This is a genomic window from Chryseobacterium sp. Chry.R1, assembly GCF_039645525.1.
Classification (GTDB): Bacteria; Bacteroidota; Bacteroidia; order Flavobacteriales; family Weeksellaceae; genus Chryseobacterium; species Chryseobacterium proteolyticum.
Genome location: NZ_CP151793.1, coordinates 1,614,803 through 1,845,488 on the forward strand (window position 1 = coordinate 1,614,803; position 230,686 = coordinate 1,845,488).

Annotated in this window: 193 protein-coding genes, 10 tRNA genes, 1 other RNA gene, 1 pseudogene and 1 riboswitch (2 of these 206 cut by a window edge); of the genes and pseudogenes, 110 read left to right on the forward strand and 95 right to left on the reverse strand. The window is 35.8% G+C overall.

Going from position 1 to position 230,686, the window contains the following annotated elements; translation table 11 throughout:
• The 4 genes from AAEU33_RS07495 to AAEU33_RS07510 all read left to right on the forward strand — a co-directional run.
• A protein-coding gene (locus AAEU33_RS07495; RefSeq protein WP_345991780.1) for a M43 family zinc metalloprotease crosses the window boundary here: on the forward strand, positions 1-1,114 show its 3' portion. Its footprint begins 905 nt before the window's first position; 1,114 of the gene's 2,019 nt are visible here — the last part of the coding sequence; the start codon falls outside the window, past its left edge; its stop codon occupies positions 1,112-1,114.
• A 275-nt stretch (positions 1,115-1,389) separates the two neighbouring features.
• The gene (locus AAEU33_RS07500; RefSeq protein WP_345991782.1) at positions 1,390-4,308 is read left to right on the forward strand and encodes a reprolysin-like metallopeptidase; all 2,919 of its coding nucleotides are present in this window, start codon (positions 1,390-1,392) and stop codon (positions 4,306-4,308) included.
• Positions 4,309-4,669: 361 nt separating this feature from the next.
• Positions 4,670-7,690, forward strand: a complete 3,021-nt coding sequence (locus AAEU33_RS07505) for a reprolysin-like metallopeptidase (RefSeq protein WP_345991784.1) — start codon at positions 4,670-4,672, stop codon at positions 7,688-7,690.
• 169 nt (positions 7,691-7,859) lie between these two features.
• A complete protein-coding gene (locus AAEU33_RS07510) occupies positions 7,860-14,315 on the forward strand; it encodes a GEVED domain-containing protein (protein WP_345991786.1) in 6,456 nt (2,151 codons plus the stop codon).
• Between the two features lie 98 nt (positions 14,316-14,413).
• Here AAEU33_RS07510 and coaE read toward each other — a convergent pair whose 3' ends face one another.
• The 4 genes from coaE to ruvB all read right to left on the reverse strand — a co-directional run bounded on the left by coaE (position 14,414) and on the right by ruvB (position 17,659).
• Positions 14,414-15,043: a dephospho-CoA kinase gene (gene coaE, locus AAEU33_RS07515; protein ID WP_172280729.1), complete on the reverse strand. Its 630-nt coding sequence runs from the start codon at positions 15,041-15,043 to the stop codon at positions 14,414-14,416.
• 7 nt (positions 15,044-15,050) lie between these two features.
• Complete coding sequence (locus AAEU33_RS07520; RefSeq protein WP_345991788.1) at positions 15,051-15,917, reverse strand: MBL fold metallo-hydrolase; 867 nt, start codon at positions 15,915-15,917, stop codon at positions 15,051-15,053.
• 24 nt (positions 15,918-15,941) lie between these two features.
• Positions 15,942-16,553, reverse strand: a complete 612-nt coding sequence (locus AAEU33_RS07525) for an FMN-binding negative transcriptional regulator (protein ID WP_345991790.1) — start codon at positions 16,551-16,553, stop codon at positions 15,942-15,944.
• Between the two features lie 83 nt (positions 16,554-16,636).
• Positions 16,637-17,659, reverse strand: coding sequence for a Holliday junction branch migration DNA helicase RuvB (ruvB, locus tag AAEU33_RS07530; protein WP_172280723.1), 1,023 nt, complete (start codon positions 17,657-17,659; stop codon positions 16,637-16,639).
• A 148-nt stretch (positions 17,660-17,807) separates the two neighbouring features.
• On the opposite strand from ruvB, the gene hutI reads away from it, so the two are divergent.
• The 5 genes from hutI to AAEU33_RS07555 all read left to right on the forward strand — a co-directional run bounded on the left by hutI (position 17,808) and on the right by AAEU33_RS07555 (position 24,804).
• Positions 17,808-19,037 carry an imidazolonepropionase gene (hutI, locus tag AAEU33_RS07535; RefSeq protein WP_345991793.1) on the forward strand — a complete coding sequence of 410 codons (1,230 nt, stop codon included), beginning with the start codon at positions 17,808-17,810 and terminating at the stop codon, positions 19,035-19,037.
• Between the two features lie 199 nt (positions 19,038-19,236).
• Entirely contained in the window at positions 19,237-21,252 is a 2,016-nt protein-coding gene (locus AAEU33_RS07540; RefSeq protein ID WP_345991795.1) for a BCCT family transporter, read from the forward strand.
• A gap of 102 nt (positions 21,253-21,354) precedes the next feature.
• Positions 21,355-22,440, forward strand: a complete 1,086-nt coding sequence (locus tag AAEU33_RS07545) for a DUF695 domain-containing protein (protein WP_345991797.1) — start codon at positions 21,355-21,357, stop codon at positions 22,438-22,440.
• Positions 22,441-22,461: 21 nt separating this feature from the next.
• Positions 22,462-23,376 carry a formimidoylglutamase gene (gene hutG, locus AAEU33_RS07550; protein ID WP_345991799.1) on the forward strand — a complete coding sequence of 305 codons (915 nt, stop codon included), beginning with the start codon at positions 22,462-22,464 and terminating at the stop codon, positions 23,374-23,376.
• A 135-nt stretch (positions 23,377-23,511) separates the two neighbouring features.
• Positions 23,512-24,804 carry an aldehyde dehydrogenase family protein gene (locus tag AAEU33_RS07555; protein ID WP_345991800.1) on the forward strand — a complete coding sequence of 431 codons (1,293 nt, stop codon included), beginning with the start codon at positions 23,512-23,514 and terminating at the stop codon, positions 24,802-24,804.
• 133 nt (positions 24,805-24,937) lie between these two features.
• Here the strand turns inward: AAEU33_RS07555 and pyk are convergent, their stop codons facing one another.
• From pyk to AAEU33_RS07590, 7 genes are all read right to left on the reverse strand, one after another.
• The gene (gene pyk / locus AAEU33_RS07560) at positions 24,938-26,383 is read right to left on the reverse strand and encodes a pyruvate kinase (protein ID WP_172280712.1); all 1,446 of its coding nucleotides are present in this window, start codon (positions 26,381-26,383) and stop codon (positions 24,938-24,940) included.
• Positions 26,376-26,849 (reverse strand): IPExxxVDY family protein, encoded by a 474-nt coding sequence (locus AAEU33_RS07565; RefSeq protein WP_172280710.1) that lies wholly within the window; start codon positions 26,847-26,849, stop codon positions 26,376-26,378. Before AAEU33_RS07565 ends, pyk begins: the two co-directional genes overlap by 8 nt.
• Positions 26,827-27,588 (reverse strand): ribonuclease III, encoded by a 762-nt coding sequence (rnc, locus tag AAEU33_RS07570; RefSeq protein WP_172280708.1) that lies wholly within the window; start codon positions 27,586-27,588, stop codon positions 26,827-26,829. The genes AAEU33_RS07565 and rnc overlap by 23 nt, the downstream gene beginning before the upstream one ends.
• Before the next feature lie 9 nt (positions 27,589-27,597).
• Positions 27,598-28,842 carry a beta-ketoacyl-ACP synthase II gene (gene fabF / locus AAEU33_RS07575; protein ID WP_172280707.1) on the reverse strand — a complete coding sequence of 415 codons (1,245 nt, stop codon included), beginning with the start codon at positions 28,840-28,842 and terminating at the stop codon, positions 27,598-27,600.
• A 32-nt stretch (positions 28,843-28,874) separates the two neighbouring features.
• Positions 28,875-29,114, reverse strand: a complete 240-nt coding sequence (locus AAEU33_RS07580) for an acyl carrier protein (RefSeq protein ID WP_002976354.1) — start codon at positions 29,112-29,114, stop codon at positions 28,875-28,877.
• 299 nt (positions 29,115-29,413) lie between these two features.
• Complete coding sequence (locus AAEU33_RS07585; protein WP_172280705.1) at positions 29,414-30,307, reverse strand: response regulator transcription factor; 894 nt, start codon at positions 30,305-30,307, stop codon at positions 29,414-29,416.
• 89 nt (positions 30,308-30,396) lie between these two features.
• Positions 30,397-31,221, reverse strand: a complete 825-nt coding sequence (locus tag AAEU33_RS07590; protein ID WP_345991812.1) for an SDR family NAD(P)-dependent oxidoreductase — start codon at positions 31,219-31,221, stop codon at positions 30,397-30,399.
• A 210-nt stretch (positions 31,222-31,431) separates the two neighbouring features.
• On the opposite strand from AAEU33_RS07590, the gene AAEU33_RS07595 reads away from it, so the two are divergent.
• The 3 genes from AAEU33_RS07595 (at position 31,432) to AAEU33_RS07605 (ending at position 33,223) form a co-directional block, all read left to right on the forward strand.
• Positions 31,432-32,328: an oxidoreductase gene (locus tag AAEU33_RS07595; protein WP_345991814.1), complete on the forward strand. Its 897-nt coding sequence runs from the start codon at positions 31,432-31,434 to the stop codon at positions 32,326-32,328.
• 86 nt (positions 32,329-32,414) lie between these two features.
• A complete protein-coding gene (locus tag AAEU33_RS07600) occupies positions 32,415-32,741 on the forward strand; it encodes a hypothetical protein (protein WP_345991815.1) in 327 nt (108 codons plus the stop codon).
• Between the two features lie 2 nt (positions 32,742-32,743).
• Complete coding sequence (locus AAEU33_RS07605; RefSeq protein ID WP_345991817.1) at positions 32,744-33,223, forward strand: AraC family transcriptional regulator; 480 nt, start codon at positions 32,744-32,746, stop codon at positions 33,221-33,223.
• Positions 33,224-33,361: 138 nt separating this feature from the next.
• Here AAEU33_RS07605 and AAEU33_RS07610 read toward each other — a convergent pair whose 3' ends face one another.
• On the reverse strand, positions 33,362-35,593 hold the full coding sequence (locus AAEU33_RS07610) for a reprolysin-like metallopeptidase (protein WP_345991818.1): 2,232 nt from the start codon (positions 35,591-35,593) through the stop codon (positions 33,362-33,364).
• A 480-nt stretch (positions 35,594-36,073) separates the two neighbouring features.
• Here AAEU33_RS07610 and AAEU33_RS07615 point away from each other — a divergent pair, with 480 nt between their 5' ends.
• The 7 genes from AAEU33_RS07615 to AAEU33_RS07645 all read left to right on the forward strand — a co-directional run bounded on the left by AAEU33_RS07615 (position 36,074) and on the right by AAEU33_RS07645 (position 41,932).
• Entirely contained in the window at positions 36,074-37,780 is a 1,707-nt protein-coding gene (locus AAEU33_RS07615; RefSeq protein ID WP_345991820.1) for a hypothetical protein, read from the forward strand.
• A 14-nt stretch (positions 37,781-37,794) separates the two neighbouring features.
• Positions 37,795-38,058 (forward strand): hypothetical protein, encoded by a 264-nt coding sequence (locus AAEU33_RS07620; protein ID WP_345991822.1) that lies wholly within the window; start codon positions 37,795-37,797, stop codon positions 38,056-38,058.
• Positions 38,059-38,500: 442 nt separating this feature from the next.
• Positions 38,501-39,247, forward strand: coding sequence for a hypothetical protein (locus AAEU33_RS07625; RefSeq protein WP_345991823.1), 747 nt, complete (start codon positions 38,501-38,503; stop codon positions 39,245-39,247).
• Positions 39,248-39,430: 183 nt separating this feature from the next.
• The gene (locus AAEU33_RS07630) at positions 39,431-39,604 is read left to right on the forward strand and encodes a hypothetical protein (RefSeq protein ID WP_345991825.1); all 174 of its coding nucleotides are present in this window, start codon (positions 39,431-39,433) and stop codon (positions 39,602-39,604) included.
• An 81-nt stretch (positions 39,605-39,685) separates the two neighbouring features.
• On the forward strand, positions 39,686-40,051 hold the full coding sequence (locus AAEU33_RS07635) for a hypothetical protein (protein ID WP_345991826.1): 366 nt from the start codon (positions 39,686-39,688) through the stop codon (positions 40,049-40,051).
• Positions 40,052-40,438: 387 nt separating this feature from the next.
• Positions 40,439-40,864 (forward strand): hypothetical protein, encoded by a 426-nt coding sequence (locus tag AAEU33_RS07640; protein ID WP_345991828.1) that lies wholly within the window; start codon positions 40,439-40,441, stop codon positions 40,862-40,864.
• A gap of 654 nt (positions 40,865-41,518) precedes the next feature.
• Positions 41,519-41,932 (forward strand): hypothetical protein, encoded by a 414-nt coding sequence (locus tag AAEU33_RS07645; RefSeq protein ID WP_345991829.1) that lies wholly within the window; start codon positions 41,519-41,521, stop codon positions 41,930-41,932.
• Between the two features lie 853 nt (positions 41,933-42,785).
• Here the strand turns inward: AAEU33_RS07645 and ssrA are convergent.
• Positions 42,786-43,188: a transfer-messenger RNA gene (gene ssrA, locus AAEU33_RS07650) on the reverse strand.
• 126 nt (positions 43,189-43,314) lie between these two features.
• Positions 43,315-44,070, reverse strand: coding sequence for a hypothetical protein (locus AAEU33_RS07655; RefSeq protein ID WP_345991831.1), 756 nt, complete (start codon positions 44,068-44,070; stop codon positions 43,315-43,317).
• Between the two features lie 160 nt (positions 44,071-44,230).
• On the opposite strand from AAEU33_RS07655, the gene rpsU reads away from it, so the two are divergent.
• The 39 genes from rpsU (at position 44,231) to AAEU33_RS07850 (ending at position 79,107) form a co-directional block, all read left to right on the forward strand.
• Positions 44,231-44,428 (forward strand): 30S ribosomal protein S21, encoded by a 198-nt coding sequence (rpsU, locus tag AAEU33_RS07660; protein WP_172280693.1) that lies wholly within the window; start codon positions 44,231-44,233, stop codon positions 44,426-44,428.
• Between the two features lie 87 nt (positions 44,429-44,515).
• Positions 44,516-45,403: a tyrosine-type recombinase/integrase gene (locus tag AAEU33_RS07665; RefSeq protein WP_345992754.1), complete on the forward strand. Its 888-nt coding sequence runs from the start codon at positions 44,516-44,518 to the stop codon at positions 45,401-45,403.
• The gene (locus tag AAEU33_RS07670; protein ID WP_172280691.1) at positions 45,400-45,690 is read left to right on the forward strand and encodes an HPF/RaiA family ribosome-associated protein; all 291 of its coding nucleotides are present in this window, start codon (positions 45,400-45,402) and stop codon (positions 45,688-45,690) included. Before AAEU33_RS07665 ends, AAEU33_RS07670 begins: the two co-directional genes overlap by 4 nt.
• Positions 45,691-45,798: 108 nt before the next feature.
• Positions 45,799-45,872, forward strand: a tRNA-Thr gene (locus AAEU33_RS07675).
• Positions 45,873-45,888: 16 nt separating this feature from the next.
• Positions 45,889-45,969, forward strand: a tRNA-Tyr gene (locus AAEU33_RS07680).
• A gap of 86 nt (positions 45,970-46,055) precedes the next feature.
• Positions 46,056-46,128 (forward strand) — tRNA-Gly (locus AAEU33_RS07685).
• Between the two features lie 90 nt (positions 46,129-46,218).
• A tRNA-Thr gene (locus AAEU33_RS07690) sits at positions 46,219-46,292 on the forward strand.
• A 19-nt stretch (positions 46,293-46,311) separates the two neighbouring features.
• Positions 46,312-46,392, forward strand: a tRNA-Tyr gene (locus AAEU33_RS07695).
• 87 nt (positions 46,393-46,479) lie between these two features.
• Positions 46,480-46,552, forward strand: a tRNA-Gly gene (locus tag AAEU33_RS07700).
• Between the two features lie 42 nt (positions 46,553-46,594).
• Positions 46,595-46,666: transfer RNA gene (locus tag AAEU33_RS07705), tRNA-Thr, on the forward strand.
• 160 nt (positions 46,667-46,826) lie between these two features.
• The gene (locus AAEU33_RS07710; protein WP_172280689.1) at positions 46,827-47,507 is read left to right on the forward strand and encodes a response regulator transcription factor; all 681 of its coding nucleotides are present in this window, start codon (positions 46,827-46,829) and stop codon (positions 47,505-47,507) included.
• Positions 47,508-48,875, forward strand: a complete 1,368-nt coding sequence (locus AAEU33_RS07715; RefSeq protein WP_273649603.1) for an ATP-binding protein — start codon at positions 47,508-47,510, stop codon at positions 48,873-48,875. It abuts the gene before it with no gap.
• A 71-nt stretch (positions 48,876-48,946) separates the two neighbouring features.
• Entirely contained in the window at positions 48,947-50,188 is a 1,242-nt protein-coding gene (locus AAEU33_RS07720; protein ID WP_172280685.1) for a TolC family protein, read from the forward strand.
• Between the two features lie 4 nt (positions 50,189-50,192).
• A complete protein-coding gene (locus AAEU33_RS07725; protein ID WP_345991835.1) occupies positions 50,193-51,275 on the forward strand; it encodes an efflux RND transporter periplasmic adaptor subunit in 1,083 nt (360 codons plus the stop codon).
• 50 nt (positions 51,276-51,325) lie between these two features.
• A complete protein-coding gene (locus AAEU33_RS07730) occupies positions 51,326-54,424 on the forward strand; it encodes a CusA/CzcA family heavy metal efflux RND transporter (protein ID WP_273649597.1) in 3,099 nt (1,032 codons plus the stop codon).
• Between the two features lie 145 nt (positions 54,425-54,569).
• The gene (locus tag AAEU33_RS07735) at positions 54,570-55,130 is read left to right on the forward strand and encodes a hypothetical protein (protein WP_345991837.1); all 561 of its coding nucleotides are present in this window, start codon (positions 54,570-54,572) and stop codon (positions 55,128-55,130) included.
• Between the two features lie 8 nt (positions 55,131-55,138).
• Positions 55,139-56,242: a hypothetical protein gene (locus AAEU33_RS07740; RefSeq protein ID WP_345991839.1), complete on the forward strand. Its 1,104-nt coding sequence runs from the start codon at positions 55,139-55,141 to the stop codon at positions 56,240-56,242.
• A gap of 420 nt (positions 56,243-56,662) precedes the next feature.
• Positions 56,663-57,874: an elongation factor Tu gene (gene tuf / locus AAEU33_RS07745; RefSeq protein WP_172280676.1), complete on the forward strand. Its 1,212-nt coding sequence runs from the start codon at positions 56,663-56,665 to the stop codon at positions 57,872-57,874.
• Between the two features lie 53 nt (positions 57,875-57,927).
• Positions 57,928-57,998, forward strand: a tRNA-Trp gene (locus AAEU33_RS07750).
• Positions 57,999-58,010: 12 nt separating this feature from the next.
• Positions 58,011-58,217 (forward strand): preprotein translocase subunit SecE, encoded by a 207-nt coding sequence (gene secE / locus AAEU33_RS07755; RefSeq protein ID WP_172280674.1) that lies wholly within the window; start codon positions 58,011-58,013, stop codon positions 58,215-58,217.
• Between the two features lie 17 nt (positions 58,218-58,234).
• Positions 58,235-58,777 (forward strand): transcription termination/antitermination protein NusG, encoded by a 543-nt coding sequence (gene nusG, locus AAEU33_RS07760; RefSeq protein ID WP_034687398.1) that lies wholly within the window; start codon positions 58,235-58,237, stop codon positions 58,775-58,777.
• Positions 58,778-59,109: 332 nt separating this feature from the next.
• Positions 59,110-59,742 (forward strand): hypothetical protein, encoded by a 633-nt coding sequence (locus AAEU33_RS07765; protein ID WP_345991842.1) that lies wholly within the window; start codon positions 59,110-59,112, stop codon positions 59,740-59,742.
• 13 nt (positions 59,743-59,755) lie between these two features.
• Positions 59,756-60,403: a hypothetical protein gene (locus AAEU33_RS07770; protein WP_345991844.1), complete on the forward strand. Its 648-nt coding sequence runs from the start codon at positions 59,756-59,758 to the stop codon at positions 60,401-60,403.
• Between the two features lie 7 nt (positions 60,404-60,410).
• A complete protein-coding gene (locus tag AAEU33_RS07775; RefSeq protein WP_345991846.1) occupies positions 60,411-61,079 on the forward strand; it encodes a hypothetical protein in 669 nt (222 codons plus the stop codon).
• Between the two features lie 268 nt (positions 61,080-61,347).
• A complete protein-coding gene (gene rplK / locus AAEU33_RS07780; protein ID WP_089027865.1) occupies positions 61,348-61,791 on the forward strand; it encodes a 50S ribosomal protein L11 in 444 nt (147 codons plus the stop codon).
• A gap of 11 nt (positions 61,792-61,802) precedes the next feature.
• Complete coding sequence (gene rplA, locus AAEU33_RS07785) at positions 61,803-62,495, forward strand: 50S ribosomal protein L1 (protein ID WP_172280666.1); 693 nt, start codon at positions 61,803-61,805, stop codon at positions 62,493-62,495.
• 17 nt (positions 62,496-62,512) lie between these two features.
• Positions 62,513-63,109, forward strand: a complete 597-nt coding sequence (gene rplJ / locus AAEU33_RS07790) for a 50S ribosomal protein L10 (RefSeq protein ID WP_273649580.1) — start codon at positions 62,513-62,515, stop codon at positions 63,107-63,109.
• A 48-nt stretch (positions 63,110-63,157) separates the two neighbouring features.
• Complete coding sequence (gene rplL, locus AAEU33_RS07795) at positions 63,158-63,526, forward strand: 50S ribosomal protein L7/L12 (protein ID WP_143884219.1); 369 nt, start codon at positions 63,158-63,160, stop codon at positions 63,524-63,526.
• Between the two features lie 555 nt (positions 63,527-64,081).
• Positions 64,082-67,903 carry a DNA-directed RNA polymerase subunit beta gene (rpoB, locus tag AAEU33_RS07800; protein WP_172280662.1) on the forward strand — a complete coding sequence of 1,274 codons (3,822 nt, stop codon included), beginning with the start codon at positions 64,082-64,084 and terminating at the stop codon, positions 67,901-67,903.
• 110 nt (positions 67,904-68,013) lie between these two features.
• Complete coding sequence (rpoC, locus tag AAEU33_RS07805; protein ID WP_172280659.1) at positions 68,014-72,279, forward strand: DNA-directed RNA polymerase subunit beta'; 4,266 nt, start codon at positions 68,014-68,016, stop codon at positions 72,277-72,279.
• An 84-nt stretch (positions 72,280-72,363) separates the two neighbouring features.
• Positions 72,364-72,672 carry a DUF3467 domain-containing protein gene (locus tag AAEU33_RS07810; protein ID WP_089027859.1) on the forward strand — a complete coding sequence of 103 codons (309 nt, stop codon included), beginning with the start codon at positions 72,364-72,366 and terminating at the stop codon, positions 72,670-72,672.
• 264 nt (positions 72,673-72,936) lie between these two features.
• Positions 72,937-73,587, forward strand: a complete 651-nt coding sequence (locus AAEU33_RS07815) for a Crp/Fnr family transcriptional regulator (RefSeq protein ID WP_345991850.1) — start codon at positions 72,937-72,939, stop codon at positions 73,585-73,587.
• A 130-nt stretch (positions 73,588-73,717) separates the two neighbouring features.
• On the forward strand, positions 73,718-74,560 hold the full coding sequence (locus tag AAEU33_RS07820) for a DUF5777 family beta-barrel protein (protein WP_345991852.1): 843 nt from the start codon (positions 73,718-73,720) through the stop codon (positions 74,558-74,560).
• Position 74,561: 1 nt separating this feature from the next.
• Positions 74,562-74,912: a hypothetical protein gene (locus AAEU33_RS07825; RefSeq protein WP_345991854.1), complete on the forward strand. Its 351-nt coding sequence runs from the start codon at positions 74,562-74,564 to the stop codon at positions 74,910-74,912.
• Positions 74,913-74,923: 11 nt separating this feature from the next.
• Positions 74,924-75,469, forward strand: coding sequence for a YceI family protein (locus AAEU33_RS07830; RefSeq protein WP_172280649.1), 546 nt, complete (start codon positions 74,924-74,926; stop codon positions 75,467-75,469).
• Positions 75,466-75,993: an ankyrin repeat domain-containing protein gene (locus AAEU33_RS07835; RefSeq protein ID WP_273649568.1), complete on the forward strand. Its 528-nt coding sequence runs from the start codon at positions 75,466-75,468 to the stop codon at positions 75,991-75,993. Before AAEU33_RS07830 ends, AAEU33_RS07835 begins: the two co-directional genes overlap by 4 nt.
• A 4-nt stretch (positions 75,994-75,997) precedes the next feature.
• Entirely contained in the window at positions 75,998-76,759 is a 762-nt protein-coding gene (locus AAEU33_RS07840; RefSeq protein WP_172280643.1) for a T9SS type A sorting domain-containing protein, read from the forward strand.
• 113 nt (positions 76,760-76,872) lie between these two features.
• Complete coding sequence (locus tag AAEU33_RS07845; RefSeq protein WP_345991857.1) at positions 76,873-77,733, forward strand: GNAT family N-acetyltransferase; 861 nt, start codon at positions 76,873-76,875, stop codon at positions 77,731-77,733.
• A gap of 93 nt (positions 77,734-77,826) precedes the next feature.
• Positions 77,827-79,107 carry an ectonucleotide pyrophosphatase/phosphodiesterase gene (locus AAEU33_RS07850; RefSeq protein ID WP_345991859.1) on the forward strand — a complete coding sequence of 427 codons (1,281 nt, stop codon included), beginning with the start codon at positions 77,827-77,829 and terminating at the stop codon, positions 79,105-79,107.
• A 103-nt stretch (positions 79,108-79,210) separates the two neighbouring features.
• On the opposite strand, the gene AAEU33_RS07855 is transcribed toward AAEU33_RS07850, so the two are convergent.
• Positions 79,211-80,095: an NAD(P)H-binding protein gene (locus tag AAEU33_RS07855; protein ID WP_345991861.1), complete on the reverse strand. Its 885-nt coding sequence runs from the start codon at positions 80,093-80,095 to the stop codon at positions 79,211-79,213.
• 95 nt (positions 80,096-80,190) lie between these two features.
• Between AAEU33_RS07855 and AAEU33_RS07860 the strand changes: the two genes are divergently transcribed.
• Positions 80,191-80,565 (forward strand): helix-turn-helix domain-containing protein, encoded by a 375-nt coding sequence (locus AAEU33_RS07860; RefSeq protein WP_345991863.1) that lies wholly within the window; start codon positions 80,191-80,193, stop codon positions 80,563-80,565.
• A gap of 75 nt (positions 80,566-80,640) precedes the next feature.
• Here AAEU33_RS07860 and AAEU33_RS07865 read toward each other — a convergent pair whose 3' ends face one another.
• Together AAEU33_RS07865 and AAEU33_RS07870 are read right to left on the reverse strand one after the other, a co-directional pair.
• Positions 80,641-81,693 carry an NAD(P)-dependent alcohol dehydrogenase gene (locus AAEU33_RS07865; RefSeq protein WP_172280628.1) on the reverse strand — a complete coding sequence of 351 codons (1,053 nt, stop codon included), beginning with the start codon at positions 81,691-81,693 and terminating at the stop codon, positions 80,641-80,643.
• A gap of 130 nt (positions 81,694-81,823) precedes the next feature.
• Positions 81,824-81,961 (reverse strand): hypothetical protein, encoded by a 138-nt coding sequence (locus AAEU33_RS07870; RefSeq protein WP_345991865.1) that lies wholly within the window; start codon positions 81,959-81,961, stop codon positions 81,824-81,826.
• Positions 81,962-82,211: 250 nt separating this feature from the next.
• On the opposite strand from AAEU33_RS07870, the gene AAEU33_RS07875 reads away from it, so the two are divergent.
• The 4 genes from AAEU33_RS07875 to AAEU33_RS07890 all read left to right on the forward strand — a co-directional run bounded on the left by AAEU33_RS07875 (position 82,212) and on the right by AAEU33_RS07890 (position 85,419).
• Positions 82,212-83,114, forward strand: a complete 903-nt coding sequence (locus tag AAEU33_RS07875; RefSeq protein WP_345991866.1) for a helix-turn-helix domain-containing protein — start codon at positions 82,212-82,214, stop codon at positions 83,112-83,114.
• Positions 83,115-83,251: 137 nt separating this feature from the next.
• Entirely contained in the window at positions 83,252-84,586 is a 1,335-nt protein-coding gene (locus AAEU33_RS07880; protein WP_345991868.1) for a carboxylesterase family protein, read from the forward strand.
• A 343-nt stretch (positions 84,587-84,929) separates the two neighbouring features.
• Positions 84,930-85,223 (forward strand): hypothetical protein, encoded by a 294-nt coding sequence (locus tag AAEU33_RS07885; RefSeq protein ID WP_172280621.1) that lies wholly within the window; start codon positions 84,930-84,932, stop codon positions 85,221-85,223.
• Positions 85,224-85,245: 22 nt separating this feature from the next.
• A complete protein-coding gene (locus AAEU33_RS07890) occupies positions 85,246-85,419 on the forward strand; it encodes a hypothetical protein (RefSeq protein WP_172280619.1) in 174 nt (57 codons plus the stop codon).
• Between the two features lie 80 nt (positions 85,420-85,499).
• Here the strand turns inward: AAEU33_RS07890 and AAEU33_RS07895 are convergent, their stop codons facing one another.
• The 6 genes from AAEU33_RS07895 to lpxK all read right to left on the reverse strand — a co-directional run bounded on the left by AAEU33_RS07895 (position 85,500) and on the right by lpxK (position 91,068).
• The gene (locus tag AAEU33_RS07895) at positions 85,500-86,972 is read right to left on the reverse strand and encodes an alpha-amylase (protein ID WP_345991870.1); all 1,473 of its coding nucleotides are present in this window, start codon (positions 86,970-86,972) and stop codon (positions 85,500-85,502) included.
• A gap of 46 nt (positions 86,973-87,018) precedes the next feature.
• Positions 87,019-88,113, reverse strand: coding sequence for a DNA polymerase IV (dinB, locus tag AAEU33_RS07900; RefSeq protein WP_345992756.1), 1,095 nt, complete (start codon positions 88,111-88,113; stop codon positions 87,019-87,021).
• A 48-nt stretch (positions 88,114-88,161) separates the two neighbouring features.
• Complete coding sequence (locus tag AAEU33_RS07905) at positions 88,162-88,620, reverse strand: GNAT family N-acetyltransferase (protein ID WP_345991872.1); 459 nt, start codon at positions 88,618-88,620, stop codon at positions 88,162-88,164.
• 1 nt (position 88,621) lies between these two features.
• Positions 88,622-89,137 carry a thioredoxin family protein gene (locus AAEU33_RS07910; RefSeq protein WP_345991873.1) on the reverse strand — a complete coding sequence of 172 codons (516 nt, stop codon included), beginning with the start codon at positions 89,135-89,137 and terminating at the stop codon, positions 88,622-88,624.
• Positions 89,138-89,243: 106 nt separating this feature from the next.
• Positions 89,244-90,059, reverse strand: coding sequence for a purine-nucleoside phosphorylase (locus tag AAEU33_RS07915; protein ID WP_172280611.1), 816 nt, complete (start codon positions 90,057-90,059; stop codon positions 89,244-89,246).
• Positions 90,043-91,068, reverse strand: coding sequence for a tetraacyldisaccharide 4'-kinase (gene lpxK / locus AAEU33_RS07920; protein WP_345991875.1), 1,026 nt, complete (start codon positions 91,066-91,068; stop codon positions 90,043-90,045). The genes AAEU33_RS07915 and lpxK overlap by 17 nt, the downstream gene beginning before the upstream one ends.
• A 49-nt stretch (positions 91,069-91,117) precedes the next feature.
• Here lpxK and truA point away from each other — a divergent pair, with 49 nt between their 5' ends.
• From truA to AAEU33_RS07935, 3 genes are all read left to right on the forward strand, one after another.
• Positions 91,118-91,909, forward strand: a complete 792-nt coding sequence (gene truA, locus AAEU33_RS07925) for a tRNA pseudouridine(38-40) synthase TruA (protein ID WP_345991877.1) — start codon at positions 91,118-91,120, stop codon at positions 91,907-91,909.
• 24 nt (positions 91,910-91,933) lie between these two features.
• Positions 91,934-92,278 (forward strand): hypothetical protein, encoded by a 345-nt coding sequence (locus AAEU33_RS07930; protein ID WP_345991879.1) that lies wholly within the window; start codon positions 91,934-91,936, stop codon positions 92,276-92,278.
• 135 nt (positions 92,279-92,413) lie between these two features.
• A complete protein-coding gene (locus AAEU33_RS07935) occupies positions 92,414-94,177 on the forward strand; it encodes an ABC transporter ATP-binding protein (RefSeq protein WP_172280604.1) in 1,764 nt (587 codons plus the stop codon).
• Between the two features lie 60 nt (positions 94,178-94,237).
• Here AAEU33_RS07935 and AAEU33_RS07940 read toward each other — a convergent pair whose 3' ends face one another.
• The 6 genes from AAEU33_RS07940 to AAEU33_RS07965 form a co-directional block, all read right to left on the reverse strand.
• On the reverse strand, positions 94,238-96,016 hold the full coding sequence (locus AAEU33_RS07940; protein ID WP_345991881.1) for a GEVED domain-containing protein: 1,779 nt from the start codon (positions 96,014-96,016) through the stop codon (positions 94,238-94,240).
• Between the two features lie 180 nt (positions 96,017-96,196).
• Entirely contained in the window at positions 96,197-98,479 is a 2,283-nt protein-coding gene (locus AAEU33_RS07945; RefSeq protein ID WP_345991883.1) for a patatin-like phospholipase family protein, read from the reverse strand.
• 136 nt (positions 98,480-98,615) lie between these two features.
• Entirely contained in the window at positions 98,616-99,239 is a 624-nt protein-coding gene (locus AAEU33_RS07950) for a class I SAM-dependent methyltransferase (RefSeq protein ID WP_345991885.1), read from the reverse strand.
• A gap of 72 nt (positions 99,240-99,311) precedes the next feature.
• A complete protein-coding gene (locus AAEU33_RS07955; protein ID WP_345991887.1) occupies positions 99,312-99,905 on the reverse strand; it encodes a hypothetical protein in 594 nt (197 codons plus the stop codon).
• Positions 99,892-100,365 (reverse strand): RNA polymerase sigma factor, encoded by a 474-nt coding sequence (locus tag AAEU33_RS07960; protein ID WP_172280594.1) that lies wholly within the window; start codon positions 100,363-100,365, stop codon positions 99,892-99,894. Before AAEU33_RS07960 ends, AAEU33_RS07955 begins: the two co-directional genes overlap by 14 nt.
• Entirely contained in the window at positions 100,365-101,216 is an 852-nt protein-coding gene (locus AAEU33_RS07965; RefSeq protein WP_345991890.1) for an alpha/beta hydrolase, read from the reverse strand. Before AAEU33_RS07965 ends, AAEU33_RS07960 begins: the two co-directional genes overlap by 1 nt.
• Before the next feature lie 394 nt (positions 101,217-101,610).
• Between AAEU33_RS07965 and AAEU33_RS07970 the strand changes: the two genes are divergently transcribed.
• Positions 101,611-101,823 carry a hypothetical protein gene (locus tag AAEU33_RS07970; RefSeq protein WP_089027820.1) on the forward strand — a complete coding sequence of 71 codons (213 nt, stop codon included), beginning with the start codon at positions 101,611-101,613 and terminating at the stop codon, positions 101,821-101,823.
• Between the two features lie 56 nt (positions 101,824-101,879).
• On the opposite strand, the gene AAEU33_RS07975 is transcribed toward AAEU33_RS07970, so the two are convergent.
• The 5 genes from AAEU33_RS07975 to AAEU33_RS07995 form a co-directional block, all read right to left on the reverse strand.
• The gene (locus tag AAEU33_RS07975) at positions 101,880-103,172 is read right to left on the reverse strand and encodes an MFS transporter (protein WP_172280590.1); all 1,293 of its coding nucleotides are present in this window, start codon (positions 103,170-103,172) and stop codon (positions 101,880-101,882) included.
• Between the two features lie 20 nt (positions 103,173-103,192).
• Positions 103,193-104,605: a porin gene (locus AAEU33_RS07980; RefSeq protein ID WP_345991893.1), complete on the reverse strand. Its 1,413-nt coding sequence runs from the start codon at positions 104,603-104,605 to the stop codon at positions 103,193-103,195.
• Positions 104,606-104,707: 102 nt separating this feature from the next.
• On the reverse strand, positions 104,708-105,976 hold the full coding sequence (locus tag AAEU33_RS07985) for a HAMP domain-containing sensor histidine kinase (protein WP_345991895.1): 1,269 nt from the start codon (positions 105,974-105,976) through the stop codon (positions 104,708-104,710).
• Positions 105,973-106,650, reverse strand: coding sequence for a response regulator transcription factor (locus AAEU33_RS07990; RefSeq protein WP_172280585.1), 678 nt, complete (start codon positions 106,648-106,650; stop codon positions 105,973-105,975). Before AAEU33_RS07990 ends, AAEU33_RS07985 begins: the two co-directional genes overlap by 4 nt.
• Before the next feature lie 102 nt (positions 106,651-106,752).
• Complete coding sequence (locus AAEU33_RS07995) at positions 106,753-107,505, reverse strand: DUF3575 domain-containing protein (protein WP_345991897.1); 753 nt, start codon at positions 107,503-107,505, stop codon at positions 106,753-106,755.
• A 194-nt stretch (positions 107,506-107,699) separates the two neighbouring features.
• On the opposite strand from AAEU33_RS07995, the gene AAEU33_RS08000 reads away from it, so the two are divergent.
• Positions 107,700-109,787: an outer membrane beta-barrel protein gene (locus tag AAEU33_RS08000; protein WP_345991899.1), complete on the forward strand. Its 2,088-nt coding sequence runs from the start codon at positions 107,700-107,702 to the stop codon at positions 109,785-109,787.
• 74 nt (positions 109,788-109,861) lie between these two features.
• Here the strand turns inward: AAEU33_RS08000 and ribB are convergent, their stop codons facing one another.
• The 13 genes from ribB to AAEU33_RS08065 all read right to left on the reverse strand — a co-directional run bounded on the left by ribB (position 109,862) and on the right by AAEU33_RS08065 (position 118,476).
• Positions 109,862-110,509, reverse strand: coding sequence for a 3,4-dihydroxy-2-butanone-4-phosphate synthase (gene ribB / locus AAEU33_RS08005; protein WP_172280579.1), 648 nt, complete (start codon positions 110,507-110,509; stop codon positions 109,862-109,864).
• A gap of 90 nt (positions 110,510-110,599) precedes the next feature.
• Positions 110,600-110,725, reverse strand: a riboswitch (FMN riboswitch).
• Between the two features lie 139 nt (positions 110,726-110,864).
• A complete protein-coding gene (locus AAEU33_RS08010; RefSeq protein ID WP_345991901.1) occupies positions 110,865-111,329 on the reverse strand; it encodes a DUF1772 domain-containing protein in 465 nt (154 codons plus the stop codon).
• Positions 111,330-111,604: 275 nt separating this feature from the next.
• Positions 111,605-112,384, reverse strand: a complete 780-nt coding sequence (locus AAEU33_RS08015) for an alpha/beta hydrolase (RefSeq protein ID WP_345991903.1) — start codon at positions 112,382-112,384, stop codon at positions 111,605-111,607.
• Positions 112,385-112,410: 26 nt separating this feature from the next.
• Entirely contained in the window at positions 112,411-113,145 is a 735-nt protein-coding gene (locus AAEU33_RS08020) for a hypothetical protein (RefSeq protein ID WP_345991905.1), read from the reverse strand.
• A 59-nt stretch (positions 113,146-113,204) separates the two neighbouring features.
• Positions 113,205-113,729 carry a DinB family protein gene (locus AAEU33_RS08025; protein WP_345991907.1) on the reverse strand — a complete coding sequence of 175 codons (525 nt, stop codon included), beginning with the start codon at positions 113,727-113,729 and terminating at the stop codon, positions 113,205-113,207.
• 28 nt (positions 113,730-113,757) lie between these two features.
• A complete protein-coding gene (locus tag AAEU33_RS08030) occupies positions 113,758-114,261 on the reverse strand; it encodes a DinB family protein (RefSeq protein WP_273649515.1) in 504 nt (167 codons plus the stop codon).
• Positions 114,262-114,399: 138 nt separating this feature from the next.
• The gene (locus tag AAEU33_RS08035; protein ID WP_345991910.1) at positions 114,400-115,245 is read right to left on the reverse strand and encodes a sialate O-acetylesterase; all 846 of its coding nucleotides are present in this window, start codon (positions 115,243-115,245) and stop codon (positions 114,400-114,402) included.
• Positions 115,246-115,266: 21 nt separating this feature from the next.
• Entirely contained in the window at positions 115,267-115,878 is a 612-nt protein-coding gene (locus AAEU33_RS08040) for a TetR/AcrR family transcriptional regulator (protein ID WP_345991912.1), read from the reverse strand.
• A gap of 126 nt (positions 115,879-116,004) precedes the next feature.
• Entirely contained in the window at positions 116,005-116,364 is a 360-nt protein-coding gene (locus tag AAEU33_RS08045) for a DUF2200 domain-containing protein (RefSeq protein ID WP_345991913.1), read from the reverse strand.
• Positions 116,365-116,393: 29 nt separating this feature from the next.
• Positions 116,394-116,972, reverse strand: coding sequence for an AhpC/TSA family protein (locus tag AAEU33_RS08050; protein WP_345991915.1), 579 nt, complete (start codon positions 116,970-116,972; stop codon positions 116,394-116,396).
• A 108-nt stretch (positions 116,973-117,080) separates the two neighbouring features.
• Positions 117,081-117,590, reverse strand: coding sequence for a hypothetical protein (locus tag AAEU33_RS08055; protein ID WP_345991917.1), 510 nt, complete (start codon positions 117,588-117,590; stop codon positions 117,081-117,083).
• A gap of 30 nt (positions 117,591-117,620) precedes the next feature.
• Complete coding sequence (locus tag AAEU33_RS08060; protein WP_172280557.1) at positions 117,621-117,995, reverse strand: VOC family protein; 375 nt, start codon at positions 117,993-117,995, stop codon at positions 117,621-117,623.
• Between the two features lie 100 nt (positions 117,996-118,095).
• Complete coding sequence (locus tag AAEU33_RS08065) at positions 118,096-118,476, reverse strand: nuclear transport factor 2 family protein (RefSeq protein WP_345991919.1); 381 nt, start codon at positions 118,474-118,476, stop codon at positions 118,096-118,098.
• An 89-nt stretch (positions 118,477-118,565) separates the two neighbouring features.
• On the opposite strand from AAEU33_RS08065, the gene AAEU33_RS08070 reads away from it, so the two are divergent.
• Complete coding sequence (locus AAEU33_RS08070; protein ID WP_345991922.1) at positions 118,566-118,973, forward strand: helix-turn-helix domain-containing protein; 408 nt, start codon at positions 118,566-118,568, stop codon at positions 118,971-118,973.
• Positions 118,974-118,982: 9 nt separating this feature from the next.
• Here the strand turns inward: AAEU33_RS08070 and arr are convergent, their stop codons facing one another.
• The 7 genes from arr to AAEU33_RS08105 form a co-directional block, all read right to left on the reverse strand.
• Positions 118,983-119,417, reverse strand: coding sequence for an NAD(+)--rifampin ADP-ribosyltransferase (gene arr, locus AAEU33_RS08075; RefSeq protein WP_228456995.1), 435 nt, complete (start codon positions 119,415-119,417; stop codon positions 118,983-118,985).
• Between the two features lie 16 nt (positions 119,418-119,433).
• Positions 119,434-119,889, reverse strand: coding sequence for a MarR family transcriptional regulator (locus AAEU33_RS08080; protein ID WP_345991924.1), 456 nt, complete (start codon positions 119,887-119,889; stop codon positions 119,434-119,436).
• Between the two features lie 232 nt (positions 119,890-120,121).
• The gene (locus AAEU33_RS08085) at positions 120,122-120,649 is read right to left on the reverse strand and encodes a hypothetical protein (protein WP_172280549.1); all 528 of its coding nucleotides are present in this window, start codon (positions 120,647-120,649) and stop codon (positions 120,122-120,124) included.
• A 100-nt stretch (positions 120,650-120,749) separates the two neighbouring features.
• A complete protein-coding gene (locus AAEU33_RS08090; RefSeq protein WP_345991927.1) occupies positions 120,750-121,925 on the reverse strand; it encodes a kelch repeat-containing protein in 1,176 nt (391 codons plus the stop codon).
• Between the two features lie 13 nt (positions 121,926-121,938).
• Positions 121,939-122,700, reverse strand: coding sequence for a hypothetical protein (locus tag AAEU33_RS08095; protein WP_345991929.1), 762 nt, complete (start codon positions 122,698-122,700; stop codon positions 121,939-121,941).
• 56 nt (positions 122,701-122,756) lie between these two features.
• Positions 122,757-123,614, reverse strand: coding sequence for a GLPGLI family protein (locus tag AAEU33_RS08100; protein ID WP_345991931.1), 858 nt, complete (start codon positions 123,612-123,614; stop codon positions 122,757-122,759).
• 148 nt (positions 123,615-123,762) lie between these two features.
• Complete coding sequence (locus tag AAEU33_RS08105) at positions 123,763-123,948, reverse strand: SymE family type I addiction module toxin (RefSeq protein WP_345991933.1); 186 nt, start codon at positions 123,946-123,948, stop codon at positions 123,763-123,765.
• A 94-nt stretch (positions 123,949-124,042) separates the two neighbouring features.
• Here AAEU33_RS08105 and AAEU33_RS08110 point away from each other — a divergent pair, with 94 nt between their 5' ends.
• Together AAEU33_RS08110 and AAEU33_RS08115 are read left to right on the forward strand one after the other, a co-directional pair.
• Positions 124,043-124,261 carry a helix-turn-helix transcriptional regulator gene (locus AAEU33_RS08110; protein ID WP_345991935.1) on the forward strand — a complete coding sequence of 73 codons (219 nt, stop codon included), beginning with the start codon at positions 124,043-124,045 and terminating at the stop codon, positions 124,259-124,261.
• Between the two features lie 38 nt (positions 124,262-124,299).
• Positions 124,300-124,446, forward strand: a complete 147-nt coding sequence (locus AAEU33_RS08115; protein WP_345991937.1) for a helix-turn-helix domain-containing protein — start codon at positions 124,300-124,302, stop codon at positions 124,444-124,446.
• A gap of 186 nt (positions 124,447-124,632) precedes the next feature.
• Here the strand turns inward: AAEU33_RS08115 and dcm are convergent, their stop codons facing one another.
• The 6 genes from dcm to AAEU33_RS08145 form a co-directional block, all read right to left on the reverse strand.
• Entirely contained in the window at positions 124,633-126,039 is a 1,407-nt protein-coding gene (dcm, locus tag AAEU33_RS08120) for a DNA (cytosine-5-)-methyltransferase (protein ID WP_345991939.1), read from the reverse strand.
• 44 nt (positions 126,040-126,083) lie between these two features.
• Positions 126,084-126,665 (reverse strand): hypothetical protein, encoded by a 582-nt coding sequence (locus tag AAEU33_RS08125; protein WP_345991940.1) that lies wholly within the window; start codon positions 126,663-126,665, stop codon positions 126,084-126,086.
• A gap of 175 nt (positions 126,666-126,840) precedes the next feature.
• Entirely contained in the window at positions 126,841-127,143 is a 303-nt protein-coding gene (locus AAEU33_RS08130; protein WP_345991942.1) for a helix-turn-helix transcriptional regulator, read from the reverse strand.
• Positions 127,144-127,446: 303 nt separating this feature from the next.
• Positions 127,447-129,072, reverse strand: coding sequence for a chaperonin GroEL (gene groL, locus AAEU33_RS08135; protein WP_172280536.1), 1,626 nt, complete (start codon positions 129,070-129,072; stop codon positions 127,447-127,449).
• A 110-nt stretch (positions 129,073-129,182) separates the two neighbouring features.
• The gene (locus AAEU33_RS08140; RefSeq protein ID WP_029295711.1) at positions 129,183-129,461 is read right to left on the reverse strand and encodes a co-chaperone GroES; all 279 of its coding nucleotides are present in this window, start codon (positions 129,459-129,461) and stop codon (positions 129,183-129,185) included.
• A 189-nt stretch (positions 129,462-129,650) separates the two neighbouring features.
• Positions 129,651-129,785, reverse strand: coding sequence for a hypothetical protein (locus tag AAEU33_RS08145; protein WP_262888827.1), 135 nt, complete (start codon positions 129,783-129,785; stop codon positions 129,651-129,653).
• 261 nt (positions 129,786-130,046) lie between these two features.
• On the opposite strand from AAEU33_RS08145, the gene AAEU33_RS08150 reads away from it, so the two are divergent.
• Complete coding sequence (locus tag AAEU33_RS08150) at positions 130,047-131,228, forward strand: hypothetical protein (protein WP_345991945.1); 1,182 nt, start codon at positions 130,047-130,049, stop codon at positions 131,226-131,228.
• A gap of 52 nt (positions 131,229-131,280) precedes the next feature.
• Here the strand turns inward: AAEU33_RS08150 and AAEU33_RS08155 are convergent, their stop codons facing one another.
• From AAEU33_RS08155 to AAEU33_RS08165, 3 genes are read right to left on the reverse strand one after another with little or no spacing between them, the layout of a single operon-like run.
• Complete coding sequence (locus tag AAEU33_RS08155) at positions 131,281-132,495, reverse strand: cation:dicarboxylase symporter family transporter (protein ID WP_345991946.1); 1,215 nt, start codon at positions 132,493-132,495, stop codon at positions 131,281-131,283.
• Positions 132,496-132,549: 54 nt separating this feature from the next.
• Positions 132,550-133,836, reverse strand: coding sequence for a citrate:proton symporter (locus AAEU33_RS08160; RefSeq protein ID WP_345991948.1), 1,287 nt, complete (start codon positions 133,834-133,836; stop codon positions 132,550-132,552).
• A 41-nt stretch (positions 133,837-133,877) separates the two neighbouring features.
• Positions 133,878-134,567: a DUF2490 domain-containing protein gene (locus tag AAEU33_RS08165; RefSeq protein ID WP_273649479.1), complete on the reverse strand. Its 690-nt coding sequence runs from the start codon at positions 134,565-134,567 to the stop codon at positions 133,878-133,880.
• A 152-nt stretch (positions 134,568-134,719) separates the two neighbouring features.
• Here AAEU33_RS08165 and AAEU33_RS08170 point away from each other — a divergent pair, with 152 nt between their 5' ends.
• Both AAEU33_RS08170 and AAEU33_RS08175 read left to right on the forward strand, forming a co-directional pair.
• Positions 134,720-135,829 carry a histidine kinase gene (locus AAEU33_RS08170; protein ID WP_345991950.1) on the forward strand — a complete coding sequence of 370 codons (1,110 nt, stop codon included), beginning with the start codon at positions 134,720-134,722 and terminating at the stop codon, positions 135,827-135,829.
• A complete protein-coding gene (locus AAEU33_RS08175; protein WP_345991951.1) occupies positions 135,822-136,523 on the forward strand; it encodes a LytTR family DNA-binding domain-containing protein in 702 nt (233 codons plus the stop codon). The genes AAEU33_RS08170 and AAEU33_RS08175 overlap by 8 nt, the downstream gene beginning before the upstream one ends.
• Positions 136,524-136,548: 25 nt before the next feature.
• On the opposite strand, the gene AAEU33_RS08180 is transcribed toward AAEU33_RS08175, so the two are convergent.
• Together AAEU33_RS08180 and AAEU33_RS08185 are read right to left on the reverse strand one after the other, a co-directional pair.
• Positions 136,549-138,924: a M1 family metallopeptidase gene (locus tag AAEU33_RS08180; RefSeq protein WP_345991953.1), complete on the reverse strand. Its 2,376-nt coding sequence runs from the start codon at positions 138,922-138,924 to the stop codon at positions 136,549-136,551.
• A 67-nt stretch (positions 138,925-138,991) separates the two neighbouring features.
• Positions 138,992-139,570: a HupE/UreJ family protein gene (locus AAEU33_RS08185; protein ID WP_172280522.1), complete on the reverse strand. Its 579-nt coding sequence runs from the start codon at positions 139,568-139,570 to the stop codon at positions 138,992-138,994.
• Between the two features lie 340 nt (positions 139,571-139,910).
• On the opposite strand from AAEU33_RS08185, the gene AAEU33_RS08190 reads away from it, so the two are divergent.
• The 3 genes from AAEU33_RS08190 to AAEU33_RS08200 all read left to right on the forward strand — a co-directional run bounded on the left by AAEU33_RS08190 (position 139,911) and on the right by AAEU33_RS08200 (position 144,765).
• Positions 139,911-142,934: a S8/S53 family peptidase gene (locus tag AAEU33_RS08190; protein ID WP_345991954.1), complete on the forward strand. Its 3,024-nt coding sequence runs from the start codon at positions 139,911-139,913 to the stop codon at positions 142,932-142,934.
• A gap of 73 nt (positions 142,935-143,007) precedes the next feature.
• Positions 143,008-143,532, forward strand: a complete 525-nt coding sequence (locus tag AAEU33_RS08195) for a DUF6702 family protein (protein WP_345991956.1) — start codon at positions 143,008-143,010, stop codon at positions 143,530-143,532.
• Positions 143,533-143,961: 429 nt separating this feature from the next.
• Positions 143,962-144,765 carry a hypothetical protein gene (locus tag AAEU33_RS08200; RefSeq protein WP_345991958.1) on the forward strand — a complete coding sequence of 268 codons (804 nt, stop codon included), beginning with the start codon at positions 143,962-143,964 and terminating at the stop codon, positions 144,763-144,765.
• A gap of 326 nt (positions 144,766-145,091) precedes the next feature.
• Here the strand turns inward: AAEU33_RS08200 and AAEU33_RS08205 are convergent, their stop codons facing one another.
• The 3 genes from AAEU33_RS08205 to radA form a co-directional block, all read right to left on the reverse strand.
• On the reverse strand, positions 145,092-145,685 hold the full coding sequence (locus tag AAEU33_RS08205; protein ID WP_345991960.1) for an ACP phosphodiesterase: 594 nt from the start codon (positions 145,683-145,685) through the stop codon (positions 145,092-145,094).
• A gap of 80 nt (positions 145,686-145,765) precedes the next feature.
• Positions 145,766-147,307 (reverse strand): M12 family metallo-peptidase, encoded by a 1,542-nt coding sequence (locus AAEU33_RS08210; RefSeq protein ID WP_345991961.1) that lies wholly within the window; start codon positions 147,305-147,307, stop codon positions 145,766-145,768.
• Between the two features lie 304 nt (positions 147,308-147,611).
• Positions 147,612-148,961 (reverse strand): DNA repair protein RadA, encoded by a 1,350-nt coding sequence (gene radA, locus AAEU33_RS08215; RefSeq protein WP_172280513.1) that lies wholly within the window; start codon positions 148,959-148,961, stop codon positions 147,612-147,614.
• Positions 148,962-149,021: 60 nt separating this feature from the next.
• On the opposite strand from radA, the gene AAEU33_RS08220 reads away from it, so the two are divergent.
• The 4 genes from AAEU33_RS08220 to yidC all read left to right on the forward strand — a co-directional run bounded on the left by AAEU33_RS08220 (position 149,022) and on the right by yidC (position 153,791).
• On the forward strand, positions 149,022-149,432 hold the full coding sequence (locus AAEU33_RS08220; RefSeq protein WP_345991963.1) for a hypothetical protein: 411 nt from the start codon (positions 149,022-149,024) through the stop codon (positions 149,430-149,432).
• Positions 149,433-149,493: 61 nt separating this feature from the next.
• Positions 149,494-150,063 (forward strand): YceI family protein, encoded by a 570-nt coding sequence (locus AAEU33_RS08225; RefSeq protein ID WP_345991964.1) that lies wholly within the window; start codon positions 149,494-149,496, stop codon positions 150,061-150,063.
• Positions 150,064-150,190: 127 nt separating this feature from the next.
• Positions 150,191-151,798, forward strand: a complete 1,608-nt coding sequence (locus AAEU33_RS08230; protein WP_172280507.1) for a CTP synthase — start codon at positions 150,191-150,193, stop codon at positions 151,796-151,798.
• Between the two features lie 193 nt (positions 151,799-151,991).
• Positions 151,992-153,791, forward strand: coding sequence for a membrane protein insertase YidC (gene yidC / locus AAEU33_RS08235; protein ID WP_345991966.1), 1,800 nt, complete (start codon positions 151,992-151,994; stop codon positions 153,789-153,791).
• A 64-nt stretch (positions 153,792-153,855) separates the two neighbouring features.
• Here yidC and AAEU33_RS08240 read toward each other — a convergent pair whose 3' ends face one another.
• Positions 153,856-154,440 carry a ribonuclease HII gene (locus AAEU33_RS08240; protein ID WP_172280504.1) on the reverse strand — a complete coding sequence of 195 codons (585 nt, stop codon included), beginning with the start codon at positions 154,438-154,440 and terminating at the stop codon, positions 153,856-153,858.
• Positions 154,441-154,755: 315 nt separating this feature from the next.
• Here AAEU33_RS08240 and AAEU33_RS08245 point away from each other — a divergent pair, with 315 nt between their 5' ends.
• The 9 genes from AAEU33_RS08245 to argS all read left to right on the forward strand — a co-directional run bounded on the left by AAEU33_RS08245 (position 154,756) and on the right by argS (position 175,989).
• A complete protein-coding gene (locus AAEU33_RS08245) occupies positions 154,756-157,749 on the forward strand; it encodes a SusC/RagA family TonB-linked outer membrane protein (RefSeq protein WP_345991968.1) in 2,994 nt (997 codons plus the stop codon).
• 19 nt (positions 157,750-157,768) lie between these two features.
• Complete coding sequence (locus AAEU33_RS08250) at positions 157,769-159,301, forward strand: SusD/RagB family nutrient-binding outer membrane lipoprotein (protein ID WP_172280500.1); 1,533 nt, start codon at positions 157,769-157,771, stop codon at positions 159,299-159,301.
• Between the two features lie 484 nt (positions 159,302-159,785).
• Positions 159,786-162,818 (forward strand): SusC/RagA family TonB-linked outer membrane protein, encoded by a 3,033-nt coding sequence (locus AAEU33_RS08255; protein ID WP_345991969.1) that lies wholly within the window; start codon positions 159,786-159,788, stop codon positions 162,816-162,818.
• A gap of 5 nt (positions 162,819-162,823) precedes the next feature.
• Complete coding sequence (locus AAEU33_RS08260; RefSeq protein WP_172280496.1) at positions 162,824-164,254, forward strand: SusD/RagB family nutrient-binding outer membrane lipoprotein; 1,431 nt, start codon at positions 162,824-162,826, stop codon at positions 164,252-164,254.
• A 524-nt stretch (positions 164,255-164,778) separates the two neighbouring features.
• Positions 164,779-167,784: a SusC/RagA family TonB-linked outer membrane protein gene (locus tag AAEU33_RS08265; RefSeq protein ID WP_172280494.1), complete on the forward strand. Its 3,006-nt coding sequence runs from the start codon at positions 164,779-164,781 to the stop codon at positions 167,782-167,784.
• 12 nt (positions 167,785-167,796) lie between these two features.
• Complete coding sequence (locus tag AAEU33_RS08270) at positions 167,797-169,218, forward strand: SusD/RagB family nutrient-binding outer membrane lipoprotein (protein ID WP_345991970.1); 1,422 nt, start codon at positions 167,797-167,799, stop codon at positions 169,216-169,218.
• Between the two features lie 381 nt (positions 169,219-169,599).
• Positions 169,600-172,623, forward strand: coding sequence for a SusC/RagA family TonB-linked outer membrane protein (locus tag AAEU33_RS08275; protein ID WP_345991971.1), 3,024 nt, complete (start codon positions 169,600-169,602; stop codon positions 172,621-172,623).
• 10 nt (positions 172,624-172,633) lie between these two features.
• Positions 172,634-174,061, forward strand: a complete 1,428-nt coding sequence (locus AAEU33_RS08280; RefSeq protein WP_345991973.1) for a SusD/RagB family nutrient-binding outer membrane lipoprotein — start codon at positions 172,634-172,636, stop codon at positions 174,059-174,061.
• A 161-nt stretch (positions 174,062-174,222) separates the two neighbouring features.
• Complete coding sequence (argS, locus tag AAEU33_RS08285; protein ID WP_345991975.1) at positions 174,223-175,989, forward strand: arginine--tRNA ligase; 1,767 nt, start codon at positions 174,223-174,225, stop codon at positions 175,987-175,989.
• A gap of 34 nt (positions 175,990-176,023) precedes the next feature.
• Here argS and AAEU33_RS08290 read toward each other — a convergent pair whose 3' ends face one another.
• The 5 genes from AAEU33_RS08290 to ccoN all read right to left on the reverse strand — a co-directional run bounded on the left by AAEU33_RS08290 (position 176,024) and on the right by ccoN (position 187,790).
• Positions 176,024-176,962 (reverse strand): YihY/virulence factor BrkB family protein, encoded by a 939-nt coding sequence (locus AAEU33_RS08290; RefSeq protein WP_172280484.1) that lies wholly within the window; start codon positions 176,960-176,962, stop codon positions 176,024-176,026.
• 1 nt (position 176,963) lies between these two features.
• Complete coding sequence (locus tag AAEU33_RS08295) at positions 176,964-179,291, reverse strand: BamA/TamA family outer membrane protein (protein WP_345991977.1); 2,328 nt, start codon at positions 179,289-179,291, stop codon at positions 176,964-176,966.
• Complete coding sequence (locus AAEU33_RS08300; RefSeq protein ID WP_345991979.1) at positions 179,292-184,316, reverse strand: translocation/assembly module TamB domain-containing protein; 5,025 nt, start codon at positions 184,314-184,316, stop codon at positions 179,292-179,294.
• Between the two features lie 287 nt (positions 184,317-184,603).
• The gene (locus AAEU33_RS08305) at positions 184,604-185,491 is read right to left on the reverse strand and encodes a cbb3-type cytochrome c oxidase N-terminal domain-containing protein (protein WP_345991981.1); all 888 of its coding nucleotides are present in this window, start codon (positions 185,489-185,491) and stop codon (positions 184,604-184,606) included.
• Positions 185,492-185,510: 19 nt separating this feature from the next.
• Positions 185,511-187,790 carry a cytochrome-c oxidase, cbb3-type subunit I gene (gene ccoN, locus AAEU33_RS08310; RefSeq protein ID WP_345991983.1) on the reverse strand — a complete coding sequence of 760 codons (2,280 nt, stop codon included), beginning with the start codon at positions 187,788-187,790 and terminating at the stop codon, positions 185,511-185,513.
• Positions 187,791-187,982: 192 nt separating this feature from the next.
• Between ccoN and AAEU33_RS08315 the strand changes: the two genes are divergently transcribed.
• From AAEU33_RS08315 to AAEU33_RS08335, 5 genes and pseudogenes are all read left to right on the forward strand, one after another.
• On the forward strand, positions 187,983-188,276 hold the full coding sequence (locus AAEU33_RS08315; protein ID WP_172280476.1) for a helix-turn-helix transcriptional regulator: 294 nt from the start codon (positions 187,983-187,985) through the stop codon (positions 188,274-188,276).
• Between the two features lie 114 nt (positions 188,277-188,390).
• On the forward strand, positions 188,391-189,818 hold the full coding sequence (locus AAEU33_RS08320) for an amino acid permease (protein ID WP_345991985.1): 1,428 nt from the start codon (positions 188,391-188,393) through the stop codon (positions 189,816-189,818).
• Positions 189,819-189,970: 152 nt separating this feature from the next.
• The gene (locus AAEU33_RS08325) at positions 189,971-190,774 is read left to right on the forward strand and encodes an AraC family transcriptional regulator (protein WP_345991987.1); all 804 of its coding nucleotides are present in this window, start codon (positions 189,971-189,973) and stop codon (positions 190,772-190,774) included.
• Between the two features lie 101 nt (positions 190,775-190,875).
• Positions 190,876-191,490: a hypothetical protein gene (locus AAEU33_RS08330; RefSeq protein WP_345991989.1), complete on the forward strand. Its 615-nt coding sequence runs from the start codon at positions 190,876-190,878 to the stop codon at positions 191,488-191,490.
• 130 nt (positions 191,491-191,620) lie between these two features.
• Positions 191,621-192,601 (forward strand): annotated as a pseudogene (locus AAEU33_RS08335) (agmatine deiminase family protein); the annotation flags it as partial.
• A 203-nt stretch (positions 192,602-192,804) separates the two neighbouring features.
• On the opposite strand, the gene AAEU33_RS08340 reads toward AAEU33_RS08335, so the two are convergent.
• Together AAEU33_RS08340 and AAEU33_RS08345 are read right to left on the reverse strand one after the other, a co-directional pair.
• Positions 192,805-192,875: transfer RNA gene (locus AAEU33_RS08340), tRNA-Gln, on the reverse strand.
• 171 nt (positions 192,876-193,046) lie between these two features.
• Positions 193,047-193,117 (reverse strand) — tRNA-Gln (locus tag AAEU33_RS08345).
• A gap of 100 nt (positions 193,118-193,217) precedes the next feature.
• Between AAEU33_RS08345 and AAEU33_RS08350 the strand changes: the two genes are divergently transcribed.
• Genes AAEU33_RS08350 through AAEU33_RS08365 form a run of 4 tightly spaced genes read left to right on the forward strand, consistent with a single transcriptional unit; the run spans position 193,218 to position 196,346 of the window.
• On the forward strand, positions 193,218-194,225 hold the full coding sequence (locus AAEU33_RS08350) for an AMP-binding protein (protein ID WP_345991991.1): 1,008 nt from the start codon (positions 193,218-193,220) through the stop codon (positions 194,223-194,225).
• Positions 194,226-194,256: 31 nt separating this feature from the next.
• Positions 194,257-194,649 (forward strand): alternative ribosome rescue aminoacyl-tRNA hydrolase ArfB, encoded by a 393-nt coding sequence (arfB, locus tag AAEU33_RS08355; RefSeq protein ID WP_172280464.1) that lies wholly within the window; start codon positions 194,257-194,259, stop codon positions 194,647-194,649.
• Between the two features lie 47 nt (positions 194,650-194,696).
• On the forward strand, positions 194,697-195,344 hold the full coding sequence (locus AAEU33_RS08360; RefSeq protein WP_345991993.1) for a hypothetical protein: 648 nt from the start codon (positions 194,697-194,699) through the stop codon (positions 195,342-195,344).
• Positions 195,345-195,371: 27 nt separating this feature from the next.
• Complete coding sequence (locus AAEU33_RS08365) at positions 195,372-196,346, forward strand: deoxyhypusine synthase family protein (protein WP_273649427.1); 975 nt, start codon at positions 195,372-195,374, stop codon at positions 196,344-196,346.
• Positions 196,347-196,542: 196 nt separating this feature from the next.
• On the opposite strand, the gene AAEU33_RS08370 is transcribed toward AAEU33_RS08365, so the two are convergent.
• Positions 196,543-196,689, reverse strand: coding sequence for a hypothetical protein (locus AAEU33_RS08370; protein ID WP_172280458.1), 147 nt, complete (start codon positions 196,687-196,689; stop codon positions 196,543-196,545).
• Between the two features lie 87 nt (positions 196,690-196,776).
• Here AAEU33_RS08370 and AAEU33_RS08375 point away from each other — a divergent pair, with 87 nt between their 5' ends.
• Positions 196,777-197,073 (forward strand): MGMT family protein, encoded by a 297-nt coding sequence (locus tag AAEU33_RS08375; protein ID WP_345991995.1) that lies wholly within the window; start codon positions 196,777-196,779, stop codon positions 197,071-197,073.
• 3 nt (positions 197,074-197,076) lie between these two features.
• On the opposite strand, the gene AAEU33_RS08380 is transcribed toward AAEU33_RS08375, so the two are convergent.
• The gene (locus AAEU33_RS08380) at positions 197,077-197,457 is read right to left on the reverse strand and encodes a helix-turn-helix transcriptional regulator (protein WP_345991997.1); all 381 of its coding nucleotides are present in this window, start codon (positions 197,455-197,457) and stop codon (positions 197,077-197,079) included.
• 149 nt (positions 197,458-197,606) lie between these two features.
• On the opposite strand from AAEU33_RS08380, the gene AAEU33_RS08385 reads away from it, so the two are divergent.
• A complete protein-coding gene (locus AAEU33_RS08385; RefSeq protein WP_345991999.1) occupies positions 197,607-198,302 on the forward strand; it encodes a hypothetical protein in 696 nt (231 codons plus the stop codon).
• Between the two features lie 449 nt (positions 198,303-198,751).
• On the opposite strand, the gene htpG is transcribed toward AAEU33_RS08385, so the two are convergent.
• Positions 198,752-200,644: a molecular chaperone HtpG gene (htpG, locus tag AAEU33_RS08390; protein ID WP_172280450.1), complete on the reverse strand. Its 1,893-nt coding sequence runs from the start codon at positions 200,642-200,644 to the stop codon at positions 198,752-198,754.
• Positions 200,645-200,800: 156 nt separating this feature from the next.
• Here htpG and AAEU33_RS08395 point away from each other — a divergent pair, with 156 nt between their 5' ends.
• Positions 200,801-203,689, forward strand: coding sequence for a prolyl oligopeptidase family serine peptidase (locus tag AAEU33_RS08395; RefSeq protein WP_345992001.1), 2,889 nt, complete (start codon positions 200,801-200,803; stop codon positions 203,687-203,689).
• A gap of 239 nt (positions 203,690-203,928) precedes the next feature.
• Here AAEU33_RS08395 and recA read toward each other — a convergent pair whose 3' ends face one another.
• The 8 genes from recA to AAEU33_RS08435 form a co-directional block, all read right to left on the reverse strand.
• Positions 203,929-204,936 (reverse strand): recombinase RecA, encoded by a 1,008-nt coding sequence (recA, locus tag AAEU33_RS08400; protein ID WP_172280446.1) that lies wholly within the window; start codon positions 204,934-204,936, stop codon positions 203,929-203,931.
• A gap of 165 nt (positions 204,937-205,101) precedes the next feature.
• A complete protein-coding gene (locus AAEU33_RS08405; RefSeq protein WP_345992003.1) occupies positions 205,102-206,298 on the reverse strand; it encodes an oxygenase MpaB family protein in 1,197 nt (398 codons plus the stop codon).
• 96 nt (positions 206,299-206,394) lie between these two features.
• On the reverse strand, positions 206,395-207,174 hold the full coding sequence (locus tag AAEU33_RS08410) for a LuxR C-terminal-related transcriptional regulator (protein ID WP_172280443.1): 780 nt from the start codon (positions 207,172-207,174) through the stop codon (positions 206,395-206,397).
• 395 nt (positions 207,175-207,569) lie between these two features.
• Complete coding sequence (gene gap, locus AAEU33_RS08415; RefSeq protein WP_172280441.1) at positions 207,570-208,574, reverse strand: type I glyceraldehyde-3-phosphate dehydrogenase; 1,005 nt, start codon at positions 208,572-208,574, stop codon at positions 207,570-207,572.
• A 28-nt stretch (positions 208,575-208,602) separates the two neighbouring features.
• On the reverse strand, positions 208,603-209,589 hold the full coding sequence (gene pfkA, locus AAEU33_RS08420) for a 6-phosphofructokinase (protein WP_172280439.1): 987 nt from the start codon (positions 209,587-209,589) through the stop codon (positions 208,603-208,605).
• 83 nt (positions 209,590-209,672) lie between these two features.
• Positions 209,673-210,536, reverse strand: a complete 864-nt coding sequence (locus AAEU33_RS08425) for a DUF4846 domain-containing protein (protein WP_345992006.1) — start codon at positions 210,534-210,536, stop codon at positions 209,673-209,675.
• A 22-nt stretch (positions 210,537-210,558) separates the two neighbouring features.
• A complete protein-coding gene (locus AAEU33_RS08430; protein WP_273649410.1) occupies positions 210,559-211,317 on the reverse strand; it encodes a TIGR03915 family putative DNA repair protein in 759 nt (252 codons plus the stop codon).
• 103 nt (positions 211,318-211,420) lie between these two features.
• Positions 211,421-212,680, reverse strand: coding sequence for a putative DNA modification/repair radical SAM protein (locus AAEU33_RS08435; RefSeq protein ID WP_345992008.1), 1,260 nt, complete (start codon positions 212,678-212,680; stop codon positions 211,421-211,423).
• 146 nt (positions 212,681-212,826) lie between these two features.
• Here AAEU33_RS08435 and AAEU33_RS08440 point away from each other — a divergent pair, with 146 nt between their 5' ends.
• From AAEU33_RS08440 to sucC, 4 genes are all read left to right on the forward strand, one after another.
• A complete protein-coding gene (locus tag AAEU33_RS08440; RefSeq protein WP_345992010.1) occupies positions 212,827-214,155 on the forward strand; it encodes a hydroxymethylglutaryl-CoA reductase, degradative in 1,329 nt (442 codons plus the stop codon).
• 196 nt (positions 214,156-214,351) lie between these two features.
• Complete coding sequence (locus AAEU33_RS08445; protein ID WP_172280429.1) at positions 214,352-214,738, forward strand: DUF423 domain-containing protein; 387 nt, start codon at positions 214,352-214,354, stop codon at positions 214,736-214,738.
• Positions 214,739-214,743: 5 nt separating this feature from the next.
• Positions 214,744-216,021: a chloride channel protein gene (locus AAEU33_RS08450; RefSeq protein ID WP_345992012.1), complete on the forward strand. Its 1,278-nt coding sequence runs from the start codon at positions 214,744-214,746 to the stop codon at positions 216,019-216,021.
• 130 nt (positions 216,022-216,151) lie between these two features.
• Entirely contained in the window at positions 216,152-217,342 is a 1,191-nt protein-coding gene (sucC, locus tag AAEU33_RS08455; RefSeq protein WP_076390839.1) for an ADP-forming succinate--CoA ligase subunit beta, read from the forward strand.
• A 55-nt stretch (positions 217,343-217,397) separates the two neighbouring features.
• Here sucC and AAEU33_RS08460 read toward each other — a convergent pair whose 3' ends face one another.
• Positions 217,398-218,288, reverse strand: a complete 891-nt coding sequence (locus tag AAEU33_RS08460) for a mechanosensitive ion channel family protein (protein ID WP_345992014.1) — start codon at positions 218,286-218,288, stop codon at positions 217,398-217,400.
• A gap of 97 nt (positions 218,289-218,385) precedes the next feature.
• On the opposite strand from AAEU33_RS08460, the gene AAEU33_RS08465 reads away from it, so the two are divergent.
• Positions 218,386-219,021 carry a peroxiredoxin gene (locus AAEU33_RS08465; RefSeq protein ID WP_172280423.1) on the forward strand — a complete coding sequence of 212 codons (636 nt, stop codon included), beginning with the start codon at positions 218,386-218,388 and terminating at the stop codon, positions 219,019-219,021.
• Between the two features lie 102 nt (positions 219,022-219,123).
• On the opposite strand, the gene AAEU33_RS08470 is transcribed toward AAEU33_RS08465, so the two are convergent.
• The 3 genes from AAEU33_RS08470 to AAEU33_RS08480 all read right to left on the reverse strand — a co-directional run bounded on the left by AAEU33_RS08470 (position 219,124) and on the right by AAEU33_RS08480 (position 222,684).
• The gene (locus AAEU33_RS08470) at positions 219,124-219,717 is read right to left on the reverse strand and encodes a hypothetical protein (RefSeq protein ID WP_172280422.1); all 594 of its coding nucleotides are present in this window, start codon (positions 219,715-219,717) and stop codon (positions 219,124-219,126) included.
• Positions 219,718-219,878: 161 nt separating this feature from the next.
• Positions 219,879-220,394: a hypothetical protein gene (locus AAEU33_RS08475; RefSeq protein WP_345992015.1), complete on the reverse strand. Its 516-nt coding sequence runs from the start codon at positions 220,392-220,394 to the stop codon at positions 219,879-219,881.
• A gap of 97 nt (positions 220,395-220,491) precedes the next feature.
• Positions 220,492-222,684, reverse strand: coding sequence for a TonB-dependent receptor (locus AAEU33_RS08480; protein WP_345992017.1), 2,193 nt, complete (start codon positions 222,682-222,684; stop codon positions 220,492-220,494).
• 181 nt (positions 222,685-222,865) lie between these two features.
• Between AAEU33_RS08480 and AAEU33_RS08485 the strand changes: the two genes are divergently transcribed.
• Entirely contained in the window at positions 222,866-223,921 is a 1,056-nt protein-coding gene (locus AAEU33_RS08485; protein WP_345992019.1) for a Gfo/Idh/MocA family oxidoreductase, read from the forward strand.
• Positions 223,922-224,026: 105 nt separating this feature from the next.
• Here the strand turns inward: AAEU33_RS08485 and AAEU33_RS08490 are convergent, their stop codons facing one another.
• The 3 genes from AAEU33_RS08490 to AAEU33_RS08500 form a co-directional block, all read right to left on the reverse strand.
• Positions 224,027-225,919: an ABC-F family ATP-binding cassette domain-containing protein gene (locus AAEU33_RS08490; RefSeq protein WP_345992021.1), complete on the reverse strand. Its 1,893-nt coding sequence runs from the start codon at positions 225,917-225,919 to the stop codon at positions 224,027-224,029.
• Positions 225,920-226,032: 113 nt separating this feature from the next.
• Entirely contained in the window at positions 226,033-226,755 is a 723-nt protein-coding gene (locus AAEU33_RS08495) for a siderophore-interacting protein (RefSeq protein ID WP_345992023.1), read from the reverse strand.
• Positions 226,756-226,844: 89 nt separating this feature from the next.
• A complete protein-coding gene (locus AAEU33_RS08500) occupies positions 226,845-227,711 on the reverse strand; it encodes a helix-turn-helix domain-containing protein (RefSeq protein ID WP_345992025.1) in 867 nt (288 codons plus the stop codon).
• Positions 227,712-227,860: 149 nt separating this feature from the next.
• Here AAEU33_RS08500 and AAEU33_RS08505 point away from each other — a divergent pair, with 149 nt between their 5' ends.
• Positions 227,861-229,501: an alpha/beta fold hydrolase gene (locus AAEU33_RS08505; RefSeq protein ID WP_345992027.1), complete on the forward strand. Its 1,641-nt coding sequence runs from the start codon at positions 227,861-227,863 to the stop codon at positions 229,499-229,501.
• On the opposite strand, the gene AAEU33_RS08510 is transcribed toward AAEU33_RS08505, so the two are convergent.
• A complete protein-coding gene (locus AAEU33_RS08510) occupies positions 229,502-230,365 on the reverse strand; it encodes a GH25 family lysozyme (protein WP_345992029.1) in 864 nt (287 codons plus the stop codon).
• Positions 230,366-230,430: 65 nt separating this feature from the next.
• On the opposite strand from AAEU33_RS08510, the gene AAEU33_RS08515 reads away from it, so the two are divergent.
• Positions 230,431-230,686, forward strand: the 5' end (the start) of a protein-coding gene (locus tag AAEU33_RS08515) for an NAD(P)/FAD-dependent oxidoreductase (protein WP_345992030.1). Its footprint extends 1,007 nt past the window's final position; the window shows 256 of its 1,263 coding nt (coding positions 1-256); its start codon is at positions 230,431-230,433; its stop codon lies off the right edge, out of view.

Consider the following 230,686-nt stretch of genomic DNA (forward strand, 5'->3'; position numbering starts at 1 on the left):
TACATCCAATTATACTTGTAATCCTGCAATTGCAAGTTGTACCAATCCTTCTGTATTCGAAATGGTTCAGAACTATATGGATTATACGAATGATACCTGTATGAATATCTTTACAATCAATCAAAAAGATAGAATTACTGCCGTAATGAATAATTCTCCAAGAAGAATGGAGCTGAAGACTTCAATTGCAGATCAGCCAATTCCTTTATTTCCAAATGATGCAGAAGTAAAGCTTGAAAGAGAATGTGCTACAGCAACCTGTGCTACTACAGCTGCTCAAAATCCAAAAATATCCTTGTATAACAGAGGAACAAGCGCATTAACATCTGCAGTAATTACTTACTCTGTAAATGGTAATTCAAAAACATATAACTGGTCAGGAAATCTTGCTCAGGATAAATACCAGATAATTACATTACCAATGGATGCTAATGTATTAGGTGGTCAAATGAATATCAATGTAACATCGGTAAATGGTACTACGGATCAAAGAGCATCTAACAGTAATATCACAGTAAATTATCTGGGAGCTGTAGTAAGAGCTGACGCTAATGTTGTATTTAATCTTCAGTTGGATCAGTATGGTTCTGAAACAAGCTGGACTTTAAAGAATAGCTCAGGGGCTACTGTGGAGAGTGGAGGTCCTTATACTGATTCATCAACGGGAGCTCTTCCTGCCCTGAAGACATTTAACTGGACCTTAAGTCCTGATGAGTGTTATACATTAACAGTGAATGATGAATTTGGTGATGGATTCTATCCGTATGGAGGATATTACAATATTAAGTCTTTATCAGGAACAACCCTTCTTTCCGGATCTCATTTTGCTTCAACGCAAAGCAGATCTTTAAAAGTACAGGTACTGGGAACATCAGAATCTAACATTAAAAACAGTGGAATTCAAGTGTACCCTAATCCGGTAAATGATGTATTGAACATTACTAAAGTTTCCAATAAGGCCAATTTTGAAATTCATAATGCTGTTGGGCAACTTGTAAAGAGTGGTACTATAACCAACAATCAGATAAGAGTAGCTGAATTGGTGAAAGGGGCGTATGTCATTTCAATAAAAGATAATGCTGTTTCAGAAAGCATTAAGTTTATTAAAAAATAGATTCAATAGAACAATAGAAAATACCTCAGTTTACTGAGGTATTTTTTTTACTTATAATTTAACAATTGCTTTTGTGAATTATGATTTTCAATTGCTTTATAGGACTGATTTTATTATGGGTTGAATGGTTTATTAAAAATTCAATAATACCCTGATATTTTCATTTAATAGTTTATAAGTATAAATAATTTTTTGATTTTATTGATGTTTTGTAGTATAAATATGTATTGGTTTCATATTTTTGTTTAACCAAATTTTTAAAAAGATATTAATTTATGAAAAAACTATTTTCTACTTTATTTTGTAGTTTAATTGGGGTTTCAGCTTTTGCGCAATGGACTCCAACTAAATTTGAAAGAAGTGACAAACTTGAATCCACTAATGTGAGAAATTACTATAAGCTGGATCTCGAGAAAATTAAAACACAACTTAGAGGTGCTCAGGAAATGGGTACTAATTCTAAACCGGTAGAGATTTTACTGCCTACTTTGAAAGGAAAGATCGAAAGATTTGCGGTGTATAGTTTCCCTGTAATGACAAAAGAATTTGCAGAGCAATACCAGCTGGGGTCTTATGTTGGGGTAAGCATGGATGATCCGGGTAAATATTTAAGATTTTCTGTGGCTCCTAATGATTTTCAGGCGATGATTATACAGGATGGGCAATACGAATTCATTGATGCTGTAAATGCTGATAAAACAGTATATGGTGTACATCCGAAAACAAAAAAAGAGGGAGCTTTTGTTTGTTCAACAAAAGAAAGTGCTGTTTCTCAGCAACAGATTAAAGAATTGTTGAAGGAAGGGAAATCCTTTGCCCATCAGCCTACTTCATTCTCTAAATCTTCTGATAAGAAATACAGAACGATGAGATTGGCTATGTCTGTGACCGGAGAATATACTCAGTATTTCGGAGGGGTTCCTCAGGCGCTTGCCCAGATTAATGCAACAATGACAAGGGTAAATGGTGTTTTTGAAAAAGATTTTGCTTTGCATTTAAATGTATTAAGTTATCCTGCTCTTATCTATGTAGATCCTGCAACAGACCCATATTCTCCTGCAGCTCAGATGGGGAACTGGAATTTACAGCTTCAAAATACACTGACTTCGGTGGTAGGAAATGCTAATTATGATATCGGACACTTATTTGGTGCTTCCGGAGGAGGAGGAAATGCAGGATGTATAGGATGTGTTTGTATAGATCCTACAACGGCAGAACCGGAAGGTAAAGGTTCCGGAATTACTTCACCTGCTAATAATGTTCCGCAGGGAGATTCTTTTGATATTGATTATGTTGCTCACGAAATGGGGCATCAGTTAGGTGGAAATCATACATTCTCGCACGGTCTTGAAGGAACAGGTGTCAATGTAGAACCAGGTTCAGGGACCACTATTATGGGGTATGCCGGGATTACAGGTCCAAATACTGATGTTCAGCCTCATTCTGATGCATATTTTCATATTGCAACAATCAAACAGGTGCAGGCTAATTTAATAGCTAAAACCTGTGATGTGGAAACTACGGTTGCTAACAACCCTCCAGTAATTGCAGTTTTACCTACATATAATATTCCTAAAGGGACAGCATTCGTTTTAACAGCTTCTGCTACAGATGCTGAAAATGATCCCTTAACATATACCTGGGAAGAAATGGATAATGCAAGTGTTACCATTAATAAGAATAATCTGGGGACTACTACTACCGGAGCTTCATTCAGATCTGTAGTTCCTACGACAAGTCCTACAAGATATTTCCCTAAATTATCCTCGGTGTTATCAGGGGTTCTTAACAACTCAAATAACCAATGGGAATCTGTTTCCATGGTGCCAAGAACAACGAAATTTACAGTAACGGTAAGAGATAATAACCCTGCGGCTAATCAGCAGCAGACGCAATACGCCGATCAAACGATTATCGTGGGTAATACCGGTCCGTTTAAGGTTAATACTTTGTATCTTAACGGTGGTGGAGCTTCATCTTTAGAATGGGATGCTGCCAATACGACTGCGGCTCCTTATAGTGTTGCCAATGTGAAGATCGATTATACAACTGATAACGGGGCTACATGGACAGTGCTTGCTGCCACTACACCAAATGACGGTTCAGAAAACGTTACTTTACCTTCTGCTCTGAACGGACAAACTATTAAATTAAGAATTTCAGCAATAGGAAACGTTTTTTATGCCGTTAAATCAATCATGGTTACTACTCTTGCTCCTTGTACGAGTGCGGCACCAATTAATATTGTTGTTTCTAATATTACAGCAAATTCTGCGGATGTTGCGTGGCAGCCAGTTGTTGGAGCTACATATAAGCTTCGTTACAAGAAGGTGTCTGAAACAGTATGGACATCGGTGGATGTAACTACTCCTTATACTACATTGAATGGTTTGCTAGATGGTACAGCTTATGAAGTACAGGTGGCTACTGTTTGTAGTGGTACAACAGGAACTTATTCAGCATCCACAAACTTCACAACACAAAATTTAGCATATTGTACTTCTTCTGCAAATGATTCTACATATGAGTATATTTCTAATGTAACGGTTGCTAATATAAACAATTCGTCTCTGGCAAGTTCTTATACCAACTATACAACTAACCCTGCTTTACAGATCAATTTGGTTAAAGGCAGTACTTATCCGATTTCTGTAACTATAGGTGATCCTGATACTGATGCAGTTGCAGCATGGATAGATTATAACAGAAATGGAGCGTTTGAAGACTCTGAAAAGGTTCTTAATTTCCCAGTAGCTGCTATATCTGCTCCTGTTACCGGGTCATTTACAGTTCCACAGTCTGCGGTAACAGGCCAGGCTTTAAGAATGAGGGTTATCCTTCGTTATTCAACAAGTGCCGGGGCTTCATTGGGGGCGGCTAATACCTGCGGAACTTTTTCTTATGGAGAAGTTGAAGATTACAATGTGATGGTAACATCTAATCTCGGAACTTCAGAATCTTACGTTAAAAATGATGGGATCCAGATCTATCCTAATCCGGCGAATGATGTGTTGAATATTACTAAGGTTTCCAACAAGGCAAATTTTGAGATTCATAATGCGGTTGGACAGCTTGTGAAAAGCGGTGTAATTACCAATAACCAGGTAAGGGTAGCTGAATTGTTGAAAGGAGCTTATATCATTTCAATAAAAGATAATACTATTTCAGAAAGTCTCAAGTTTATAAAAAAATAAATAATGAAAGGTGATTTTTATTTTTGAATATTATTAATAATAATCACTGAATTTGTTTAATTAATTTTATATTAAAATATTTAACCCCTATATTTTACAGTATAGGGGTTTTTGTATGGATGTTGGTTTTTTATGATTACCTGGTGATATAAAAGTTTTTTGTGTTAATTGTTGTTAAAGTGATGTGTTTTGTATTTTTTTTAATATGATTTTTTATCTTTAAAAAATGTGTTATTTTTTAACTAATTAGTTAGTCTTTTAGGTGTATTGAGTTTATCTGTATATTTATTGTGTTTTATGTAAAATATCTCTTCTATATTTTATATTTTTGTTAAATGTGAATTTAAAAATATATTAATTTATGAAGAAATTACTTACTATTTTGTTTTGCAGTTTAGTCGGTGGTTCTGCCGTTGCACAATGGACGCCAGCTGCTGCTAAACTAGATAACAAAAAAAGAGGTGGTGATGTAAAGGCTGTGGCTGTTGCATCTTATTTCAAATTGGATTTGAACCAATTAAGATCTCAATTGAAAAACGCGCAGGAAGCTGGGCGTAATGCTAAACCGGTTGTTGTTTCTATTCCGACACTGGATGGTAAGATTAAAAACTTTAATGTTTATAGTTTTCCTGTTGTGGTGAAAGAGCTTGCTGATCAATATGAATTAGGCTCATATGTAGGAACAGCAGTTGATGATCCTTCACAAAGTATCCGATTTTCTGTTGCTCCAAATGATTTCCAATCGATGTTATTCAATAATGGGAGTTATGAATTTGTAGAACCTGTAGATAAATCAACAGGATTATACTATGTGCATCCTAAAACAGCAAAAACAGGAGATAAAGCATTTGTATGTAGTACAGCAGAAGCTCCATCTTCCGTAAAGCAAATCGATGAATTGCTTAAAAAAGGCAAATCTGCATCAAGTCAGTTAGGCTTTACTAATAAAAGTTATGATAAGAAGTATAGAACACTAAGATTAGCAATGTCTGTTACAGGAGAGTATACCCAGTATTTTGGAGGAGTACCTCAGGCTCTTGCGCAAATTAATGCTACGATAACAAGAGTAAACTTTGTTTTTGAAAAAGATTTTGCTTTGCATTTAAATGTATTAAATTATCCGGCGCTTATTTATGCCGATCCTGCGTCGGATCCATATGCTACTGTTACAAATGCCAATCAACCTCCATCTTCATGGAATACGTCTCTTAGAGATATACTGGCAACTAATGTTGGACAGGCTAATTATGATATAGGACATTTATTTGGTGCTTCCGGAGGAGGAGGAAATGCTGGTTGTATTGGTTGCGTTTGCCTTAACCCTGTAGGTACTACTTATGATCCTGTAGCGGGTTATGGGAAGGGGTCTGGTATTACTTCTCCTTTAACAGGGAGTGTAAATCCTAGTGCAGCAGCTCCGCCATCAGGGGATACGTTTGATATAGATTTTGTTGCTCACGAAATGGGACATCAATTAGGGGCAACTCATACCTTTGCTCATTCTTTAGAGAGTGCAGGAACGAATATGGAGCCAGGGTCAGGGTCTACCATTATGGGATATGCTGGTATCACCGGAGCTACTACTGATGTTCAGCCGCATTCTGATCCATATTTCCATATTGTAAGTATTGACCAGATTAATGAAAACCTGATTGATAAAACTTGTGATGTAGAAACTACAATTACCAATAATCCTCCTGTGATTGCAGATATGCCGGATTATAATATCCCTAAAGGAACTGCATTTGTATTAACGGCTTCTGCTACGGATGCAGAAAATGATCCTATGACGTATGCATGGGAAGAAATTGATAATGCCTCCGTTGAGATAGATAAAGATAACCTTGGGACAACAAGTAGTGGTGCCACTTTCAGATCTGTGAATCCAACGACAAGCCCAACCCGTTATTTTCCTAAATTAGAATCTGTATTAAATGGATATTTAGATAATAGCAATAATACATGGGAATCAGTTTCACAAGTTGCAAGAACTACTAATTTTGCCGTAACTGTAAGAGATAATAATACTAATCCTGCTCAACAACAATCAGATTATAATATTCAAACAGTTGTTGTTGGAAACAATGGTCCATTTAAGGTTAATACACAATATGCCAACGTTAATACTCCTACACCAATAGAATGGGATGTTGCAGGTACTACAGCAGCTCCTTACAGTGTAGCAAACGTTAAAATTGATTATACAACAAATAACGGGACAACATGGACTGTGCTTTCTGCCTCAACACCTAATGACGGATCAGAATCTTATACGTTCCCGACTTCATTGAACGGGCAGGTGATTAAATTGAGAATTTCTGCTATCGGAAATATTTTCTATGCTGTGAAGCCTATTACTGTTGAAGTTTTTGCTCCTTGTGATGGTACGGCTCCTACCGGAATTACTACAAGTAATATTACAATTAACGGAGCAACGATCAGCTGGACTCCGGTAGCTAATGCAACATATAATATCCGTTATAGAAAAGTAGGGCAGGCTGTTTGGCAACAAACAACTTCTACTTCTCCAATAGTAACATTAACAGGATTAACAGATGGAACAGCTTACGAAGTGCAGATATCTGCAGTTTGTTCTGGAACTCCAGGTGCATATTCAGCTTCGACAAACTTTACCACTTCAGCTGTAACTTACTGTACTTCATCAAGTACAAGTGGACAAGTTAATTATATTTCCAATGTAACGTTGGGAACAGTAAATAATACTACTGTAGGAAGTTCATACTCAAACTTTACTACTAATGCTGCATTACAACCTACTTTGTTGCCTAATAGTACGAATTCAATAAGTGTTTCCGTTACTACAACAATCAGTGGTGCTTCAGTTAATGGTATGGCTGCATGGATCGATTATAATAAAAATGGGGTTTTTGAAGCTAATGAAAGAGTTTTAAATATGCCTGTGGTAGCATTACCGGTTGGAGCTACAGTTAAGACAGGAAACTTTACGGTACCTGCAAGTGCTATGACTAATACTCCTTTAAGAATGAGAGTTGTTACTGTTCTGATAAATCCTGCAGGTATAGGGGCTACTATTCCAGATTCTTTTGCATGTGGAGGTTTCCCGAACGGAGAAGTTGAGGATTACAATGTGATCATTGCTTCTAATTTAGGAACTTCTGATACTGCTATTAAAAACGATGGTATCCAGATATATCCTAATCCGGCAAGTGATGTGTTAAACATTACTAAAGTTTCTGATAAAGCTGCATATAAAATTTATAGTGCTGCGGGTCAGTTGGTAGACAGCGGGAATATCAATGGTGGAAAAATTAATGTTTCTGCTTTGATCAAAGGTGGCTATGTAATTACAATTGATGACAAAGGAAAAGATGTATTTACTTCCAAATTCATTAAAAAGTAAGATATTATTTTTATCAATAAAAAATCCTCAGGTAATCCTGGGGATTTTTTTATTTTGAACTTATAAAATATATTATTGTGAAATTTGTATAAAAAAAATGATTGTAGCCACAAATTAATAATGAAAAATGATTAGATTTGTGTAATTAATATAATATATTGAGAAGCTTATGAAGAAAATTTTTACTTCTTTCTTTCTTCTCTGTCTGTTTGTGGTCACCAGTGCACAATGGAGCCCGACATCTTTCAGAGGAGATAAAATCAGAGGAAGTTCTGAAATTAAGAACTATTACTCTCTAGACATTCCCTTATTAAAATCCCAACTGGCCAATGCACAGGAGACGGGCAAGAATGCCCGACCCGTAACAATTTCATTGCCAACCATGGATGGGAAAATTGAAAGGTTTGCCGTTTACAGCTTTCCGGTTGTTGTAAAAGAACTGGCAGATGAGTATCAACTTGGATCTTATGTCGGAGTCGGAATCGATGATCCGGGTAAGTATCTGAGGTTCAGTTTAGCGCCGAATGATTTTCAGTCTATGATCATCAAAAATGGGATCGCTGAATTTGTAGAACCTCTAAATAGAGAAAAGACAGTTTACGGTGTGCATCCGAAAACTGATAAGAGCAAAGAAGGTTTTCTATGCTCCATGAATGAAAGTCTTTTGGATAAGGAAGAGATCAATAAACTTTATCAGAAGGGATCTGCATTTAGCAATCAGACCACTAATTTTGCGAAGTCTTCAGATAAGAAGTACAGAACAATGAGATTGGTAATGTCTGTAACAGGAGAGTATACCCAGTTTCATGGAGGAACAGTTCCTGGAGCGATGGCGGCTATTAATGCAACGCTTACCCGGGTAAATGGTGTATTTGAAAAAGATTTTGCTTTACACTTAAATTTACAGAACTTTCCGGGTGTAATTTATACCAACCCGGCAACTGACCCTTATTCTCCGGCTGCTGCAGGAGCTGGAGGTGCATGGAATCTAGAATTGCAAAATACTTTAACGGCTAATGTAGGTAATGCCAATTACGATATAGGGCATTTATTTGGTGCTTCCGGAGGTGGAGGTAATGCAGGATGTATCGGATGCGTTTGCGTAGATCCAACTACAGGAGTTCCGAAAGGAAAAGGATCCGGATATACATCGCCAGCAGATGGGATTCCACAAGGAGATAATTTTGATATTGATTATGTTGCCCATGAAATGGGTCATCAGTTAGGAGCAAATCATACATTTTCTCACGGTCTTGAAGGAACAGGGGTGAATATGGAACCCGGTTCTGGATCCACAATTATGGGGTATGCCGGAATTACCGGGCCTAATACCGATGTTCAGCCTCACTCAGATGATTATTTTCATATCGCCAGTATCAAGCAGGTACAGGCTAACCTAATTTCTAAAACCTGTGATGTTGAAACTACAGTTGCCAACAATCCACCTGTGATTTCTGCATTACCAACTTATAATATTCCTAAAGGAACAGCATTCGTATTAACAGCTTCTGCCACCGATGCGGAAAATGATCCAATGACCTATACCTGGGAAGAAGTGGATAATGCAAGCGTTACTATTAACAAGAATAATTTAGGAACAACAACTTCAGGTGCAAGCTTTAGATCGGTATTGCCAACGACAAGTCCAACAAGATATTTTCCTAAATTATCTTCTGTGCTTGCCGGAGTTCTTAACAATTCGAATAATGGATGGGAATCTGTTTCTAATGTTGCGAGAACAACCAAGTTCTCTGTAACAGTAAGAGATAATAGTCCCATTGCGAATCAACAGCAGACACAGTTTGCTGAACAAACAATTATCGTAGGTAGTGCAGGACCTTTTAAGGTTACAACAGCAACAGCTTATAATAACGGACCAAGCACTGTAACCTGGGATGTGGTAAATACCACAGCTGCTCCTTATAGTGTTGCTAATGTTAAAATAGATTACACTACGGACAATGGAGTTACCTGGAATGTTTTGGCGCCATCTACTCCTAATGATGGAAGTGAAAGCTTAACTTTTGGAGCTTTAACATTAGGGTCTACCGTGAAAATCAGAGTAAGTGCGATCGGAAATGTATTTTATGCCATTGGCAGTGCTACAGTAGCGAGTTTAGCTGCATGTACTGGAGCTGCGCCGACTGGTATTACAGTTTCTGCAGTTACTCAGACTCAGGCTACTGTTTCCTGGGCAGCTTCTGCCGGAGCAACTTACGTTGTTCAGTATCGTCCTGTTGGAAGCACAACATGGATTACAGTAAATGCAACGACCAATACTACAGTATTAACAGGGCTTACGGATGGAATTCAATACGAAGTTCAGGTTGCTAATGTATGTTCAGGAACGCAGGGTACTTTCTCTGCCTCTGTTAACTTTACAACACCGGGACTAAACTACTGTCAGATGCAGTCAAGCAATTCTAATGATGAGTATATTGCTAATGTTACAGTAACACCTACGGGGGCTGCCGTAATGAGTAATACTTCTTTAGGAACTACCTATACTGATTACACGACGACACCAAGTGCTTTGGTAAATCTTGTGATCGGGTCTGCTAACAATACAATTTCTGTTTCGAAAGGGTGGACGGGTAGTACATATAGTGAAGCTGTGAATGTATGGATTGACTTTAACCGAAACGGAATTTTTGAAACAAATGAACAGGTAATGACTTCTCCGGCAAGTACAACTACCCCGGTTACAGCTACATTCCCAGTTCCTGCCAATGCATATAATGGACCTTCTACAACAAGAATGAGAGTGGCTCTAAGCTTTAGCTCACCTTCTGTGATGTGTCAGAACTTTACTTATGGAGAAGTAGAAGATTATGCTGTGAAATTAATTCAGCCTATACCTTGTACAAGTAATGCTCCATTGAACTTAAGCGTAACAAATATTACGGCTACATCAGCTTACGTAATGTGGGATCCAGCTGTAGGAGCAACCTATATACTTGAATACAGAGCTGTTGGCGCAACCGCATGGATACCTGTTCCATTAACAACCAGTGCTTATACGATTACAGGTTTAACAGAATCTTCACAGTATGAAGTTCGTGTGGCATATATTTGTTCCGGGACTACTGGAACATTTACAGCTCCTGTTCAGTTCAGTACTCCGGCAGTTAACTATTGTACAGTAACAGGTAACAGTACCAACGGATATATTTCAAATGTTAAGATGACTCCGACCAATTCATATATTATGAATAATGATTCCGGAGCAAACTCTTATACGGATTATTCCGTTGATCCAACTAAATTGATTACGTTAGTACGTGGATCTGCAAATAATGCAATTTCTGTGAGCAAATCATGGATCACACCAAGTACATTCCCTCCATCTCTGGCTGTCGGAGCATGGATCGATTTTAACAGAAACGGAATTTTTGAAAACAATGAAAGGGTAATCAACAGTACAACAAGTACTACAACTCCGATTACGGCAACATATACGGTTCCAAATACATCGTATAATGGTCCGCTTACCCTTAGAATGAGAGTCATCATTTCTTCATCAAATATCAATGATCCATGTGTCAATGTTACTAATGGTGAAGTAGAAGATTATGCTGTTAAAATTGTAGACCTACAACCATGTTCTACCGCTGCACCTTCACCAATTTCTGTAACAGGTGTTAGTGCATCTACTGCGACGGTTTCCTGGTTAAACTCTACAGGTGCTACTTATGTATTAAGATATAAGGCTACAGCAGCAGCAGCCTGGACAACAGTTAATCCTGTTCCGGCGCCTGGAAATACCTATACGATCCTTAACTTAAATGCAACCACTGCTTATGAAGTGCAGGTGGCAACCATCTGTGGAGGAACTCAGGGACCTTGGTCTACATCTGTGAATTTCACCACACTGGCCGTTAGTTACTGTAACTCCGGTACTGCGACTGTAGGTGACGGATATATTAATAATGTAACCGTTACTCCAACGAATTCGATTATGATGATCAATAATTCTGGAGCAACGACGTATACAGATTATTCTACTGACCCTACTAAACTTATTACATTTGTTCGCGGTTCTACCGGAAATAATATTTCTATTGGTAGAGTGATCTTATCAAGTACGTATGCTACATCAGTATGGATTGATTATAACGGAGACGGCGTGTTTGATAATGGTACGGAGAGAGTAATGAATCTTGGATATTCCAGTACTACTCCTGTGACTGCTACTTTCACGGTTCCTGCTAATGCATATACAGGAACGAACATTGTCAAAATGCGTGTTATCGTATACTATAATACAATTGATAATGCATGTCAGAACTTAACAAGTAATGGTGAAGTAGAAGATTATGCAGTTAAATTTGTAGACATTCAACCATGTACGACAGCTCCTCCAAGCAATATTACAGTGTCCAACATTACTGCGACTACTGCTAATGTTTCCTGGTTAGCATCTACGGGGGCTACTTATGTATTAAGATGGAGATTAGGGGCTACAGGAGCATGGACAACAATTGATCCTGTACTTGCACCTGGAAATAGCTACACGATTACTGGGCTTACCGAATTAACCGGATATCAGGTACAGGTTGCCACAAGATGTAGTGGTACATTAGGTGCCTTCTCTGCTTCAATTCCGTTTACAACAACTGCTATCAGTTATTGTAACATGACAGGAACAGGAACCAATGATTATATAGCTAATGTAACAGTGACTTCTGTAAATCCGGGAATTGCTCCAATGAGTAATACCTCATTACAGACAAACTATATCAGTTATACTACACCAGCTACGTTGATTAACCTTGAGCTTGGCTCAACAGGAAATAAAATCGCCGTAACTAAAGGATGGGCAGGAGCAACCAACAGTGATGCTGTAAGTGCCTGGATCGACTTTAACCGAAATGGGGTATTCGAGACAAATGAACAAATCATGGCAGTAGCTTCCAATTCAACAAGTACTGTTAATGCATTGTTCAATGTTCCGTCTACTGCATACAGCGGACCTCTTACAACAACAATGAGAGTGGTGCTAAAACGTTCCAGTTCTCCTGTAATGTGTCAGGTAGCTGTGAATGGTGAAGTGGAAGATTATGCAGTGAGAATAAGACCATGTGCAACAGGTACACCTACAAATCTTGCGTTTAATACGATTACCCATACTTCAGCAATAGTAAACTGGACTGGTGTAACCAATGGGCTTACCTATATTTTACAGTACAGACCTTTGGGATCTACTGCGTGGACGAGTATTAACGTTTCTACTCTTCTTGGTAACCCTCCAATTCAGTTAACAGGTTTAACTCCTGCTACTACTTATGAGGTGCAGGTTGCTGCAAGCTGTGGTACAACACCAGGTACATTTACCGCGATTAAAACATTCTCTACCAGATGTGATCCTACGCCTCCTACTGTAACAATCAGTAACGTAACAACAAACTCTGCATTAGTAACATGGGCACCAATTGCGCCAAGTTCAACGTATGTATTAAGATACAGAGTCGTGGGAACAACCACGTGGGTAGATGTAACTGTACCGGTAACACCTGGGAATTCTTATCAGTTGACAGGATTAAGCCCTTACACTACTTATGAGGTTCAGGTGGCTAACAAGTGTGTGGGTGAGACTACGATCAATCCATATTCAAATCCTAAAGTATTTACTACGGAAAGGACATGTGAATTACCACCTCCGGGCTTAACCATCACTAACCTGACTCCTACAACAGCTGTTGTCGTTTGGGATCCATTCCCGGGAGCTACTTATATCTTAAGATACAGAAAAGTAGGTATTCCGAGCTGGACAACGGTTCCGGTGGCTACCAATACACTTACCCTTACGGGATTAACAGAGCTGACGAAGTATGAATTACAGGTTGCTAATATTTGTAGCGGTACTCCTGGTACGTATACACAACCATACTTCTTTACAACACCTACCGTTATTTATTGTCAGATGTCGTCTGGAAGTTCAGTGAGTGAATACATTTCAAACGTTACGGTAAAACCTACTGGTAAACCGCAAATGTCAAATGATTCAAATGCTCAGAATTATTCAGACTTTACCGGAGATCCTACCAAGTTTATTGAATTGATTCAGGGATCTACGGGTAATGAGATTTCAATTGCTAAATCATGGACAGGAACAACGAATAATGAAGGTATTGCCGTATGGATAGATTTCGACAGAAGTGGAACATTTGATCCTAATGAAAGAATCCTTGTGTCTTCGCCTAACTCAACAACCCCTGTTAAAGGAACGTTCAGTGTACCTGCGGATGCATTCATCAGCATGACGGATTTTAAATATGTTGTGATGAGAGTTGCCATGCAGAAAGATGCGATTCCTGTGAATTGTATTAGTTTTGCAAACGGAGAAGTTGAAGATTATACCGTAAGAATTTCTAAGCAGGCAGTACCTAATCCTGTTAACCAGACTGAAATTCTGATCTATCCTAATCCGGTAAGCAGTATATTGTATGTGAAAAATATTAGCAAGAAAGCTAATTATAAGCTATACAACGCAGCAGGTCAGCTTGTTTCCGGAGGAATTATCCTCAATAATAAGATTGATGTAAGCGGATTGATAAATGGAGTATATGTTATCGATATCGATGATGTTCTGGGCACAGCTCAGAAGAAGTTTATCAAAGAATAATTAAATTATTTACTATTAAAAAATGAGCTCTCAGAAATGAGAGCTTATTTTTTTACATAAAAAACTCGTTAGAATTATTTTCTAACGAGCTCTTTTTTTTATTCTATTTCGAAGATGGTGCGTTCTGTCCGCTCTTTTAAATCTTCTAAATTAGTGTCATTATAGATGATATAATCAGCAAGCCTTATTTTCTCTTTTTCGGGCATTTGCCGCTCCATAATAGCCTGTACTTCGCGATAGGTTTTGTTGTCCCTGTCCATTACCCTTTTTATTCTTATGTTGTCTTGTGCAGTTACTAAAAGTGATTTGTAGCACTGCAGATTAAGCTTTAATTCAAATAATAAGGCAGTTTCCTTAAAAACTAAATATTTTGACTGTTCTTTTACCCATTGTTCAAAATCAATTCGTACAGCGGGGTGTATGATTTCATTTAATTTTTGCAGTAAATCCGAATTATTAAAAACTTTGTCTGCAACATATTTCCGGTCATAAAGGCCGGTATTATCATAAGACTGTGCTCCTAAGAGCTCTTTAATCTTTTCTTTTAGGGTGTCATTGTCATTGACAATGGTTTTTGCTCTATCGTCAGAGTAATAAACCGGAAATCCGCATTCTTCAATAAAATGGGCTACCGTTGTTTTTCCTGAACCTATTCCACCAGTAAGGCCAATGATCTTGGGTGCTGGTTCCGGTTCTGCTTTTTGTGTTTCTGAATTCAATTCTTCCATACTTCAATTAATATCCGAAAACGTCATTAAAACTGTGAACTTCATCAAGTCTTACTCCTCTATCTGTCATTTTCAGACTGGCCAGCTCATTATGTGCATCATGCTCGAAAAACAATAAATATTCGTTATCGAAACATTGCTTTAAAAATTTTCCTTTTTCCTCCATTGTCAAGAGAGGTCTTGTATCATATCCCATCACATACACCTGGTTGATATGTCCGGCTGTAGGGATAAGGTCTGCAGCAAAAACGATTGTTTTTTCCTGATATTGGATTACAGGAAGCATTTGCTTTTCGGTATGTCCGTCAACAAAAATAACATCCATTTTCAAGTCCGGGGCGAACCCATAGTTTCCTGTCGTCGGTAGTGGTAAAAAATTCAGTTGACCACTTTCCTGCATAGGAATGATATTTTCTTTTAAAAAACTTGCTTTTTCTCGCGGATTAGGCTCAGTAGCCCATTGCCAATGGTTTTCATTGGTCCAGAAATGAGCATTTTTAAAAGCCGGTCTGTAACCCGTTTTATCGTCATTCCATTCGATGGCTCCTCCACAGTGGTCAAAATGAAGATGGGTAAGAAAAACATCAGTAATGTCTTCCTTTACAAAGCCATATTTTTTAAGATTTTTATCTAAATTATCATCTCCCCAAAGAGAATAATGTCCGAAAAATTTCTCATCCTGTTTATTTCCCAGACCGCAATCCACTAAAATCAGCTTCTTACCATCTTCAATAAGCAAAGATCGAGTTCCCAGTTCTATCAGGTTTCTTTCGTCTGCAGGATTGGTTTTTTCCCACAGACTCTTTGGGACGACTCCGAACATAGCGCCGCCGTCCAGCTTAAATTTTCCACATTGTATTGGATATAGCTTCATATAATATTATGTTTTATAATGTATTTAATTTTTATAAAGTTTCATTTTTTCAGCAATCTTTTTTCCCTGCTCATCCGAATTTTCAAGATGGGAAATAATATTTTGATAATCTTTTTCTTTCCTGTTTTGGGAAAGCTTTTGTTTAATAAAGATCTCTGTTGGTATTACTTTTATTCCAAATGCTCCTTTCATTTCTTTTTCCACAAACTCTTTACCCATATCCTTTACCAGTACAGGGCATTTTTGAAACTTTTCATACTTATTGGTTAACTTTTCCAGATGCGCGTAAAGTTCTCCATTATTCATAAGTTCTACTTTACCATGAATTTGTACAGCTTCATAATTCCATGTTGAAACATTGATATGATCATACCAGCTACTGGAAATATAAGTGTGTGCTCCTAAAAAGTCACATAGTACTTCATCTCCGTTTTTCAGCGTTTTTGCCTGTGGATTGGCTTTGGAAATATGAGTTTCAATATAAATGTGATCCGGATCATCCTCATTAAGCATCATCATGGAATGAGTGGCCCGTATCTTGTCGACTGAAGAGATAAGTAAAGCGAAAGCATTGTCTCTAATGATTTCACGCATTACATTATAATCCTCACTTCTGTATAGCTTCGGTATAAACATTAATTAATAACTCTTTATATTTCTTATCATAAGGCTAAAAGATCAACATCTTTATCAGCTCGATTATATTTTAAATAACAAGCCTAAAAAAGCTCCCCCGGATTTTTAGGTATCGGAATCTGCAAGTGTTTATAGGCTTTTTCTGTCACCTCTCTTCCCCTTGGGGTACGGATAATAAATCCTTCCTGAATTAAGAAAGGCTCATAAACCTCTTCCAATGTCTCCGGGTTTTCAGCGATAGAGGTTGCCAGTGCTGAAATGCCTACAGGTTTTCCTTTAAAATTTTCAATCATGACACGCATGATCTTGTTATCCATTTCATCTAATCCAAATTCATCAACATTCAGAGAGTTGAGCGCATATTTTGTGATATTGATCTCTATTTCTCCATTACCTTTTATTTCTGCAAAATCTCGTACCCTTCGCAATAAAGCATTAGCGATTCTGGGAGTTCCGCGGCTTCTTCTTGCAATTTCAATGGCTGCATCCTCGTAAATTTTTACTCCAAGAACTCTGGAACTTCTTATGATGATCATGGATAAAAGTTCTATGGTATAATATTCAAGCCTGCTTTGGATACCGAATCTCGCCAACATGGGCTTGGTAAGCATTCCGCTTCTTGTAGTTGCTCCAACCAGTGTAAAAGGATTGAGTCCGATCTGTACACTCCTTGCATTAGGACCTGTTTCCAGCATAATATCAATCTTATAATCTTCCATCGCAGAATAAAGATATTCTTCCACAACAGGAGATAGACGGTGGATCTCATCAATAAAGAGAACGTCATTTTCTTCCAGATTGGTTAAAAGGCCGGCCAAACTTCCCGGTTTATCAAGAACTGGACCTGATGTTATTTTACAATTCACACCCAATTCATTCGCAATGATGTTCGCTAATGTTGTTTTTCCAAGTCCCGGAGGCCCGTGAAGAAGAACATGGTCAAGGGCTCCGCCTCGCTTTTTAGCCGCAGTTACAAATACTTCAAGATTTTCCAACGTCTTTCTCTGTCCCGCAAAATCCTTAAAACTCTGGGGACGAATCTGTTCTTCCTGCATGAGCTCTTCATGAGAAAAGTTTTCCTTATCTGGATGTAAAAAATCAGGCATTAATTCATTTCATTTACCTCAAAGATAGGGATTTTAGACTTAGGTTGGGGAAAAGGTTATGCTAAAAAATCAAGGTTAAAAGATATTTTTTAAGTATTTTTGGAATGGAAATTTAAATCCCAATACAATATTTTCTGACCATTTACTTATGAAATTAATAGGACCATTTAAGCAAATCATTACACTCGCTAATCTTTCACTGAGAGGAAAATTATCTGATCAACAACTTGAAATTATAGGTGACGGAGGTATTTTGATTGAAGGTGAAACCATTCAGAAAGTTGGAAATTTCGAAGAATTAAGATCTGAATATCCCAATGTAACAATTGAAGAGGTTGAAGGTGAACAGATCGTGCTTCCTGCTTTCATAGATTCCCATACTCACATTTGCTTTGGAGGAAACAGAGCAAATGATTTTGCCATGAGAAATGCAGGAAAAACTTATCTTGAAATTGCTGAAAGCGGAGGAGGCATCTGGAGTTCTGTACAACATACAAGAAATGCGTCAGAAGAAGAGTTGCTTAAAACTTTATCAGAAAGGATCAATTTTCTTATTTCATTGGGAATTACAACCATTGAAGTGAAAAGCGGCTATGGTCTGGATGTGGAAAATGAGCTCAAGATGCTGAGAATAATAAAAAAAGCACAAACACTAACCAAAGCCACATTAATTCCTACCTGTCTTTCCGCACATTTGAAGCCGAAAGATTTTGAGGGAGATAATAAAGCTTATTTAGATTTTATTATCGCAGAAATTTTGCCTAAAGTAAAAGAAGAAGGACTTGCTAAAAGAGTTGATATTTTTATTGAAAAGTCAGCATTCCAACCGGAAGAAAGTAAGGATTTTTTATTAAGAACTAAAGAGCTCGGTTTTGAAATAACTGTTCATGCAGATCAATTTACTCCCGGAAGTTCAAGGATTGCAGTAGAAGTAGGAGCACAGTCTGCGGACCATTTAGAGGCAACAATTGATGACGACATCATGTTTCTTGCTCATTCCAATACAGTAGCCACAGCACTGCCCGGAGCGAGTTTAGGACTGGGGGAGAAGTTCACTCCGGCACGAAAGTTGTTGGATGCAGGAGCTATTCTTGCAATAGCCAGTGACTGGAACCCGGGTTCCGCACCAATGGGTAACTTGATTACCCAGGCTTCCGTTTTAGCAACATACGAAAAGTTAACGACCGCTGAAGTTTTAGCAGGTATTACATTTCGTTCAGCATATGCTCTGGGATTAGAAGACAGGGGAAGGTTAGAAAAAGGATTAAAAGCGGATTTTGTAACTTTTAAAACCGATAATTTTCAAAACGTATTATATAATCAGGGAAGTTTAACCGCTGAAAATATTTATATCAATGGGGAAAAGTGGAGAGTGTAATGTAAAGTACCTTTTCTCCCGTTTATCTTATTATAAGTTTCCTTAATATGCTCCTGTTATTTTTCTATGGGTGAAAAGTAATTCTGTAGTTGATAAGTGTACTGATAAAGAAAGATCATATTATTTTTCTTACTTTTTGAATGCTTTTGTTGCGGCTATGCCTGAATAATGTATCAATAATTTAATTTGAAAAATAGATATGATGAAATTTCGAAGTATGCGATCAACATTTAATAAAGGAGTAACAATTCCAAGTCTTATTTTTATTATAGGAACTTGTTTTCTGTCAGCTCTTTACCCGAAATCTACAGAAAGTATCTTAAATGGAATTAAGGAATTCATTTTTGTTAACCTGAATTGGGTTTACGTTTGGGCAGTCACCATCTTTGTGATTTTTCTCGTGTACCTTATGTTTAGTAAATATGCTAATATAAAACTGGGAGCCAATGACAGCAAGCCGGAGTATTCTCTGTTTTCATGGATTTCGATGCTGTTTGCTGCAGGGATGGGGATTGGTTTAATATATTTTAGTGTAGCGGAACCTATGCAGCATTACTCCTCTGAAGTTTTTGGTAATAACCATTATGTAAACAGGGCGAAACAGGCACAGCTTTATACCTTTTTTCATTGGGGAATCCACGCGTGGGCCATTTATGGGATTGTAGGATTATCACTTTCTTATTTTGCTTATCGATACAGGTTGCCATTATCTCTGAGAAGTTGTTTTTATCCTTTGCTTAAAGATAGAATCAATGGAAAATGGGGAAATGTTATTGATATTTTTGCCCTTTGCTGTACTTTCTTTGGAATTACCACCACATTAGGTTTTGGGGTCGTCCAGATCAATTCCGGCTTACACATATTGGGAGCAATCCCGGAAAATAAATTCATATACCAGATCATTATTGTTTTCATTCTCATTTCTCTGTCGGTTTTTTCGGCGATCAGCGGGGTAAACAAAGGTGTTAAGATATTGAGTAATATCAATGTCATCAGTGTAATTGTTCTTCTGTTGTTTGTACTGATATTAGGACCAACCGTTTACTTGATCGGAAGCTTTACCGAAGGTTTGGGAAATTATATCAATAATTTTTTCGATCTTACCTTTAGTACCCATGTTTACGAAAAAGATACACTGCCATGGTTTTATGACTGGACGATTTTATATTGGGCATGGTGGATTTCATGGTCCCCTTATGTAGGATTGTTTATTGCGAGAATCTCAAAAGGAAGGACCATTAAAGAATTTATTCTGGCTGTTTTAATACTGCCTACATTATTTAATTTTATATGGATGTCCGTTTTCGGGAACAGTGCCATTTGGTTTGATTTCAATGTCGCGCATGGTAAATTGAGCCAATTTGCATCTGATCCTGATGCTTTAATGTTTCGTTTTCTCGAATACATGCCTTTATCTACCATTACAAGTTTCTTCGTCATCGTTATCATTATAATCTTTTTTGTGACTTCAGCAGATTCAGGAATATTTGTAATGAATAGTATCGCAACCAAAAATGCACAGAAATCTCCAAAATGGCAATTAATATTCTGGGGGCTCTTGCTAGCTGTACTGTCACTATTATTGCTTAATGTAGGAGGCCTGAAAGCACTCCAGAGTATGACATTAATCACAGCCCTGCCATTTTCAATTATTGTACTTTTATTCATTGTAAGTTTAATGAAGGCGCTGATCATTGATCAGAAATACTATGACAGGAACTTTTCGGCTTCTGCAGTTCCCTGGTCCGGTGAATTCTGGAAAGAACGTTTGAAGCGTATTGTTTCATTTAAGGACAACTCATCCGTGGATAGCTTTATCCATACCACAGTGAAAGAAGGATTTCAGGAACTGCAGAAAGAATTTGCAGATAATGGGATTGAAGTGAAGATGAATTACGGCGATAATCCTACAAAAATAGAAATAGAAATTCATCATGGAGTTGTTAATAACTTTATTTATGGAATTAAAAACCAGGAAAAGACGGTATCAGAATATATTATCCATGAGGAAAATCTTCCGGACCTGGAACATAATACCACCCATTATCCGAAATCATATTTTGGTGATGCAAGAGAAGGTTATGATGTACAATATTTTACTAAAAATGAATTGATCTCCGACGTTCTGAAACATTATGAGAGGTTTCTGGAGATTGTATCGGAAGAAAAGAATGAAATGTTTATCAGCAGCAATGCCAATCAGAATAAAGTATAAAAAGGAACATCGTGTAATTAATTAAAAGGAGTTTGAGTATATGCACAATATTATATAGTTTTACCGGACAAAACTCTATTGATGAAAATAAAATAAAACAGTATGGGATTCTTCGGTAAGGAAATAAGAAATATAGGTAATGCGACCAGGAATTACAATGATTTTTGGGATTGGTTTCTGACTAAGGAAAAGGATTTTTATGAAATTATAAAAAATCATGATCATATTGAAAGTGGTTTTTTCGATATTATTTCTCCCAAACTTAAACAGATTAATCAAGGATATTACTTTCTCGTTGGGATGTACGATGATTCTACTGTAGAACTCATTATTACCGTAGATGGCGAAATTAAAAATATTGTTTTTGCAGAAGAAATTGTTGAAGCTTCTCCTGTTTTGGAGCGTTGGAAATTTACCGCTTTAAAACCTGAGATGGATGCTGCTCACGGAATTCAAATGGACGGCCTAGAGTTTACCGGTGAAAACATTTTATTTTATCCGAATGAAAGCGAGGGATATCCTGATGAAATAGACATTACCTTTGTGTATGAAGGTTTAATGCCAGAGAATAAAGAATCTGTTGTAAAAGGGATCTGTGTTTTTCTGGATAATTTTTTAGGTGAATTGAATTTTGCGACACAGATTGACACATTTAATATTATAAGTAAGGAAGAAGCGAAAAAAGAACTGATTCCAGTCATTAAATTAAAAGATTTCCTTGCATGGAGGGAGAGAGAGTTTACAGAAAAATATAAAAATGTAAAGAACATTGATGACGAAGAACAGTTTTCGGTGTTGGAAGCAAGTTTGCAAAACGGGTTGCCACTTATTGCTACAGTGAATACATCACTGCTGACCTATGATGCCAAAGCTTCCTATCCATGGATTTCAGTGATAAGAATGCAATATGAAGGAAGAAGCAATAATGGACTTCCTGAAAATGATGATCATGAAAGGCTGAATGAGATTGAAGAAAAAATTATAAATAAATTAAAAGTAGAAGAAGGACATTTGTATATAGGACACGAGAGTGCAGATAATCTCAGAGAATGCTATTTTGCAAGTAAAGATTTCCGCGATCCTTCCAGGGTTATTCCGAAAATAATCGTTGAGCATCCTGAATACGAAATTTCTCTTGAAATTTATAAAGACAAATACTGGCAGAGTTTTGAACGTTACACTATATAAATTAAAAAATTAAATAAAATCATGATTTGGCAAGGAAGATTGGATGGTGAAGAATTACTTTATCACAGAATTTTTCAAAGAGTAAAAATTGAAAATGATTACGATGTTATTTCTACTAATGATTTCGTTTTGCATGGTTTTGCTGTAGAAGAAGGAGTAAAAAGGAATAAAGGAAGATTAGGAGCGAAAGATGCTCCTGATATTATAAGAAAGAACATGTCTAATTTTCCTGTAATCCTTCCCGATTTTTCATTGTGGGATTTTGGAAATATTACCTGCGAGGATACTCATCTTGAAAAAGCACAGCAGAGTCTTGCTAAAAATGTATCAAAGGTTTTATTAAAAGGAGGTAAATCTCTCGTTATCGGTGGTGGACATGAACTTACATATGCCCATTATCTGGGTGTAAAAACGGCATTTCCCGAACAGAAGATCGGGATTATAAATATTGATGCTCATTTCGACAACCGCCAACCGGAAGAAGGGGTAGGAGCAAGTTCCGGAACCGGATTCTGGCAAATTGCCCAGGAAGGAGATATTCACTCATTGCATATCGGGATCCAAAGAAATTCCAATACACTGAAATTGTTCGATACGGCCCATCAATACGGAATGAAATATATTTTGGCAGACGAACTATTCTTTGAGAATCTGCCGTCCATCTATCAACGCATTAATGATTTGTTGGATGAGGTGGATGTTGCTTATCTTACCATTTGTATGGATGTTTTTAATGCATCTGTAGCGCCCGGAGTTTCAGCTTCCGCCTATAACGGTATTTTTGCAGATAGCACATTTATGCATTTTTACAGGCATATTTTGAAAAATGAAAAACTGGTCGCACTAGATGTGGCAGAAGTTAACCCTTCTTACGATATTCAGGAGAGAACAGCAAGACTTGCGGCTAGCCTGATCAACGAATGGTTTATGGTATAACAAAAAATATATTCTTTTAATAGAGAAAATCATTATTTTATTTTGCTTAAAGGAACAAAATTTGTTGCTTTCATCCATGCTTTACGGTAAAGCATTCTAATTCATTTATTTTGAATTTGAAACAAAAATTACATTATGGAACAATCAATTGAAAATAAACTTATTATTGCAGATAAGGCTTTTTCAGAATGGAAAAAAGTGCCCTTTGAAGAAAGGCAAAAATTAATTGCAAAAGCTGCGGAGGTGCTAAAAGCGAATTCAGAAAAATTCGGAGAGATCATTACAAGGGAAATGAATAAGCCCATTTCACAATCAATTGCTGAGGTAGAGAAATCTGCATTAATGATGAATTATTATGCGGAGGCTGAAAATATTTTAAAACCGGAAAAAATAGAATCTGAATATAAGTTTTCCGAAGTCCATTATGTTCCGAAGGGAGTGATTCTTGGTGTGATGCCATGGAATTTTCCTTTTTGGCAGGTTTTGAGATTTGCAACACCGGCTATTTTATCCGGGAACACTGTTGTGTTGAAGCATGCTTCCATCTGCTTTGGAAGTGGTAATGCCATAGAGCAGGTATTTTTGGAAGCTGGTTTTCCACAAGGAGTTTTCCAGAATTTAGAAGTGGGACATAAGGAAGTGAAAGAAATCCTGGAACACGATGCCGTGAAAGGAGTAAGCTTAACCGGAAGTGGAAGAGCAGGAGGGGAGGTGGCCTCTATTGCAGGATTGAATATTAAGAAATCTTTGCTTGAATTGGGAGGTAGCGATGCTTTTATCATTCTGGATGATGCTGATCTTGATAAAGCTGCAAAAGTAGGAGCTCAGGCAAGACTTCAAAATTGCGGACAGACCTGCGTTGCTGCTAAAAGGTTCATTATTGATGAGAAAGTTGAGGATGAGTTTTTACCGAAATTCATAGAGGAGTACAAAAAATTTGTTCCGGCTGATCCGATGAATAAGGAAACAAAGATCAGCGGTATGGCAAGACCTGATCTGGCTGATGATCTTGAAAAACAATTTAATAAAGCTTTAGAAAACGGAGCAGAAATTATTATCCCTCTTGAAAGGATTTCCGATCATGAATTCAATCCTGGACTGATAAGAGTACAGGAAGGTAATCCTATTTTACAGGAGGAGTTGTTTGGACCATTAGGTATGGTGATGATTGCTAAGAATGATGATGAGGCTTTACAAATGGCAAATGATATTCCTTTCGGACTTTCCAATTCGGTTTGGACACAAAATGCAGACCGTCAGATGTTTTTTATTGAAAATTTGGAATCCGGGACTGTCAACATCAATAGAATGACCAGTTCTGATCCCCGTTTTCCTTTTGGGGGAACAAAAGCATCAGGATACGGTACTGAGCTTTCTTTAATTGCATTAAAAGAGTTTGTTACTCCGAAGACAATTGTGGGAAATTGATTTTTGAACAGTAGATGTATTAAAGATTTTAATACTAAATTATAATTATAAAAAGAGCTCCTGAACATTTCAGGAGCTCTTTTTTTCAATTTGAAAAGCTGTTTCGCCATTTTTCGATTTCGCCTTTACTTTATTATACTGTCGTTAATCTCAGCGTATTTGTTTTTCCTCCTTCATATGACGGAGTCGCATTGATGTTGATTACAAAATCCCCGCTTTCAATATATCCGTAATTATGTGTAAGCATATTAACCTGGATAATTGTTTCATCCGTTGATTTGTTCATATCATAATAATAAGCATGAACACCCCAAAGAAGGTTAAGCATCGTAATTACCCTTTTATTACCACTGTACACAATAATATGTGAGTTAGGTCTGTGGGCTGAAAGCTGGAATGCCGTATAACCGGAGTGTGTTAAAGTAACAATTGCAGTAACATTTGTTGTTTTAGCAATTCTAACTGCGGCAAGACATACCCTGTTGGTAATAAACCTTTCGTCAATACAATTATAATCTTTTTCGATAGGCTCGTTTTTGTGCTGATAGAAATTTGTCTTTTCTATATTCTGAACGATTTTAGCCATGTTCTCAACTACCTGGATAGGATATCTTCCCACCGAAGTTTCTCCTGAAAGCATTACAGCGTCAGCACCATCCAATACGGAGTTGGCAACGTCATTTACTTCAGCTCTTGTTGGTGTTAAGCTATTGATCATGGTTTCCATCATCTGAGTGGCAATGATAACCGGTTTAGAATAGAATCTTGCTTTTTCAACCAGGTTTTTCTGGATCGCGGGAACTTCTTCCATAGGAACTTCTACTCCCAGGTCACCACGTGCAACCATTAATCCATCACATTCCAATAAGATCTCATCAATATTTTTTACCCCTTCAGGCTTTTCGATTTTAGCTATGATCGGTGTTTTAAATTTACCGTTCGGATGCTTGGCAATAAGGTCCTTAAGATCGATGATGTCCTGTGCATGGCGTACAAAAGATAAGGCAATCCAATCTACCTCCATGTCCAGCATAAAGTTAGCATCCTGAATATCCTTCTCCGTTAAGGCAGGAAGAGATACATTCGTGTTAGGAAGGTTTACCCCTTTTTTAGAACTCAGAGGTCCCCCTTGTATGGTTTTGGCCTTTACAGTGTCCTTTTCGTTGGTTTCAATAACCTCTAGAACAAGCTTTCCATCATCGATAAGGATTCTTTCCCCCACTTTTACGTCCTGAGGAAACTGTTGATAAGTCATATAAACTTTTGTAGAATCCCCTTCAATTTTTTCATTCGTAAACGTTAAAATATCTCCAGGATTAAGATATGATCCCTCCTTTACGACTCCCACTCTCAATTTAGGACCTTGTAAGTCTCCTAAAATACTTACAGAGTAGCCATGTTCCTTATTAAGTTCTCTAATGATATCAATATTAGTTCGAACTAAGTCGTAATCTGCATGTGAAAAATTTATTCTAAAAACGTCTACTCCTGCTTTCATAAGTCCTAACATGACTTCTTTAGATGATGATGCAGGGCCAAGCGTTGCAATAATTTTTGTCTTCTTTAAATACTTATTCATAATACTGGATAATTTGATATAGTTCCTCTTCAGAACTCAATGTATAATCTTGAATTGGAAACACAAGATTTTCAGGGAGCAAAATTACGGAAAAATCAGGAAATTGTTCCGAACTATGCAGAATATATTCTACATCTACCTGATTATTTAATAAAAATTTAATATTTTCTTCTTCTGCGAAGAGCTCAGTTTGTATTTTTTTTTGTCTACTTTCACAGGATTTGTTGGAAATGAAAGTAAAGTAAGTCTTTGAAAACTTGTGATAACCCTCGAATCTTGAGAAATAATAATCATAATATGATCCGTGAAAGACGAGGTCGTCTATCCTTGAAAATTTAAGATCGTTATTTTGATTTATTTTGAAAAAAAATTCATGATCGAATACATTTTTTGCTAATCTTACCAATCCGATGGCAATATCTTCAAATTCTATATCGTCGTGATCATAAAGTTTTTGAATTTCCAAGTATGTTCTCTTTTTTGTTTAAAATATAAAATGCTCGTTGTGCTGCTTTTTCTTCGGCTTTCTTTTTTGAAGTTTCAGTGGCATTGGCTATCTTCTCTTCTCCGAGCCAGACGTGGCAACGAAAAACGATTGATTTATTCCCCTGAGTTTCTTCACAGGTTTCATATTTTATATTTACTTTTTTCTTCTGGCTCCATTCCAGAAGAAGGCCTTTATAGCTCACAATTTTATTTTCGAGCTTATTAATTTCAGATGGCGTCAGCAAACGTTCCAAAATGATCTTTTTACAGGTGTCATATTGGAAGTCTAAATAAACAGCACCGATTAATGCCTCAAATAAATTTCCGGAGATATTTTCACCTAAAGCTACAGAATTTTGTTTAATTAAAAGGTCTGTAAGCTTTAAATCTTCCCCTAATTTATTAAGATTTTTCCTATTAACAATCTTAGATTTCATTTGTGTAAGATATCCTTCATTCGCTTGAGGATAAGTCTGGAACAAATGACAAGAAATAATTGTACCCAAAACGGAATCTCCTAAGAATTCAAGTCTTTCGTAATTGCTGTCTTGATTTTTAGAAGAATTTTTCAAAGAAAAAGCTTCCCGGTAAAGCGCAACATTTTGTATCTCAGAACCCAGCAGTTTATTTAGCTCGGTACTAAGGAAATAGTCTCTCTCCGATAATTTTCTTTTTCTTTGTTTGAGAAGGAATTTAGAAAAGTATTTCTGTAACTCCATTCAGTAAATTTAGATTTTCATAAACAGAACGCAGGCATTGTGCCCACCAAATCCAAAAGTATTGCTCATGGCTACTTTTACATCTTTTTTCACAGCTTCATTAAATGTAAAATTAAGTCTGCTGTCGATATTTTCATCATCAGTAAAATGATTAATGGTAGGAGGAACAATACCATGAATAATAGTTCCTAAAGCAGCAATAGCCTCAATTACACCGGCCGCCCCTAAAAGGTGTCCTGTCATTGATTTTGTAGAATTAATCTGAATGTCGTAAGCATGCTCTCCAAGTAACCTTGAAATAGCGTTGGATTCTGCAATGTCTCCTAATGGAGTAGACGTACCATGCATATTGATATGGTCTACTTCATCAGCAGTTAACCCTGCATCTTCCAGGCAACTTTTCATTACCAGATAAGCTCCTAAACCTTCAGGATGAGGTGCTGTCATGTGATGTGCATCTGCACTCAGACCGCCTCCTTTTAATTCTGCATAAATTGTTGCGCCCCTTTTTACTGCATGTTCATATTCTTCAAGAATAATACATCCTGCTCCTTCACCCAATACAAAGCCATCTCTGTCTTTATCAAAAGGTCTTGAAGCTGTTTTCGGATCATCATTTCTCGTTGAAAGTGCCATCATAGCATTAAATCCGCCCACACCACTCGCTGTAACAGCGGCTTCAGAGCCACCACATACAATAACATCTGCTTTCCCTAATTGGATTAGCATTTTAGCGTCGATTAGTGCATTTGCAGAAGAAGCACACGCAGATACAGTAGTATAATTAGGTCCGTGGAAACCATACTCAATAGAGATGTGTCCAGGCGTAATATCCGCGATCATCTTTGGAATAAAGAAGGGGTTGAATCTTGGAATATCCGTATTCGCCCATCCTAAAACTTCTGTTTCAAAAGTTTCCAAACCACCGATCCCGGAGCCCCAGATTACACCAACTCTGTTTTTATCAACAGAATCTTCGATAATTCTGGAATGTTCTACAGCTTCTCTTGCAGCTACAAGCCCAAGCTGGGTATTTCGGTCCATTTTTTTTGCTTCTTTCTTATCGAAATGTTGCAACGGATCGAAATTCTTGACTTCGCAAGCGAATTTTGTCTTGAAGTTTGTGGCATCAAAAAGAGTAATCGGAGCTGCACCGCTCTCACCTTTAACAAGATTTCCCCAGTATTCCTTCGCATTATTTCCAATCGGTGTTATTGCTCCAAAACCGGTTACAACTACTCTTTTTAATTCCATAAACTTTTTAAATTTTCCTTTGTTGAAGAATATTATTTATTTACTACTTCTTCGATATAAGCGATAGCGTGCCCTACAGTAGTAATTTTTTCAGCTTGATCATCAGGGATTTGAATATTGAATTCTTTTTCAAATTCCATGATAAGTTCAACTGTATCCAGTGAATCAGCTCCTAAATCGTTAGTGAAGCTAGCTTCAGGAGTTACCTCTGTTTCTTCAACGTCAAGCTTATCAGCGATGATAGCTTTTACTCTTGATGCAATGTCTGACATAGTAAATTATTTTTTTAATTGTTAGATGGTGCAAATATATAAAATTCTTTACGATAAAACATTTTTTTAGTCTTTTTTGTGGATAGACTATCCGTATTTTATCAGGATGGGATATAGTGTTTTCGTTTTCAGGTGTTTATAATTAGTATGCTCAGCAGAAGATGAAATTAATCATAGATTGAACAACATGGTTTTGAAACTTATGCATTTATCCAGGTATGGAATTCCGTTCTTTTGCTGCTGTATATTCAGCTTTTATTGTTATTCTGAGAGACTGAAGTTTTATAGAATAGTTGAGATTAATTAATCTGCAGTTTTTTAAATTCTAAAGGCTTCATTCCGGTTTGCTTTTTAAAAAGGCGGGTAAAATAAGATGCATTTTCAAATCCTAATTCATAGGCAATTTCTGAAACGCCTTTTTCACCCAGTCTTAAAAGGTTTTTAGCTTCTGAAATCAAAAAGATGTGGATTAGTTCCATGGCTGTTTTACCTGTTTCCTGTTTTAGAAGATCACTCAGGTATCTGGGGGAAACAGAAAGCTGGCTGGCCAATTGGGTGACATTGGGTAGTCCGCTATCCTTTTTTAAATGGCCATTATGGATATAATTTTTTAGAGCATCATTAAATCTTGATGCCATTTTTCCGGTGATCTGTTCCCGTTCTATAAACTGTCTTTTATAATACCGTTGTGCGTATTTCAGAATTGTTGAAAGGTGGCTTAATATAATCTCTCTGCTGTATTCATCAGGGTTATTTCTATATTCATTATTAATCTTATCATGAAGTTCAATGATATTTTGCTCTTCCTTTGGAGAAAGGTGAAGGGCTTCAGTAACTTCGTAATCAAAATAGCTGTATTGTTCAATAGCTTTATGCAGCTCATGTCCTTTAAGATAGTCTTCATGGATGAGCAACATGAATCCTTGTTCCTCGAACTCCAGGTCTCTCATCTCAATGACCTGCCTTGGTTTTGTAAAAAAAAGACAGCCATTGTCATGATCATAAGGTGTACGTCCGTACATAAAAATTCCGGATTTGATTTTCTTGAAGGCGACCATGTAACAATCTGTGGTGAACTCCCGGTTTCCCATCGTGCATCCGGATAAGCATCCCACGATGCCCAAAAGAGGGTGCTGTGGAGCTTCCCAGTTGCTTTCTGAATGAAGTTCGGTAAGAGTATTATAATGTTTCATCAGATTTCAAAAAACTAATTTACAATAATCTGCAGACAGGATCTATCTGCAGATTATTGAATTTGTCAATTAAGAGGTACAATATATTATTAGTAGCCGTGTGCCCTAACGCTCACTTCTTTCCAGTTTTCAATATCTTCAAGGCGGTCTCTGTATACCTGATTCATTGTGTGGTATGCTATTTTGCCAAGCAGTAAACGTTTTGGTGGGTTTACGGAATCAATAATATCTACTATAGGTTGTATTGTAGCTTTTGGTTTTCCCCAGATGTCAGGATTATCTCCGGATTTGGCGAATTCTTCTCTTACAGGGTTGTAATCGAAAATATCAGATGGAGTTTGTACCGCCGAAGCTCCTGCCCAGTCTGTAGCATATCCGTTGGGCTCTATTAATGTCGTTTTGATTCCCAGATGGGCTGTTTCCGTTCCTATAGTTTCCGTTAATCCTTCAATTGCGAATTTAGAAGCATTATAGAGACCCAGTAAAGGTAATGTAGTCAAGCCTAGGAAGCTGGAAATCTGAATGATGTGACCACTTTTCTGTTTTCTCATTACTGGTAATACAGCCTGGGTTACCCATAGTGAACCGAAGAAATTAGTCTCCATTTGTTCTCTGGCTTGTTGTTCTGTAGTTTCTTCTACTGTCCCAAATAATCCAAAGCCGGCATTGTTGATCAGAACGTCAATACTTCCGAAGTGTTTTTCTATAGTATTTACAGTATCAAAAACATCCTGACGGTTGTTTACGTCCAGTTTTAATGGGAGAATCTGATCTCCATATTTTTTTTTAAGATCATCCAAGGCAGAAATATTCCTGGCAGTGGCTGCCACATTATCTCCGCGTTCTAAAAGTGCTTCTGCCCATAATTTTCCAAACCCTTTGGATGCTCCTGTAATAAAAATTGTTTTACTCATGATTTTGTATTTACATTATTTAATGATACAAATTTATTGAGGGGAGGTGTAGATAACTAGTTCATTTCAGCTGAATAATAGCACAAAAATACATGCAATGGAAATGGGAATAAATGATTGTTTTAACAAAGTGCATTTGAGCTTTTTAACAAAACGAATGTTATCCGGTTTGGCGGAACTTTGTCTCAATAAAATTTAAAATAAAAAACAATGAAAAAAGTTTGGTTTATAACAGGAAGTTCAAAAGGTCTTGGAAAAAGTCTTTTGGAAGCAGTATTATTACATGGAGATTACGTGGTGGCTACAGCCAGAAACCCCGAAATATTAAAAGGTTTATTAGAGGAATACTCTTCACAATTATTATTAGTAAAACTTGATTTTCAGGTAAAGGAGCAGATTTATTCAGCGGTTAAGGAAGCGGTTGATCATTTTGGAAGAATTGATATTTTAGTGAATAATGCCGGTTTTGGAATTACAGGAGCTGCAGAAGCGTTTACCGATGAGCAGGTGAGAAGCCAGCTGGAAGTTAACTTATTTGCACCTATTGAGGTGACAAGAGCAGTATTGCCTTATATGCGTAAGCAACGATCCGGACATATTTTGCAAATAAGCTCAGTAGGAGGAAGAGTAGGGAATGCTGGCTTGTCTATTTACCAGGCGGCAAAATTTGGTCTCGCTGGTTTTTCAGAGTCTCTAAGCAAGGAAGTTTTGCCTTTAGGAATTAAAGTGACTTCTATTGAGCCCGGAGGATTCAGAACTGATTGGGCCGGAGCTTCTATGAGTTTTGCTAAAGATGTGGAGGGTTATGAAGAAACAGTAGGCAGCATCAAAGAATATTTAACTTCCGGAAAATTTCTTCCGATGGGTGATCCGGCAAAGGCTGCAAAAGTAATGGTTGACCTGGTTGATCATCCTTCACCACCCATGCATTTGGTTTTAGGAAGTGAAGCTGCAGCTATCCTTCAAAGTGCAGATCAAAACAGGAAGAAAGAATTTGAACAATGGCGCGATGTAAGTATTTCAACCGATCATGATGAAGCGGTAAATGTGTTGCATTCGGAAGAAGGGAAACAGTTTTTAGCTAAAAAAGGAATTCGTTTGAATTAATGTCCAAATCTTCAATAAGTGCAAGAGAAATACTTGCACTTATTTATTAATTTATTCTGAAGATCCTTTATTATATTTGTAATGGAATGAAAACCACAAGACAAGATTACGGAAATATTGTGTATTCCTGTTATGTTCAGTTGAGCAGGCAGGGAGAGCATTTTGTATCCGATCATGTAATCAGCTATCAGGTTGCCGGAGATTTAATTTTAAGTGATGGGGTCCATGACTACCGGTCTGAAAAAGGTTCTATACGTTTTCTGAAGCGCAATCAACTTTTAAAGTTTACGAAACAACCCCCTCCCGGTGGTGAATTCCAATCATTATCCATTCATCTGGACCAGCAGACCTTGCAGGATTTCAGTCTTGCTTATGATGTGGCTTCTGAAAAAAATGTTCTACGAACTCTTTAGTTGTGTTTGACTCCAGCCCTCAACTGAAAACATATATGGATGCTCTGATGATGTACCAGAAGTCCGGTCAGCTTTCAGATCCGCGCATGGTCGAACTCAAAATTAAAGAAGCAATTCTTCTGTTACTTCAGGCAAATCCAGAATTAAAAGATGTTCTATTTGATTTTAATGAGCCTGGAAAAATAGATATTGAAGCGTTCATGAGTAAAAATTATCATTTTAATGTAAATCTCGACCGCTTTGCTTATCTCACAGGACGAAGCCTGGCTACCTTTAAACGGGATTTTGAAAAGATATTTGGAAAAACTCCTGGAAAATGGCTCTTGCAAAAAAGACTTCAGGAGGCACATTACCTTCTTGCTGAAAAAGGAAGAATGGCTTCGGATATCTATATGGATCTCGGTTTTGAAGATCTTTCTCACTTCTCATTTGCATTTAAAAAACAGTATGGATTATCGCCGAGTAAAATTGGCGGATTTTAAGATAGAAAGCCTGAATCTAATTGACTCAGGCCTTTTTAGTTAGTAATCACCGGAATTAAATACCAGTTATTTTTTTAATGCAAAAGGTTGTTTTACAATGAAAACAACCTTTTATACTAAGCTCAGAGTAAGATCTTTTTATTCTTTAACCCATTTCACGGTTTTCTCTATGTTTTTGGTTTTAATCTTAATAAGATAATCTCCTGTCATCAGGTGAGTTAAATTGAAAGTGCCGATTTTACCAGCATTTAATGTATTGTTCAATTGACTGAATGCCAGTCTTCCACTCGTATCATATATCATGATGTCATAATTTTCATTAGAGTTGGTAAACCTGATATTTAGAATTCCTTTACTTGGATTAGGATACACTACAAATGCATCTTTGGTTCCATTTACTTCATTGACAGCCAGATTCTGAGTAATGGTAAAGTTTACGGGATTGATATTATAAAATACATTACCTTGGCCCGCAACCATAATTCTCGCTTGTGTTGTATTTACATTAGGAATAGTAATTGTTTCTGTACCATCGTTAGCGGTAGAAGCAACGATCGTCGTTGGGTAAGTAAGACCTCCGTCTGTTGAAAGTAAAATACTTACATTAGCGCAGCTCACGGGAGCAGCGGTCGTGTTTGCTACGTTCCAGGTAATGGTCTGGGTGGAGTTACCTGTCCAGTTTACGGCTGTCATAGGTGCTGTAACAGTGAACGGACCAGAATTTCCATCTACTGTTATAATGGCGTCATCATTAGCAACTCCGGCACAGCCTGCGTTATTATCCCTTACTGTTAATCTGAATTCCATAGTTCTTCCATACGAAGGCAGGATTTCCCCTTTGGTGGTAACGTTGTTGATTACGTCTGTAAGTTTTGGAAAGTATCTGTATGGAACTGTTACCGGTAAAAATGATCTGAATATAGCAGCATTACCTGTTGGTGCATTCCAGTTTCCTGCCGGTCCTACATCATTTTGTTCCCATGAATAAGCAAGTGCGTTATTCTGCGCGTCTGTAGCAGAACCTGTTAATTTAAACGGAGTTCCTTTGGGAATTGTGTAATCGTTCCCTGCATTCACAACAGGTGCTGTGTTGGTAACCGGAGTTGTTACCTGACAGCTTGTCGATTGAACTTTTGTAGTGATTGATTGAAATGATTTGGTATGAAAAGTAGGAATACTATTGGGTGCCAGATTATTGGTTGCCCCACAAATACCGGCATAAGCCATGATGGTAACACCACTTCCCGGTTCAACAGCATTGGAAGCGCTTCGATTACCCGCGCAACTTCCTGTTGTTGCATTGAATGTATGTGGCCCTCCAAACTGATGTCCTACTTCGTGAGCAACATAGTCTATATCATACGGATCTCCTACAGGATTAGAAGATCCGGTAATTCCGCTTCCTTTATTTCCTGTACTGCATATTACTCCTAATCCGGCAAGTCCACCACCTCCGGTACTGAAAGTATGTCCTATATCATAATTGGCATTGCCTATTAATGTATCAATCTGAGCCTGGCTTTCATCAATCAAAGTATATGCGTCATCATTACCTGTAAAAGGATCTGTTGTTGGATTTGTAAAGATGATATTAGTTTCATTGGGAATTAATATGAGCCTTACCGCAACCTCTTGTTCGTATACTCCGTTTACCCTGTTTACTGAGGTAACAATAGCTGAAAGAGTTTGAGCAACCGTGGGAGATGTTAATCCTGTTGCAGCTTGGGCATACTCACCGGTACAGGCTACTGCAAATCTGAAAATTCTAATTTGAGTACCTACGCTTGGAGTAACGCTTTTTTGTACGCTTTTTTTTTCGGGAACAATATCTTCGTCTTTGGTTGCACAAGTTCTTGGTTTTCTGTCAATCAGATCACTTTTTTTATAAATGATATAATTGTTGATATTGTTTTTTGAGTAAGGATCAATGTAAGTATCTCCATTTACAATCGATTTTATCTGAGCATGAAATCCAAGCTCTGTAAAATCCAGCTTTATAGTAGCGTATTGATCGTCAACTCCTTGCCCTGTAAAGGTAACCAACTGTGGAAACTTCTGAGCAAGTTCGGGAGCCATCACTGAAGATTTCCAGATTTTAAATTTTGCTTTTGTACCATCTGGCATTGGAAGGACAATGATAGGTGCTTTGTCTTTAGGGTCATTGTCTTTTAGTTCAGGAACAGTACTGAAATAGCTCTTTATGCCATTGACATCCAGGCTGTACGTAAGGAACTTTTCAGGTTGTACCGTTCTGCTTTTAGGATCTGCTTTAATGGATCTTTCACTAATAGTAGTAAAAAAATCCTGTGCTTTCCCCAGGGAAATGGAAAGCATAAAGATTCCCAGATAAAATAATTGTTTAATTTTCATAATTTATATGTTTAATTTTATGATGTTTCGGTTTTATTAGCTTTTGTGGAAATAAAAAAAATGAAAATCTTTATTAAATTAATTTTAATAATTCAAAATACAAATAACTATAAAATTAATTAAATATTTGGAATAATTATAAGGGAAATACAAAGAATTATCTAATCTGTTAATATCAGGTATTAAACTTGACACCTTTCCCGTTGCATTACTAAAAAGCCTCGCCATTATAATCAGAATCTCTCAAAACACTATTCATATAGCAAAGATTTCCGGCCTCTATTGTATTATTTGAATTATAAATTTAACACGACAAGTTCCGTCGCTACGCTATAATATATTTGTATTATATAAAATGTAAAAATTTGAAAATTAGCGACTAAAATCATGATGTAATTCATTTAAATCTTTTTAAAGTGAATTTAATGAATGCTAAAAAAGGTTAAATTTGCAAGATTTTAAAATTAATAATTAAAACGGATGAAAAAAATCAAATTTCTATTACTGATGATTTCAGTATTTTTATTCTTTGGATGTAGGCAGGAAAGTCTGTATGTTGATCAGGAATCTCAAAACAACACTTCTAAGAATTATGTAATCAATGGAGGAGAGATAAAAAAAGATGAAGTGCTCTGGTCAAAGCTTTCAGGAATACAAACGCAACTTTTTAGAGCTAATCCTAAAAACAAAAGTAATGATCCTATTTTAGATGGAGCAGTTATTATGACAGATTATGCTGGAGTGATAGAAAAAAGTGGCACTACTACATACACATTCGAGGTTAATAGAATCTCCCCTTCTCAGGATATTGAAAACCTTGTAATAAGAAAAAAAACTGATGGAAGTTATTCGGGTTTCCTTATTCAATATCATCTTTCAAAGCAGGAAGTACAAACTTTCCAAAATGCTGCTAAACCTGAAGATATTAAGGGGAAAGTAAGTATTTACAAAATTAATGATCTTAATGTTGGCTCAAATAATTCAAATAAAGGAAGTGGATATACTTACTCTGAATATATAGGATGTTTAGTTGTAAATTATGAAGTTATTCCTTGTGTAAGTTCTGACCATCATACTAATCCAAGTCAATGCGAACTAACAGGAGCATCAGCACCCCAGATTATTGTAATGTCTGTAGATGATACCCATTGTGTTCCATCAGGAACAGTTCCTGGAGGTTCAAATCCTGGAACAAGTCCTGGAGGCTCTAATGGAGGAGGTTCTGGAGGAGGTGGAATTACGGGAGGAGGAAATACCACGCTTCCTGAAAATCTTTATAACACATTTATATTTCAAAATTTTGGAGAAGCATATAACGTATGTGAAGCTAATGATGTTCAATGTCAAGAAAATAGACAGCTTAATATTCAGCTTCAAGCTTACCTACTGACCTTAAATCCAAAAGTGAGTATGCTGAGTGCTTATCTTTACACTTTTTTAACAATAAAAGGCTATTTTAAAATTAACGGTGGTGATGCTTTTCTTACTGAAAAGCTGAATCAACTGGCAGGTTGGTACAGGGATCCGGCAAATGCATCCATGTCTGGCATAGAGAAAGATAAATTTGTAAGTTGGGCACTTGAGTTTCTTATTCAAAATCCTGATACTAGTTGGGAACAACTTAAAACAAGATTAAAGGATCTAGATAATGCTCTAACACAAAACCCTAACTTACTCGTGGATATTCCTTGTGGTGAATTAGATGATTGGAAAAACGTAGCTAACCATCCTATTCCCCAAAGTATAAAAGACAAACTGAAAAGTATAAATAGTAATACAAATTGGTATCAGGATGAATTTACAATACAAAATCTAGACCTAGCTTCAGGTTCAAACATCAATATGGATCTATTTCCCATAAGAATAACAAATATGCCAATTAAACCAGGAACAAATCAAAAGTATACTCCTTCCGAGTTTTTTGACTTCTTTAGAAAAAATATAAATCAGTTTGCTGAAAGTTTCACCCCTATTGTAAATACCTCATATGGGATAAATGATACAGCCCTCTGGTTTTCAAACAATCCATTAGGAGCTTTAATTCATATTGAAATCCCTGGTGATAATGGAACTGTAATTTGTTCAGGCTACAATTCTCAGGCTTGGGTTTTCACAACAATTCAAGCACCATTGCATTTAGATGGCTTGCACCCTGTAAGTGGAAATAGATTATTTGGTTATTTATAGATAATAATGGTTTTATGTATCTTTACACAAGAGGAGTTGATAGATTTACAAAGCCAATAGGTAATGCAACCATTACATATTTAACTCAAAACTTTGCTTTTTCAAAAGCAGATGAATTATGGAAAGGTATGCAGACTAAATTAGAGAATTATATTAATTCACCTCAAAATGGAGGATTGGCAAATAAGTTAGAGCCAAAAACATATAGGCCTGCTTATGCGAAGATTAAAAACTATTTAAAAAATAATGCCCCTATATCAAGTTTAGGATGCCCTTAACTCTTCAGTCTATGAAATTTATTGAAAATGTACCTAAGTTATTATTAGCAACAATTGTTTTTATTTTCACAAAAAATATTCTTCAAATATTTTTTGGAATAATTGTTAATTCGTCGAATAAAGAATACGATAGTTTAATTCTTATTAATCCTTTAAATTTCGTAAGTTCAACATTAAAATTTTATTTTTATTATTTTGCTTTATATGAAGTATTAATTATAGGTTTAAGCGTTTATTTACCTTTATATATTTGTTTATTTTTTATAATTAGAAAGTTCAGTAATACAATATCCCTACAAGTTTTATATTTACTTTTAATTTATAATGTTGCAATTATATTTTTTAATACTCAAATAGATTTCTTTTGTCTACTGATAGTTGGAATTTTGGGACTAGTAAATTGGTATATTTTTAATAAATATTTTAACTAAGTACGATTCTTATGAAAAAGTTTTTTTATTTTTTTTTATTAGGCCTATTTTATTCAATAAATTCACAATTATTTAAAGAGCCTTATTATTTTATTGGTCCTGATGAAATGCACGTTTATAAACAATCTCATGACACATTATACACATCAACAACATTTTCTCTGCAATCTTTTGATGAAATTGATATAAATAAGTATAAAGGTCATTATAAAATATGGGATATAGCTGAAAAACAACCAGATTATTTAGTGGTAAAATTAGAAAGTCTTGATAGCATTCCATTAACAACAGACCATTACCCAATAGATAGATTTAGTATTTCAATTTATAAAAAGAAAAATATAAATGAGTATTCAATTATAAGGGATATTTCTCATTTAACAAAAGAAGCAATGATTAATTATAAGACAGATACAATTCAATTAGAAAATAATTTTGAAATGAGTCTCTATAAACTGTCATATATGAAAGAGTCACTAAAGTTAAAAAAAGTAAAAACAAAAGCTGATGCTGATAAAATTAATAATGAACTTAATAATCCTAAATATTTAACAATTATAGAGAATTATAAGGAACATAATAAATTACCAGACCCTTATGCTGCTATATTAAAAGCAACTTTAATTAATAAAGCTTGTTTAAATCTAGGGTATACACCAATTGGAGCAAGCTTTGCAATGGGTATTCTAAATTCGGATAAAAAAATAAAGGAAAAAGGAAATATAATTGAAGGATTTTATAAGAATCTAATTAAATAAATTATTTTTTGGATATCTAGATTAATATGAAGTAACCCACTGTGCTTTCCTGTTTTAATTATATAATTATCTTACTTAATATAAAACTACAATTGACCTTTACCAAATTGGTAAAGGTTTTTATTTCAACTTTTATCAAAAGCCTCTCAAAATTTAGATAATGCAAAGGGTAAATCATTAAATATGGACTTATTTTCTGTTAAAATATCTAATTTAGCCAATAAGCCTGGTACTACTCAAAAATTTACACCAAAGGAATTTTTTGATTATTTCAGGCTACATCTTAATTTCGCGGAAAAGTTTACGCCTGTTGTAGATACAAACTTAGTGGTTAATGATACTGCATTGTGGAATTAAGCAAATCCTTTAAATGCACTCATCAGTATTTATATTCCAGTAATAGTAGGTCATAATAACGGTACAGTAATATGCTCTGGAGTGAGTACTAATGCGTGGGTATTTACAACAATTACAAGTCCATGGGATAGTGAACATCCAGTGTCTGGTAATAGATTCTTTAGTTATTATATGTCAGGTCAAGATATGTATATTTACACAAGAGGTGTTGATAGAGTAAATTTACCTATTTTTAATGCATTTCCACCAGAAAAGAATCCTGCTTTTAATGGAGCTGATGAACTTTGGAAGGGAATGCAAACTAAGCTAAAGAAATTTGTAAAAGATAATGGAGGTGGAGAAAATGGAGCTACAATCATGCCGCCAAAAACATACAGACCAGATTGGGTTAAGATAAAGGATTATATAAAAGGAAATAAATCATTAAGTTCATTAGGATGCAAATAATTAAGGAAATATTAAAAGTTGCTTTATTATCTATTTTACTCATATTGATAGTAGTAATTTTTAATATAGATTTTAACATTATACATAATGATATAATGGACGTTTTTATAAGCATCTATTGGCTTTTTGCCATTCTTATAATTTATTTGTTCATATACGTATTCATTTACTTAATTATCATTTTTTATTTATTTAAAAATAAAATTATTCGATTTAATTACATTTTTGTTTTATTATGTGTAATTATATTTTATTTATCTGCAGAGTTTTTTACAGCACGAAATGAAAGAATTGATAATTTAGTTAGAGCAATTCTAATTATATTAAGCTCGTCGTGGGTCATTTTTTGTTTTTTTAAAAAATGGATAAAATTTAAATAATTATCTTATGAAATATTTATTTTTAATATTTATTCTTTTCTCATTAATAAATTGTAAATCTTATAGAAATGCAGTAACAGGAAATTGGAAACTTATGAGTGTGGTAAATAGTGATGATGCTTATGCTATGCGTTCCTCTTTAATTCCACATAAAGTTGAAAGCAATATGTTTCTAACTCTAAAAAAAGATGGAACCTTTATATCTAATCGTGATTTATGTACTGGCAATTGGAAAGAAATGATAGAAAATAAGTCAGTAGGAAAATACTATTTTAAAAAGAAACGAAATCCAGACAAAGTTTTCAGATTGGAGGCTAGTGAGTGCCCTGGAATTGGAGGTGACCATCACTTTATACTCAAGGATAAAAAGTTAGAATTATATTATCCTTCTGATGAGGGATATCATATTCAAATATTTGACAGACAAGAATAAAATAAATTATATTCAACATTACATATCTTAATTTATATGAATTAATCCATTATGCTTTCCTGTTTTAATTATATAAATTTCTTACTTAATATAAAACTACAATTCAACCTTTACCAAATTTGGTCAAGGTTTTTTTATTTCAACTTTTATTAAAAGCCTCTCATAAAAGAGAGAATTAAAAAACACAAATGATGAAAAAAATTACTTTTTCATTTCAAATAGCATTTTTCTAACTTAGAAAATCTACTCTAAGAATTTCACTGAATATTTTGAAAGACAAGAATTCATAGATTAAAATCACAACCTACTTGTTGTAGATCAAAAATCGTACTTATTAGAATTCACCGATTTTTGAAAGATAATCATATTATTAATCCAGGTTTTCAGGACACCACAATTATTGAGGTGATGGAAAATGAATATAATGCCAATTTGACAAAGGAACATTTTCGAGGGCAGTCATTATCAAACCTAATGATTTCGAAGAAAGTATCTACCAAGAGTTATCTAAGTTGTCTATTTCCCATAAGAATAACAAATATGTCAATTAAACCTGGAACAAATCAAAAATATATTCCTGCTGAATTTTTGATTTCTTTAGAAAAAATATAAATCAGTTTGCTGAAAGTTTCACCCCTAATCAAAAAGCTTCTGTTGGACATTAGATATTTGCTCTGGGACTATCAAAGCAATCCCAACGAAAAGAACTGGAATGTTTTATGTGGCAAGAAAGATTTCTACAAAAAAATATTTCTTGAAAAAGGAAAAAATAATGCTTTGTCAGTAATAAATGTGTTTTCAACAATTGGAGGAAAAGAATTTTTACCAGAAGGTATCAGTTGGCTGACAGATGTTTTTAAATCAAATCCTATCAGTTCGTTATCTTTGACATCAGTTTCATCAGATAGAATGATTAAAGGACTTTTCTACAATCACATTTCAAAAATCAAAAGCGACAAAACACTAATTGATGACTATGTATGGATTTTAAACCGAATGGTTGATTTAGGTTCGTCTGAAGCATATTTATTTAGGGAGAATGTTATAACTTATAAAAATAACAGTTAATAGTACTTGCTAAAACAAGCACTTACGAAAAGCCGGATACCGTCTAAGCTGAAATTTTGTGATTATTGTAACAAATGTTAATATAAAAAAGGAGCCCACGCCAAATTAAAGATAGAGCTTGATAATGCGGTTTCTGATTTTCATAAAAATATTAGAAGTGTAATTAATGATTCACAAACAAAATTAATAGCAATTCCAGCATCTATATTGCTAGTATATACAAATGTCGATACAACTAACATTATTCAAGATAAAAATCTTTTTATTCTTTTAGCATCTTTTATGTTCGCATTGTTAATGCATTTTTTTATTATAAATCAATTAAAGGCGTTGTCGATAATTATGACTAATAAAAAAAATTATTTGCAATTATTCGAAACAAGGAAAGATGCATCTAAATTATCTGAGACGATTAGAAACTCGACAAAGGAAATTAATAAGGAATTAAAACGTCAAAGACGTACATTGATTATTATAAATATTCTTAACTGGATAATTCCGATTGGACTTTTAGCATATATGTATATTTATTATTTAATACTACAAATAAGTTTCTAAGTGATTTCAAATCGTAAACAAAACTCACGAGCTGAATACTGCGTATCAAGAAAAAATTATACTAGCTTAATTGTTTGTATTCTTTGCTTAGAAAATATGTAAAATTATTAAAGTGCAGATTTTAAAGATGAACCGTGAATTTTTTAAATCTACATTGTATAATTTTGAATAGATAGATGTTAATCTTTTAATCGATTTCCGTAAATAAAGATGAAAGAAAAAATAATTTGAAATTAGCACCTAAAACAGCACCTAAAAATAAAAAACCCTGTAAATCAGTTGATTACAGGGTTTTTGGTGGAGTTGGAGGGATTCGAACCCTCGTCCAAACAAGCAATACATAAGCTTTCTACATGCTTATTCTACTATTGGTTTTCGACTGGAGGCAGAGAGCAGACACCCAACTTCCAGCTTATCTTCTGAGGTTTTCGAGTTTTAGCCGAAGCATCTAAAACCTTATTTCTGCATTCCTATATCCCAGGATCAAACGCCGCAGAACAGAGCATTTGTGGAATATCTTGCTTCCCTACTAAAATCTTCGGGAAAGCGCTTGAATCTACTAAACTTCGATATTAAGCTGCAAGAGCGAACTCTTCGTTGCCAGTTAAAATTTTGTAGCAAGGGATTACAGAGATCGCGCTACGGTTCTCTGCATGCTTACTTACCCATTGATCTTGCTGTCGAAACCAGTCAACCCCATGAATAAAGTGAGTGCAAAGATACTACTTTTTGTTTAAATAAAGTTCATATTGCATAAACTCTATTGTATGAGAAGTGCCGGAAATTTTTCCGGCACTGTAATATATTTTAATAATGTTATAAGATTAATACTGTTCAAATGCGAGTACATACATCTCATTATCCGGGCCTGCACCATTTCCATAATTATTAAAGCCATAAAAATTTCCTGCTAATAAGTCATTACTTCCCGGTACTACACCGCTGCCTGTGGAGATCTGATATTGATATCCCCATGAATTATTCCAAACCCCATTGGAAAGACTTCTGGACCACGTGTCCCAATTTGCTGTAGTAAAGGTAACTGATTGTTTACCTCCATTTGTACTGTTTCCAAACCATAGCTCATTTGCATAGTAGGTGATCGTAGCTGCAGGTGCTGACAGTAATCTTACTTCAAGATAAGTAGATCCGGAAGTTGTTGCAAATCTGAACTCCATATTCATAGAAGGAACCTTGAGTGTTGGTTTATCATATCCATTGGTGTCAAGATTTCGACCTCTGTATTTTACTTTAGTCAATACGGTACCTTCCGTTTCTGAAACTACATTCAATTGGCCCCATTTTGTTCCGTCATTTAAATAGAGACCAGGAGATAGTCCGTTTACAGAAGCTGTATTATAAACTACCATTCCGGCTACATGTGCAGTAAGAGGAGCGGACTGGGAGGTGGCTGTTAAAGCAACCCGGGGAGGTAAAAGTCCTTTGTTTGCCGAATTTACATCCAATACGGCATTAGTATTGGGATTTGTTGTATTAATGCCAACCTGTGCATGAGTTATCACAGGAAATGTCAAAGCAAAAACTAAAGGCAAAGCTTTTAAGGATAGATAATTTTTCATGTTTTTTTGTTATTTAAACTGTGTTTTTAAAATCGTATATCCCAAAGGTATGAAAAATGTATGCAATTCTGAAACATGAGTTATTTTAAATTAAAAGAAATAAATTTTGCATATTAATAAAAAAATATCTACTTTTGCAATCCAAAATGAGATGTAAAGTATGTTAATAATTCCTGTAAAAGATGGTGAATCCATCGATAGAGCACTAAAAAAATATAAAAGAAAATTTGATAAAACTGGAACAGTTCGTCAATTAAGATCGAGACAACAGTTTGTTAAGCCTTCTGTAACTTTGAGACAAGCTAGATTAAAAGCGGCTTATAAACAAAGAGCGTTAAGCAAAGAGGAGCAAGCTTAAGAAATTTTTCTTAAACAAATATTAAATTCACTTCTTAAATATACTTATATTTGAGGAGTGAATTTTTTATATTATATGTAATCCATGATGCTGAATAAATTTTTAGAATATTTACAATTCGAAAAGAGGTATTCACCTCATACTATTACAAGCTATAAAAAAGACCTGGAAGATTTTTCTTATTTTTTTCTCAAAACAGAATCTTCCGATGATATTTCCAAAGCCGATAAAAGGGTAGTCAGGAATTTCATAGTGGCACTAAGTGAAAATAATATATCCAAGAGGAGTATTAACAGAAAGCTTTCCTCTCTTCGAAGTTTTTATTTTTTTCTTTTAAAGATCGGTGAAATTACTGTTTCGCCCACTGAAAGTATTTCCTCTCTTAAGTTTTATGCCGAAAAACAAATTCCTATTTCACAAGAAGAAATGGAGGTGCTTAATAATACCATTTTTGAAGAGCCGCATGAAATTCTTGATCAGTGTATCATAGAAGTTCTGTACCAGACCGGAATCCGTAAGTCCGAACTTTGTGGCTTGATATTTGAGAATGTAAACTTAGATGGAAATGAGTTGAAAATTATAGGTAAAGGGAACAAAGAAAGATATGTTCCCATATCTGAAGATTTGACTGTTTTATTAAGAAGTTATTTAACATTAAGAAGACCTCTCGATGAGTTTCAGAACTGTTTTTTCGTTAATAAGAAGGGGAAAAAACTCACGGAAAAATTTGTTTATGTAGTCGTAAATAAGTACCTTAGTCTTATAACTTCGAAGCAAAAAAGAAGTCCTCATATTCTAAGACATAGCTTTGCTACACACGTTTTGGATAATGGGGCGGAGATCTCAAAAGTAAAAAAAATATTAGGACATTCGAGTCTGGCCAGTACGCAGGTGTATACGAATGCTAATATAGAACAATTGAAAAAAGTGTTTAATCAGGCTCATCCTAGAGCGTCTAAAAAAGAAGAATTATGAAGATCACAGTACAATCAATTGGTTTAACTCCACACGAACCATTGGAATCACACATCGAAAAAAAAGTAAGCAAACTTGAAACGTTTTATGACAAAATTCACGAGTGCAAAATCTTCCTGAAGGTTGAAAATAATTCGGATAAATCAAATAAAACTGCTGAACTTATTTTGGCGGTTCCAGGTGACGATATTGTAGTAAAAAAGACGGCTGTAAGTTTTGAAGAGAGTTTGGATCTTTGTGTTGATACTGCTAAGAAGCTATTAATCAAGAAAAAAGAAACAGCTTAGAAAAAAAGTTTAAAATAATCGCATAAAAATTTGAGAATTCAAAAAATCCGTTCTATATTTGCACTCGCAAAAAGGGAACAGTGATCTTTTGAATTCTTTTTTTTAATTGCCTCCATAGCTCAGTTGGCCAGAGCACGTGATTTGTAATCTCGGGGTCGTGGGTTCGAATCCCTCTGGAGGCTCATTTAATATAAACTAGGGAAGATTCCAGAGTGGCTAAATGGGACTGACTGTAACTCAGTTGCTTCGGCTTCGCAGGTTCGAATCCTGCTCTTCCCACTGTTTATATTGAAAAAAAACTTGCAGATTTAAAAGGTTTTTTATAGATTTGCACAGCGTTTACCAATAGTTTTGGAAACAAAATTGCGGAAGTAGCTCAGTTGGTAGAGCGTCAGCCTTCCAAGCTGAATGTCGCGGGTTCGACCCCCGTCTTCCGCTCAGTAAAATCACACCACAAGGCGTGATTTTTTTTAAACCTGATACAGCTTAAGATAGATTGCCTTCGGATAGCCTCAGACAGTTTAAATTGCCTCCATAGCTCAGTTGGCCAGAGCACGTGATTTGTAATCTCGGGGTCGTGGGTTCGAATCCCTCTGGAGGCTCAATTTAATATAAACATGAGGGAAGATTCCAGAGTGGCTAAATGGGACTGACTGTAACTCAGTTGCTTCGGCTTCGCAGGTTCGAATCCTGCTCTTCCCACATTTTATATTTAAAAAAAAACTTGCAGATTTAAAAGGTTTTTTATAAGTTTGCACAGCGTTTACCAATAGTTTTGGAAACAAAATTGCGGAAGTAGCTCAGTTGGTAGAGCGTCAGCCTTCCAAGCTGAATGTCGCGGGTTCGACCCCCGTCTTCCGCTCAAAAAAAATCATGCTATTAAAGTGTGATTTTTTTGCTTAATGCCGACTTAGCTCAGCGGTAGAGTGCTTCCTTGGTAAGGAAGAGGTCACGGGTTCAAGTCCCGTAGTTGGCTCTGGCTTTAATCCCGAATTGTTTCGGGATTTTTTTTGTTTAATGTATTTTCTGTTAATAAAATATATTCTTTTTTCTGATGCTTTTCATTTCAATCATCTGCAGATGATTTTCCTTAAAAATCATAAAAATTTTCGTTAAATTCGTATAAATATTTTTTGATGAATATACTTTTATTAGAAGACGACCTCATTCTTTCCGCGGAACTTTGTAAGTTTTTGGAATCAAACAATTTTTCATGTGATAAGATTTATGATGGTGAGACTTTTCTTCGTCAGATAAAAAATAATTCGTACGATCTCTATTTACTGGATATTAATGTTCCCAAAATAAACGGATTGGATGTTTGCCAAACCATTCGTTCATTCGATAAAAATACACCTATCATCATTATTTCGGCATATGGAGATCTTTCTGATAAGAAAGATGCCTTTACAAGACTTGCTGACGACTATCTTGTTAAGCCTTTTCAGTTTGAAGAACTGCTTTTAAGGGTAAATTCTCTTTTGAGGAGAAAAATGCCGGTAGATACTTCAGATCAGGAAATCATAAGAATTGATGATCTCATCATCAATAAGACTGAACAAAAAGTCTATAGAGGAGGAAACGAAATTACCCTAACTCTGAAAGAATTTCAATTGTTAGCTTACCTGGCAGAAGCCCAGGGAAGAACGGTATCCAAACAACAGATTACGGAGAATGTATGGGAACACAATTTTAATACAAATACAAATACTGTTGAGGTATATATTAATTTTCTAAGAAAGAAAATCGATAAAGATTTTAAAGTTAAACTTATTCATACCCGATCAGGCTTTGGATATTATTTAAGTCCACTATAAATGTCATTAAAAAGGAAGATTGCTTTAAATTTAAGTATTGCCTTCTCACTACTTTTTGGTATAGTGATGATGATTATATATATGTCTTTTAATGATTTTAGAAGAGATGAATTTAAAGAAAGGTTTCGCCAAAGACTCGAGTTTACCTCTCATTTTATCTCCGAATCTAAAAACTTCGAAGCCGAAGCTCCTCTTTTTTTCAATGAAAATGCAGATAATATCCTTCTCAATGAGAAAATCTTGATATTTAATGCAGACAAAGAATTAATCTATAGTACAATAAAAGACCGGAATGTTACCTGGGATGCTGCCTTATTAAAAGAGCTGGATCAAAGAAAAACGATATACACCGAGAAAACCATTCCCGAAATATATGCTGCACTTAAAAATATAAAAGGAGAAAACTACTATATTCTAACCAGTGCCTACGACAGCAATGGGAAATCCAAATTATCTTATTTAAAATATTTGCTTGTTACGGCTTATGTAATGAGTACGCTTCTCATTGGGCTTTTCAGTTATTATTTTATGGGGCAGTTTTTGCGTCCCCTGGAAGATCTTAATAAAGAGATTTCAGAGGTTACCGCACATAAATTAACTACACAAGTGCCCGTACAACAATCACAAGATGAAATTAGTATATTAGCACAATCATTTAACACCATGATTGTACGGTTGAACGATGTTTTTCAATCGCAAAAAGATTTCACGGCGAGTGCCTCGCATGAGATCCGAACGCCTATTACAAGAATGGCATTCCAGTTGGAGAATCTGATCAAGTTCGAACAGCATTCTCCGGAGACCTTATCTTCATTAAAGCAGATTCAGAAAGATGTTTATCAATTATCTGACCTAACTAATTCCCTGCTGCTTCTGACTAAATTTGACAAAGAGAACATTCAAAGTTTATATGAAGAAGTAAGAATTGATGAAGTTATATTCAGTTCCTTCGAAACAGTAGAAAAAAGTTATCCGGATCTGAAAATGGATTTTTTAATTTCTGAAGAAACTTCAGAACAAGCATTATTAACTATAAAAGGAATACAATCATTGCTGGACATCGTATTTATTAACCTGTTCAAAAATGCGGCGGTTTATTCAGATAATATTGAAGTAGATGTTCTCATTACTGAAACTGCTTCAAAACTGATTGTGGATGTTATTTCTCAGGGAAGTACCATTTCTGAGAATGAACAGTCGAAATTATTTGAGGCTTTTATGAGGGGGAATAATGCACAGAATATTTCGGGTTCCGGATTGGGACTTCGGATTGTAAAAAGAATTTTAGAATACCATGGTGCAGATATTATTTACTCTTCTCCATCGGAAAATATTAACAAGTTTAGTGTGATATTTTCTAAAATTTAATTTTTTTTTAAGGCTCATTTAAGTTCGTTTTAATCATGTCTTAGCACTTTTGTTTTCATAAAATTGAAAGAATGAACAAAATTGCAGGATTGTTTGTTGTCATTTCCTCATTCATGACAGCACAACAGCAAATGTCTCTTCTGGATTGCGAAAAAGCTTTCCAGACGAACAACCTTCAGCTGCTGGCCCAGCAGTATAATATCAACATGGCCGATGCTGATATTTTACAGGCTAAGATCTGGGATCTTCCACAATTGAGCGGGCAGATCAATGCCTATAATCCTGAAGGTAAGAAAGTGTTTGATGTTGGACACGCAAAGGGAGCACAGGTTACCCAGCTCATCTATATGGGTGGAAAAAAGAAAAACGAAATTGCATTTGCAAAATCTAACAAAGAACTGGCTCAACTTCAATTTTCCCAACTTCTCGTTGACCTCAAAACACAATTGCATACTACTTATTATAATCTCTACTTCCAAAAATTAAAGTTGGAAAATATCAATAAGCAATTGGGGTATATGAAAGAACTTTTGAGCGCTTATAAGGTCCAGTCTGCAAAGGGAAATGTATCGCTTAAAGATGAAGTGAGGTTGCAGAGTATTGTAATTCAGCTAAATAACGACAAAGTAGAAATCAATAAAAATATTCTGGATGTTGAACAAAATTTAAAAGTTTTAACCGGAATTACGGAAGATATAGAACCTGAGCTTTCTGAGGCTGAGGCACGGGAAATTTTGGCTACCCAACCCATCGGAGATGAAGAAGATCTGAAGCGAAAAGCATTGGAGAATAATGCAGATTATCAATATAACATGAAGTTAATTGATAATAGCAAACTCTATGCTCAATGGCAGAAATCTTTAAATGTTCCGGATATTAATGTGGGAGCCGGATGGGATCAGAATGGAGGAACATTCAAAAATGAGATCAATTTAATGGTAGGGATTCCATTACCCTTATGGAAAAGCAATCAGGGAAATGTTGAAAAAGCAAATTACGCTATCCAACAGAACCAAAAAAATGCAGAGTATCAAAAACTCAATTTGGAAACAAAAGTGCAATCCTTGTACAGAACATGGAAAAATCAATATGATCAATTAGCAGAAATTAAAGCAACAGATCTCAATAATCTGGATCTTGTTTATAATGGAATGTTAAATAATTTCAGAAAGGGAAATGTAAGCCTTATTGAGTTTACTGACTTTATGGAAAGTTACAGACAAACTGCCCTTCAGATCTATGATATGAAAAATGATATCATCCAATCGGCTGAACAACTTAATCAGCTAGTACAAACTAAAATCTTCTATTAAAAAAATGAAAAAATATATAATTGTATTATTTGTAGCCATTGCATTATTGTCCTGCTCAAAAAAAGAAGAACAGAAAGTGGCAATGCCGAAAGGTTTTGAACTAAGCAATACTATGCTTAAATCGATCGTCCTTGCAAAAGTTGAGAAGAAGTACATTCAGGATAATTATAATTTTTACGGTAAAATATCCGCAGATCAAAACAGTTACATCGATGTATACCCTTTGGTAGGAGGAAATGTTTTAAGTGTCAATGTGGAATTGGGTGATCATGTAACGAAGGGTCAGGTTTTGGCGACAATCAGAAGTACTGAGCTTGCTGAGGTACAGAAAGATGTAAGTGATGCAAAAACGGATCTGGTCGTTGCTCAGAACAATCTTCGTGTGGCCAAGGAAATGTACGAAGGTAAGCTTAATACTGAAAGAGATGTTCTGGAAGCCAAGAGCCAGCTGCAAAAGGCACAGGACCAACTGCAGAGAGCGAGTGCGATAAGTACGGTTTATAATGTGAAAAAAGGAAATATCTATAATGTTTTAGCTCCTATCAGTGGATACATTGTTCAAAAAAATATCAATAAGGATATGCAGCTTAGAACAGATAGGAGTGATAATATTTTTGACGTAGCCAATACAACCAATGTATGGGCAATTATGAACGTTAATGAATCGGATATTGATAAAATAAGTCTTGGAATGAAGGCTGAAGTTTCTACATTGTCATATCCTGACAAGGTGTTTTATGGGAAAATTGATAAAATATTTAAAATTATCGATCCTCAAACCAACGCCATGCAGGCGAGAGTTGTTTTGGACAATGCAAGCGGGCTGCTGATTCCTGATAGTAAAGCAACAATCAAAGTTTCAACTTCCGAAAATGATATGGCATTAACGGTTCCTTCCAAGGCGGTTATTTTTGATGATAACAGAAGTTTTGTGGTGGTTTTTAAATCCAGAACTAATCTTAAGGTTAAAGAAGTTAAGGTTTTGAAGCAAGTAGGTGATACAACATATATATCTGATGGATTAGTTGAGGGGGAACAGGTAATTACCGAGAATCAATTGCTGATTTATCGTTCTCTTAATAACTAAATCAAAGTCATTTTTTTAAACGGCTTTTCGAGTCATCAATTTAAACTATTATGAATAAATTCATTAAAAATATAATTGCTTTTTCGCTTAAAAATAAAGCGTTCACCTTCATATGGGTCGCAATTTTGGCCATTTCGGGTTTTATCAGTTTCAAAAACATGCCGATTGAAGCATTTCCGGATGTAACCAATACCCAGATTGTGATTATCACCCAATGGAACGGACGAAGCGCAGAAGAAGTAGAACGTTTTGTAACGACACCCATAGAATTGGCAATGAGTCCGGTTCAGAAAAAGACAAGTGTACGAAGTACCACCATGTTTGGTCTTTCGATTGTAAAGATTCTGTTCGATGATGGGGTGGACGATACTTTTGCCAGAAATCAGGTTAATAACCAACTACGAACTATAAGCCTTCCTGATGCGGTAGATCCCGAAGTACAACCACCCTACGGACCAACCGGTGAGATTTTCAGGTACACACTGGAGAGTAAAAATAAAGATTCCCGGGAACTATTAACCTTGCAAAACTGGGTAGTGGATCGTGCTTTAAGGGGAGTGCCAGGTGTGGCTGATATTAATGTTTTTGGTGGACAGGATAAAGTTTTTGAATTAAGTATTGATCCGCGGGCATTGGATAAATACAACCTGACCCCGCTTCAGGTCTACGATGCTGTTACAAAGAGCAATTTGAATGTGGGAGGAGATGTTATTGAAAAGAACGGACAGGCTTATGTAGTACGGGGAATCGGTTTGGTTAAATCGGTGGCTGATATTGGAAATATTACGATTGAAAATGATAGCGGTAACCCTGTTTTGGTAAAAAATGTCGCTGATGTTCATGAAAGCTCAATGCCAAGAGTAGGACAGGCAGGACTGAATAACCACGAAGACACAGTGGAAGGTATTGTCGTAATGAGAAAAGGGGAAAATCCGCGTGAAGTTTTGGTAGGTGTAAAAGCCAAGATCAAAGAGCTTAATGAGAAAATTCTTCCGAAAGATGTGAAGATGGTTACATTCTATGACAGGGATAACCTGATGGATTTCACAACCCGTACCGTAATGCATAACCTTATCGAAGGAATTGTGCTTGTTACTGTAATGGTTCTGATCTTTATGGCAGATTGGAGAACTACGTTGATTGTTTCTATTATTATTCCATTGTCATTATTATTTGCGTTTTTATGTCTGAAGCTAGCGGGAATGAGTGCGAACCTTCTTTCATTAGGTGCTGTGGATTTTGGGATTATTATTGATGGAGCCGTCGTCATGGTAGAAGGTATTTTTGTAATGCTTGATCATAAAGCCCATAAATATGGAATGGAGAAGTTCAATAAACTGGCTAAAGGAGGATGGATAAAACAAACAGGAACAGGCTTGGGTAAAGCGATATTCTTTTCCAAACTTATTATCATTACCTCTTTGATCCCTATTTTCTCATTTCAGAAAGTGGAAGGTAAGATGTTTTCACCTCTGGCATTTACATTGGGATTTGCTTTGACAGGAGCATTAATATTTACTTTAACATTAGTACCCGTTCTTACCCATATCCTTTTAAATAAGAATGTAAAAGAAAAAAATAATCCTTTTGTGAACTTCTGGGACCGGATTGTTTTAAAAGGATTTCGCTATACTTTTAAACATAAGAAGATGAGCTTAATCGTTGCCATTTCATTTTTGGTCGTTACTTTGTTTTCGGGGAAATTTCTGGGAACTGAATTTTTGCCACAGCTTAATGAAGGATCTTTATGGATCACCGCCGAAATGCCAATGAGCTCTTCTCTGAAAGAATCCTTAAAGACCGCAGATCTTTTGAAGAAAGATATTATGAGCTTTTCGGAAGTTACGGATGTTCTTGCACAAACTGGGAGAAGTAATGACGGAACAGATCCTAATGGATTTGGTTTTGTTCAATTCGCTGTAAATTTGAAACCCCGGGAAGAATGGAAGCGGAAAATTTCATACGATGAACTGATCAAAGAGATTGATAATAAACTAAGAAATTATCAGGGAATCACATTTAATTATTCACAGCCTATTTCTGATAATGTTGCTGAGGCGGTAGCCGGCTTCAAAGCCGAAAACGGGATCAAGATTTATGGGGATAATCTTCAGACTTTGGATCGATTGGCTGAAGAGGTTCTGAAAGAAATAAAAAATGTAGATGGAGTAAAAGATCCGGGAATCATAAAGAATATAGGCCAGCCGGAGGTAAGTGTGGTGTTGGATAGAGATAAAATGGCAGCCTACGGTGTAATGCCTGCTGACGCACAGGCTGTTCTTGAGATGGCTTTTGGAGGTAAAACAGCTTCCGAAATGTTTGATGGAGAGCGTAAATTTCCAATAAGATTGAGATATTCCCAGGAGTATAGAAAAGATGAAAATGATATTGCTTCATTGATGGTTCCTACACAAGATGGGGCAAAAATACCGCTAAAGGAAATAAGTAATATTGTTAAGAATAATGGGGCAGCATTCATTTATAGAGATGATATCAAACGATACATTGGTGTAAAATTCTCTATCCGTGACCGTGACCTGGGAAGCACAATTGCCGATGCTCAGAAAAAGGTAGCTAAAATAGAGCTTCCAGAAGGATATTCTATAGGATGGACCGGGCAGTTTGAAAATCAGCAAAGAGCCTCTCATCGCCTGGCACAGGTAGTTCCTGTGAGTATCCTCATGATTTTCTTCCTGTTGTTTATACTCTTCGGAAACATAAAAGATTCTCTTTTGGTACTTGCTAATGTACCGTTTGCATTAATCGGTGGAATCATAGCACTTCATGTAACGAGAATGAACTTTGGGATCTCTGCAGGTGTGGGTATGATTGCACTTTTGGGAATTTGTATACAGAATGGAGTAATCCTTATTAGTGAATTTCACCAAAATATTAAAAATGGTCTGGCATTGGATGAAGCAATAATGACCGGAGTGAAATCCAGGACAAGACCAGTCATCATGACCGCTTTGATGGCTTCTATAGGGCTTTTACCTGCAGCTTTATCTACAGGTATTGGTTCTGAATCTCAGAAACCACTGGCGATTGTTATTATTGGAGGATTAATTACAGCTACGGTACTTACTTTACTTATTTTTCCAATTATTTTCTGGATTTTCAACAGAACTAAAAAGTCAACGTCAATTTAATTGACTGCTGAATATGATGTAAAATATTTGAAGCCTGTAAAACATATGTTTTACAGGCTTCAATTTAGTTCGACGAATTGAAAAAAAAATTATATTTGCAAACATAATAAACACATTCCCTCATTAAAACACGATAATCCCCTTGATGAAACGCTATCAGAATAATATACTCCTGTTGTTTGGATTCTTTGGTATACTTCTACCTCTTCAATTATTTTTTAAAATAAGTCTGGAAGAACCCTATCCGTCATTTAACTTTCCTGGGTTTGCTTCTCTTCCGGTTAAAGAAGAAAGATATATTACATTTACAAAAACCACTGCTCAGGTTTTTTTTAAAGACGGAACGAATACTGTTTTAGTGAAAAATAGTTATCTGGGAGAGAAAATTCCAAGAACCATCCAGGTTACATTGATTAAAAATCTGCTTTTTCCCAAAGAATATCCGATACTTGATGCACGGATCAATTCTTTACCAGCTTATAAAAAGGAATTGTATTTACTCAAAAAATCTATTCTTAACAGGAATATTAAAAAAGTTAATTTGGAAGAAAGTAAGGCTTTTGTTATCAAAAAATTGAAAGAAAATTTTCCGGATAAAGAGGTCTCGGAGATCCTCGTTACCAATGAAAACAAAGATTTTGACATTGCGACGAAACAGCTTACTAACCGGATAACAAAAGACACATTGATCAACTTCAAGTTCTAACAAACATAATGATTGAAAAAATTAAAAAACTGGTCTTTACAAGCTATAAGCCTAGTTACGAATTTTTAGCTTTTTACAGAATTTTTTTCTCTGTGTACTTATTATGGATGGGGATTTCCAATGCGGATTGGGTGTCTTATATTCCTGCTAGTGCGATGCAGCCGCCAATAAGCATTTTATCTTTTACGGATACTGTTCCCGCGTCATGGCTTTTTACGGTTTGTTATTACGGCATGTATTTGTGCCTGTTACTTATTTTAATAGGCTTTAAGCCAAGAGTATTTGCCATAACTTATATGGTCGTTTATCTTATAACCAGTAATTATGCTTTTTCTTTTGGTAAAATTGACCATACTTTTGTTTATGCCTTACCTATTGTAGTGATGGCTTTTTCACCATGGAATACTACTTATAGTTTTTTTCCGGAGCCTGAAAAAGAAACCGATATACTTTCGAGATCCTGGCCAATGTTTCTGCTTAGTATGTTTTTGGGATTTGGAATTTTTACGGCTGGCCTTGCTAAAATTTTAGGAGGCTGGCTTAATACGGATATACAGAGCACACAGATTTTTTTCTATCAATACCGATATGGAGTAGGGTGGCATGATTTGATGTCTGATACGTTTGATAAGATCAACTCCCGGTTTTTCTGGGAATTTCTGGACTATAGTACTGTAATTTTTGAATCTGTTTTTATTATTGCTTTTTTAAAGCCGAAGTTTTTCAGATTGATGATATTAATAACTCTGTTTTTTCATTTAAATGTTCTTTTGATGTTTAATATAGCATTTACCTATGCTGTAGGATTCTATGCATTGTTTATTCCCACAAGGGTATTACCTTCAACATTTAAAATGAAAATCAAAAACTTTTTGCAGGCTGTATTCCGGCCTAACTATAAGTTGTTGGGAATTGCATTTGTGATTCTATACTTTTTACTTATTATCTTTTTTGATTGTAATGCGATCAATTACATTTTTAATCAATTCTTTAGCCTGTTTGGGTCTGCTTATGCTTCATCTTTAATTATTTTGGGAGGATCTTTCCTTTTTGGGGGATATCTTTTTATCCGGTCGTTGAGAAGTATATCTGATAAAAAAGGTTACAAATGATAATATTTTTCAGGTTTTACATAAAATTTAAAAAGTCCCGGAATGAACCTTCCGGGATTTCTTATTGTCAATAAATCGATAAGAATCTTTTTTACGATATTCTTCAGTGATTTTTTCACCAACCAGAATCTAAAATTATATGAAATCTTTTTCTTATTTACTCGCCTATTCATTATTTTTAATCTGCTATAATATTCAGAATTAATCAGATAGTTGAGATTTTAAAGAAAACGGTTGTGAGGATTTTTTCAATCGAGAAATTTGTGTAAATTTGCACTTCAATACATCGAAGTATAGTTAGGTTTGTAATTCTTTGGATTTGAATATTAAAATTTTTGAGAAAAAAGATTTTAGTATTTAAAAATTCATTATATTTGCACACCGAAAATTTGAATAAACAATAAATAAATAATTTAAATCATGGCAAAGGAAACGTTTAATCGTAACAAACCACACTTGAACATTGGTACTATTGGTCACGTTGACCATGGTAAAACTACTCTTACTGCAGCGATCAGTGCTGTATTGGCTAGTAAAGGTCTTGCTGAGAAAAAAGACTTCTCTGCAATTGACTCTGCTCCAGAAGAAAAAGAAAGAGGTATCACTATTAATACTGCTCACATCGAATACGAAACTGCAAACAGACACTATGCTCACGTTGACTGTCCAGGTCACGCGGATTACGTAAAGAACATGGTAACTGGTGCTGCTCAGATGGATGGAGCGATCTTAGTATGTGCTGCAACTGATGGACCAATGCCTCAAACAAGAGAACACATCCTACTTTGCCGTCAGGTAAACGTACCTAGAATTGTTGTGTTCATGAACAAAGTTGATATGGTGGATGATGCTGAGTTATTAGAGCTTGTTGAGCTTGAGCTTAGAGATCTATTATCTACTTACGAATATGACGGAGATAACTCTCCAGTAATCCAAGGTTCTGCTCTTGGTGCTCTTACTGCTGCTACAGCTGCTACTCCTCAAACTGATGATCAGTGGTTCAAAACTGTAGAAGAATTAATGGATGCTGTTGATACTTGGATCGAGCTTCCTGTAAGAGATCAGGATAAGCCATTCTTGATGCCAATTGAAGATGTATTCTCTATTACAGGTAGAGGTACTGTAGCAACTGGTAGAATCGAGGCTGGTGTTATCAACACAGGTGATCCTGTAGATATCGTTGGTATGGGTGATGAAAAATTAACTTCTACAATTACAGGGGTTGAGATGTTCAGAAAAATCCTAGATAGAGGTGAAGCTGGTGATAACGTAGGTCTATTGTTGAGAGGTATTGAAAAAACTGACATCAAGAGAGGTATGGTTATCGCTAAGAAAGACTCTGTTAAGCCACACAAAAAATTCAAAGCTGAGGTTTATATCCTTTCTAAAGAAGAAGGTGGACGTCACACTCCATTCCACAACAAATACCGTCCTCAGTTCTACGTAAGAACTACTGACGTTACAGGTGAGATCTTCTTACCAGAAGGTGTAGAAATGGTAATGCCTGGTGATAACTTAACAATCACTGTAGAATTGTTACAACCAATCGCTCTTAACGTAGGTCTTAGATTTGCGATCAGAGAAGGAGGTAGAACAGTTGGTGCTGGTCAGGTTACTGAAATCTTAGATTAATATCTTAAATAAATAAAGCTTCCGTAAGGAATTTCTTTACGGAGCTTTAATCTACGGGCATCGTCCAATGGTAGGATACCGGTCTCCAAAACCGTTGATCAGGGTTCGAATCCTTGTGCCCGTGCAAATAATAATTATGAGTTCATTTATCGATTTTTTAAAAGGTTCTTATAACGAATTCAGACATAAAGTTGAATGGCCAAAATGGGCTGATCTGCAATCATCTACAATTGTAGTTACTATTGCAACAGTTATTCTGGCATTATTTACCTTTGGAGTTGACGAATTGTTTTCAAAAGCAATAAGCAACATAATAGGAATGCTAATTAACGTGTTCAACTAAAAAAGTATTTTCCCATAATGAGCGAATTGAAATGGTATGTGCTGAAAGCAATCAGCGGACAGGAAAATAAAGTGAAAAACTACATTGAGACAGAAATCAAACGCTTAGGCTTTGAGCAGTACGTTACTCAGGTAGTGATTCCTATGGAAAAGGTTATTCAACTTAGGAATGGAAAAAAGGTTCCTAAAGAAAGACCTTACTATCCTGGTTACTTAATGGTTGAAGCAGATTTAATGGGGGAAATACCTCACATTATTAAGAATATTCCAGGGGTAATATCATTCTTAAGCTTAACTAAAGGGGGAGACCCTGTTCCCATGAGAAAGTCTGAAGTTAACAGAATGCTTGGAAGAATGGATGAGTTATCAGAATTTGCTACCGACCTTGAAATTCCATATGTAGTTGGAGAGAACGTAAAAGTAATTGACGGACCTTTCAACGGATTCAATGGAACAGTTGAAAAAATTCTGGAAGATAAAAAGAAAATTGAAGTTTCTGTTTTAATCTTTGGTAGAAAAACTCCAATGGAACTTAGCTACATGCAAGTAGAAAAAGTATAATAAATACTTATAATATATAAGCCACTCTAGATCTAGAGTGGCTTTTTTTATTTATTTCAGATATTTATAGATTCTCAGAAATAATGTTGTTTTAAGTTAAAATAAGTTTGTTGTTTATTTTATGCTTTATCCAAGCGTGTTTCACATAGTTATTTAATTAAAACTAAATGTTTAGATTAAAAAATAAATTGTGTGGCATACTTATTGTGAAGTATATCTCCGAAAAACATAAATGGCTTTCTAATGTGGTGATTTTTAACCTTATACTAGGTTAGGGTCATTGTTTTGAATTCCTGGATTGTTTTTTTAACAATAATTTAAACACTAATTCAATGACGAAAATTATTTCGATGGTACTTTGTACAAGTACCATTGTACTGATGAATGCACAGGCTACAGGAAAAGTAGGGATTAATACTAAAATTCCCGAAAAAGAACTATCTGTAAACGGAACAATGAAAACATCGGGAATGTTTTTTAAAGATCCGATAGAGAAATTAGGAGCCACTGAAAACTATACTTTTATCATTAAGTCTCCCGCTCCTGAAAACAAGATTACTGCATACAATGATTCTTTTGTACCCAATTCACCGGCGCCAATTAATCTTATCCAGTATAAGATAGCCTGTGATCCGAGAGATAAGGATTGGGTTAACCAGTATGATACGAAGATCAATTCAGATAAGTTTCTGGTGGTTATTTCTTCTTTTGGTTTTACGCAACCGGTACGAACCAACAGTCCGGACTGGATAACTCCGGTTCCCCAGATATATGCTTACTATAATAATGGAACCTGGAAATTAAAGGCAGACTACCAAGGTTTTGCTCCCGCTTCCAATTTGCCGGCAGGAGAGTGGACTCTTAACTTACTGGTATTTGACAGAGCTTATGCTAAAGAAATCAATAAAACACAAGCGATGGGTGCTTCCACTACAGGATCTGCATCATCTCCTTTAATCCAATAAAAACATTTACATAATGAAAAAAATCACCATACTATTTTTTATGGCTTATGCCTTCATGGCTACCAAAGCCCAGGTGGGAATCAATACAAGCAATCCTCAGGGAACCTTAGATGTTGTAGGAGGAACACTGGTTGAATCTTATATTATAGATACCACGAATTCTCCTGCGACGGGAAATTATTTTCTTCTTACAAGGTCAAAGGATACCACGCCTGTTGGTAAAGTTAAGATGCTTGATATTTCACTGAGAGATGTAGCTCCCGTAAACACATACAATGTTATCCTGAAAAATGTGAAACAAGATGAAGTTGTTAACCTGAATACAGGATTGGATGCTAATAAATATGTAGTCGCTATTACTGGTGCAGTATTTAGTGACGCTGTTTCAGCAGCAAATACTTCCACCACTCCAAAATCATATGGAGCCTATTCTACAGAGATAACTAAGGTTGTGAGCGGAGCCAATACTTATCACGGCATTAACCTTTCTTTTAAAGGTGCAGGAACTGTGTCTTCTAAAAATGGAACATGGACACTAACTTTGAATGTATACGAAAGATCATTGATTAAAGACTGGGGCACATTTACCGGATCGGTTTCAGCTTCGGCTTCACCAGGATATTCAGGAGTATCAACTAACACCCCAGCAGGACTTCAATAAAAAACTTATGAAAAAGAAATTGTATATCATCAGTATGGCTTGCATGGGAATAATCATGCATGCACAAACCGGAAATGTAGGAATCAAAACAACAACTCCGACAGAAACACTGGACGTAAACGGGGATTCCTTTACAAATTCCTTATATATGAGAAATCCGGGAGAACCAACCTCTACGGGAGGTCACTTTCTGGCTACTTCTCAAAATTCATTGCAGATATATGATCCTAATCTGGAGAGCAGCGGATTGTTTAATTATATTAAACTTACCCTTACAGGGGTACCAGGTGCAGGAATTACGGATTATGATACAAAGATCGATGCCGATAATTTCCTTTTGGTTCCTCACAACTATTCATTTAAGCTTAATGACGGAACAACCAGTGTTGCTTTGGATTATAAAGATAACGGGATTAATGATAATGCACAGGGGTCTCCTAATGTGGTTGCATTTAAAAGCAATGGTACCTGGCATTTGAAGGCCGGATTTACAGACAGCAAGTTAATTGCTTTTACATCAGCTAATCCTTCCAGAACTTATAATAACTTTACTGTAGAGTTTTATTTAATGGTTTACAAGAGATTGATCACTAAGCAGAATATCGGCGATATTAATACTGATCTTGGCGGAACAAATGGATCTGCACAAACAATTAATAAACCATCAGGGTTTTAGAAAAAAATAATTTTAAAATAAGAAACCATATTCTAGTAAAGGATATGGTTTTTTTCTTCTATTGATATGGGTTACAGTCAGAAATAGATTTTTTATTCTTGAAAATTCTGTAAAAACTTTCTAAAAATCAATCGATTCCATTTGCTATTTCAAAAATATTTTATAATTTTGCAGTCCGAAAAGTAGGTTTACTATATGTGAGTGCGGTAACCTGCTGAATAATAAATGCTTCCAAACTCATTAATTATTCAAATTTAAAAAACAAAAAATGGCTAAAAAAGTCTTTAAAATGGTAAAGCTTCAGGTGAAGGGAGGGGCTGCAAACCCGTCTCCACCAGTAGGTCCTGCATTAGGTTCTGCCGGTGTAAACATCATGGAGTTTTGTAAACAATTTAACGGAAGAACTCAGGATAAGCCTGGGCAAGTTTTGCCAGTAGTAATTACTGTATACGAAGACAAATCTTTTGAATTCGTAATTAAAACTCCTCCAGCTGCAATTCAGTTAATGGATGCTGCAAAAATTAAAGGAGGTTCCGGAGAACCAAACAGAAACAAAGTAGGTTCTGTATCTTGGGATCAGGTAAAGAAAATCGCAGAAGACAAAATGGTAGACCTTAACTGTTTTACATTGGACTCTGCTCTTTCTATGGTTGCAGGTACTGCTAGATCTATGGGATTGAGAGTAACAGGAGCTAAACCAACTAACGCTTAAAACTTAGAGAAATGGCAAAATTAACAAAAAAGCAAAAGGAAGCTTTAAGCAAAGTAGAAAAAGGAAGAGCTTACAATCTTGAAGAAGGTTCTGCTCTTGTGAAAGAAGTAAACACTGCAAAGTTTGATGCTTCTGTAGATATCGCTGTAAGATTGGGTGTAGATCCAAGAAAAGCAAACCAAATGGTTAGAGGTGTAGTATCTCTTCCTCACGGAACTGGTAAAGATGTTAAAGTATTAGCTCTTGTAACACCAGATAAAGAAGCTGAAGCTAAAGAAGCTGGAGCTGATTATGTAGGTCTTGACGAATATTTACAAAAAATCAAAGATGGTTGGACTGATGTTGACGTGATCGTTACGATGCCAGCTGTTATGGGTAAATTAGGACCTTTAGGTAGAGTATTAGGACCAAGAGGTCTTATGCCAAACCCTAAGTCAGGAACTGTAACAATGGAAATTGGTAAAGCAGTAACTGAAGTAAAATCAGGTAAGATTGATTTCAAAGTAGATAAATATGGTATTATCCATGCAGGTATTGGTAAAGTATCTTTCGATGCTGCTAAGATCAAAGAAAATGCTCAGGAATTAATCCAGACATTGATCAAAATGAAACCAACTGCTGCTAAAGGTACATATGTAAAAAGCATTTATTTGTCTTCTACAATGAGCCCGGGGATTGCAATTGATACAAAATCTGTAAACTAATATAAATCCTTAAGACAATGACAAAAGACCAAAAAGTTGTAGCAATACAAGAGATCAAAGATTTGCTTCAGGATGCAAAAGTAGTATACGTAGCAGATTTAGAAGGGTTGAACGCTGCTAAGTCTTCAGATTTCAGAAGACAGGCTTTCAAACAAAATATCAAAGTAAAAGTGGTAAAAAATACACTTTTACAAAAAGCAATGGAGCAGATTGACGGAGTAGATTACTCTGAAATGTTCCCTACTTTCAAAGGGAATTCTGCGATTATGATTGCTGAAACAGCGAATGCTCCTGCAAAATTAATCCAAGGATTCAGAAAGAAAGAAGAAAAGCCGGCTTTAAAATCTGCTTATCTTCAGGAAACTTTCTATGTTGGAGACGAAAATCTAGGTACACTTGCTAATATCAAGTCTAGAGAAGAAATGATCGGAGAAATCATCGGATTACTTCAATCTCCAATTCAAAGAGTTGTTTCTGCTCTTCAAAACAAACCTGAAACAGTAGAAGCTAAAGCTGAAGAAGCTGCTGCACCTGCTGTAGAAGAAACTCCTGCTGAGGCAGCTCCTGAAGCTCCTGCTGCAGAAAGCACTGAAGAAACTCCAAGTGCTGAATAATTGGACTCAAAAAATTAAATAAAATAATCAACAAAAAACATTACAACAATGTCAGATTTAAAAAATTTAGCTGAAACGCTAGTAAACTTAACAGTAAAAGACGTAAATGAATTAGCTGCTATCCTTAAGGATGAGTACGGAATTGAGCCAGCTGCTGCTGCAGTAGTAGTTGCAGGTGGAGGTGCAGGTGAAGCTGCTGAAGAAAAAACTGAATTCGACGTAATTCTTAAGTCTGCAGGTGCTTCTAAATTAGCTATCGTTAAATTAGTAAAAGATTTAACTGGTGCTGGTCTTAAAGAAGCTAAAGATATCGTAGATGGTGCTCCTGCTCCAATCAAAACTGGTATCTCTAAAGACGAGGCTGAAGCTCTTAAGAAGCAATTAGAAGAAGCTGGTGCTGAAGTAGAATTGAAATAATTCAAGTTACCTTACAAATATAAACCTGGACCTCGGTCCGGGTTTTTTTATGGAATAGAATCATCAAGTAGATAGATTGATCTACTGGTTATTGTAAGCAGTATTGAGTAGATTTGAGTACTAATTGTTACGGCTTATTTACATTGAGGACATCTGTAATATAGTTTGTGTTAATATATTATAGAATAAATGTTGTGAATGTGGATAACTTTTTGTATCTTTGCTCCTCTTTTGGCGCTAATAATTGTTTGTAAATCTATAAAATATTGTAAATCAACTCTTTCATGGTAATGAAAGGGATTTTATGTTTATAGATATTGCGGCGTTTCTGCCTCAAAAGTATTAAAAATATTTTGCATTACGCTGTGAAAAGATATACCAGTGTTGCAGTTAGAAGTTGGATTAAAGACTTTTAGAATAAAGAACAAAGAATAAAGACCGATAATTGCGCCAAAATTTTCACGCTTATTCTTGCTCTTACCTCTTCTCTCTTTTTGTCTTCTTCTGATATTTTTTTATAAATCAAAATATTTTTTAACCCTTCTTAAAAGTTTTATGAGTAAAACAGCAGCATCAATTAGGGGGAATCAGAGAATTAATTTCTCATCAGCAAAAGGAAAAATTATCACTCCAGACTTCTTGGATATCCAATTAGAGTCTTTTAAGGAGTTTTTCCAGCTTGATACCCTTCCTGAAGACAGGAAAAAAGAAGGTCTTCACAAGACTTTCCAGGAAAATTTCCCAATTACAGATTCAAGAAACCAATTCGTATTGGAATTCTTAGATTATCTGGTAGATTCTCCACGTTATTCAATCGACGAGTGTGTGGAAAGAGGTTTAACGTATTCAGTTCCTCTTAAAGCAAGACTTAAGTTGTATTGTACAGATCCTGAGCATGAGGATTTCCAAACAGTAGTTCAGGATGTATATTTAGGGCCGGTTCCTTATATGACGCCTAGTGGTTCTTTCATCATCAATGGTGCTGAGAGAGTTATTGTTACCCAGTTACACCGTTCTCCTGGTGTATTCTTCGGGCAGACTTACCACGCAAACGGAACCAAACTGTATTATTCAAGAATTATTCCTTTTAAAGGATCTTGGATGGAATTTACTACGGATATCAATAGCGTAATGTATGCGTATATCGACCGTAAGAAAAAATTACCATTAACTACTCTACTTAGAGCTATCGGATTTGAATCTGATAAGGATATTCTTCAGATTTTCGACCTTGCGGAAGAAGTGAAAGTATCTAAAGCTGCTCTTAAAAAAGTAGAAGGAAGAACATTAGCTGCGAGAGTATTGAACACATGGTTCGAAGATTTCGTAGATGAGGATACGGGTGAAGTTGTTTCTATTGAGAGAAACGAAATCATCCTGGACAGAGAGACTATTCTTGAAAAAGAACATTTAGATCTTATTCTTGATGCTGGTGTGAAATCTATTTTGATTCACAAAGAAAACAGCAATGAATTCTCTATCATCCAGAATACATTACAAAAAGACCCTACCAACTCTGAAAAAGAAGCGGTAGAATACATCTATCGTCAGTTAAGAAATGCAGATCCGCCAGATGAGGAGACCGCTAGAGGAATTATTGAAAAATTATTCTTCTCTGAGCAGAGATACTCATTAGGAGAAGTAGGACGTTACAGATTGAACAAAAAGTTAGGTCTTAATATTCCTACGACAACTGAAGTTCTTACTAAAGAAGATATCATTGCGATTGTAAGACATTTGATCGAATTGGTAAATTCTAAAGCAGAAGTTGATGATATCGACCACTTATCAAACAGAAGAATTAAAACTGTTGGTGAGCAATTAGCAGGTCAGTTCGGTGTTGGTCTTTCAAGAATTGCAAGAACAATCAAGGAAAGAATGAACGTTAGAGATAACGAAATCTTTACACCGCTTGATCTTGTTAATGCTAAGACTTTAACCTCTGTAATTAATTCATTCTTTGGTACCAACCAGCTTTCTCAGTTCATGGACCAGACTAACCCATTGTCAGAGATTACTCACAAGAGAAGATTATCTGCACTAGGGCCTGGTGGTTTATCAAGAGAAAGAGCAGGTTTCGAGGTTCGTGACGTTCACCATACTCACTATGGAAGAATTTGTCCGATTGAAACTCCGGAAGGACCAAACATTGGTTTGATTTCTTCTTTGGGAATCTATGCAAAGATTAACAATTTAGGTTTCATCGAAACTCCATATAGAAAAGTAGAAGACAGTAAGATTGATCTTAATGCAGCTCCTATCTATCTTAATGCAGAAGATGAAGAAGATAAAGTAATTGCTCAGGCAAACGTTGAATTGAATGACAACGGTGAATTCGTTACAGACAGGATTATTGCAAGACTGGATGGAGATTACCCGGTAGTTGAACCTTCTCAGGTTAATCTTATTGACGTAGCACCAAACCAGATCTCTGGTATTTCGGCTTCATTAATTCCATTCCTGGAGCATGATGATGCGAACCGTGCATTGATGGGATCTAACATGATGCGTCAGGCTGTTCCTCTATTGAAGCCACAGGCTCCGATCGTGGGTACAGGGCTTGAGCAACAAGTTGCAAGAGACTCAAGAATTTTGATCAACGCTGAAGGTACAGGTACTGTAGAGTATGTAGATGCAGATAAGATCACTATTAAATATGAAAGAAGCGATGACGAAGATTTAGTATCATTCGAATCAGCTACTAAAACATATAACCTAACTAAGTTTAGAAAAACCAACCAAAGTACAACGATTACTCTGAGACCAAACGTAAGAGTAGGTGAAACAGTAGAAAAAGGACAGGTACTTTGTGATGGTTATGCTACTGAAAACGGAGAATTAGCTCTTGGTAGAAACTTGGTGGTTGCGTTCATGCCTTGGAAAGGATATAACTTCGAGGATGCGATCGTAATCAATGAAAAAGTTGTTCGTGAAGACTGGTTTACATCAATCCACGTAGACGAATACTCTCTTGAAGTTCGTGATACCAAATTAGGTATGGAAGAATTAACAGCAGATATTCCAAACGTTTCAGAAGAAGCGACTAAGGATCTTGATGAAAACGGTATGATCAGAATTGGTGCTGAAGTGAAGCCTGGTGATATTATGATTGGTAAAATCACACCTAAAGGTGAATCCGACCCAACTCCTGAAGAAAAACTTCTTAGAGCGATTTTTGGTGACAAAGCCGGTGATGTAAAAGATGCTTCATTAAAAGCAGATTCTTCATTAAGAGGTGTTGTGATCAACAAAAAATTGTTCTCAAGAAATATTAAAGATAAAAAGAAGAGAACTGAAGAAAAACTTAAACTTGAAGAAATTGAAAACACTTACAAGGCTAAGTTTGATGAATTGAGAAATACTTTAATTGAAAAATTAAATACTCTTGTAAGCGGTAAAACTTCTCAAGGGGTTCATAATGACCTTGACGAAGAAATTATCGGAAAAGGAGTGAAGTTTACTCATAAATTATTGACTTCAGTTGAAGACTATGTAAACGTTAGCGGAGCAGATTGGACTGTTGATAACGATAAAAATGAATTGATCAAGCAATTGATTCATAATTATAAAATCAAGTTCAATGATATCCAAGGGGTTAAAAACCGTGAGAAATTTGCAATTTCTATCGGAGATGAGCTTCCTGCAGGTATCATGAAGTTAGCTAAAGTTTATATTGCTAAAAAACGTAAACTGAATGTAGGAGATAAAATGGCAGGACGTCACGGTAATAAAGGGATTGTATCCAGAATTGTTCGTGAAGAAGATATGCCATTCCTTGAAGACGGAACACCGGTAGATATCGTATTGAATCCACTTGGGGTACCTTCCCGTATGAACATCGGACAGATTTATGAAACAGTTCTTGGATGGGCTGGTCAGAAATTAGGAATGACGTTCGCTACACCAATCTTCGATGGAGCAAGTCTTGAGCAGATTACTGAGTACACAGAAAAAGCAGGTCTTCCTAAATTCGGTAACACTCACCTTTATGACGGAGGTACCGGAGAAAGATTTACTCAGCCTGCTACTGTTGGGGTTATCTATATGTTGAAACTAGGACACATGGTAGATGATAAAATGCACGCACGTTCTATTGGTCCTTACTCATTGATTACTCAGCAGCCGTTAGGAGGTAAAGCTCAGTTCGGAGGTCAGAGATTCGGAGAGATGGAGGTTTGGGCTCTTGAAGCATTCGGAGCATCCAATATCCTTAGAGAGATCCTTACTGTGAAGTCGGATGACGTGATTGGTAGAGCAAAAACTTATGAAGCTATTGCAAAAGGTGAGTCTATGCCTGAACCAGGTATTCCGGAATCATTCAATGTATTGCTTCACGAGTTACAAGGTCTTGGATTAGACGTAAGATTGGAGGAGTAAATTAAAGATTTAATTACTAAAAATTAAAGAATTAATAAACTCCGAGATGATAAGAGAGAAAGTAATTTTAAATCTTTCAATCTTTTAATCTTTTAATCAAAATAAAAATTATGTCAAATAAAAATAAATCAAGTAGATTTAATAAAATAACCATCGGTTTAGCTTCTCCCGAATCCATTCTTCAGGATTCAAGAGGGGAGGTTTTAAAACCGGAAACTATTAACTACAGAACGCATAAGCCTGAAAGAGATGGTTTGTTCTGTGAAAAAATCTTTGGTCCTATTAAAGATTACGAATGTGCTTGTGGTAAGTACAAGAGAATTCGTTACAAAGGGATCGTTTGTGACCGTTGTGGGGTTGAAGTTACGGAGAAGAAAGTAAGAAGAGAGAGAATTGGACACATTAATCTTGTAGTTCCTATTGCTCACATCTGGTATTTCCGTTCTTTACCAAACAAAATCGGTTACCTATTAGGTATTCCTTCCAAGAAATTGGATATGATTATCTATTATGAAAGATATGTTGTAATCCAGCAGGGTATTGCTAAAAAATTGGACGGTTCCGACTTTGATAAAATGGAATTCTTAACAGAAGAGGAATACCTTGATATCATGGATACCCTTCCTGTTGAGAACCAATATCTTGATGATTCCGATCCTAACAAATTCATCGCCAAAATGGGTGCTGAAGCTGTTGAGGAATTATTAAAAAGAATCGATCTTGATGCATTATCTTTCGATCTGAGACACAAAGCTCACAATGAAGGTTCTAAGCAAAGAAGAACTGAGGCTCTGAAAAGATTAAATGTTGTAGAAGCATTGAGAGGTGCTAATACAAGAATGATCAACAGACCTGAGTGGATGATCATGCGTGTACTTCCGGTAATCCCACCAGAGTTAAGACCTTTGGTTCCATTGGATGGTGGACGTTTCGCTACTTCCGATTTGAATGACCTTTATAGAAGAGTTATTATCAGAAATAACCGTTTAAAGAGACTTTTAGAGATCAAAGCTCCGGAAGTAATCTTAAGAAACGAGAAGCGTATGCTTCAGGAATCAGTAGATTCATTATTCGATAATACAAGAAAATCTTCTGCGGTAAAATCTGAATCAAACAGACCATTGAAATCACTTTCTGATTCATTGAAAGGTAAGCAAGGTCGTTTCCGTCAGAACTTATTAGGAAAAAGGGTAGATTACTCTGCGCGTTCCGTAATTGTTGTAGGCCCAAACTTACAACTTCACGAGTGTGGTATTCCTAAAGATATGGCTGCGGAACTTTACAAACCGTTTATCATTAGAAAACTAATTGAAAGAGGGATTGTAAAAACAGTAAAATCTGCAAAAAGAATTATTGATAGAAAAGAACCTGTAGTTTATGATATCCTTGAAAATGTGATGAAAGGTCACCCTGTTCTACTGAACAGAGCACCTACGCTTCACAGACTTGGTATCCAGGCTTTCCAACCTAAGATGATCGAAGGTAAGGCAATCCAGCTACACCCGTTAGTAACAACGGCCTTCAATGCCGATTTCGATGGTGACCAGATGGCGGTACATTTACCGTTAGGCCCTGAAGCAATCCTTGAAGCTCAGTTATTAATGTTAGGTTCTCAGAATATTTTGAACCCGGCTAACGGTTCTCCAATCACGGTACCTTCTCAGGACATGGTTCTTGGTCTTTATTTCATGACTAAAGAATTGAGCTCTACTGAAGATATGAAAGTGAAAGGTGAAGGTTTAGCATTCTATTCTCCGGAGGAAGCAGAAATTGCTTATGCAGAAGGAAAAGTTTCTTTAAATGCTAAGGTAAGATGTAGATTACCTGTTAAAGAAAATGGAGAATTGGTTACAAGATTAATTGAAACATCTGTTGGTAGAATTTTATTCAACCAGATCGTACCTAAACAGGTTGGTTATATCAATGAACTTTTAACTAAGAAGTCATTGAGAAATGTTATTGGTAAAATTCTTGCCGATACAGACTTCCCTACAACGGTTAAATTCCTTGATGCAATGAAAGACCTAGGTTATTCTAACGCATTTAAAGGAGGTCTTTCGTTCTCACTTGGGGATATTGTGGTTCCTGCTGAGAAGAAGCAGATGGTTGCTCAGGCAATCGGAACTGTAGATGAGATTAGAGCCAACTATAACATGGGTCTTATCACAGATACAGAACGTTATAATCAGGTAATTGACGTTTGGACGAACACCAACGCAGGATTAACTGAAATGATCATGAGCAGAATGAAAACCGACCAAGGTGGTTTCAACTCTGTATACATGATGCTTGATTCTGGTGCGAGGGGTTCTAAAGAACAGATCCGTCAGTTATCAGGGATGAGAGGTTTGATGGCAAAACCGCAAAAAGCAGGTTCTACCGGTGCGGAAATCATCGAAAACCCGATCCTTGCAAACTTTAAAGAAGGTCTTTCGATCCTTGAGTACTTTATCTCTACCCACGGTGCACGTAAAGGTCTTGCGGATACCGCTCTTAAAACGGCCGATGCCGGTTACTTAACAAGAAGATTGGTAGACGTAGCTCAGGATGTTATCGTTACAGAAGTAGATTGTGGTACTTTAAGAGGTACTGAAGTTACTGCTCTTAAGAAAAATGATGAGATCGTTGAGAAAATCTCTGAAAGAATTTTAGGTAGAGTTTCTCTTCATAACATCTATGATCCTGAAACAGATGAATTAATTGCTGAAGCAGATCAGGTAATCAACGAGCAGTTAGCGAGAAGAATTGAAGATGCAGGACTGGAAGCGGTTGAAGTTCGTTCACCATTAACTTGTGAAGCGAAGAAAGGTATCTGTGCTAAATGTTATGGTAGAAACCTTGCTACAGGTAAAATAATCCACATGGGTGAAGCGGTAGGTGTAATTGCAGCACAATCTATTGGGGAACCGGGAACTCAGTTAACATTGAGAACCTTCCACCAAGGAGGTACTGCGGGTAACGTATCAGAGAACCCATCAATCGTAGCAAGAAGAGATGGTATCGTTGAAATGGATGAAGTAAGAACAATTACTTCTGAAGATGAAAACGGAAATACAGCTGAAGTTGTAGTATCTCGTTCTACGGAATTCAGATTGGTTGCTGACAACGAATCCAGAACTCCTTTAATGGTTGCTAACGTACCTTACGGTTCAGTATTGGCTGTAAAACCTGGTGATAAAGTGAAAAAAGGTGATGTGATCTGTAAATGGGATCCGTATAACGCGGTTATCATTGCGGAAACATCCGGTAAAGTAGAATATGAAGATATTATCCAGGGTATTTCATTCCAACTTGAAATTGACGAACAAACAGGATTCGAAGAGAAAGTAATCTCTGAATCCAGAAATAAGAAAGCCGTACCTACCTTGAAGGTGGTAGATTCTAAAGGTGTTGAGCAAAGAGCTTATAACTTACCGGTAGGAGCCCACTTAATGGTTAATGATGGTGAGAAAATTAAGGCTGGTAAAGTCTTGATCAAGATCCCAAGAAAATCTGCAAAAGCAGGGGATATCACCGGAGGTCTTCCAAGGGTAACCGAATTATTCGAAGCAAGAAACCCTTCAAACCCAGCGGTTGTTACAGAAATCGATGGAGTAGTTTCTTACGGAAAAATCAAGAGAGGTAACCGTGAACTTATTGTAGAGGCTAAGACTGGAGAAAGAAAGATTTATTTAGTAAAACTTTCCAACCAGATCCTTGTTCAGGAGAATGACTTCGTGAGAGCTGGTTCACCACTTTCTGACGGATCAATCACTCCAGACGATATCTTAAGAATTAAAGGTCCAACAGCGGTTCAGGAATATCTTGTAAATGAAATTCAGGAAGTTTACCGTTTGCAAGGGGTGAAAATCGATGATAAACACTTTGAAATTATCGTTAGACAGATGATGACAAAAGTATCTATTGTTGATGGAGGTGATACTCAATTCCTTGAAGGAGCTTTAGAACATAAATACGATTTCTTAGAAGAAAACAACAGAGTATTTGGTCTTAAAGTAGTTGTTGATGCTGGTGATTCTAAAGAATTCAGACCAGGTCAGATGATTACAGCGAGAGAATTGAGAGATGAAAACTCTAAATTGAAGCGTGAAGATCAAAATCTTGTTGAAGTGAGAGAAGCACTTCCTGCTACGGCTACGCCAGTATTGCAAGGGATCACAAGAGCGGCTCTACAAACTAAGTCATTCATGTCTGCAGCATCGTTCCAGGAAACCACTAAGGTTCTTAACGAAGCAGCAGTTGCTGGGAAAATTGATTTCCTAAGCGGTCTTAAAGAGAATGTAATTGTAGGACACAGAATTCCTGCAGGTACTGGTCTTAAAGAGTATCAGAATGTTATCGTAGGTTCTAAAAAAGAATTCGAAGATATTAACTAAAATGTATATAAAAGTTTCAGGATTCAAGTTTAAATTCTAAATTAGAGGCCTGAAACTTTTTAAACAAAAATATTTAAAGAAAACATGGACAATCAAAATCAAAATCCACAGGACGGAAACATCAACATCGAACTAAATGAAATGGTAGCGGCTGGAATCTATGCTAACTTAGCACTAGTAAACCACTCTCCATCTGAATTTGTAGTGGATTTCATCCAGTTAATGCCAGGTGTTCAGCAAGCTAAAGTAAGATCAAGAATCATTCTTGCTCCACTTCACGCTAAAAGAGTATTATCTGCTCTTCAACAGAACATTGCTAACTATGAGCAGCAATTCGGAGAAATCAAAGAAGTTGAGCCTTTCGTATTAGGTGGTAACAATGTACAAGCATAAGATTTTTCTTACATAAAACAACAAGATGCCTCAATGTATTGAGGCATTTTTTTATGCCTTATTTTAAGTGAAAATATTCGCATGATTATGATTCTCAGAAATAAATAGCCAATTCATTTAACTTAAATCAATAAAGGAATTTTTATTTATCATGACTTTAAATAAAGTAAATTATTCACAATTTAAATACAAATGATAAAAAATTAACATTTATTAAAGAATTCATTTTATATATTTGCTTTCTTATATAATTTGATATAAAATATGATAGATCATCAATTTATTAATAATAAATTCGGGTTTTTAGGCAATGATTTTATAAATGAAGTTCATCAACATGGCATCACAGATAAGATCAAAGCAAAAACTGAACTGATCGGTGAGGGGGAGAAAATCAAATTTATTCCTTTCATGATTTCAGGTTCTGTAAAAGTATATTGCCTTAACGATGGCCGTGAACTGATCTACTACTACGTAAGACGTAATGAAAGCTGTGTAATGACTTTTTCATCTATTTTCAGTAACTATATCAGTAAGATTTATGCTATTACGGAAGAAGATTCTGAGGTATTGCTGATTCCTGTTGCCATAATGCACGAATGGCTAATTCGTTTTCCGGCAATTAACAGGGTTTTTTATCAGGAATATGACAAACGGTTTATTGACGTAATGAATATGGTGAATGAGGCTGTTTTCCATCGGTTGGATAAGAGGGTGTTAAATTATATCAAACAACAAATTGCAATAACGGGAAGTCATCCTATCAAATTAACGCATAAGGAAATTGCCAACAATCTTGGAACATCCAGAGAGGTGGTGAGCAGGGTTCTTAAGAAAATTGAAAACGAAGGAGAAATACTGCAGGGAAAAGATGGGATACGTGTTGCCGTTAATGAAAATGTTAGCCAATTCTAATAATAATTGTTTTTAATAGTTATTTTTAATAAAGTAATTGATAAATACAATTTGTTAGGTGACTTTTATCACCTACTTTTAAAATCGTAACTCTATAAGTTTGCCATACTAATATTTTATTAAGAATTGTATGGCAAAAACTCTCCTATTTTTGTCAGTGTTAGCTTCAACTCTTGCCTATTCACAGGAAGATTTGTTGAAGGACATTGACACCATTAAAACAAATACTGAAAATTCTCAACCCGCCTTTAAGGCGCTCCAGATTGTCACAGGACAGTCCACAAAACTTGCTGCTAAAAATGAATGGTATATTGTAGTCGCGCACCGTTTCGGTGACATCAGTACCGGGTTTAAAAACTTCTTTGGCTTAGATGATGCTTCTACCAAATTGGGAGCAATCTATGGTGTAACTGATTGGCTATCTTTAAACCTGTCAAGGGAGACCAACCAAAAAACATTTGAGGTTGGAGCGAAATATAAGCTCCTCAAGCAAAATGAAAACTTTCCGGTCGATGTCGTAGGATATAATGTTTTGGCTTTGAATACGGATTTGGATAAGGATAATTATCCAAATCTTCGTTTTAGCGACAGGCTTTCTTATCTTACTCAGGCGTTGATTTCGAGAAGATTTGATGACCGTTTGTCTCTTCAGCTTACTCCTTCTTATATCCATAAAAATCTTTATGACCAGAATATTGAAGATAAAAATCAATTCTTAACGGGGCTTGGGGGTCGTTATAAGATCTCTAAAAGAATCTCTGTGAATGCTGAATATTTCGTGAATTTTGATAACCATAGTTTTTATAAAAATCCTTTATCGGTAGGGATGGATATAGAGACCGGAGGTCATGTATTTCAGCTTGTATTCAGTAATTCGCAACTTAATTCTGATATAGGCTACCTTTCCAATGCTGTGGGAAATTGGGGCAAAGGGCATATTTATTTTGGGTTTAATCTTTACAGAGTTTTTTAAGATGAAGAAATTATTATACATCGTATCCTCGGCCGTTTTACTGATCTCGTGTGAAAGCAGAACCTATGATGAGATTTCAGACCATACGCCTATTACACAACAGGTAAAGTTTACAGCCGATATAAAACCGATTATCGATGCCAACTGTATTAGTTGTCATTCTGCAAACGGGCCGGGCTCTTTTCAGCCTCTAACCAATTATAATCAGGTGAAGAATAATATTGATAAAATAATAGACCGAATACAGAGACCTAACGGAGATCCCGGGAAAATGCCACAGGGCGGATCACTTTCCGCGACTCAGATTAATTTATTTATCAAATGGAAAGCTGATGGGCTTGTCGAAAATTAAAATTGAAAAAAATGAAAAAATTAGTAGTATTAATAATTGCCTTGCTATCCGGCAACCTTGTTCTGGCTCAGAAATACAGCTCTAAAACGGGTAAGGTAACCTTTGAAGCATCGGTACCGTTATTTGAAGATGTGTATGCCCAGGATGATAATAATGTAGCAGTAATCAATGCAGACACCGGGGATATAGCATCCATTTCGGTTGTAAAGAACTTTCATTTCAAAGTAAAGCTTATGGAAGAACACTTTAATGAAAGCTATGCCGAAACAGCCAAATATCCAAAGACAACCTTTACCGGAAAAATTGCAAATTTTGATAAAAGCAAACTTTCTGCAACCCCACAGAAATATACAGTACAGGGAACATTAAACTTTCATGGAGTTAATAAACCTGTTACTTCCACAGCAAGTATTTCTTCCAAGGATGGGAAAATATATATGCAGGGGACATTTGTAGCAAGACCCGCTGATTTTAATGTGACCATTCCAAAGATGGTGACCAAAAAGATTGCTGAGAATATTAATGTTGAATACAATTATATCCTGGTAAAACAATGAAAAACCTAATTCTGATCGTAAGTATGTTCCTGAGCTTTTCATTGACATCTGCCCAGGAAAAAGCAAAATCAATTTTTGATATTGCCAGAAGCGGAACTGTTGCTGAGGTTAAAGAGCTGATGAAGCAAGACCCGGATGTTATTAATAAGACAAATGAAAGTGGTTTTTCTCCTCTTATTTTAGCTTGTTACAGAGGGAATCTTGAAGTAGCTAAATTCCTCATTGAAAATGTAAAAGATGTTAATTATAAGAGCCGGGAAGGAACGGCCCTTGCGGGTCTTTCTGTTAAATATAATAAGGAATTGGTAGCGCTTTTATTAAAGAAAAATGCAGATCCTAATATTCAGGATTCAACCGGATCAACGCCTCTTTTCTGGGCCGTAAAGTTCGGAAATAAAGAACTAATAGAATTATTATTAAAGCATAAAGCTGATAAACAAATCAAAGATTCAATGGGGATGACACCATTTGAATATGCCTTACAAACAAACAATAAAGACATCATTAACCTTTTAAAAAATTAAGAATATGAAAAAAGTTTTACTAACATTAGGCCTTATAATGGCGAGTATGGTCTCGGCACAGTTTTTCTCATCAGGTACTGTAAACCTGGGATCAACCGGAATGAGTGTAAAATTAGATACTTCACCAAGTTTGGTTACAATAACCCTAAAGGGACCGGATACAACTTTTTTGGGAATAGGTTTTGGAAACGTTGGTATGGCTAATGGGGCTGACGGGTTTGTTTATAATGCAAATTCTACAGCGAACACAAATTTAGATTATACCTTTGGTGGAATTGGCTCTATTTCTCCGGATACTACACAGAATTGGACAATGACATCCAATACGACAAGTGGTGGTGTAAGAACTGTTGTTGCTACCAGATCTCTAACAGGAGGAGCGGAAGATTTTGCTATTTCAAATGCTGCGGGTTCGATTAACATTTTTTACGCAAAAGGAAATAACACGTTGAACTTGAGTTACCACGGTGGTGCAAACAGAGGTTATGCAACATTAAACATGGCTGGAGCCTTATCAACCGGTGAGGTTATTGCTCAAAATAATAAGGTGGTTCTTTATCCTAATCCTGCAAAAGAAACTGTAAACTTCAAAAATGCTGATAAAATAAAATCGATCGATATTTATGAAGCAACGGGAAGAAAAGTAAGATCTGTAAAATTAAACGGTGAGAATGTCAGTGTTTCTGATTTAAAATCCGGAAACTATTATTTTGAAATTACATTGAAAGACGGGACTTTATCTTTTGAAAAACTGATCAAGGAATAAGAAAAAATTAAAGCTTAAAAATACCTCTAGAAATAGAGGTATTTTTATTATATAGAAGGCCTGCTTCGAATTCAGATTATTTCAATAATTTTAGTACCCACAAAATAAAATCAATGGAATTCAGAAATTTAGCAGACCTTACTTTTACGGACCTTTTAGATGTATTTAATCTTTCTTTTTCTGATTACCTTGTTCCTTTACACTTAACACAAGAGCAGCTCTCTTCAAAGATTCATGTGGAGAAAATAGACATGACTCTTTCAGTTGGTGCCTTTAAGGAAGGTCAGATCGTGGCTTTTATTCTGCATGCCGAAAAAACAGAAGATGGAAAGCGGGTGATATACAATGCCGGAACCGGAGTTGTACCTGATTTTCGTGGAAAAGGATTGGTAAGACAAATGTATGATTATATTCTTCCTGTACTTCAGGAAAGAAAAACAGATCTGATAATGCTTGAAGTCATTAATGGAAATGAGCCTGCTATCCGTGCCTATACTCATCTGGGATTCAAGATTACCCGAAGATTAGATTGTTATAAAGGAAATATAAAGCCTTCAGAGATAGGACCTGATATTACTATACAGCAGTTAAACAGTTTTCAATGGGAAGTATTTAAGTCTTTCTGGGATATTCAACCTTCCTGGCAAAGTTCCGTCATTGTACTTGAAAAAATGCGTGAAGACTTGATAATTCTCGGTGCATATAAAAAAGATGAGTTAATAGGGTACGCTATTTTTAATCCTGAAAACGGAAAAGTATATCAGATAGCAGTAAGTAAAGAGCATAGGAGAAATAGAATTGGAACGGATCTTTTAAGGGGCATTGCTGAAAAGAGTGAAGGAAAGATAATAAGTATAAATAATGTTGATGATTCTTCTGAATCTACCGCTAAATTTCTTAATGCGGTGGGGCTTGAAAATTGGGTGTCGCAGTTTGAGATGGAGAATAGTCAACTTTTTAATTATTGTGTATAAATTTCGTGAGTTTTCAATTTTTTTAATATAGTTTTAATCCATTAAACTTTCCCGGGAAGAAGATAGGGTGTAACTTTGCGGAAAATTTTTATAATGAAGCGCGGAATACAAATTTTACTTCTGTTTATTTCTGTGATAGGGTGGGCTCAGAAAGCTCCTGTTGATACCACGCAGATCATAACTCCAAACCGATACAACAGCGTTGATGCTCAAACCAAACCATATGTGATCATGATTTCTACAGATGGTTTCCGATATGATTATGCTAAAAAATATCATGCTGAAAATCTTTTAAACTTATCCAATAACGGGGTTCAGGCAAAAGCAATGATTCCAAGTTATCCGAGTATCACATTTCCTAACCATTGGAGCCTGATCACAGGATTATATCCTGCCCATCATGGATTGATTGATAACTTCTTCTATGATTACAAGAGAAAGGAATTTTATGCAATGAGTGACAAGAAAAATGCTGAAGACGGGAGCTGGTATGGAGGGCTTCCTCTTTGGGGGCTGGCAGAAAAACAGGGAATGATTTCTGCGACAATGATGTGGGTAGGCTCAGCAAGTGATGCCGGTGGAGAAAGACCTACTTATTATTATGCTTATCACGACCAATTTACTCCTTCTGAAAAAGTAGATAAGGTAGTGAACTGGCTGAAATTACCCATGGATAAAAGACCTCATTTTATTACATTGTATTTCCCTGAAGTAGACGGGAGCGGCCATCATTTCGGACCGGATTCAAAAGAAACTGAAGGTGCCGTACATTTGATAGATAAAGCCATCGGAGAGCTTGTTCAGAAAGTAAATAACTTAGGACTGAAAAATGTGAATTTCATTTTTGTTTCAGACCATGGAATGATCAAAGTAGATAGGGGAACCCCTTTGGAAATTCCTAAAATGCTGTTCGATAAAAGTAGGTTTGATTTCTATAATTCCCAGACGTTATTGAGGGTTGTGGTAAAGAATCCTGAAGAAACTAAAACTGTTTACAATGAACTCAAAGCCGGTAAGACAGACGACTATGATGTGTATTTAGATAAAAGGCTTCCAAAATACCTGCATTTTGGAACCAGAGATGATCAATATCATAGGATCGGACAGATTCTTTTGATACCAAAAGCACCCAAGATATTTTTGGAAAAAGGAAAAACGACTTCCGTTGGAAAGCACGGATATAATCCAAGGCTTGTACCTGAAATGAAAGCAACATTTTTAGCATGGGGACCGCAATTTAAAAGTAATGTGGTGATTGATGAATTTGCAAATGTTCATGTTTATCCTTTAGTAGCAGAAATCTTGGGTTTAAAAAATGATCAGCCAATTGACGGAAAACTAAAAGTTCTGAAAGGAACTTTAAAAGATAATTAGAGTTTACTTCTTAATAAAAAGTTTCGGCGCACCAAAGGTGCGCCGAAACTTTTTCTATGATTCAGATTGTGATTCTTCCACATCATTTTCTGAAAAGTTAATTTTAAGAATTAAATTGAGTTGCAAACTCTTTAGCAAACTCTTCTAATTTAGTTCCTCCCGTAACGGGTGAGCCGTGTTCAACAAAATCTTTTTGTACAACTCCTGTTCGTATTCCTCTTCCCATTTCAGTATATAATTCTGCCATTTCCTGAGGAAGGCCTCCTTGTAGTGCTCCGTTCAAATACTCTTCATCTGTAAATTCTACCCAAGGCAATTCAGGTTTTCCTATGGCTGAGCCTAAAACAGAGGCAAAGTCAGAGCCTGGACGGATATCACTTACGGCATATCTTATTTTTTTACCATCGGTATTTTTAACCAGTTCTTCAGCAGCTATTTTTGCAATATCAACCGGGTGAACTACAGGAATATTTGTATTTTCAGGATAATTTCCTCCTATAATTCCTGCGTTTTGTATCAATGGAATATCATTAAAGAAGTTATTATAAAAATAACCAGCACGAACGAATGTTACCGATTTGTTTTCTAATCCGTTATAAAGATTTTCAATCTGATGGAGACCTTTAATCGGACCATTTTCTATCGGAGAAGCTGCACCTACACTGCTTAGCATAACAACGTGTTTCACATTTGTTTTTCTGATGGCTTCTGTATAGTTTTTTCCAACACTGATTGTATCTTCAACGATTTGAGTAGCTCCCAAATTAGGTGGGGTCATTACAAATACGGCATCTGCACCTTCAAATGTTTTAATTAAAAAGTCCAGATCTGTTATGGATCCGATGGCTGCTTTTGCTCCTAAAGATTGTATTTCATTTTTTTTAGATTCGCTGCTGCTGATAACTGTAATATCATGCCCTTCAGCAATAAGTTGCTGAGCTAATGGTTGGGCAACATTTCCTAATGAACCTGTGATGATGATTTTCATATGTAAATTTTTTATTGTTTGTATTTTTTTATTTCTGAGAACAAAGTTATATTTGTACTTACTTTTATACAAGTACTTACCCTAAAGTATGTGTCATGACAGCAATTAAAGAAAGTTCTACAATTCAGGAAAACAAAAAGAATATACTGGACCAGTGCCCGGTAATGTACGTTATGGAAAAAATCGGAGGTTTCTGGAAACCGATTATATTATTTCAGTTGTCGACAGGAGAGAAACGTTACAGTGAGTTAAAAAGGGCAATCCCGGAAGTCACAGAAAAAATGCTCATCCAGCATTTAAAACAATTGGAAGCCGATGGTTTGATCATCAGAACTGCAAAGCCTGTGGTGCCTCCTCATGTGACCTATGAACTTAGTGAAGCAGGGAATAAGCTTGCTCCTGTAATCGATGCTATGGCAGACTGGGCTTTCCAGGATATGAAGGGACAGCATAACTGGAAACCTGTTTAATACATGTTTTAAAAATACAACATAACAAAAACCCTTCAGATGAAGGGCCTTTCTATTAAAAAAATATCCGAAGAATTATAAAGTCTGCATATCAATCACAAAGCGGTATCTTACGTCGCTTTTTAACATCCTTTCATAAGCTTCGTTGATTTCGTTCATTTTGATGATTTCAATTTCAGAAACAATATTATGTTTCCCGCAGAAATCAAGCATCTCCTGTGTCTCAGCAATTCCCCCGATTACAGAGCCTGCTACAGATTTTCTCCCCATGATCATTGGAACCGTTTGAAGGATAGGTTCCAGGCCTCCGAGATATCCTACAAGAACCAATGTTCCGCTGATATTTAATGTTGTAATATAAGGGTTAACGTCATGAACATAAGGAACGGTATCGATGATTACATCAAATTTTCCCTTTACAGAATCCATTTCTGCCTGCTCTGTAGAAATAACCACATGATCAGCTCCTAATTGTTTGGCATCTTCTGTTTTTCCGGGAGTTCTTGAGAAAAGAGTTACTTCAGCCCCTAATCCTTTAGCCAGTTTAATTGCCATATGTCCTAATCCTCCCAATCCGATAACAGCAACTTTTGATCCTGGTCCTACATTCCAATGTCTTAGTGGAGACCATGTTGTAATTCCTGCGCAAAGAAGCGGAGCCACTGCTGCTAGATCAAGATTTTCAGGAATTCTTAAAACGTGGTCGGAATCTACAACCACTTTCTGTGAATAACCACCAAAAGTATGTCCTCCCAAATGTTTGTCTTTTCCGTTATAAGTTCCTGTAAAACCATTTAAACAATATTGTTCAAGATCATGTTTACAGCTCTCGCATGTCCCACATGAATCCACAATACATCCAACACCTGCAAGGTCTCCGACTTTGAATTTTGTAACTTCATTTCCGATTTTAGTAATTCTCCCTATAATTTCATGTCCGGGAACTGCAGGGTAGATCGTTCCTCCCCAGTCGTTTCTTGCTGTGTGAAGGTCAGAGTGGCAAACTCCGCAATAAAGTATTTCAATCTCCACATCATTAGGAGTTGGTTCCCTTCTTTCAATATTCATTTCTTTCAGGTCCGCTGTGGTAGACTCTGCTCCGTACGCTTTTACTGTGAATGTGCTCATTTGTTTTTAAATTTTAAGTTAGTGTTTTTGTTCATAAATTGTATTCTTCTCAGTCACCGGATCCGTATATTTAATAATACCGTTTGGAGTATTCGGGTTGATGGTACTATTTGTAAATTTACTTTCCGGACTAGTAACTACCTGGAAGAACGTTGATGATATCCTCAGGGTTCAGAAATCCATCCATACTATCCTTTTTCAGGATAATAGAAAGTTCCTTGTTATTAAGATCAGTCTCAGGCATAAGAATGTCGTTATTTCTTCGCATACCTTTTCGGTCTGGTATAACTTTAAGGGTTTAAGATGCGTACCCGGTAATACCTCGGAAAAAGTATCCAATTGACTTTCTTATCCGGCAAACATCTTTTTGTTTTCTAATGTTATCATTACAATGCAAAAGTCGATTCTTTTCGTTAAACAGCACTTATACAGATTACAGAAACATTTACCAATATTACAGACTCTATTAAAAGTAAAACAGAAAGTGGTAATTTTGAATAAGATTTAAAACGGATGCTATGGAAAATCAGGATATTAAAATAATCAACAGTGTTTCTGAATATAATAAAATGATGAATCATGAAACCTTGCATCCTTTGGTGAGCATTATTGACTTCTCTAAGTCCAATCCTATTTCCCAATATAGAAGGAACTATGGTTTTTATACCGTATTTCTGAAAGATGTAATGTGTGGAGATATGTATTACGGAAAGAATAACTACGATTATCAGGAAGGGACGCTGGTTTTTATAGCACCGGGGCAAGTGTATGGGATGAGTAATGACGGGACCTATGTGCAACCAGGAGGATATGCTCTGATATTTCATCCCGATCTTATCAAAGGAACTAATCTGGGGAAAAATATTAAAGATTATTCTTTCTTTTCTTATGATGTTCATGAAGCTTTACACCTTTCCGAAAAAGAAAGAGAAATTATTCTGGAATGCTTTAAAAATATAAGGCTTGAACTGGAGCAATCCATTGATAAACACAGTAAATCCCTGATCGTAAACAATATCGAATTATTTCTCAACTATTGTATGCGCTTTTATGATCGCCAGTTTATTACCCGTGATCATGTAAATCAAGGCGTTATCGGGAAGTTTGAAAATCTTCTGAATGATTACCTGAAATCCGATAAACCAAAGAATATTGGATTTCCAATGGTCAATTATTTTGCTGAACAACTTAATCTTTCGGCGAATTATTTTGGTGATTTAATTAAAAAAGAATTAGGAGTTTCTGCCCAGGAATTTATCCATAATAAACTGATTGATGTTGCAAAAGAGGAAATTTATAATCCATCGAAATCAATCAGCCAGATTTCTTATGACCTGGGTTTTAAGTATCCCCAGCATTTTACAAGGTTGTTTAAGGCAAAAGTCGGAGTATCACCAAGTGAATACAAAACTTTAAATTGATTGAATTATCGTCGAAGTTTATTTATAGATTTCTATCACTTGCGTTTAAACGAATCATCAGGATAGGTAATTTCTTTCAAATAGATTCGGGTTTTTCAGAAAAGTGAATTATTTTTAAAGGAAGAAATTTCCGGATAATGAAATCACAGCAGAATATCGGTACTCATATTTTTCAAACCCCGTTCGCGAAAATTATTGCTTTAAAAGAAAATGGTGTTATCAAAGCCAAAAGTATTCGCTATGCCAGGTCTGTAAGATTTCAAAAACCTATTCCTGTACAGCCGTCATCCTCGGAACTTCTTTTTCCGGATAAAACACCGGTCTGTCCACAAAGTATAAGCCCTTTAATTGAAAAAATGATTGGCCCCACGGATCTTAATGGTTTTGAGATTGAAGAATCCACTCAATTTCTTTCTGTTATTCGTCCCGATAATGAGCATACCAGTTTGCCTGTGATTGTTTGGATACATGGAGGCTCTCATGAAATAGGGTGTGGGGATCTTTCCACATCAGATGCGAGCAATTGGGTCAAGGAACAAGATATCATTGTAGTGTCGGTTTCCTATCGCCTGGGGTTGTTCGGTTTTTTAGGAGGCGATGAAGAAAGGCCTGCTAATCTTGGGTTATTTGATATTATTGAAGCATTAAAATGGATTCAAACGAATATAGAAAGCTTTGGAGGAGATCCTGAAAATATTACACTTCTGGGGCAATCATCCGGCGGAGATGCGATCGCCCATCTGATGATTTCAGAAGGCGTTGAAGGCCTTTTCAAAAGGGTGATCATTCAAAGTGCACCGTTAGGTCTTCGCCACAAAAGACAAAAAATGTCAGCCGAATTTCTGAAAAATACGGATTCAATAAAACATGAAACCGATGTCTTAAAGATGATGGAAGAATACAAAAAAAGGATTCCTTCTGTTATTAAATACGGATTAAAAGCAGTGATGCCTTTTGGTATTCAATATGGATTTCCTCCTTTATGCAATGAAGATGAGTCAGAGGAAAGATGGAAAGCGAGTGCTGGAAAAATTGATGTTTTAATTGGACTCAATAATGATGAAACTGCATTCTATCTAAAAACTTCCGAAGCACTCAATACTTATTTTGGTAAAGGTTTTGGTCAGAAGATCATTAATAAAACAGTTCAGCTGACTACAGAAAAAATCTATGGGAAACCTGCAGAACTTTTTGCTGAAAATTATGCTAAAGCCGGAGGTAATGTTTATTTGTTCAGGATCTATTCCAGAATTACGGATAATGAAATAGGAGCTGCGCACAGTATTGATCTTCCTTTGCTTTTTGGAAATGAAGAAGCATGGCAGTCTGCAGGGCTTATAAAAAACATTCCCTGGGAGTATATCCATCATAATGGAAGAAAATTAAGAGCTGTGTGGGCAGAGTTTTCAAGAACTGGAAGGATATCCGGAGAATCATTGAAACCCGATATTTTGGAATTGAGAAAAATGTAGTTTGGTTCCGACCTTCGTATCACTAAATATTTTTATCATTTAGGTGCTCAATTTTTTTTATCTATGTGAAAATTATGTAAGGCGGGGGTATGGCTACTTCATTCCTTGTTACCACTTATTTTTATTGCTTTGGTTTTGTGTTTTCATATGTGAAATCCAGTATTTGGTATTTTTTATTCAATATTGTGTGTTATTTTGTTATATTTGAGTTATTAATCCCTGGAATGTAATAATTATGGAAAATATTTTCACAAATTATTAATAAAATAAATGCTGAAACGGTAAGGCGGTGAGAGAGACAATTAAAGACTAAAATCTTTTAACCATATAAAACCAAGCAATTATGAAAACAAAATTTCAATGGAATGAATTGAGCCGGGAAGTACTCAAAAACTTACTGGCTGGATCTCCTGGGGAACCTGCTTATTGTGTTTCGGATACGGGTCCGGGAGAAGGAGGATGCAACCCGGGTTATATATGTGAGAATGGGAAGTGTGTTCCTTATAACCCTTCCGGTGGCGGAAGTACCGGAGGTGGAACAGGGGGAGGGCCGACAGGTCCAACGCATACCTGTTACTGCGGAACTTACTCGTATGTAACTTCTGATCCATGTCCATATACTTGTTTTAGTGACTAAACTTAATCAAATATTTTACAAAATGAAAAAAACTAATTTACCAGCAGGCCGTATAAGAAAAATAGAGCGGCAGGAACTTAAAGCTTTAAAAGCCGGAGGAATTATCCGTGACAGAGTATGCTGTACTTCAAATGAAGACAACCAATGCTGTGAATGGGCAAGTGATATCTGGAATTGCAGATATATCTACTGCTAAAAGCTAACAGTATAAAGACATTTCAAATGTACATAACCGGATGATGCTTTCCCGGTTATGTACATTTAATTTGATTGTATCTATTCAGGAACCCAGACGCTTACATTTCCAGCAGGAACAGGGAAATTTCCCCAGCCTTTTTCATCAATAACTACTTTGTCTTCGAATCTTCCAAGCAGATCATAGAAACTTTGCCCCGAATACTTTCCCCCCATTTCCATGGGTTTATTGTAAGCATCTTTATTACTTAGGACAACAGCACAGCCCGTGTGCTCGTCATCTCCTTCACGAACCCATCCCAGGCAGTTAGCATCTTCAAAATAATCTTTCTGGATTCCGTAGGCATGTTCTTTCCGGGCCTTCAGCAGTTCTTCAATTCCATTTACTTTATTCAGGAAAATTTCCTGATCATTTCCCTCCCGGTCCTTATCTACGTAATGGGCTCCGTACAAATCGGGATAAAATACACAAGGATAGCCGTCTTCCCTGAGGAGGATCAAAGCATAGGCAAGAGGTTTGAACCACTCTTCTACAGGAGCTTCAAGATCTTGTAAAGGCTGGGTATCATGATTATCAACAAGACTTACGGAATGCAGCGGATCAGCCTGAGTAAGAGTGCCATCAAAAATCCTTCTCAGATCATAAGATCCTCCCTCTTTGGAAGCATTGTGGAAATTATTTTGAAGAGAGCTGTCAAATAAACTCATGCACCCTTCCGTAACTTCAATATATTTTTGGAGTAAATTCAAATATCCAGGTGCCCAGTATTCTCCAACGGCAAAGATATTTTTGCCTGAATTAGAACGGATAAGTGTTAGCCATTCTTTATAAAAATCAAAAGAAATATGTTTTAAAGCATCCAGTCTTACCCCATCAAAGTCGGTTTGATCAAAATACCATTTGGCCCATGCGTTGAGTTCTTCACGAACAAATGGATTGCGATGCTCAATATCATTATACATCAGATAATCATAATTGCCTTTTTCATCATCAATCATCTCTTCCCAGTCGTTTCCATATTCAGATTGTATTTTGAAGATATGCGAATCCATTCCTTCGGCATAATCTACGCCACTGAAACAAGTTGCATTCCATTCAAAGTCAGAATATTTTTTATTTCTTCCAGGAAAAGTAAACTTGGTATAGGACTGTATTTCGATAACATCTGAAATTATCTTTTCCCTGTTATTTTCATCCACTTTTACTGCTTTCATCGTTTCCAGCTCGTCACCACCGGCTTTATGCCCTAATACAACATCTACAATAACCTGGATATTTTGTTCCTTTAAAGCCTTTATTGCTTTTAAGTAATCATCTTTGGTTCCATACTTTGTGGGAATACTTCCTTTCTGGTCGAATTCTCCCAGGTCAAAAAGGTCATAAGCATCATATCCTGTTGAATAACCTCCACTAGTTCCCTTGTAAGCAGGTGGGAACCAAACTGAAGTTATACCAAGTTCGGCTAAATAAGCAGATTGTTTTTGAGCCTCCTTCCAGAGTGTTTGGTTTCCGTCTGAGTACCAGTGGAAAAACTGAATCATCGTTGGGTTCATACATTATAGAATTTGGTTACTACAATGTAGTGAAAATTTCTAATTATTAATGCCCAAACTCCTGAAACGGTATTTTTAGTTGAACAGAAACCTGCTTTTTTTCCTCAGTATTAAGGTGGGCAAGGGATAAGCCTAATAACCTGACAGGTTTATCAAAGGGTCTTAATTCCCAAAGCTTTTTGGAGGTTTTGTAGTACTCTTCTTCAGAAACATAGTAATCTTCTTTTGTCATGCTCCTGGTAAACAGTGAAAAATCTTTATACTTTATTTTTAAAGTGAGGGATCTGCCCAGAATATTATTTTTTTGTAACCTTTGATGTAGTTCTGCACTTAAGCTTTCCAGTTTCTCATTGATTTGCTGTTCATCATAGAGATCTTCAAAAAAAGTCCTTTCTACAGCTACACTTTTCTGGATGCGATGAGGTTTAACTTCTGAATGATGAATTCCACGAACAACATTGTAATAGTAGCTTCCGGATTTTCCGAACAGGCTTACTAATTCCTGTAATGTTTTTTTCTTTAAATCTTTTCCCTTGAAAATCCCCAGCGTAAACATTTTGTTGGCCGTAACTTTTCCTACCCCGTAGAATTTTTCAACGGGTAGTTCTTCCAGAAAACTTTCAATTTTGTCGGGGTGAATGGTTTTTTGTCCGTTCGGTTTATTGATATCCGAAGCTACCTTTGCTAAAAATTTATTAACTGAAATACCGGCTGAGGCAGTAAGACCTGTTTGTTCAAAGATTTTTTTGCGGATTTCTCTCGCAATATCATTGGCGGATTCTATTCCTTTTTTGTTTTCAGTCACATCCAGATAAGCTTCATCCAGGGACAATGGCTCTACCAGGTCGGTATACTCATGAAAGATCTCTCTTATCTTTCTGGAAATTTCTTTGTAACGGGCGAAGCGGGGAGGAACAAAAATGAGATGCGGGCATTTTTCTTTTGCTGTTTTACTTGGCATGGCAGAACGGACACCGAATTTTCTTGCTTCATAACTGGCAGCTGAAACTACACCCCGATGCTCTCCTCCCACGGCAATTGGTTTTCCCCTAAGTGCAGGATTATCATGCTGCTCCACAGAAGCATAAAATGCATCCATATCTACATGTATAATCTTGCGAATGGGAAAAGAAAAATCCATATCACAAAGATATGGATTCATTTATTTCTGTATTTCAATAAATTAATATCATTTTTTCAATCTCATGGTAAGGAGCACAGGTTCAAATCCTACTTTTTCATAAGCTTTTACAGCAGATTCATTCTGATCATAAACATCTAATCTTATTTCTTTCATTCCCCTTTCTTCTGACCACTTTATGAGTCTATCTATAACGGATTGATTGATTCCCTGTCCCCTGTGTTCCGGTTTTACATACATAAACCCCAGATATGAATACTCTTTGAAATTAAAATAATCCTTTTCCGCTTTTTTAATCATCGCATATCCCGACGCAACGATTTCATGATCCTTTTCCGCTACAATAAGGGTAGCATCTTCAGACTCGATCAAAGAAACTAAATCATAATAATGAATGTTACCGTTAATAAGGGTTGGATTATAGGGCCTTTCTGCAGTAACTACACCTTGTTCGAATTCAAGAAGAGTTTTCAGGTCTTCTTTTGTTGCTTCTCTTAAAGTTACCATATTATTGTAAAAGTTTATTGATGGTGGCTTGTATTTCAGGATCTTCCGGTGAGATGGCGTAGTATTTTGCAATAGCTGATTTCTGGTCGATCACCATGTATCTCGGAATCCAGTTGAGGTCAATATAATTATTAAAGTCATTTTTCCATCCTGATGCAAACCAATAATTATCTTTGTCTTTCATATCAAATCTTTCAAGGCTTTTATCGAAACCTTCTTTCGATCTTTCCAGAGAAAGAAATACAAAGTCTATGTTCGGGTTATTTTTTTCGAGTTCCTGTGCTTTTGGAAGTGCCTTCAGGCAATCTCTGCACCAACCGGCCCAAAAATCAATAACCACCACTTTTCCTTTGTGCTGGTTAAGAATTTCCTGCATAGTAATGCTCTTTCCCTCTTCATTTTCAAGCTTTTGTTGTAAAGCTTCTTTGGAAAAACTGGTTTTATGTACTTTAGGAACTTCCTGAGAATAAAATGTCCCAAATGTTCCAAGCATAAAAAATATGAATAGCTTTTTCATTTTCAATTTCATTTTTTACAAATCTAAACAATGAAACGAAGTTATGAATTGCTTTTTGGATTAATTGGCAAAAATTTAAGAAATCGAAAAATTCGATAAAAAAGAACTACTGATAATTTTTAACCAGACCTTTTACTACCGTGATTACGTTGGGCATTGCTTTATTGGCTGCATTAAGAACTTCTTCGTGAGAAACGGCTAATGCAATATCGGGTCCGCCAAGATCCGTAATAACTGAAATACAAAAAACATCCATATCCATATGACGGGCAACAATAACTTCCGGAACAGTACTCATTCCTACCATATCACCACCTATAGCTTTTATCATTCCATATTCTGCGGGTGTTTCAAAGGTAGGTCCCTGTAATGCGACATAGATTCCCTGGTGAATTCTAATGTTATTTTCTGAAGCAGTGCGTTCTGCGATACTGATCATTTTTTTATTATAAGGCTCGCTCATATCGACAAACCTCGGGCCTAGTTCTTCTATATTCTTACCACGAAGAGGATGTTCAGGCATCATATTGATGTGATCTTTCAGAATAACAATGTCGGCGACCCTGAATTCAGGATTTACTCCTCCGCAGGCATTGGAAAGAAGTAGGTTTTTAATACCGATCAGATGAAAAATCCTTACAGGAAATACGACAGTTTCGATAGAATGGCCCTCATAATAATGAAAGCGTCCACTCATTATCAATACCTTTTTACCTTCTAAAATACCATATATCAGCTGACCTCCATGACCAGCCACTGTTGTTTGAGGAAAGTTAGGAATGTCTTTGTATTCCAATATGTGTATTGGCTGAACTTCATCTTTCAGTTTTCCCAGGCCGGATCCTAATACGATTGCAAAATCAGGTGTATCCTGAATGATGTTTTTGATGAAGGCTGCGGTTTCTTTAATTTTTCCTAACATAATCCGAGATGATTTGATTAAACTCTTCCTTTTTGTCAATGATTACATTGATAGGCCAGTAATAAACAATATCTCTAAGATAGTCAAAGGTTTTTAAACGAACATAATCTTTCTCGGTTGTTAAGATCAATTTATATTCGCCCAGTTTCTTATATTCAGCAATTATTTTTTTGATGTCGTCATCGGAAAAATTATGATGATCCCTGAATTTAAGGTGTTTTACTCTATGTGAAAATTTTGCCAGATGTTCCAGCAATGGTTTTGGATTGGCAATCCCTGTAATTAAAAGAATGTCATAATAATTCAGGTTGTTGTCAGGAAGCATTTTTTCTCTTCCGTATACATTTTCGTCATATCCGATAGATGAAAAGAATACTTTCTGATGACGCTCAGGTCTTATTCTGGAAATATAATACTGTTTGGTCTCCTCCGTCAGTTCATCAGGACATTTGCTGACCATAATAAGATCAGCTCTTTTTACCCCGGCTCTTGATTCCCTGAGATCTCCTGCCGGAAGAAGATGGTCCTTAAAATACGGGTCATTAAAATCCGTCATCAGAATATTAAATCCTGCTTTGATCGCTCTATGCTGAAAAGCATCGTCCAGTACCAGAACATCCAGGTCCATGTCACCAATGACTTTTTTGGCTCCAGGCACTCTTTCCTCAGAAACGGCAATAACGAAACGGTTCTTAAAACGTTCAAAAAGCTGCATCGCTTCATCACCTACCATTTTGTAGTTGCTGTCATAATTGGTCACCTCATAACCTTTTGTAAGTCTTCCATAACCTCGGGAAAGGACACCGGTTCTGTAATGTTTGGATAAAAACTGAGCAAGGTACATCACCATTGGCGATTTTCCACTTCCGCCAACGGACAAATTGCCGACATTGATGATCGGCGTTTTGAATTTCGTAGATTTAAAGATCCCCAGATCATACATTGTGTTTCGGATACCCGTTACCAAATGATAACCTACAGAGAAGGGATAAAGGTACCATCTTTTCATACGATTGCAAAAATAGTAATTTTTAAGAGGATTTGGCTGAATATTCTCAATGACTTTTCAACAAATATTTCATAAAATTAAAGTATTTTTGTGGAGTTATTATACTACATTGAGGTACTTTATAGAGTTTTCTTACAACGGTAAAAATTATTTCGGTTATCAGATCCAGCCGGACGCCAATTCTGTACAGGAAGAATTGGAAAAAGCACTATCCACTATTTTACGGGAAGAGATTAAAATTACAGGAGCCGGAAGGACGGACACCGGTGTTCATGCAAAAAAAATATTCGCCCACTTTGATACCCAGGTGGCTTTTAATGATCAGCTCAGTCACAGGCTGAACAGCTTTCTTCCGCCTGATATTGCTGTTAAAAAGATTTTTCCTGTAAAAGATGATTTTCATGCCCGGTTTGATGCCACCTACAGAACATACGAATATTATATTTCTTTAGAAAAAAATCCATTTACACTGGAATCTGCATGGCAACATTGGAAAAGACCTTTGAGCATCGATGCAATGAATGAAGCCTGTAAAATTTTATTCGAGTATGAGGATTTTACGAGTTTTGCCAAATTGAAAACAGATAATAAGACCAATATCTGCCACATTTACAAAGCAGAGTGGGAACAGGAAGGAAGCGAACTTAAATTTACCGTTTCTGCCAACCGTTTTCTCAGGAATATGGTACGGGCAATCGTGGGAACAATGGTGGAAATCGGTGCAGGAAAAATGAAGCCCGAAGATCTGAGAAAAGTTATTGAAAATAAAAACCGTAATTCGGCCGGCACTTCTGCTCCGGCACAAGGATTATTTCTCGTAGATGTAGGCTACGAATTTTAAAAAAAACAAAAAACTATAATCATTATGATGTCTATTTTTATCCTGATTGGAGCGTACAGATACTATGCTGCACTGGCAGAAAGATTTGGGAAAACCAAATGGCATTTTGGACTGTTGGGTATAGGGATCTATCTGGGGTTTCAGGTTGCGTTTTTATTTTGCTATGGTTTCTATATCGCACTTACTAACCCAGGTTCTTTACAGGATAACGATTATACCGGATATAGCCTTGTGAATGTAATAAGCTGGCTATGTGCAATAGTTGTTGTGTGGGGAATTTACCAGTTTCTTGAAAAAAAGTTTACAAAAGAAACCATCCATAAACCAAGCCTGGAAATTGAGGAGATAGGGAGTAAGGAAAATGCATAACAATAGGATATTCATATTTTAAATAATTGATATCCGTTATTTTCTATTGGTATTTGGATAAGTTGTTCCCGCTTTCAAATTATAAAGTGTTATTTTTGCATGGAATTTATTTAATTCTTTCTTTCAATTTGTACAATGAAAAAACAAGATACCTGGGGAATTATTAAAAGGCTTTTCTTTATCGGAATGAAATTCCGGTCCTGGTTTATCCTTACTTTAATCATTTCCGTTTTACTATCCATCGTTTCTACTTACAGACCTTACCTTACCATGGAAGTTGTAGATAATGATATCACCAGGCTGCAGGATAAAGCTCTGATGATGAAGCATATCTACATTTTGGTAGGATTGGTTGTTGCAGAAACTGTTTTAAACTTTTTCCTGGTCTATTTCTCCAATTATATTTCTCAGAATGTAATCAGGGATATCAGAGAGAGGTTGTATTCTAAACTTATTTATTTCAGGACATCATTTTTTGATAAAACACCTATAGGACAACTGGTAACACGTGCCGTTGGGGATGTGGAAACCATTGCTACAGTTTATACGGACGGATTCCTTATGGTTTTCGGGGATATTTTGAGAATCGTCTTTGTATTAGTGATGATGTTCAGTACTAATGTTCATCTGAGCTATATTACACTGGCTATACTTCCTTTGATGGTGGTTATTACCCGTTTTTTTCAAAAGAGGCTAAAAAAAGCATTTGGAGATGAAAGAACCTGGACGGCGAATCAGAATTCCTTTGTTCAGGAAAGATTAGCCGGAATGCCAATTATACAGGTGTTCAACAGACAGGAAGCTGAATTTAAAAAGTTTGATGATATCAATATTACCCTGAAGGCTGCATTGCTGAAAACCGTTTTTATCTTTTCATTATTTTTTCCTGTAGTAGAACTTATTTCGTCCCTATTTATTGGGTTTATCCTTTTCTATGGAGGATATATTACCATTAGTGCGGGGGTTGTTATTGCTTTTATCCAGTATATTTCAATGCTGATCAGACCTTTACGCCAGATCGCAGACCGATTTAATAATATCCAGCGTGGAATTGTAGGTGCAGAAAGGGTACTGGGATTAATGGATGAGGATTATGCGATGCCTAATCACGGAACAGTAAAAAAAGATCACTTCAATGGTAAAATTGAATTCAGGGATGTTCGTTTTGCTTACGATGAAAAGCAGGAAGTACTGAAAGGAATCAATTTCAAAGTGAATCCGGGAGAAACAGTTGCTATTGTCGGAGCTACAGGAGCAGGTAAATCTACGATCATCAGTCTGATCACGAGGCTGTATGATATCAATTCCGGAGAGATTTTTATTGATGATGTAGAGCTGAAAGATTATGAATTATATAATCTCAGAAGTCATATTGGGGTGGTATTACAAGATGTTTTCCTTTTCCATGGAAGTATCTTTGAAAATCTCTCTTTTGGAGATGAAAGTATTACCCTGGATAAAATAAAAGCAGGGGCCAGAGAAATTGAAGTGGATGAATTCATTCAGCAGCTTCCGGGTGGTTATGATTATGTAGTCAGTGAAAGAGGCTCGTCGATCTCATTAGGGCAAAGGCAGTTATTGTCTTTCTTAAGAGCTTATCTGTCCGATCCGAAAATTTTGATTCTGGATGAAGCTACCTCTTCAATTGATCATGAAAGTGAAAAACTGATTCAGAGGGCTACGGAGAAAATCACGAAAAACAGGACTTCGATTATTATTGCACACAGGCTTTCAACCATTGAAAAAGCGGATAAGATTATCGTAATGGAACATGGTAAAATTGTAGAAGAAGGAAAGCATTTGGAGTTGCTTGATCAAAATGGGTATTATTCCACATTGTATAAAGCACAGCTGAGACATGAAGTAGAAATGGAAGAAGAAAACCGGGCGTCAAAATAATAATCGTCATAGATAACAGAAATAAAAAAAAGAGAGCTGAAGTTGCTCTCTTTTTTGTTTTTAGAATTTTAGTTTTTGGGTGATCACTTTTCCGTTTTCCAATGTTGCCCGGACTGTTACTACTACATTTTTGGCATTTAATGGAGCGGTAATTTCTGTAGATTTCATATTGGTTTGGTTCACCAGAATTCTTCCTGAGGCATCATAGATTACCAGCGAGGTAATTTGCAGGTCACTTTTTATGTACACTGAATTTTCTGCCTGTGTAATAAAGGTTTTGTTTTCAATTGCATTTTTAGCGGACAGGGTTCTTGGTTCAATGATCACTGAATAATCTTCTATCTGCCCGTATTTAGGAGTATAACAAGCGGTAACGGTTGTTCCGTTATATTCACCAATTACCCTCATTCTTAAAGGAGTATTGGCTACAGCATTTGAAGGTGGAGTTACTGATGCTGTTGCAGTGGAACCTGCTGCAATATTGCTTTGGTTCAGAACCAGCTCCGTTGTTTCATTAAATTGTCCATCGTTGTTGTAATCGATGTATGCTTTTATAATATGAGGATTGTTTGTTCCGGGAGTAATGGTAAGGGTCGTTGAGGTGCCTGAAGGTATTGTGGTTTTGGAAATTCCCAGACAATAATTTCCCGTAAAATTTTCGTAGAAATTATTAGTGGCAGCCTTGTAATTGGTTGAATAATTATTAATGCTTCCAAATTTGACAGAAGTGATTCCTATGTTGTAATTTCCTGGATTCGTTATTGTTGTTGGGGTGCAAGCTGTGGTTAAAGATGTATTGTTGTTAGGTGTAGTGCTACTTGCGACCGGAGAATTGATTAAAGATTGTCTGTACTGTAAAAGCTGGGCTGTAGCTCTGTCGGATTGTCCCGGGGTAAAGAGATCTCTGAAACAGAAAGTATAAGACATTACATTTCTTTCACCTCCTGCATAGGTAACGCTTGTACATGGGTTGATCTGACCGGTCTGACATGTATAGGGAACGGAAGAGTGGTAAAGGCTTTTCATGGGTTCTGTATCGCATACCAGATCTCCTTGTAATGTACAATCGGTATTAGCAGGACAGGCCCCGGTAGAGTCGTTGAATCCTTCATGGGTGTGACGGAGTCCTAACGCATGTCCGAATTCATGTGCCAGTGTTTGCGCGTTTACAGATGATGCGCTTGTAGACATAAATGCATAATCATTGCTGCCACCCGGGTAATAGGCAAAGCCATTAAGGGTTCCTGAATTAGAGGCTAACTTTTTTACCACATAAATATTATAATACTTACTGGTATCCCACATTCCCAGGGCTGTAATTTCGGATGCCGTTACAGCATTGGTCGTATTGTCATTGTTTACACCACCGCTTACATATTTTGGAAGATGGGAAGCATTGATCCTGTTGATCCCGTTGGTCGCTGTACAGGTGGGACTGATTTTCGCAAAAACAAATTTTACAGGGAGTATGGCACTGGATGATGACATGCCGCTTGAAGAACTTCCGGAAAATACTCCGTTAGTATAATTAACCCATGCAATAATGTCGGCATCCGACTTGTTGTTTACTGTTCCGACCGCGCTTCCGTCCCCTACAACATGGACAACAACGGGAATTTCATATACCTGATTCTTATTAAGGGTAGATGCTAGTTTTCCACTTTTAATCAGTTTGGATAACTCTAAGTTAAAAGCATCATCCCGAGCCTTTTCTTCGGGATGCCGTTCATAATGTTTTCGCATTAATTCGTCGGTACCGCATTCTATTAATTCAGTTTTTTGAGCGTAAAACTGGCTGCATGAAGAGCCTAAAATAATAGCTAATAGTAGTTTTTTCATAATATAATTGTTAGTGGTTTTAATATATTCATATTAAAAATAAACAAAAATATCAATAGTGTGGGAAATAATTTAATGCTTTTATAAAGACCTTGAAGGATTCGAAAAAGATGATATTGAATATTTCACAATAGCCTATTTCTTTAATTTCATCGTCCATTATTATTTTGTGGATACAAATCAGAATTTAAATCCGATACTAAAATAAGCCCGCCAGAAATTAAGTGCATCGTTTCTGGATATATTTACGTTAATGGGACCTAAAATTGATTCATATCCCAGATTAAGTCCATAACCAATAAGTTTGGAATTGCTCTTGAAAGGGGATAGCTCGTCACTTATTGCAGCATAGTGAAAAGAGGGTGTGAGGAAAATCCTGTGATAAATCCGGTACTGAACCTCAAGTCCTAGCTTGGCAACTGAATTTATAGGAACTTCTTTTTGCCTGAACCCGTTAAATTCAGGATTCATTCCGTCAAAATTATATTCACTTCCTCCCAGATTGAATTTCTGATTGAGAAAAAGATAAGGGATACCCTCTGAAGATCCAAGAGTTTGAGGAGAGAAGTTTGTTCCTAAAAAAGCATTTGCCTTAACAGATACCTTTTTATTGATTGGAATAATATAATTTTCATTGAGCGCTAATGTGATCAGATTCTTGGGTTTATAATATCCTTCAGCCCCGGGATTTAAGTATTCATAGAGTGTAGGTTGTATTTCTTTCAGATCATAAAGGTTGTATTGATCTCCAAAATAATACTTCGTAATAAATTGAAAATTGTTTCCTGAAGTAGGATAATATCTGGTATTGAAGTTATTTTGATTGAATTTAAAATACAGGTCAAGATTGGTATGATAATATACCTTTTTGCTGTACAAGTCTGTAAAGGTCTGGCTAATCCTGTCTACAGACCGGTTTAATTTTTCAGCGTTGAACTCTAAGCCGAATGAAGCCATCGTATTCGGATGAATCGAATAATTGACCGCTGTATTTGCTTTAATGCTTCTGTAAATATAGTTGGGGAAAAATAAATTGTTTTCAACATCATTGTTTTCTGAGAATCTCAACAGGAGGTCGTTACTTTTAAGAAAAGAAATATTTCCTTCTGTACTTAACCACCAGCGGTAATCCGTATCCAGAAATTTCTGGAACTGCAAACGGGCCTTGAAACGTTCCGAAATATCTACAGTTGCTATGGCCCTGAATTTTGCTTCTGCATAATCCCGGTAGGTATAATTCAGGATGATCCCTACGGATTGTTCATTATCATAGTGCAGGGCTAATTTAAGCATGCTTGGTGTGGATCTCTTTACGAAAATGTTCATAATTAAACCGTTTTCCGAATCTGTATAAGTATAATACACCCTGTCATACTGTCGAATTCCAAAAACCTTGTCGATAGCAGCATTTACTGTTTTGGCATCGTAATATACACCCTCCTTTAATCCCATCAGGTTTTTAATAGTTTCAATCTCGGACGGATTAGTGATCGGTGTGCCATTATCTTCACTATAAGTGAACTGTATGGTCGGTTTTTTAATCTCTTCAACAAGTTTGTGCTCATAAGTAATTCCCAGTCTGCGTTGCTCATTGGCCAAAGCTATAAATTCAGGAAGGTGTCTTTTAGCTTCTGCTTCTCCTATTTTTATGATTTCCTTGTATTTTCTGAAGTCTTTAGTGGTGTAATCATTAAGCGGAGTTACAAAATCCACCATGATATCCGACATCTTCTTTTGTTCATTAAAATCCTGTACGGAATGGAATGCATGTGTCTGATAGATCATTTTCATCGGATTTTTGATCTCATCTTTTGTGAAAAGCCTGAATCCCGTATAGCCTCCGATAATATAATCAGCTCCCATATCTTTTACTTCCTTTACCGGAAAATTACGGTCGAGGCCACCATCTACAAGAAGTTTTCCATCAATATAGACCGGTGCGAAAGCGGCAGGTATGGCTAAGGTAGAACGAATCGCCAGTGCAAGAGAACCTTTTTTCTGCATAACCAATCCACCATTCACAATATCGGATGAAGTAAGTTGAACAGGAATAGGAAGTTTACTAAAGTCGTTGATATGTTTTGCAGGAAACGTTAATGTATTGAGAACTTCACCCATATATTGCCCTTCTATAAAGGATCCCGGTAGGGAAGGCCGGCCATCGTTCACCGGAAATTCAAGAATATATTTATTGTACTCATCTTTTTCGCTGATATTGACCTTGTTGTAGGGGATTTTGTTACTCAGGATCCTTTTCCAGTTCATGCCGTACACCATTTTTTTCAATTCTTCACCATTATATCCCATAGCATATAATCCGCCGAGGATTCCACCCATACTGGTTCCGGTAATATAATCTATTTTAATCCCTAGTGAATCTATTGTTTTTAAAATTCCCAGATGCGCAAAGCCCTTGGCACCACCTCCGCTAAGCGCTAACCCAAACTTTGTGTCTTTTGTCATGGGAGGCATTTTCTTTATGGTGTCTTGTGCAGAAAATAAACAAAATATGCATATAAGAAAGACAGTGAGGAAATTTTTCATTTTAATAGGCTTACTTCAAATTAGCAAAAAAGACGATCGGGGTCTATTAAGTATTTCAATAGGGGATCTTTTTTTTAAAACTACAGAATGTGAAATTTTGAATCGTGTCAAAAGGAGTTGTATGATCTGATGAAATACACTGTATCTTTTCGAAATGATTGGCAAACTGCTTTTCCATGGACTCCTCATCGTATTGCTTAATCTCCAGACCACTGCATTTTGTAGGTCCGTTTTTTGAAAAAGTTCCTAACACCATAAATCCTTTTATGCTTTTCCCTGCAATATTCAGATAGCTGGAGATTTGTTCTTCTTCGGTTAAAAAATGAAATGTGGCCCTGTCGTGCCAAAGATCATATTGGAATTCAGGTTCGAATTTAGTAATGTCCGTAACAATAAATTTCACTTTTTCGGATTTCTTTCCTAAACGCTTTTTTGTCTTTTCCAATGCATTCGCAGAAATGTCCAGCACCGTGATATCCTGATATCCTTTGTCAATCAAAATATCTACAAGATGACTTTCACCTCCGCCAATATCTATTATTTTAGCGTCTTTTTTTAAGTCAAATGATGCAATGAAATCCAGTGATATTTCAGGTTTTTCCTGCGTCCAGCTTACCTGATCAGGGCTTTTTGTCTCGTATACTATATCCCAGTGATTTTTATTCTTTGACAAATCCATAAGGAGTGTTGTTTTTAGCAGGGCTAAATTACAAAAGACCTGATGAAAGAAAATATTTTAATTGATTTATTTTTATTCAACCAGCTGTTTGTTGATTTCTTCGAATTTTTTAATAAGCTCATGGAGTTTTGACTGTTCTTTCCTTATGGTTTTAGGTCTTATGTAAAACCAGTTAAAGGCAATCCAAATAAAAGTTAATGAATACGCAAAAACAGCCATAAATGTTGTCATCCTTGAAGTGTATTCATACATGTAGAGACTGATTCCTGCCAATAACATAGTGAAGTAAAGATTGGTCATGAACGTTTGTACAAAACCCTGTTTGCTTTTCAAAACATACAGGCTATGCAAATATTCACTGTTGGATTGGTCGGTGTTGGTTTTATAAAAGAATGTTAACAGTCTGTTGTAAGCAAACAGGAAAATTACCATTGCCAGAATAATCAGTACGATTCCGATTTTTGTGCTGAGTAGCTGAGGTTGATAATGATACCATATCAGACTTATAAATACACTGGTTAAAAGTAACATTACATTGGTCAATATAAGTTTTTTCAGATTTTTGCTTTTATAGGACTCCAGTTTAGCAAGCAGATCTTTAAGATCGGGTTTGTTTACTTTTTGTTGTTGCCAGATATTTTTAAAATCTATATTAGTAGGTTCCATGTTCCCTGAATTTTTGAGTTAATTTTTCTTTTATTCTGTGGATTTTTACCCTGACATTGGATTCTGATAATCCCACGATACTGGCTATTTCGGCCTGTTTTAATTCTTCCAGTTCTAAAGAAATAATAATACGGTCTGTTTCCGGCAATTCGGAGATGAATTTATAAAGAAGTTGTATCTCAGATTCCATGGATTCCTGTTTCTTTTCCTCTAAATTACCCGGTAAATCAGCTTTTGTGAATCTTTTCTCCCTTTCAATCTGTCGCAGGCAATTATTGGAGGCGATCCTGAAAATCCAGGTTCCCACAGAAGATTCATTTCTGAATTTAGGAAGTTGCTGCCATACAATGATAAATGTTTCTTGTGCAATGTCCTGTGCCCATTCGGAATTGTTTACATATCCCATACACAGGCGGAATATTTTTTGCCAGTATACTTCGTAGATTTCCTCAAATACCATTATTTTGCAGATAAGAAGTTATTCAACTGGTTGAAATACCATTCCTTATCATCATACATGATGAAGTGTAAACCTTTAGTAGCATATTGTAAATTTGCATTTTTCATATTTTTATATTGATCTTCCATGGCTGGTTTAAAATTAGTAAAATAAGACTCTAATAATATAAGTGAAGGGCATTGTACATTTTTTATTTTTTCCCGGAGGTCAGTATTCGAGAAATCACAATACATTTCTGCAAAAGTCTTACGGTCTGATTGCTGACTCCATCCGATCACAGTTTCCTGCATGGAAGTATCCGCCAAAAGCTGGGGGATAGATTTCAGCTGCATCTGACGAAATTGATCATCTGTCATGGCTGTCATTTTATTGATGGTAGCAGAGCAATCATTGTTTTCCTTAGATGTAAAAGAAGGATTCATTAATGCCGATAAGCAGGGCAAAGCATCTACAACGATAATCTTACCCACTAATTGTGGATGATCTGCAGCCAGAGCGAGGGCAAGGCCTCCACCCATACTGTGCCCTATGATAACAGGCTTTTCAATTCTCTGGTCACTGATGAATTCTGCAATTTTGTTTTCCCAGTTTTTAAAGCTGGCGCCGGGCTGAGGCTTTGCACCTGCGAATCCTGCCATTGTTAAAGTATAGCATGTAAAATTCTTATCAAACTTTAGGGTCGTTTCATTCCATACATCTCCGGAAGAGGCAAAACCGGGGATCAAAATCAGGGCTTGTTTCCCACTTCCTGATTTTTTAACTTCAAAAGGATAGGATTTTGTTTGTCCGAACACATTAGCACATAGAGCTAAAAATAATAATATCACGGCAAGGAATGTCAATTTTTTCATTTCATTTAAGATTTAATGGTTAATTTACCTTTTAGATACAGGCCTGAAAAAAATGTTACAAAATTTTTAAAATAATTTTAAATCTTATGAATAATTCCCGCAATATCCCTTTAATAAAGGGTATTTTAAATTGAAAGAAATCAGATTAAACCCTTGAATTTCCGGTTAGTCCTCATTTTGTGGAGGTTATCGGTTGTTTTTTTAAAAATATTATGCATTACTTATTATAATAGGTACGGTTTTTGCAGACTATAGAAATTAATAAAAATTTTGTGAAGCCTGTTGTTTGTATTCGAAAATTCACTAAATTTAATAAATATTTATAATTGCCCCTTATAATGATAGGGGTGTTGGAGATAAAATCGTAGTTTTTTTAATTAAATCCAAAATACCAATGAATAATATACAAGATGAATTTCAAGTTCTGAAGGACGAGCTAAGAAAATTGAATATTGAAGTAAAGAAAGTAGTAAAAGTAGGAAACGGAAGCATGGACTTTCATGAGGTTTTCTACAAATCGCCAAGATATGAAGAGGTGAAAACAATTTATGTACAGCGTCATAATCTGGATGATCTTATTGTGAAATTCAGACAAGCTTATAGCTAAAATAAAGACGCGCCGCAGATTTCTGCGGCGCGTTTCATTCAGGGTCAGTATATTTTTTAATCCTTATTTAATGCTGATGTTTCTTTGGTATCTTTCATTCTGGCATAAACAATCAGTGAAAAGAAGATACATGCTGTAATATACCAATAGAAATAAGGTTCCATATCGGCCTGCTTAAGCCAAAGGGCAATATATTCCGCCGTACCTCCAAAAATGGCGACTGTTAAAGCATAAGGTAAGCCGACACCAAGTGCTCTTACTTCCGATGGGAAAAGTTCTGCCTTAACAACTGCATTAATGGAAGTATATCCACTTACAATAATCAATGCTGCCATAATTAAAAAGAAGGCTCCCCACATTGAGGTCGTCGTGCTTAATGCTGTAAGCAAAGGTACTGTGCAAAGAGTTCCTAAAACTCCAAATCCCAGAAGCAAAGGTCTTCTTCCTATTCTGTCTGATAATCCACCAAAAACAGGTTGAAGACAGGCAAAAATAAATAATGATACGAAAGAGATAAGGGTAGACTGTTCTTTTGTCAGATGAACCGTATTTACTAAAAATTTCTGCATATAAGTGGTATAGGTGTAAAAAGCCAACGTTCCGCCTAATGTTAAACCTACTACGGTGAGAAGGGCTTTAGGATGTTTAAGCAATTCTTTTATAGTTCCTTTTTTCTTCTCGCTCATTTCCTTTTTGTTTTCAAAAGCTTCCGTTTCATGAAGGTTAGCCCTCAGATATAATGCAATAACGGAAAGGGCTGCACCGATGATAAAAGGAATCCTCCAGCCCCAGTCTTCAAGTTGTGCCTCTGTAAGAAGTACCTTTTGTAAAACCAACTGGATCCCCAATGCAATTAACTGCCCTCCGATCAGGGTTACATATTGAAAGCTTGAATAAAACCCTCTTCTGTCTTCTGTCGCCATTTCACTGAGATAGGTGGCTGAAACACCATATTCTCCACCTACACTCAATCCCTGCAGTAGCCTTGCAATTAAAAGAAGGATCGGAGCCAGAATTCCTATAGTTTCATAAGTAGGCGTAAGGGCAATAAGTAAAGATCCGAATGACATTAGTAAAACTGAAAGGGTCATCGCTCTTTTTCTCCCTATTTTATCTGCAATACTTCCGAATAACCATCCGCCGATAGGTCTCATCAGGAAACCAACTGCAAATATTCCGGCAGTATTCATCAGTTGTGCATTAAGATCCGAATCAGGAAAAAATGAATTGGAAAAATAGATGGCAAAGGCAGCATAAGCATACCAATCGTACCATTCCACTAGATTTCCGATAGAACCACCCACAATGGCTTTAATCCTTTGGGCTGTTGTAATTTGAGTAGTATTCATAGGGGTAATATATTAAATTTTTAAAGTATAATCTGAAGTGATAGTAAAAATTCTCCTTTTCTGTCAAAAATTGTTTTGGAAACGAGATCATAGAGTGGTCTGCTGCTGTATTGTACAACAATTCTGGCATTTTGGCCGTACAAGTAAAAATTTGCTCCCACGTCATAATAGCTGCCATTCTGATTTAATGCTTTCATGTCCTTTAAAGCATAATTGAAGAAAGGCTGAACCTTCAGTATTTTACTGAATTTAGGAAGAACAAATCCTACCTGTGAAAACCAGATATTTCCCGTACCCATCAAAATCCTGTTGTTTCCGGCACCTTCCAGTGCTTTTTGCCCTGTGAATTGTGGATCAGGAGTTCCTGGATTCAGGAGTCCGCTTACTCTTAAATAGTTGGGTCCGTAATTATAATTATAGAATACAGAATACAAGGTCAGTCCCATTTCCTTACTTTTATTTCCTAAGGGCAGCTCCGAGTAGATATCTGCTCCGAAGACATTGGCAGCATGAGACTCGAAAACATTTTCTGAGGGTTGAGATTGTGTTGCATCTTTAGTACTGTAAAAACCCGTTCCGATATTCAAAACTTTTCTGGCAGCCAGATTATTACCCGGTAGAAAAGAAGTTACCGTTGTTTCTTTATTGAAAAACTGATAGAATGCATAACCTGAGTAAGATAGCTTTCCGCTTTGGTTATTATCTACAGCTGGTCCTCCTACAACGGGCTTCAGATTAGTAGCAAAAGGCTTGTTGACACTAAATCTGTAATTTAACCGATCAAATTCTCCATGTACAAAAATACCGAACTGTCTTGAAAACTGATCTGCAATTTCGATGGCCGGAAAATTGAAAACAGGGATGTCACCGGCAAGCATTTTTGTAGTACTTGCATTAGTCAATCTGCTTACGCCATTCCAGGAGTGAAGCCCGGCACCCAGATACAAATTGTTTTTATTGGGTTTTCCGGTCTGAAAATCATTTCGTGGTATAATAGCCAGCTCATTATAAGCATCATGAAAGAAAAAAGGGGCTTTCTTTCCGGCTCCATTATTTCCTGTTCCCGATCCTCCTCCGGAAATAAAAGACTGGTTATTAATTCCCATTTGTAGAAAAACTGAATAAAATGGTGTAATCTGACTCTGAATAGTTAGCCTCATTCTTCGGATTCCTGCATCATATGTTTGCTGCTGGGGAACGCCATTCACGAGAGTTCCCGGATTATTATCAATACTTCGCAGCCAGATCTGACTGGAAATACCGAATTTCAGCCATTTGTCTCCTTTGGGATTCAGGTTGATTTTAAGCTCTCCGATATCTAAAGGATTTTTTTCTGATATAACTTCTTCAGGATTTGTACTGACCTTTGCAGTATCCTGGCTGTATAGTAATTGTAAGGCAGCCAGGCCGAAAATGATGAAAAGTTTTTTCATTGATGCTATTATTTGCACCTAAACAATACATAAATTCTGAAGTTTTTCTGAAGTTTTGATCAGAATTGAATATTTGTTGTTATGTTTTTGAATTTCAATCTTTTATTTTATGAAATTGATCTTGAAAGTGTGAAAATTGTTTTCAAAATGATAAGTAATTTCAGTATCATAAATCTCCAAAATCTTCTTCACGAGTGCCAAACCGATCCCAATTGAGTTTTGATCAGGGTTTCCGCGCTTGAATCTTTTGAACAATTCTTCTGCAGGAATAGTTGGAGGATTTCCTGTATTGGAAATCTCAAAGTAATCTTCGGTAAGAGTTACTGTGATCTTTCCATTTTCGATATTATGCCTTTTTGCGTTATTGATGAGGTTATTGATCACAATAATAGCCAAATTCTCATCGAAATTAAGGTAAACCTCTTCCCGGATATTTCTGGTTAATGATAGGTTCTGAATTTCAAAGATATCCTCGAAATACTGAAGTCGTTCACTAAGCAGCTCTGAAAAGTTGATATGATTCGATTCGCTTTTTTCAAAATGCTCCAGCTTAGCTAATAGAATAAGGGATTGATTAATAGAAGAGAGCCTGTCCAGTTCATCGTTCATTGATGAAAGAGTAAGCAGTTGTTTTTCTGAGAGATCGCTATCCATCAGTAACTCGATCTTTCCTTTAATGGAAGCCAGTGGAGTTTGGAGCTCGTGGGAAGTGTTTTCCGAAAGTTCTTCTAATAAATGATAGTCCTTTTTTGAACTCTCGGACATTTTTAGCAAAAACCTGTTTAAGGATTTAAATTCCTCGGTCTCTGTTTTCATAAGGCTCATAGGCCTGTTATTCTTAAGACTGAATTTTTTGATCTCTTCTATGGCATGATAGAACGGTTCAAGAATCTTCTTTGAAACCAGGACCCCAACAATGATCGTAAGAATAATAAGAAACACCATGATCCAGGCAACCACCATAATAATGCTTATCAGAAAATGGTTTTCAATGATGGTGATGTATCTTACGCTGGTTATGGCATATCTTTTTTTATGAATGACAGGGTAGGTTATAACGGTAATTTTATTGATGTAAGACTGTACACTTTTATTCCAGATGTACTTTTCTTCAATAATTTTTTCTTTGGTATTCTTGTAATCGGAAGGTAGGATCTTAACCTGGGTTTGTCTGTGGTGTATGGTAAGATAATCGTATGTGGAATCTTGTGCCAACTTATTAGCCACATAAGCATTAAGATCTTCAAGTTTGAGGATCGCTGAACGCATCGTTGCCCTTTCAAAGGCAAAATACAAAATCGTAAAGCCTGTGGTAAGGACAAAGAAAACCAGGATAGTAAATGCTCTGGCAAAACGAAAGCTTAAATTCATTTATCAATCCATTTATAACCCAACCCATAAACAGTCTGCAGATAATCTTTGCCTCCTCCGTCAATAATCTTTTTTCGCAGATTTTTCAAATGCTGGTATACAAAATCTATATTATCCACACTATAAGTATAATCTCCCCACAGGTGACTTGCTATAGCCTGTTTGGAAAGCATTCTGTTTTGATTATTAATAAAATAGATCAGCAGGTTGAGTTCTTTTTTGGTGAGATTCAGCAGTCGCTCATTCACTTTACATTCTTTTGATTCCAGATCAATAGTAAATTCATTGAAACTTAAGATGCGGTTGGTTTCCGGTGTTTTTCTCCTGAGCACGGCTTTTATTCTGGAATGCAGTTCCGGTAATGAGAAAGGTTTGGTCATATAATCATCGGCTCCTTCATCCAAACCTGTCAGTTTGGTATCCAGGGAGTCTTTGGCGGATACAATGATGATGCTGGATTCCGGAGCATCATTTTTAATATGTTTCAGGATTTCCAATCCATTTCCATCCGGAAGCATCAGATCAAGTAGGATGCAATCATATTCGAAAAGCTCAATTTTTTCTAAGGCTTCTTTTGCATTAGTCGCCACTTCACAAACATAGTCTTCTTTTTTAAGATAATCTGTGATGTTGGAAGCAAGATCTTTATGGTCTTCGATGATAAGGATTTTCATAAAATTATAATCCGAAATACATTATTAGGGCTTAAAGATATAAAAAAAGTGTTCTAATTTCCAGAACACTACCTGATCAATCATTTTTTATGTATCCAGGTTTTAAAAACGATATCCTAATGATAATCCGCTTCTGAAGCCTGCCCAGGGACCATCTACTTTTATCCGGGCTCCATTGGGATTGGTTTCTACGGTATATTTTACAAACGGGATGTCCAGATTTTCGATCTCTTTTTTTAGCTGTTGTTGCATTTCAGGGGTCAGCAGATAATCACTTGTAAGCGTAAAGTCACCTTTTCCACTACCATAATGTGCACCGGCAATCCAGAGATCTAAAACAAGATTTTGGCTTTTGGTAAGAAAGAATTGTACCCCGACCATTAATCCACCACTATTACCATTGGTATCTCCTGATCCTTTCAATGGAATCTGATAAGTAACTCCATTGGTGGGTTTAAAATCATAATAGAAATCAAAAGTATTAGAACTTACTTTTGAATATCTGTAATACGGGGCTACGTAAAAGCCTTTTCCGTATCCTGCTCCTAAATAGAAACGAGGCTCTACAGTAAAATTAGTTGCTTTAATCCTTAAATTCTGAAACCGCTCTTCATCTTTATCTTTTAAAAATGCATTAATGAACGGAACCTTTCCTTCAGGCATTGTTCCAAATCCTACATTCACAGAGAACCACTGATTGAAGGCTCTTTCATATGACAAATTAATGTTCCTGAATGCATATGCTGTAACATTGGTTTTAATGATATTCATTTTTTCTGCAGAATCAGGAGTGATTTCCTGTGAACAGACTTTCGAAAAAAGAAAAGGGAGGATAAGCAGGAGATATTTTTTCATGATTCTAAATTTAATAATGGAGTTTATAATAATAGCAGCAAAAAATGGGCAATAGTGTATAGAAATGAATAATTAAATGAAAAATAAACTATTTATATAAAGTTAGTTAGGAATTTATTGATGACTTGAATCCGTATACCATGTAATACATATAAGATTCTGCTTGTCCTATTTTATATTATTCAATTTCTGACATGAAAAAAACAGTATGTGCCGCCCTTTTTCTTTGTGGAGTTTTTGTGTTTTCGCAGGAAAACATCAAAAGCGATACTATTGATCAAACAAAGACGGCAGAAATCCAGGAGGTGATTATAAAGTCCCAACGTAAAAAACAGTTTGCAGACAAAGCAGTATATACTTTTGATAAAGCAGCGTTAGAAAAGGCCCGTTACGCAAAGGACCTATTAAAGACATTACCGGAATTACAGTTGGATCCTGTTTCGAATACTTTGAAAAGTACGAAAGGAGGAACTTCTTTATTTCTTATTAATGGAATTGAAGCTACGGATATGCAGATCCGGAGTATAGCCCCAAGTGAAGTAGTAAAAGTTGAATACTATGATATTCCACCCGCAAGGTGGGCAACAAGAGCGGATACGGTTATTAATGTGATTACCCGGTCTACAGAGACAGGATATGTTTTTGGAACCGATGTAATGACAGCATTGAATACAGGATTCGTAAATGGATCAGCATATGCCAATTTTACAAAAGGTAAAAATAATTTCGGTTTGGAATATTCCATGAATTTAAGAGATTATGACAACCGGAGAGTACGCAGTATCTATGACTATCAGCTTGATAATTCACATTATCTTTCCGATGAAAAGAAGAAAGATCATTTTGGATATACCTCTCAAAATATTGCTTTAAGGTATACCCGTATGGTACCTGATAATTATTCATTTCAGGCAAAACTGAATATGGATATCCTTCATACTTTCGTGAATGGTAAGGGAGAAAGTACTTTCACAAAAGATGATGTTACGGAAGGGCATACCATGATGAAAAGGGGAGGGACGGATTACGTAACACCGACACTTGATCTTTACTTTTCAAAAAAACTGAGTAAAAAAGATGAATTAAGTTTGAATGTCGTGGGTTCCCATTTTACCACAGATACTTCAGAATTTACAAAGGAATGGATCACCTCTTCAGGGAGTTCAGTTTTTGATAATGATATGAATCTTACAGCTAAACAGACGGGTTTTGTTGGAGAGATTGCCCATACTCATGATTTTGAAGGTGGAAAACTTTCTTCAGGGTATCGTATCTCGAACACCTCTATCTCCAATGATCTCCAAAACCTTGCAGGATTTTCACAGTACAAAGTGAATTATTTAGAGCAATACTTCTACACAGAATTTTCCGGTAAAATTGAAAAGTTTACATACCGTGTTGGTGCAGGCCTTACCAACATTCATAATAAAAGTGCTGAAACTACTTTTGATGAATGGTCTATTACTCCAAAAGTTATTTTAGGATATCAGCTGAAAGGAAATCAGAGTCTTCGTTTTACAAGCAGCTATAAACCAAAGAGTCCATGGAGTGCTGCATTGAGTAGTAATGTGGTTCAGATGGCACCGAACATTGTGCAAAAAGGAAATCCATTTCTTAAGTCACAGCTGACATGGGGAAATAACCTGATCTATTCACTGAACAATAAGTATTTTGATTTTAATGCTAATTTATTTTATTCAGATACCCGACGTACGATCAACCAGTTTTATGTGATGGATGATACTTTTGGAGGGTATGCCCTTACCTACGAAAATGCAAAAAGCTCGAAACAGTATGGACTACAGCTTACGGGGTCCTATAAGCCTTTTGGGAATAATCTTCTTGTGATCAAAGCTATGGTTGCTCCTTCATCTGAAACCGTAAGAACGAGCAAGGGCGCATTGATCAAAAATAATTATATCGCCAATAATCTGGAATTATCTTCGGAGTACAAATCATTCTCACTACAATATCAGGTCAATATTCCTGTGTATTTACTTAGTGGTGCATTTCTCAATACCAATGAGAATGCGAATCATGTTTTCGTCAATTATAAACACAAAGACTGGACATTCTCTACAGGATTGTACTGGATAGGAATGCCTTCGGAATACAAGACAAAAAGCCTTCCTGAAAGCGTGGTCAACTATTCACGAAACAGCCAGATTATGAATAATAAGTCGATGTTTGTTCTGGGCTTCAGCTATGATTTCTCAAAAGGAAAGAAAACGGATATGCAGAAAAAACTTAATAATTCTACAGCTCCTGCGGCTACTTTTTAATCATGCATATTTTTATCATAAGAACAGCTCCGGAGAATCCGGAGCTGTTTTCTGTACGTTAAATATTTTCTGTTTTAATTTTGCGCGATCATTCTGCGATAAGCATGAATGTCTTCAATAGTGACTACACTCATTCCTTTTTTTTCAGCGAAATCTACAATTTCGGGTAGTCTTGCCATAGAGCCGTCTTCATTGGTGAGTTCACAAAGAACCGCATCATCCCCAAGATTTGCCATCTTTACCAGATCAACACTTCCTTCCGTATGACCCCTTCTTTCAAAGACGCCTCCTTTTTTGGCAACAAGAGGAAAGACGTGTCCCGGGCTTGCAATATGGTCCGCCAAAGCATTTTCTGCTATGGCAGTTCTGATCGTGGTTACCCGATCCTTTGCAGAAACACCGGATTCCACTCCTTCTTTTGCTTCAATGGAAATGGTAAATGCGGTTTGATTTTTACTGTTGTTGGTCTCTACCATCGGGCGCAGATTAAGATGCTTGCTTTTTTCTTCCGAAATGCATAAACAAACAATGCCGCTGCATTCGCGGATCAAAAGTGCCATATCCTGTTCTGTAATGGTAGAGGCAGGGAAGATGATATCGCCTTCGTTTTCGCGATTCTCGTCATCCACAAGAAGGATGCCTTTGCCCTGTTGTAATTTTAAAAGTGCATTTTCTACACGTTCTCTGGAGGAAACTCCGAATTTTTCTAATAATTTTTCCATGTTATTTTACTTTAAAAGTTAAAATACACTTCGGTACATGGAAATGAAATACGCACCAATAAGTCCATAAGGCAAGCTTATTGATCGTTTCATTTTCTTCTCCCATCCAGACTTTAACTGTCGGTTTTGGAATTTCACCAAATCAGTCCTTTAATGAAAAAGGAGTCGCGGACTATAACCGCCGGTAGGGAATTTCACCCTGCCCCGAAGAAAACTTATGCTAAGTTTTACTGTATGTCTTGTTTACTTGTTTTTTTAATTCATTAGTTAGTATTTAACGCACAGGCTGCTAATTTCGGGAAGTTTTTTGAAATGGGAAATGATTTTTGAAATTAATTAAGAGTATCAGGATGTTTTACCGGTATATTTTATATAGAGAAATGCACGCAATTACAACTCCGGAAAGAAGTATCAATGAACGGATCCAATTCATGTGGCTCCATTCTTTCCACGTTTGCAAAGCAATTTTGGGATCGACGGGTTTTTGTCCGAAAAGAATATCATTTCTAGGAAAGAAATACAGTACTGTAAATACATCAGCAAGAACAAAAAGGATGAATGCCGAAATTATATACCCCCGAGTCTGAGGATATGGATTCCACAAAAAAATGATCACCGCTAATCCGATGAAGTGGTGGAGAGGTCCTGTTATTTTAAAGAAGTCTGCCGGTGTTTTCTGCTGAAAATAATTTTTTGCCGTTTCAAGGGAATCGGGAATGTTTCTACCCCAGTTCGGGGCATCGACAAGGGAATTGTAAAGGTTGACAAATAATATTCCGCTTCCGATCATGATGTAGAGATATAAAATAAAAAGCTTCATAATAAAGTATGGTATTATGAAACAAAATTATTTCATAGAGGACATTGAAAATTGTATAAATCGGTCTTTTTGAATGGAAAAGATATTTTTTTGGGACAGATCATCCTATAAGGGAATGCTACTACTTTTCGATTGTTAATTAAAGAATGCTTAAAAATGTATTTTCATAGGGTAGAACTTGTTTTCTGTAGCGCGTTCTGTGTTCTAAAATTACAATCCATTCAAGACTTTATTTGAATGGATTGTTAGTGATCTTTTAGTATTAATTTTGATGCTCAGTTTGTTTGTTCCAATATATTTTCCAAGAGTATATTAAATTCCTGAGGCTTTTCAAGCATAGGGTAGTGGCCTACCTCACTTATATTTACATAATCGAAATCCTGTAAGTATTGGCGGTTGGCATCAGCATTTGTAGGTGAAGCATCGGAGTTGATTGCTCTTACGGGCACTTTAATCTGCGATGCGGCTTTCCGGAAATCGGTTTTGTATAAGGGAATGAGCAGTTCTATTGCCATCTCTCCCGTATTCTGAAGAAATTCTTTTTGTACTCTTTCCTTTACTGTATCCGGAGTTTTTTCCACAAAAAGGAATTGGGGAAGAATATTTTCGACCGCATTTTTAAAATCATTCCTGTAATGAACAAATAAAACCTCTTCCACCTGTTCCATTGGGAAAGTTTCGTCCAGGTTTTTTATGGTATCCACCAAAATCACTGACTTTAAATTGGGAATTTTCAGGGCAGCTTCCAGAACATAGGCTCCCGACATGGAGTGGCCAACCAATATAATATCTTTTGAATCGATCTGGCTGGCAACGGCTTTAATATCTTCAGCATATTGCTCACTCGACCAGTTTTTTCTGGATTTGTCAGATTTTCCATGGCCTGCAAGGTCCATCTGAACAATACGGTATTTATTTTTAAAATATTCCTTCTGGTTTTCCCACCATTCCGCATTTCCCAGCCATCCGTGAACCAGGATTAAGGCTGTATCTCCGGTGCCTGTTTCTTTGTAATGAATTTTTTGTCCATCCGATGATGATGCATATTTTTCCATATTATGGGTTTGTGATTTTATAAATTTTATTTGAAGTCAACAACTTTCTGATGATTTCCATTAATAATAAAAGTACTTCCCTTAAGAAGTCCAGGATTGGTATTTCCTCTTTTTGTAGCGGTAAATTTAAATATTAACATTCTTAATTTTCCATGCGGCTGACGAAGCTTTTCTTTTTTAATGAGATAGCTTCCTGCCGGTTTAATGGTAATGGTATCAGAGGGTTCTTCTAGAAATGTAGTGATAGTAGGTTCCTGCTTATTTTCTACCTGAACACTTTTGGATATATATAATGTATTGACATCATACAGATCCGACCATTCCATGAAATAGTCTTTATTAAGCGATGCTGTCCTGTTGCAAATAATATTATCCGGATTGCTCAGTGCTAGGGCTGATCCACTTCCCAGATTGTATTTTTTTCCGTTGGGTAATTGAATTTCCAGATTATAACGGCTATTGTCAGGAGACACTTTTTCTATACGGTAATAATAGTTTTTGCTGTAATATAGTTGCTGCACAATTTTGTAATCTGCTTTTTTAGCATTCACCCATATATTAATGGAATCATTGACTATCTGTTTCCCTTTTTTGTCATAGAGATCTATAGAGACCATATTATCCGTTTGATCTGATAAGCTCTGATAAACTTCTATTCCGGCCCTGATGTCAGAAATATCCGCAATCTTTACCGCAGAGGTAGATTTTCTACATGAAACAAGCATGCAAGAGGCATACAGTAAAACTATTAATAATCTCATAATCCACCGAATTATAATTAGGCTTAATTAATGGGAATATTCCCAAATATTATCTAATACTACCGGTCCAATATAGGCAGATAGTTTCTCCATGGGCCAACGTCATACTTGTATTGTTTTGCCATTACCCTTGATATTTGTGCAATATGGCCAAGATCATGAGCAACCCATGTTGATAACAGCTGTCTTAAAGTTGTATCACCAAATGCCGGGTGAATTCCGGTTTTGTCAAGATCTTCATCAGTTATATTCTTAGATTGTAAAATGATGAGGTTTTTCTTTCTCAGATCACGGAACTCTGTCAGTAATTGGGATAGTGTTTTGCCTTTGCTCTCTTCAAACTGTGCAAATCTGTCAAACGGAGTAAAAGTTTTCTCCGGTCCGTCAGATAGGGTTATTTCTGCCCGGATCATCCAATCTGTTTTTTCTCCGTGGATCAAGTGGCCGATTATATCAAAAGGGCTCCATGTTTCTTCTCCTTCGTTGGTATAGATCCATTCATCACTTAATCCCTCCAGTAATGATGTTAAAACATCGGGGGTACGTTCAAGAATTTCTGTTGCTTTATTTAAATTGAATGACATAATAATTTTAAATTTGCTAAGGTTGAAATTATTGCTGATCTTTATAAATATTCCAGTAATTATAATCTGTCATGGGGGCGTCTGTGATCCCGATATTTCTTCCCATGGTTACAATCTGTCCTCTATGATAAGTTCCGTGGATAACAGCATGCTGGATATACTCATATTTAGAGAAATCACATTGAAACCATTGAGACTCTATTTTTACATTTTTTGCTAAATCCTCTTCGGATAGGCTTTCTACATAATCTACAAGTTTCTGAGAGTTATTTTTGATTGCACTGAAAACTTCATCTTTAGTATTGGTGTTGGAAATTTTAGCGAAATCAAAGTCATTATTTTCATTGATATGGCTCCACCAATATTCCTGAGTTTGCCAGATATGATGCAGGGTCTTCAGGATGGTAGGGAAACTGGAAATCGTTTCCTGATTAAGCTGTTCATCCGATTTGGTAGAAAGCCAGTCAATATATTTGTTCACCACCCAGTTGTTGTACTGAACACTTTTCGTGACTAATGTTTTTAAGCTCATAATTATTGTTTTATTGTTATGGTGTTTTTTTACTGTATAATTAAGCACTAAAAATAAGTAAAATACTGATTGGATTTTTTCAAATTGAAAAACCGGTTAAAAAACCGGTTCCATTTTTATGATAGCTAAAAAGTAATGTTACTTAAGCTGGGCAAATTGTACCTGAAATTCATCCGCACTCACCAATCCCATCGCAAAATCATATTGAAGCAATTCGTATTTTTCATTTTTTGTTAATGGACGATTGTGAATCTTGTTCATTATCTGCTCTTCATCAGACAATATTCCTATAATATTGTTTTTTTGCTGAAAGGCTTTAAAATATCTGATGCCCAATTTTCTTTGAGAAACAGCATCAAAGTGGATATTGTCCGGATTACCTGTTAAACCTTCTGCAGATACAAAATAGGCATGCTCGTTATCTTTCGCATACTGAACTAAAGCCTCATTAATCCTACTGTATTCACTAAAGTATTGTCCATATATACCTTCCGTTAAAAAGCTCCCTAATCCTCCAACGATCAATGGAATTTCCGGAGTATTAAGCTCTTCTCTCAAAGTATTTATGATGTAGCTTAATTTTTCGGTATATGACCTGTATTTTTGTCCATGACTGTCACTTTCCCCCTGATGCCAAAGAATGCCACTTAATGTGCTGATTTTTTGTGCCGTTTTAGCTTGAGAAATAGCATTTTGAAATAATGCTCCCTCCACTGACCAGTCATCCAGGCTTGTTCCGCCATCAGCACAAGGAATCAATCCGATATCATCTTCTTGATTATGGAATAACCGCCATGATGAAGCAAATGTTGTAGCCAGGCTGATTCCTGAAGTTGGTCTGTCAAAATTGATAGGTTCTGCCATCATTTGCCACCTCCCATTTCTTAGCATTTTAATTTTTTCATCAAGGATTGGAGGTACATCTTTTAGGAATCCACGTCCGGCCATATTAGACTGACCTATCATTAAAAATGAATGTGTCATTGTATTTATTATTTGATTTAATTATTTTTTTAAAGCTTTACACACTTTATGAAAGGTTGTCCATACCATTTCATCTGTGAGGGCAAAAGGTAATCCGCTGATGCTTTTTCCCTGTTGATGAAAACGTAGTAAATTATACAGAGGAGCAAATGCAATTGACCAATAAATTTCAAATGGGGTATCATCAATCTCTCCCCGATGTATCGTATTTGAAATAAAGTTCAAAAGGTTATTTTTAAATTCACTCATAAACATTCCCGGTTTCTCATTAAACATTTGAGCAAATTGCTGACTGTAATGAGAATTATTGATTTGCTCAAAGAAGGGTAGGAGCAAAGGGTTTTTAATAGCATAGTTGTATCTGTTTGCCCACTGTACGCGCAATCCTTCTTCCAGACTGGATTTAGGATCGAATCCTTCATTGATGAGGGTTTCCATTTTGTTTCCTTCCTCAATAACCAATTTTACAATGAGATCATCTTTATCTTTATAATATACATAAGGTGTTCCCACAGAAATGTTGCATGCTTTTGCGAGTTTATTAATTGTAAAGCCGTCCAATCCATCTTGTACAATAATTTCTATTGCTTTTTGTTTAATTGTATTTTCTTTAGTAAGATCCCTGTTTCTCATTTTATTTATTTTCAGCTTATTATAATTAAATGAATATTCATTTAATTATAATGCAAATGTAGATTATTTTATGGAGAGATTAAAATTTTATAGTAGCTTAAAGTGGAGTTAAGACTTTTAAGATAATTATTTTCTTAAAATTTTGTCCATTGCTTTTCCCTTGGCGAGCTCATCAATCAGCTCGTCGAGATAACGGATTTTCCGCATGAGGTCATCTTCAATGTCTTCCACACGGTATCCGCAAATAACTCCTTTTATCAAAGAAACATTGGGATTAATTTGTGGGGCTTGTTCGAAAAAATCCCTGAAATTAGTTTTATTCTTAATTATTTCCTGAAGATCTTTTTCAGTATAGCCCGTCAGCCAAAAAATAATTTCATGTACTTCTTCTTTTGTCCGCCCTTTCTTTTCTGCTTTGGTAATATAGTGAGGATAAACCCCGGCGAACGACATGTTGTAAACCCTTTCGTAATTTGTGTTTTCCATCTTTTTGTTTTAGTGGTTCATCAATGAGCTTATTTCTTATTGGCTTTTATGCTGTCAAGTTTTTGGGCAATAGCCGAAATATTTCCTCCTCCGCATGAAGAATGGAGGACTTTGCCATCTATGCCAATAAGTACTTTTGCCGGATTGCAAAATACATTATAATTTAATTTCTCAGATTTATTGTACGACTTTGTATTGTCAATTTGTTCAAAAAGAACATTCGAGTGGGCCAGGTAATCTTTAAACTCTTTTTCATTTTCCACAAACCCTTCTACAATACCAATAAAATGAGCTTCTTTATTGTATTTATTGTATAAAGCATTAAATTCTTCCGCCATATCATAGGATTCGCTCTTTTTCAGATAAGATTTATCGTAAATAAAAATAACAAGGTTTTTCCCCTGGTAATCCCGTGAATTAAAAGAAGTCCCACTGATCGTTTTAGCTGAAAAAGGTATGGGCTTTGCACCCACAAACAGATCAATCTGATTCTTCTTCATGGCCTTTGCCTCTTCCTGGAACTCTTTAAAAATCCTTTCTTTTTTTGCTTCCTTGCTTTCACAGGATAGCATTAATAAAATAACTGATACTGCTACAATATTTTTCATAGTACATTTTGTGATGGATGATGCTTTGATAAATATACGTGAAAATCAGGTGATCAAAGATGCCGGGATATATTTATCCATGTGATGTTATTATTTCTCATTTTACAACTATATCTTCCGTTCGTATAGCTTTGCTTTTTCAAGCCCGTAATTATTGATCCTAAGAGTCGGTGCATTTGAATCCCAATCCGGAAGGTTTTGCTCGAGCATGTGCGTCAGTTTTGTGATTCCGGGTATTTCCTGATCGAATTCATACTGATTTTTGTCGGTTATGATTTCGAGGCCTGCCTGTCTGTCGTCAAATAAAGGGATGCTGAATGAATAGACAGAAACAATTTCATCCCATCGGATAAATTCTGGCAGATTTTTGTGCTTATGGTAAAAACCATCCGCAGTGTATTTAAAATTCCCATCTAATTTCTCTAATCTGTCGGTTTCCTTTTCAATTGATTCATAATCTGTTTTAGTGTCAGAAGAATATATTTTAGCAATGGAAAAACAAAGAACTGTAAAACAGGAAAAAATGATAAAATATGATATCCCTTCACTGTCAAAAACCGGATAATACATATAAACCCACAGTACAACAAGACAGCACATGATGATTATTGTTTTCATGAAAGCGGAGAATTTAAAGAGGTTGTGTAATTACTTTTTAGACTTTAGCTGGAATACATTTCCTTCAGGATCAGTTCCGTCACATAACCAATAATCATAATTTTCAAAGGTTTTAATTTCTCTCATCAGGATATTTTTCGATACGAACTCATCTCTTGCCTGTTCGATGTCTGTATCAATTTCAAAAACGATCTTTGTATTATTATCGAATTGATAACCGGCATTAATTTTTTCCAGATAGCGGTCTCCGATTTTATGAAATCCGATTTGGACCGATCCTGCATTAAGGAGCAGCCAGCTGGCGTCTTCCTCAATCACAGGGAGATTAAAATTTTCAGTATAAAATTTTTTTATCAATGGAATGTTCTGAACATACAGGATCAACGTATCAAATTTTACATTCATTGGTCTCTTTTTTTAACAACGATAAATATAACAAAAAACCACTCCTGAAAATAGAATGGTTCTTTATTTTGATATAAAATATCCATGAAAGCCGGATGGTTTATGGCTTCATATTCTCCATAAAAGTTAAGGTATCAAAATACAGGGTTAGAGATTGTAATTTCCCATTTTTCACGATCCAGTTTTCAGAAACATTACCATTAATTTTAGCACCGTTCGGAAATTGGAAATCATAATTTCCGATGACACTGGCTTTATCATCTTCAATTACCATTTGTTTCACTCTCATGGCTTCAAAACGTTGTGAAAACCGCTTTATAATTTCAATATAAGCCTGCTTTCCAATAACTGGAGTTGTGTTGGTCATATCACCGCCGGTATATTCGAAATCGTCGGCTAATGTACTTTCCCAATTGGCTTTTGCTGCAAATCCCTTGTAATAAGTTTCAAGAAGTTGCCTTGTGTTTGTTTGATTTTCCATTGTATTAAAATTTGTGATTATCTTTGTTGTTGCAAAATGCAATAACAAAGATATAAAAGTTATTGCAAAATGCAATAACTTGTTTTTGTATGGATAAACAGAGATCAGATTGCCCAATTAGTTGTTCCCTTGATATTTTCGGGGATAAGTGGTCACTTTTAATCATCAGGGATGTTATGCTGAGAGGTAAAATGTCGTACAGCGAATTTTTACATTCTGAAGAGCGGATAGCATCAAATATACTGGTTAACAGATTGAGTGTTCTGGAAGCAGAGAAAATCCTTGTTAAGGAAGTATCACCGCTCAACAAGTCAAAATTTATCTACAGCCTCACAAAAAAAGGGGCAGATTTGTTACCAATCGTCATTGAACTGATGGATTGGGGAGCAAAATACAATGCCAACTGCCCGCGAAAAGAGCTGGGGAAAAAAATCCAGAAGGACAAAATAGGTGTCATCCGGGAGTTAAGTGATGACCTGAAGTCAAAGATCAAGTAGTGCCGCTTGTCAGTTTATAATTTCTGCATCAGGGTTCTCACGGATTTTTGCAATGTTTTCACGCCATCTCTGAAGTTCATCATCTGTTAGTTTGATCCATTCTTTTACTTCGCCGATAATCTTTAAAGGTTCCTTGCTGCGGTAAGAACGGGTAGGATTACCTGGAAATTTTTTATCTGTTACATTAGGGTCGTTTTCAAATTCACCGGTTGGCTCCACAATGTAAATCCTTTCACTACCATCTCCATTTGCCAATGCGGCGGCTAGTCCTGCTCCGTTTTTTAAAGCGGTAAAATAAATGTGATTCATAATAATTTCCGGATAGTAATTAGATGCGAATCCTGCGGTCAGCAGGTCTCCAGTTTTCAGATCCGCCTTTGTTCCATGATAAAACGGCCCTTTGTCTAAAACTTTATTTTCAGGTTCTTTATTATTCATTTCCATGATACTCATATTTTACTTAAGATTTTATTTTTTCAATTTTGGTATTCATTATTTCCAGGGCACTCCGGAAATATTTTTCCAGGGTTTTTAATTCTTCCGGTGAAAAAGAGGCAAAAAGCTGATCTGTATTATCCTGGAAATCCTGATATTGAGGAATAATAAGTTGGGCTATTCTGGCGTTGTCCGGGACAATGATTATTTTTCGCCTGTCATCCTTATCCGGTTGGCGGCGGACGAGTTTTTTCTTTTCAAACCTGTCAATCAGGCCCGTGACGGCACCTGTTGTCAATCCTGTGATGACAGCCAGTTCTCCGGCAGTCATTGATCCCTTTTGCACAAGAAATCCCAGATACTTATGATCGGTTCCGCTAAGGCCTATTTTTCTACCGATACTTTCGTGCATTTGGATCGAAGTATAGGCAAACTGTTGACTAAGTTTTCTCAGTTGAATTGCTTCTTCACTAATTTCCATTATTCTTATTTACTAAATATCTTAGTTACAAAGATAAATTAATTTAGTAAATAAAAAAACCACTTTGAAAAAATAAAGTGGTTGATATTAAATTTTTTTCAATCTCATTCATGGTATTTCTCTCCATGGGTTTTCGAAGTTTTATGACTTTGGGGTATTTCTATAAAGATTACCCTACCATACAAAGTCAGGAATACTTTGTGTAGCGGTATTTAATTAATGGAATCATATATTATTTATGATTATGGCTTTCTTCTAATAACTTCCTAATATCTTGATCATATTTTTTTTGTGTATCTACTATTGTTCCGTGATTCGTTTCTGCATCATACTTTTTCTGAAAATTGATGCATTCATCGCCAACTAACTTGTTAATCATTTCAAATTTTGAATTGAAATCTTTTGAATTTTTTATTTCCTTATCAATGATACGTTGCAATTTATATGCGAAAATCTGGGCTATGTCAAAATGCTTTTGTTCATGATTCAACAAATCATCAGTATAAAAGGATTCATTTAACCATGATTCTGATTTGTTGAATATTGCATAAGTTCTGATTTTTATTCTCCCTGTCCATATTGAATTTGACACGATTTCATAACCAATATTATAGGCCGTTCCTGCGTGATTAATTGTATCATCGGGTATTTTTCCTTGAAAATCATTTTTATGTAACTTAATATCAGGACTCCATTCTATGACCTGTGAAGAGGTGAAAATACCAATGCATAGTATAAGTATTGTTAATTTATATTTCATGTTAGGATTATTTTGCAGCAATATTCTAATGTTGAGTATGTTCTCTAAGAAAGTTAATTTATGTGTTGCGCAAAGTTGGGAGACTGTATGTAGCAGATTATCATCTCACAATTTTAATGCTTTCTAACTCCCCTTTTTCATTTTTAAAACGGAAAATATAAGTTCCCTTTCGGAACTTTGATAAATCTATATTTTGATTATAGTTGGTAAAACCTTTAAAGATTAATTTTCCATCTATTGAGAAAATGGAGTATTCAAATTGATTGCTATTATTTTTATTACTGATTATAAAGCCGTCTCTATAAGAATTGACATAGGCTTTTGTTTTCAATGCCTGATCTTCCGCAGGTGTATCTCCAGAAAGTATATTTTCACTAATATCTGCCACTTGTATACTTTTAATAGCTGAACTGGTTAGAGACGTTGTACTTCCACCGATGATATATAATTTATTATTATATACCTCTGCTGTAGCATGTCTTCTCGGAATCATATTGGAGGATAACTGATGGATTTTATTGGTTGTCGTGTCAAAATAGGCAATGAAATTTTGATAATTATAGCCCCCTACAATGAAAATTTTATTCCCGGATACAGCTAATGAATGTCCGGATATACCAACAGGCATCGTATATTGATCGATCCAACGGTTAGTCTTGAGATCGTAAACATTGATCAGACGAGATGGAGTGCCATTAAAACCGCCAATTACATACAGCTTATCATTAACAATCTTTCCCTTTGTTTCCCTGGCTGTAGGCATATTGGGTAATGAATTCCAGGTGTTTAAAGCAATATCATAATACTGGAATTTATTAGAAAATACAGTTGTTGCGGCTCCGTTTAATCCGCTGCCACCAAACACATATATTTTGCCATTATAGATTGCAGAACCTGAATTTCCTGTATAGGAACGATTGGTTGCTCCCTTCGTAATGGTATTGGTGTCAAGATCTACAATTTCAAGGTGGCTATTTCCCCAACCGTTAAAGATATAAATTTTATTATTGTAAGTTTCTGAATTAGCAAATCTTTTAGGAAGTAGGGTAGAATTGAAAACACTCCATTTGTTATCGGTAATATTGTATTTCTCAATGTACTTGGCATCGCTTGCTTTTTCCTGATACCCATTGCTCACATATATATGATCATTCACGATTACGCTGGCTGTAGCACCTCGGCCGACAGACATATTCGCAAGATTTTTAAATTGAAGTGTTTGGGCATGTGCTAGTAATGAGCCAAAAAGTGAGAGAAGTAATAATTTTGTTTTCATGTCCTGAAGTTAATTAATAATCAATATATATTTTTTCCAAATTAGACATCATAAATAAATAACCATCAATCTCATCTTTTGAAGGTTCTTTTGCATATTGTTTCTTTATTTCTCTAATTTCCTCTTTTGACAATTCTTTTGTGTTTTCATAAGACAGATCCCATTGTTTATTTTCTTTATTTCTTTTGAGATAGTCATTATACGCTTTTTTATACTCTTTGGTTTTTTGAAATTTTTCGAACTGTTTTATTTTAAATTCTATATAATCCTCACCTTTTAATTCCTTATTTTTAGTTAAGGTTCCATTATCTATTGTAAGAATTAAGTAGCTGGAATAGTATCTCGAAAAACCAAAATTATCAGAACGAATAAGATTTCCATTGGGAACAGTAAGAATACCGGAATAATCAAGCTTAAAATTTTTGTTATGAAAAATTTTATTAAAAACTGAAATCATGGATCCGGAGTCATTCTCAGGATCTTCTATTTTAAGATCAACCACATATAGTTCATTGTCTATTATTTCGAAGTAAGCTACATATCCTCGCCAATTTCCGGTCGAAATTGAAATGATCTCTTCTCCTTTTTCATTTTTTCTTACAAACTTTTCTCCATAAATGGGGTCATCTTCAGGATGTTTTTCAAAATAACTTTCTAAAGGATCATTCAGTAATTTATGCTTTTTTCCGTTTATTGTGATAAAATTAGATTGCTGGCCAGTTGCAAAAAATTTTATAGATATGATTAGAGATAGAAATAAAAATTTGAATTTCATAAGTCTGGGATAAAAGTAAATGTATTAGAATGGCAGAGTTGTTTAACAAGTGCTTTTTATTTATATAATTCTCTTTCAATAAAATTATTATTTTTCTTAAAACTCTCCTGTGCCCTTTGTTCTTTTCCTCTAATGAGATCTTGTTTTGTTAGCGGACTTCCATTGGCATCGGAAAATAATGTTTCTGACATTTCTGAAGAACTGTGCATGGTTTTTATATTCTTTGCAGGATCTTTTTTAAATTCGTTCCAGAGTTTATTGAACTTTTCATTGGTCAGAAAAATTTCTTTCCTGCTTGAATTTATCATTAAAGGTTCATAATTGAGTTTTTTGCTTCCAACCAGATTGAAAATATGATCTCCTTTATCGTCTCCAATACTTAAAATTAAGCCAGGAAGACCACAGAATTTATAAGGCCCATCTTGAATTTGAATGTCATTAGTGAAACAGGCCTCCCAATTTCTTCCTCCAAATGTCGTGGTTGCTTTTTGAACTTTAAAACCCTCTATATTTTTTGTTTCAGGAAAAATAGTCCAGTTGATTTTATTATTTTCTTTTAAAGCGATGTTGTCGGCATTGATAGACGTATGATAAATTGTTTCCAAATTGGGGTAGTCTTTAGAAACACGAAAATTAACCTTTGCCTGTTTAATTTTTCTCAAATCAAAAACCATAGATTTCGAAGCTTTTCCTTTTTCAATTTCTGCTTTAAAAAGGGAATCTCTGGTGATGAGCAAAGCACTGTAGAAGTTTGAACCCTCTTTTGTAATGTCAAGATTCATGATTTCTTTTTGCACATTTTCTCTGTGTAAAGAATCCATTTTAAAAGAATATTCATAAGTAAATCTTTGATTTTGAGAAAATAATAAAGAAGTGGTGAAAATAAAAATTGAAAGGATAGTGAGTTTTCTCATTTTTGATCGATTGTTTTATGTGTACTTTTTGTTGAAATTACGGCTGATACTCAAATTTACAATAATATTACGTACAAAAAATGCTTTATAAAGAGTCAAGTGATTTGTATTGTAGTAAACTTATAGGTTTTTGGTTTTAATTGGCTGATTACTTTTTATTGTCAAGTGTAATTATCAGTTTATTTTTCTTTTGCTCTATGTTGATTATTTTTCCTTCTTTAAACCCAAGCTTCTCAAGCCATTTTCCCTTAAGTCTAATTTCTGGAATAGTTATCAAACCATATGTCCTAATTTGATATTTAGTGTAAATTTTAAGCTTTCTTAGATTTGCCACTGTCGTATAATTATATGACAAATATAGATTAAAATTTAAAAACGTCAACTTTTTATATGACATTTTTGTCAACAAATTAGCTGACATTTGATTTGTGACTAGAGATACACTAAAAAAAGAACTTGGTAAACGAATAATCGAACTTCGTGAGCAAAAGGGCTGGAGCCAAGCAGACCTTGCTCGGGCTTGCAATAAAGATCGTCAGGCAATTGAAAAATTAGAAAATGGAAAAGTGAACCCTACACTTTTTACACTGCTTGAGGTTGCAAATGCCTTGGAGGTTTCTTTGTCAGAGCTTGTGGATTTGGCGTGATATGCGAAGTTTCTAATTGCTTTGATAATGATATTGCAATGAATAGAATTGAATTTCGAATAGCTTTTGGTAAAATAGTTGAAAAATTTGGAAAGAAGTTGGGATTAAGCTATCGTGAGTTAGCTCAGAAATGTGATGTAGACCATAGTAATATCAGCAAAATTGAAAAGGAGAAGTTGATTTAAGGATTTCAACAATACAGGAGCTATCTAAAGATTTGGAAGTTCATCCTCAAGAATTATTTGATTTTAAAATAGAATGAAAACTAAGCTCCGAAGTCTTTAGACTTCGGAGCTTAGTTTATTTATAGATTGGTTTTATTTTATTGGTCAAAGTTTGCATAGCAGAGAAGCAACTACAATTTTCAATTTTTAAGAAACAAGCACATCTTTATTATTATTAATAATTACATTCATTTTTATAGTTTCATCTTCAATTTGACTAATCTTTTGCATTAATAACTCAAGCTGCTCGTTCATTTTAATTTTTCGTTCTTCTTTTCTTCTTAATATACCTTTGCAAGCTTGTGGGCTTAAATAAAATTTTTCAGGGACATCTTTTGTTTGAATAATCTCTTGTATATTTCCATCAATTGGATGATTGGGTATTGTAGATGAATTTAAAAAAAATTGATTATCAATTGTAATTATGTTATCAAGAAGATATAAACTAGCATCTAAATTATTTTTTGTTTTTTTTGTACTTTTAGACCAATTAGGTATTGCTTTTTCTTTGGTGTTATTAAGTATAAAGCTTATTTGTTTACCAATCCAATGTACAACAGGGACAGCCCAAGAATTTCCTACTGCTTGAAAACGATTAGTATCACTATTTCCATTAACCAATGTATAATTGTCAGGAATTCCCATTAAACGTTCACACTCTAATGGAGTAAGGCGTCTAATTCTATCGTTTTGTGCAACGTATAATGAACCATTATAAGCCGCTGCATTACCATTCCATTTTGTTCCGTAAGCGGAATAAAGACAATCTGTATATTCTCTGAAAACTTCAAATTTTATTCCTTCTTTAAAGAATATTTTTTCATTTGTTTTTTTAACATTTCCTTCTTCTATTTTAGAAAACAAGTCAATCACATTAGAATTGTTTTCTGCTTTCTCTATTTTTAATTGTTTAACAATATTTTTATTATCAAATTCAAATAAAACTTGGTCAGGTTTGAATTCTTTGCCACCTGCGAGAACATAAAGCCTTTTTCTTTGCTGTGGAAGTCCAAAATATTTAGCATCAATTACTCTCCATGCAATATTTCTATTTGGTCCTTCTAGATATCCAGATTTTGTCCATTTGCTAACTTTTATTTCTTCTTCAAAACCTGCTAATCCTGCAATGAAATTTCCGAAAGCATTTGTTTTATCATTTAATACACCTTCAACATTTTCCCATAAGATGATAGAAGGTTTCTTTTTTTGTTTATTTCTAATTTTATCAATTGCATTAGCAATTTCAATAAAAGTCATTGTGAGCTGTCCTCTTTTATCAGCTAGTCCATTTTTCCAACCAGCAAGAGAAAATGCTTGACATGGTGTTCCCCCACAAAACAAATCTGGAGCTTCAATTTTCCCAGTTGATATTTGATTAGGTAAACCTATCATATCCCCCAAATTTGGAATATTTGAATAATGATGATGTAAAACTTTTGAGGGGAACTCTGCAATTTCTGAACTCCATAATTGCTTAAATCCTAATTGATCAAATGCTAATTGGGCCGCTTCTATTCCTGAGCATACACTTCCAAATGTTATACTATCTTCCATTCATTTTTATTGCAAAACTACTAAAGAATACTATAGTGTGCAAATTACTTTGAATTTTCTAAAATGAAACTATTTAAACTTTCTCTCCATTTTTGAATATCATACCAACCACAACCTACACAACCTTTCTCTGCTTCTTTGCCAATTTTAGGAATTTTAGGATCCCAATCTTCTGAACCTTTATAAAAATACTTTATGCCAAATAATGTACCTCTTTTATTACTTTGAAAACATTGTCTACAAACTTCACGTTTTTGCTGATTCCTCTGATTGTCCAATAACTGAAATTTTTGCATAATTTCATCTTCTGGCATTTCGTCAGGATTTTCCTTTCTAGTTTCTTCATCCCAGCGTATCTCAGGAAATTTATGATCAGGAAGAAGTCCATGCTTATTTGCGGAACTTAATTCATAGATGTTTGTTGATTTAAGCGTTTTTAATGCTTTGTCTCTGAATTTTTTTGAAAATACTTCATATCCCATAGAAATACCTCTAGGTATTGGTAAAAGTAATCTTTCTGCTTTTCTACCATTTCTTTTAGATGCAATCGTATAACCTTTTTCTTTTATGTCTTGTATTCTTCGTTGAGGATTATCATTAGGAGGAAAAGCAGAAGTCCATTGCATTTTAATTAATTCATTAAAAAAATGAATTGTTACATCACTTTTCTTTACTGATTCTTTCCAAAATTTAATTTCTTTTTCTTGAAAATTGATAATATTTTCTTTTGTAAAAAACAGTTTTATTTTAATTAAATAATCAAATAAATCTTGAGGGTTGTCAATGAATAAACCTGTTCTTCTATAAAAGAATGGAATTGAACCATTCCATTCGAAGCCATCTTTTTGAATTATTTTTTAAATATCTCAAGCCAAGTATTATTCTTCCAGAATTTTCGCTTTTGAGTAAGTCTTCAATTTTGACTTCTAAAGCATTAGCAATTTTCTCTATATTAACAAGAGTAATATTTTTTTCAGCCCTTTCAATCATACCAATATAAGTTCTATGCAAATCAGCTCTATCTGCTAATTCTTCTTGAGAAATATTTAATAGCCTCCTATATTTTCTTACGTTTTTTCCGAAAATGTTTAATATGTCATGCATATAAATTATTGCTAACTAAAGTCTGCACAAAGCTAACTTTAGTATATAAATTTCGCTACATACTATAGTTGGCATTTTTGGTGTTGTTTTATGGGGTAATCCATTTAAAATACTAACTTATATTTCCTGATGTTTCTCAAATATTTTTTCATTCCAAAATAACTGTGATTAAAATCTTATTGTTATTTTTACAAAGAACGTAATAATTAAAGCTAACAAGTTTTCATGTTTTTTTGCAAATGTAAAAAACCGTTCTACAAAAGCAGAACGGTTAGTATATTAAATTGTCTCAACGACACGTTGTTACATCATTCCTGGCATTCCACCTCCCATTGGCATAGCAGGTTCGTCTTTTTTCACTTCAGTGATTACACACTCAGTTGTTAAAAGCATACCAGATACAGAAGCTGCATTTTCAAGGGCAACTCTTGTTACTTTCGTAGGGTCGATGATTCCTGCTTCAAGCATGTTTACATACTCGTCAGTTTTAGCATTGTATCCGAAGTCTCCGGAACCTTCTGCTACTTTAGCAACGATTACAGAACCTTCACCTCCTGCGTTGGCAACGATTTGTCTTAATGGCTCTTCGATCGCTCTTTTTACGATTTTGATCCCTGTAGTTTCGTCAGCGTTGATTCCTGAAAGGTTTTCTAAAGCAGAGATTGCTCTTACTAAAGCAACACCACCACCGGCAACGATACCTTCTTCTACAGCAGCTCTTGTTGCATGAAGTGCATCATCTACTCTGTCTTTTTTCTCTTTCATTTCCACTTCAGAAGCTGCTCCTACGTAAAGTACGGCAACACCACCAGCTAACTTAGCTAATCTTTCCTGTAGTTTTTCTCTGTCGTAGTCAGAAGTAGTCGTTTCCATCTGAGCTTTGATCTGAGCTACTCTTCCTTTGATTTTCGCTTCGTCACCACCACCGTTTACGATTGTTGTGTTGTCTTTATCGATTGTTACTTTCTCAGCAGTTCCAAGCATATCTAAAGAAATGTTTTCCATAGTGAAACCTTGTTCTTCAGAAATTACCTGACCACCTGTAAGGATTGCGATATCTTCTAACATTGCTTTTCTTCTGTCTCCGAATCCAGGAGCTTTTACAGCAGCAATTTTAAGAGAACCTCTTAGTTTGTTTACCACTAAAGTTGCTAAAGCTTCACCTTCCACTTCCTCAGAGATAATCAATAGAGACTTACCACCTTGTGCGATTGGCTCAAGAACAGGAAGCAATTCTTTCATTGAAGAGATTTTCTTCTCTACTAAAAGGATATATGGGTTTTCGACTTCAGCTACCATTTTCTCAGGGTTAGTCACGAAGTAAGGAGACTGGTATCCTCTGTCGAACTGCATACCTTCTACAACATCTACCGTTGTATCGATACCTTTAGCTTCTTCTACAGTGATCACCCCTTCTTTACCTACTTTCCCGAAAGCTTCAGCGATCAAAGCACCGATAGTTTCGTCGTTGTTGGCAGATACGGAAGCAACCTGCTTCACTTTATCTGTAGAATCTCCCACTTCCTGAGACTGGGATTTTAAGTTTTCAACAACTGCAGTTACCGCTTTGTCAATCCCTCTTTTAAGATCCATTGGGTTAGCACCTGCAGCTACGTTCTTAAGACCTTCTCTTACGATAGCCTGTGCCAAAACAGTAGCGGTAGTTGTACCATCTCCTGCAATATCATTAGTTTTGGAAGCTACTTCTTTTACCATTTGAGCTCCCATATTTTCTACCTTGTCTTCAAGTTCGATTTCTTTCGCTACAGAAACACCATCCTTCGTTACGTGTGGAGCACCGAAAGATTTTTCGATCACTACGTTTCTACCTTTTGGTCCTAAAGTTACCTTTACTGCATTTGCTAATGCATCAACCCCTCTTTTTAAAGCGTCTCTTGACTCGATATCGAATTTTATTTCTTTTGCCATTTTATTTAGATATTAGATGTTAGACGTCAGATGTTAGACGCCAAGCATTATTTGAAAATTATTTTTTATTCAGTTTTAAATCTGAAATCTGGTGTCTTATATCTGGAATCTTATCCGATAATTCCCAGTAAGTCTCCTTCTTTTACGATTAAGTAATCTTTTCCTTCCAATTTCAATTCGGAACCTGAATATTTTCCATAAAGAACTTTGTCACCTACTTTCACAGTTGTAGGCTCATCTTTTTTTCCAGGACCTACTGCTACTACTGTACCTTCTTGTGGTTTTTCTTTTGCTGTGTCCGGAATAATAATACCTGAAGCTGTTTTAGTTTCTGCAGCGATGGGTTCGATCAAAACTCTGTCTGCTAATGGTTTAAAGTTTACTGACATAATATATCTGTTTTTTTAATTATTTCTGCTTTCAAATTCTCTAAATGTGTGCCAAATGAGGTTGGTACTTGTCAGGCGATGCTTCATGGTTAAAAATGGCAGAATTTTATTTTTGGTGTGAAATTTTGGCAGATTAAAAAAAATAAAGCCGGAAAAATTCCGGCTTACTTTACTGATCAATTTATCAGACTAAGGACAATATTGTCCCGGTCCGATCCATAATGTACATTTTCCGTTTTCATCACGTTCGCAGCAAACAAGTCTTGCAGCTCCACCGTGGATGGTTTTCTGAGCATCTCTGCTTAATAATTTAGCATTTTTCATAAGTTAATATTTTGTTTTTCCGATGTTCCTGAACATTTATTGTCAATCAGGAGTTTTTTGACATGATCAAATATAAGCTTTTTATTCAATCAAAATGATGTTGTTTGTAGATAGTTTTTGGTGTTTTGTGTTTTGATAACCAGTGGATTATACTGTAAAGGGCAGCAGGGTTAATACTGTGTAAAAACAGGGATATTACTATGGTATTTGGTGATGCATTCCTGCAACTTTGTGAGACCAAATATCATAAAAACTGAAACAATGGAAAAATTAAAAAAAATCTTTCGGGATGCTCCGGCTGATTCACCGGTTCCCCGGGAATTGCTATTGGAGTATGAGAATCCGCTTCCGACTAAAGAACCGGATCGCAATTTATTTATTACGGATTCTGCCAAAAACTTCAGACTAACCGGAAAAAAAGACTCAGCAAAAATCTCAGTCTCAAAGCTGAACCGGGAATTTTACCAGCTGGACCAGATTTCACCTTTTGACTGGGGGATTCCCGGGAAATCCGAAGAGATCATTACCGTAGAAAAGCTTCGTGCTACAATTAAAACTAAGAAAATAAAAGTGACCGAAGCTGAAGCTTTTGTGCCGGAAACTCATATACTGGGACTTCATCCTAAAGTGGTTTTTCCGAATACGAAGTCTGTGAAGAGAAACCGTTTGAACAGATTGGTTACGAAAAGTGCCAATCACGTAACTATTTTCGGAAATGATGACAGGGTAAATATTTATCCTAATACCTATCCGGAATGCTGTGTGTGCAGGGTAGAAGTATATACCAAATTAACCAGTGCCTCATCATGGAATTATCAGGGAAGGGGAACCGGATTTATGGTAGGCAGAAAAATTCTAATGACCTCCGGACATATGAGGCCCCAAAAACCTTATGCATCATGGATGATCAAAGTGATTCCTGCATATTATGATGGACGATCCATTTATGGAAATTCATTTTATACTTATGGAGAAAGCTATGTGGCTTACCAAAGTGACGTTGGAAATGATATGATGGTGGTGAAGCTGTATGATAATATCGGAGATACAACAGGTTATTTCGGGGCAAAAAGTTATAACGACGATTGGGAAGATATGAATGTGTGGACCATGACGGGATATCCTTATGATAAAGGAGAAAACCGACCGACTTATCAGAGCAGCATCAGTGTTGTGGATGATGATGATGGAGATGATGTAAAGCTTCCGGATGGAAATAGTGTGGATAGTACACAGATAGAAAGCTACGCAGACGAGGCAAGTGGCGCATCGGGATCACCGTTATATAGTTGGTTCACCAATGGACAGATGTATGCCATAGGCGTTCATCATGGTAATGAAACCGACTGGGAACTTTTCGGATCTGATCTTCATTCTGTGGCTTCAGGGGGAGATATGTTGCCGGCACTTGTGATCTGGGCAAGAAATAATTGGGGAAATTGAAAGGATCACCTTGAAGAAACAAAACACAAGTAATATAAAAAACGCTTCATTTTTATGGGGCGTTTTTTTCTACGGGCTGATTTATTTTTGAAATAATGGCTCCGGAAACGGCAATACCGATAAAATTGGTTACTGACCTCGCCTCGTTCATGAAACGGTCTACACTATAAAGCAATGCAATATCATTCGCAGGGATCTTTCCAAACCTGTTCAAAGTAAAAATAAGAGCAAGAAAACCTGATCCCGGAACCCCGGAAGCTGTTTTAGATGTAACAGAAATGATAACAAAAAGCCATAAGTAATCATTGAGACTTAATGAAATATTATAAAACTGAATCAGAAAACAGCAGGCCACAGAAATATAAATGCAGGCACCTGCGAGGTTGAAATTGTACCCCAGGGGAATAATAAATCTTAAAATTTTTTTGCTGTATCCCTCAGATTCCATCTTGTCAAAAATGATTGGAAAAGCTGTTTTGGAAGAAGAAGTGGTTATAACCAAAATGATCTCTTCTTTAATGCTTACCAAAAATTTGAGCAAATTGAATTTAAAGATATAAGAAACCAGTCCTAAAACTCCGAAGATAAAAGCAATATCGGCAAGGTATACGGTTCCCACAACTTTGCTTAATGGCAGCAGGGTATTAATTCCATATACAGAAATGCCGTAAGCAATGTTACAGAAAATGATAACCGGAAGAATGATATATAAATATTTAATAATATGATAAAAAACAACAAGTCCTTTATCAAGGATATTCAGAAAACTCTTTCGTCTTTTTGAAAGGTTCATGCATATGCCGATAATGATTGAAGCTATAAGGAAAATAGCGTACCTGTTGCGATACATCACAGAAGATAGGGAGGAGTCATTGATTTCAAACCTACTGGGAAGAATTACTTTTGTTTTAACGATCTGAATTCCCGTATGGGAACCGGGCTGAATGGCAAGTCCAAAAATAAATCCTATGGTAATAGCCACAGAGCTGATGATAAAAAAGTAGAGAATTGTTTGCCATACAATGCTCCCCGCATTTTTTATATCTGCCAGGTGACAGATCCCGTAAATAACTGCCATAAAAATAATAGGCAGGATGATGGACTCCAGAACCAAAAAAAAATACTGGCTGATTATCCCTAATTTACTGCTTATCTCGGGAAGGTATTGTCCTGTAAAAACACCACAGATAATAGCCACGAAAACATACAAAGAAAGATTCTTTAAATATCGGCTGGTGAATGTTTTTTTTGTATGGAAAAGATTCATTTGAGTTTTTTTTCACTGGATAAACGGACAATTCAATATAAATATATATAAATTTTATATTATCCCAAGAAGCAAAGCTCCTAATAACATGATAATGGAAGATCCGATAGCCCATTTCAATGTGTATTTCAAATGATCAGAAAATTCCACACCGGCGAGAGAGACCAATAGGTAAGTTGACGGAACCAATGGGCTCAGAAGATGAGAAGCCTGTCCGACAAGACTCGCTCTTCCCAGAATATCAGGTGGGATTCCCAGTTGTTGTCCGGTTGCTGCAATAATGGGTAATATCCCGAAATAATAAGCATCATTAGTCAGGAAAAAGGTAAGGGGAACACTGAAGACAGCAGTAATAATATTTAAAGAGCCTGCCATGCTTTTCGGAACAATTTCTATCATACTATTTCCCATAGCCTGCATAATACCCGATCCATTGAGGATCCCTGTGAAAATCCCTGCTCCAAAGATCATTCCTGCTACAGATAATGCATTTCCCGCATGTTTGGACATGAGTTTCTGCTGGTCTTTTAATTTAGGGTAATTGATAACAGATGCTATGCAGAAAGCAATCATAAAGGCAATTCCCAAAGGAACAATATCTAAAATCATTACGGTTAGCAATACGATGGTAAGGGCAAGATTAATCCAGATCAGTTTAGGGCGAAGAAGGGCCGGATCCGTTTCACCTGCGATATCGCTATTGCTGTACTTTGTGTATTTTCCATATTTTGCAATACTCTTTTTTTCTTTCAGTCCTAAAATATAAGCCACAAAGATTACCCAGCAAATACCAAGGACCATAATCGGAATCATGGGAACGAAAATCTCTGTGTGACCCAGTTTGAGGGAACTCATAACCCTTGCTGTGGGACCACCCCATGGAAGGATATTCATGATACCTCCTGCAAGCATTATGATACAGGTAAGGATCAGGGGATTCAGTCCCTGTTTTTTATATAGGGGAAGCATGGCTGCCACTACGATAATATAAGTAGAAGAGCCATCTCCATCCAGAGAAACTAATGTTGTAAGGATCGCTGTTCCGATGGTTGTTTTGATTGGGTTATCTCCGACTGCTTTTAAAATAAGGTTAACTAAAGGCTGAAATAATCCTGTATCGATCATTAAACTAAAATAGAGAATTGCAAAAATCAGCATTACGCCTGTAAGTGCGATTTCTTTAACCCCATTTTTCATCATGTCACCCAGCTCATCGCCAAATCCTGCAATAAGAGCAATCACTACTGGAACAATTACCAAAGCAGTAAGTGGTGTCATTTTTTTATTCATGATGAGAACCATGAAAATAAAGATCATCAGAAACCCAAGAAATGTTAGCATAGCATTATATTAAATATTAAATTTTTTAAATTGATGTCTGGTTATTTTTGTTTTTTTCTCCAATCAAAACTGTTTCTGAACCCTATGTATCCGTAATTACTGGTTCTGCCCGGAGATAACTGATTAATGAAAGCCAGTTCAATTGCCGAGTTTTTCCCTGTTTTTATTCCAAGCCCTGCGGTGATACGGTTACTGTCGAAAGGGTCTTCCTTTTTGATGTTCATCCTTATCTCATTTTTTAGAATTCCATACAGTCTTTCTTTTTCACCCTTTCTGTTGAAAGGGATTCTCATAGAGATGAGATACCGGACCCTTAATACAAATTCGTCAGGATTATTCAGGAAACGCTCTTCTACACGGAATCTGCTGGAAACGGAAGATCTGCCGATATCATGGTCTAGGGTTACCTGTTGAAAGGCTCTTTTCTCATAGCGGGTCTTTTTCTGATCTTCTGTCTGGTAGGAATCCAAAATGAGAAACATACCTCCTACGGCAGGTCTTACTCCTTTGGTTACTTCATAATCCATATATGCATTGACGAGGAAGAGTCTTTTGTCGTAAGCCAGGTCAAAAGAACGGTATTGTGTAAGGGCTGTTAAAGTACTTTTGTCAGATACCTTTGCAGTCATGATATATTGGAACCACATATTGTAGGTATCAGTGCTTTGACCTTGATAAAAATGATGAAGCACTAATAAAAAAATAAAAATTAATTTTCTCTTAATTTTCATATAATATTGGGTTAATATTGTTACTTCTCAAATATATTTATTCGATTTACCGGGTTTTTAATTTTTCAATCAATGACCTATTTTATCAGCGAACTGCATTTTCTGTTAAAAAACATCTTATATTTGAGAACCCAAGAAATCACGTTTTTAGAATGTTTTTAATTGTAAATATTATACTTATACTGTTGTTTTTCAGGGTTTTATTTAGTGATAAGATTCTGAAAAAACTGATGGAATACCGTTGGGGTTTTCTTTTGAGGTTTCAGCATGTTTTCTTCTTTTTTGTCTTTATTTTAATCACTTTTTTTACGGAAAATTACTTTCTTGATACCCCGGAGCTTATTTGGAGTGTTTTATCTGTAATGATTTTTAATATTGGGATTTATTATCTGGTGTATTATTATCTGGTTCCTCACTTTTACCTATCGAATAAATATCCGGAGTTTATCCTGTATGCCTTGATCTGTTTTTTGATGTCAAGTCTTTTCAGGATTTTGTTACAGCCTACCATTTTTAAAATGAATTTTAGTGAAACTCTTTCCAACACCAACTTCCTTTTTAATGTATATACGGCGCAGGGAATTGTGATTCTTGTTGCCTCCTTTTTAGGGATTACAAAAGATAAATTCCTTATAGAGCAGAATGTTGTGGATCTTGGGGAACAAAAAGAACAGCTTTACTTTGATCTTTTAAAATCAAAGATGAATCCTCATTTCTTATTGAATACTTTAAATAATATATATGCGAACAGTTTTACCCCATCGGGAAAAACTTCAGATTCCATCCTGCAGCTCAGTAAGCTTCTTCAATATATTATCTATGACAGCGGAAAAGAAAGAATTAGTCTTGCCCAGGAATTTTCGTCAATTCATTCTCTTACCATGTTGTACCAGTTGAAATATGATAACCAACTGAATATAGATTTTGATATCCGGAATGAGGAAACACTGGAATTAATTGAAATTCCACCTTCCGTTTTTTTGACCTTCTTTGAAAATGCTTTGAAACATTCAGGAATCGGTCTGGATCCCAATAGCTTCATAAAAGTTATATATGCTATTAACGACCGTGATTTGTTCTACGAAATTATCAACTCTGTTCCGGAAAAAAAAGCTTTGGGAGAAACCGGATATTACGGGTTGGGAAATGAAGCAATCACCCAGATACTGGAAAAATACTATCCGGGAAAATATATTCTTTCTTCAGAAATAATTGAAAATAACAGATACAAAACAACTTTAAAAATTGATCTGAATGGCTAATCTTTCCGTGATTAATGTGGATGATGAATATCCTGCGTTGCAACTTGTCCGGCAATATTGTGATCAAATAGAAGGTGTAGATCTCCAAAGCTCTTTTCAGGAACCGGAGAAGGCATTGGAATATTTAAAAGAGAATGTCGTTGATCTTGTTATTTTTGATATTAATATGCCGGGTATTAATGGAGTAGAGCTATTGCAACAGCTTCCTTATAAACCTCTCTGTATTTTTATGACCCTGGAGACCCAACATGCGGTAAAAGCTTTTGAGCTTGATGTTGTGCATTATCTTGTAAAGCCTGTAGATTTTGAAACCTTCAGGAAAGCCATCAACAAAGCCAAAGATTTTTTACAGTTTAAAAATTCTGCAGAACACTTAGAAAAAGAAGATTTCATCATGTTTAAATCCAATTATATCATGAATAAGGTTTTTCTTAAAGATATTCTTTGGGTACAGGGATTTGGGGAGTATATTATTTTGGTAACCTCTTTGAAAAAATATATGATCCTCGACAGGATGTCAAATTTTGAAGAAAAATTTCAGGCTTTTGGATTTATCAGAGTTCATAAATCTTATATCATATTGGCTTCTCATATTGAATCTTATGATGTGAAAAGCGTCTACCTTAAAAGTGGAGATAAAATTCCTCTGGGAAGAACTTATAAAAAGATACTGAAAGAGCATTTGGGAAAATAAAAAACCGCTTTTAAAGCGGTTTTTTTTATTTTTTTCCTGCGGCCTGCATCGGATTTACTTTTCCATTGGCACCGCCTCTTACTGCCCCTTCATGTTTTTGTTTGAATACCTGGAATCTGGAAGTCTCAGACGTACTACCATCATTGCTCCAGAAATTATTTGAAGTGTCAATATCTGCTGTTTCACGCATTGGGTCCAGCTGAATAGACTTTAATTTTTTCTCAAAATAATAAGTCTTTGTAGCCTTTTGTTCGTTAAGCCTCCAGATCTGAGCGGAAGATTTATCGTATAATTTCGTTCCATCTTCAAAAGTAAATTCCAGAATGATTGGCATCACCAGTCCTCCTTTGTTTACGAAGTCAATTTGATAAGCTTGAATGTTTTTGAACTTTTCTTTTTGCTGTTTATCAAGAGCCATATCATTGTCCTGTGTAAGGGAATATTCTTTATTCTGATCCACTTTTTCCTGGCCACGATCGTAACGATAGTAGAAATCCTGAGCTTCTTTATCCTTGTCTACATAGAACGTAATATTTTTATCTTCTCTGTTTCTGATTTTGGAAAGGTCTTCAAAGTCATTAACAAGAGCTTTGTCGACTTTGTACTTTACTTCTTTAGGTGCAGGTACGGCATCTAAATCGGGAGTGGCGATGGTTACCTTATCAATAGCTATGTCAACAGGATCTGTCCCGTAAAACCATCCTCTCCAGAACCAATCCAGATCTTCTCCGCTTGCATCCTCCATTGTTCTGAAGAAATCGGCAGGTTCCGGGTGTTTAAAAGCCCATCTTTTTGCATATGTTTTATAGGCCTTATCAAAAAGTTCTCTGCCCATAATGGTTTCACGAAGGATATTCAGGCCAGTTGCCGGTTTTGAGTAGGCGTTAGGGCCAAACTGAACAATGTTTTCAGAGTTACTCATAATAGGCTCCAGCTGATCTTTTGGTAATTTCATGTAATCCACAATAGTCCACGCCGGTCCACGTTTTGAAGGGAACTTGTTATCCCATCTTTCTTCCGTAAGATATTCTGTAAAGGTGTTCAATCCTTCGTCCATCCAGGTCCACTGTCTTTCATCGGAGTTAATGATCATGGGAAAGAAATTGTGTCCTACCTCATGGATGATTACTCCGATCATACCATTTTTAGTTCCTTCTGAGTAAGTTCCATCTTTCTCAGTTCTTCCAAAATTGAAACAGATCATAGGATATTCCATGCCATTTGCCGCTTCTACAGACTGAGCAACCGGATAAGGGTAGGGAATAGTGAATTCTGAATAAGTTTTTATTGTGTGTGCAACAGCTTTTGTAGAGAATTTTCTGTAAAGTCCGTAAGCCTCTTTTCCATAGAAGCTCATAGCCATTACTTTATTATTGTTTTCCGGTATTACCACGCCCATTCCATCCCAGATGAACTTTCGGGATGACGTCCATGCGAAATCCCTTACATTATTGGCTTCAAAAACCCAGGTTTTTCTTTGTTTTGATCTGTTTTTTTCTGCTTTCTTCGCTTCATCGAGCGTTACAATTTCTACAGGCTCTGATGAGCTTTGGGCTTTTCTATATCGGGATAGTTGTTCTGAAGATAATACCTGTTCATAATTCTTACACTCTCCGGTACCTCCTACAACATGATCTGCAGGAACATTCATTGAAACTTTAAAATTTCCAAAGGCAAGGGCGAATTCTCCTCTTCCTGTAAACTGGTGATTCTGCCATCCATGAAAATCACTGTACACACACATCCTTGGATACCATTGTGTCATTGTGTACAAATCATTTCCATCTTCAGGAAAGTTTTCATAACCACCACGGCCCCCCATTTTAATTCTGTTGGTGATATTGTAATTCCAGTCTATTTTTAACGTGAATTTTTCTCCTTTTTTCAGGATTTTAGGCAAATCAATACGCATCATGGTTTTATTTACAGTATACCGTAATGCATTACCGGATTCGTCCGTTACTTTTTCCAGATGAACGCCGTAACCATTGTCCTTTCCCGGAAGTTCCGTTATCTTTAACTTCTGGTCATTTATGGTTTTGGGAAGGGTTGTAGAAGTAGGATAATTGGCTTTGTTGATACTTGATGCCTCGTTCTCATCTAATTGTAACCATATATAATCTAAGTCGTCAGGAGAATTGTTATAATAAGTAATCGTTTCTGAGCCCTTCAGGTTTCTTTTGTCCTCGTCCAGATAAGCGGAAATATTATAATCTGCTCTGTTTTGCCAGTAACCATGTCCCGGAGATCCGGAAGCAGTTCTATAAATATTTGGAGTAGGTAAAATGGTTCCTAATTGTTCAAACTTATTTCCGTGATTACTTCCCGGGTTATTTTGAATATTTTGGGCTGCTAAACCTGCAAATGTGAATACAGAAAGTAGGGTTACTTTTAGTCTCATGACCGAAATGATTTAATAATTTTCAAATATAACAATAACTACTTGAAAAAATATCAATCAATAAGTCTTAAAATGGAATTCTTTCTATTGTCATTTTTAATGCCAGGGCAAAAACACCGGACGATATAAAGAGTATCCAATCTTTTCTATTAATTTTGAATAATGTTAATGCAATAAACAGCAGGATTAAAATAGCACAAACTATTACAATCTGTCCTACTTCCAAACCAATATTAAATCCTAAAAGAGGAATCGCAATACTCTGGCTTTTTGCAATCATCACTCTTGCAGTATTGGCAAATCCCATTCCATGAATAAGTCCGAAAAATAAAGCCAGGTAATAATTTGTTTTGTCCAGGGCCTGCTTTTTATTCTTCATAATAATATTACCTAATGCTGTAAGGACTATTGTTAGCGGAATTAAAAACTCTACCCAATTTGAAGGCACTCTTACTATATCAAGGATACTTAATGCTAATGTTATGGAATGACCTATTGTGAATGCTGTCACCAGGATTAGAATTTTCTTGAGATCCTTGTATGAATAAACCGCAATTAAAGCTAAAACAAAAAGTTGGTGATCAAGCGCATCTAAAGAAATGATATGTTCCCAACCAAGTTTTAAATAGAATAAAAAATCTTGCATTATTTAATTTTGTTTATTTATGTTTTTATTTTAATTAATATAGTTTAATTTATAATTATAAATTATAATTATAGTGAATTTCATACTATTTGTTGAGATTTCTAATTTCAGAAAAAATAGTATCATTGTTTGTTTAAATTCACACTATGACTTATAAAAATTTACCAATTAGAAAATTATCGACTCTCCTGAAAATACACCGGTATTTCAAAAATGGAATTTCTGTGTTTTTTATTTTTTTTGCTGCAGCCTTTTTTGGACAGGTGCAGAAATTAGATCACAGATTTGAAATTTTGCTTAAAAATAAGGAAAGTTTGGCAAAAAAAGGAGTATAAAAGAATTGGAACAGCCGGAAATGGAGCTCGACAAGCACACGGTAGTCACTTCCAAAGGAGTACGAATTATGTACTCATGTATTATTTATACCAAAACACCTGAAAGGTTAAAGGCGGATGGTTTTTTAATCCAGAGTATTCTCCCTTCTTTTGCTACCGCCTTAGTTACACCGGAGGATATTGAAAAATTGATGCAGTTATCTTATGTTACATCTGTTATGGCGCCGGCTTATGATGTATTACATAATGATGTAAGCAGAGCGCAGTCTGGGGCAAGTCTCTTGCAGGATGGTGTTCTTAATAATACCTCTTATAATGGAAGTGGTATACTGGTAGGGATTTATGATAGTGGGATCGATTGGAAGCATCCGGATTTTAGAAAGCTTAATGATCAGACAAAAAGCCGAATTTATTCAATATGGGATCAGACGCTTACAGCTCAGGGGACAGAGTCTCCTCCGGCGGGGTTTTCCACTGGTGTGGAATATTCCAGAGCACAGATTGAGGATGAGCTGGATGGGTCACCCGCAGGTTTTGTAAGAGAGACGGATACAAACGGACATGGAACCCATGTTTCCGGAACTGCTGCAGGGAATGGGTCTGCTCTTGCGGATAAAAGACATAAAGGTTTTGCAAGTGAAGCAGATATTGTTTTTGTAAAAGGTGGAAATGGTAGTTTTCCCACTACAAATACGGTGAATGCAATTACGTATTTTCAAAATGTAGCCACTGCACTTAATAAACCGATAGTCGTTAATATGAGTATTGGGGGGCAGGCAAATGCACACGACGGTACTGGGCCGCATGAGGTAGCTGTAAATAATTTTACATCTTCTGCTTCAGGAAGAGTTGTTGTTATTTCTGCAGGAAATGAATTTGGAGGGAATATTCATAAAAAAGTGGACATTGCTTCCAATGAAACCAAATCCTATGTCTTTACCGTTGCAAGCGATACTTCTGCAAATGCAGTATTTTCCTTCATGATGTTCGCGAATGACAATACTCCCGTGACGGCGAAGCTTACGGCTCCTGATGGTCAGCAATATGTGCAGAATATTAGTACAACAACTTCACACAGTATTCTGGGAGGTGCGTTTACAGCTACAATGTATAATTATTGGCATAATGATAATAATAAAAGATTTATACAGCTTATTATTAATAGGAACTCAGGGTCTGTGGCAGATTGTCAGGGTACTTATACTTTAGAGATAACCAATAATGGGGCATCATCTATAACAACGGATGGTTGGTTATACAGCCAGGGAGCAGCGACTACATTACAGGGCGGAAATAATGAATATATTGTAGGGGCACCCGGTAATGCAACAAATGCTATAACAGTGGCTTCCTATCTTGGAAGGAGTAGCTGGTATTCTACCGCTGGGGGGTATTATACATTAACTCCTCAGGAAAGTATCTCATCATTTAGCTCACAAGGGCCTAGGATTGATGGTTTACAAAAACCTGATATAGCAGCTTCTGGTCAGAATGTGATATCATCAAGGTCAGGCAGTTCGGGTGCATCGGCTTCTAATAATATTGATGGTACCTATTATGTTAAAAATCAGGGGACAAGTATGTCATCTCCGGGAGTGGCAGGTGCTGTGGCGTTACTGCTTCAGGCTAATCCTGCTTTAACGGCATCTCAGGTAAAAGCGAAACTTACTCTTAATGCCAGAAAAGATCTTGCAACAGGAACTGTTCCTAATGCACGCTGGGGATATGGTAAGCTTGATATTTTCAAAACGGTTTCAAAGGAATTGAATTGTGTGGGGTCGGATTTTGAATCTATCACCTATGATGAGCCTTTCGTTGTAGCCAATACCGAAAATAATTATTATTATGACAACCTTATGCTGGCGGTACGTTATACACCTACTTTAACAGGAAAGCTTGGTGGGTTTTCGTTTTCAACCGGAACCTCATTGCCATCCGATATACCATTGGTCATACAGGTAAGGGATGTAGATGCTAATGGTAATCCTGGAAATATTCTGTCAACTAAAACTATTAGCTCGTGGTTGAATGATGTTCAGCGCTTTACATGGAATTATGTTAATCTGTCGGATCTTAATATACAGACAGTTACTGGAAAAGATTTCTATATTGTTGTTAATGGTCTTAGTGGTAGAATTACAATGAAAGCGGAAAATTCAGTAGTTGATAACCGGTCCAAAACATCTACAGATGGTACCGCCTGGATCCCAAGAACATTTGACCTTAAAATGAGGGCAGTAGTTTATGAAAATATTCCGGAAGTTAAACAACTGGCTACTGCTAATAGAACGAAAGTTGTAAACGTAACCAGTGGATATAATTATTTTGTGGATAATTGTGAATTGATCACAAGACTTGAAAAAACAGGATCATCTTTAATTGCAGGTAATGTTACTTCAAAAGTTTGGACGGACAATGGGCAGCCATCATATGTATCCCGAAGGTATGAAGTTAATCCGGAGAGTAATGCTTCCACAGCAACGGGAAAAGTGACTTTGTACTTTAAGCAGAATGAATTTGATAATTATAATCTGACAAGTTCAGTGAAATTGCCAATATCTCCTACCGATAATGCCAATAAATCTAATCTTATAATAGAAAAATATACAGGTTCCTCCAGTTCGGGAACAATTGCATCTTATGGAAGTCCCAAAACAATCATAATACCAGAAGTGTCTGATATTGTTTGGAACAATACCTATAACTATTGGGAGGTAAGTTTTCAAACATCGGGATTTGGAGGTTATTTTGTAAAAACGAACGGAGTGCTTAGTGTTAGTGATGCAAATACGGTTTCCGGAATTAATATTTATCCGAATCCCGCATCGAATTGGGTGAATATTAATCTAGGAAAGTTTAAGAAAGCAAGTATAACAGTTTATGATGCGTCAGGGAAGTTGGTTAAGAGTAGTGCTATAAATGGAAATGAATCTAAATTTGATATCTCTGATCTTGTAAAGGGAACCTATTTATTCAATATAGTTTTAGAAGATCATTCTAAAATTATAAAAAAAGTGATTAAGGAATAAAATAACATATTTAAATAAAAAGTGGAGGTGGGTAAACCTTCACTTTTTTTATATTTGTTTAAAACCTTGAGTCATGTTTTTGAAAATTAAAAAAAATCTTTTTCTATTGTTTTTTCTCTTTTGCGGGATACAGAATTTATGTGCTGAAGATATTTTTCATCCCTATCATGTAGGTTCCGTTGAAATCAATTATAATACAAAATCAAAGACATTCGAGGTTACCGGGCGTTTTTTTCTGGATGATCTGGAAAATGGCCTAGGTAAAAAATACAACAAGTCTTTCCACTTTAATGATCCGAAGTATAAGGGTCAGTTAGATGATGCTCTAAAAAATTATAGTGCAGAATATCTGAAATTAAAGTCCGACGGTAAGTTCTTAAAGATAAATTATCTGGGATATGAAGAGGATAATGAGTCTGTTAATATTTTTTTGGAAACGGAATCTGTCAATATGCCTAAGAAAGTTGAAGCTGCAGTTAGTTTTTTGTATAATCTGTTTGATGATCAGATCAATATTGTCCATATTATTTTGAATGGGAAGAGGAAAAGTGAAAAATTATCCTATCCTGATCGGTATTTATATCAGCAGTTTAGCTAAATCTTTCGAATAATAAAACAGAGAACTTCAATGCAAACCAATTGAAGTATTTTTTTTTAAATAAAATTAATACACCATTGTGTGATAAATATTATATATTTATCTTTGAAAAAAAAATTAATTAATAATTATAATTTTTTTTTAACATTTATTTTAGAATTTAAATGATGTAAGTATTTATAGTTTAAATATTTACTATTTGTATATAAATCTACGATAAGTGAGTGGTTAATATTATTAAGATTTATTAATGTTTGGTCATTATGTTTGTTTTTCAATTAAATTTTTTTATATTTGATCTAGTTGTAATATGTTAATTTTTTATAAAATTCAATATTTTATTGATTTCTATAGGGATTGAAAGTAGATTAAAAAAAACAAACTAATTCCATGTTGATAGAAATAATAATCTTTAAAAATTTACTTTATATGAAAATTAGGAAACATTATCTTTTTTTGCTTTTACTGTCTGCATATGTTGGTACATACGCACAGGTAGGGGTAAATACAGTAAATCCACAGGGAGTTTTTCATGTGGATGGTGCTAAAGACAATCCGGCAACAGGCACGCCGACTGCTACACAGCAAGCAAATGATGTTCTTGTAGATGCATCGGGGAATGTGGGTGTTGGAACTATTACACCAAGTAATAAAGTACATATTAATGCTGCAAACCCATTACGTCTTCAGGGACTTACAGCTGGTAATTCGAGTACGGATCCGCTTGTAGTCGCCGATGCTAATGGAGTATTAAAAACAATAGGAACACTGAGTGTTTTATCAGTTCCTACTCCTGCTATCTTTAGGCTGGAAACGACACAGACGAATTTTCTTAATGGTATGGCAGCCGGCGCGCAACAGGCAGTGCCTATGTCACTCGTTAAAAATTCTATTCCGGGTTTAACGTATTCTGGAAATACAATTTCATTCCCTGCCGGGACTTATCAGATGACATTTGTTTATGAAGCAAGCCATAATAATACAGGTTGTACAATAAGTTCGTATTTTATTGATTTCCCTTTAAATACTGGAAGTACCAGGATTCATAACACGGCATCACATAACGAAGGAGTTCTTTCTAATCATGGAGGAACGATTACGTATGCTACCGCACTTCCGGCTAGAACCTGGAATATTCAGCTGGGTAGAGGACAGTCTGGTAACTGCACAGGAACAGGTATGAATCTGGCAGCCAACTCAACACAATTATTGATATTCAGAATTGGAGACTAAAAAAAGATAGATTTACATTTATTTTCTGATTAAAGAAATGTTCCCGATATCTTTAATCCGATCAGGCAAAATTCTAACAACACAAATTCTACATATATATAGCGCTTATCTTAAGGGTAAGTGCTTTTTTGTATGGATTTCAATATTAGTTTTTCTTTGCATAAATGGGATAAATGTTTTTATTTTGTAACTAACAAATGTTTGTTTGTAACATTTTGGCAATAAAATTGACTCATTAAAATATAATCTTCATATCAAATTATTTTTAGCGAAATACAGAAGATTATTAAGCGCTTACTAACGTAAGTGCTTTTTTATTTTAAGTGTTAATTGTCTATTTGTAATAGGGTATTGATTCCTCTTGTGTGTTCAAGTAAATCCGGAAAAAAATTATTGTAACATTCCTGAAGAAGATCTTTATTTTTTAAAAATGCTTCGAATACAGGAATATCTTTCTCCAGATATTGTGCTTTATTAAGAACATTTTGAATGCTGAATTTTATTCCCCAATCTTCTCTGTAATTATATAGCCAATCTTCTGTTTCCATCTTTACTAGCATTCTCTTAAAATTTTCAGGAAGCCATTCTTGATTTTCATTAAGAGCGTTGTAAACCCGGAGAGAATGGTTTTTCCAGCCTTGCAGTGAATTAAGAGTGAAGTCATTAGCCAGAAAATGATCCATAGATACATCTACAAATGCTCCTGCATATAGTCTTACCAAAGGGCTGAATATTTTTTTAGCTTGATGAACAGCCGGATGGGAGTCTGTAAAAGTATCGATAGCTCGGTGTAAGGTAATCCCATCCTGAATTTCTTTTGGAAATGAGAACCGCTCTTTGTTCCTGATAAAATCTTCGAGAAACTGTCCGACAATTTGCTGATCTGTAAAAGAGAGAAAAGAATGTGCTAAATAATTCATAGGGTATCAGGTTATAAAAATAAAACCTTCAAATAAAGTTAAGGTATTTGAAGGTTTATAAACTAACTATTTAAAAGAAATTATCTAACAATAAACTTTTTACTTTCTATCAAAGAATTTTTGTCATCATAAATACTTAGGAAGTACTCTCCGGAAGTTAATCCTTTGAGGTGGATGGTAGTTTCCGTAGTTGATATTACATTTTGGCCTGCAGAATTGTATACTTTAAAAGAATACTTGCCGGTTCTGTTTCCTGAAATCTGAATCATATTATGAGCAGGATTAGGATATAGTAAGAACTCTTGTGTTTCATGAATAGCTTCCTTTGTGGCGAGGAAAGATTGTGTTTCAGGCATAAAATTAGAAACGACACAAGCGAAACGTGCAAATCCAAAGGCTTCATTAGCCGGCTTGGTGTTTCCTATTGCTACCCCCGTAGGATCACTATTGTAGTTAATATCCGGATTTGCCCACCTGTTGATTCTGGTACAGTTGAATCCTTTAGAGGAACATTCATCATTATATGCCATTATAGTTCTCCATCTTTGAGAAGAAGTGCTCAAAGTTCCAAGATCTATTGCTTTTTTATTGGTGTATCCATGATGATGATCACATGGTGTGGTGCTGGAGTCTACGTACCAGTCATGTCTTAATCCCATATTGTGTCCAAGTTCGTGGGCAAGTGAGTAGTTGGATACAGCACAATTGTATAGGCTTACACAAAACCCTGAATTACTGCTGTAGTTGGTAGAACTTGTATTTACATAGCCTAAGCCGCAAGTGTTGGTTGGTGTTGAGGTAACTAAAGCGCATAGATCTGCTCCATAGGTGGTTCTTAGTGTATGTACATCATCCATATACCCATCATTATTATTTCTGAGCCTTGGAAGATCCGTACTCAAACTTCCGGATTCAGTGTAGCTGATCTCTCCGGAGTATACAAGATTAATGGTGACATTGGAAACCCCTGAATTGGTCAATGCAGTATTGAAATTGGTGATAGCAGTTGCTACAAACGAATTACTCTGTGAAAGCCCGCCCCATGCGGTTTTTGCTGCGGTAGTGAAAACTACCATCACATCTACTCTGGTAGCAGGGCATATAGGGGTTGTTGATAAGCAAACGTTGGAATTTGCTTTATTAAAGTTTTCGTTTTTGTCCATTACATAATCATCAATCGAGTCCTGATTGAGGATTGTCGAATCGCTCACTTCGGATAATGCAAAAACGTTTGCATCAGTTTGGTGGAATATTACTTTTTCACCTGTGCCTGAAGCGTACATTCCTGTTACCACGCGATCATATTGTGAAAGTACAAGTTCGGCTCTGGGATCATTTTCAATAGTGTAAATATAAGATTCACTCTTATTGCTGTACGTTAAAGAACGGCTGAATTTGGCTGTGATCTCTTTACCGGTCGGGAGGTTGATTTGTAAATCGGATTTTAAATTAAAGGGAGCTTGGGAATAGTATTTTGTAACTAAATAAGAAGAGGATAGCTCTCTGCTTACTTTTTGGTTACTTTTTAAATTATTCTCATTAATAGCTGTTTGAAAGATTTTGTTTTGCCCAAATAGCATGCCGGCGCAAAACAACACGAAAATAGTGAATTTTGTTTTCATTTTATGTGATTTAGTATGGTGATATACAAATATATATAAAATATCAACATGTGGTGATTTTTTTTCAATGGATGATCGAAATTCCTGCGAAATATTTAATTTCAGCGCTTTGTTGCTATTAAATTGATCTAAGAAACCACGGTTGAAGATTGTTTTTAATAACATCATCACTCTCTATCGAATATTCATATTCATAAAGGATGATGATGCTTTTTATTTAATCCTTGTCTGGATTTTGGCGATAAATTCGACTAGTACGTTTTCTTGGTAAATTAATTAATGATGTTTTAGGACTGTCTTTTAATTAAAAGATTCGTTCATGGAAATCTTCGATTTTACTGACTTCCTCAATTTTAATCCCGAATTTTCTTTTAGGTATTTTGTTGAGGTTGGAGACAAAGATCTTTTCATATCCCAATTTTTCAGCTTCCGAGATGCGTTGTTCAATTTGAGCAACAGGTCTGATTTCGCCGCTAAGTCCGATTTCCCCGGCAAAGCAAAAATGTTCGGATATTGCAATGTCTTCATTAGATGAAAGGATAGAGGCTACTACAGCGAGATCAAGGGCCGGGTCATCTGTCTTTATTCCCCCTGTAATGTTGAGAAAAACGTCTTTAGCACCAAGCTGGAATCCGGCTCTCTTCTCCAGTACGGCAAGTAACATATTCAATCTTTTAGCATCAAATCCGGTAGAACTCCTTTGAGGTGTTCCATAAACAGCCGTACTTACCAGTGCCTGAATCTCCAATAACATAGGACGATTTCCCTCAAGCGTTACAGCTACGGAGTTTCCGGAAAGCTCCTCGAATTTTTTTGTAATTAAAATTTCAGATGGATTTTTGATCTCTTTTAAGCCCTGGGAAATCATTTCATAGATTCCAATTTCCGAGGTGGAACCAAAACGGTTTTTATTAGCCCGTAATAATCTGAAAAGATGATTTCTATCCCCATCGAAATTTAAAACTACATCTACCATATGTTCCAAAACCTTTGGACCGGCAATCTGTCCGTCTTTAGTAATGTGACCTACCAGAAAAACGGGAGTATTGTTCTCTTTAGCATATTTAATGATCTCATTCGAACATTCTCTGATTTGGGAAACGGTTCCCGGTGAGCTTTCTATCAATTGGGACTGTAAAGTTTGAATGGAGTCGATAATGATAAAATCAGGCTCTAATTTTTTGGCTTCATGTAATATTTTTTCCAGTGAAGTTTCGGTGTAAAGGAAGCAATTTGGGTTTTGAACTTCAGATAACCGGTCTGCTCTCATTTTAATCTGTGAGGCGCTTTCTTCTCCAGAAACATAAAATATTTTCTTCTTCATCTTTAATGCCAGCTGTAAAAGCAATGTTGATTTTCCGATTCCCGGCTCTCCTCCAATCAAAGTAACAGAACCTAAAACAATTCCGCCTCCCATTACGCGGTTGAGCTCCTCGGAGGGTGTTTTAATCCTGGGTTCTTCAATTGCTTCAACTTCAATGATATTAATGACGTGTTGCTTTGTTTTCGAGGAAGGAAGACTTCTGCTGGATACCTTTTCCACGACCTCTTCAACTAATGTATTCCATTGCCCGCAGTTTTTGCATTGTCCCATCCATTGTGAGTATTGGGTTCCGCAGTTTTGACAGAAATATGCTGTTTTAAGTTTTGCCATACTGCGAAGTTCAAAATTTTTTTTGAATTTTACTTCTGAATTTTTGGTTAATTTTCTAGTATGAAAAATATTTTAATAAAAAGCGTGGTTACATTCTTTATCATGACAATCCTTACTACATGGCTTGCAGATTGGCTCGTAGGATATTTGCATTTACCCGGCGGTGATTTTGGAATGCTTTCGTTAGCTGTTCTTATTGGATGTATAATAAGCAGCGGAGTGGGGCTTGTAACAGTTATCATATTTAAAAGCACATATCAATCGGTGGTTAGGATTGCTATTTTATTTGAAGTACTCTATCTTTTTATGCTGATGATATCAGGAACTAATCCTTTCACTTATTTTTCTGAGAAAACAAACGCGAAACTTCTGAATGTACTTTTGTATATGAATGCAGTTGTCGTTTTTCTGATTGTAATTGCTATTCATTTTATGTATTTGAAAATAAAATCAAAGAAAAAATTATCATAGGTCAAGAGGTGAATGGGTTTATCACTTTATCTTTGGTGGGTAAAAAATAAAATATATTACAATGAAAAAGATACTATTAGCTTTTATGTTTGCTTTTTTAAGCATTGCAGGCTTTGCACAATCAACCTGGAAAGTAGATCCTATGCATTCTTCAGTTAACTTCAATATCAAGCATATGGGGATTAGTTTTGTGCAGGGAAGATTTGATAAATTCGATGGTACAGTGGTTTCTTCAGGGAAAGATCTGGATAAGGCAACCTTCAATTTTAATGTGGTAACCGGATCGGTAAACACAGGCGTTGAAATGAGAGATAAGCATTTGAAAAGTGCAGACTTCTTCGATGCAGAGAAATTTCCGACCATGACATTCGAAAGCGGATCTATTACGAAAGATAAAAATAATACCTACATCCTTAAAGGAAAACTTACCATTAAAGATGTGACAAAAGAAATCAGCATTCCGGTAACGTATGGTGGTGTAACAAAAAATCAGCAAGGGAAAGAAATTTTAGGCTTTCAAACAAAATTTACAGTAAACCGTTTAGATTATAATATTAAATATGATCCAACAGGAGTGGGTGTTGCAAAGGATGTAGATGTTAATTTATATTTTGAATTAATAAAGCAATAATTTTTTTAAATATAATTTGGTTTGGTTAAAGGTTTCTCAAGTAATTTTGAGGAACCTTTTTTTTATTTCTTAGCAAATAAATTGCCTCGTATTTCTTTTTCCCATAACTTTGCACAAACCTAATCTAATGAGTAAAAAGAATACTAAATACATCTTTGTGACAGGAGGTGTAACTTCATCTTTGGGAAAAGGAATTGTTTCTGCTTCTCTGGGACTATTGCTGAAATCACGCGGTTTTAATGTAACGATCCAAAAACTAGATCCTTATATTAATATTGACCCAGGAACTTTGAATCCTTATGAACACGGAGAATGCTATGTAACCGAAGATGGTGCGGAGACGGATCTGGATTTAGGTCATTACGAGCGATACTTAGATGCTCCCACTTCTCAAAACAACAACGTTACTACAGGAAAAATCTACCAGACTGTAATTGAAAAAGAAAGAAAAGGCGACTTTTTAGGAAAAACAGTTCAGGTAATTCCTCATATCACTAACGAAATAAAACGTAGGATTAAAATTTTATCCAAGCAGAACTACGATATCATTATTACTGAAATCGGAGGAACTGTAGGGGATATCGAATCTTTGCCATACATTGAAACTGTACGTCAGCTAAAATGGGAATTGGGAGAAAAGAATTCTATGGTAATTCACTTAACCCTGTTGCCATATCTGGCTTCCAGTGGAGAATTAAAGACAAAACCTTCTCAGCATTCCGTACGTCAATTGATGGAAAGCGGAATTATGGCAGATGTTTTGGTTTGCAGAACAGAGCATAAAATACCAAAAGATCAGAGAGCTAAATTAGCCCAGTTCTGTAATGTTCCTTTGGATAATGTAATTGAGTGCAAAGATTTGGAAACTATTTATGAAGTCCCTATGTACCTTCAGAAACAGAACTTTGATGATGTAGTTCTAAAAGAATTGGATCTTAAGAGTGATAAAGAAGCGGATCTTAAAGATTGGAAGAGTTTCCTTAAGAAATTCCAGAATCCAAAAAAGACTGTTGAAATTGCTTTAGTAGGTAAATATGTTTCTCTTCAGGATTCTTACATTTCTATCGCTGAAGCATTTAAGCATGCCGGAGCAGATCTTGAGACGGAAGTAAAAGTGAGATGGGTTTATAGTGGGGATATCACCCAGGAAAATATCAAAGAAACTTTAAAAGGAGTTAATGGAATTCTTATTGCTCCAGGTTTTGGAGACAGAGGTATTGAAGGTAAAGTATTGACAGCTCAATATGCAAGAGAAAATAAAATTCCTATGTTGGGAATTTGTTTAGGAATGCAGATTATGACTATTGAATTTGCGCGAAATATTTTAGGGTATTCTAAAGCAAATTCTATGGAATTTGATACTGCTACAGAGCATCCTGTGATTTCTTTAATGGAAGAGCAAAAGAATGTTGTTGATAAAGGAGGAACGATGCGTCTTGGTTCTTGGAAGTGTTCTGTGAAGAATAACTCTAAACTTTCCGATATCTATGGAAGTAAGAATATAGCTGAAAGACACCGTCACCGTTATGAATTCAACAGTGATTATTTACAAGAATTTGAAAAAAACGGATTCTTTGCAACAGGTACTAATCCTGAAACCGGGCTGGTTGAAGCTCTTGAGCTTAATGATCATCCGTTCTATGTAGGAGTGCAGTATCATCCTGAATATAAGAGTACGGTTGCAACACCGCATCCGTTATTCAGAGCTTTTATTAAAGCATGTGAGAAGAAATAAAGGAATTTATATCGATTAAACGTCATATTTAAACTCAGGTTGATTATTATCAGCCTGAGTTTATCATATTGTAATAGAGTAAAAGATAGAGTTTTGATAAAAAATCAGTATTTTTGTCAGCTCGAAATCCAGGGTGAAATTTAATGTTGAATTTTACGGTGGATTATGAAAAAATAATTTTAATAAAATCAAAATGCAACAGAACAACGGACTCGATAAAAGTCAAATGATTAGTTTTGCGGTTTTATGTTTGGTTCTCTTCGGATTCATGTTTTATTTTCAGAATAAACAGCAGAAAGAGGAACAGTTGAAAGCTCAGCAACAAAAAACTGAACAGGTAAAAACTGCCGTAAAACAAACTCAGGCAAGTAATATCAATCCAAATGTAACTCCTAACGCTATTCAGGTTTCTACTTTAGGAAATAATGAATTGAAATTGGAATTTTCCAGCTTGGGAGGGCAAGTTTCTAAAGTAGAACTTTTAAAATACAAAGCGTATGATCACAAAAGTGATCAGGCTGATCTCCCTCTTTATTTAATCAATAAGAATAACTCAAACTACGGTTTTCAGTTTAAGGATAAAACGGGTAAGGTTATTAATACTAAAGACCTGGTTTTCTCTCCGACAGTGAATGGAAATGCTGTAACGATGACAGCTAATTACAATGGTGCTGTTATTCAGTTTATTTATACATTACGTCCTAAATATACATTAGACTTTAAAGTAAGAACCCTGGGGTTGGCTTCAGTAACTTCTGATACCAAGGCTGATTTTCTTTGGAATTATAATGTGAGAAATCTAGAAAAAGGTAGAGCTCAGGAACAATCCCACTCAGAATTTTCTTATGCATTTAATAACTATAAGAGCTATGATTACGATGGAAGAACGACCATGGAAGAAGAGAAAGAAACTCTTAACTGGATTGGTGTAAAACAGCAATTCTTCTCTTCTGTGATTGAAGCTAAAAACGGATTTACACAAAGTAAAGGAAATCAGGAATCAATAGAAGAGGGTGAATATTTGAAAAAATTCAACTACGAAGGATTTGTTCAGATGACAGGGAGTGAATTGAATCAGGATTTTACATGGTATTTTATGCCATTAGATTTGCCGTTATTAAAATCATATGATAAAAACTTTGATGAGATATTACCTTTAGGATGGTCATTTATCGGTGGGATGAACCGTTATTTCTTCATGCCAATGTATAATATTATTGCGTCTTGGGGATTAACAGCGGGCTGGGTGATCTTCTTTATGACGATCATTGTTAAACTTATCCTATCGCCAATTATGTACAAGCAGCATAAATTGAGTGCTATGATGAGGGTAATTCGTCCTGAAATTGATGAGGCTAATGCGAAGTTAAAGGATGCGGATCCGATGAAGAAGCAACAAGCTACAATGGAAATTTACAGAAAGGCTGGTGTTAATCAAATGGCGGGTTGTTTGCCGGCGTTGGTACAGATTCCTATCTTCTACGCATTATTCCGTTTCTTCCCGAACTTTATTGATTTAAGAGGGAAAGGCTTCTGGTTTGCAAAAGATCTGACCGCTTATGATGATTTAATCAGATTACCATTTAAAGTTCCTTTCCTGGGAGATCACTTGAGTGTTTTTGCTTTAGCGTGTACGGTGGTAATTTTAATCTATACTATCATGACATCAGGAAATATCCAGCAACCTCAACAGGAGGGAATGCCAAATATGAAAGTATTAATGTACATTTTCCCAATTACATTTTTATTCTTCCTGAATACCTCTGCATCTGGTCTTTCATGGTATTACTTTGTATCCAATGCAATTAACATTTTGATTATCCTTGTTATTAAATATGTGATCCTGGATGAAAAGAAAATTCATGCTCAGATCCAGGCGAATAAGGAAAAGCCCAAAACTGAAGGTAAATTCCAGAAAAGAATGCGGGAGATGATGGAGAAGGCTCAGGAACAGCAAAGAGCTCAGGAACAACAGAGAAATAAGAAGAAATAATCTTATCATGATAATAAAAAAGAGGTGCAAATTATTTGCACCTCTTTTTTATTATTATAACTCGTTAATCATATTTAAGTCTGAAAGATTGCCTGTGGTGTACTGTAGGGCCAAACTTTATAAGTGCGTCCTGATGTTTTTTAGTAGCATATCCAAAATTAGTATCCCATCCGTATTCGGGAAACTCATCATGTAATTTAATCATCAGCTGGTCTCTGTAATTTTTAGCTAAGATAGAAGCTGCAGCAATTGAAAGGATTTTAGAATCTCCTTTAATGATGCACTGATGCGGAATATAATTATAAGGATGGAATTTGTTTCCGTCCACCAGAATCAGTTCCGGTCTTGTTGTTAATTTATCTAATGCCTGATGCATTGCATGGATGCTGGCATTAAGAATGTTGTGTAAGTCTATAAATGCAGGAGGTAATTCTGCGATAGCATAGTCTTTAACATTATCTTTTATATAATTATCCAGATCCATTCTGGTTTTAAAATTCAATTTTTTAGAATCATTTACTAAGCTTTGTTTGAAGTTGTGGTCTAAGATGACAGCTGCAGCAACCACAGGCCCGGACAAGCATCCCCTGCCAACTTCATCACATCCTGCCTCTATGTAACTCCCTGACCAACTTTGTAATAAATCCATTAAAATAATATATAAAACACTATAATATTTTGTAAAAATAAAGAAAAATATATTTTGGGGCAATATATGTAAATGGTAGTGTATTTATCTTATTTATTTGATATTTCTAGTTGAGTTGTAAAATTTTTATCATATTTAAAAAATAACACGAATTAGTGATTTATGTTAAATTAGTATTAATTTTATCATATTTTTAAATATAATGGATAAGTGTGTTTGATCGTCTAAAATTTTAAATATTTTTAACAATTAATTTGGTTAATTTAAGAAAGTTTTACATATTTGCAATTAATAAAAAAAATAATCAGTTTAAATATGAAGAAATTAACTACAAGTGTTTTAGCTATAGTTCTGACTTCCTCTTTTTTTGTTGCAAATGCACAACAAAGAAAGGGTGATACGTTGAAAACACAGACTATTGAAGAGGTTATTGTTACAGGAGCTTTAGGTATTAAGAGAAAAGCTGATGCTGTTACAACTTCACAGCAGGTAGTTGGTAACCAGGAGCTAACCCAAGCGGCAAACCCAAACGCGGTAAGTGCTTTGGCTGGAAAGGTTGCTGGTTTGCAAATTACACAAACTAATACCAGTGTTACAGGAACTAATAGTATAGTGATTAGGGGTAATAGATCCTTTACTGGTTCTAGTGAGGCTTTGATTGTTATCGATAACGTTATTTCCTCGGCTACTGTATTCCAACAATTGCCACCGGAGGTTATAGAGACGGTGAATGTAATTAAAGGAGCTGCTGGAGCTGCTCTTTATGGCTCTCAAGGTGTGAATGGTGCGATTATCGTAACTACTAAGAGAGGGGGAACTAATAAGAGAATGACGGCTACTTTTAATAGCGTTGTTGATTTTGATAAAGTAGCTTTTTTGCCTGAAAGACAGAGGCAATATGGGCAAGGGTGGTATGGTGATAAAATAAGTGTTGAGAATGGAGCTTGGGGTGCTGCTTTTGATGATCCTAAATTTGCAGGTGTTTTAGTTCCTTATGGACCATCCTTTACTGATGTTGATGGAGATGGTTATATTGCGTACAATCAGGACGATAGTAATTTTACAGCTGATGATGCTGGAGCGATCCACTCAAGATATGCACCTTATGGAAAAAATAATATCAGAGACTTCTTTCAAACTGGAACGACTTATCAGAATACGCTTACAGTAAATGCAGGGAATTCAGATGGGTATGTTTTGATGAGTTTAGGTAGTGTAGATAGAGAATTTGTTGTTCAGGATGATACAATGAAAAGGATATCTGGTATGTTTAAAGGAGGGGTTAAAGTTGGGAAATGGAGATTTGATGGTACAGTTAACTATATAAGACAAAAAACATCTACAACTAATTCTAACTTATATAGTAATTTATTACAATCTTCTTCAGATATTCCAATTACTTTGTTTAGAGATCACCCTGATAGAGGATATGCTTGGAGTGCATTCTACGCGAGTCCATATTTTACTATGAAGCATGAAAGATATAATACTTTAAGTAATTATTTTAACGTCCTTGCAAGTACTGAATTTCAATTAAATGATCATATTAACTTTTTATATAGGGGAAATCTGCAGTTCAGATCAACAGAATCTGATAGCCACAATGATGGGTGGTCCGATCCGAGATATCAAAAAGATTTAGATGATATCCAAGAGCAAGGAAGTATTACTGCTATTCAGTCTTTTTATAATAAGAGCACTCAAAACTATACGACATACTATGGGGATTTCTTAGTTAATTTTGATTATGATTTAACTAAGGATATTAATATGAAATTGAATGTTGGGCATAATTATCAGGAATGGAGAACAAATACGGTATCCGCAGGAGGAACTGGTATTATTACCCCGGGAATCTATCAGATTTGGAATTTAAGTAACCCAACATTGCCAATTAATCTTAACAATAATTCATTTTATAATAATCAACATGCTTTCTTGGCAAACGTTGATTTAGCATATAAGGATTATTTATTTTTGAATGGAGCTGGAAGGTATGAAATGTCTTCTATACTTCCTATGGGTAATCGAGGGTATTTCTTCCCTGCTGTGTCCGCTTCATTTATTCCAACTAAAGCATTTCCAAGTATTAAAGGAAAGATTTTAAACTATGCTAAAGTAACAGCTGCATTCCAAAGAACAGGTATAACATCTAATATTGGGGTTTATGGGGTACAGAATCTTGCTGTTGTAGGAAGTGGATATCCTTATGATAACACAGGTATTAGTTTTGTAGTGAATCAATCACAAACTTTTAAAGATATAAAGCCTGAATTTAATACTAAAAAAGAAGTTGGATTGACTTTAGGCTTCCTTAATGACAGAATCACATTGGATGCATCTGCATACAGAGAAGATACTAAAGATCTAATTACGAATGTTACAACTTCTACAGCTTCTGGTATAGTTACTAATTTATTAAATATTGGAAAGCTTCATAATAAAGGAATTGATGCTGCGATAAATGTAGTTCCAATTAAAAGTAAAGATTTTAGATGGGATATAGGAGTGAATTATACAACATATAAAACTATCGTTGATAAGGTTACCGATGATGCTGACGAAGTTAGATTAGCAGGAAATAATTTTGTAGGATTGTATGCAGTTAAAGGGCAGGAATTTCCTATAATTAAAGGGACTGCATATGTTAGGGATGATCAAGGAAGAGTTATTGTAAATCCTACGACAGGTTTGCCTACTGTAACGTCTACTCAGCAAGTGTTAGGTAAAGCTACGCCAAAGTATATCCTTGGTTTAACTACATCAATAAAATATAAAGGTCTAAGAGTATCGGCGGTAATGGATTACAGAACTGGACATCAGTTTTATTCAGGAACCCTACAAGGGATGACCTTTAATGGAATGAATCCTGCAAGTGCCGGTTTTGACAGAAACCAACCTTATATCGTACCTAATTCAGTTTATTTGAGTAATGGTGTATACGTTCCAAATACATCGGTAGCAATTTATAACAATACTGGAGATACTCCGGTTGAAAAACTGATCAACTATTTTGGTGGATCGGCATATAATACAGTCGGTGAGAACTATATCCTTGATGCAACTGCATTTAAAGTTAGAGAGATAGCAATAAGTTATTCTTTTGGTAAAGAGCTTCTGGGAGCTTCCAAAATTAATGAATTAACTATCGGAGTACATGCTAGAAATCCATTCTACAAATTTTCAAAAGAAAATAGAGGTTATGATGATCCAGAGACGGCTTTTGACCCGAGATATAGAGGTTTAGCCAATCCAGATCAATATCCAAACCTTAAAACGTACGGAGCAAGTGTAACTGTATCATTTTAATTAAAAAAGTTTAAATAACATGAAAAAAATATTTTTAGCGATAATATCATCTGCGGCATTAATTTCTTGTCAACTGGATGATAATATTAGTCCTAATACGCCAACAGTTGAAAAGTTATCTCCAAGAAACTTATTGGCTGCAGCTGAGACAACTGCTTATACGGCACAAACAACAGGTATGTTTCAATTATCTAATATATGGATGAACTGTTGGGCAGGGAATATATATCAATTTGCCTCTCCTATGACAAGAGAGTATCAAATGGATGTAGCAAGTAACTTTTATGGTGGAATCTGGAATGAAAATTATCTTGCTGCAGCAAATTCGGCTGCTATTATAAGAAATGAAAATGCGGCATCATTTCCTTTCCACACTGCGATAGCTAAGATTCTTCTTGCTAATTCTATGCAGTATATTGTGGATTTTTATGGTGATGCTCCTTATTCTCAAGCGTTTATGCAGCAGGAGAATATCTCTCCTAAGTATGATAAAGGAGAAGATATTTATAAAGATTTAGTAGTTAAGTTAAATGAAGCTATTAATACAATTGATAATGCTATTCCTACTGCTAATAATGGAGTAAATGCTAGTGAAGATGTTATTTTTGCGGGTGATATGAATCAATGGAAGAAATTTGCAAATACAATCAAATTGCGAATTCTTTTAAGGCAATCTAAAGTGACGGACCCTAGTATTGTACAATTTAGAAATGCTCAATTAGCTCAATTACAAGGGCAGGCCCTTGTAGATGCTGACGTTGTTATTAATCCTGGTTACAATAGCAGTGCTGCAGCTCAACAAAATCCACTTTATAGACAATATGGGTATATCGTATATGATGGTAGTGCATTAAATACTAACGGATATGGATATTACGGTACTATTTCGGATCATTTAGCTAAGCTTTTAATTGGACATTCATCTAAACCAACGGCTGGGATAGTTGATCCTAGAGCTACAAAAGAATGGAGAGTAGCAGGAGGAACTATTAATGGATTGGTTCAAGGCGCTCCTCGTGATCCAAACATGAATGCATCTAATTATTCAAATTTAGGATGGAAATATTATGGTAATCCTGTAAATTCTTCCATGGATGGATATATGATGATGAAATCTGAATCTGAGTTCTTACAAGCTGAGGCAGCTGTTTTGTATCCTCAGTATTTTAGCAATGCTCAAGGACATTATACACAAGGGGTAACGGCTTCTTTTACGTTTTTTGGTTTAACAGGAGCTCAAGCAACAACTTATCTTAATGCATTGAATTCAAAAACTGTTGGATGGGCTGGGGCTGGCGATAAAATTGCAGCTATTCAGTATCAAAGATTAATTGCTTTAACACACGTAAGACCGGTAGAAACTTATATCAATTATATTAAGACTGGTTATCCGGAAACTCCTCTGGCTCTTACAGCGGTTCATCCTAATAAGCCATATAGATTAATTTATCCGACCACTGAGTACACAGGGAACTCTGCTAACGTTCCTAATATCACTCAAGCGGATGTTTTTGTAAAAAATCAATATACTCCGTTTTGGAATAGAAATTAATTCTAGAACAAATTTTTAATATATTTAAAACCGTCTTTTGGCGGTTTTTTTAGTTTATTATTTTTATAATTTATGCTAATATTAATAAATTAATTGAAAAGAAATATTATTATGCAAATCATTGGATCTGTATGATTGCTCATTTTTCTATCTTTTAAAATGTGTTACTCTTTTTGTTATTTTTTCTAATTGTTTCATAAGTGTTTGTTTATTAAATAGTTGTTTTGTGTTTCTTGTATTTTTATTCCGTTTATATCACTTTTTATTGATTTAGTATAGTGTTTTTGTAGACTTGTTGTATTTCAATAATTATTTAAGCTATTGGTTAAGTGGTTTTCATTAAATGCTTAAATTTTAACAAAAATTAACTGTTTAATTATGTTTATTTTTATTGATTATTGAAGTATTGTTAATTTTTTACTATTTTCTTTTGTGTTGTTAAGAAAGTTTTACAAATTTGTATTATCACAAAAATCAATTTAATATGAAGAAAATAACATCAGGTGTTCTGATTATGGTATTGTCCTCATCTATAGCTGTTGCCAATGCTCAGCAAAAGAAAAGTGACACTGTAAGAACGCAAGATATTGAAGGTGTTGTAGTGACAGCCCTCGGTATCAAAAGAGAAAAGAAATCTCTCGGTTATGCAACTCAAGAAGTAAAAGGAGATGCTGTAAATAAAAATCCTACCACCAACTTCCTAAACAACTTATCGGGTAAAGTAGCAGGTTTGGAAATTAAACAGAGTACAAACTTTGGAGGTTCTATAAACGTTGTTACAAGAGGGTATAAATCTCTCTTGGGAGATAATCAAGCTCTTTTTGTTGTAGATGGAGTTCCTATCCTAAATAAAAATATAAACACGGCCAATCAGGCGACTGGTGGTGGTGGGTATGATTACGGAAGCTCAGTTGCTGATATTAATCCAAATGATATCGAAACTTTAAATGTACTTAAGGGAGCTGCAGCGACTGCTCTTTATGGTTCCAGGGCCCAAAATGGAGCTATTATTATCACAACTAAAAGAGGAAAGAAAAATAAGGAAGGGATAGGAATGGAGTTCTCAAGTTCGATTACTATGTCAACAGTTGATAGATCTACTTTCCCTAAATACCAAACACAGTATGGGCAAGGGTATACAGGTAACAGTTTTAGCAGTGCTTTATACCAAGGAAGTCCAAGGGTTGTTTTCGGAAATGATGCTTCTTACGGATCCGCATATGATAGTTCCATGGTTTGGCAATATGGGGCATTTATACCGGGTTCTCCAACTGAAGGACAAAGAACGCCTTGGCAAATCGCAAAAAATGGGCCTATTAAATTTTTTAATACTGGAACCAATTATGTAAATACCCTTTCCTTTAGTGGAGGTGACGAAAAAGCAACTTACCGATTGAGTTATGCAAATACTGATGCCACAGATATTATGCCTAATAGCTCACTGATAAAAAATAACTTTAGTGGAAATGCATCATACAAACTCACAGATAAGTTAACAGCAAATTTTTATGCAAATTATGTAACTCAAAAGACAGTTGGGCGTAATACTACAGGGTATAATGATAATATTATGACCAATTTTAGACAGTGGTGGCCAACAAATGTTGATATAAATGATTTGCGAAATCTCTATATGGGATCGTATAAAAATTATACTTGGAACATGAAAAGTATTACGGACTTAACTCCGGCTTTTTGGGATAACCCTTATTTTCAGCGATACCAGAATTATCAGAATGATTCAAGGGATAGGTTTGCTGGAAATTTTAGTTTAAATTATGATGTTACAAAGGATATTAATTTACTTTTCCGTATGGGAAGAGATGGTTATACAATGATAACGGAAGATAGGAAAGCTGTAGGGTCTTATATTGGAAATGATTTTGGACTCAATGGAACTGTTGATCAACCTTCAGGTTATGCCACAAGTCAATATAAATTTTCTGAAACAAATTATGATTTCATTGGTACCTATAAAAAGAATATTACCGATGATTTCAATATTAATGCGTTGTTAGGAGGAAATATTAATGTTCAGAAAGTATATTCAAATCAACAATCGACCTCAGGAGGATTATACATTCCAGGTATTTATACAATCGCCAATTCAGCATCTTCCCCAGTTAGACCATTGATTTCAGATGTTTCCAAATATGTTTATGGTGCTTTTGCTCAGATTTCATTAGGTTATAAAAATACCTACTATTTAGAAGGGACGTACAGAAGAGATCAGTCTACGGCATTGCCTGAAAATGATGCAGTGTACTGGTATCCATCATTATCTGCCAGTGTTGTATTTTCTAATCTTATCAATGCTAAATGGCTTAACTTTGGTAAGATTCGAGCTGCTTACGCTGAGGTGGGTTCAGATACTCAAGCTGATCAACTATTGAATAGATATTTCAGCCAGCCTTCTTATGGAGATATTCCTGTTTATGCATACAATACAACGTTGAGAAATTTTGAATTAAGGTCTCAGAGTTTGAAAAATATAGAATTCGGAATTGAGGCAAGAATGTTTAAAAACCGTCTAGGCTTTGATGTTGCCTGGTTCCGTAATAAAGCCTTCGATCAAATTTTACCTTTACCAGTATCTTTTGCAAACGGAGCTATTGCTAAAACTCAAAATGCAGGAGAATTAACTACAAAGGGTTTTGAAGTATCCATTAATGCAACACCAATTAAAACAAGTAATTTTTCATGGGATCTTAATTTAAACTGGTCAAATCCATGGACAAAAGTTACGGCTCTTAGCCCGGGAATTGAAAATATAACGATGGGTAGATCACAGGGTGGTGTAAGTATTAATGCTCCTTTAAATGGAGATTATGGTTCAATCTGGACTTCTGATTATGTGAGAGATTCGAATGGACAACCAATTGTTGGTGCAAATGGAGCTTATTTAGTAACGGATACGCCGACGTATAATCAGGGAAGTTTTCAAGCGAAGTGGACTGCAGGTTTAAATAATACAATTAGCTATAAGAACTTTTCATTAAGTTTTTTAATTGATTGGAAAAAAGGAGGTAAAGTATATTCATTAGATCAGTTCTATGGATATGGAACAGGTGTTTATCCTGATTCTGTAGGAATAAATGATCTTGGAAATCCAATTCGAAATACTTTAGCAAATGGTGGAGGGGTCATACTACCAGGTGTAATGCAAGATCCTAATAACCCAGGTAGCTATATTCCAAATACAATAAGATTGGATAAATCACAATCAAGCCAGGTACTGGGAACAGATCTTCCGGGAGCTGCTTTTGTTTATGATGCCAGCTTTATAAAATTAAGAGAGGTTTCTATCACCTATAGATTTGATAAAGATTTTTTCAATTCTAAATTTATACAGGGAATGTCAGTGAGTTTAATTGGGAATAATCTATGGATTATGCATAAGAATTTACCATATTCAGATCCGGAAGCAGGGCTGTCTTCAGGTAATATTCAAGGGTATCAATCTGGTCCTATGCCAGCAACAAGAAACATTTCGTTTAATGTAAAAGTTAATTTTTAAAGAATATGAAAAAATATATAATAACACCAATATTAGCTCTTTTATTTGTAGGATGTACAACGGGAGATGATGTAAATTTGGATCCACATGCAGCTTATAATACGACTCAGGAGTCTTTAGTTACTTTTGCACAAAAAGAACTTAGTGATTACATGAATACGCCAAGTGTAAATGAGAATAATTTCAGATTGACGATGCAATACTGGCAGGAAACGATTTATGTGAATGAAAGTAATTATGATTTTACCAATCGGAATGTATCCAATAATGTCTGGACTGATAACTATGTAAATGTTTTGAAAAATTTAGACCAGGCAGAGCAGATAATTAAAGCATATGTACCACCACCTTCGGAATTGTCTACCTGGCCTGCAAAAAAAACAAATCAATTAGCTATAGTGGATATGATGAAGATCTATACTTATCAGGTATTGGTTGATACTTACGGAGATATTCCTTATACGCAAGCTTTAAATATTGATGTATATCCTCTTCCTAAATATGATAAAGCATCTGATATTTATTCTTCTCTGATAAGTAAATTAGAAACTGATTTAAATAATTTAGTTGTTGGAGGAAGCTCGTTTGCTTCCGGAGATATCTTTTATAAAGGGAATAACGCACAATGGAAAAAGTTCGGAAATTCACTGCTTTTAAAATTGGGAATCGCTCTTGCAGATGTTAATCCTGCCTTGGCTCAATCAACAGTTAACAAGGCGATTACTGGTGGAGTACTGGCTTCTTCTCTGGATGATTGTAAATTTCAATATTTAGCAGCATCTCCAAATGAGAACCCTATGTTTCAAGAAACAGGCTCAAGAGATGACTTTATTGCAGGTAAAACGTTGGTAGATTATATGAATAACTCTAATGATGCGAGAATCGCTAAGTACTATACTGATGTTGATGGTAATTATGTGGGTCAGGTTATTGGGGCACCTGGTGAGTTTTCTGAATTCTCGAATGCTGGTGAATTTGCCTATACTGCAACTACTCCGGGTGTTATTTTAAGCTATACAGAGGTTGCCTTCTATCTCGCTGAAGCTGCTGCAAGATGGGGTATAGGTGGAAATCCTGCTACTTTATATGGTGAAGCAATCACTGCTTCCTTTACTGAATGGGGTGTGGGTGCTGACGCAGCTGCATATATAGCTGCTCATCCTTATGATGCGTCCAACTGGAAGAAGTCTATTGGTGAGCAGGCGTGGGTAGCTATGTATAATCAGGCAGTAACTTCGTGGAATTTCTATAGAAGATTAGATTATCCACAGTTGGTTGCGCCTGCAACTGCAATTCCAAATGCTAATGGAAAAGTACCGGTAAGACTTCAGTATCCGGCTGCAGAGGCGACAACGAATGGTACGAACTACGCTGCAGCAAGTGCTGCAATTGGCGGTGACAGGCTTACAACAAAACTTTTCTGGGATAAATTTTAAACTAAGAAATGCAATAGATAAAATAGCTGGAATTTATTCCGGCTATTTTTTTTACAAATCATCTGATCTGATTTAAACTATAATGTTTTTTTTATTCTAAATTTCAGAGAATGATGAATTATTTAAGGTTATGGGGAGAAAAATAAATTATGCAATGCATAATAATTATCGTTTGATTACTTCATAATGAGTACTTAATATATAGCTTATAAAGATTAGTGTTTATTTTTTGTTCTTTTTTAATTATATGATATACAGTTGTTTGTGTATTTATTTTGAATTTTTTCATACATAAATATCACCAATTAATGATTTAGTATGGCCTTTTAATAGACTGATTCTATTTTTGTAATTAATACAGGTTATAATTATCTATATTTTGTTAAAAAGCATTTTTTTAACATATTTGATGTGTTTCTGTTCATTAATTTTTGTTAATTTTTGTCTAATCGTTACTTTTTCGTCTATTTCTTTTGTGTTGTAGAAAAAGTTTTACAAATTTGTAACGCTAAAAATAATTTGATATGAAGAAAGTAACTACGGGTATCCTTATACTGGTGTTATCTTCATCCCTAGCTGTTATAAACGCTCAGCAAAAGAAGAAGAATGATACGGTAAAGACCCAGGACATTGAGGGAGTCGTTGTGACTGCCTTGGGTATTAAGAGAGAGAAAAAGTCTTTGGGGTATGCTTCCCAGGAGATTAAAGCGAGTGCACTCTCCGATGGTACTACAAATACGGGTAATATTGCAGCTCAGTTATCTGGAAAGGTTGCTGGTCTTAATGTTACTACCAATAATAATTTTGGAGGGTCCTCCAACCTGCTTATCAGGGGGATGAAAACATTAGGAGGAGGTAACCCGCTAATTGTTATTGACGGATCGCCTGTTAATAACTCCAACACTCAGGAAAAAAATATTGATTATGGTAATGCTCTTTCTGATATCAATCAGGACGACATCGAATCGATCAATGTATTAAAAGGAGCAGCAGCGTCCGCATTATATGGAGAAAGAGGATTAAATGGGGTTATTGTTATCACAACCAAAAATGGAAAAGGAAAGGATGATGGGTCTTGGGGAATTACACTTTCATCTGCTATACAAGTAGGATTTATTGATAAATCCACCTTCCCTGAATATCAGACAAGATATGGAGCAGGTTATTCTCAAAAGTTTGGATCGCAGGCAGCAGATGGTCTTAATAATGCTAATTATGGAGCTGATGCATCATGGGGCCCAAAATTTGACCCCAATCTAATGGTTTACCAATGGGATTCTTTTGATCCAACTTCTCCTAACTATAAAAAAGCGACACCATGGGTGGCTGCAAAAAATGGACCTATTAAATTTTTCGAGAACCCTGCCACATACATTAATAGCGTAACACTGGAAAAAGGACAAAAGGGGAAAAACATAAGCTTTACCTACGAAAATATGATGTCCGATGGTTTAATGCCTAACTCTCATCTCAACAAAAATAATCTTTCCCTAAAAATTAATTACGATCTGACTCCAAAATTGCATTCCACTTTTTATTCTACAATGACTTTGCAGGATACTAAAGGTAGAAGTATTACAGGATATTCAAATAATACAGCAACAGGTTTCAGACAATGGTGGCAAACTAACGTAGATGTGACCGATCTAGAAAGGGCTTATTTTGCAAATGTTGACCCTAGTGTTGCCAGTGCTGCAAATAATTATGGAAATGTTACCTGGAGTAGGAAATCGGCCGCTGATGGACGACCTGCATACTGGAATAACCCATATTTCCAGGCCTATCAAAATTATACATCAGATAAAAGATATAGAAACTTTACTTACGCACAGTTAAATTATGATTTATTAGATAATATTTCTATTACTGGAAAGGTTTCATATGACAGATCAAATCTTTTAGCAGAGAATAGATTAGCTGTTGGATCTTTACCACAGGCTTTCGGGCAATCAAATAATTCTATTGGTTCAGGTTACGCGAGACGTGATGTGTTAAGAACAGAGACCAATTATGATTTAATGGTAAATTATAAATTTGATATTACTGATAATATTAATGTTTCCGGGGTTGTGGGTGGAAATATTCGAAGAAATTACTATAATTCTGTGTATGCTTCAACAGAGGGTGGATTAATCGTTGCTGGGATCTATGCATTATCAAATTCTAAAAAATCACCATTAGCATCAGATGAAACTGAATATACCACACAAACTAATTCAGGATACGTTACTGCTTCATTTGATTTTTATAAAAAATTCTACGTGGATGCAACATGGAGAATAGATCAGAGTTCAACATTATTAGCTGGTAATAATGTATACAATTACCCTTCAGTAACCGGCTCTTTAATCATGTCGGAAATTCTTAATACGAAAAACTGGATGAACTTTTGGAAATTAAGAGCAAACTACGCAGAGGTAGGAGGTACGGCAGATCCTTATCAATTAGTTAATAATTATAGAGCCTCTGGAATCTTATCTGGAATAGGAATATATAATCCGATTATCAATCAGCCTTTTCTTAATTTACAACCTCAAAGAGCTAAAGAATTTGAGATCGGAACAGAAGCTCATTTTTTAAAGGATAGAATAACGCTTGACTTTGCTTACTATAAAACAAGAACTATAAATCAGATTCTTTCACCACTTCCTACATCGGCAGCTATTGGGTATTTAGGTAAAGTATTCAATGCAGGTAGAATTGATAATAGTGGAGTTGAAGTACAGCTAGGATTGGTTCCAATAAAATCTAAAGATTTTACATGGAATATTGATGCAAACTGGTCAAAAAATAAGAACCAGGTTGTAAGTATATATCCAGGAATTTCTAATCTTTTAGTAAATAGTTTCCAGGGTGGTGTTTCTTTAAATGCAAGAGAAGGAGAAGCTTGGGGCACCTTGGTTGGTGCTGATTACACATATTTAAACGGACAAAAAGTTATTGATCCTAAAACAGGTAAATATTTACAAAATCCTAATCAGATTATTGGTAACACTACACCTGATTGGATTGGAGGAATTAGAAATAGCTTCAGTTATAAAGGATTCTCCTTGAGTTTCTTGATCGATATGCGAAAAGGAGGTGATGTATTTTCAACGGATATGTATTACGGCCTTTCTTCAGGTCTTTATAAAGAAACAGCTGTCGGAGATTACAGGGATAAGCCTATTGTTCTGCCGGGAGTTCTTCCTGATGGCAGCCCAAATACTATTGCTTTATCGCCGGTTGATAACAATGGATCTATGGGATATAAAACACAACCGGCAAGCGCCTTTGTTTATGATGGATCTTTCATCAAGCTAAGAGAAGCAAGCATCGGATATATGCTTCCTAAATCTCTGTTAGCAGGGACTAAAATCTATGATGCTAAAATTTCAATAGTTGGAAGGAATTTGTGGATTATTCACAAGAATTTGCCATATGCTGATCCCGAGGCGATGGTAGGTGGAGGCCTTAACTCTTATGGGTGGTCTATCGGTTCGATGCCAACAACAAGAGATATTGGTGTTAATGTAACATTTAAATTCTAAATTACTTTACAAATGAAAAATATTATAAAACTAGGTTTGGTATCTGTATGTATTGGGTTGACTTTAAGTTCATGTCAAAGTGATTTAACGTCTCTTAACGATGATCCTAAGCATCCTTCAGTTCTTCCATCTGATAATTTGCTAGCTACTGCAATGTATCAGTCTTCCTACTATATGGATAATCCAAGTGTAAATTTTAATAATTACAGATTTTTTACACAGCAGTGGGCTGAAACTCAATATCCAGATGAAACTCAGTATAATTTAGTGACTCGTAATCAGCCTCGTAACCATTTTAATAGGATGTATGTTTACAGTATTAATAACCTGAGACAAGCAAAATTGAATCTGAAAAACGAGGTGGAGACAGACGATATCAGAACAAATAAACTAGCAACGCTGGAAATTGAAGAGATTTTTATCTGGGAAAATTTGGTGGATACATATGGTGATGTTCCTTATTCAGAAGCATTTAAGCCTGATGAAATTCTAACTCCGAAATATGATGACGCGAAAACAATTTATCTTGATTTGATTAACAGAATCGATGCTGTTACAGCTACCATAAAGCCTGCATCAACTGGTTATGCTGATCTGGTTTACGGAGGTAACATGGCCAAATGGAAAAAATTTGCTAATTCTATTAAACTAAGACTAGGGATGAATTTAGCAGATGTTGATCCTACATTATCAAAAACTACGGTTGAATCTGCAATTACTAGTGGTGTTATTTCTTCAGATGATGAAGCCTACAAGTTTAAATATGATGGAAATACTTTTTCAAATCCCGTATTTGATAATTTAGTGGCTTCCAATAGAAATGACTTCTTACCTAGCGAATTGGTAGTGAATACGATGAAAAACTTATCAGATCCAAGAATGGATGTATGGTTTACAAAAGTTGCAGGTGCTTATAAAGGAGGTGTTTTTGGTGAGTTAAATGATCCATATACTAATTTTTCTCAATTAGGTCCCTATTTTAGATCTGCAACTGCTTCGTCGAATTTATTGAGCTATGCAGAAGTTGCTTTTCTTAAAGCGGAAGCAGCTGCCAGAAATTATTCAGCTGGGGGTACAGCAGTAGATCTTTATACAGCTGCTGTTACAGAATCTTTAAGAGAGAATGGTGTTAGTACTGCTAATATAGCAACATATCTGGCAACTAATCCTTACAATGCGGCTAACTGGAAGCAATCGATTGGAGTTCAGGCATGGATTGCCATGTTTAATAAAGGATTTGCCAGTTGGAACTTTACAAGACGCTTAGATAATCCAATTCTTGTGAACCCTCCAAAATCAAACTTGTCTTCTGTACCATACAGAATGCCTTATTCCGATCAGGAATATGTATTAAACGGTGCAAATGTGAAGGCAGCTGCGAATAAAATTGGTGGCGATAAAGCAACTACAAAATTATTCTGGGACAAGTTTTAATAATATATTTAAGATTCATATTAAACAATACTTTGTGTCAAAATGGTCGGGATTTATCCCGGCCATTTCGTTTTTCACCAATTAATAGTAATAAACATACAAGATGTAAATCATATTGTCAAATTATAACTATTTTTAAATAAAAGATGTTAATATTCGCTCTTTTTGTAATGTATATATCCAATTTGATATTCTTTTTTACAGGGATATGCTAATTTTTAGCTTACTTATATTTATTTATTTGCTAATTTTTGGTTTAAAATATTAACAAAATAATGGATTAATTTCATTGTTTTTGAGTAATCGGTAATTTTGTGTCGTTTTCTTTTGTCTTGTTAATTAAAGTTTAACAAATTTGTGAGGCTAAAAAATTAATTATATATGAAGAAAACTACTGCTGGTGTTCTCTTACTTATATTGTCTTCATCCCTAGCTGTCTCATATGCACAAAAAGGGAAAAGTGATACAGTAAGAACACAAAACATTGAAGGAGTTGTTGTTACCGCTCTTGGAATTAAAAGAGAGAAAAAATCCTTAGGATATTCAACACAGGAAGTGAAGGGAGACCAGATTTCCGCAGTACCTGTAGCTAATGTCTCAGATGCATTAGCAGGACAAGTTGCAGGTTTAAACATTACTCAGTCTGGCACAATGGGAGGATCCACCAATATGGTTATACGAGGCATTAAATCATTAACCTCAAGTAATCAGGCATTAATTGTAATTGATGGAACACCAATTAACAATGAAACATTTAATCAAAGTGGGATTGGCTCCGGAGGTGGAGGGTACGATTATTCCAATGGATTAGCAGATCTTAATGCTAATGATATTGAAAGTGTCAATGTATTGAAAGGTGCGGCGGCAAGTGCTTTGTACGGATCAAGAGGGATGAATGGTGTGGTCATGATTACGACAAAAAAGGGAAGAAAGAGCAGAAAAATTGGAATAGAATTTAACAGCTCAACAACTTTAGGATTTGTAGATAAGTCTACACTTCCAAAGTATCAACATGAATATGGTGGTGGCTATACAGGGAATTCTTTTTATAGTGGTGACATTAAAGGGAATGGTGTTGTGGAGAATAATATTGTTTACACCTATGATGATGCTTCTTTCGGAACCCGTTTTGATCCTAATCTTTATGTTTATAATTGGGATTCCCAATATCCTCAATTACCGGGATATCTTAAGACTACTCCCTGGGTAGCAGGCAAAGATCCTAATTCGATCTGGAATACTGCAGCAACATATCAAAATTCCATTGCCTTTTCTGCAGGAAATGAAAAAGGAAAATATAGATTGGGGTATACCAATTTTCTACAAGAGGGAGCTTTGGATAATAGCGAAATAAGAAAAAATACAATTGACTTTTCCGCGGACTATAATTTTACAGAGAAGCTTAATATTTTTGGTAATATAAATTATATAAATACTAACGGGAGGGGAAGAGTATACACAGGATATGAATCCAGAAATCCTATGCAGGGATTCAGGCAGTGGTGGAATATGTCTGTAGACATGGATAAGCAAAGAGAAGCCTACAACCTTACAGGTCAAAATATAACCTGGAATATTAAAGATTATACAAAGCAAGAAGTAGGATATACGGATAATTATTTCTTTAATAGAAACCAGAATTATCAGTCAGATACAAGAAATAGATATTTCGGAAACTTTGGATTTAACTATAAGATTACTGATTGGATAAGTTTTATGGGAAGATATGCATTTGATACTTTCGACGAGCTTAGGCAGGAAAGAGTAGCAACCGGTTCATCTAATCAGGGGCGTCTTAGTAACGGCGGTAAAGGTGAATATTATTTTATGACCCACAAGGTTTATGAAATGAATTATGATGCTATTTTAAACATTAATAAAAATTTGGGAGCAGATTTTAATTTGAATGGAAATGTAGGTTTTAATCTTAGAAGAAACGGAAGGTATGGTAATTCAGGACTAACCAATGGAGGCCTAAAGGTGCCTGGGTTATATTCTATCACAAACAGTGCGGAACCCTTGACAGAAGTGAATGTTGGCGATTTCGATGAAAATAAAAGTGTTGACGGAATCTTTGCCCAGGCTAGTTTAGGATATAAAAATATGTTATTCTTAGACGGATCTATTAGAAGAGATAGATCATCAACCTTGCCGATTAGTAACAATACATACTGGTATCCTTCCGGTTCTGTAAGCTTTGTTTTTTCTGAACTTTTAGCTAGTAAAAATAAAATTAGCTTTGGTAAAGTTCGATTCAATTATGCAGTGGTAGGGAATGATACAGGACCTTATAATTTATTAAATACTTATCCTTTTAATCCTGCATTTAACGGGTCTTTCAATGCTAGTGCAAGAGATGTAGCGGCAAATCCAAATCTAAAACCTGAAATGCTGGATGAGATGGAAGCAGGTTTAGAAATGGGTTTCTTTAAAAATAGAATAAGTTTTGATGTTTCGGTTTACCAACAGAAAACCAAGGATCTGATTACCCCAACCAATATTTCAGGAGCATCAGGTTTTACAAGCAGATGGATAAATGCAGGTGATATTGAAAACAGAGGTATTGAAACAAGGTTAACTGTTGTCCCAATAAAAACTACTAAATTTTCCTGGGAAGTTACTGCCAACTGGTCTAAAAACAAATCAAAGGTTACTAAGATTTATGGAGAAACAGATTTCTTACCATTTGCTTCAATGTGGAATGTTACTTCCGGAGCAATGTTGGGAGAATCTACTGGGACTATCAGAGGAACTAATTATGTTTACCTAAATGGGCAACGTGTAGTTGATAGTAATGGTAAATATATGATAAGCACAAATCCACAAGAAAAAATTGGTGATGCAGTGCCGGATTGGAGAGGAAGTATTATCAATACAATCCGGTATAAAAATTTAAGTTTAAGCTTTTTAATTGATGTGAAGAAGGGAGGTGATGTGTATTCGCAAGATATGGCGTTTGGTCTTGCTACAGGATTGTACAAAGAAACAGCAGGACTTAATGATCTGGGTAATCCTTTAAGAAATACTCTTGCAAATGGAGGTGGAGTTATTTTGCCAGGAGTGAAGGCTGACGGAACACCTAATGATATAAGGGCTGGCTTTACAAACTATAGAAATCCATATGGCTACTATGGTGGACCAGAGGCAATGCATGTTTATGATGGCTCATTTGTAAAGCTTAGAAATGTAACAATTTCCTATAAATTACCTAAAGAAACTTTTGGAAATTCTTTCATTGACAGCATGACACTTTCTTTAATTGGACGGAATCTATGGATTATTCATAAGAATTTACCGTACGCCGATCCCGAAGCCTTAATGAGTTCAGGAAATGCATTAGGTTTTCAAAATGGAGCACATCCATCTATGAGAGAAATTGGTGCAAGTATAAAAGTTGAATTTTAAAGTTAAGAAAATGAAAAAAATAATTATAGGCTCATTCTTAAGCTTATCCCTGTTTTCATGTACTAATGAAGACTACGAAAATTTAAATAAAGATCCGAAAAATCCTGCAGAAGTTCCCGGGAGTTTTCTTTTTACAAATGGGGTGAAAAGCCTTTTTGATCAAATGGGTAATACCAATGTTAATCGAAATGTATTCCGGTTGTTTGCTCAGCAATGGACACAGACTCAGTATGTCGATGAAACCAATTATAGTATAAGAAACAGAAGTATTCCGGATAATCATTGGAACATTCTTTATACTAAAGTTCTTTATAATTTAAAGCAAGCCAAGGAATCTATTAATAAAGATCCTAAACTTACATTGGGACAGAAAAAAAATCAGACTGCCTACATTTCAATCATTGAGGTTTATACGTGGCAGCAATTGGTTGATCTATTTGGAAATGTTCCTTACTCACAAGCATTACAAGGGGTAGAAGGAACTTTGCCTGCTTATGATGATGCTTTTACTATTTATAAAGACCTGTTATTAAAGATAACAAAAGCTTATAGCGATATTGATCCTAAGTCGACTGGTTTTGAAAAAGATTTTGTTTTTGATGGAGACCATACCAAATGGAAAAAATTAGCTGCTTCAATAAGATTCAAACTTGCTATGAGAATAGCAGATGCCGATCCTTCATTATCAAAGACAGAAGCAGAAGCCGCTTTCACACAAGGGCTCATCTCTTCTAATCAGGATAACTTTATTCTAAGGTACGAAAGTAATATTGCTAATGCTAATCCATTGTATGCTGATCTGGTTTTAAGCGGAAGACAGGACTTTGTTCCTGCGGATACCTTCGTCGACTACCTAAATGATTTACAAGACCCAAGAAGGAATGTTTTTTTTGACAATAATAAAACTCCTTATGTTGGAGGTATTTATGGAAGTTTTAATACCTATACAGATTACAGCCATATCGGGAAAGTTTTTTTTAATCCTGACCTTAAAGGAGATTTAATGGATTATTCCGAAATCTCATTTCTACTTGCTGAAGCGAAAGAGAGAGGATATAATGTCCCTTTACCTGCAGCGGCTTATTATACACAAGCGATTTCTGCAAATATGCAGTACTGGGGCATAGATTCTGTGGATATAGCGGCTTATCTTGCTAAGGCTAATGTAAATTATGCTACAGCATCTGGCACATGGAAACAAAAAATTGGTAAGCAATTCTGGATTGCTATGTATAATAGAGGATTCGAAGCTTGGACTGTATGGAGAAAATATGATGCTCCTGCTTTAAGATTACCTGCAGCAACAAAAGCACCTGTGCCAAACAGGTTTACTTATCCTGTACGTGAAACTACTCTGAATGGAAGTAATTATAATCAGGCAGCTGCTGCCATTGGAGGAGATCAGTTACAAACAAAGTTATTCTGGGATAAATTTTAACACCTTAATATATTTCACATTCATGTTAGGCCGCCTTCGGGCGGTTTTTTTATTTCCGTATATTTGTACTTCCAAATTTTGAAATGAGTCACCCCAGAAGTGTTTCATTTGCTCATGATTTGTTAGAGCTAGTATTATAGCGGAAAAATAAAAATAATTACATGAATATTAAAGATATAATAGAGGAAAAACTTTCGGAGGTCATTTTGAATGTATATCAGTTGAAAGAAATCAACCTTGAAGTTCAGGAAAATAAAACTGAATATGAGGGAGATTTTACAATTGTCACTTTTCCATTGGTAAAGCAGTTGAAAAAAAATCCTGAAAGTATCGGAGTAGAATTGGGAGAATCACTTACTGCACAGACCGACTTGTTTGAAAGCTTTAACGTTATTAAAGGATTTTTGAACGTAAAGGTTAAAAACCAATTCTTTGTAGATCAGTTCAAATCAATAAGTGAAGACTTTTCAAATATTGATAAGAAAAATGCTACAGTTATGGTGGAATATTCTTCGCCAAACACCAATAAACCTCTTCACCTGGGGCATATCAGAAATAATTTGTTAGGGTTTTCTGTGGCCCAGATTTTAAAGGAGGCCGGATATGACGTGATCAAGTCGCAGATCATTAATGACAGGGGAATTCATATTTGTAAATCAATGCTGGCTTGGGAAAAATTTGGAAATGGAGAAACTCCTGAGACCACTCATACCAAGGGAGATAAGTTCGTTGGAAACTATTATGTAGAATTTGATAAAAACTATAAAAAAGAAATCTCTGATCTTGTAGAACGAGGAATAGGAGAGGATCAAGCTAAAAAAGAAGCTCCTTTGATGAAAGAAGCTCAAAAAATGTTGCAAGATTGGGAAAATGGTGATGAGAAGGTAAGAAGTTTATGGGCAGAAATGAACAGCTGGGTTTATAAAGGTTTTAATGAAACCTATAAAAGATTGGGAGTTGATTTTGACCAGGTTCAATACGAAAGCAATACTTATATTTTAGGTAAAGATCTTATTCAGGAAGGACTTGATAAAGGGATTTTGTATCAGAAAGAAGACGGATCGGTTTGGTGTGACCTGACGGATGAGGGATTGGATCAAAAACTTTTATTGCGTTCGGATGGAACATCAGTTTATATGACTCAGGATTTGGGAACCGCAGTAGAACGATTCAAGCAGAATGATATTCAGAAACTAATTTATACTGTAGGGAATGAGCAGGATTATCATTTCCAGGTGTTGTTCAAGATATTGAAAAAACTGGGTTATGCGTGGGCTGATCAGCTGTTCCACTTATCATATGGAATGGTGGAACTTCCGGAAGGAAAAATGAAATCCCGTGAAGGAACTGTAGTGGATGCTGATGATCTGATGCAGGAAATGTACGAAACAGCTAAATCAAAGGCTCAGGAATTAGGAAAACTTGAAACGCTTTCGGATCAAGAAAGAGAATCTTCTTATGAAACTGTTGGGTTAGGTGCATTGAAGTATTTTATGCTTAAAGTAGATCCAAAGAAAAAAATGCTATTTAATCCGGCGGATAGTGTTGATTTCAATGGAAACACGGGACCATTCATTCAGTATACATATGCCCGTATTCAGTCCTTATTGTCAAAAGCTAACTATGAATATAAAGAAGCTTCTGCAGTAGAGCTGAATGAATTTGAAAAAGAGCTAATCATGTTACTGGCGAATTATAAAACTATTGTAGAAAGAGCTGCCGAGGCATTAAGTCCTGCTCTTGTCGCTAATTATGTTTACGATTTGGTAAAATCTTATAATTCATTTTATCAGAATCAAAGTACACCGATTGTAAAACTTGAAGAAGGAGATTTAAAACAAACCCGTTTAAATTTATCTGATCTGACGGCAAAAACTATAAAAAAATCTTTAGGGTTACTGGGAATAGGAACCGTAAACAGAATGTAAAATATAAGCCTTCCGGATTCGGGAGGCTTTTTTATTAAGTTTGTTGGTTTTGTTTTGATACATCTCTGTGACTGTCTTCATATAATTTTGCATCACTCCATTTGGCATGTTTGGAAGGAACAATTTTATAGCCTTTTTTGTAAGAGTATACTTTAGTGAATTCAGCTCCGAAAAATATCAACATGCAGGAATAATTAATCCACATCATAATAAGGATCACAGTTCCTGCCGTTCCAAAGGTTGAGGTTGGTTTGAAATTACTGAAGTACAGGCTTAATAAAAATTTACCCAATGTAAATAAAATAGTTGTTAAAATTGCACCTTTCCATACAGGTTTCCAGCTGATCTGTACATCCGGGAGAAATTTGAACATCAAAGCAAATAGAAGCATAACGAGCGCAAAGCCAACAGCAAAATTGACCAGTTCAACCAGCATATACGTCTCGAACCCGAAATAATTGGTGATCCATGTATTAAAAAGGCTAATCGCTGATGAAAGAATCATCGTGATCATTAATAAAAACCCAAGAATAAGGATCATTCCAAGTGAGTTCGCTCTATCAAGAAGAAATTTGATCAATGCTTTTTTGGGTGCTGATTGAACATCCCAAAGAGTGTTTAACGAATGTTGCAGCTGAAAAAATAAAGTAGTAGAACCAAAAACCAAAGAACCGATCCCTACTGCTTTCATGAAAATATTCTGCTTATCGATCAATGCTCCGGCAATCATATTTTCTACACTTTTAGCAACATCTTCCCCCATTAATCCGCTGATTTGAGTACTGATCTGCCCGCGGATGGCTTCTTCACCAAAAAAGTTTCCGGCTATCCAGATAATAATAATTAATAGTCCCGGGATTGAAAAAATAGCGTAATAAGCTAAGCTTGCCGAATCCCTTGATGCGGTTGAACTATTCCATTCACTAAACGTTTCTTTTAAAACTTCCCAGAAAAATTTTATATTATTGATCATATTAAAATGGATATCCGATTGCTATATTTAATACAAGATTATCTTTTCTCCAGCTGCTGTCCCCGAAATTAATTCTGTTAAAAGTCCATCGGTCCCCTTTTTCATAATAAGGAACACGTATCGGCATTGCTAAATCGAGCCTTAGAATTAAAATAGAGAAATCAAGTCTTAGACCAACTCCTGCACCTACAGCTATTTCGCTTAAAAAATCTTTGGAGAATTTTCCTCCTGGTCTATAAGGGTCACTATTGATTAACCAGACATTTCCAGCATCCACAAAAGCAGCAACATTTAAAAATTTATATAAATTTGCTCTATATTCTGCATTTACTTCTAGTTTAATATCTCCTGATTGATCAAATGAAAATCCTTGTGATAGGGACCTTGGATCAAAACTTCCCGGCCCTAAAGTTCTTGCTCTAAATGCTCTGATACTGTTACTTCCTCCCACAAAGAACTGTCTGGAAAAAGGGATGAATTCTGAGTTCCCATAAGGATATGCAACTCCGGCAATTATTCTTGATGCGAAATTAGTTTTTTCTGAAAATTTATGGTAAAATCTAAAATCATTTTCAATTTTTGCATATTGACTGAATGGAACTCCAAAAATTTCTTTTTGTTTATCTTTTTTTGCATTAGCTCCTGTCAGCAAGCCTGTAATATTTCCTGCCAAGTCCAGTGTACCTTTATAATAGATAGTATTGGTTTGGGGTAACATGGTATTGGTATAAGTATAGGAGTATGTAGGCCCGAAAATGAGTTGCTTTTCTACAATTCTTTGCTGTGCTGGTGTGGTTGCAATAGATTTATACAATGGAGTTACATTGGCAGGGGAAACCAACGTAATATCAATCACTTTCAGATCATGTTCTTTGCGAGCATTTTCCTTCCATACATAGCCGAAAGATGCTGTAAAGTTGTTCAATGTGTAATATTGCGTACGGTTCTGGAATTCATATCCTAAACTGATATTTGTTCTTGGAACAAAAGCACTCGAAGAATTAAAGCGGAAAGGAGCAACAATCCTAGGAATTGACAACTGTACATTAGCTCCCGCACGATACATATTCTTAGCTTCAGATTGTTGTCCTCCCATCTGTACATCAAATGCTCCGTATACAGATGCTTTGAATTGTTCAGCACCTTTGAAAAAATTTCTGTGGGTCCAGTTTAAGTTGAGCTCACTACCCGCGTAGCTTGCTGAATTGGTTCTCCCTAAAGCCTCAAGGCGTAAAGATTGTACTTCCCGAGGTGTTAACAGGTAATATGCATCAAATTTGTGTTGCAAAGAATCCGAAACGATAAACTCATTTTTAACAAACTTAAAAACCCCTAAACTAATCAGCCTGTTTAATGAAAGGTTATGATTTGTCCGGTTATAAAGATCTCCTTTTTTAAAATATAATGCTCTGTCAAAGATCTTAGGTTTGAATTTATGTTGCGGATCTATAACGTAGATATCATCATAAACATATTTTGATAGTGAATCCGGATTCATAGGGACACTGTATTTTCCCTGCTTTACATCCTGAAGATTATAATTGGGGAATACAATAACCTTATCGATACCGAACTGTTGTGTTGCAAGTTCAGGTGTATCATCTTTTAGTTTTACATTAAGCTCAACCTTATGATTTTTGGCTACTGTACTGTCTGCCTGAACAATAATATTGTCAGGATGAAAATAATAAAATCCTTTTTCTTTCAACCCGTTATCAATCCTGTCACGTTCCGACTTAATAACACCAAGGTCGAATGGATTTCCATTTTTCAGTAAGCTTTTATCTTTTAAATTTTGAATTTCGCGATTAACCAGAGTAGAATCTTTTTGAAATTTTACGTTGCTGATCAGATATTGGGCTCCTGGTCTTAATGTATAAATGACTTTTGCTTTCTTGTTTTTGGAAATCGTATCATAAGTGGCTTTAGCATTAAAATATCCTTTATTCTCGGAGTAATTAACAATAATGTCTTTATTGAATTCACGGTCAACGTCTCCTAATAAGACGGGTTTCTCACCCACCTTATATTTAAGCCAGTAATTGAATCCTTTTTCTTTTTTAGGTTCTTTGGCAATATTATAAAAATATAACCTTGGTCGTAGGCCCAGAATGGTTGAATTAGGTTTGGGAACCAGATTTTCTTCCAAAGCGGCCTGAAGTTCTTTTTTCTCTTTTTTGGAGATGGTATCATTTTCAATTTTTACTTCACCACCGGTGTATAGCATTTGTCCTTCTTTCAGAAACTTTGTATTGCTACACGAAAGTGAAATGGCAGCGAATCCCGATGCACATAAAGATGTAAGATATATTTTGAATGTATTTCCCATTTATTTAAACTCTACCACTTGGTTATTTTTATTTTCTTTTTTTGGTTTGTCCTGTTTTGATTTCCTGAAAATATCCCGGAATCGGTCATAATCCAATGTAATAATGAAACCGACACCTGTTTCAATAATTTGTCCTTGCAGGGCTACCTGATATTCATCTTTACGATAAGCCCTCAGCATATATCTGCCATCTTTGGAAAGACTGTAATCCACAGTAACATTTCCTGCGATATTGGTTGTGTTCTCATTTTGTCTGGCATCACCTTCCAGGCCGAAATTGCTTCCCACCGTTACTTTAAGACGATCGTTTAGTAGCTTTTTACTAATATCTACGTTGAGGTCGGTTCTTGTATTTTTCTGCCCGGTAGAATAATCTTCGGAAGATTCCAGCCCAAAATTCAGATCAACTCCTTTAATAAGTCCTGAAGCCAGGTTATTCAGTTGCTGCGAAAGGATTTTACTTACACTTTGTCTTGCCATTGCTTCCGCAGACATTCCTGCGCTGCTTTGGAATGGATTCTCTCCAATAAAACGGTTCAATAATAACAAAGCGAAGACCTGTTTATTCATTTCCGATTCCTGAGTTCTGAGCTGGGTAAGTTTCTGATCAACTGCATCAGTTACAGTAGATGAAACAGCATTATTTTTCTTATCTGTAGTGATGTCAAATGTAATCTGTGGTTTCAGTAATTCACCTTTCATTTTTAACAACGTATTGAAAGGAATTCTTTGTTTGAATTGATTCAATGTAGCAGCATCACCCGTGAATTGTTGCTCAACTAGGTCAATTGGAGCCGTTTCGGTTTTATAAATGGCCGTAATATCCATAATGGCTGCAGTAGGCTCTCCTGTCCAGGTAATGGTACTCCCTTTCTGAATATCAAATTTTCTCTTAAGTACACTTACAGAAAGCTCATAAGATCCTTTTTCCACCTGATAAACACCCACAAGGGTAGTTTTTCCGGATGGATCAATGCCTCCGGTCAGTTCCGCCTCTCCCTGCAGTTTTACAAAATCACCATTGGCCTTATCAATAACAATTGACATTTTTGCTTCTTTACTTACTTCGATATTTACACTTACATCCATGCCTTTAATGCGGCTCTGAGCTTTCAAAGAGTCAGCTTTGATTGTTTTGTTTAAAACCACCTGATCCTGATCTACAAACTCCACGATTCCATCTCTTTCCTGCAATGACGGGCTGGATTGAGGAAGGACAAATGTAAAATCCGTATTATCCGCCACGGCTAATCTTCCTTCTACTTTCGGAAGATCCAGATTACCACGGATATGCAGTCCTGCGTCGATAGCAAGAATCCCGTACATCATGGCATCATTGGATTTTTCAGAACTTACAACCTTAAAATCTTTAGCGTTTACATCAAGATTGAAGGCGAAGTCTCTATAGGTTTGTGTAAGGACCTGCCCGTCTACGACAAGTGCATTTCCATCCTTATCATTCACTTTAAATTGATTAAACTCAATTCCACGGCTGGTAAAATTGATCTCATCATTCAGTTTTCTGAAATCACTTCCCGTCTTTGCTATCTCAAGCCCAACATTATTGAATTTTACCTTACCAAGGATGTTAGGCTTATCCGTACTTCCTGTAATCTTAAGATTTCCGGAAAGGTATCCTTCCGTATTGGTAATGGCATTCATTGAGAAGCCTTGGGCACTTTTCATCTGAAGCTTATTGATAGCCATGTCTAAATCAAATGTGCTTGATGATGTATTATAATCTCCAACGATCTTTACATCATTATCATTGCCTGATAATGCGATATTGGCATTTAAAAGCTTAGGTGAAGTACTGTTAACCTTTACAGCAAGGTTCCCGATTGGATTTCCAAATACATAAAGATCAGAAACGTTGAGGTCTGAGGTAAATGTCATGTCCTTTGTAAGATCCCTTAACTGAGCTGTACCGTTGATCGTTCCCTTTGCCAGTAGAGAATCCTTTTTAATGACCTCTGTGATTGTTTCTATCTTGAAGTCCTTTAATGAAATATTTAAAGGGCTGTTAGGAGATGTGCTTTCGGACTGAAGGGAAATTTCGCTTCCTGTGTTGGAAAGTCTGAAGTTATCTGCTACAATTCCTTTGCTGCTGATCTGTATTTTATTTCCTTCCGCAACGGTCCAGTCATTATAATTTAATTTGAGGCCGTTTGGATTTAACGAGATTTCTGTAATGTCATTCAGTGATTTGGCATTTCCGGCTATCAGGAATTGCGTCACATCTTTTTGATCTTTGGTCGTGATGTTATAATTGATAGTGTTGTCAGAAATATCTCCGCCAATATTTATTTTATTTAAAGCAAAACTTGAGCTTTTCAATCCGGCAACATTCAAATTATATTGCAGGGCTTCGTTTTCATTCGTTACTTTAAGTGAAGCATTTTCAATGGAGTTTTCACCATATAGTAATTGAGGAATTTGTCCGTCGATTTCAATTTTATGGGAGTCAGCATTATAATTTCCAGCTAAATTGATTGTTTCAAAACTTTTAAGATCCGGAACAAACTTTCTGATCAGATCATCATTTTTAATTTTTGCATTAAAGGTAAAATATTGTCCTGCATCGATCTTTTGAGATTTATCAGGTTTCTGAAACTGGTAATACTGGTTAATGGTCTGAGCCAACGATCCGAAAATCTGCGTTAACCTGTATTTTCCTTTGAGCTCGACATCAGCAATCTGAGAATTGAGGACAATGCTTGTTGAATCATTTGCCGAACTTGCTTTCAGCGTTACTTCCTGAACAGGATAAACTTCTTTGGTATCCGAGAACGCGAAATTTTGGAGATTCAGATAACCATTAAGGTGATCCGGATCCAGATTTGTAAAGTCACCCTCAATTTTTCCACCGATAATCATTTGTTTATCGTAGAAGCCTAGTTTATTGAGATCTACTTTGATAATATTTCCATTAACTTTTACCGTAGGATTTTTTTCATTATATATTCCCGAGGCTGTTAATTTCAGGTTGGCATTAGGATCATTAGAATCCAATAGGATACTATAAGCTCCATTATCAATTTTTCCAGTCAAGTTCATATCTCGGTACTGGTATCCTTTGTAGGTTGCTGAAGCAACATGTCCTTTAAGATCTGCTTTTGCTTTTTTGAAGTCAAAACTTTCTCCTTTTGCAGAGATTTGAGCTGTAACCGAGCCAATGTCCTTATTCTGTATAATTTTTCCCACCTGTATCCCCTGCAAATTAGCCTTTACATCATAGAGTTCATGATTTTTTCTGCGCATATCCACCTTGGCTATAACTGCAGCATTTCCGAGAGTGGAATACAGGTTGAGGTTGGTATCAACCATCTTCGTGGTTCCTTTCGCTGTCCCTTTGATGCTGAAATTTGATGGGAGGGAAATATTCGATGGAATAGTATTTTTAGGTACCAGGTTAAAGATTGTTTTTGCAGAAGATGACAGTTCGCCAATTTTCAGATCATAATATAACTGATCGGGATTCATGGCGTTTTTAATTCTTCCTGATGCCGAAACCCTTAGTTGATCAAGCCCTGATAATTTAAAATTCTGGATCAGCAGATCATTTACATTTCCTTTTACATTTGCATTAACTGCAAGTATTGCATTAGGATATTTATTAAACGGAACTGTTGTCCTTAAAGTTGGAACCAGATTTAAAATATCGGCAAATCCTACTTTGGAATCTTTAATGTTAGCTGATATTTTTACTGCGCCCAGGTTTGAACTGAGTTGTTCGATTGAATTATACTCCAAAACAACCTCATCCCTTAGAATTGTTTTTGAGGTCTGCAAATAAAGGTCTTTCAGATAGGCCTGTCTTTCACCATATACAAAATCTGTATTGAATTTCTGTATATCCAGCCCACGACTTTCCTTAATTTCCGCAGAGCTTACAGTTCCTGCAAACGTATTGTTTTCCATCTTGAAACTACGGACCTCCACATTCATTTTTGAAAAATTAAGATGGTTAAAATCCATTCCCTGCTTTGTAGAAGTAATCGCGGTATTATTGTATGCTACTTTCACATCGTTCAAAACCATCTTCCCCAAAAGTATTTTCATTGCTTTTTCAGCATTTGCAGAAGGCTTAGGCTCTTCTTTTGAGTTTTTGGGATTGGCATTTTGAGCCGGCAGATAAAGATTGGCATTAATATCTGCTCCGGAAAGAAACAGATTGGCTACGTTGTAAGAGTTGTTATCAAGATCCAGCTTATTGACCTTAGTACTTAATTCTTTAAATACAATTTTTGCAAAGGTTTTGGTATTGTCATCCCCATAATCTATATCAAAATTTGTCAGCTTAATTCCTCTTAATCCAATACTCATTGATTTTTTCTGGTTAAGAGAATCTACTTTCTTTTCAACTTTTTTTGAAACCTCTTCTACAATATCCTGCTTTAATTTGAGCTTCAGTCCATCGAGGTTGATATCATTAACGGCGTAGCTATTTTTATTTAAATCAAAAGTTTTTACCCTGGTGTCAAAAGATTTAAAATATAATTTAATATCGTTTCGGGATTGCTGGTCATTAAAAGTAACCCCGATATCTTTTAATTTGATTTTATCCAATGAAATAATAAACGGTTTTGAAGGACTTTCTTCTTTATCAGAAGTGGCAAAGGCATCGATAATATAATCAAAATTGAATTTTCCGTCTTTTTTTCTTACCACGTTGGCCTGTACCCCTTCAAGATCAACAGAAGTAATATCTGCGGTAGAATTAATAAGTTTAAGCATGTTCAGGCCTACATCGAGCTTCTTTACAGCAAGAAGTGTATCAATATTCTGTCCCTTTAAATAAAGATTTTCCATAACCAGGCTGTTAGGGAAACCTATATAAACCCTTTCAAGGCTTACTTTTGTTTTGATTTTTTTCTCAAGATAAACAATAAGTTTGTCTTTGATGAAGTTTTGAACTGCCGGAAGTCTCAAGCTTAAAATAAGTAAGGTAAGAAATACCAATATCGATATAATGGTAATAGCAGTGCGTCTTAGGAGTTTTCTTTTATTGATTTTCAGTTTCAAATGTGATAGGGTTTAGAACAAAGATAATTAATACTATTTAAAAAATTACCTGGTGTGGTACCCTCTGGAGAATGCAAAAATCCTGCCTTGGCTGCCATTTATGGAATTTTAGTTGTGTCGAAGTGAAGTGAATAATTGAGACAACAGCCAAAGCAAGGATTGATTTTTTTCTTTAAAAAAGCCCCCTTTTGTTTATTTTCAAGTATGAAAAGGGTATCGAAAATAATATAATGTTAGTTAGTTTTCAAAAGGGGGCGAGGCATAGTTGAAAAGTTTAGTTTATATTTTTACTGATTATTATTCTCCCATTTTACTTCTTCACCTTGGGGTGCAGCGCCACCCTGAGTAACAGTAATGGGCGTGGTTTCCTGATTGATGTGATAAACATAAGCGGCAATTTTTTCAGCATCCCTTCCGGTAATTGTCCCTTCTTTAACAAATGGTCTCATAGCTGGATTGTTCGGTGAACCATTCTCAAGCATCCAGAAAACATTTTTAAACAGGCTTTTTTCTTTAATATTGATCCAGTATGTATCCGTTAAATTGGGACCAATACCTCCTTTGCCACCATCACCATGGCAGGTTACACAATTGGTTTTAAAAAGTTGCTCACCTTCTGCGATGTTATCAGCGCTGTATTTTGCTGTTTCCAGATTAATGGTGGGAGCATTTTTTTCGTATTCTTCAATGGAAGCCAGCATTACTTTGGTCTCTTTATCATATTCTGCATCCGGATGTGCATAATCTGTAAAGGCGAAAGCCAGCATATATACAGCACAGAAAATAATTCCGAAATAAAATAGTCCGATCCACCATTTGGGTAATGAATTATCCAGTTCCGTAATTCCGTCGAAACCATGATCGATGAGAATGTCTTTTTCCTCAGTTTGTGATTGCTTTTTAAAAGCAGAATTCCAGAGTTTCTGAAAATAAGGAGTACTTTTATCCCTAAGGTATTCTTGTTTTTCATACGAACTCAATCTGCTGAATTTTTCATTTTCCACCAGATCTCCAATCGAGTTCATGATCAAAAGGAGAATGGTGGCAATCAGTAATAATGCCCAGAAGAATGGGGAACTGAAATAACCGGAATCGTGAGCAAACATTTCGAATGCCATAACTGTTAATCCTACGGTTACAATGATGTATATAGAAATGGGTGTCCGTGTTTTCATTTTTACATGTATTTAATAATTAATCCGCACTTGCTGTTTTAATGTCCGTGGTTTTAATATCAGTACCTAATCTCTGGAGGTAGGCTATCATTGCTATAATTTCTCTCTGTTCAAGAGGAATAAAGGCAGAGCCTTTTGCTGCTTTATCTTTCTGAACCTGGTCTCTTACGTCTGTTGCCTCCGAATAAATTCTTTTTACAATAGCCTGTGACTGATGGTCTGCCCATTGGTTTGCCGAATCTATTTCCGCTTTTGTGTAAGGGATGTCAAAAGTATTTTTCATCAGTTCCATCTTGCTTATCATTTTAGAGCGGTCAAGTTTGTTTGTGATCAGCCATGGAAAACGAGGCATAATGGATCCTGCAGATGTAATTCTTGGATTGTACATATGTTTGAAATGCCATGAGTCAGGATTTCGGCTTCCCTCCCGGTGAAGATCAGGTCCTGTTCTTTTTGACCCCCATAAAAACGGTCTGTCATACACGAACTCACCTGCTTTAGAGTATTGCCCGTTTTTACCGTCAAATCTCATTACCTCATCACGGAAAGGCCTGATCATTTGGGAATGACATGAATTACATCCCTCACGGATATAGAGATCCCTACCTTCCAGCTCCAATGGAGAATAAGGTTTTACTGCCGTAATCTGTGGTAAGTTGCTCTTAATGGTAAGAGTAGGGACTATTTCTATCAATCCGCCAACTGAAATTACAATGAAGGCCAATATAGAAAGTAATTTTGGTGTTCTTTCAAGCCAAAGGTGAGCGCCTTCGCCTTCCTTTCTCTGGCTTCCGATATTTGCTAAAGCAGGAGCTTCTGCAGGAACTTCTCTTTGGAATGATCCGGCCTTAATGGTCTTAATAACATTCACAACCATTAATATGGCGCCGGAAAGGTAAAGGATACCTCCAATAAATCTCATTTTGAAATAAGGAATGATTGCGGTTACCGTATCCAGCCAGTTCTTCCACAATAGGGTTCCGTCCGGGTTGAATTGTTTCCACATCAAACCTTGAGTAAATCCTGAAATATACATTGGTACTGCATAGAAAATAATTCCTAAAGTCCCTAACCAGAAATGCCAGTTAGCCAGTTTTTTAGACCAGAGTTCCGTTCTCCACATAATTGGAATCAGATAGTAAATAACTCCAAATGCCATAAAACCATTCCATCCCAATGCACCTAAATGTACGTGCCCGATTACCCAGTCCGTGTAATGTCCGATTTTATTTAAAGATTTTGTGGCTAAAAGCGGTCCTTCAAATGTTGCCATTCCGTAACAGGTCACAGCCACAACGAAGAATTTAAGAATAGGATTTTCTCTTACTTTATCCCATGCTCCTCTTAAAGTAAGAAGACCGTTAAGCATTCCTCCCCATGACGGAGCGATAAGCATGATAGAGAACCCGGTTCCTACTGCCTGTGCCCATGCAGGAAGTGCCGTATACTGAAGGTGGTGAGGACCTGCCCACAGATAGACAAATATCAGGGACCAGAAATGGATAATAGACAGTTTATATGAGAATACAGGACGGTTAGCAGCCTTAGGCATAAAATAATACATCAGTCCTAAAACCGGAGTTGTTAATACGAATGCTACTGCATTGTGACCATACCACCACTGGACAAGGGCATCTTTTACTCCTGAATATACAGAATAAGATTTCCAGCTTGTGAAAGATAACGGAACTTCTAAGTTATTAAAAATATGAAGCATGGCAACAGCAATCCATGTAGCAATATAAAACCAGATGGCTACATAAAGGTGTCGTACCCGTCTTTTGGCAATGGTTCCAAACATATTGATCCCAAAAATGATCCATGAGAAAGCAATTAATATATCAATTGGCCATTCGTGTTCCGCATATTCTTTTGAAGTATTGATTCCCATCAGGAATGTAATAACCACACTGATGATCATAATCTGCCAAGACCAGAAATGGATCCACGAAAGTGTATCGCTATACATTCTGGTTTTCAGTAAACGCTGCATACTGTAATAGGCACCACAGAAAAATGAATTACATACAAAGGCAAAAATTACGGCACTCGTATGCAGCATCCGTATTCTTCCGAATCCCATTGCTCCCTGTGTATTGATCAGCCCCTGGATATTGCCGCTTCGTAAACTCTGAATCGTTGTGTCATCGGTTCCGAATAAAAATTCAGGTAGCTCAGGGTAGAAAAGCATTAGTGCTGCCGTAAGTCCCAGTAAAAAACCGACCAGACCAAATGCGATAGTAGCATAGAGAAATGCTCTGACAATGGTATTGTCATAATTAAATTTTTGCGTCTCCATAATTCCAATAGTTGTTGTAGAGAAAAATATTTATCATTAATAAGTGACCAGCTTTTAATTGTGAAGCTAAATTCCATTAAGAAATAAATATCATGTAACGTGTATAATGTTTTGCCAAAGGTATTTATTAACTTTGTTAGAGGCTAGTAGATATCCTTCTAAACTATACCAAAAACTACTAAAACAAATACAATGAAAGTATGCGGTCAGAACATCAGGAAAATCAGACGAACTAAAGATTTGACACAGGAGTATATGGCTTTTGAAATGGGGATTTCACAAAAGGCTTATTCGGATATTGAGAATTCTAAAGTGAAGATCAATCTGGATATCTTAAATAAAATCTCGCAGATCCTGGAAATTAAGCCTTCGGATATCTGCAGCATTTCACATAAATGCGGAATGGATGATTATGAAGACAAATACCAGTCTCTTTTGGAATATATGAAAAAGAATAATATTTCGGTTCCGGAAGAATATCTGTAAGAAAACAGAGTGTTTTACTTTTTAATTCTTTAAAACTGAATGATTTGAATGTTCATGCTGCTTTATAGAAGCAAATTTCTTAAAGTTTTATATATTTAGGGCTTAATTCATTGTATGAACAACGAACAAAAAACCGGGCCTAATGATGGGAATCTGGTTAGGGGATTAACCAACAGACATATTCAATTAATTGCTCTCGGTGGAGCTATAGGTACCGGTCTCTTTCTCGGTATTGGCCCTGCAGCTGTTTTAGCCGGCCCTTCCGTTATCTTAGGGTATGCATTAGCAGGGATCATTGCATTTTTTATTATGCGCCAACTTGGTGAAATGGTAGTTCAGGAACCTGTGTCCGGAAGCTTTAGTCATTTTGCATACAAATATTGGGGAAATTTTCCGGGGTTTGCTTCCGGCTGGAACTATTGGATTCTCTATATTCTGGTGAGTATGGCAGAACTTACAGCCATCGGACATTATATCCATTTTTGGTGGCCTGAAATTCCGCTCTGGGTTTCCAGTTTGTTCTTTTTTATCGTCATTAATGCGTTAAACCTTGCCTCTGTAAAAGTGTACGGAGAAACTGAATTCTGGTTTTCTATTATAAAGGTAGTTGCAATTATAGGAATGATTGTTTTTGGTATTTACTTATTGATTAGTGGTACCGGAGGGGATAAGGCAAGTATTTCAAATCTGTGGAATGACGGAGGATTTTTTCCAAAAGGTTTTTTTAATAAAACTGAAAATGGATATTCCGGACTTTTTGCGGCAATGGCCATGATCATGTTTTCCTTTGGAGGGTTGGAATTAATTGGAATTACTGCTGCAGAAGCTAAAAGTCCGGAAAAAACGATTCCTAAAGCTACCAATCAGGTTATTTACAGAATTTTAATTTTCTATGTGGGGGCATTGGTTATTCTCTTTTCACTAAGTCCATGGAGAGAAATTACAGAAGGAACAAGCCCGTTTGTCATGGTTTTCCAAAATCTGAATGGATTTGCATTTACCATCTTTGGAAAAGTAATACACTTTAATGTTCTCATAGCAAATATTCTTAATCTGATTGTTTTAACCGCAGCTTTATCAGTTTATAACAGCAGTGTTTACAGTAACAGCAGAATGCTTTTTGGATTAGCACAACAAGGAAATGCACCCAAATTTCTTACAAAATTAAATAAGAATAGCGTGCCTACCAATGCAATCCTTGTTTCCTCATGTTTTGCTGGGATCTGTATTATCATCAATAAGCTGGTTCCGGAAAAAGCATTTGAATATCTGATGGCCTTAGTAGTTTCCACTCTTATCATCAACTGGCTCATGATATGTTATACCCATTTAAAATTCAGAACTGAGAAAAATAAATCAGGAACAAAAACCAAATTTCCTTCTATATTTTATCCTGTATCGAATTACATATGCATCTTTTTCCTGTTGGCTATTTTAGTTTTAATGAGCATTACAGGGATGGAGATTCAGGTTATCCTGATCCCGGTGTGGTTGATTTTCCTCTTCATACTGTTTAAATTGTACAAGCCTAAAAACAGCTAGCTTTTTTACAGAGAATAATATAAAAAAGGATGGATATTTATCTGTCCTTTTTTTGTGAAGATGTTTTTTAGTAAATTCATAGGGTTATTAATTCATATGTGGCTGGCATTTTGTATAAACTGCAAAATCCATGTGAATTATAAAATACATTCATGCATACTCATTTTGGTGAAATACAAAAGATTGTAGACCTCATTGAGGAAAACTTTGATAGAGAGATCACGGCTTATGAAATAGAGAGCATGTCTCATTATTCCTATAGGAATTTCCAAAGGATCTTTTTTAGGATTTTTAATGAAACCATTTCCGGATTTCAAAAACGGCTCCGCCTTGAGAATGCTTATAAAAAGCTAATATATACAACCGATACAATTTCTGACATTGCCTGGCAAATTGGTTATTTTAATATTCAATCCTTTTCTAAAGCTTTTAAACAACAATATCATATTTCACCGGCAGTAGCCAGGAAAAATAAACAGGAAATGTTTAGTCAGTTTATTGATAATACCCAAGGAAATCTGCCACATGAAATAAGATATAAAGATCCGGTTTCTGTATACTGTAGGTTTATTAAAGCTAAGGATTATAATAATCAGGAAATTAATGATCTGTGGGAAAGTATTGAGAATGAAAATGAAATTTCTGGTTCTACCTATGGGATTATTCGGGATCAGCCCCTTATTACGAGCGTACCTCACTGCAGATACGGAGCAGGTATAAAACATATTTCTTCCGGGATATCGGGATTTCAAAAGAAAGAAATTTTTGGAGGTAAGTATATCAAATTTACCCATTATGGAAGCTTTGATAGTATTCTGGAAACCTACAGGATTTTTTATAAATTTTGGCTGACGGAGTCTTTGTTTATGCTGGATAATTCCGATGTTATAGAAGAATATACACAGTCCCCAACAGGAGAAATTATTACACACATTTATTTTCCGTTGTATTCATGAGGTTGTCCTTTTAGGACAATTTTTTGTTTTTTGAGGATCTAATTTTGCAGTCATCAATAACAAAGATGATTTATAAGTAAAGACTTTAGAAAACAATAATGATGAAAAAAATAGTATTTCCCGTAGCTTTTCTGTTTTCATATGGAGCAACAGCTCAAATTTCAGTACAAGGTTATGCAGGTATCAAGGAAACAGAAGTTTTAGGGATTTTTGATAAGGATTTTAAGACAAAATGGAATTATTTCGCTTCAGGTACAGTTTCCTACGAATATGAGTCAAAGAAATGGAATGCAGAGTTATATCAGAATCTTAATTATTATATAGGAAGAAACTGGGGAATTTCAGGGGGAGTTCATGTATCTGCTGAAGATGTAATGCCTTCGCTTGGATTTTCCTTTATTAAAGAGAAAGGAGATTTTGGAATTAATTTATATCCGGCGCTGACTTATTCTTTCGATGGGAAAGAAATGGGATTCGGGCTTTATACATTAATGGAATATACACCCAGGATTAATGAGCGGTTTAGCCTGTATAGTATGTTGATTATAGATTCTGATTTTAGCCTTAAGGAGCATCAGATGAGTAATCAGGTCATCAGATTGGGAATAGAAACCCAAAAGAAGATGCAGTTCGGAATCGGAAGTACCGTTTCTCAGACCGGAAATAATTTTGAAACCACAATTGACTTTGGAATATTTATAGGAAAGAAATTTTAATAATATGAATAATAAATTTTTTGCATTTTTTTTAACATTAAACTCAGTGTTTTGTATGTCACAAACGTATTATTTCCCGGAAGAGTCATCCCTTCACGAAGGAACATGGCTACAGTGACCACATCATCACCAGCATGGTAAGGCTTACAGGGAAAGGGTCGAGCAGACATGGATTGATATGACCAAAGCTTTACAGGTTAATGAGAAGGTCCATATTATTGCTTATGATGAGGTAGAGAAGAAAAGGATTTTACATATTTTAGAGGAGAATGTCATACCGATGAAAAATATTGATTTTAAGATCTATCCTACAGATGATGTATGGATCAGGGATAATGGACCTATTTTCGTGAAAGATAATAAAGGATACCTCCTGATCGAAGATTGGGGATTTAATGGTTGGGGAGAAAAGTTTGATTTTGAAAATTGTGATGAAATTCCACAACGTATCGGAAAAGACATCGGGGCAAAGGTTATAGATCTGAATGAAGAAATGGTAAATGAGGGAGGTGCAATAGAAACTGATGGAAATGGGGTTTTAATGGCATGTAAAAGTTCCGTGATCAGCCAGAAAAAAGGTTCGGTAAGGACAAAAGGGATAACACAGCAGGAGGCTGAGGAAATGTTTAAAACCTATTATGGAGTATCAAAGGTGATTTGGTTGGATGGCGTTACAGGACTGGATGTTACCGATATGCACATTGATGGATTTATGAAGTTTATAGACAAGGATACCATGATTACGATGGATGACGAGGATCTGGCAGAAATGGGGCTGTCGGATAAAGATATCAATACATTGTATACTGCCACAAACGTGAAGGGAAAAGAATATAAAAAAGTTTATGTGCCTGCTACAAAAAACAAGGTGAAAACAGCTTATGGTAAACAACTGGATGAAAAGGGCTCGTATGTAAACTATTACGTGGCCAATAAAATTGTTCTCGTTCCAAATTATGGTGACCCCAATGATAAAGTAGCAAACAAAATTATTCAGGATCAGTATCCTACTAGAAAAGTGATTGGAATTGATGTTAGAAACCTATATGAAAATGGTGGGATGGTACATTGTGTAACCCAACAACAACCAGCCGGAGAATTGGCTAAATAATGATTATAATATTAAATAAATACCCCTGATCTATTAGATCAGGGGTATTTATTTAAAGTCTCTTTGTGCTTTTCAGACAATATTAAGTGGTAAATTAAAATTTATCTAAGAGTATGGCTGTTTGATGGATATGTTACGTTTGTTATCCAAAAATTTTGATCAATAATAGAAAAACAAAAGCCACTCTTAAAAAGAGTGGCTTGTAGACCCACAGGGATTCGAACCCCAGATGACTGAACCAAAATCAGTAGTGTTACCGCTACACCATGGGTCTGTGTTATTTTTTGTGGTGCAAATTTATAAATTTTTTCTTGATACACAAAAATCTGGCATAAAAAAATCATTTTAATACATCCTGAAATAATAAGTAGTTGTGTACTAGTATTTTATTAATGGGATTTTAAACATATATAATAAAAAAACCACTCTTAAGAAAGAGTGGTTGTAGACCCACAGGGATTCGAACCCCAGATGACTGAACCAAAATCAGTAGTGTTACCGCTACACCATGGGTCTGTGTTGTTTTTAGTGGTGCAAATTTAAAGCTTTTTTCTCTACATACAAGAACTTTTTAAACTTTTTTTTACATTTACATCACATTTTATTTGCGGAAAACATGGTGATAGATTTCAATAATCTCAAAATTAATAACTTATATCCACATACGGAATTCGAAAAAAAAGTCATTCTTTTTTTGGAAAAATGGACTTCCGGTTCGGAAACAGTTGATGTCCAAACTTCAGGATCAACAGGAGCGCCTAAAGTTTTTGAAATTGAAAAAAGGAAAATGATGAATTCAGCAGTGATGACGTGTAACTTTTTACAGTTAAAAGAAGGAGATACGGCTTTGCTCTGTTTACCTGTAGAATATATCTCAGGTAAGATGATGGTAGTTCGCTCCTTTGAGAGAAAGATGAAGCTGCTTGTGGGAGAACCATCTTTACAGCCACTTGAAGAAATTACTGCAGAAATAGATTTTTGTGCGATGACTCCTCTACAGGTGGAAAACTCTGTGGATAAACTTCACCTTATAAAGAACCTGATCATCGGAGGAGCATCCGTTTCAGAGAGCCTGAAAAAAAGGATCTCACACCTCAATACAAACATATTTGAAACCTATGGAATGTCAGAAACTTTATCCCATATTGCCTTAAAGCAACTGTCGCCAAAGGCTGAAGATTACTTTACCGCTTTTGAACATGTTGAAATCTCTAAAGATGATCGGGGATGTCTCCGGATATTTGCTCCGGATGTCAACAGTGAGGTCCTGCAAACTAATGACTTAGTTGAAATTAAAAATTATAATCAGTTCAGATTTTTAGGACGTATTGATAATGTAATTAATTCCGGAGGGGCTAAAATTTTTCCTGAAGAACTGGAAGGATTGGTCAAAAAAGAAATTGCAAACGAAGTTGTATTTTTAGGATTAAAAGATGAAATTTTAGGCCAGAGATTGGTATTGGTTATCGAAGGGCAACGTTCGGAAAAATTGATTGAGAGGATTTCACAAATGCCATTTGAAAAAAACTTTCATAAACCTAAAGAAATTATTTTTGTGGATGAATTGCCGAGGACTCCGAATGGTAAGGTGAACCGGCTTGAATTAATAAAAATGCTGCCGTGAAATTTTTATCTGTAACCCTTGTTTCAAAACCATGAAAGATTTTTCAAAAGAACTTAGCTATAGAACTTCCAGGAGCAGTGGAGCGGGAGGTCAGAATGTAAACAAGGTGGAAACATCTGTCACCGTACTTTGGAATGTAAACGGATCTGAGTTTTTTACTGAAGATGAAAAAGTTTTAATTCAACATAAATTAAAAAACAGAATCAATGCAGAAGGCTTAATGTTTTTGACGGTTTCTGAGAGTAGAACTCAATTGATGAATAAAAATAAAGCAGTTGAAAAAATCATAGAAATTGTAAATAAAGCTTTAATAATTCCTAAGAAAAGACTCGCAACCAAACCTTCCAAAGGTCAAAAGCAGAAAAGGCTTGATAATAAAAAGAAACTCTCAGACAAAAAGGAAAACAGACGTTTTAAATTCTGATTGTGCACTTCGGAAAAAATGTTATTTTTGCCGAAATTTTAAAACAAATGATAAAAAAAATTACACTTTTAGGGATGATTTCAATTACTGCTATGTCCATGGCACAACAAAAATTTTCAATCATTCCATCCGTGGGATATGCATGGAGGGTAGCGAAAACTCCATCGAATATTTCAGGGGATACAAGAAACTACATTAAAGGGTTAAAAAGCGGGATGAATTTTGATGTTTCTGCTTATTATAATGTGAAGGGGAATATACATTTAGGACTAAAGTATTCCAATTACAGTGCATCCAGTGATGGAAGAATTACCGTAAGAGATAATAATGGGCAAACTGTTTCAGGATATGTAAACACCAAAGACAATATCAATTTCTTTGGACCAGCATTTATGTATTCTAACTTTAACGATGAGTTTAAGCATAAATTCTATTATGATGTTGCACTGGGAGCTATTACCTATACAACGAAAACCGGTAGCGTTAAAGGAACGGGGTCAAATTTGGGATTGGAAGCGAATTTTGCTTACCAATATGCAGTCTTGGATAATTTTTTTATTGGTCCTAAAATTGGTCTTACAGCCGGTACATTAAGCAAAATGACAATTAACGGAAGATCTTTTAAGCTGGAGGATGATCAAAAGGAAGGATTAACAAGACTTTCTCTGAGTGCTGCCGCTACATTCCGATTTTAAGTTTTATCTTTGCAAAAATCAAAATAAATGAACAAGCCAATTTCTGAATTTATAGAGAAATATTACCTGCACTTCAATGCAGCTGCATTGGTGGATGCATCAAAAGGTTATGTTGCGCATCTTAAAGATGGCGGAAAAATGATGATAACTTTAGCGGGAGCAATGTCTACTGCTGAATTAGGAAAGATTCTTGCTGAGATGATCCGTCAGGATAAAGTAGACTTTATTTCTTGTACCGGAGCAAACCTGGAAGAAGACTTAATGAACCTGGTTGCGCATTCTCATTATGAAAGAGTTCCTCATTACCGAGATCTTACGCCACAGGAAGAATGGGACTTATTGGAAAGAGGATTAAACAGAGTTACAGATACATGTATCCCTGAAGAAGAAGCATTCAGAAGGTTGCAGAAGCATATTGTGGAGATTTGGAAAGACGCTGACTCTAAAGGAGAAAGATACTTCCCACATGAATATATGTACAAAATGATCCTTTCTGGAGTTTTGGAGCAGTATTATGAGATTCCAAGAGAAAACTCATGGATGATTGCTGCTGCAGAAAAAAATCTTCCGATTGTTGTTCCGGGATGGGAAGATTCTACAATGGGAAATATTTTTGCATCCTATTGTATTAAAGGAGAGCTTAAAGCTACAACAATGAAATCAGGAATTGAATACATGATGTATCTTGCTGATTGGTATACTAAAAATTCAGGAGGTAAAGGTGTAGGATTCTTCCAGATTGGAGGAGGAATTGCAGGTGATTTCCCAATTTGTGTAGTACCGATGCTATATCAGGATATGGAGATGCATGATGTGCCGTTTTGGTCTTACTTCTGCCAGATTTCCGATTCTACAACATCGTACGGTTCATATTCCGGAGCAGTTCCAAATGAAAAGATTACTTGGGGTAAACTGGATATTACAACACCTAAGTTCATCGTTGAAAGTGATGCAACGATCTGTGCTCCATTAATGTTCTCCTATATTCTTGAGAATTCTTAAGATGAAATTTCCGGGATATCCTGGATCATAAAATAATAAAAACGCTTCATATTATGGAGCGTTTTTTATTTTTTAGATGTTGAAAAAATTCTCATGATATTCTAAAATAGCTAAAATCATCAAAAGTTCCGAGGCTTCAGAAATTGATTGGTCATATCGGGCTTAACAAAATAGTAAAGCTTCCTTTTTATAGAATTTAATCCATAGAATTTATAAGCACAAAATAACGGTATGCAAGAATTCCTTTTTGTAACTTCGTTAGTGAAGAAGGATCCTTATCACTTAATTTGGGTAAGATCTTTTTATTGATCGCATTCAGAATGCGGAAAAATGATTTTTTCATAACTTTATAATTTTAATGAGAAACATCATTGAAATTATTATCATTCAAAAATGATGCAATTATTTTAACCAATATAAATGATCGTGTATGGACGAAATTTTTAAACAACAGGTTTATGAAATTACAAAGCTTATTCCCAAAGGGCGAGTATCTTCTTATGGAGCCATTGCCAAAGCAGTAGGATATCCCAATCATTCACGTCATGTTGGAAAGGCTATGGGTGGATGCCCAAAAGATGTTCCTGCCCATAGGGTAATTTCCAGTTCAGGAATTTTATCTGTAAAAGAATTTCAGCCTAAGCTGGAAGCAGAGGGTATTGTGGTTGAAAATTTTAGAATTAAAAATTTCAAGAAACTTTTTTGGGATCCTTTAAGTGAATTGTAGAATTTACTTTCTTGCTTTTAGGGTTTTTATTTCTGCCTGTAATTTCTGGTTCTCGGCTTTTAATAAAGAAATATATTCCTGAAGGTTTTCAACAATGGAAAGTGGAATCGTATTGTTGTTATATTGATACACTCCCGATGCAGAACTGTCGTTAAATACAGGATGATCATTATTGACAACAATTTGGGAGTCATCTTCTTCATAAATGTCTTCCATAGTAACATCGAGGAAATTAGCAATCTTTTCCCATTCAGCCCTTACGATTTTTACATCTCCACTTTCTTTTCTGCTGTAATTGGAAACATCCGTAGCAATGATATCAGCAATTTGTTGCTGAGTATATCCCTTTTTCTTTCTTATTGATCGTAGCTTTTCTTTTTGCATCTCGCATTTTTATACAAATATGCAAAAAATCACACAAATTTGTATCTGTGTTGTACATGAAAAATGCAAAAAATCTGCAACAGGATTATGCATTTTGAATGTTTTGACTTTTATAGTTTTGGAGTACAACAAATAAAAAAAACAACACAATGAGAAAAAAATTACTTATGGCAGGAGTGCTATTCCTGCTGATTTTTCAGGCATGTTCTTCAAACGAAGATTTATCAACGGGACAGAATTCCAGCACAAAGACAACTCAAAAAAATGTTTTAAGAACTGCGAGATCAGATTCCGGAACTTTATCAGATTATGTATCTACCCAGCTCAGCATTCAGACGCAAATCAGGAATCTTTTGGATAATGAAAAAGATGCAGACTTTTCAATGATTCAGTCGGGAATTGATAGGGTTAAGACCGTAGAAGAACTTGAAAGTCTTTATAATTCTGCAAAAATTGGAAGAAGCAGGGAGCTGATTTCTCTGTATGAGAAAATGAATGATAATAGTTTAGCCTTCAGAGAATCTAATGCTGATTTTTATTCAAAATATACAGAAGAAGAAAGAACAAGAATGCTGACAAATGAGGTAGATTTGCAATTGAATTATAAAGAAACTACTGATACTGCCGATCGTAGAAGGAATTGCCAATCAGCATTTGTAACTGCTGGTAATCGATGTATGAGAAATTATGCCATAGAAATTGGAGGTTCAGTTTTGGTTGGTGTTTTTACTGGTGGAGTTGGTGGAGTTATTGCAGGAGGTATGGCTACCACGCATATGATAGTGTGTAATTCAGATGCTGAAACTGACTATAGAAGCTGTGTAAGAAGCGGAGGGATACGATAAGATTTAGAATATAGAATATGAAATTTAATAAGTATATTATAATAATAGTAATGGTTATGCTAATACTTACTCCACTGTTTACAAGGGATAGTGTATGGCGTATCATTTTTGAATGTATCTCTTTTATAATTTTCTTTATCCTTATTATTTCAGCCTGGAGGGAACGTAATAAAAATGCTGTTATTGCTTATACTTTTTTAATAGTTATTTCAACTATTCAATTATTCGATAAGGAAGATAGGTACTTTTTTGTTCAGGTAATTCTTTTGATGATAATGCTTGTTCTGGCAATCTTTAAATCGAACCGATCAGAAAATAAAAATGGTATAGAATAAGCGATCAAGGATGAAGCTTAGTTTTCTAAGAACTAACTAGGATTTAGGCAAATTATCATAGAATAGTCTTATAAGAAAAAAGCGATACAGATTATCTGTATCGCTTTTGTTATTTTATTTTTCAAGCTGCTTGTAACTTCTTTGGATGAAATCTGTAAGATCTTTTCCTTTCAATAAATTCTGAGAAAGTTTCGCAAGATCTAAAGCGTATTTAATCAGGCTTGCTTTCTCTTCCTGGTTTTCTGTTTTTAAGATTTGACCAGCGAATTCACTGTTAGAGTTTACGACCAGATTATACATTTCAGGGAAGCCTCCCATTCCAAACATTCCACCTCCGCCTGTTGCCTGCATATCTTTCATTCTTCGCATAAACTCAGGCTGCGTAATCGTAAAAGGAGCATCCGTACTATCTAAGTCTTCCAGCTGAACCGTGAATTTTGCATCACTGATGGTTTCCTCTACATTCTTTTTCAATGATTCCTTTTCAGAATCATTAAGCTTGGAGATTACAGGTTCATCTTTTTTGATCAGATTGTTAACGTGATCCGCATCTACTCTTACAAATGAAACCTTTTCTTTAGTACTTTCCAGCTTTTGAATAAGGTGAGGTACAATAGGAGAATCTAAAAGAAGCACTTCGTATCCTTTATCTTTTGCAGACTGGATGTAGCTATGTTGCTCATCTGCGTTGGAAGCATAAAGAATGATCAGGTTACCATCTTTATCAGTTTGTGCAGGTTTGATTTTTTCAGTCAATTCATTCCATAGGAAGTAAGTTCCATCAACTGTAGGATATAAAGAAAACTTATCGGATTTTTCATAGAATTTCTCTTCAGAGATCATTCCGTATTCAATTACGATCTTGATATCATTCCATTTTTTCTCATAGTCTTCACGGCTTTCATTGATAAGGGAAGCCATTTTATCTGCTACTTTTTTAGTAATATAAGAAGAAATCTTTTTTACAGCACCGTCAGCCTGCAGATAAGAACGTGAAACATTCAATGGAATATCAGGAGAATCAATGACACCACGAAGAAGCATTAAGAAGTCCGGAACAATTCCTTTTACTTCATCGGTAACAAATACCTGATTCTGATACAGCTGGATTTTATCTTTTTCAATATTCAGGTTGTTAGCCAGCTTTGGGAAAAATAATATTCCTGTCAGATTGAAAGGATAATCAACATTCAGGTGAATATTGAATAAGGGTTCTTCAAATTGCATTGGATACAATTCGTGGTAGAACTTTACATAATCCTCTTTCGTGAGGTCAGTAGGAGCAATTGTCCATGCCGGATTCGGGTTGTTGATGATATTGTCCACTTCCTCTGTTTCAGCAACAGCATCTTCCGGAGCACCTTCCGGTAATGGGAGAGTGTGGGTCTTTGTTCCAAACTTAATAGGAACAGGCATGAATTTATTATACTTTAATAGTAACTCGCGGATTTTTGATTCCTCCAGAAATTCGGTTGAATCTTCTGCGATATGAAGAATAATTTCGGTTCCTCTTTCAGTTTTATCTGTAGTTTCTTCGAGTGTAAATTCAGGGCTTCCGTCACATATCCAACGAACAGCAGGTTCATCACGGTAAGATTTTGTAAGGATCTCTACCTTCTCAGCAACCATGAAAGCAGAGTAGAATCCCAGACCGAAATGTCCGATAATTCCTGAATCTTTTGCACTGTCTTTATACTTTTCCAAGAATTCTTCGGCACCTGAAAAAGCCACCTGATTAATATACTTTTCGACTTCTTCGGCCGTCATTCCTATCCCCTGATCAATAATATGAAGAGTCTTTTCTTCCTTATTGATTTTTACTTCAAGTTTAGGATTTCCATATTCCACCTTAGCTTCACCAATGCTTGTTAAGTGTTTTAATTTTAGAGTAGCATCAGTGGCATTGGAAATTAATTCTCTTAAAAATATTTCGTGATCACTGTAAAGAAATTTCTTGATAAGTGGAAAAATATTTTCCACAGAAACATTAATATTTCCTTTAGTCATAATAATTTAGTTTTGATTTGCATAATTCTTCTCAAAAAAAATACCATGAGGAAGAAAGTGACAGAATGACACTCTTGAACTTATAATGAAACAGGAGCTTCATGTAATTTTGTCAAAGAAATATCTTACTTTTAAATCTTTAAAATTATTAAAAAAATGAAGTTGAAATGTACAGTTTTTATTCTGCTCATCATGACCTGTTTTGTGTATGGACAGAAAAAACCTCTAGATCATTCCGTTTACGATAGCTGGCAAAATATCGGGACAAAAAAAATCTCAAATAATGGAAAATGGATTGCCTATTCCGTAGATGCTCAGGAAGGAAATTCTAACCTTTTTCTGCACTCAGTTAAAAATAAAACCTCAAAGAAGTTTGCAAGAGCAACAAAATTGGATTTTACCAATGATTCCAGGTTTGCTGTTTTTCAAATCCGTCCGCAGTATAAAGATATAAAGGCGGTAAAAGATAAAAAGCTGAAAAAAAATAAATTAACGAAAGATAGTCTTGCAATAGTTGATTTTTTCAATGATAAAACTGAGAAAATTCCTAATGTGAAATCATTTAAAGTTCCTGAAAAAGCAGGTTCTTTTGTTGCTTACCTTTTGGAAAATACAAAAGATAAATCCTCGGATGATGCTTCTGATAAAGAAGATGGAGACGAAAATAATGATGAAGATAAAAATGTAAAACCATTACAATTGGTGGTACGAAATTTATTGGATGGAAAAAGTACAACATATGATAATGTAGTACGTTATGAGTTCAGTAAAAACGGAAGACAACTGGTTTTTGTAACTAAAAAGCCGGAAGAAAAGACTAAAAAAGAAGATAAAGATTCTGAGGGTGAAAAATCTGCAGATAAAAAAGAAACTGACAAATCAAAGCCAAAGAAATATGCATTTCAAACCGTACAGGTAGTTGATCTGCAAAAAGGGACTGTATCTAAGGTTTCAGAAATGGAGGGCGATTTTTCACAGTTGTCTTTCGATGAAGAAGGAGACCAACTGGCATTTGTGGGAACTGCTTCTGCACAAAATGACCTGGTGAAATTATATCAGCTGTATTACTTTAATTTTAAAGGAAATAAGAAGGAGATTATAACCAATGAAAATGCACAGATGAAAAAGAATTGGGCAGTTTCTGAAAACAGGTTGCCTTTATTCAGCAAAAACGGAAAACAATTGTATTTCGGTGTTGCGCCAAAACCTGTTGCAAAAGATACTGCGATGATTGCCAACGATCATGCTGTTGTGGACATCTGGAATTATAAAGATGATTATCTTCAAACGGTACAGTTAAAAGAATTGAAAAACGATCTTAAGAAATCCTATGCCGCAGTAATGCAGACAGAAAAGCCTGGTTTATTCAGAAATATTGATGGAGAAGACTTAGATACTTTAAGATTGGTGAACGAAGGAAATGCTGAATTTGCATTAGGGATTACCAGTATCAATAACCGTATTTCCTCTCAATGGGAAGGCTCTACAAAGAAAACCTATTTTCTGATTGATAATAAGACAGGCGAAAGAACAGAAATTATAAAAAATCTTGACGGGGCAGTTGCCATATCTCCGCTTGGAAAATTTCTTGTGATTTTCAACAAAGAAAAAGGAATGTGGCTGAGTTACAATGTCAAAACAAAACAAACTCTTCCTCTCAATAGCGGGTTGCCGGTTTCTTTTGTTGATGAAGAATTTGATATGCCGGATTTTCCAAATTCTTATGGTATCGCATCATGGACGGATAAAGATGAATCTGTAATTATAAGAGATCGCTACGATCTTTGGGAATTCTTCCTGAACGGCTCAAAAAAGCCAAGGAATATCACGAATGGCTTCGGGCGCAAACATAAAATAACATTCGATACATACGACTTAGATAAAGATGTAAAAAGCCTGAACCGGAAATCTTCCATTTATTTATCAGCTTTTGATAATACATCCAAAGCAAACGGAATTTTCAGAACAACCATTCAGTCAGACGCTGATCCTGTAAAAATCCAAATGGAAAATGTCTGGGGGTATCGAAGCATTCAAAAAGCTAAAAATGCGGAAGAATATATTTTGGTAAAAGAATCCTATACAGAATCGCCTGATATTTTCGCAACATCAGATTTCTTGGAACAACAAAAATTAAGCAATACAAACCCACAGCAAGCTCTTTATAATTGGGGGACGAATGAATTGGTCAACTGGACAACACCAAAAGGCAATTCATCTACAGGAGTTTTGTACAAGCCTGAAGATTTCAATCCCAACAAGAAATATCCTATGATTGTTTACTTCTATGAGAAGCTTTCGGACAATCTGAACCGTTATATTGCTCCTGCTCCAACACCTTCAAGATTAAATATTTCTTACTTTGTGAGCAACGGATATTTGGTTTTTACGCCGGATATTTCATATACCGATGGTTTTCCGGGTGAATCCGCAATGGAATATATTAATTCCGGAGTTGAAAAATTAAAGCAGAATTCATGGGTAGAGGGTACTAAAATCGGAATCCAAGGACAAAGCTGGGGCGGTTATCAGGTTGCTTACCTTATTGCTCACACAGATATGTATGCTGCTGCGTGGAGTGGTGCTCCTGTTGTCAATATGACCTCTGCATATGGGGGGATCAGATGGACCTCAGGAATGAACAGGCAGTTTCAGTATGAAAAATCACAGAGCAGATTAGGGAAAAATCTTTGGGAGGCACCAGATCTTTACATTAAAAATTCACCGCTTTTCACGATTGATAAAGTGAAAACTCCGGTAGTCATTATGAGTAATGATAAAGATGGAGCGGTTCCATGGTATCAGGGAATTGAAATGTTTACGGCATTACGACGTCTGGGAAAACCCGTTTGGCTTCTTAACTATAATGGTGACGACCATAATCTTGTAAAACGACAGAACAGGAAAGATATACAAATCCGCGAGCAGCAGTTTTTTGATTATTATCTTAAAGGGGCTAAAGCACCGGTATGGATGACAAAAGGAGTCTCTGCAACCCAAAAAGGAAAAGATTGGGGCTTTGAACTGACGGATGATAAACCTTAACGATGAAAAAATCGGCGGACGAAATGTTCCGCCGATTTTTTTATTAAAAGATTAAAAGATTAAAAGATTAAAAGATTAAAAGATTAAAAGATTAAAAGATTTTTTAGTAAATCTCATCAATATATCTTACAAAAATACCGGCGGCCAAAGTGTATTTTCTCACTTGTGAGGGTGGGAAATAGAGTAAAAACAAAAGACAGCTTGAAGGCTGTCTTTGTTATTGATTTTGATTTGAAAAGTTATTTTGATTTATTTTTCAATTCTTCTTTAATTTTATTCTCCAGTTCTTCAGAAAGTTCAGGATTGTCTTTAAGAACGTCTTTTACCGCATCACGGCCTTGTCCTAATTTTGTTTCATCATAGCTGAACCATGAACCGCTTTTCTTTACTACTCCTAGCTCTACAGCCTGATCAAGAATTTCTCCTGTTTTAGAAACTCCTTCTCCGTACATGATATCAAATTCAGCTTGTTTGAATGGAGGAGCTACTTTATTTTTAACAATCTTTACTTTTACACGACTTCCGATTGCTTCGTCACCATTTTTGATCGGTGCACTTGCCTTTCTGATATCTACCCTTACTGAAGCATAAAATTTCAAGGCATTACCACCGGTTGTCGTTTCAGGATTTCCAAACATTACACCAATTTTCTCTCTCAGCTGGTTGATAAAAATTACGGTACATTTTGTTTTTGAAATTGTTGCAGTCAGTTTTCTTAATGCCTGAGACATTAATCTTGCATGCAGACCCATTTTGGAATCACCCATTTCTCCTTCAATTTCTGCTTTAGGAGTAAGAGCGGCAACTGAGTCGATTACTACAATATCAATCGCTCCTGAACGGATAAGATTGTCCGCAATTTCCAGGGCTTGTTCACCATTATCCGGTTGAGATATAATAAGGTTCTCTAAATCTATTCCTAATTTTGCAGCATAAGTTCTGTCGAAAGCGTGCTCTGCATCAATAAATGCTGCAATTCCACCTGCTTTTTGAGCTTCTGCAATAGCGTGAAGTGTTAAAGTTGTTTTACCGGAAGATTCAGGTCCATAAATCTCAATGATTCTTCCTCTTGGATATCCTCCTACTCCCAATGCAATGTCTAATCCTAAGGATCCGGAAGGAATAACTTCTATTGTATTATCAACAGAATTATCTCCCAAAGTCATTACAGTTCCTTTTCCGTATGTTTTATCTAATTTATCAAGCACTAGAGCCAGTGCTTTTTTCTTATCGTCAATGTTACTCATTTCTAAAAAATAATTTCTCAAAAGTACATAATTTTGGAATCAAAAGCTAATATTTTTCAATTTCAAAGCGTCTTTTTAAAGTTAAAAAAACAATAATTCTGATTGGTGAAATAGTGGCTATCTCATTATGAATGAAATAATAGCAAACTAAAAAAGCAGATCAATTTAATGGAAGTTGGAGCCCGATGTTATTCTTAAATAGTCTTCCAGAACTTTAAGGTGTTTTTTATTACCCGCTTCAATTCTTGCTTTTCGTCCTACTAAAGTATTATATATAATATTAGTTGCTTTTTTTACCTGAGGGAAAACTTTTTTATTCGAAACCTCAGGAATATTCAATCGCTTACAAACCTCATCGTCCAGTAAAAACCAGGTACAGCAAATATGAAGATACCGTAGATTTCTTCTTTGAAAGCTGAACTTTAATATAGGATTCTCCAGGGATTCATCGAGTAATGAATGGGCAAGAAGTACAGAGTCTTTATCCGAAGGAGGCTGGATGGATGACCATAGATAAAAATATTCCGTAGCCTGTTTTTTATGATCAGGAAGGAGGTGTTCGGGAATGCCCAGCAAATAACCGACATATTTCCATAGGTGAAAAATACCAAGCTCCTCTTCATTTGAAAAGCTATTGCCCAGTTTTTTTAAGCTATGAAGAAAAACCAAACTAAAACCTATATAGGTGGCCATCATATCCCAGGAATTGATAGGTTCTCCCCAGTTTTCCGTATCCCAATCAGCATAATGCTTTTTAATCGAAAGTCTTGCATATGAATGAATAAGACGTGTTTTTATAGTAAATTCATAGCCTTTGGCATGAATATCCAGGGCATGGTAACGGGTTACATTCACCCAGAAATCCAATGTTTCAGAAAGACGTTTTACGGCTCCTTTTTTCAATGCTTCTGTTACAATAAGGGGTTTATTTAGGTAGGCATAATCATAACCTCCAATTAAACAATAATCCCTAAGAGAGATGAGGGCATCTAGTCCGCTTCGCATACAAAGCTCCGCGCCACTTTTCAGCAATTCTTCATTTAGCCATTCAGGTTTTTTCTGAACTTCTTTGAAAAGTCTTTTAACGCTGTCCGGAACCTGATCGTTTTCAGAAACTCCATTTCTGATGTATTTCTCGATTTCCCTGGTAGCTTCGTGAAATTTTTTAGTAAAATAGACATCTTTTACCACCTGGTCACCGGTTTCGTCAACGTGATAATAATAGGGAGAAAATTGCTCAAATTCGCTGAAACTCACTTCTGCACCGGAAAATTCAATAAGCAGTTTTCCGTTACCCTTTTGCCAGAAATCTTTGAAATGAGGTGAATTTTTAAAACGGGGATGTACGATTGATCTTTCCATCAATTATAAAAGTACAAGTTTTACGCCGAAATACCTCTGTGAGATTTATCAGCATGGAGAGTATATGTTTACTTCAAATATATCTTTTTATAATAGTTATATAATGCCCCATTCAAAAGCCTTTTTCAAAAGCTCTTTACCATTTCTTGAATTGGTTTTTGTAAGGATGTTTTTTCGATGAGAACGAACAGTATGCTGAGATAAAATAAGCATTTCGGATATTTCTGTTCCCGAATATCCTTTTGCAATCAGAGAAAGGATCTCTACCTCTCTTTTAGTGAGATTTTCGAGTGTCTGATGGGTTGATGAGGAGGGATTGTCTATTGTCATCTGATGAAAATCGGCTCTGGGGCCAATCCCTGAAATCAGGACGGTATAAGGATTTTGCTTTGTTATATGATTGATGTTGGTATGTATATTAATGGATTGTACGAGGTTCCCATTTTCATCCTCCAGGGTAGGAATAGCCTGGTGATGGAACAACTCATAATTTCCTTTTGCAGTCTTCATCCTGAAGCAGTAACTCGATTTTAAGTAGAGATGATGTTCCGGGCCAATTTCAATCATTTTAGATACAACAGCCTGTTCCGCTTTTATTACAAAAGGAATGTCTTCAGGATGGGTGAGATCTATGACTTCTTTAAGGTTTTCAGGATTTTTTTTTAAACCATGTAATTTTAAAATATTTTCATGATGATGAGAGAGGGTACTGTTTGTAAGATTTAATACATAATAATAAAATTCTCCGATTGCAAACATCTCACCAATGATACGTTCGATGGGGGGCGTCTTCAGTATTTCTTTTTTTTCCTTTCTTGTAGCGGGATATCTTTCCCAAACTTCAATCAAGGGATGTTTTTTTTCAGCGTCTTTCATGAAAATAGTCTTTTTTAGATAGTTAATATTTTCTTAAAAATACCCCTAAAGGGGGATTTTTTTGTGTTGAAAAAAATGCAAAATTTGTTATAAACTAATAACCCTGAAAACTTGATTTTCAAAACTGTTTGAGAAATTTTATTTTGATTATCTGTTATGGTAATTAATTTTATTTGTAAAATGCATTAATTTATTTAACTAAAATAAGCATAAAATAATATATTATTTTGTTTTTATTTTGTTTTTAATAATTGTATTTTAAGTTTGAATACGGAAAGGAAATGTTTTCAGGAAAATAATGGTTTATACTTTCTTTATTAGTTGTTTGGAAATGGTAAACTAAAAACCCCACTCACATCATGAGCGGGGTTTGTGTTATTTTAAATGTTTGATTCTTATAAAGAAGCAGCGTGAACAAGCATGTCAACTAATTTATTAGAATAACCCATTTCGTTGTCATACCAAGAAACAAGCTTTACGAAATTAGGTGAAAGCATAATACCTGCGTCTTTGTCGAAGATTGAAGTTCTCTTATCACCTACGAAATCCTGAGAAACAACTGCATCTTCAGTGTATCCTAAAATTCCTTTTAGTTCCCCTTCAGAAGCTGCCTTAATAGTAGCGCAGATTTCTTCGTAAGAAGTAGCTTTTTCAATTCTTACTGTAAGGTCAACTACAGAAACGTCTACTGTAGGTACTCTGAAAGACATACCTGTAAGTTTTCCGTTCAATGAAGGAATTACTTTTCCTACAGCTTTAGCAGCACCGGTAGAAGAAGGAATAATATTATTCAATGCAGCTCTACCTCCTCTCCAGTCTTTCATTGAAGGACCATCTACAGTTTTCTGAGTAGCAGTTGTTGCGTGAACAGTTGTCATTAAACCTTCAACGATTCCAAAATTATCGTGGATAACTTTAGCTAAAGGCGCTAAACAGTTTGTTGTACATGAAGCGTTAGATAAGATTTTGATATCATCTGTAAGTTCTTTGTGGTTTACACCCATTACGAACATTGGAGTATCATCTTTAGAAGGAGCAGAAAGGATTACTTTTTTTGCACCTGCATTAATGTGAGCCTGAGCAGCATCTTTAGATAAGAAAAGACCTGTAGATTCTACAATATAATCAGCTCCGATTTCATTCCACTTCAGGTTATTTGGATCTTTCTCAGCAGTTACTCTGATTTTCTTTCCATTTACTACAAGATCATTACCTTCTACAGATACTTCTCCTGGAAAGATTCCGTGTACAGAATCATATTTTAACATGTAAGCCATGTACTCTGCATTGATAAGGTCATTGATTCCTACTACCTCAATGTTATCTCTTTCAGTCATTGCTCTGAAAACAAGACGTCCAATTCTACCAAACCCGTTGATACCTACTTTAATTGTTGACATAATATTTTGATTTTTACAATTATAAAAATTAGATTGCTAATATTTCTGAAATCAGTAAAAGGTCTTTATTGATTTCATTATGTTTTTTAATGGCTTCTTCAATAGGAGTGTATACCATATCGTTGGAACGCATTCCTGCCATTACATTTGTTTTACCTTCCATTAATCCTACCACGGCTCCGTATCCCAGTCTGCTCGCAAGAACCCTGTCTGCACAGCTCGGAGATCCTCCTCTCTGAATATGTCCCAGAATAGCTACGCGAATGTCATAGTCAGGAAACTCCTGTTTTGTCTGCTCTGCCAGTTCATAAATATTCGCCAGTTTCTCTCCCTCAGCAACAACTACGATACTGGAAGCTTTTCCGGTTTTTTCAGCATTTCTGAAAGTCGCAAAAAGCTCATCTACACTGTCCTTTTTTTCAGGGATAAGAATATCCAAAGCTCCGGTTGCCAGTCCACTATTCAATGCAATAAATCCAGCATCCCGACCCATAACCTCAACAAAGAATACTCTGTTGTGAGAAGTGGCTGTATCACGGATTTTATCAATAGCTTCCATAGCAGTATTCAAAGCCGTATCATATCCAATAGTATTGTCGGTACCGAAAATATCATTGTCGATAGTCCCTGGAACACCAATTACTCTGATACCAAATTCTTCATTGAAGATCTTCGCCCCTGTGAAAGTTCCATCTCCACCAATACACACAATAGCATCAACACCATGTTTAACGCAATTATTGTAGGCTTTCTGACGTCCTTCTTTAGTTCTGAATTCCTGGGATCTTGCGGACTTTAGGATAGTTCCGCCCTGGTTGATTATATTTTTTACGGAACGAGGACCCATTTTTAGGAAATCATCGTTGATAAGCCCATTGTAGCCTTCTCTTATTCCGTAACATTCGATATTATAATAATTTGCCGTTCTTACCACCGCCCTTAATGCAGCATTCATACCCGGGGAGTCTCCGCCGGAAGTAAGAACTGCAATTTTTTTTACAGCACTTTCTTTCATCTAGTAAAAAATTTCGAACACAAATTTACAAAAACAAGTTCAGATTATAGTAGTAAGTTGATAATACTTTTGAATATAAATTGTTAAAAACTTCTAAAGTTTGTTGGTTTAAAAATATATCTCGCAGTTTTTGTTTCGTTAGCTTTTACGTCTAAGTTGTACCATGGAGATCTGTTTTTATCAAAAGGATTGGAAAGAACATGGATAGATTGGGCAGGAGTGAAACCTTCACTTAGTAAAAACAACTTTTTCCCTTCTTTATTTCTGCAAGCACCACTTATCAATACAACATGTCCAGGACTTCCTGGTGTAATAAGAATGTCTCCGCTTTTTAAATCCTCACTTTTTAAAACCGGTTTTGTTTCTTTATCTAATGAAATAGTCCCTGCATAATTAAAGATCAGATTTAGATAACTTCTGAAATTTTGAGGCGAGTCATCGAAAGGGGCTGTCTTTTTGAAATTAACAGAATTACCATTGACAAAGGCCCGTGTTCCGTTTTTATAATCTTTCCAGCTCAGCAGATCACCATTTGTAAAATGAAATTGAATTTCATCTTGTCTTTTATTTTTAACTAAATATTCTGCCCTTAGCCGGATCACCGCATCTGCACATTGTTGAAGATCCTGATCTCCGGTATCGATATCAAAAATTGCTTCATGCAGATGCTGGGTAGATATTGGATTTCCGTCATATCTAAGTATCTTGCTTTTATAGGGTTTTAAAGTGAAATTTTCGAGAAAATACCCGAAAGATTCTTGTTTTTCATCAATCCATTCATATCCCTGAGGTGCAGAAAACCTTTCTTTGATAGTATTTTTATCGGTATGAACCAAAATTTCTGATCCTGTCCCGTTATCTATTTCAGATATTGCATTTCTTTTCTTATCAGGAATACAGCTGATAATACTGATTAACACAATTGTACATAAAGTTTTTCCTGCCATCTTATGGTGTTTTTATTTTACATTACCTCTTTTCTGTCAGGTACTTCCAGTACCTTTTTGGGACATGCTGAATATGGAGCTTTAGATTTTTTCTTTCTGTAATATTGGTTTTTATAAAGTAACGTTGCCATAATTTTTGATATTGGCTCTCTTCATCATGGAATTTCTGCTCATATTGATCAAGATCCAGTTTTTCATCAGGATAAAAGAAGTCACAATTTTCAAGATCATACAAAATTCCATAATTTCTTCTGAGGTCATAAATCATCCACTTTTGATCCTGATATCGATCTTTAAAATGTTTTCTGATCAGGGGAATAACGTTGAAGTCAGGATCTATTTTTGCAAAGAAAACGCCATCCTGCATTTTCTCAAACCTTACAAATGCCGTCATCCGATGCCTTTCTCTGTCTACGGATTTACATATTTTCGATATTTTTAAAATATCACTATCCGCATAATTCTGAAGAATATTTTCATGAGGATGTTGTACAGATAATTGTATGGCTGAAAGGATAATTCTTTCTGATTCCGGATCTTCTGATAGAAAAACTTTCAGCAATTGATGGATTCCGGATCTCCCTATGTTCTCTTCCAGCTTCTTAAAAACTCTTTCTGCTTTTTCTGTCTGAGTGACTACTTCGTGGGTTTCTGCAAAAATATTTTCCTGATGATATTGATTTTTGCCGAAAATTTCAACGTCTTTATAACGGTATTCGAATACTTCAAACACTGCGGTTAAAAGTCCGTCAAAGCTTCCGTCGTAGAGTAGGGTAGTCATTTATTTTATATGGCAGTTTAATAATATAGAGATGTAAAATTTATAAACTTTTTAGAGATTTTCATCACAGTTTGCCTTTGAACAGGGAGAAAATCATTGTTCTTTAAAACAAGGTAAGTTGCTGTGAAAATTGATTATGAAATTTCGACGAGCTTCCTCCAATCAATAATTTTTTTAAATTTTGATTCGTTAAATATTTCAAAAAGCCATTTCCTGCATTGAAGTCAATAAAGTATTTTGCTCTGTTTACAGCTGCTCCTAATTTCTTAAGATGATCCATGTTTAAAATCTGAAAACGCCTTGCCTGTACTATTTTTTTAGCTGTTTTTACACCAATTCCCGGAATTCGAAGAATCATTTGATAGTCAGCTGTCTGGAGATTGACAGGGAATTGATCAAGATGTCTTAATGCCCAGCTTAATTTGGGGTCAATTTCAAGATCGAGAAAAGGAAGATTGGGATCTAAAATTTCTTCTGCTTTAAAGCCGTAAAACCTCATGAGCCAGTCCGATTGATACAATCTGTTTTCTCTAAGCATTGGGACTTCAGTAGTTAATGAAGGCAATCTTTTGTCTTCCAGTACCGGTACATACCCTGAATAATAGACTCTTTTAAGGTTATAATTTTTATAAAAATGATCCGCGACTTTTATAATCTGAAGATCATTTTCATTGGTAGCTCCTACGATCATTTGGGTCGACTGACCGGCTGGTGCAAATTTCGGAACCTTCCGGAAGATCTTCTTTTCATCATTATATTGGGAGATTCCTTTCTGAATATAACGCATAGGACTGATCATGTCGGCCCTGTTTTTTTCAGGAGCGAGTAGCTTGAGTCCGCTTTCGGTTGGAATTTCAAGATTGACAGACAGACGGTCCGCATAGAGTGCTGCTTCCTGCATTAATTCATCGCTTGCTCCAGGAATGGATTTTAAGTGAATATATCCATTGAAATTTTCTTCAAGTCGTAATTTTTTTGCAACTCTCACCAGACGTTCCATGGTCGTGTCAGCATTTTTAAAAATGCCTGAACTTAAAAAAAGCCCTTCTATATAATTTCTCCGATAAAAGTTAATGGTAAGATCCACTACTTCTTCCACCGTAAAAGCTGCCCTTTTGATATCATTGGAGCTTCTTGAAACACAGTATGCACAATCATAAATACAATGATTGGTCAAAAGAACTTTAAGCAAAGAGACACATCGTCCGTCTTCTGTATAGGTATGACAAATCCCGCTTATGGAACTGTCTCCCAAAGCACCTTTTTTATTTTTTCGTGTTCCTCCGCTGGAAGAGCAGGAAACATCATATTTCGCTGCGTCAGCAAGGATTTCGAGTTTTTCTTTTAGGCGGTCAAAGTTCATATGTTATAATATAAGGACGATTTAACTCTGTGAATTTTAATTCAAAAGTAATTCCAAAATTGAGAAATGTCACCCTTTTTAACATAAAGTTATCAACAGAATAAAGTATCAAAATCAGTATATTTACGGTTCTTTAAAGTTATACTATGAATCATCAACCGATTGAAGGTTTTTCCAAATTGACCAAACAGGGGAAAATAGACTGGCTAGTCAATGAATATCTTGACGGCGATCAGGAATATCAAAAAATATTAAAGCAATACTGGAACGATAATACAGAACTTCAGAAGCTTCATGATGAATTTTCGGAAAATACGATCTCTAATTTTTATATGCCTTACGGAATAGCACCAAATTTTTTAATAGATGGGAAACTGGTGGCTTTGCCGATGGCTGTTGAAGAAAGTTCTGTAGTGGCTGCTGCATCTAAGGCTGCCAAATTCTGGATCGATAAAGGAGGTTTTAAAACGACCATTATTAATACAGAAAAATTGGGGCATACTCACTTCATTTTTAATGGAGAATCTCATAAACTATTGCATTTTTTTAATTTTAAATTAAAGAAAAAACTATTGGAGGCTACGGAAGCAATAACCGCTAACATGAGAAATCGTGGTGGTGGAATTTTGGATATTAAGCTGGTGGATAAGACTACTGATATGGCTCATTACTTCCAATTGAAGGCAAGTTTTGATACAGTGGATTCAATGGGAGCCAATTTTATAAATTCTTGTCTGGAGCAATTTGGGAAAACATTGAAAGAAGAAGTTGCTAAAGAAGAAGACTTTACCAAAGAGGAAAAAGATTCTTTACAGATCGTAATGAATATTCTCTCCAACTTTACTCCCGACTGTGTGGTTCGTGCTGAGGTTTCTTGTAAAATTGATGATCTTAAAGATGATAGCGGGATTTCCAACGAAGAATTTGCCAGAAAATTCAAACAGGCTGTAACGATTGCTGAAATTGAGCCGTTCCGTGCAACCACACATAATAAAGGAATTATGAATGGAGTGGATGCGGTGGTAATTGCTACGGGAAACGACTTCAGAGCAACAGAAGCCTGTGCACACGCTTACGCTGCAAAAGATGGTCAGTACAGGTCTTTGACTCATTGCACCACTGATAACGGAATTTTCAGATTTTGGATCGATCTTCCTATATCTGTAGGCGTTGTTGGCGGACTGACTAACCTCCATCCGTTAGTCAAGTTTTCATTAGCTCTTCTTGGTAAGCCATCTGCTCAGGAGTTAATGAGTATACTTGCTGTTTCAGGATTAGCACAGAATTTCGGGGCACTACGTTCGTTAGTGACCACGGGAATTCAGAAAGGACATATGAAGATGCATTTATTGAATATTCTGAATCAGATGGGAGCAACAGAAGAGGAAAAGCAACATTTTGTTATCTATTTCAAAGACAAAACAGTTACCCATCATGAGGTTATCACAGAGTTTAACAGAATGAGAGCCCAATAATATGTTTGGAATCATATTGTCAGCATTTATTTTAGTTTTCGGGATTTTTCTGAAAATAACCAGGAACCCCGGTTTTGCAAGGAGTAAAAATATGGCCTGGATGTTAATAGCTATCGGAGCTTTGTCTTTGGTGTTTAAAATTTTAAACTATAAATAAGACAGATTAATTGAAGATCTGATCTCATAAATTGATATAATGAAAACAATTACTTTAGTATTTGGTGCCGTTTATGGCATGTTATCGGTTATTTTAGGTGCGTTCGGAGCGCACGCTTTAAAGAAAATATTGTCAGTTGAAAGGCTGGAAAGTTTTGAAACAGGAGTAAGATATCAAATGTATGCTGCTTTCTTTCTGTTGATCATTGGATTCATTTTGAAATTTGAAACCTCTTCAGAAAAATGGGTTTCTATTTTGATGATTGCAGGAACAATGTTGTTTTCATTTAGTATATACTTCCTGAGTTTGCAGGACTATTTGGGAGCTAACCTGAAATTCCTGGGACCGATTACTCCACTCGGAGGCCTGTTAATGATCCTTAGCTGGGGAATGCTTATTCTTTATTTTGCTAAAAATAGGATCTAAGCGCAATGAAAATCAACAGAAGGCGAAGGTTAATCAGAACGTTTAATCTTTTAGATCAGCCCATCAGATTTAATCCATTTGTATTCAGCCGGACATTTTTTATGTGGGCTTTTACCGGATTGGTAGGTGGAGTCATTGCCGGACTGTATTGGATTGTATTGGAATATTGTACTGACATTTTAGCTCAGTATCAAGGTGGGATGGTGATTCCAACAATGGCCGTTTGCGGATTATTAGCCGGTCTGGTTATTCACTTCATCGGTGATCCGGGTGAAATTCATCTGATTGTTAATAATATCAGATTTAATAAAGGAAAGCTCGATCCTAAAAATAACCCTTCTATGATCTTGTCGTCGCTTTTTTGTGTCGCTTCAGGAGGTAGTTTGGGGCCTGAAGCTCCCCTGGTTCAGGTGACGGGATCTACAGGAACCTGGCTAGGGAAGATTTTCAGATTGAAGGGCGAGGAATTGAGGTCTTTAAGTATTGCAGGGATGGCATCCGGTTTCACTGCATTATTTGGTGCACCACTCGGTGGAAGTCTTTTTTCACTTGAAATTTTACATCATAAGCATGCTGTTGAATATTATAAAGCAATAATTCCTGCATTGGTCGCAAGCTGTTTCAGCTATGTAATGTTCGCATTGATTATTCATCTCGGGATAGGTGCTACATGGAACCTGAAAGCGTATCACTATTCCGGAGTTTACGATTTTATGTACGCTTGTATGTTTGCTGTTGTTGCAACATTTGTAGGATGGCTGTTTATTTTTGTAGTTAAGTTTTTCAAAAAAGTCTTCGAGTACAGAAACTTTCCCATCTATGTAAAAACATTAGTAGGTGGAATTGTTTTGGGTATTATTGCGTTTTACTTTCCCATTACCAGATACTTCGGACACCATGAAGTTAATGAGCTGATCGGAGGGGATTTTTCTCTGAACTTTTTACTTTTAATTCTGGTCTTTAAAATATTAGCGATAGCAATCACAGTGACCTCGGGCTGGAGAGGAGGGTTCATTATCCCTTTGTTTTTTGTGGGAACTACTTTGGGGCTGATCATACATCATCTTTTTCCATCAGTAGATACCACACTGGCAATTGTAAGCTGTATGGCTGCAATTAATGCTTGTGTAACCAGGACGCCTATGAGTACAACTATTATTCTTGGGACTTTAACAGGATTTACTTATTTTGTTCCGATACTTTTTGCGAGTTTAACAGGATATTTTCTGGCTCCGAAAATCCCTTTTATAGGATCTCAATCAGAAAAAATAACCGAAGAATAAAGAAAATATCAGGACCTGTTAAAAATCAAGGTGCTTACCATTTAATTTTTGGACTTAGAATCTTGAACTTCCATGTCTTTTTAGTAAATTTGTCAACCTTTATAATTTAAAATAAAATAATAAAAATAATATGAATCTTCACGAGTATCAATCAAAAGAGATTTTATCAAAGTATGGAGTAGCTATCCAACGTGGTTTCGTTGCAAACAACGTAGATGAAGCTGTAGCTGCTGCTGAAAAACTAACTGCTGAAACTGGCGCTCAAGGGTGGGTAGTAAAAGCTCAGATCCACGCAGGGGGTCGTGGTAAAGGTGGTGGTGTAAAGTTCTCTCCAAACATGGATAAGCTTAAAGAAAACGCTCAGAACATCATCGGAATGCAGTTGGTAACTCCACAAACTTCTGCTGAGGGTAAAAAAGTAAATTCTGTTTTGGTTGCAGAGGATGTATATTATCCGGGTGAAACAGAAACTAAAGAATTCTATGTTTCTATTTTATTAGACAGAGCTGAAGGTAAAAATACAATCGTATATTCTACTGAAGGTGGTATGGATATCGAGCATGTTGCTGAAGTAACACCTCATTTAATTCACAAAGAAATCATTGATCCTGCTTTAGGTCTTCAAGGTTTCCAGGCTAGAAAGATTGCTTTCAACTTAGGTCTTGAAGGAAATGCTTTTAAAGAATTTGTAAAATTCATCGGTTCTCTTTACAACGCATATACAGGAATTGATGCTTCTCTTTTCGAAATTAACCCTGTTTTAAAAACTTCTGATAATAAAATTATCGCAGTAGATGCTAAAGTAACTTTAGATGACAACTCATTGTTCCGTCACAAAGATTTAGCTGAGCTAAGAGATACCAGAGAAGAAGATCCAATGGATGTTGAAGCTGGTGAAGCTGGTCTTAACTTCGTAAAATTAGATGGTAATGTTGCTTGTATGGTAAACGGTGCGGGTCTTGCGATGGCGACTATGGATATCATTAAATTATCAGGTGGTAATCCTGCTAACTTCCTTGACGTTGGAGGAACTGCTGATGCTCAGAGAGTACAGACTGCTTTCGGAATTATCTTAAGAGATCCGAACGTAAAAGCAATCTTAATCAACATCTTCGGAGGTATCGTAAGATGTGATAGAGTAGCTCAGGGTGTTGTAGATGCTTACAAAGCGATGGGAAGCTTACCAGTTCCATTGATCGTGAGATTACAGGGAACCAATGCAGTTGAAGCTAAGAAATTAATTGACGAGTCTGGTCTTCCGGTACACTCTGCAATTACTTTAGAGGAAGCTGCTAACAAAGTAAAAGAAGTATTAGCATAAGCTAGCTACTTATTATAAAAATTAAAACCGCTTGAAAAAGCGGTTTTTTTATTTTCTATTTGTCCTGATTTGATGTAGGACTGCCATTGCTTTCTCCTCCTGTAATATTGATGCTGGTCGGGGTTACTAACAGGATGTTATCCGAATCAAGACGTTGCTTGATCTTCATATATGCATCACTCTTTACGCGGGTAATGTTGGCCCCGATGGTCATCCAGAATTTAGCCTGTAAATTGAATATGCCTTGTTTAAGATCGGTAAATACAACCTCAGCAGTATCCAGTTTGTCCACATATTCTAATCCTTTTATTACTTCCAGAATTCCCATTTGCGCCTTGTTGATATCTTCATCAGCCGGAATTTCAAAATTTAGGATTATTCTTCTCTGCGGAGAAGCAGTGATATTTGAAAAAGGAGAATTAAAAATGACCTGATTGGGAATATAAACCTTTTTACCGTCATCGGTTATAATCTTTGTTGTCAGAAAACCAATTTCCTGTACTGTCCCTGAATTATTCCCGATAGATACATAATCACCTACTTTAAAGGCTTTATCGATTCCAATAAGCATTCCTGAAAATATACTGGACACCAGATCCTTTAAAGCAACCCCGGCGATAACCCCCGCAACTCCCAGACTTCCGATGAATTTCCATAGAAAACTGCTGAATCCCATTATTTCTAATGCAATAAAACTACCCATTAGCATAATGATAAACCGGAATACGGCCAGTAAAGTTACCAATGAACTTTCTTTTTCACTTTTAGGAAATAATTTATGAAAGAGCTTTACAGCAAGTTTACTTAAATATTTACTTGAAAATAAGAAGAAAGAAAAAACCAGTACGCCCACAATCAATTTAGGGGTCAGTTCTGCAAATTTTAAATACCAGCTTTGTAGAACTCTGTAGACCACTTCAACATAGCTTAAACCAATTTTTTCCATGTATTAATTTTTTTTAATTTAATATGTAATTTTTCATCAAAAATTTTGCCAGTTTCAAAAAGTCTACTAAATTTGTAGACTAATAAACGATAATCTTATGTCAATCAAACTAGGAGATACCGCACCCAATTTTCAGGCAGAAACTACTGCCGGTGATCTTGACTTTTATAATTATCTGGGAGATTCCTGGGGAATTTTATTCTCGCACCCTGCAGATTATACTCCGGTTTGCACTACGGAGCTTGGCTTTACATCAAAGCTAAAGTCCGAATTTGAGGCAAGGAAAACCAAAGTAATTGCATTGAGTGTAGATGGAGTAGAAGACCATCAGAACTGGATCCGGGATATTAATGAAACTCAAAATACGGATGTGCAATTTCCTATTATTGCAGATAAAGACAGGAAAATTTCGGAATTGTATGATTTCATCCATCCTAATGCTTCAGCAACTGCAACCGTACGCTCTTTGCTTATCATTGATCCGGATAAAAAAGTACGTTTAATTATAACTTATCCTGCTTCTACGGGAAGGAATTTTAATGAAATTATAAGGGTTCTCGACTCTCTTCAATTGGTGGATTCCCATAAAGTGGCTACCCCTGTAAACTGGAAAAATGGAGAAGATGTCATTATTCCACCGTCTATATCAACAGAAGAAGCTCGGGAAATTTTTCCTAAAGGCGTTACAGAAATAAAGCCGTATTTAAGATATACGCCTCAACCGAATACATGATTTATTTGATTTTTTATAGTTTAGTTTTAATTTGTACGAAAAGCGCCTCGAAATTATTCGAGGCGCTTTTATCTTTTTCAAGAAAAATAATTTTCTTAACGACTAGTTTTTAACGTCGTTTATGATTTGTTTTCCTTTAGATGTAGGTAAGAAAATACTAAATCCTACGTTGAAGGTAAGGGTAGAAGTTAAACCGTTTTTACCGAAACCTGCAACACCATTGTATTTAACAAGTCCTTCAACACCGATGTTAGGTGTAATGAAGTAAGAGTATCCCGGACCTGCACCGAAATCTAACCCAGTGGTAGAGTTTCCTCCTTCGGTAGACGTTCCTCCAATACCAACGTTACCTTCGAAGAACCAACGTCCGTGATGTAAAAGATTATCTATACCTTTTTCACCTGGTGATACATAGTAACGACCTAAAGCTCCTACTTTGTACACAAAGTTTGTAGGTGATCCTTTTGCAACTTTGTTAAATCCTAAATCAACATATCCCCCAAGTGCTACGTTATCTTCAATGAAATAAGCCGCTTTCGGTTGTAAAGAGATGTTGTATCCTCCTCCCGTATTAAGACCAAAATTACTAGCTACAATACTACTACCAACCATCCAGTTACCTTTTTGAATCTGAGCATTGGCTGTTGTTGTTAATCCTGCTACCGCTACTATTCCTGCTAAAATTAGTTTTTTCATAATTTATAATTTTAATAATTAATGCTTATTTATTCTATGGGTGGTGAAAATCAATAAATGTGCCATAGTACTCATTTTTAGCTAATTTTACTAAAATAATGTTAAATTAAGAAAAATGAAAATCAAATTAATTTCCTTGTTTTATTGAATAAAATATAATTTTAGACAAGAAGTAATATAATGGAAACAACCAGTCCTACAGCAGTAAAAAGCATTCCGCGTTTGAATGCTTTTGTTTTTGGATTAAACATCCAGAAGCTTGAGATCACAAAGAAGAATAGGGCAATTCCAAAAAAAGTGTTAAGAGGAGATAGTGTCTCTTTTGACTGGGATTTATGAAGTTTTGTCATTTTATCCAGGACAAATGGCAGCTCTTTTTTTACGTACTTTGCCTCTCCGGTTGTCAGGTTATAGGCTCCCTGTTTGAAATATGCGATGTTTCCGATTCTATTTTCGATTTCTAAGTTTTTAATTTTTAATTCTTTTCCCAATTCCTTTTCAGAAAGGTTTTTAGCTACAATTTTGTCGTAATTTTTCTCCTTTTTTAAAAAGTCTGTGTCCCTGTAAACCAGCAATACACCGCTTATCGCATAAACAGCCATAATTCCCGCTAGGAAGTATCCTAAATAACGATGCGTAATCCTCATGAAACTTCTGGTATCTTTTATTTTATCCATATTTTATTGTTTTGCTTTTATTTTTTTTAATTTCAAAAGTGGAAACTGCAAAAATGCAGTTCCCACTTTTATTGAAAGAATTTTTATATTAAGAATTCTAGAGTCTGTATGTCAATGTAAAATAATAGTTTCTAGGTGTGATCGGATTCACTGAATAATTCTCATGAACATTGTAGTTTACGACATCAAAAAGATTGCCCACTTTACCTTGTATAGAGAATTTATTCCAACTGTAACCGACACTTATATCAACCGTCGTGAATTCGTTAATATCAATCATTCTTGTTTGTTGTAATTGCCCTTTTACATCATTCCAGCCTGCTTGTCTTTTTCCGGTATAGAATGCTGTAGCTCCTAGCTTCAGACCTTTTGCAAAATCCGTGAAGGTATAAAAAATAGACGCATTTGCTGTAAGGGCAGGAGTTCTTACCAATCTTTGATCTTCAACAAATCCGTTATCTGGAGTTTTTGTATACACAGTATTATTGTAAGAAATACCTCCTATTAAAGACAGGTATTTTGTTGGGTTTCCTGTGATATCCAATTCAACACCCCTACTTCTTATATTGCCGGCATATACTTTATATAATGCCACCTTATTATCTGCAAGATATGGAGATGTGTAAGCATCCCTGTTATTTATTTGATAAGCTGTTAAGTTTACAGCGATAGCATTGTTCCATAAATTTTTCTTAACCCCTACTTCGTATTGATCAATTGTTGATGCTTTTAAAGATTGATTGTTTACATCAAACCCTGAATTAGGTGAGAATGAATTAGTATACGTTGCAAAAACAGATAAATTATCATTAGGATTATAGATTAATCCTACTTTTGGCGATAAGGCATGAGCTTGTAAACCGCTGTTTACTGTAGGCGTTTCTGTTCCTTTTAAGAAATCTTTTACTTCTGTATCTTCATTTTTTAAATAAGACCATCTTATTCCTGCCAATACTTTAAACTCTTTGCTGAGGCTGATCAAGTCTTGTGCATAAAGACCAAATCTTTTCGTCGCTATTCTGTTTCTTGATGATCTATAAGTTTCAGGCATAACACCTTCATTAGACCATGAGGAAGAATTATTTAAATATAATGTTCCATAGTTAATGCTGGTAGGATTAGTAAAGTTGTAAGCATAAGTATCAGCTAAACCATAGTCTCCATCTGCTCCAAATAGAACCTTATGGATAATATTTCCGGTTTTAAACTCTCCATTTAGGTTAACTTGTAATGAAGTGTAATTTTGTTCAGTATAATTTCTTCCCAAAGTTCTGTTCCAGGATGGGTCAAAATTTCCTTTTGCAGATTCATACTGCCATTGAATTCTTTCTGTTGAAAAATAATCTTTTGTATAATTCTGGTAGGAAGCAACTGCATTTAGACTCCATTTACTGTTCAATTGATGGTTTAAAACAACGTCTGTAGTGGCTTGTTGGTTGGTTTGATATTGCCAGTTGGCACCTAAAAAACTCCTGCGGTCAACTTCAGTAGCTAATCTGGATATTCCAGTGGTTTTATCAGTAACACTTCCAATTCCAAAATCAGGAGTGAAATTATGATATAAATAATCAACCTCTACAATTAGTTGTGTGTTTTCACTCAAATTAAAAACAAAAGACGGGTTGAAATAATGCTTTTTAGATTCTACCATATCTCTGAAACTTTCGGCATATTCATAAGTTCCATTGACTCTGAAGGCTACCTTTTGGCTTAAAGGTCCATAAATGTCAAATACAGGTTTATAAGAATTCCAGCTTCCACCGTTTAATCCGACAGATCCACCAAATTCAAATCTTGGTTTTTTAGTTATAAGGTTTACAATTCCACCTGGCCCTACATTACCATATAACATAGCATTTGCACCTTTTAAAACTTCAACTCTTTCAAGTCCACTTACTTCAGGAAAAACTCCACTGTTTACTCTTGCTCCATTTTTGAAGATATTATCATTTCCAAATATAAAACCTCTTCCTCCAAAGCTATCCTGAGATCCTCCTCTTGCAGATGTCAAATAAATACCATTCACATTTTTAATAACATCACTTAGCTGCTTTGCCTGTTGCTGCTCAATAATTTCATGAGTTACAATAGCTATGGGCTGAGGATTTTCCATTACTGTCAGGTTTGATTTTGTAGATAATGTTCTTGCCTGGTTAGGATTTCCTGTTTTATGAAGATTGATGTCCTCAATGGTTTGAATTCTGATGGTATCTGCTTCAGCATTTTTCATCTGTGAACTCACTGAAATAGCAATAAATAGAAGACCTAAAGAAAGTAATTGTCTTTTCATTTTATTTTTATATAGAACAGTTTTAAATAAGCCGCAAATGTAAGTATTTGTTTAGAATAGATAAAAATAGTTTTATGATTTTAATCATATTTTCCGACTTGGTGAGATGGATTATTTCTATAGTTCCTTTAGATTGGGGAATAGAGAAGTTTTTATGAATATATTTGTTAAAAATTATAATATGCAATTGGTAAAAGCAGGGCTTTGTGCCTTTGGAATGAGTGGAAAAATTTTCCATGCACCCTTTTTGAAGGAGCATCCGGGATTTTTTATTGCTGCTGTGGTTGAAAGAAGTAAAGAAGAGTCGAAGGATAGATATCCGGAAGCAACCATTTACCGTTCTGTGGAAGAAATGCTTCAGCATGCAGATGTAGAGCTGGTCATTATCAATACACCGGTTCAGACACATTATGAATATGCCAAAAAAGCATTGGAAGCGGGTAGGAACATTATTGTGGAAAAACCTTTTACCGTAAATGTTTCTGAAGCTGAAGAACTGGTACAACTGGCTGAGGAAAAAGGACTGTTTCTTAGTGTATATCAAAACCGAAGATTTGACCGGGATTTTTTACAGGTTCAAAAAATTCTGGGTGAAGGAAAATTAGGAAACATTAAAGAGGTTGAGATTCGTTTTGACCGGTTCCGGACTACACCCAGCGGAAAACAACATAAAGAAAGCCCCGATCAATTGGGAGCCGGGTCACTTCATGATTTAGGAGCTCATCTGGTAGATCAGGCTGTACAATATTTTGGATATCCTGAAAAACTTTTTGCAGATGTATTTTCTATGAAAGGAGCGACGTTTGCCAACGATTATTTTGAGATTCTGTTATTTTATAAAGATGCTTTAAGAGTAAGGCTTAAATCTTCTGTTTTCAGTAAAGAAGGTCATTATGCCTATACCATTCATGGAGACCGGGGAACTTTCCTGCAGGAGAGAACCGATAATCAGGAAAATGAATTGGTAGCAGGTGCTATCCCCACATACGGAAAAGACTGGACACAACCTTTGAAAGAAGCGGATGGAATTTTAAACTTTTTGAATGATCATTCAGAAACAGAAAGAGTGCTTACCTCAAGTGAAGCTGGAAATTATATGAATTACTATCAGCAGATTTACGAACATATCGTGTTTGGATATGCATTGCCATCTCCTGGAAAAGAAGTCATTCAGAATATGAAAATCATTGATGCTTCTTTAGAAAGTGCAAAAGAAGAAAAAGTAATTAAACTATAAAGATCAATTATGAATGAGCTCAGAGTTTATGGTTGATATTCTTTAACACTAAAATTATCCTACTCTCTAACTCTTTGAACTCATTCATAAATCATCGTTTCTATTTTAAAGGAGCTCCTGAAGTTCCAGCCATCTCATTTCATGGTTTTCCAGTTTTTCTGAAACCGTTTCCAACTCTGAAGAAAGCTTAGCTATTTTCTCATAATCTACTTCATTGTTAAGTTTGTCTAGAATTTTGGAGCGCTGTTCTTCAAGTTCAGGCATTTCTTTTTCAATCGTGTCTAGTTCCCTCTGCTCTTTGAAACTTAATTTTCGTTTCGTACTGGAAGGTGGTGTATTTTCCACTACAGAAACAGTTTCCTTAACCGGCTCAGTCTTTACAGCCGTATTTTTTTCTAATGCTTCCTCGCGACTTCTGGCTTCCCTGTATTCTGAGAAGGTCCCTACAAAATCTCTGATTTTTCCATTGCCTTCAAAAGCCAAAACATGATCTACAATTCTGTCCATGAAATATCTGTCGTGGGAAACTATAATCAAAGATCCCTGGAACTGTTGAAGGAAGTTTTCAAGGACTGTTAATGTTGGAAGATCAAGATCATTCGTAGGCTCATCAAAAATCAAAAAATTAGGATTCTGATACAGGATATACATCAGGTGCAATCTTCTTTTTTCCCCACCGGATAATTTTGAAATAGGAGAATATTGCGTTTGATCATCAAATAAAAACAACCTTAAAAACTGGGATGCCGAAAGACTTTTTCCGTTGGCTAAAGGATAGAACTCGGCAATTTCTTTAATAAAGTCAATGACTCTCTCATCTTCTTTGTAAGTGAGCCCTTTTTGAGAAAAATAACCAAAAGAAATGGTTTCCCCTGTTTCTATTTCTCCTTTATCTGCTTTTTCAAGCCCCTGGATAATATTTAAAAGAGTAGATTTTCCCGCTCCGTTTTTACCTACGATTCCAACTTTCTCCCCACGTTGGAAAGAATAACTAAAATCTTTTAGTAAAACCTTCTCACCAAAACTTTTATCTATATTCTTTAATTCTAGAATTTTATTCCCAAGGCGTTTCATTTCAAAATCCAATTCCAGACCTTGTTTTGAAGTGTCTGTTTTTGCTACTTTTTCAGTTTCGTAAAAGGCATCAATTCTGCTTTTAGATTTCGTGGTTCTTGCTTTAGGCTGTCTTCGCATCCACTCCAGCTCTTTTCTGTAAAGATTATTAGCCTTGTCAATGGTAGCATTAAGATTATCCTCTCTGATCATCTTATTTTCCAGATAGGTAGCATAAGAACCATTATGGAAATAAAGGTTTCCGTCTTCCATCTCCCAGATAATACCGCAGACACTATCAAGGAAATAACGGTCGTGGGTTACGAGCAGTAAAGTAATCTTGGCTTTATTAAGATAGTTTTCAAGCCACTCTACCATTTCCACATCCAAATGGTTGGTTGGCTCGTCCATTATCAGTAATGTATGACGATGTTCTGCCCTGGTTTCCGTTAAAAGCTTGGCAAGTGCAACGCGCTTGATCTGTCCTCCGGAAAGTGTTCCCATCCTGGCTTCGAGATTTGTGATCTTAAGTTGGGAAAGGATTTGTTTCATCTCATTTTCCAGATCCCAGGCTTTATGGGCCTCCATATCCGCAAGAGCCTTTTCGATAAAATCAAGGTCCGTTGAGTGGAGTGACTGATGATAATTTTTAAGCGCTGTGATAGGAGCTGAATCAAGGGTCATCATGAATTCCTCAATGGTAAGTTTCGGATCATAATCAATTTCCTGGTCAAATAAAACAACCTGTATATCTTTATTGATAATTACATTTCCACTATCTGCAATTTCTTTTCCCATAAGGATCTTGAGCAGGGTAGATTTTCCAGTTCCGTTTTTAGCAACAATGGCTATTTTGTCTCCTTCATTAATATTGAAAGAAATATTTTTGAATAAAACTTTTAGTCCGTAAGATTTGGTAAGGTTTTCAGCAGCAACGTAATTCATTTCTATAAAGATTTCGTAGCGCGAAAATACGAAATATTGAAGGTTTTACCGGATAAAATATTTTCTTTGGTTTTTTGAATGAGGTAATGGGCTGACAGATTTTGTTTGCTAATTTATAATCCTTTTTTACCTTCGATCCAATAAGCCTGTGATCTTAAATTGGTGGAATGAACACCTTTTTCTTTCAGATATCTGCGTAAAAAAGACATCGTTTTTCCGTTTCCTGTCAAATAAAACGTGACTTCTTGGTTTTCAATGGCTTTTCGCTCTTCGTGGAGAAATTCATTGATTTGATTTAATATTGCCATCCAGTTGTTTTTAGAAGTATAGTAGCCGTATAAATCAAGTTTTTCGAGGCTTAAAGGATCTTCAAGCTCATGCAGGCATACAAAGGATTTTGAAGTTTTTTCTGCGGCTTCCCTGATGGCAATTGAACTTCCCAGGGAAGTCTCATCTCCAATTGAAAAATGAATTTTAGCCTCATGATCAAAGAATCTTTTTCCACGGGGTATAATCATTTTAAGAGAATCCCCGGCTGCCAGTTGGTTGATGAAGTGACATCCTGCAGCTTGGGTGTCATGTACATGGAAAAGGATATCAAAATTTCCTTTTTCTTTATCAAAATGAAAAGGGGAATAGTTTCTGAAATCCCGGTCATTGATACGGAAGCCTACCGCATATGCAGGTTCAAAGTAAACATCTGAAAGGTCGGTTTCAAAAGTTATCTGTTTAAGATCATCTGAAATATAGGTAGTTCTTGTAACGGTACAGTCTTTAAATTTTGATGGTAATAGATTTTCAACAGCGTCGTTGATCCATTTTGGTAAACTAGACATAATGATATTTTATTGCAAAGGAAGCTGCAAATGACAAAAATATCAATGGCCATTTTATGGAATTGATTGGACTATTCGTGGTTTACGAATTACTTTTTGCTTTTATTACGGAAAGATAATGGAGAGCCTCCTTCCGATCTGGAAAAGAGACGTGAAAAGTACGTATGATCATTATATCCCAGCTGATAGGCTATTTCTTTAACCGTGCAATTGGTGAAAAACAATAATCTTTTAGCTTCTATCAAAACTTCCTGTTGAATCCAGTATGATGGAGATTTTCCTGTTGCCTTGCTGATTACCTCAGTCAAATATCCTGGTGAAATGTTCATGATTTCTGCATACCCAGATGCGCTTTTCTGTGTAATGAAATTTTTTCTTACCAGGATCCTGAATTGTCTGGCCAGCTCCAATGTTCTGTTTTCTTTTTGTTTTTCATGAGAGCATTCATTCAGAAAGTGAGATGCAAACATTCCGGTATAAGCATTAAGCAAAGATTTTATGATAAAGAAATTTTCTTTTGTGGCCATCATCTCTTCTGTGCATGACTCAAAAAGAACCTGAGCCAATTTGTTGAATTTTTCAGACTCGGAATTGCTTACAGGCAAAGGCATAATATCCACGAGATATTCTTCAAAAGCTGAGCGGACAAAGTCAGGAACCAGGTCAACGTTTAAAGCAATGAACCATCCACAAGCATTATTCATAAGAAGCCCCTGATGGACCTGACCAGGTAAAACACAGTAAATATGTCCGTTTTTAGCCTCAATGATTTTAAAATCCACCATCATTTTTACATGTCCGGTTTGGAGAAATGTAAAGATATAATGACTATCCCTGTGGATTCCTTTATCTAAAAGATTATCCTCCGAACTATTGATTCGGTCCGTGATTCTTTCTACAATAAAACCATGATCGGAGATTGTACTGAGATCGTAGGTGGGAATTGTCTGTCTCATGTTGAATTATAAAATAAAAGCTAATAAGGTCTTACTGCGATAGCTTATCGTATTACTTTTGAAAAATTTAACTAAACAAAGATAAAATTTAATAATATGTTATGAGCTTTTAATCCTGTAAATAAAGATTTTTGTGTCAAACCTTTACCATGAAAAAACTTAATTTCTTATTGTTCCTATTCTGTGTGGAGTTTGCTAATGCCCAGATAATTTCAGGAACTGTCCTTTCGAGAGACGAAAACCGGCCTATTCCATATGTTAAAATAGGAGTTGAAAAAGAAAATATAGGTGTAATTTCCGATGAGAAAGGTAATTTTTCTATTGACCTTTCCAAGGCGAATACTTCAGGAAAGATAAGGATAGAAGTTCCGGGATATGATAGTTATACAATAGGTTTTCAGGATTTTATAAAAAACAGTACACAAAAGATTTTTTTAAAGGAAAAAGTACAGCATATCCAGGAAGTGAAATTGTCCCCTAAAAAGTTAGTAGATAAAAACTGGGGTGTCAATACAAAGACGAAAAGTGTCATGTACTCTGTAAATCCACAATTTAAAAAGGAAGACTTTCTGGGTGAAACAGCATTGGAATTTAATGCAAACAAAAGATCAAAAATAAAGAATATCAACCTGAATATTGCAAGCTATGTTTCCGACAGGCCGGTGTTAATGCGTTATAGTATTTATAGTGAAAAGAATGGTTTTCCGGACAAGAACATCCTCAATGAAGAGATTACAGTAAAGCTTACAGAAGATATGATACAATCCGGAACATATATATTGAGTGTTGATGATCGTAATATTTGGGTACAGGGTAAATTTTTTATAGGAATTCAGTTTTTACAGGAGTTTAAAGGTAAAGTGAATATCAGTGCAGCTCTCTTCAGAACAGGCTTCCTGAGGAAGTTTTACGGGGAATGGCAAAAAGTAACCTTAGCTGCTCCTGCGATAAATATCGATGTAAAAGTAGATAAAACAGGAAAAAATATGGAAGAACAATTGGAGGATGAGAGTCTTGCTGATCTGATTCCCGACCTTAGCAAATATGTTGGTGAGGCAGATCAATCAGGTTATGGTAAAAATCAGGACATAGGTAAAATAGTTAAAGTGAAAAATGCAGATTTATACTATGAGGTATATGGTGAAGGAGAACCCCTGGTATTGCTGCATGGAAATTCAGGAAGTATTAAAGATTTTTATCAGCAGATTCCTGTTCTTTCCAAGCATTACAAAGTTATTGCTTTAGATACGAGGGGTCAGGGAAAAAGTACAGATTCATCGAAAAAAGATTTGACTTATTCGGGATTTGCCGATGACCTTAAAATGGTGATTGATCATTTAGGATTTGAAAAGATACATATAGCAGGCTGGAGTGATGGCGGGAATACAGCCCTGGAGTTTGTTCTGAAATATCCCGAACGTGTTAACAAATTAGTGATTATCGGAGCTAACATTCAGCCTGATGGTGTAGATAAGCGTCTTGTAGACCATATGAAAACAGAACTTCAGGTTTTAGAAATTGAAAATAATCCTCAAAAGTTTAATCAGACCAGGATTTTAAAGATTATGCTCAAGGAACCTAACATCAGTACAGGATCTTTACATAAAATCCATAATCCCGTGTTGGTTATAGCGGGTGAAAATGATGTGATAAAAAAAGACCATACCGAATTGATCGCCAGAGAAATTCCGAACGCAAAACTGAGGATATACAAAAATGCAACCCATTTTGTGCCGTTTGAAGAAGCTCAACAGCTGAATGAAGATATGATGAAGTTTTTGGGGGAATAATTAATCCAATGTCATTCTTTTCAAAGACCAGGAACTACCGTTGTACATATCCAGGTCAACTTTAGTATTGATTCCGTGGACGATTCCGTTTTCAGTAAATTGCCAGAAATCCCATGTGTCATCAGGAGACGGAGTGGGTACATCATTATAATTAGCCAGCCACAGAGGATATCCGTCGAATTCACCTTTCAGAAAATCTTTATAATAATGGTAGTAAGTATAGATAATGGGTTTTGTACCATATGTCTCTTCTATGATTTTGCACCATACCTTAAGGTCTTCAACCAGTTTTTTATTGGTTTTTCGTTTTGGAATTTTTTCAATGTCCAGAATAGGAGGGAGGTCTCCGGTTTCCAGCTTTACATTGGCAAGAAAGTTATTAGCCTGAATAATAGGGTCTTCATCTGCTCTGTAAAAGTGATATGCGCCTCTTATAAGCTCATGCTTTTTGGCCTGGGACCAGAATTCATCAAAATGTTTATCAGCATTTTTATTTCCCATGGTAGCCCTCATAACCACAAATTCCAACGGAATGGTTTTGTTTCCAATGCTTAAACTATCCCATTTGATATCTTCTTTATTTTGATAATGGGAAATATCGAATCCGTATGTTTTATCGAGATTATCAGTGAGGATTTTTTGAATTCTTAGAGTTTCCTTTTCATTATTATGAAGCTTTTTATGGGTAAACTTATTAAAGTACAAAGCATAATAGTAACTGATGGATTGTTTAAGGTAAAAACCTGTGCCAATAAGTGCTACGATAAGAATAGCCAATAAAATCTTTCGACGAAATAAATAGTTTTTCCGTCTTTTATTATGAATGTTTTTGGCCGCTTTTTTGGTGTACTTTTTTTTCGTCATAAAGTTTTGCAAAACTAACTTTTTAACAAGTAAAATGCTAAATAAAATCTGTAAATTTGTATACTATGGAAACACGCGAAAAGATCATCATCATCGGAGGAGGTTTTGCGGGGCTACAACTTGCGAAAACACTGAACAATAAAAATAAAAAAGTAATTGTTCTCGACAGGGTAAACCATCATATGTTTCAGCCGCTTTTTTATCAGGTAGCGTGTGGAAGGATTGAACCTTCCAATATTTCCTTTCCGTTCAGGAAAATTTTCCAGAGATCCAGAAATATTCAGTTTCGTTTGACAGATGTTAAAGAGATCGATCCTTCTC

Bases quoted from the DNA above. Each gene is read 5' to 3' on its own strand.
- AAEU33_RS07500 (WP_345991782.1), top strand. From the start codon at position 1,390: ATGAAAAAACTATTTTCTACTTTATTTTGTAGTTTAATTGGGGTTTCA.
- AAEU33_RS07505 (WP_345991784.1), top strand. From the start codon at position 4,670: ATGAAGAAATTACTTACTATTTTGTTTTGCAGTTTAGTCGGTGGTTCT.
- AAEU33_RS07510 (WP_345991786.1), top strand. From the start codon at position 7,860: ATGAAGAAAATTTTTACTTCTTTCTTTCTTCTCTGTCTGTTTGTGGTC.
- coaE (WP_172280729.1), bottom strand. From the start codon at position 15,043: ATGGAAGAATTGAATTCAGAAACACAAAAAGCAGAACCGGAACCAGCA.
- AAEU33_RS07520 (WP_345991788.1), bottom strand. From the start codon at position 15,917: ATGAAGCTATATCCAATACAATGTGGAAAATTTAAGCTGGACGGCGGC.
- AAEU33_RS07525 (WP_345991790.1), bottom strand. From the start codon at position 16,553: ATGTTTATACCGAAGCTATACAGAAGTGAGGATTATAATGTAATGCGT.
- ruvB (WP_172280723.1), bottom strand. From the start codon at position 17,659: ATGCCTGATTTTTTACATCCAGATAAGGAAAACTTTTCTCATGAAGAG.
- hutI (WP_345991793.1), top strand. From the start codon at position 17,808: ATGAAATTAATAGGACCATTTAAGCAAATCATTACACTCGCTAATCTT.
- AAEU33_RS07540 (WP_345991795.1), top strand. From the start codon at position 19,237: ATGATGAAATTTCGAAGTATGCGATCAACATTTAATAAAGGAGTAACA.
- AAEU33_RS07545 (WP_345991797.1), top strand. From the start codon at position 21,355: ATGGGATTCTTCGGTAAGGAAATAAGAAATATAGGTAATGCGACCAGG.
- hutG (WP_345991799.1), top strand. From the start codon at position 22,462: ATGATTTGGCAAGGAAGATTGGATGGTGAAGAATTACTTTATCACAGA.
- AAEU33_RS07555 (WP_345991800.1), top strand. From the start codon at position 23,512: ATGGAACAATCAATTGAAAATAAACTTATTATTGCAGATAAGGCTTTT.
- pyk (WP_172280712.1), bottom strand. From the start codon at position 26,383: ATGAATAAGTATTTAAAGAAGACAAAAATTATTGCAACGCTTGGCCCT.
- rnc (WP_172280708.1), bottom strand. From the start codon at position 27,588: ATGGAGTTACAGAAATACTTTTCTAAATTCCTTCTCAAACAAAGAAAA.
- fabF (WP_172280707.1), bottom strand. From the start codon at position 28,842: ATGGAATTAAAAAGAGTAGTTGTAACCGGTTTTGGAGCAATAACACCG.
- AAEU33_RS07580 (WP_002976354.1), bottom strand. From the start codon at position 29,114: ATGTCAGACATTGCATCAAGAGTAAAAGCTATCATCGCTGATAAGCTT.
- AAEU33_RS07585 (WP_172280705.1), bottom strand. From the start codon at position 30,307: ATGAAACATTATAATACTCTTACCGAACTTCATTCAGAAAGCAACTGG.
- AAEU33_RS07590 (WP_345991812.1), bottom strand. From the start codon at position 31,221: ATGAGTAAAACAATTTTTATTACAGGAGCATCCAAAGGGTTTGGAAAA.
- AAEU33_RS07595 (WP_345991814.1), top strand. From the start codon at position 31,432: ATGAAAAAAGTTTGGTTTATAACAGGAAGTTCAAAAGGTCTTGGAAAA.
- AAEU33_RS07600 (WP_345991815.1), top strand. From the start codon at position 32,415: ATGAAAACCACAAGACAAGATTACGGAAATATTGTGTATTCCTGTTAT.
- AAEU33_RS07610 (WP_345991818.1), bottom strand. From the start codon at position 35,593: ATGAAAATTAAACAATTATTTTATCTGGGAATCTTTATGCTTTCCATT.
- AAEU33_RS07615 (WP_345991820.1), top strand. From the start codon at position 36,074: ATGAAAAAAATCAAATTTCTATTACTGATGATTTCAGTATTTTTATTC.
- AAEU33_RS07620 (WP_345991822.1), top strand. From the start codon at position 37,795: ATGTATCTTTACACAAGAGGAGTTGATAGATTTACAAAGCCAATAGGT.
- AAEU33_RS07625 (WP_345991823.1), top strand. From the start codon at position 38,501: ATGAAAAAGTTTTTTTATTTTTTTTTATTAGGCCTATTTTATTCAATA.
- AAEU33_RS07630 (WP_345991825.1), top strand. From the start codon at position 39,431: ATGGACTTATTTTCTGTTAAAATATCTAATTTAGCCAATAAGCCTGGT.
- AAEU33_RS07640 (WP_345991828.1), top strand. From the start codon at position 40,439: ATGAAATATTTATTTTTAATATTTATTCTTTTCTCATTAATAAATTGT.
- AAEU33_RS07655 (WP_345991831.1), bottom strand. From the start codon at position 44,070: ATGAAAAATTATCTATCCTTAAAAGCTTTGCCTTTAGTTTTTGCTTTG.
- rpsU (WP_172280693.1), top strand. From the start codon at position 44,231: ATGTTAATAATTCCTGTAAAAGATGGTGAATCCATCGATAGAGCACTA.
- AAEU33_RS07665 (WP_345992754.1), top strand. From the start codon at position 44,516: ATGCTGAATAAATTTTTAGAATATTTACAATTCGAAAAGAGGTATTCA.
- AAEU33_RS07670 (WP_172280691.1), top strand. From the start codon at position 45,400: ATGAAGATCACAGTACAATCAATTGGTTTAACTCCACACGAACCATTG.
- AAEU33_RS07710 (WP_172280689.1), top strand. From the start codon at position 46,827: ATGAATATACTTTTATTAGAAGACGACCTCATTCTTTCCGCGGAACTT.
- AAEU33_RS07715 (WP_273649603.1), top strand. From the start codon at position 47,508: ATGTCATTAAAAAGGAAGATTGCTTTAAATTTAAGTATTGCCTTCTCA.
- AAEU33_RS07720 (WP_172280685.1), top strand. From the start codon at position 48,947: ATGAACAAAATTGCAGGATTGTTTGTTGTCATTTCCTCATTCATGACA.
- AAEU33_RS07725 (WP_345991835.1), top strand. From the start codon at position 50,193: ATGAAAAAATATATAATTGTATTATTTGTAGCCATTGCATTATTGTCC.
- AAEU33_RS07730 (WP_273649597.1), top strand. From the start codon at position 51,326: ATGAATAAATTCATTAAAAATATAATTGCTTTTTCGCTTAAAAATAAA.
- AAEU33_RS07735 (WP_345991837.1), top strand. From the start codon at position 54,570: ATGAAACGCTATCAGAATAATATACTCCTGTTGTTTGGATTCTTTGGT.
- AAEU33_RS07740 (WP_345991839.1), top strand. From the start codon at position 55,139: ATGATTGAAAAAATTAAAAAACTGGTCTTTACAAGCTATAAGCCTAGT.
- tuf (WP_172280676.1), top strand. From the start codon at position 56,663: ATGGCAAAGGAAACGTTTAATCGTAACAAACCACACTTGAACATTGGT.
- secE (WP_172280674.1), top strand. From the start codon at position 58,011: ATGAGTTCATTTATCGATTTTTTAAAAGGTTCTTATAACGAATTCAGA.
- nusG (WP_034687398.1), top strand. From the start codon at position 58,235: ATGAGCGAATTGAAATGGTATGTGCTGAAAGCAATCAGCGGACAGGAA.
- AAEU33_RS07765 (WP_345991842.1), top strand. From the start codon at position 59,110: ATGACGAAAATTATTTCGATGGTACTTTGTACAAGTACCATTGTACTG.
- AAEU33_RS07770 (WP_345991844.1), top strand. From the start codon at position 59,756: ATGAAAAAAATCACCATACTATTTTTTATGGCTTATGCCTTCATGGCT.
- AAEU33_RS07775 (WP_345991846.1), top strand. From the start codon at position 60,411: ATGAAAAAGAAATTGTATATCATCAGTATGGCTTGCATGGGAATAATC.
- rplK (WP_089027865.1), top strand. From the start codon at position 61,348: ATGGCTAAAAAAGTCTTTAAAATGGTAAAGCTTCAGGTGAAGGGAGGG.
- rplA (WP_172280666.1), top strand. From the start codon at position 61,803: ATGGCAAAATTAACAAAAAAGCAAAAGGAAGCTTTAAGCAAAGTAGAA.
- rplJ (WP_273649580.1), top strand. From the start codon at position 62,513: ATGACAAAAGACCAAAAAGTTGTAGCAATACAAGAGATCAAAGATTTG.
- rplL (WP_143884219.1), top strand. From the start codon at position 63,158: ATGTCAGATTTAAAAAATTTAGCTGAAACGCTAGTAAACTTAACAGTA.
- rpoB (WP_172280662.1), top strand. From the start codon at position 64,082: ATGAGTAAAACAGCAGCATCAATTAGGGGGAATCAGAGAATTAATTTC.
- rpoC (WP_172280659.1), top strand. From the start codon at position 68,014: ATGTCAAATAAAAATAAATCAAGTAGATTTAATAAAATAACCATCGGT.
- AAEU33_RS07810 (WP_089027859.1), top strand. From the start codon at position 72,364: ATGGACAATCAAAATCAAAATCCACAGGACGGAAACATCAACATCGAA.
- AAEU33_RS07815 (WP_345991850.1), top strand. From the start codon at position 72,937: ATGATAGATCATCAATTTATTAATAATAAATTCGGGTTTTTAGGCAAT.
- AAEU33_RS07820 (WP_345991852.1), top strand. From the start codon at position 73,718: ATGGCAAAAACTCTCCTATTTTTGTCAGTGTTAGCTTCAACTCTTGCC.
- AAEU33_RS07825 (WP_345991854.1), top strand. From the start codon at position 74,562: ATGAAGAAATTATTATACATCGTATCCTCGGCCGTTTTACTGATCTCG.
- AAEU33_RS07830 (WP_172280649.1), top strand. From the start codon at position 74,924: ATGAAAAAATTAGTAGTATTAATAATTGCCTTGCTATCCGGCAACCTT.
- AAEU33_RS07835 (WP_273649568.1), top strand. From the start codon at position 75,466: ATGAAAAACCTAATTCTGATCGTAAGTATGTTCCTGAGCTTTTCATTG.
- AAEU33_RS07840 (WP_172280643.1), top strand. From the start codon at position 75,998: ATGAAAAAAGTTTTACTAACATTAGGCCTTATAATGGCGAGTATGGTC.
- AAEU33_RS07845 (WP_345991857.1), top strand. From the start codon at position 76,873: ATGGAATTCAGAAATTTAGCAGACCTTACTTTTACGGACCTTTTAGAT.
- AAEU33_RS07850 (WP_345991859.1), top strand. From the start codon at position 77,827: ATGAAGCGCGGAATACAAATTTTACTTCTGTTTATTTCTGTGATAGGG.
- AAEU33_RS07855 (WP_345991861.1), bottom strand. From the start codon at position 80,095: ATGAAAATCATCATCACAGGTTCATTAGGAAATGTTGCCCAACCATTA.
- AAEU33_RS07860 (WP_345991863.1), top strand. From the start codon at position 80,191: ATGACAGCAATTAAAGAAAGTTCTACAATTCAGGAAAACAAAAAGAAT.
- AAEU33_RS07865 (WP_172280628.1), bottom strand. From the start codon at position 81,693: ATGAGCACATTCACAGTAAAAGCGTACGGAGCAGAGTCTACCACAGCG.
- AAEU33_RS07870 (WP_345991865.1), bottom strand. From the start codon at position 81,961: ATGCGAAGAAATAACGACATTCTTATGCCTGAGACTGATCTTAATAAC.
- AAEU33_RS07875 (WP_345991866.1), top strand. From the start codon at position 82,212: ATGGAAAATCAGGATATTAAAATAATCAACAGTGTTTCTGAATATAAT.
- AAEU33_RS07880 (WP_345991868.1), top strand. From the start codon at position 83,252: ATGAAATCACAGCAGAATATCGGTACTCATATTTTTCAAACCCCGTTC.
- AAEU33_RS07885 (WP_172280621.1), top strand. From the start codon at position 84,930: ATGAAAACAAAATTTCAATGGAATGAATTGAGCCGGGAAGTACTCAAA.
- AAEU33_RS07890 (WP_172280619.1), top strand. From the start codon at position 85,246: ATGAAAAAAACTAATTTACCAGCAGGCCGTATAAGAAAAATAGAGCGG.
- AAEU33_RS07895 (WP_345991870.1), bottom strand. From the start codon at position 86,972: ATGAACCCAACGATGATTCAGTTTTTCCACTGGTACTCAGACGGAAAC.
- dinB (WP_345992756.1), bottom strand. From the start codon at position 88,113: ATGGATTTTTCTTTTCCCATTCGCAAGATTATACATGTAGATATGGAT.
- AAEU33_RS07905 (WP_345991872.1), bottom strand. From the start codon at position 88,620: ATGGTAACTTTAAGAGAAGCAACAAAAGAAGACCTGAAAACTCTTCTT.
- AAEU33_RS07910 (WP_345991873.1), bottom strand. From the start codon at position 89,137: ATGAAAAAGCTATTCATATTTTTTATGCTTGGAACATTTGGGACATTT.
- AAEU33_RS07915 (WP_172280611.1), bottom strand. From the start codon at position 90,059: ATGTTAGGAAAAATTAAAGAAACCGCAGCCTTCATCAAAAACATCATT.
- lpxK (WP_345991875.1), bottom strand. From the start codon at position 91,068: ATGAAAAGATGGTACCTTTATCCCTTCTCTGTAGGTTATCATTTGGTA.
- truA (WP_345991877.1), top strand. From the start codon at position 91,118: ATGACTTTTCAACAAATATTTCATAAAATTAAAGTATTTTTGTGGAGT.
- AAEU33_RS07930 (WP_345991879.1), top strand. From the start codon at position 91,934: ATGATGTCTATTTTTATCCTGATTGGAGCGTACAGATACTATGCTGCA.
- AAEU33_RS07935 (WP_172280604.1), top strand. From the start codon at position 92,414: ATGAAAAAACAAGATACCTGGGGAATTATTAAAAGGCTTTTCTTTATC.
- AAEU33_RS07940 (WP_345991881.1), bottom strand. From the start codon at position 96,016: ATGAAAAAACTACTATTAGCTATTATTTTAGGCTCTTCATGCAGCCAG.
- AAEU33_RS07945 (WP_345991883.1), bottom strand. From the start codon at position 98,479: ATGACAAAAGACACAAAGTTTGGGTTAGCGCTTAGCGGAGGTGGTGCC.
- AAEU33_RS07950 (WP_345991885.1), bottom strand. From the start codon at position 99,239: ATGGATTTGTCAAAGAATAAAAATCACTGGGATATAGTATACGAGACA.
- AAEU33_RS07955 (WP_345991887.1), bottom strand. From the start codon at position 99,905: ATGGAACCTACTAATATAGATTTTAAAAATATCTGGCAACAACAAAAA.
- AAEU33_RS07960 (WP_172280594.1), bottom strand. From the start codon at position 100,365: ATGGTATTTGAGGAAATCTACGAAGTATACTGGCAAAAAATATTCCGC.
- AAEU33_RS07965 (WP_345991890.1), bottom strand. From the start codon at position 101,216: ATGAAAAAATTGACATTCCTTGCCGTGATATTATTATTTTTAGCTCTA.
- AAEU33_RS07970 (WP_089027820.1), top strand. From the start codon at position 101,611: ATGAATAATATACAAGATGAATTTCAAGTTCTGAAGGACGAGCTAAGA.
- AAEU33_RS07975 (WP_172280590.1), bottom strand. From the start codon at position 103,172: ATGAATACTACTCAAATTACAACAGCCCAAAGGATTAAAGCCATTGTG.
- AAEU33_RS07980 (WP_345991893.1), bottom strand. From the start codon at position 104,605: ATGAAAAAACTTTTCATCATTTTCGGCCTGGCTGCCTTACAATTACTA.
- AAEU33_RS07985 (WP_345991895.1), bottom strand. From the start codon at position 105,976: ATGAATTTAAGCTTTCGTTTTGCCAGAGCATTTACTATCCTGGTTTTC.
- AAEU33_RS07990 (WP_172280585.1), bottom strand. From the start codon at position 106,650: ATGAAAATCCTTATCATCGAAGACCATAAAGATCTTGCTTCCAACATC.
- AAEU33_RS07995 (WP_345991897.1), bottom strand. From the start codon at position 107,505: ATGAAAAAATATCTCCTGCTTATCCTCCCTTTTCTTTTTTCGAAAGTC.
- AAEU33_RS08000 (WP_345991899.1), top strand. From the start codon at position 107,700: ATGAAAAAAACAGTATGTGCCGCCCTTTTTCTTTGTGGAGTTTTTGTG.
- ribB (WP_172280579.1), bottom strand. From the start codon at position 110,509: ATGGAAAAATTATTAGAAAAATTCGGAGTTTCCTCCAGAGAACGTGTA.
- AAEU33_RS08010 (WP_345991901.1), bottom strand. From the start codon at position 111,329: ATGAAGCTTTTTATTTTATATCTCTACATCATGATCGGAAGCGGAATA.
- AAEU33_RS08015 (WP_345991903.1), bottom strand. From the start codon at position 112,384: ATGGAAAAATATGCATCATCATCGGATGGACAAAAAATTCATTACAAA.
- AAEU33_RS08020 (WP_345991905.1), bottom strand. From the start codon at position 113,145: ATGAGATTATTAATAGTTTTACTGTATGCCTCTTGCATGCTTGTTTCA.
- AAEU33_RS08025 (WP_345991907.1), bottom strand. From the start codon at position 113,729: ATGTCATTCAATTTAAATAAAGCAACAGAAATTCTTGAACGTACCCCC.
- AAEU33_RS08030 (WP_273649515.1), bottom strand. From the start codon at position 114,261: ATGAGCTTAAAAACATTAGTCACGAAAAGTGTTCAGTACAACAACTGG.
- AAEU33_RS08035 (WP_345991910.1), bottom strand. From the start codon at position 115,245: ATGACACATTCATTTTTAATGATAGGTCAGTCTAATATGGCCGGACGT.
- AAEU33_RS08040 (WP_345991912.1), bottom strand. From the start codon at position 115,878: ATGAGAAACAGGGATCTTACTAAAGAAAATACAATTAAACAAAAAGCA.
- AAEU33_RS08045 (WP_345991913.1), bottom strand. From the start codon at position 116,364: ATGGAAAACACAAATTACGAAAGGGTTTACAACATGTCGTTCGCCGGG.
- AAEU33_RS08050 (WP_345991915.1), bottom strand. From the start codon at position 116,972: ATGAAAAATATTGTAGCAGTATCAGTTATTTTATTAATGCTATCCTGT.
- AAEU33_RS08055 (WP_345991917.1), bottom strand. From the start codon at position 117,590: ATGAAAACAATAATCATCATGTGCTGTCTTGTTGTACTGTGGGTTTAT.
- AAEU33_RS08060 (WP_172280557.1), bottom strand. From the start codon at position 117,995: ATGAATGTAAAATTTGATACGTTGATCCTGTATGTTCAGAACATTCCA.
- AAEU33_RS08065 (WP_345991919.1), bottom strand. From the start codon at position 118,476: ATGGAAAATCAAACAAACACAAGGCAACTTCTTGAAACTTATTACAAG.
- AAEU33_RS08070 (WP_345991922.1), top strand. From the start codon at position 118,566: ATGGATAAACAGAGATCAGATTGCCCAATTAGTTGTTCCCTTGATATT.
- arr (WP_228456995.1), bottom strand. From the start codon at position 119,417: ATGGAAATGAATAATAAAGAACCTGAAAATAAAGTTTTAGACAAAGGG.
- AAEU33_RS08080 (WP_345991924.1), bottom strand. From the start codon at position 119,889: ATGGAAATTAGTGAAGAAGCAATTCAACTGAGAAAACTTAGTCAACAG.
- AAEU33_RS08085 (WP_172280549.1), bottom strand. From the start codon at position 120,649: ATGAAATATAAATTAACAATACTTATACTATGCATTGGTATTTTCACC.
- AAEU33_RS08090 (WP_345991927.1), bottom strand. From the start codon at position 121,925: ATGAAAACAAAATTATTACTTCTCTCACTTTTTGGCTCATTACTAGCA.
- AAEU33_RS08095 (WP_345991929.1), bottom strand. From the start codon at position 122,700: ATGAAATTCAAATTTTTATTTCTATCTCTAATCATATCTATAAAATTT.
- AAEU33_RS08100 (WP_345991931.1), bottom strand. From the start codon at position 123,614: ATGAGAAAACTCACTATCCTTTCAATTTTTATTTTCACCACTTCTTTA.
- AAEU33_RS08115 (WP_345991937.1), top strand. From the start codon at position 124,300: ATGAATAGAATTGAATTTCGAATAGCTTTTGGTAAAATAGTTGAAAAA.
- dcm (WP_345991939.1), bottom strand. From the start codon at position 126,039: ATGGAAGATAGTATAACATTTGGAAGTGTATGCTCAGGAATAGAAGCG.
- AAEU33_RS08125 (WP_345991940.1), bottom strand. From the start codon at position 126,665: ATGCAATGGACTTCTGCTTTTCCTCCTAATGATAATCCTCAACGAAGA.
- AAEU33_RS08130 (WP_345991942.1), bottom strand. From the start codon at position 127,143: ATGCATGACATATTAAACATTTTCGGAAAAAACGTAAGAAAATATAGG.
- groL (WP_172280536.1), bottom strand. From the start codon at position 129,072: ATGGCAAAAGAAATAAAATTCGATATCGAGTCAAGAGACGCTTTAAAA.
- AAEU33_RS08140 (WP_029295711.1), bottom strand. From the start codon at position 129,461: ATGTCAGTAAACTTTAAACCATTAGCAGACAGAGTTTTGATCGAACCC.
- AAEU33_RS08145 (WP_262888827.1), bottom strand. From the start codon at position 129,785: ATGAAAAATGCTAAATTATTAAGCAGAGATGCTCAGAAAACCATCCAC.
- AAEU33_RS08150 (WP_345991945.1), top strand. From the start codon at position 130,047: ATGGAAAAATTAAAAAAAATCTTTCGGGATGCTCCGGCTGATTCACCG.
- AAEU33_RS08155 (WP_345991946.1), bottom strand. From the start codon at position 132,495: ATGAATCTTTTCCATACAAAAAAAACATTCACCAGCCGATATTTAAAG.
- AAEU33_RS08160 (WP_345991948.1), bottom strand. From the start codon at position 133,836: ATGCTAACATTTCTTGGGTTTCTGATGATCTTTATTTTCATGGTTCTC.
- AAEU33_RS08165 (WP_273649479.1), bottom strand. From the start codon at position 134,567: ATGAAAATTAAGAGAAAATTAATTTTTATTTTTTTATTAGTGCTTCAT.
- AAEU33_RS08170 (WP_345991950.1), top strand. From the start codon at position 134,720: ATGTTTTTAATTGTAAATATTATACTTATACTGTTGTTTTTCAGGGTT.
- AAEU33_RS08175 (WP_345991951.1), top strand. From the start codon at position 135,822: ATGGCTAATCTTTCCGTGATTAATGTGGATGATGAATATCCTGCGTTG.
- AAEU33_RS08180 (WP_345991953.1), bottom strand. From the start codon at position 138,924: ATGAGACTAAAAGTAACCCTACTTTCTGTATTCACATTTGCAGGTTTA.
- AAEU33_RS08185 (WP_172280522.1), bottom strand. From the start codon at position 139,570: ATGCAAGATTTTTTATTCTATTTAAAACTTGGTTGGGAACATATCATT.
- AAEU33_RS08195 (WP_345991956.1), top strand. From the start codon at position 143,008: ATGTTTTTGAAAATTAAAAAAAATCTTTTTCTATTGTTTTTTCTCTTT.
- AAEU33_RS08200 (WP_345991958.1), top strand. From the start codon at position 143,962: ATGAAAATTAGGAAACATTATCTTTTTTTGCTTTTACTGTCTGCATAT.
- AAEU33_RS08205 (WP_345991960.1), bottom strand. From the start codon at position 145,685: ATGAATTATTTAGCACATTCTTTTCTCTCTTTTACAGATCAGCAAATT.
- AAEU33_RS08210 (WP_345991961.1), bottom strand. From the start codon at position 147,307: ATGAAAACAAAATTCACTATTTTCGTGTTGTTTTGCGCCGGCATGCTA.
- radA (WP_172280513.1), bottom strand. From the start codon at position 148,961: ATGGCAAAACTTAAAACAGCATATTTCTGTCAAAACTGCGGAACCCAA.
- AAEU33_RS08220 (WP_345991963.1), top strand. From the start codon at position 149,022: ATGAAAAATATTTTAATAAAAAGCGTGGTTACATTCTTTATCATGACA.
- AAEU33_RS08225 (WP_345991964.1), top strand. From the start codon at position 149,494: ATGAAAAAGATACTATTAGCTTTTATGTTTGCTTTTTTAAGCATTGCA.
- AAEU33_RS08230 (WP_172280507.1), top strand. From the start codon at position 150,191: ATGAGTAAAAAGAATACTAAATACATCTTTGTGACAGGAGGTGTAACT.
- yidC (WP_345991966.1), top strand. From the start codon at position 151,992: ATGCAACAGAACAACGGACTCGATAAAAGTCAAATGATTAGTTTTGCG.
- AAEU33_RS08240 (WP_172280504.1), bottom strand. From the start codon at position 154,440: ATGGATTTATTACAAAGTTGGTCAGGGAGTTACATAGAGGCAGGATGT.
- AAEU33_RS08245 (WP_345991968.1), top strand. From the start codon at position 154,756: ATGAAGAAATTAACTACAAGTGTTTTAGCTATAGTTCTGACTTCCTCT.
- AAEU33_RS08250 (WP_172280500.1), top strand. From the start codon at position 157,769: ATGAAAAAAATATTTTTAGCGATAATATCATCTGCGGCATTAATTTCT.
- AAEU33_RS08255 (WP_345991969.1), top strand. From the start codon at position 159,786: ATGAAGAAAATAACATCAGGTGTTCTGATTATGGTATTGTCCTCATCT.
- AAEU33_RS08260 (WP_172280496.1), top strand. From the start codon at position 162,824: ATGAAAAAATATATAATAACACCAATATTAGCTCTTTTATTTGTAGGA.
- AAEU33_RS08265 (WP_172280494.1), top strand. From the start codon at position 164,779: ATGAAGAAAGTAACTACGGGTATCCTTATACTGGTGTTATCTTCATCC.
- AAEU33_RS08270 (WP_345991970.1), top strand. From the start codon at position 167,797: ATGAAAAATATTATAAAACTAGGTTTGGTATCTGTATGTATTGGGTTG.
- AAEU33_RS08275 (WP_345991971.1), top strand. From the start codon at position 169,600: ATGAAGAAAACTACTGCTGGTGTTCTCTTACTTATATTGTCTTCATCC.
- AAEU33_RS08280 (WP_345991973.1), top strand. From the start codon at position 172,634: ATGAAAAAAATAATTATAGGCTCATTCTTAAGCTTATCCCTGTTTTCA.
- argS (WP_345991975.1), top strand. From the start codon at position 174,223: ATGAATATTAAAGATATAATAGAGGAAAAACTTTCGGAGGTCATTTTG.
- AAEU33_RS08290 (WP_172280484.1), bottom strand. From the start codon at position 176,962: ATGATCAATAATATAAAATTTTTCTGGGAAGTTTTAAAAGAAACGTTT.
- AAEU33_RS08295 (WP_345991977.1), bottom strand. From the start codon at position 179,291: ATGGGAAATACATTCAAAATATATCTTACATCTTTATGTGCATCGGGA.
- AAEU33_RS08305 (WP_345991981.1), bottom strand. From the start codon at position 185,491: ATGAAAACACGGACACCCATTTCTATATACATCATTGTAACCGTAGGA.
- ccoN (WP_345991983.1), bottom strand. From the start codon at position 187,790: ATGGAGACGCAAAAATTTAATTATGACAATACCATTGTCAGAGCATTT.
- AAEU33_RS08315 (WP_172280476.1), top strand. From the start codon at position 187,983: ATGAAAGTATGCGGTCAGAACATCAGGAAAATCAGACGAACTAAAGAT.
- AAEU33_RS08320 (WP_345991985.1), top strand. From the start codon at position 188,391: ATGAACAACGAACAAAAAACCGGGCCTAATGATGGGAATCTGGTTAGG.
- AAEU33_RS08325 (WP_345991987.1), top strand. From the start codon at position 189,971: ATGCATACTCATTTTGGTGAAATACAAAAGATTGTAGACCTCATTGAG.
- AAEU33_RS08330 (WP_345991989.1), top strand. From the start codon at position 190,876: ATGAAAAAAATAGTATTTCCCGTAGCTTTTCTGTTTTCATATGGAGCA.
- AAEU33_RS08350 (WP_345991991.1), top strand. From the start codon at position 193,218: ATGGTGATAGATTTCAATAATCTCAAAATTAATAACTTATATCCACAT.
- arfB (WP_172280464.1), top strand. From the start codon at position 194,257: ATGAAAGATTTTTCAAAAGAACTTAGCTATAGAACTTCCAGGAGCAGT.
- AAEU33_RS08360 (WP_345991993.1), top strand. From the start codon at position 194,697: ATGATAAAAAAAATTACACTTTTAGGGATGATTTCAATTACTGCTATG.
- AAEU33_RS08365 (WP_273649427.1), top strand. From the start codon at position 195,372: ATGAACAAGCCAATTTCTGAATTTATAGAGAAATATTACCTGCACTTC.
- AAEU33_RS08370 (WP_172280458.1), bottom strand. From the start codon at position 196,689: ATGAAAAAATCATTTTTCCGCATTCTGAATGCGATCAATAAAAAGATC.
- AAEU33_RS08375 (WP_345991995.1), top strand. From the start codon at position 196,777: ATGGACGAAATTTTTAAACAACAGGTTTATGAAATTACAAAGCTTATT.
- AAEU33_RS08380 (WP_345991997.1), bottom strand. From the start codon at position 197,457: ATGCAAAAAGAAAAGCTACGATCAATAAGAAAGAAAAAGGGATATACT.
- AAEU33_RS08385 (WP_345991999.1), top strand. From the start codon at position 197,607: ATGAGAAAAAAATTACTTATGGCAGGAGTGCTATTCCTGCTGATTTTT.
- htpG (WP_172280450.1), bottom strand. From the start codon at position 200,644: ATGACTAAAGGAAATATTAATGTTTCTGTGGAAAATATTTTTCCACTT.
- AAEU33_RS08395 (WP_345992001.1), top strand. From the start codon at position 200,801: ATGAAGTTGAAATGTACAGTTTTTATTCTGCTCATCATGACCTGTTTT.
- recA (WP_172280446.1), bottom strand. From the start codon at position 204,936: ATGAGTAACATTGACGATAAGAAAAAAGCACTGGCTCTAGTGCTTGAT.
- AAEU33_RS08405 (WP_345992003.1), bottom strand. From the start codon at position 206,298: ATGGAAAGATCAATCGTACATCCCCGTTTTAAAAATTCACCTCATTTC.
- AAEU33_RS08410 (WP_172280443.1), bottom strand. From the start codon at position 207,174: ATGAAAGACGCTGAAAAAAAACATCCCTTGATTGAAGTTTGGGAAAGA.
- gap (WP_172280441.1), bottom strand. From the start codon at position 208,574: ATGTCAACAATTAAAGTAGGTATCAACGGGTTTGGTAGAATTGGACGT.
- pfkA (WP_172280439.1), bottom strand. From the start codon at position 209,589: ATGAAAGAAAGTGCTGTAAAAAAAATTGCAGTTCTTACTTCCGGCGGA.
- AAEU33_RS08425 (WP_345992006.1), bottom strand. From the start codon at position 210,536: ATGGCAGGAAAAACTTTATGTACAATTGTGTTAATCAGTATTATCAGC.
- AAEU33_RS08430 (WP_273649410.1), bottom strand. From the start codon at position 211,317: ATGACTACCCTACTCTACGACGGAAGCTTTGACGGACTTTTAACCGCA.
- AAEU33_RS08435 (WP_345992008.1), bottom strand. From the start codon at position 212,680: ATGAACTTTGACCGCCTAAAAGAAAAACTCGAAATCCTTGCTGACGCA.
- AAEU33_RS08440 (WP_345992010.1), top strand. From the start codon at position 212,827: ATGAATCATCAACCGATTGAAGGTTTTTCCAAATTGACCAAACAGGGG.
- AAEU33_RS08445 (WP_172280429.1), top strand. From the start codon at position 214,352: ATGAAAACAATTACTTTAGTATTTGGTGCCGTTTATGGCATGTTATCG.
- AAEU33_RS08450 (WP_345992012.1), top strand. From the start codon at position 214,744: ATGAAAATCAACAGAAGGCGAAGGTTAATCAGAACGTTTAATCTTTTA.
- sucC (WP_076390839.1), top strand. From the start codon at position 216,152: ATGAATCTTCACGAGTATCAATCAAAAGAGATTTTATCAAAGTATGGA.
- AAEU33_RS08460 (WP_345992014.1), bottom strand. From the start codon at position 218,288: ATGGAAAAAATTGGTTTAAGCTATGTTGAAGTGGTCTACAGAGTTCTA.
- AAEU33_RS08465 (WP_172280423.1), top strand. From the start codon at position 218,386: ATGTCAATCAAACTAGGAGATACCGCACCCAATTTTCAGGCAGAAACT.
- AAEU33_RS08470 (WP_172280422.1), bottom strand. From the start codon at position 219,717: ATGAAAAAACTAATTTTAGCAGGAATAGTAGCGGTAGCAGGATTAACA.
- AAEU33_RS08475 (WP_345992015.1), bottom strand. From the start codon at position 220,394: ATGGATAAAATAAAAGATACCAGAAGTTTCATGAGGATTACGCATCGT.
- AAEU33_RS08480 (WP_345992017.1), bottom strand. From the start codon at position 222,684: ATGAAAAGACAATTACTTTCTTTAGGTCTTCTATTTATTGCTATTTCA.
- AAEU33_RS08485 (WP_345992019.1), top strand. From the start codon at position 222,866: ATGCAATTGGTAAAAGCAGGGCTTTGTGCCTTTGGAATGAGTGGAAAA.
- AAEU33_RS08490 (WP_345992021.1), bottom strand. From the start codon at position 225,919: ATGAATTACGTTGCTGCTGAAAACCTTACCAAATCTTACGGACTAAAA.
- AAEU33_RS08495 (WP_345992023.1), bottom strand. From the start codon at position 226,755: ATGTCTAGTTTACCAAAATGGATCAACGACGCTGTTGAAAATCTATTA.
- AAEU33_RS08500 (WP_345992025.1), bottom strand. From the start codon at position 227,711: ATGAGACAGACAATTCCCACCTACGATCTCAGTACAATCTCCGATCAT.
- AAEU33_RS08505 (WP_345992027.1), top strand. From the start codon at position 227,861: ATGAAAAAACTTAATTTCTTATTGTTCCTATTCTGTGTGGAGTTTGCT.
- AAEU33_RS08510 (WP_345992029.1), bottom strand. From the start codon at position 230,365: ATGACGAAAAAAAAGTACACCAAAAAAGCGGCCAAAAACATTCATAAT.